This window comes from Martinezella sp. CNPSo 3890 (assembly GCF_057784455.1).
On sequence record NZ_JBXSOR010000002.1, the window covers coordinates 400,648 to 630,729 of the forward strand.

A 230,082-nucleotide genomic window follows, 5' to 3' on the forward strand; every position below is an offset into this window, starting at 1 on the left:
GAACAGACGAGCGTGAGGATGAGAAAGATCAGGCCGACAAGGGAGAGCGGCACCAGATACTCGAACGTCCGATCCCCGATAAGATTGGCGAGGTTGAGCATATCAACCACCGTGACGACGGACAGGACCGGTGTCTCCTTCAACATGGACACGAGATAGTTGCCCATGGCCGGAATGATGCGGGGAATGGCCTGTGGGATTATGATATCCCAATAGGTGCGGCCGCGGCTGAGATTGAGCGCCGTCGCAGCTTCCCATTGTCCGAGCGACACGGCATCAAGGCCGCCGCGATAGACCTCCGACGTATAGGCCGAATACTGCAGACCGAGCGCCAACGCACCGGTCAGGAAGGCCGGCAGGACGATGCCGTAGATCGGCAGGACGTAATAGAGGAAGAAGAGTTGGACGAGCAGCGGCGTATCGCGCAGGAACTCGATGACGAAAGCCGTAGGCCAGGAGATCACCGCGAAGCGGCTGCGCCGCAGCAAGGCGAAGACAAGGCCGAGAACAAGCGCGATCGCAAAGCCGGCGGCCGCCGCCTCCAGCGTGACGATCAGTCCGATGCCAAGGATCGGCAGGATCGACAATGCGAAAGACAGCGTCGTCGACGTATCCCAGGTGAAGCCATACATCATGCCGGCGCCCTCCCCGGGAAGGCGACGCCACGACGAAGAATCGTCTCCAGCCAGCGCATGAAGGCAACCAGAATGAGCGCCATGATGAAATATCCGATGAGCGTCAGCGAGTAGATCGTCACGCTGTCGAGCGTGATGTTGCGCAATTGCTGCGCCTCAAAGGTGAGATCGCTGATCGAGATCAGCGACACCAATGCGGTGTCCTTCAGATTCTGGACGGCGAGATTACCGAAGGCCGGCATCATTTCGACCACGGCCTGCGGCAGGACGATATGGAAGAGTGTCTGGCCGTGCCCGAAATTCAAGGCGCGCGCCGCCTCATGCTGTGTGTCGGGAACGGCCTGCAACGCCCCGCGCACCACCTCCGCGCCATAGGCGCCGATGTTGAGCGCCAGGCCGGCGATGCCCGTGGTGATGGGATCGAAGGAAATCCCGATCAGCGGCAGCGCGTAATAGAGCCAGAAAAGCTGCACCAGAAGCGACGTACCGCGAAAGATTTCGATATAGACGATCGCGATTGCGGAGAGCAGCCGCCCTCCGGCAAAGCGCGCAAGGCCGGCCGCAAAGGCGAGAATCGCGCCCAGGAACATCGAGGCGACGGCGATGAGCGCCGTCACCTCCGCGCCCTTCAGCAATGCCGGCAGATAGTGGGTCCAGCTCATGTCCGGGTCACCTCCGTTCCAGTATGGGAGGGGCCGAACGACCCGGCAATCGTCCGCGGATGGCCGCCGGGTCGCTCTCGATTATCGATAGGCTCATTTGCCCGCGCACAGATCTTCGGTGCTCTTCGTGCGCGCGGCCTCGACGCTTTCGGCGCTGAGACCGTAGGACATCAGGATTTTCTTGTAGTCGTCAGTCTTCTTGAAAGCCTCGAGAGCGGTATTGAAGGCCTTGTAGAGATCCTTGTCCTCGGGCCGGAAATCAAAGCCGCCATAGCTTCTGACGGATTTCCCGTTGATGACCGGATCCGTGAACGGCTCTGCGTGCTCGACATTCGTGCTGCCCTGAACGAGCTTGGCGACGGTCAGCTCGGTTGCCGCATAGGCGTCGGCGCGGCCGGTCTGGATCGTGGACAGCGCATCCGCATTCGCCTGGATCATGACGATCTGGGACTCCGGAATGCCGAGACCATGGAAGAAATCGAGCTGATCGGCACCCGATACGATCGCGACCTTGAGCGACGGATCCTTCTTGATATCCTCATAGGAATGCAGCTTCTTCGGATTGCCCTTCGGCACCAATAACCCCTCGCCGTAGCTCGAATTCGGCGTGGTGAATTGCACCTGCTTGCAGCGCTCCGGCAGGATGTTCTGCTCGGCGGCAACGAAGTCGAAGCGCTTGGCCTTCAGGCCGGGGATCAGCGACCCGAATGGCGTTACGGTCCAGTCGACTTCCTTGACACCCATCGACTTCAGCACGGCGGCGGCAACATCGGGACCAATGCCCTTGGCGGCACCGCTCTCGTCCATATAGCTATAGGGAACCTCATTGGCGCTGGCGCCGCGGATGTAGCCATCCTTCTTGATCTGCTCGAGGCTGGCGGCATGGGCTGAAACAGCGAGGCCGAGGGTCAGACCCATGGCGGTAAGGCTGCGGTAAAAATTCGATCTCATGGTTCACTCCTCTGTGGTTGAAATTCGTCATCGGCTGTCCGGTTTTCCGGATCTTTGCCAACAACGGGGTGGTGACCCGCGCCGCGCAGTCGCGGCGCGGCAATTCAGGGGCCTCCCGTCAATGTTGCGACGACGGCCAGACAATCCCCGGTCTTGATGAGACCGGGAAAATGACGTGCGGCGAGAACGCCATCCAGTGCCGCCCGATAGTCCGAGGGCTCCGATCCGGTGCGTCCAATCGGATGGATACGGGCGATGATTTCTCCTCGCGAAACCTTCTCACCCAGGTCCTTGAGCGGTTCGAATAGGCCGTCGCCATCGGAAAAGATGAAGCAGTCCGACGACGGCATGTCGAGCCATTGCGTCGCTTCGATCTCCGGAGCGCCTGCAAGGATTCCGGCGTGCTTCAGCACATTCAATACGCCGCGCTTGGCAATGGAAGCCGTGCGCGCCGATATAGTTCCACCGCCCGAAAGCTCCGTGGTCACAAAGACCTTGCCCATTTCCTCGGCCGTTGTGTCGTACATGCCGACAGCATCGATCTCGATCATGCGCATGGAATAGGGCGCGGAGAACGCGGCAACGCTGGCGAAGCAGGCCTTTTCCTGCCCTTTGTCCGGCAACTCATGCGCTGCGGCGTACGGCAGGAAATCAAGCGTACGGCCGCCCGAATGAAAGTCGAGCACGATATCGGCCAACGGCAGCAGGTAGCGCGTGAAGTAGTCCGCGATCTTCTCGGTCACGCTGCCGTCGGGCCGACCGGGGAAGCTTCGATTGAGATTGCCCTTGTCGATCGGCGAGGTACGGGTGCCCGCTCGGAACGCAGGGTAGTTCATCGCCGGAACGATGATGATCCTACCCTTGATCTCCTCCGGCTTCAGCGTCCGGGCGAGATCGAAGAGGGCAACGGGCCCTTCATATTCATCGCCATGATTGGCGCCAGTTAAAAGCGCCGTCGGCCCCTCGCCGTTCCTGATGACGCAGATGGGGATCATGATCGAACCCCAGGCGGAATCGTCGCGCGACCAGGGAAGGCGCAGATGCCCGTGCTGGATGCCGTCGCGATCGAAATCGACGGTCGGCGTGATCGGCGATGGACGTTTGGATATGCTCATGCTGTTCATCTCAGGCGATCACTTCACGACAAGTCGTCGGGGGACGTTGGACAGGCACTCGACGCCGCTTTCCGTGATGACGATGCTTTCGGTGATTTCCATGCCCATGTCTTCCAGCCAGAGACCGGTCATGAAATGGAACGTCATGCCCGGTAGCAATTCGGTGCGATCGCCGGGGCGCAGGCTCATGGTCCGCTCGCCCCAATCCGGCGGATAGGAAAGGCCGATCGGATAGCCGGTGCGGTTGTCCTTGACGATCCCGTATTTCTTCAGGACCGCGAAGAAAGCGTTGGCGATATCCTCGCAGACGTTGCCTGGCTTGGCGGCGGCAAGGCCGGCCTCCATGCCCTCGAGCGTCGCCTTCTCCGCGTCGAGAAACGCCTGCGTCGGCTTGCCCAGGAAGACGGTGCGCGACAGCGGGCAATGATAGCGGCGATAGCAGCCGGCGATCTCGAAGAAGGTGCCCTCGCCGCTCTTCATCGGCTTGTCGTCCCAGGTCAGATGCGGGGCGGAGGCATCGGCGCCCGACGGCAGCAAGGGAACGATGGCAGCGTAATCGCCGCCGAAGCCGTCAACGCCGCGAATGCCGGCATCATAGATTTCAGCGACGAGATCGGATTTGCGAATGCCCGGCTCGACTTTCTCGACGATCCGCTGGTGCATGGCTTCGACGATGCGGCCGGCCTTGCGCATATAATCAAGCTCGGTCTTGCTCTTGACGGCACGCTGCCAGTTCACAAGCCCTTGGGCGTCCTTGAAACGGGCGTTCGGCAGATGCTTGACGAGCGAGGCATAGGCTGCCGCTGTGAACCAGTAATTGTCCATCTCGACCGCGATCGAGGCGTTGGCCCAGCCGCGTTCCTCGATGATCTTCGAGAGCAGATCCATCGGATGTCGCTCATTGGACTGCACGTAGTGATCGGGATAGCCGATGATGTTGTCGTGGGCCAGATAGGCGGTGCGCTTGGCGCCATTGGCATCCTGGCCGCGCCCGTACCAGATCGGCTCGCCGGAGCCTGGCACCAGCACGCATTGATGCACGTAGAAGGACCAGCCGTCATAGCCGGTGAGCCAGTGCATGTTGGAGGGATCCGTGACTATGACGAGATCGACACCGGCTTTTTCCATCGCGCGGCGCGTCTTTTCGAGCCGCTCGGCATATTCGGCGCGGGTGAAATTGAGGGTTGGTTCGCTCACGCTTAGTCTCCTGATGCTTTCGTCGTTTCGATCGCTTGGCCCGCGCCGGCCGAGACGGCGCGGCGATGGGCAAGCGTGGCAATGGCGGTATCCTGGACACCGGTCCCGGTCAGATCGCAAAGGGTGATCGCCTCGGGCGACCGGCGGCCCGCCGCCTTGCCGGCGATAATTGTGCCGAGTTCGGGGAAATCGGCGCTCTCGCTCACAAGTCCTGCTGCGATCGCATGATGAAGCTCGCCCAGCCGCCGCGTCTGTTTCAGGCTATCGGCGACGTAAGGCGTGGCTTTCAAAATCAGGGTCGGATCGATCTCGTTCTTGTGTTCGGCGTCGGAACCCATGGCGGTGACGTGCTGACCCGGCCGCAGCCAGGCGGCATCGAGGATCGGCTTATCCGACGGCGTGGTGGTGACGATAATATCGGCATCACGGCAGGCTTGCTTGGCATCCGCTTCCGCCACGACGGGAAAGCCGAGTTCGGCCGTCAGGTCGGTCGCGAGTTTGTCGGCCTTTGCTAGATCGCGCGCCCAAATCCGTGCAGCCTCGATTGGTCGGACGAGCGCAAGTGCACGCAATTGCAGACGGGCTTGCATGCCGGCGCCAAAAATCGCTGCGATCCGGCTATCTGGGCGCGACAGGTGTCGCGCGGCAACGGCCCCTGCGGCGGCCGTGCGCACATCCGTCAGATAGCCATTATCGAGCAGGAGCGCCTCGACCAGGCCGGTGCGTGCCGACAGGAGCATCATCAGCCCGTTGGTGCTTGGCAGTCCAAGTGATGGATTGTCGAAGAAGCCGGGGCTGACCTTGATCGCGAAACTCGCGAGATCGGGAACATAGGCCGTCTTCACGTCGACCTCGCCGCGATGGGCGGGGATGTCGAGCCGCATGATCGGTGGCATTTCCACGGCCTTCGTCGCCAGCGCCGCGAATGCCTGCTCGACGCAATCGACAGCATCGCTATCGAGCTGAACGACCTTGCGAAGGTCTGTTTCCGTCAGGATCAGCACGCGTGTCATGGCGCCACTCCCTCGTCGGGCCCGCTCACGATAGCCCGATGGGTCGCCGGATCGATATTGCCTCCGGAAACGACGACAACCGTTGGACCATCGGATTTGATCTTGCCGGCAAGCAGGGCCGCTATCCCGACCGCGCCCGCCCCTTCGACCGTCAATCCCTCGATCAAGGCCGCATGGCGAATGCCGGCGGCGATCTCCTCCTCGCTGAGCAGGATGACATCATCGAGAAGCGTCCGGCACATTCGGAACGTCAGCCGGTTATCGAGCCCAATGCCGCCGCCCAGTGAATCCGCCAGGGTCTCTACCTCCTGCACATCCGTTGGACGACCCGCCGCAAGGCTTGCCGCCATCGCCGCGCCGCGCTTCATCGAAACGCCGACCACCTTGGCGGCCGGCAGACGGCTCTTGATCGCGGCCGCAACGCCCGAGGCCAGCCCTCCGCCCGAGAGTGGTACAAGGACAAGCGCGGTCTCAGGCATGTCATCGGCGACCTCGAGTCCGAGCGTGCCTTGGCCTGCAATGACATCGGCATCATCAAACGGGGGAACGAAATACATGCCCTCTTCACGGACGAGGCGCTCGACCTCCGACATCGCATCATCCTGCGAGTGTCCGACGATACGGATGTCCGCGCCAAGATTTCGGATAGCTTCGACCTTGTTGGTCGGAACAAGCGCGGACAGGCAGATGGTCGCACGGGCGCCCATCGCCTTGGCGGCGTGGGCAACCGCCCTGCCGTGATTGCCGGTCGATGCCGTCACCAGCCCGCGCGAACGTTCCTTCTCATCCAAACATAGAAGCGCGTTCGTGGCGCCGCGAAGTTTGAAACTGCCCGTATGCTGATGGTTTTCCAGCTTGAGATGAACTGGAATACCCGTCCGCTGAGACAGAGCTTGCGAGAGCCGCAACGGCGTGCGCAGCACCTTTGGGGCAATGCGCCGCCGCGCCGCTTCTATATCCTCCAGCGTCACCATCATTGTCATGGCGCGCACCGATGCCTTGCCAATGATGCAACCGGCGTCACCACGAATTTCATCTCTTTCTCGGGCTGAATGTTCATGACATCAGCGTGAAAGAGACAATGGATCATGTCAATCTGTATATTGTTTCATTACAATTATAAGTGCTTCTTCCAAGACCGACAGCCAATTGAGGTCATGTCGGCATGACACGCGCTTGGCGGCTCGCCAAGCGCGTGGGAGTTCGGATTCGTGCTGGTGCTGGCAGCAGTTGCCGCGCGCTACGTTCAAAAAGACTTCAGGATTTCAGTGCGTGCCTGACCCTCAGGATCGCGAGGGCGACCGCTCCGATCACCACGGGAATGGAGATCAGCATGTAGATCGGATTGATATGAAGACCGGCATGATCCGCCGTCTCGATCGCGACCTTGATCAGGCTCAGAAGGTAGTAGCTGATGGCGATGATCGAGAGACCCTCGACCGCCCGCTGAATTTTGACCTGGGTTTCGGCGCGCTCGGCCATGGCCTGAATCTGAACGGCGTTCTGGACCTCGATCTCCACCTGGATGCGGGTCTGGAGCAGGTCGATCAGATGCATGGTCGCATGCGACAATTGCTCCAGGCGCAATGCGGTCGCCTCACAGCTCCTGACCGCCGGTTTGAAGCGGCGCGCCACGAAAACCCCGAAACGCTGAAAACCTGGAACATGGGTCTCGCGCAGCTCGGCGATGCGTTCCTCAACGATCTTGGCGTAGGCAGCCGTTGCGCCGAAGCGATTGCGCGTCTGTGCCGCCGCGGAGATCACCTCCGCGGAAAGCTGAGAAATCTCATCGAGCAGTCGCTTATGGTCTTCAGCGGAGGTCGATACGTGGCGATTGGTCAATTCGACAAGCTTCCGATCGTAGCCGCCAAGAACCGGGCCAAGCCGCCGCGCCTCCGGAAAGCCCAAAAGCGCCATGACGCGGTAGGTCTCGATTTCATAGACCCGGCGCACCATGCGGCCGAGCCGATAGGCGTTGAGGTCGTGATTGAAAAGGATCGTGCGGCTGGTACCATTGTCTCCGACGCGAAAATCCGAGCAAACGAGCGCGGCTCCGCCGCCAATGGTGGACGCTGCCGTATCGCCGAATTGAAGCGACGAAAGGAGAGGGCCAAGTTCGCTGGGCGCCGATCCGCAAATGAGAATTTCCAATCGGCAAATGAACGCCCAGTCGATCAAGCCAGCGAGCCGCGCCGCCTCATCGATCGACAGGGAACCCGCGGGCCAGGTCGAGGGATCGGCCTCAAGAGGTGTCACCCGGGTGACGGTCACGAACTCGGTATGAAACTCGACCTGTGTTCGAGGGCCCTCGATCGCGTCCTCGGCAACGACGACACGGTGGCTGAGATCGGAGATCGAGGGTGATGTGCCCGACAGGGCGATATGCTCGACCAGCGCCGGGCCCGAAAAATAGATCGATGGCCGCGCATGAAGTTCCGAATTGAAATCGACTGCCACCGCTTTCGCCCCCTAAGCACATCCCTACTCTCATCGTATGCCGGCCATTGCTGCGATCGGCAATGCTTCGCTGCCTGCGACAGAGTGTCCCGAGGTTTTGAAGCCAACCCTGCTCGCCGGAATTCTGACATAGGGTAGGCTCGACGCAACCAGCATCGATCGTATGACTTGCGAAGCAAGGCTTTCGGTAGAAAATGGCGGCGACCGCGCGACGGGGCCGCGGAACCACACAGGCGACGGTTCGTCCTGGAACTGTTGAAGGGGAGACTTGCATGACAAATGCCGCAAGCCTGGGATTGCCAGGCCTCCTGGGTCAAGACCATACGGGCATTACCGTTCCTGATCTTGACGAGGCACTCGACTTCTTCGTCCGAATCCTTGGTTGCAGGCATGCCTATACCTTCGGCCCGATCGGTGACGAAGACGGCGATTTCATGCGCCAGGCGCTGGGCACTCATCCACGCGCCCGCATCAGGCGCGCGGCGCTTATCCGCGTCGGCTACGGCTCCAGCCTGGAGCTCTTCGAATATGAGGCACCGGACCAGCGCCGCCTTGAACAAAGGAACAGCGACATTGGCGCCTTCCATGTCGGGCTTTATGTCGAAGACATTCAGGCGGCCAAGGCCTACCTCGATACACAAGGCATCCCGACCCGCCTCGGACCGCTCCCCATCAGCGAGGGACCGAATGCCGGACAGAGCATCCTCTATTTCCAATCACCCTGGGGCTTGCAATTGGAGCTCATCAGCTATCCGGAGGGCATGGCCTACGAAAAGACGGCCGAAACCATCCTTTGGTCGCCGAAATCTCCGGAAAAATGACTATTGGCAGCTGAGACCAGCTCAGATGTGCAGGGCATGGCCAAGCGCCTTCAACGCGGCTTCCTGCAGGCTTTCGCTGCGGGTCGGGTGGGCGTGGATCGTCCCGGCGATGTCTTCCAGCCGCGCGCCCATCTCGAGTGCCAGCGAGAACGCGCTTGACAGCTCGGAGACGCCGGCACCAACCGCCTGCAGGCCAAGCACCAGATTGGTGTCCGCGCGCGCTACAGCCCGCACAAAACCGTCTTCCGACTGGGTGGTCATCGCACGACCGTTGGCGGCGAAAGGAAAGAGACCGACGCGGATTTCATAGCCCTGGGCGCGCGCTTCATCAGGTGAAAGCCCCGCCGTGACGATCTCGGGATCGGTGAAGCAGACGGCGGGAATGGCACGTTTATCCCAGACACGCTTGCGGCCGGCGACGATCTCCGCAACCATCTCCCCCTGCGCCATGGCGCGATGGGCAAGCATCGGCTCGCCCGTGACATCGCCGATGGCATAGACACCGCGCATGGAAGTGCGGCAGCGCTCGTCGATGCGAATGAAACGGCCAGCGCGATCGAGATCGAGTTCCTCGAGACCCCAACCTTCCGTGCGTGGCTTGCGCCCGACTGTGACGAGAACCTTGCCAGCGGCGATCCGCTCCTCTTCGCCCGCAGCGGTCTCGATCAGCAGCGCCTCTCCCGAATAGGCTTTCGCCTTCGCTCCAGTCAGAACCCGCACGCCGAGCTCAGCCAAGCGCTTGGCAACCGGCTTGACGAGCTCGGCGTCATATTGCGGCAGGATTTGCGCCATCGCCTCGACCACCGTGACCTGCGCGCCCAGCTTGGCGAAGGCAGTGCCGAGTTCCAGGCCGATATAGCCGCCGCCGACAACAGCGAGACTATTGGGCACACTTGTCAGCGACAGCGCCTCGGTGGACGAGAGGACCGCTCCGCCAAAGGGCAGCAGCGGCAACTCGACCGGTTCGGAGCCAGTCGCGATGACAACTGCTTCGGCACGGATGACCTGAGTTCCGGTCTCGGTCTCGACCTCGACGGTCTTGCCGTCGCGGAACGTCGCCTGGCCATGCACGATCTTGACCTTGGACTTGCGCAAAAGACCGAGTACGCCGTTGTTCAGCCGGCCGACGATGCCATCTTTCCAGCGTATGGTCTGCGCGAGATCGAGCTTTGGCGCCTCGACAGTGATGCCGAGCGCGTTGGGTGTGGTCATGTGGCTGACCTTTTCGAACTCCTCGGCCGCGTGGATCAGGGCCTTGGAGGGGATGCAGCCGATATTCAGGCAGGTGCCGCCAGCCTTTGTGGATTCGACGATCACCGTATCGACGCCAAGCTGACCGGCGCGGATGGCGCAGATATAGCCGCCGGGTCCGGCACCGATGACGAGGAGCTTGCAGACGATTTCTTTCATGTCATCAACCTTCGATGAAGATCAGCGCGGGGGTTTCGAGCAGCGCCTTGATCCGCTGGACGAAGACCGCCGCGTCCCAGCCGTCGACGATGCGATGGTCGAAGCTCGACGACAGGTTCATGATCTTGCGCGGGATGAACTGGGTCCCGTCCCAGACGGGCTGGGTCATGATCTTGTTGACACCGACGATCGCGACTTCGGGATGGTTGATGATCGGCGTCGTCACGATGCCGCCGAGCGCGCCGAGCGAGGAGATGGTGATCGTGGAACCGGACAGCTCCTCGCGTGCGGCGGTGCCATTGCGGGCGGCGTCGGCAAGGCGTGTCAGCTCGGCGGCGCAATCCCAGATCGACCTGGCTTCGGCGTGGCGGACGACCGGTACGGTCAGGCCGGAGGGTGTCTGCGTGGCGATGCCGATATGGACGGCGCCGTAGCGGGTGACGACACCGGCATCGTCGTCGAAGGTGGCGTTGATACCGGGCTGCTCGCCCAGCGTCTTCACCATCGCCCGCATCAGGAAGGGCAGAATGGTCAGCTTCGGCTGATCGGGCTTGCGGCCGGCATTCATCGTCGCTCGCAAGTCTTCAAGGTCGGTGACATCGATCTCTTCGACATAGGTGATGTGGGGAATGCGCGAGGCGGCGAGGCGCATCTTCTCGGCGATACGCCGGCGCAGGCCGGTGACCTTGATCTCCTCGACATCGGTCTTGCGGGCGGGGCCGGTTGAAGCAGCGGTTGCATGCTGCACGCCATGCGCGATGAACTGATCGAGATTGTCATGGGTAATGCGTCCCGCAGGCCCAGTGCCGGGCACCTGGCGCAAATCGACACCAGCCTCCTGGGCACGCAACCGCACGGCGGGGGAAGCAAGCGGACGCTCCGCCGGTTCGCGAGGAACCGGGCGCTCGACCGGCGCCGTCGACTGAATAGCCTTCGCTTCGACCATCGGTCTTGCCGGAGATGGTGCGACCGGCTTGGGCCCTGTCACCTCGTCCTTGGCCGGTTCGGTCTTCACAGGTTGGGGAGCCGCGGCGAGGGAGGCCTCTTCGCTCGCATTCCCATCCTCGCCGGCGACCTGGATGCGCAAGAGCGGCGCCTTGACCGCGACCGTATCGCCGACATCGGCGCCGAGCCAGAGCACGACCCCTTCGACCGGCGAGGGGATTTCCACCGTCGCCTTGTCGGTCATGACCGCCGCGAGCACCATATCCTCACGCACCGGGTCGCCCGGCTTGACATGCCACTCGACCAGCTCGGCCTCGGCCACGCCCTCACCCACATCGGGCATCTTGATGACGAATTCACCCATCCTCAGCCCTCCATCACTTCTTTCAACGCCCGGCCGACACGGGCGGGACCGGGGAAATAGTCCCATTCCTGTGCGTGCGGATACGGCGTGTCCCAGCCGGTCACGCGCACGATCGGCGCCTCAAGACTATAGAAGCAGTACTCCTGAACCAGTGATGCGACTTCCGCGCCGAAGCCGGAGGTAAGCGTCGCCTCGTGCACGACGACGCAGCGGCCGGTCTTCTTCACCGACTGGACGATCGTATCGAGGTCGAGCGGCAGAAGACTGCGCAGATCGATCACCTCGGCATCGATCCCTGTCTCCTCGGCGGCGGCAAGCGCCACATGCACCATCGTACCGTAGGCGACCACGGTGACGGCACTCCCCGGCCGGCGGATTTCCGCCTTGCCGATCGGGATCGTGTAATGCCCTTCCGGAACCTCGCCGAGATCATGTTTCGACCAGGGCGTCACCGGCCTTTCGTGATGACCATCGAAGGGGCCGTTATAGAGCCGCTTCGGTTCGAGGAACATCACCGGGTCCGGATCCTCTATCGCCGCGATCAGCAGGCCCTTGGCGTCGTAGGGATTGGACGGCACGATCACCTTCAATCCGCAGACATGGGTAAACAGCGCTTCCGGGCTCTGGCTATGCGTCTGCCCACCGAAGATGCCGCCGCCGGTCGGCATGCGCACGACGATCGGGCAGGTAAAGTCGCCATTGGAGCGGTAGCGGATGCGCGCCGCTTCCTGGGTGATCTGGTCATAGGCCGGATACATATAATCAGCGAACTGGATTTCGACGCAGGGCTTCAAGCCGTAGGCCGCCATGCCGATCGCCGTACCGAGAATACCGGATTCGTTGATTGGCGCATCGAAGCAGCGGGTCTTGCCGTATTTGGCCTGGAGTCCTTGCGTAGCGCGGAAAACCCCGCCGAAGTAGCCGACATCCTCGCCGAAGACGACGACATCGTCGTCACGCCCCATCGAGACGTCCATGGCGCTGCGCACGGCCTCGATCATTGTCATTCTTGCCATGTCAGTACCCCGCCTTCTGCCGCTGGCGGCGGATATGGGCGGGCATTTCCGCATAGACGCCCTCGAAGATGTCGCGCACCGATGGCTTGCCGCCCGCATGCAGCGTGCCGTGGCTTTCGGCCTGCTTCTGTGCCTCGATAACTTCATCGAGAACCTCGGCCTCCGCCTGGGCATGGCGCTCTTCCGACCAGACACCACGCACGATCAGATGCTTCTTTAGCCGCAGCACTGGGTCGCCGAGCGGCCAGGCCTCGGATTCGGTTTTCGGCCGATAGGCGCTCGGGTCATCGGAGGTGGAATGGGCGCCGACGCGGTAGGTGACATATTCGATCAGTGTTGGGCCGAGGTTGCGCCTTGCGCGCTCGGCCGCCCATTTGGCGACGGCATAGACCGCCAGATAGTCATTGCCGTCGACCCGAAGCGCTGGGATGCCGAAGCCAAGGCCGCGAGCGGCGAAGGTTCCGGAACCGCCGCGGGCAATGCCCTGGAAGGTGGAGATGGCCCATTGGTTGTTGACGATATTGAGGATGACCGGCGCCTTGTAGGTGGAGGCGAAGACCAGCGCCGAATGGAAATCGGATTCGGCCGTCGAACCGTCGCCGATCCATGCGGCGGCGATCTTGGTGTCGTTCTTGATGGCCGACGCCATCGCCCAGCCGACCGCCTGCACATATTGGGTGGCAAGATTGCCGGAGATGGTAAAGAAGCCATGCTCCTTCGATGAATACATGATCGGCAGTTGCCGACCACGCAAGGGATCGGCCTCGTTCGAGTAGATCTGGTTCATCATCTCGACCATCGGATAGTTGTCGGCGATCAAGAGGCCCGCTTGCCGGTAGGTCGGAAAGTTCATGTCCCCTTTGTTCAGCGCCTTGCGGAAGGCGGAACTCACCGCCTCTTCGCCAAGATGCTGCATATAGAAGGAGGTCTTTCCCTGTCGCTGCGCCATCAGCATGCGCGCGTCGAAGGCCCTGAGCTTCATCATGTTGCGCAAGCCCGTCAGCAACTCCTCATCGGAGAGCAATCCGGCCCAGGGGCCGACCGCCTCGCCGTCGCGGTTGAGAACGCGGATGATGGAATAGGCGAGATCGCGGATCTCCTCGGGCGCAACGTCGACCGCCGGTCTTGGCACGGAGCCGGCCTTGGCGATCTTGACATTGGAGAAATCCGGCTGGCCGCCTGGCCGCACCGCCGGCTCGGGGACGTGCAGGCTCAGATTTGGAACCTCGTTCATGCGCTGTGATACCTCCCTTGTCGGCCGCCCCTCCCGCGCTCCCCACGGCGGGCACGACCGCAAACATTCCACGAAAACATACTATAAGTTGCGCGCGATAACGATGCGCTGAACGTCGCTCGTTCCCTCGTAAATCTGGCAGATGCGGACGTCCCGGTAGATGCGTTCGACTGGATAGTCCGCCATATATCCGTAGCCGCCATGGATCTGGATCGCGTCGGAGCAGACCTTTTCGGCCATTTCCGACGCGAACAGCTTCGCCATCGACGCTTCGGTAAGGCAGGGCCGCCCCTCCTCCTTCAACTGTGCCGCGTGCAACACCATCTGGCGGGCGACCTCGATCTGCGTCGCCATATCGGCAAGCCGGAAGGCGACAGCCTGATGATCGATGATCGGCGAGCCGAACGTCTTGCGTTCGCGGGCATAGTCGCGCGCCGCCTCGAAAGCCGCTCGCGCCATGCCGATGGATTGCGATGCGATGCCAATGCGCCCGCCTTCGAGATTCGACAGGGCGATCCTGTAACCGTCGCCTTCCTCGCCGAGCCGATTTTCCACCGGGACGCGCATGCCGGTAAAGGCGATCTGGCAGGTGTCGGACGAGTGGAGACCGAGTTTGTGTTCGACGCGCACGACTTCGTAGCCGGGCGTGTCGGTCGGCACGATAAAGGCGGAAATGCCCCTCTTGCCCGCCTCGGAGTCTGTGACGGCAAAGACGATGATGACATTGCCATTCTTACCCGAAGTAATGAACTGCTTGGCGCCGTCGATAACATAATCATCACCGTCTCGGCGGGCACGAGTCTTCAGGTTCGAGGCATCGGAGCCAGCCTGCGGCTCCGTCAGGGCAAAGCCGCCGATCCATTCGCCGCTTGCCAGTTTCGGCAGGAAGCGCTGCTTCTGCTCCTCCGTGCCGTATTTCAGGATCGGTACGCAACCGACGGAGCTGTGCACGCTCATGATGGTCGAGCACGGCCCGTCTCCGGCGGCAATTTCCTCAAGTGCCACGGTATAGGCGATCACGCCCGTTTCCGAACCGCCATAGGCCTCGGGCACGAGCATGCCGAGGAAGCCGAGTTCGCCCATCTCCTTCAATTCCTCGCGGGGGAAGAGGCTCTTCGCGTCGCGCTCGGCGGCTCCCGGAGCCAGGCGCTCCCTGGCGAAATCACGCGCCATGTCGCGAATCTGGATGTGGTCTTCGCTCAGGATCATGGTCCGGTCTCCTCCTCGAACCCTTCAGTTCAGTTCGACGGCCATGGCGGTTGCTTCGCCGCCGCCGATGCAAAGCGTCGCCATGCCACGCCTCATGCCGTGGCGCTTGAGCGCTGCAAGCAGCGTGACGAGCACGCGGGCCCCGGACGCGCCGATCGGATGGCCGAGCGCGCAGGCGCCGCCGTGAACGTTGACCTTGTCGTGCGGCAGGTCGAGATCGCGCATAGCCGCCATGGCGACGACAGCAAAAGCCTCGTTGATCTCGAACAGATCGACATCCCGAAGGCTCCAGCCGGTGCGTTCGGAAAGCTTGCGCAGCGCGCCGATTGGCGCGGTCGCGAAGAGATTGGGCGCCTGCGAATGCGTGGCGTGGCCGACGATAGTGGCAAGCGGTACGATACCTTCGCGCTCGGCCGTTGAGCGGCGCATCAGCACCAGCGCGGCGGCACCATCGGAGATGGACGAGGCATTCGCGGCGGTCACCGTGCCGTTTTCACGGAAAGCCGGCTTGAGCGTCGGGATTTTTTCCGGTTTCGCCTTGCCGGGCTGTTCGTCACGGCCGACAACCAGTTCGGATCGCCCTGTCTTGACGGTGACTGGCACGATCTCACTATCGAATGCACCCTCCTCGGTCGCCTTGCGGGCGCGGGTCAGGGATGTGACGGCGTAGTCGTCCTGCGCCGCGCGCGTAAACTGATAGGCTTCGGCGCAATCCTCGGCGAAAGTGCCCATGAGGCGTCCCTTGTCATAGGCGTCTTCGAGCCCATCGAGGAACATATGGTCGATGACGCGGGCGTGCCCGAGCCGGTAGCCGCCGCGTGCCCTATCGAGAAGATAGGGGGCATTTGTCATGCTCTCCATGCCGCCGGCAATGGCGATCGACGCGCTGCCGGCGCCGATCAGATCGTGTGCCAGCATGACGGCCTTCATTCCCGAACCGCACATCTTGTTGACGGTTGTCGCTCCCGTCGCAAACGGCAGGCCAGCGCCGATCGCGGCCTGTCTTGCCGGTGCCTGACCCTGCCCGGCCGAAAGAACGCAACCGAAGACCACCTCCTCAATCGCGTCCGGGCCAACGCCGCCGCGCTCGAGGGCCGCGCGGATGGCGGCGGCCCCGAGTTCCGGCGCCGTGCAATCCCTAAGATCTCCCTGGAAGCTACCCATTGGAGTACGGGCCGCGCCAACGATGACGATCGGATCTTCTCGCGTCATATCAAACCTCCAGTTACGAGCCTGCCTCAGTGCGGCGCCATGCGCAACGCTCCATCGAGGCGGATGACTTCGCCATTCAGCATGACGTTCTCACAGATGTGGCGTACCAATGCGGCGAATTCCACCGGCTTTCCGAAGCGCTGCGGAAAGGGCACGCTCTTGCTCAGCGAATCCTGCACCTCCTGCGGCATGCCGGCCATCATCGGCGTCTCGAAAATGCCTGGCGCGATGGCAACGACGCGAATGCCGCTGCGCGCCAATTCGCGAGCGATCGGCAGCGTCATGGCGGCAACGCCGCCCTTGGAAGCCGCATAGGCCGCCTGACCGATCTGTCCGTCGAAGGCGGCAATCGAAGCCGTGCTGACGATGACCCCGCGCTCGCCGTCCGTATCCGGCTGCTCCTTGGCGATGGCCGCCGCCGCGAGCCGGATCATGTTGAAAGTGCCGATAAGATTGATGCCGATCGCGCGGCTGAAACTGTCGAGCCGGTGCGGACCGTTGCGGCCGATCACCTTCTCGCCGGGCGCGACGCCGGCGCAATTGACGAGCCCATGCAGATGGCCAAAGCGTTCTATCGCCATGTCGATCGCGGCCTGGCCGTCTTCTTCCTGCGTGACATCCGTCTTGATAAAGGTCGCGCGGGCACCAAGCTCACCGACAATACCGGCGCCAGCATCGGCATTGACGTCGGCTATGACGACATTAGCCCCCTCATCCGTCAGCATGCGCGCGACCGCCGCTCCAAGGCCCGAACCGCCACCGGTAACGACGAAAGTCTTTCCCTGGATCAACATGGTCGCTCTCCTCCAGCGCAGCCGATTTCAACCGAGGGCCTCCACGCTTCGTGCAGTCGCCCGCAGTATCGCATCCCCGGAAGAGCGCGGTTACCTCGCGCCTCGCCTAAGCTTATCGTCGCGCGATATTGCATTCGATGACAAAAGCGTCTCAAATCGTCGGCCAGTTTTACCATATTTTACAGGTCATGACGATGACGGAAACCGCGCGGCGGATGATATCACCTTTCTTCGTGAAAGAGGCGATCGACTGCCTTCGGCGGCATGGAAAATCCCCCGAACGATTGCTCGCGACACTCGGCCTATCCACGCAGATCGACGTGCCGGTTTCGGCCGAAAGCTATGGCGCGCTGTGGCTGGCGATCGCGGCCGAGATGGATGACGAATTCTTCGGCATGGGCGGCAGGCCCATGCGTCGCGGCAGCTTCACGCTGCTTTGCCATTGCGTGCTGCACGCAAGGACCCTCGACCAGGCGCTACGGCGCGCTCTCAGGTTCTTAAACATCGTGCTGGAGGATCCGGAAGGGCATCTCGAAGTGGCGGATGGGTTGGCGCATATCGTGCTGACCGACCGTGCGAGCGAACGCTCAGCCTTTGCCTATCGGACCTACTGGATTCTCCTGCACGGCATTGCATGCTGGCTCATCGGGCGCCGCATTCCGCTTAGAATGGTCGACTTTCGCTGTGCGGAGCCAGATCATGGCGCCGAGTACCGACAATTCTTCGGGGCGCCCGTCCGTTTCTTACAGCCGGTTAGCAGGCTCGCCTTCGATGCCGCTCTCCTCAGACTGCCGGTGATACGCAACGAGCAAGCCCTGAGGCAATTTCTTCGCAATGCGCCGGCCAATATCCTCGTGCGTTACCGCTATGACGCCGGCCTTGCAGCGAGCGTGCGCAAGCGGCTGCGCCAATCATCGCCTGCCTCATGGAAGGCATTTGACGATTTGGCCGCGCAAATGCGCATGTCTCCTTCGACCCTGCGGCATCGCCTCCATGCCGAGGGCCAGAACTATGCCGCCATCAGGGATGAAATCCGCCGCGATCTTGCAATCGAGATGCTGCAAACGACCAAGTTCGGCGTCGGGGAGATCGCGACACGCCTCGGCTTTTCCGAACCCAGCGCCTTTCATCGGGCATTCCGGAAGTGGACCGCAAGAAGCCCCGCGGCATTTCGAAAGGAAATGACCGCGCGGAACCGGTGACCGCGCCAGCCGCCGGTCTTCCAACGGCCTGCGCCATGGTGCTTCGTCATGGCCAGCGACGGTATTCGCGATCTCGACAAGCCTTATCTAGCTTGAGTTTCGAAACTGGCCTTACCGCGTCAGCGCATTGGCAAGCCAGTGTGCGGCGTGTTCCGCGGCGAGCGTAAGGCGCGGCCTTGCTGGAAGGAGAACGTGATACCGGTCGGGGGTGGAGATCTCGGGCTCCTCCAAGGCGACGAGCGTGCCATCCTCCAGGAAAGTCTGGACAAGAAGACGCCAGCCGAGCGCGATCCCCTGCCCCGCACGCGCGGCCGCGATCGCCTCCGTATAGTGGTTGAAGCGAAGATGCGGCTTTATTCGCAACGCCCGGCCCGTTTCCTGAACCCATTGCGTCCAGGAGAGCCATGAGCGATCGTGAGCGTCTGTCTCTATGAACTCATCGGCATCGGACATCTGCGCCGTCGGACGACGCCGATAATAGTCGGGCGAGCATACGGGAACGACGACGTCCTCCTGGGCGGCGACTATCTTAGCGTCGGCAAACGGCGGCCTGCCGTATCGAATGGCTACGTCTATGCCGCCAGCGTCCAGGTCGATTCTTGCGTCCTGCGAGATGACCCTGATCTGCACGCCCGCATTCTCCCGCCGAAACTCCGTCAGCCGCGGGAGCAGCCAGAAGGAGGAGAAGGCGACGGTCGCGCCGATCGTCACGACGTTCTGCTGGGAGGATCTGACCACATCGACGGCGTCCGCGATGCTGGCGAAGCTTTGCGCGAGCGTTGTTCCCAGGGTGAGGCACGCAGCAGTCGGTTCGATGGCGCGATGCTTGCGTACGAACATCGGCAGAGCGAGTTCCTCTTCCAATGTCGCGATCTGGCGGCTGACGGCTGCCTGAGTGACGCCAAGCTCGATCGCCGCCGCCGTAAAGCTCCGGTGCCGTAGAACGGCCTCGAGCGTCATCAACGCGGTCAGGGAGGGAATTCGCCGCCGAAAGTTCATATGCATCCCTCACATTACATAATGTTATGCGTTCGTGAAAATTAATGCCGTTGAAGCATAACGGATGCAAGGGCAAACTGCGGATCATAGAACCATAAGAGGCTATCATGCTAAACAGGCTTCCATCCTCCATCTCCGCCCTGCTTGAAGCACGCGCCGATGGTTATTCCCTGCCTGCCGGCCTCTATACCCGCGAGGATGTCTTCGAGGCCGATATCGACGTCTTCTTTCACAAGCACTGGATCTGCGTCGGCCTCGACTGCGACGTACCGGAACCAGGCGATGCCACCGTTGTCGATATTGGCAAGACCAGCCTGATCCTGCTTCGCGACGACGACGGCGAAATTCGCGTGCTTCACAACGTCTGTCGCCATCGCGGGTCGCGCCTGCTCGATGCCGGCAAGACGATCGTCTCGAAGCTTGTCTGTCCCTATCACACATGGACCTACGAACTGACCGGGGAGCTGAGCTATGCGCCACACATGGGCAAGGATCTGGACAAGCGGTGCCATAGCCTGAAGCCGGTGAACTTCAAGTCGATCGGCGGCCTGATCTATGTGTGCCTCTCCGACAATCCGCCGGAAGACATCGCAACCCTCGAGCAGGTGATGATCGAGCGCCTTGCGCCCTACGACATCCGGAATGCCAAGGTCGCTTATCAGACCGATGTCATCGAGGACGGCAACTGGAAGCTCACGATGGAAAACAATCGCGAGTGCTACCACTGTTCCGCCAATCATCCCGAGCTCTGCGTCTCCTTCGTCGATCTCGACTTCGGCTTCGATCCGGAAACGTTGAACCCAGAGGACCGCGAGCAGGCCGCCGAGCACTTCCGGCTCTACGACGAGCGGACAAAAGCCTGGGAGGCGGATGGTTTCCCGTCGGCGGCAGTCGAACAGCTCGTCGACTGCGCCACGAACTTCCGCACACAGCGTCTGATCATCGCCGGGGCCGGCGAATCCCAGACACATGATGCGACCGCGGCGTCATCGAAGCTGCTTGGTCGGATGACCCGCAAGGATCTCGGCGACACGCATCTTTGGGGCCATAATAGCTGGAATCACTTCATGGGCGATCACGCTGTCGTCGCGATCGTCATCCCGCTCTCCGCCGGCAAGACGCTCGTCAGAACCAAATGGCTGGTCCACAAGGATGCCGTCGAAGGTAAGGACTATGACCTCGACAAGCTTACGGACGTCTGGGTCGCCACGACGGACCAGGATGCAGGCCTCGTCGCCCGCTCGCATGCCGGCGTACTCGACCCTGCATACCAGCCCGGCCCCTATTCTCGATTCTCGGAAACCAATCTGGACAAGTTCGCGACCTGGTATATCGATCGGATGCGCGCCCATGGGTATTGAATTCGCTCAGATGCAGCGCGGCCAGGTCGCTATGTGGGATCCGGAGCACGACGAGACGCTTGTATGCATCGACGTGCACCAGGAGACGCATGACGTGAAGAGTTTCACGTTCGCGTCTCCGGAAGGCAAGCGCTTCAGCTTCGATGCCGGGCAGTACTTTTTGTTCGATTTCCCGATGGGTCCGGATAGTGAAGCGCGCTGCTACAGCATCTCGTCGTCGCCCCATCGCGACAACGCGTTCACCGTCACGGTCAAGCGCGTGCCCGGCGGCAAGGTCTCAAACTGGCTGCATGACACCATGACTGCCGGCATGATGGTCAAGGGCCAGGGGCCGCTCGGTCACTTTATCCGTCCGAAAGGCGAAAAGACGAAACTCCTGCTGCTCTCGGGCGGATCCGGCATCACGCCGGTCATGTCGATCACACGCGATCTGGCGGATCGATACGAACCCTCGGACATCGTTTTTCTTCACGCGGCGCGCACGCCCTCCGACCTCATCTTCCGCCATGACCTTTCCGGCCTCGCGACAAGGATGAAAGGCCTGCGTCTCCAGTTCCTGCCGGAAACGGTGGCTGGCGAGCCGGCGTGGCCGGGATTGACGGGGCGGCTCTCGCTCGAGTACCTCAAGCTTGCGGTTCCCGACATCGCCGAGCGTGTCGTCATGTGCTGCGGCCCGGCCCCCTTCATGGCGGCGGCGCGTTCCATCACCGCGGCATTGGGCGTTCCCGCGTCAAACTACATCGAAGAGAGTTTCGATGCGGCTGTCATCGACGAGCCAAGACCAGAGGTCGAGCAACAACCGGCCCAGAAGATATATCGGGTGGAGTTTTCGAAGCAGAAGCGAATGCTGCAAGTCTCCTCCGATCAAACGGTGCTTGCGGCCGCGAAGAAGGGTAGCATCAGGCTTCCTTCGTCCTGTTCGAATGGCATGTGCGGAACGTGCAAATCCAAGCTCGTCTCTGGCTCGGTCGAAATGAATCACAACGGCGGTATCCGTCAGCGGGAAATCGATGCCGGGATGTTCCTGCCCTGCTGCTCGAAGCCGCTTAGCGATCTCGTCGTTGATCGCTGACGAAGGATTGATGCGAGAGGCGATGCCATCTGCTCTCGTGCTTTAGCTGGCCAGCATTGCGTTGAGCGTCTGGGCCGTGTGGGACGCCAGGGTCAATCCGATGGACCCATGCCCATGCCCATGCCCGACGGCAAGAATGACGTCCCTGCCGCCCCTGGAAGGCCCGATGACCGGCACGGAATGGGCATTGAAGGCCGAAACCCAGGTCAGGAACGACTTGGCGTCCCGGGCGCGGGAAAGAATCTCCCTCTGCAAGAATAGACCTTCTTCCGATCAGGACAACGAGCTTACATCCGAAGGTTGAGGCAATTGTTTGTTGATTAACCGTTTGCATTTCAAATAATGTAACACCATCCATGTCATGAATAGCGGCGTTACTCTATGAGCGGCGCTATGGAAATACTAAAAGCCAAACAGAAATTTCAGCATTTCATGTCCATTCGGCCCGATAATCCGGACTTGTTGAAAGCTCAGTACCGTGCTTTCACACGGCAGATGCCGATGATGTATTTAATTCTGATTTCGAGTACATGGGCGCTTTCCATTACCCATATGCAATCGGCACCGACTTGGCTCACCATTGGCATCCCTGCTTTCTTCACGCTCGGCTGCATGCTCAGGATCAAATTCTGGTGGAGGACACGCAATGTCGATCCTCAGCCCGCAGTGGCTTATGCAGCGCTCGTCCGCACCAATCGCCTGGCTATCGGGATCGCTACTGCATTCACTGTTTGGTCATTTTTGTTGGTGCCCTATGGCGATGCATATGCCCAGTCTCATGTCGCCTTCTATATGGCGATTACAGTCATTTCCTGCATTTTCTGCCTGATGTATGTTCGCTCGGCGGCATTCATAGTTACCGTGATCGTCAATGGAGCATTCGTTTTATTTTTCGCGGCCTCAAGGCAACCGACTTTTATTGCGATAGCTATCAATGTGGCACTTGTGTGCGCGGGCATGATGTCGATTCTCCTGACAAACTACCGCAATTTCGAGCGCATGATTATCTCGCAGCAACGCACGGAAGCGCTTAGCAATGAGAACCTCTTGCTTGCCAATGTCGACAGCCTGACGGAATTACCCAATCGTCGCGCGTTCTTTACGCATCTGGAAGCTGAGTTCGAAAGGGCCAAGACCGAAAACACGCGGCTGGCTCTTGGCGTCATCGATCTCGATGGCTTCAAGCCGGTCAACGACCTTTACGGACACTCGGTCGGGGACAGGCTGCTGATCGACGTCAGCAGGCGCCTTACCACCAGCTTGAAAGCCAGCCGGGCATTTCGATTGGGTGGCGACGAATTTGCAATCGTCGCCCCGGTCGCGCCTGAAGATGCTCAGCTTGTGAAAAACGCGAATGCGATTTCCGAATGGCTCGGAGCGCCTTATCACCTGCCGGAAGGAACGGTGCACGTATCCGCGTCGATGGGAATAGCGGTCTTCCCGAACCTCGCTTCTACTCTGGAGCAGCTTTTCGACAGGGCTGATTATGCCCTTTACCATGCCAAGAGAAGCCGTCGCGGAGGCGCGGTTTTATTTGACGCCGAGCACGAAAAGCAGATCAATATAGAAGCGCGCATCGAGCACCTGCTCAGGCAAGGCAATTTGGAAGACGAGCTCTCGGTCATGTTTCAACCGATCGTGAGCTTGGCGAATGATCAGACGGTTGGCTTCGAGGCCCTGGCCCGCTGGCACAGCCCGGTTCTTGGACATGTCTCGCCCGCGCAATTCTTCCCAATCGCCGAACGGGCCGGTATCGTCAGTTCACTGACACGGCCGCTGCTCAAAAGGGCACTTGCCTTCGCATGCGAGTGGGAAGAGCCTTTGCGCCTGTCGTTCAACCTGTCGGCCTACGACCTCAATTCCAACGAAGGGGTGCTGTCGTTGATCGGAATCATCGAAAGCAGCGGCTTTGACGCGAAGTGTCTCGACCTTGAAATTACCGAAACGGCCTTTACGCACGATTTCGAGCAAATCAAATCGTCGGTGGAAATGCTGCGGCATCTCGGTTGCGGCATTTCACTCGACGACTTCGGCACCGGTTATTCCAGCTTGACGCGGCTGCATGCCCTTCCTTTGACCAAGATCAAGATCGACCGCAGCTTCGTCACGGATTTGCACAAAAGGCCCGCCAGCTATAAAATCGTGAAATCACTTCTCAATCTCAGCCGGGACATGGAGCTGGAATGCGTGGTTGAAGGCGTCGAGACACCCGAAGAACTTGTGGCTCTTCAGGGGTTGGGGGGCACGCTGGTGCAAGGCTACCTCTATTCGCGGCCACTGAACGAAAAAGACGCTGCCGAATGGTGCTGCGCCGCCGCACGGCAAACAGGCTCGTCAACCAGCTGAACCACAAACATCTTCGTTATGTGCCGCAGATGGCATGCTCCTGAACGGAAGCGAGCGGGCGACCCTCACGCTTGAGAGATCATCAGCTCGACCGCAGGGCGGCGGTCAAGGGAAGTCGGCTGGCGACGGTGGCCGGCAAGGCGCCGCCCAGAATGCCGATCGCAAGTCCGAGCAGACCTGCCGTCGTCATGACATCGCCGGTTACGGAGAGCTGGAACGCCATTCGCGTTCCGTTCGTCCCAACCGTGCTTGCCTGCCAGCCATTGAAGGCCAGCCAGGATGCGAGCAGTCCAAACGCCACGCCAAGGGCGGCAAGCACGATTGCCTCCACCCATGTGCCGAGAAACGCGGATATCCGGCTGAAGCCGAGTGCCCGAACCGTTGCGATCTCGACGGTACGGTCCGACACGGAGTTCATCATTGTGTTGAGCGCACCGGCGGTCGCACCGATGGCCATCAACAGAGCGAGCGGCCAGCCGAACAGCCGGATGAGACTGGCCGTGCGGGCTGATTGCGCCGCATAGAGGTCGGCTTCAACAACGGCGCGCAGCGGCGTTGTCTTTATTGTGTCGAGCTTGGCCTGCAGCCGGGACACAGAGGCGGGATCGGACAGGCGCAAGCGCAGGCTCTGGACCTGCCCCTGCCGGTCGAAGGCGGATCGAACCGCGTCGAGATCGGCCCAGATCTCGGACTCGAAGGCGCTGCCGCGCGCCGAGAACAGGCCTACCACCGTCCAGTCGACCGTGCCGAGCCGCAAGGTGCTGCCGATCGATATTCCGACCTGTCGCGCGAGGCGATCCCCGACGACGATCTCGCGCGAACCGGGTGTGAACAGGCGGCCGGACGACAAGGCGATATGGTCGCGGATGGAGGGACCGGACTGATCCATGCCGCGAAGAGCCAAGGTCAGGCCCTCTTCCGACCCGTTCGATTTGGCGTCGACGGCAACGACGATTTCGCGCGAGAAAATCGGCATGCCGCTTGCGTCTCGCGCCACACCGATGTCATCGGTCATTGCACTCAGGGTTCGAATGACGGATGCCGGAACATCGGAGCCAGCCTCCTGGTTCGTACCGCCACCCAGAACGACGGCGAGGGAGTTTGAGCCGGCACTTTGCAGGGCCGTCTCGAAACCCGTTGTCATGGCCAGGAAGCCCGCGAGAACGCAGACGACGAGCGCCACGGAAAAAACCATGGAGGCGGAAATGGAGATGCGTCGTGGCAGGCTGAACAGATTTGCCCTGATCATGACGAATGCTTGTTTGGCATTGGAGGACATGAATCTACCTCGTTCTGAATGCGGAGATTATCGGGATCCTAAGCGCGTTCAGAGCCGGAAGCGCACCGGTCAAAAGCGCTAACAGGGTGACCATCGCAAGAGCTCTTGCAAAAATCGCATCGGAAAAAACGAGGCCGATCTCAGGTCCCGTGATGACCGTTGCAAGCAGTGCAAGTATCAGGCCGATGGTGCCGCCGACCACGAAGATGAACAATGTTTCGCCGAGGATCAGCGCCATGATCCATGAGCCGGAAAAGCCCAGGGTTTTCAAAACGCCGATCTCGAAGGTGCGCTCGCGAACGGCAAAGACCATGGTGTTGCCGACGATCATCAGCAGCGTGACGAATGCCGCGCCGACCACCATGTTCACGATCAGGCCGATATCGGCATATTGGCGCAGGAAAGCCTCGAGGAACTGCTTTTCCGATCTGGTCTGTGTCGGCGCCGCCGAATTGGCGAACAGCTGATCTATCTTCGAGGCAAGTTCCCTTGTCTGAACATCAGGCTGAGGCCTAATGATGAAGGCGTCGACCGTGTCCTTGTTGCGGGCTCTGAGCGCATTGACATAATCGTATTGGGCGACGACGAAATAGGTGTCGGTCGAGGCGTTCTCGCCGTTGAAGACACCGGCGATTTCAAAGGACCAGTCACGACTGCCATCCTGCTTTGCCGTATCGAAGCTGGTGACGGTGATCTTCTGGCCGACGGTCCAGCCTTGCGCCTCGGCGAGCGCCCTGCCGACGAGGACGGTGCTGCGGTCCCTGGCGAGCACGCCGATCAGAGACGGCGTCAGCCCGAGCTCCTTACCGTTCGAACTGTAAAGCCGCGCGGGATCGGCGGCACTCACGGCGATGATGTTCTTCTCGACCATCGCAAAGCCGCGCAGACGCGACATATAGCCGACGGCGGCTACACCTGGTTCGGTGCCGATCCCGTTCAGGTAGGAAATCGGCAGCGGCTGGGCGCGGCCGGCCGCACTCATGACGCCAAGAATATCCTCGCTCGCCGCTGACGAGCCCTGGCTACCGTCGATGAAGCTCGTCGTCAAACCATAGATGAGAAAGGCCGTGGCGACGCTGACCATCAGCAATATTGTGCGCAGCGGCTTCCGCCACATACTTTTTCGCACGAGATCGAGGAACGTCATGCGTCCGCCCTCCGCTCTTCGACGAACTGGCCCTTGTCGAGATGAAGCGTTCGGCTGGCATAGCTTGCGGCCTGCGGGTCGTGGGTCACCATGATGATGGTCTTGCCGAGCTCGCGGTTCAGAAAACGCAGCATTTCCAGCACCTCGTCCGCCGATCGGCGGTCGAGGTCGCCCGTGGGCTCGTCGCAGAGCAGCAATGCCGGGTCCGCGACGATCGCCCGCGCGATACCGACGCGCTGCTGCTGACCGCCCGACATCAGCTTCGGATACTGCTTCTGGCGACCCGAAAGTCCGACCAGATCCAGAACCTTGTCGACGCGCACCCGCCGCTCCCTCGACGAGAGCGGCTTCAAGAGAAGTGGCAGTTCGATGTTCTCGGCCGCGTTCAGCATCGGCAGGAGATTATAGAACTGGAAGACGATCCCCATGTTGTGGGCGCGCCAGGAGGAGCGGGCCGCCTCGCCCATCTGATCAAGATTACTGAACCCGATGCGCAGGCGGCCCTGATCCGGCTTGTCTATGCCCGACAGCATGTTGAGCAGCGTCGATTTCCCGGATCCGGAAGGCCCCATGATCGCGACGAACTCGCCGCGGGCGATTTGCAGGTCGAGATTGGAAAAGATCGGGACGGTCTCGGTCCCTATTCTGTATCCCTTCTTGACATTGTCGAGCACGATATAGGGCTCGTTGCTTGTGGAGGCGGTCATCGAGGAATATCTCCTGGCTGTTGTGCTGGAATGGTCGAAATACGAATACGGGCGGCCATGTTGGGCATGGTGCCGTCAGGTGAATCGAGGAGCGCCAGGCGCAGCCTGATCGTGCCCTTTTCCGCCGAAGCGACTGGCCAAAGCTGCAGGATCTCGGTCGCGAAGGGCTTGTCCGGAAAGCCGTCGAGGACGGCTTCGCCGCGAAGACCAGGACGAAGCTCGCCGATATTGGTTTCGGCGACATCAGCGTCGATCACCAGGCTGTTGGTATCGGTGATCGTCAGCAGGCTTTCATTTTCCTTGATACTGTCCACTCGGGCCAGCACCCGACCGCCGACGTGGGCGTCGAGCCGTGTCACCGTGCCCGAGATCGGAGCTTTGACGGTCAACGCATCAACATGTTCCTGCGCGATCTTCACGTCGAGTTGGGCTCTTGCATAGCTTTGGCGTGCCTGATCGACCGCATTCAATGCCGTATCTCTGGCTGTTTGTGCTTCCTCGACGGTCTGGATCGAGACAGCGCTCTTCGCAGAGAGCACCGTATTGCGTTGCAGCGAGCTGTCGGCCTGCTTGAGGGCCAGGATCTTTCCGTCGAGGACAAGCTTGGCGGCATCGCTGTCGGCCTTGGCCTGCGCGAGTGAGAAGCCGGCGCTGACGTCATCGATCCCGACGATAACCTGCCCGGCTTCAACGCGATCGCCGATACTGACGCCAACCGATGCGATCTCTCCCTCATATTTGGAAAAGACCGTCACGATACGCGGGGCGACGACGAAGCCGGACCCGGTTATCTCCGGCGCGGATGCCGATCTCAGCGAATTGGCGGAAGGGATGGGCGAACCGCTACCGGAGGCCGCCTGAATGGATGGAACACCTGATTTGTCACCAGTTTGCGCCGTGCCCCAGGCCTCGAGGTCCGGCTGCGGCTGAAGGGCGGTTTCGAGGCGAGGCGCGATATCTGGCCAGAAGAAGGCGACCGCGATCGCGCTGACGCCAAGGGCGAGCATGGTACTCGTGAGGACAAACCGCCGGCTCTTCTTGACCGGCGACCCGACTGATTGGAACGAAGGCTCAAGCGACAATGACCTGAGCGTTTCAGCGAGTTTGCGATTTTGTTCGGTGGTCGTGTTCATGCCGAGAACATGAACGGGACGCCCGAGAACTCGACCTCAAACGCGTTCTGGCCCGTACTCGATCGCGATCTGGTACTTCTTGCGCCTGCTGCCTCCAAACAGTCTTCTTGCGCAACTCCAGTATCGGATACACCCGAAGAGAAAATCATGCTTGCGGCGTTCGTTGATCCCTCCCGATCCAAGCTGCCCGGTGGGTCGCTTGCGCCGTGCATCACAGGCGGCTTTTTTCCATGGTCGATCTTGTAACAATCGCATGAATATGCTCACGCTCGGAGGTGGTCGATCGGTATCGATCGGCGCAAGTGAGACCATAACAGCCATGCCAAATATCAATCTTAAATTGCTGCAAACCTTTCTTCTTGCAGCGGAATCCGGAAGTTTCCGCAAGGCCGCGGAAGAAAGCAATCGGTCACCTTCGGCGGTGAGCATGCAGATCAAGGATCTTGAGGAGCAGATCGGCATCAGCCTGTTCACACGCACGCCGCAGCGGGTCAATCTCACCAACGAGGGCCAGGCGCTGTTCGAGGAAGTTGGGCGTGCCATGGCCGACGTTCAGGCCAGTCTCGACAGGCTGGCGGAATTGGCAGCCCGCCGCAAAGGGAAAGTCCAGATCGCCTGCGCCCCGACGCTTGCCACCAGTCGACTCGGCGACATCCTGTCGACCTTCAAGCTGCGCTATCCGCGCAGCATCGTCGAGGTGCAGGAAACGCCGCCGCAGGCAGCACTCGTCATGCTGCAGCAGCAGGAGGTGGAGTTCTATATCGGCCCGGAGGTGCCCAACCTCAAGGACTTCCACTTCGAATCGATCATCGACGATCCGCTCGTCGCCTGCATTCCCGAAGAGCTATACAGCGGTGAAAAAACGATCCGGCTGAAGACAATCGCCCAATTCCCGCTGATCATGCTCAATCGCAAGACCGCCGTTCGCGGACTCGTCGATCGCCTGACGCGTGAGGAAGGCGTCGAGCTTGATGTTCAATACGAAGTCGAGAGCGCACAAACCGCGCTAGCGCTCGCCGCGTCGGGGCTCGGCGTTTCGATCGTGCCTGGTATCGCGTTGGGGCAGAATGTCGACAGCCGCCTCCGCGTCGTACCGCTCGACAATCCCAACGCCCGGCGGGCTGTCGGCATTATCACGACCCGTGGCTATGTGCAGCAGCGCTATGCCGAGCAACTCATCGCCCTCATCCGCACCAATCTGCGCGGTGAAGGCTGAGCACTAGTCCGTCTGTATCCAAACAGCCTTGGTTTCGAGATACTCGTGAAGGTGCTCGATACCACCCTCGCGCCCGTAGCCTGACATCTTCATGCCCCCGAATGGTACGGCCGGGTCGAGCGCATGATACATGTTGACCCAGACCGAACCCGCCTTGATGCGACGCACCAGCTTGTGCGCCAGTCCGAGATTTTGGGTGAAGATGCCCGCCGCCAGCCCATAGGACGATGCATTGGCGCGCTCGACCGCCTCCTCGATCGTATCGAAGGGCATGGCTGAAATGACCGGCCCGAAGATCTCCTCGCGGGCGATCCTCATCTCGTCCTTCACGCCGCCGAATACGGTCGGCGCGATGAAGTTTCCCTTGTCGTAGAGAGCTCCGGAAAGACGCGTGCCTCCCGCGACCAAAGCAGCACCTTCACTCTGCCCAGATGCGATGAAACCCTCGACGACCCTTGCCTGGCGAGCCGAAATCAACGGCCCGATGTCGGTATCGGCTTCGATCCCGTGGCCGATCCGAAGCGACCGGGCAAAATCGGCGACCTTGGCGACGAATTCCTCGTGGATCTCACGCGCGACGAACAAGCGCGAACCGGCAATGCAAATCTGCCCGGAATGTGCAAAGACCGCCATGGCGGCGACAGGCACGGCTCGGTCTATATCAGCATCGCGGCAGACAATCACCGGCGACTTGCCGCCGAGCTCCAGCGAAACACGTTTCAAGTTGCCGAGCGCGGCGCGGGCGATCGATTGTCCGGTGGCGGTGGACCCGGTGAAGACGATCTTGTTGACATCGGGATGCTCGGCCAGCCGGGCGCCGGCGACCGATCCGTTGCCGGTGACGATATTGACCACGCCGTCCGGCACGCCGGCCTCTTGCATGAGTTTGGCGATCAGCAGCGGCGTGAGCGGCGCATCCTCCGAGGGTTTCAGAACCACCGTGCAGCCTGTCGCCAGCGCCGGGGCGATCTTCCAGATCGATGCTGCGGTGGGCGCGTTCCATGGAATGATCGCACCGACGACCCCGATCGGCTCCCGGCGGGTGAAGGTCACGATCTCGCCGGGTATGGAATTGTCGATCACCTCACCGTGAAGGGCTGTCGCCATGCCGGCGTAAAACCGCAGCATGCCGATGACCCGACGCTTGTTGGCAAGCGTGCGCGTGATCGGCATGCCCATGTTCAGTGTATCGGAAACCGAAAGGCGCTCCCAATTCTCCTCAAACAGGTCGGCGATTTTCAGGAGCAGCGTCTGGCGCTCATAGGGTGAGAACTTCGACCACGGCCCTTCCAGAGCCTGACGCGCCGCGGCGACGGCGCGGTCGACATCGGCGGGAGCAGCCAACGGAACCGTTGCAAGGACTGCGCCGGTCGCCGGATTATAGGTCTCGCTGACTTCGCCGGATTGGGCCGCAACCCATTGGCCGCCGATGAACATTGGCCGGAAGCCACCATCGTAAAGCTCAGCCGCCATTTGCTTGGCGTCGAAAGTCAATGTCATGGCGCGGCCTCCCAGCTTCATTCTGTTGTCGATATTCACTATCAGACGGCCACAATACAAATAAAGAAAGCTAAAAAGGCGTTCAGATAATCGGACTGTGAAATCGCTTCGAGTTATCCGATGCTGTAGGAAATGGAGGAGCTTGACATGCGTCTTACGGGAAAAGTGGCGATCGTTACCGGTGGCGGATCGGGTTTCGGCGAAGGAATCGTCCGGAAATTCGTCGAGGAAGGCGCGCGGGTCGTGCTCGTCGATCGCGACCTCGCCGCAGCGGAGCGGGTGGCAACGCAGCACGAAGGATCGGTCGCGCCGCTTGCCGGCGATGTCGCCACGCTCGACAGCCTCGCTGCCGCGCGAGATCTCGCGCTGGCGCGGTTCGGCGGCCTGCACATCCTCGTCAACAATGCCGGTATCGGACAGCCTCCAATGCCGATGGAGGATATGGACGAAGGCCTGTTCGAGCGCATCTTCAATGTCAACATCCGCTCGATCTACAATGGTGCGCGGGCGGTGCTGCCGCATTTCAAGGCCGAGCGGCACGGCGCCATTTTGAACATCGCCTCGACCGGCGGCGTCTCCCCTCGCCCCAATCTCACCTGGTACAATGCCTCGAAGGGATGGGGCATAGCCGCCACCCGAGCGATGGCCGTGGAGCTTGCTCCCTTCGGAATTCGCGTCAACGCCATCAATCCCGTCGCCGGCGATACACCATTGCTCTCGACCTTCATCGGCTCCGACAGCGACGAAAGCCGAGCACGGATCGTCGCCACCATTCCGATGGGGCGGCTTTCGACACCCGCGGACATGGGCAACGCCGCTGCTTTCCTCTGCTCGGACGAAGCGAGCATGATCACCGGCGTCGATCTCAATGTCGATGGCGGCAAGTGCATCTGAAGAGGCAGCGATGAAGGATATGTAAGAGATTGCCGTCGTTCATGGCGACGGCATCGGTCCGGAGGTCTGCGCGGTCGCGGTCGAGGTGGTCATGGCTTTCCGGGAATATCCAGCCGGTGCGGAACATTTCCTCAAGACGGGCGAGAGCTTTCCCGAACCGACCTTTGATGACATTCTTCGGCGCTCGCGTGGTGCGATGATGAACCGTGCTCGTATTCGATGCTTATTCCGCCTGGCCAAGTCGCGTCAGGTATCGCCGCAGATGTCTTGCCCGCCGAAAACGATAGCAAGCACTCGAAGAACTTGCCGTTCTTCGTCGAGATCGAAATAGAAGATGGCCCGGGTCTTTGTAACCTGCCGCAACCCTGGGCCACGTCGGGCAGAAGCGTTCCCTGGTATGCGCCTAGGCAAGTGCTTCCATGTCGCCTTCGATCGCGTGAAGGCGCGCTGCACCACGATCGAAGGCGTCAGTCAACAGATCGCCAAGCGCAATATAGGATTCGATCAGATGGTCGAAGATCAGGCCGAGGTCCCGGTCGCAGTCGGCGGAACGCACGACTTTAAAGACCATGAGATGCCTTCTTGGAGGAGATCAGCTCCTGGGTCCGCCGGCGACCTTCCTCCAAGGTCAGAAAGTCACCTACCTGCCGCTCGGAAATCAGAGCCTTCAAAGCCGCGAGCTCGGCTGCCCTCAGCACGGCTTCTTGGCGAACGAGTTCAAGCCCATGCTGCACGACGGCGCTCAGGCTTGAGAAGCGCCCCTCTTCGACCAGCTTTCTCGCAAAGACGTCCTGCTGGTCGGAAATTGAGACCGATACCTTCACCGACATCCCACTTCGCTCCCTGTTGCCGAGCTCTATACATTATTCAGTAGTATATAGTGCAACCGTCAATTCACTCATTGATGCAGACGCCGATCTGGCAACCGCTAGAAAGCAAGGATAGGTCCATCACCATGGTGACTTGCTAGAACAAAGCTCCTCTCTGCAGAGCGAATTGAGTTTGCTCTTGCGCTGTCCCTTGGATGGTCTAAGTCATGTGGTCGTGGCGGCGAGCGACGTCGGCCTAATCGAATTTGACGATCGAAGGTAATTCAATGACCGGACAACTTTCTCTTCCCCGTGACCGGATTTCAGTCCTTCTCCTGGAAGGGATCAGCCAGAGTGCGGTGGACTATTTTGCCTCATCCGGTTACGTCAATCTCACCCATTTGCCGAAGGCCCTCGATGACAAGGATCTCAAGAGCCACATCGCAGAAGCACACATCATCGGCATCCGGTCGCGCACGCAGCTGACAGAAGAGATTTTCGGCTCCGCCAAGAAGCTCATGGCGGTCGGCTGTTTTTCCGTGGGAACGAATCAGGTCGATCTGGATGCGGCTCGTCGGCGCGGGATACCGGTGTTCAACGCTCCCTATTCGAATACGCGCTCGGTTGCCGAACTCGTCATCGGTGAAATCATCATGCTGACCAGGCGGATTTTTCCGCGTTCGGCTTCGGCTCATGCAGGTGGATGGGACAAATCCGCCGAAGGCAGTCGCGAGATGCGCGGAAAAACGCTCGGTATCGTCGGCTACGGCAATATCGGCTCGCAGCTGAGCGTCCTTGCCGAAAGCATGGGTATGAACGTTCGCTATTTCGATCCGTCGGACAAGCTTCGCCACGGCAATTCGGAATCCATGGCTTCGCTTGGCGAGTTGCTCGAAATCGCGGATTTCGTGACGATGCATGTTCCCGAAACCAGCTCGACCCAGAACATGATCACCGAGGCCGAGCTGCGCAGGATGAAGAAGGGTGCCTTCTTCATCAACAACTCCCGCGGCACCGTGGTCGATCTTGATGCGCTTGCGAAGGTCTTGAAAGAGGGACACCTCGCCGGCGCGGCCGTCGACGTGTTCCCCAAGGAGCCGGCATCGAACAAGGAACGCTTCGAAACGCCGCTGCAAGGTTTGGACAATGTGATTCTCACTCCGCATATCGGCGGATCGACCGAAGAAGCCCAGGAACGTATAGGAAGGGAAGTTTCCAGGAAACTTGTTGAATATTCCGATGTCGGCTCGACGCTCGGCGCGGTCAACTTCCCCCAGGTTCAGTTGCCTCCGCGTCCAAACGGCACGCGTTTCATCCATGTCCACGAAAATCGCCCGGGTATCCTAAACAGCCTGAATACGATCTTCTCGTCGCGCGGACTGAATATCGTCGGCGAGTTCCTGCAAACACACGGCGAAACGGGTTACGTGGTTATCGAGGTCGAAGGCGTTGGCCAAACGGCGAATGAGATACTTGACACGCTTCGCCAGATCCCGGGAACGATACGAGCGCGATTGGTCTACTGACCGATCTGCTGTTGACGACGGTGGCGCCTTTCGGTGACGATAAGGGCGCACACCCCTTCACTATCATCGGTCCACAGCGTTGAACGCGACCTCACATCGTCCAGCAGACCTACCACTTTCAGCAAGGCTTGGCGGGCCGAGATCGGCCCTCGAGTTTTTCCTCAATATTCAGCGGGTCTCTCGATCAGGCGATACGGCGAGCGGCAGCGATCTGGGTGGCGCCGATACTGGCAAGAGCGACGCTGAACAGGGTCGGGTTTGTGGCGGTCTTCGTGGGAATGACCCCATTGCCGGCAACATAGAGGTTGTCGAAGCCCCAGACCTTGGAATTTCTGTCGCAAACGCTGGTGCCATCGTCGCGCTCGCCCATACGGATTGTGCCCTGATAATGCAGCGACGAGCCGACCGGCTGCACGAAGGTGGCAAAACCGGGCGCTGGGCGACCGATAATGGCGGAAATTCGCTGGGCATGGCCCTTGGCCTCTTCGAGGCGCGCCTTGTCGCCCTCCGACTGACGCCAATGGATGGAAATAGCCGGCAGCCCGAGCCAGTCACGGCGATCGTCATCGAAGGTGACACGGTTGTCGGCGCTGATATCGGAGGGCACGAAAACGCCCATGCCAATCGGCTGGCCGCTCATGTCGCTGGCATGCGGCATCGAGTGCAGGCTCGCCGGCGCGATGGTGACCGAATAGGGGAAATCCTTGGTAGCCGGAATCCAGCTCATCGCGGTCATGGGCACATCGGTCTGCATCTCCGTGATCTGCGAGACGATATAATGGTCGTTGATGTAGCGGCCGAGCGCTTCAGGGCGGATGCCGGAGGCGTAGAGCAGCTGAGGAGAATGCAGCGAGTCGCATGCAACGACGACCGTGCCGGCCTTGACAATGAAGGTTTCCTCCGAGCCGGCGCGGGCAAGTTCGACCCCCGTGACATGACCATTTTCATGGATCACGCGGCGGCAGGCGGTTTCAGAGAGAATATGAAAGCTCTCCTCGGGCTCGTCGACAAGGTCGCCGAGAACGACGTCAGTGCCGTGATAGCGCAGACCATCAGGACCCGGCGTTGCCGCGAGTGGCATCGGCTGGACGAAGCGATCGGGTGAGCGACCGGGATTGAAGACCTCGCCCAGGCGCTCGCGCATGGCGATTGCCGCGGCATCGCCCGCACGTGGGTCCTTGTTGGTACCCAGCAATCGCGCCGACACGGCCAGGGCCTCATGCATCTCATCGGTGGGGATGAAGGGCACCAGTTCGATCTCGGATGGCACCGGCGTGCCGGTCGACCATTTGGTGCCCATGCCGCCGACATTGGCCGCCGAGAAGCCGGCGAAGAGGTTCTCATCCTGGGCATCGGCGTCATTGGCGATAAAAAGGCCCGAGCGGCGCAGCAACGAATGATCGAAGCCGCCAGCGCGGCGGGCCTCCCACTCTTCCTTGTTGATTGGCATGCGCGGGCTGCGGTCGCCGCCCTGGGCGCGCACCTCGCAGGCCGCGCGCTCGTCGAGATCGAGAATATTGTCGAGATGTGCGCCCTTTTGCGGCAAAATCTGCGGGCCGGCTTCCACCATCAGGATACGCGCTTCCGGCCAGTCGTTCCTGATGACCCGTGCATAGGCCGAGCCAGTCGGGCCACTTCCGATGATGACGACGTCGGCGGACTGACGAGACATTCCTGCTATTCCCCACTCTTAAATCAATTTGATTGCAAACAAAGATGTATCGTAGCCGAAGTCAACCGGGATTGTTAAGTTGCCGAACAAAGTTTTTGTGAAAAGCTCGAGGAGAGGCACGATGAAGGTAGGTCTGAGTTCATACAGTTTCCGTCCGTTGATGCAGAGCGGCGCCATGCAGATCGAGGATGTCTTTGCCTGGGTCGGCAAACATGGCGGCGATCATGTCGAACTGGCAACGCTTTCTGTGGCGCCCGAAGGGCAGGACCTGCGATATGAACTCGCCGATGACGGGGAGATGCTGGAGCGGCTAAAGGGCGCGTCCCAGAAAAACGGCGTCCCGCTTTCCGGCCTCTGCATGTCCGGCAATTTCATTGATGACGGCGAACGCGCGTTCCAGCTTGGCCGGCTGAAGCGTTATGTCGAGCTTTGCGACAAGCTCGGTGTCCGCTTCCTGCGCCACGATGTCGTGCCCTGGTCGCTCCGCGCAACGGAGCCCGGCCAGTTCGAAGCGGCATTTCCGGCGATCGCCGACGCCACCCATGAGCTTGCCGCGCATGCCGGGCGCTATGGCGTGACCACCAGCGTCGAGGATCACGGGTTCTTCATGAATTCCAGCGAGCGGATCAAGCGGCTTCTTCATGCCGTCAATCTGCCGAGCTTCAGGCTCACCGTCGATATCGGCAATTTCCTCTGCGTCGACGAGAATCCGCTCACGGGGACGCGTGCCTGCCTCTCTCATGCAAGTTTCATCCACCTCAAGGATTTCTATGTGCGCCAGTCAGCGCCTGGCGCGGACTGGCTGCGGACGGTCGGCGGCCAGGCAATCCGCGGCTCGGTCTTCGGCTATGGCGACCTGCCTGTCAGGTCCATCATCGAGGACATCGTCGCTTCGGGCTATGACGGCTTCGTCTCGCTGGAATATGAAGGCAACGAGCCGACGCAATTTGGCTGCGAAACCGGCCTGAAGAATGCGAAGGCAATGTTTGCGGCCGCCGCCGGCCGCTAACCATCGCCCGCTGCAATCCAGCCGTCAGAGCGCGGCGATCCGATCGACGCGCTTCTTCAAATCGGCGAGGCGCTGTCGGTCGCCTCCCGGCACCTCGAGAGAGGCCCAGCCGGAATAGCCAATATCAGACAGGGCCTTGTTGACCGCGGCCCAATCGCAGTCGCCCTCGCCCAGCTCGACATCGAAGCCCTTCCATGGGCCTTCGCTGTTCATCTTTTCCAGGCTATATTCCTTGATGTCGATTTTCAGGATGCGCTCGCCGAGCGCCTCGATCCAATGGGTCGGCCGGCCGTAGCGAAGTACATTGCCGACATCGAAATACCAGCCGAGCTTCGGATGGCGGAAGCGATCGATGAAATCCGCCGCCTCAAGGGGGCTTAGCAGAAAGTCGTTCCACACGTTTTCGAGCGCGATCGATACGCCGCTCTCTTCCGCGGCGGGCAGGATCCTGGCGATTTCCTCGCGAGCTCTCGCGTAAGCGGTCTTGTAACTGGTGCCCGCATTGACAATGCCGGGAACGAGCAGCACCGTCGTCGCGCCATAGAGCTTCGCATCATGCAGAGCCTTGATCATCGAATCGACACAAGCCTGGCGTGCCGATGGATCGGGATCCGTCAGCGGACGCTTCCAGTGCACCGCATTGACGAAGCCGGGGATAGCGAGCCCGGTCTTGTCGCGGGCATCCAGAACTTCGTCGAGCGGCAGGTCATTGGGCGCATCGAGCTCGACCCCGTCATAGCCAAGATCCCGCAGGAGCTGGAATTTCTCCAGGATGGAGAGCGAAGGCTCCTCGACCATGCCCCATTTCAGGCTGATCTTCGCTAACGGGCGAACGGAAACGGGCGAAAAGGAATTAGCAGCGGATTCGGTCATTGATGGGTCTTCGCGTAGCATGGTCGGATAGCGGCGGCACTATGTCAGCCAATTCAGGGCCGATCAATCAGTCATTGGCAACCAGGACGCGATGCCCGCCATGCTGCCGTCCGCAAGGCTTTCGGCTTCCCTCGGACCAAAGTCCAATCCATGACAGGACCTAGGCCCGAAGACGCAATCTTTGGTCCTAATGCCATGGATTGCCCGGGCCTTTGCGCCAGTTGTTTCCGGCGATGGAAGCGGTCGGATACCTGGCCGCTGTCGTAATGCATGCGGAGAAGGTCGATGAATATCAACGGCGTCCTTGAAAGCGGCATCCTAGCCCCGGCATCCGACATAGTTTCCGACGGCGGCGATATCACGCCACCAGTGGCGATATAACCGCCATGCAGCAAACAAAGCGAATCCTAGTTACCGGCGGCGCAGGTTTTCTCGGCTCCTTCCTATGCGAACGGCTTTTGCGGGAAAAACACGAGGTTATCTGCGTAGATAATTTTTTTACAGGACGGAAAAGCAACGTCTCGCATCTGCTCGATAGCAGATCTTTCGAAATCGTCCGCCACGACATTACCTTCCCCCTTTATGTGGAGGTCGACGAGATCTATAATCTCGCTTGTCCCGCGAGCCCGGTTCACTATCAGTTCGATCCGGTGCAGACCACCAAGACCAGCGTCCACGGCGCGATCAACATGCTTGGCCTCGCCAAGCGGGTCGGCGCCAAGATCCTCCAGGCCTCGACATCCGAAGTCTATGGCGATCCCGAGATCCATCCCCAACGGGAAGAGTATTGGGGCCGGGTGAACCCGATAGGCCCGCGCTCCTGCTACGACGAGGGCAAGCGCTGCGCGGAGACCCTGTTCTTCGATTACTGGCGTCAACACCGGCTACGGATCAAGGTGGCGCGCATCTTCAACACCTATGGCCCAAGGATGCGTCCCGATGACGGCCGTGTCGTCTCCAACTTCATTGTGCAGGCGCTGCAGAACAAGCCGATAACGGTCTATGGCAGCGGCCAGCAGACGCGCTCGTTCTGCTATGTCGACGATCTTATCGATGGCCTGGTTCGCCTGATGGGAACAAAGGACGAGATCACAGGCCCGATCAATCTCGGCAACCCGGCGGAGTTTACGATGCTGGAACTTGCCAATCTCGCGATAGAACTGACCGGCAGCCGCTCGGCGATAAAATACCTGCCACTGCCGGCCGATGATCCCAGGCAACGGCAGCCGGATATCGGGGTCGCGTCGCGCGAACTCGGCTGGAAACCGAAGGTTCAGTTGAAAGCCGGGCTTGGCAAAACGATCGCCTATTTCGAGGAACTGCTTTCGTCTGGCCGTTCGCGCGCGATCGCCGCCGAATGAGGACGGTCCTTGTCACCGGCGGAGCCGGCTATATCGGATCGCATTGCTGCAAGGCCTTCGCAAAGGCTGGATGGTCGGTTGTCACCTACGACAATCTCTCCCGCGGCTGGCGTGACGCCGTGAAATGGGGGCCGCTGGTCGAGGGCGACATTGCCAACCGCGAGACGGTCGCGGCGACCTTGCGCCAATACCGTCCGGATGTGGTCGCCCATTTCGCGGCCTATGCCTATGTCGGCGAATCCGTCGAGTTTCCTGAACTCTACTATCGGAACAACACATTCGGGACGTTGGTTCTCATCGAGGAAATGCTCAAAGCGGGCGCCAACCGGCTGATCTTTTCAAGCACCTGCGCATCCTATGGCATTCCGAGCCGCACCCCGATTGACGAGACCCATCCGCAGTGGCCGATCAATCCCTATGGATGGTCGAAGTTCATGATCGAGCGGATGGTGGAGGATTTCTCGCGCGCCCACGGCCTCAACGCGGTAATGCTGCGATATTTCAATGCGGCCGGCTGCGATCCCGATAGCGAGATCGGTGAACGGCACGAGCCCGAGACGCATGTCGTGCCGCTCGCCATAGAAGCGGCGATCAGACCGGGCCGAACCTTCACCATCAACGGCACCGATTTCGACACGCGCGACGGAACGGCCATCCGCGACTACATCCACGTCAGCGATCTCGCGCAGGCTCATGTCCTTGGTGGAGAGAAGCTGTTGCGGGACGAGGGTGTACACATCTACAACCTCGGCACCGGCAACGGAACGACCGTTAGGGAATTGGTCGATGCCGTCAGCCGCATTTGTGGACGCAGCCTTCCGGTCGCCTATGGTCCCCGCAGGGCCGGCGACCCACCGGCTCTTGTGGCTGCGGCCGATAAGGCCGAGCGAGAGCTTGGATGGGTGCCCAGGCATTCCAGCATCGACAGGATTATCGAGACGGCGCTCGCCTGGTATCGCGACCGGATGTGATCCTTACCTGCATGCCGTTGTCAGAAACTCATCGAGAGCGGCGCCAACCGCTTCGATCGAAAACTTTTCCATCACCCGCCGTCGGGCGGCGGCACCCAATCGCGCGCGAAGAGCTTCATCATCTTTCAATCTCGCCAAGGCCGACGCGATTTCGTCCGGCTGTTCCTGCGCGACCATCAGGCCGCCCGAGGCCTCGCCGTCGACGAGAATGTCCGGCAGGCCTTGTGCATCCGAAGCGATGACGGGAAGGCCGCAGGCCATGGCTTCCAATGGCGCGACCGGCATGCCCTCGATACGGGAAGCCGTTACATAGACGTCCGCGGCCGATAGCCAGCGGCGGATCAAGGTTCGGTCCGTCATGTAGCCGGACAACCATTGCACGTTCGCCAGTTCGCTTGCGCGAACGAGTTTGGCGAAAGCGTCATTGTCCTGACCCGAGCCAATGATCACCAATCGACACGCAGAAACACCGGCGAAGCGTTCCCAGGCCTTGAGAAGCACATCGAGCCCCTTGCGGCGGATATCGATGCGCCCGTGATTGACGACGATGAAGCAATCCCGCGGCAGGCCAAGATTTGCTCGCGCCTCGCTGCGATCCAGCGCTTGCCATTCCTGGGTAGCCAGCGGATTGGGGATATTCGCTATATTGGGAGCAATGCGTGGATAGGCCCTGGCAAGACGCTCACGCTCCGCGGAAGACGCAACGATCAGGCCGCGGCACGCGCGCAGCGAAAGCCGTCTTGCAGCGGCCTCGACCCAGGACAGCGTGCGATCCCCTCCCTGAAAGGTGGCATAGAGTGGGAGGTCCAAGCCTCGTGCCAGCCATGCCAGCGCATCGAAGCGCGTATATTCATACTCTTGGGCAAGCAGCAGATCGCATTTGGAGCGGCAAAGAATCTCGCGGAAGGCTGAAAGCGGTGTTGCAGACCAGCGTCGCAGGCTATAAGCGGCAGGAGAATGGCCCTGGCGTGGCCGCTTTGCCGGTGCGACCCAGATCGGCGTGCCCGTGCCGGGGTGCTCATAGCATTCAATCCTGTTCACTCGCTCCGATGCACAGACGATGATCGGCTTGTGGCCGGCCGAACCCAGTGCCGCCGCATAGCCGAACAGCCAGCCTCCCGTCATCCGCTCGACGAAATCCTGAAGTTCAAGCCCGATCGGATCGAGAAATTCTTCGATCACGTCTCCCCATGGGAAAAGCGCGATCACCTTTGACGTCTGGCCACCTCTCATTTGCGCCAGGCAAAGGCCGTCTCGGTGCCACGCGTGGATGGCCGGTGCATCAGGTAACCGAGGAAGGTCACGGGCGCGGCCAGCGCATAGAGGACCTTGCGACGACGGCGTCCGATGCGGGAAAACGAAACGTCGTGGAAAAACGCGGTGGCGGCGTTGATGAAGGTGGCGCGCCGTTCCGGGCGTCTGTCGAAAAGGGCCGCGAGTTCCGGGTCCCGGTATCCCCGCCTGACATGGCCCCATTCGCGCATCAGTTCGCTTTCATGCGGACAATGGCGTTTCATGACGCTGAAATAGGGATAATGCCAATTGATCTCGGGGGTGGAGATCAGGACATATCCGCCCGGCCGTACCACCCGCAGCGCCTCCTGCGCTGCGCGGCGGTCGTCCTCGATGTGCTCCAGCACGTCGAACATGGTGACGATATCGAAACTGTCGTCATCCATTGGCAGCGAGCAGGCGTCGCCGCAAATGAAGGTCGATTTCGCCCAGGACGGCTGATGGTCGGCCAGTTCAGGGTCGATATCGAGCGTGACGATTTCGGCTTGCGGATAAAGGATGCTGGCAAGACCGCTGCGACCGCCGCCGATTTCCAGCACCCGTCCGGTGCCTCCGGTTTCCGCCGGCGCCACCCGATGGATGGCGCGCATCTTTTCGCGATAGAACAGGCCATCCGTCAAGCCGTTCGGATAAGGGTTTCCGGACAGAAACTGGCCAAGCGCTGCTTTCTTGATCATCGCGATATTCCCTTTTCAGCCTTAGTAGCGGTCCCCATCGGGGTTCGCCGCATTCTCCAGCCGAAGCGCAGGAGAAACTGCAGGCCGGTGAGCCAGCCCTCTACTTCGGCCGCCAAAATTCCGAGCCTGCCCGGAGGCCCTTCGAAAAGCGCCTTGACGAAGGTCTTGGCAAAATAGACCGGCAGCTGCTTGCCGATGCGCGCGATGTTTCCGCGATCGCCGAAATTGTCGTATTGCGTCACCAGGGCTGCGACATGGCCCTTCATATAGGCTTTGATCTGCCGCTTAAGGCCGGGCCAATCGCTGCGATGGTGGTGGAAGACAACGGCCCGGGGTTCGTAGAGGCATACGCCGCCGGCCGCCAACAGTCGGTACCAAAGCTCCGAATCCTCAGAGCATCCCGCCGCTCCCGCGCCAAGGCGTTCGTCAAAGAGGCCAACCCGCTCGAATACGCAGCGTCGAAAGGCCATGTTGGCGCCGGCGCCGATCTTCCAGACATGGGCTCCGCTCGGCCGCGTCTCCTCAAAGAAACGCCTGTCGAAGGTGAGCGGCACAAAGGTGGAGCCAAAGCCGCCCATGGTGAACTGAAAGGAGCATTGCGCCGCCGTATCGAGACGCGCCGGCAGCACAAGACCGGTGAACGCGTCGACGACATTCCGTTGCGCAAAGGCACGCGCGATCTCCGCGGTCCAGCCCGGATGGGCTTCGACGTCGTCATCGGTGAAAGCGACGATATCAAACTGGCTCGCTTGAATCCCAGTGTTCCGGGCTCGACTTAGACCGGCATGGGGCTCGTGGACATAGCGAAAATCGGGGAATTGCCTGCAGATGTCCCTGGCGTTCCCGTCTTCGGAATTGTCGACGATGACGACCTCGCCCGGAGCGCTGCGTTGCGCTGCGAGGCTGGCCAGACATTTGCTCAGGGCCGGACCACGATCACGGGTGCAGACGATCACGGAGACATCCCGCGCCGAAGCCGAGGATGGAATTGCGATCGCATCGAGCGTCTCTACCAGATTTTCCGATTCAAGCGCGGTCTCCAGCGAGAGCGCGGGCTTGGGCTGTCCTTCATAGGTGGCACGCAACGGCGCGCCCAGCCCGACGCTGCGCGCTTGGAGTTGTGCGGCCGCATGTTCGGCAGCAAGCTGGCGCAATTGAGAGGCACCGTGAGGTAGCTCGTCCTCCAGGGACGCCCGTGCCCCGAGCGGCAGGTCCTTCCACCAGAAGATCGACAATGCGGGCGCGCGAGCGCCGCCGATATCCGCAGCAGCAAGATCGACATGCCTCACCTCAAAACGCTCCGTCGTCATGAATTGCGCTCCCGGATCGACCTGATACGGGCGCGCGAGCGATCGTATTCACCGGCAAGGCCGTAGATTCCGCCCCACAGCTCCGCGATACCGAAACGCAGCTCATGCCCACGCAGCCGCCGCGCAGCACGGGCAAGCGCCTTCAACTGGTCGAAGAACCACCAGCGGACCATGGCGCGATGGCGCGCTCGCATCGCGCTATCGGTGCGATAGCTCTTGACGAGAAAGGCCATCATGCCAAGACCCCAGGTCCAGTATTGCCGCCTGAGCTGCGGAATGGTTTCGCGGTGCTCGTGATAAACCGCATATTCCGGCTCATAGATCATCGGGCGTCCGGAGCGCAGGACGCGGTAAAAGATATCGAGATCCCCGCCTCCGGGCAGCGGCGCGCCCGTATCGAGCGCCTCGTCGAAACCGCCGAGCTCGATCAGCAACGCGCGGTCGAAGGCCATGTTGCAGCCGGCGCCGAGAATGCCGGCGCCAACGGGATGGAGCGGATTGTCAAAGCGCGCCTTGTGAAACTCCCGCCGCGCAAAGCCGCGGCCGAACCCTCCGCGTCGCTCGAAAAAGACCTGCGCCTCGGTGTCGAGACGAAACGGCAGCACGAGGCCGGTGAAACCGCCGACGCCAGGGTTGTCGCGGCACGCTTTGGCAAGGCCTGCAAGCCAATTGCGGTCCACCACGACATCATCGTCCAGATAGGCGATAATGTCGCCCCAAGCCGCATGAAGGGCGGCGTTTCGGGCGAAATCCAATCCAGCCTTCGGTTCGAAAACGTAGCGGATATCGCGGAAACTCTCGGCGGCTTCGCGCGTGGCCGCATCCACCGAGGCATTGTCGACCACGATGATTTCGACGAACTGGAAAGGAGATTCATCCCGAACCTGATCGAGCGACCGCAGCAATCGGGAGAGGCGCTGCGCACGATCCTTGGTGCAGATCGCGATGCTGAGACTGGGCAGCGTCGTCTCGCTCGCCGGCAAGCGCGCCCTCAGCTCCTCCTCCAACTTCGCGACGAGGATGCGTTCCGCAAATCGCTCATCGGCAAGGGATTTCAGGCTCTCGGCCGGCAGCATGGAGCCGGCGGGTCGCTCGATCATTTCAAATGCGATCAGCCGGCCCTGCCATCGCGCGATCAAGCCGACACCGGTCTGCTCAGCCGAGAGTTCGATCGGCGCCAGGGGCTTCGACAACTCGATATCAATAAGCTTGTAACTCATCACCCAACTCCCGCCCGCCGCGGCGACCGTGCTGAAATTCGTGGAGCCTGGAAAAATGTCCCTGCCGCTTGAAGAGCTCATCCGGCGAACCAGCCTCGACCACACGGCCCTTCGTCATGACGATGATCTGATCGGCGGCCAGAACGGTCGAGAGCCGGTGAGCGATCACGACAACGGTGCGGTTGTGTGAGTACTCGTCGAGCGCCAGCTGAAACGCCTGTTCGGTTTCGGCGTCGAGCGCGTTCGTCGCCTCGTCCAGGAGCAGAATATCGGGATTTCGAAGGATCGTTCGCGCAAGGGCCACGCGCTGCCTTTGCCCGCCCGACAGGCGCATTCCCTGATCGCCGATCCGTGTGCCGTAGCCATCCGGAAGCAGGCGGATGAAATCGTCCGCCTTGGCGATTTCGGCAGCCTTGCGGATCTCGGCCGGCCCGGCCTCCAGATCGCCATAGGCGATGTTGGCTGCAATCGTGTCGTTGAAGAGATGGACCTCCTGCGACATCAGCGAAAGGCGCTTGCGCCAGCTGCGGAGATCGAATTCGGAAAGAGGCATGCCGTCTGCCACGATCGCACCGGATGTCGGATCCATGAAGCGAAAGAGCAGCGCCATCACCGTGGACTTACCAGCCCCCGATTCGCCGACGATCGCCGTGGTTTTGCCGGCGGGAATGCTGAAGGAGACATCCTCCAGCGCAAGCGGCTGACCAGGCGCATAGCGGAAGGAGACATTGCGGAATTCGACGGCTTTCCTGAAGGCGGGCGCCTGCACGTGCCCCTGCGAGAGAAAAGGCTTCTCCGTCGTGCGGAGGAAGTCGTCGACATCGTCGATGCTGCCGGCGAGCCCATCGAGCGCGATCTTTGATTGCAGCAACTCGCGCGTTGGGCCTTGCAGACGATATAGCAGCGAGAGAAACGCGGCCAGTGCGGCAATGCCCAATCCTACCGATTGAGCGACAAGAACGAGCGCACCGATCAGGATCGTAATCGAGATTTCCGAGACAGGTCCCGGTGTCGCCCACAGCATATCGAGCTTCAGAAGGCGTCGCCGCACATTGTCGGAAGTCTTCCGGAAGCGGTTGCGTTCGTAGTCCTCCTGGGCGAAGGCGCGGATCAATTGCAGCGCGTTGATGCTCTCCCACATCCTCAGGCCGAACTGCTTGTTTTCCTCGACAACGGCCTTGCCGGTCTCGTCCGCGCGCCGAGTGGCCAGGCGAATGGCCATGGCGCCCATGAGCAGGAATATCATCGAGAAGAAGGTCAGACGAACGGAAATCAGCAGCATCAACAGCATGAAGACGGCGAAGGTGCAGAAGCAGATCATCAAACGGTAAGCGAGGCTTAAGGCCTGACTGACTTTCCAGGTGTTGTTGGCGATCGTCGTGATGATATCGGAGCGTTTGTTTTCCACCCGATAGTCGATGCACGAGCTTATCGTCTGATCGAAGACCCTTGCTCTTAGCCGATGCGCAACGAGACCGTCGATATACCGGGTCACCCAGATATTGACGAGATGGACGGCGTTCTTCAGAAGGATACTGACGCACAACACGCCCACCAGGAATGCCGTCAAATGGCTCTGTGGAACGGGCGCGAGCAGCCGGTCGAAAATTCGCTGCCATTCTCCCTGCTGCGCCGCTACGGCACCGAGACTCTGAATGAGGGGAATGAAGAGAAAGAGGCCTGCCCCCTCGAGAACCGCGGCGGCCAGGCCGAGCCCGATGATGGTCGGTCCTGCCCAGGCAGGCGCCTCCGCCAGGCGGAAGAGCCGTTGCAGGCGCGTGAGAAACGAACCACCCGGCCTCACGGGATCGTCTCCATATAGAGCGGCCGCAACTCCGCGTTTCTTTGCAATCCCCTCAGCCGAGCCTTGAGCCAATCGGGAACCAGCCTGGCACGACAATATACGTCCAATATGTTTGGCAGGCTCGAAATCGCCTGACGTGGCTCCAATGCCAGAAATCGCCGAAACAGATCACAACCATCGAAAAAGCGACCGCTGACAAAAGCTCTGACGACCAGCCAATGGATCATATCGACCAGATGGGCATCGAGATCGCTGCCATACTGAGGATATTTTTCACGATACTCGGCGAGGACGATTTCGCATGAAGAGAGCATCCGCCTGACGTCGCTCGACATGTTCGTGTTCGTCATGCGGTAGCCGATCAAGTGCTGCTGTATGACGCGGAATTCGTAATTCTCCGCAATTCTGAGGCAGATCAGAAGATCCTCGCAACCCTGCGCGTTGCGTGCCCTTAAGGATGGGTCGAACTGCCCGGCGTCTTCGAAGGCGGAACGACGCATGAGCATCGAACTGCCGTTGCCGACGAAATTGTTTCTGCACATGCGCTGAAGCACGTGTCCTTCATGGCTTGGCCGGTTATGCAGCGAAAACACGCGGCTATGTTCGTCGATGAGCGCATACCAGCAATAGGCCAATCCCACTGACGGCCCGCCCACGTCAAGCGCTTGCCACTGAAGTGCGATCTTTGACGGAGCCCATAAATCGTCGGCATCGATAAATGCGAGAAATTCGGCATCGGTCGCGGCCGCACCGTTGTTACGCGCGACGGCGACACCACTATTGGCCTGCCGAAGGATCCGAATTCGCCGATCCTGCCTCGCATATTCAGCCACGATCGATAATGATCGATCCGAAGAACCATCATCGACAATGATGATATCGAGCTCCTGATGCGTCTGGCGACAGATGCTGGCCAGGGTCGCACCGATCGTTCGTTCGGCGTTGAACATCGGTACGACGACCGCAACGGTGGTCCTTCGCTTAGCTTCCACAGCCATTGCCACCCTTGGCGACGAAGCAGATGATACAGCTACCGACGGAAGCATTGGTGAATGCCGGGGCTGGGGTGCCGCTTTCACGGGCGCCGTTCATATTCATCGATCTCTCCGCATGCACTACGACAGCGGCCGTATATCCCGCCGCTTCCCTCGCGGGAAACAACTGGCGCAAAGGTCGGGGCAATCCATGGCATTAGGACCAAAGATTGCGTCCTCGGCCCTAGGTCCGATCACAAACCAGACTTTAGTCCGATGTAGATGGCTTTGTTGCCAAAATCAGCGGGGCGATTTCCGGCAGCGATGGTTTTCAGCGGGATTTTTTACGGGCACTTCCAGGTGAACTCACCGCGGGGGCGGTGACTTTGCGGGTCCATCCATCGCCGCCGCCTACCATATTTCGATTCGGCGCGGATCCATTCAATGCGACACGCCCGCGGACGCCAACCGGAGGCGCCAGCAATTTCAACACATCGGCGCGCACGTGGCTTGCATATGTAACGGGATCGCGACGACGGTGCGTAGATCGATCGGACAACGACTGGGCTTGATGCGTGATCCTATCCGACCACCTCCACCATCTGCAAGACATCTCGCCTTCGCCCAAAGATCATTCGTTCAGACGGCTAGCCAATCGCTTCATCAAATCCATTCGTTCATGAAAAATCGCCACGATCAGTGCAGGCGCACGCGAAGCAGACAAAAGACATAGTGGTGTTCACATCGCGCCATTCGCAATGCCGGATAAAGCGCACTCATATCCTTAAAAGGACCCTTACCCTCGGCAAGATTCGCAAAACCTCGCTCCAAAGCCGAGATGTACCAGCGCACCTGAGCGGCACCCCATTGCGCATGCGTGTAGCGGATTACAGAGCGCAGATCCGATTCTGCATCCGCGGTAAGAGTGTAAGCCGTCAAGCACGATCCTCGGCAATTTCCTCATCGAGGATGTCACCTACGGTTTTAGTCGACAGTTTTCCGGCGAGCCCATCATTGATGCGCGTATTCATCAACATCTTTAACTCCTCCCAGGCTCGATCTCCATCTATATCCCCGGGAAAGAGACGCTCAAGTGCATATTGTTTGATTGTCTTACCCTGCAAAGCAGCCATCACCTTTAGGCTTTGATGTTGCTGGTCTGTCATGTCGATCGTTAAACGGCTCATCTAGCGTGCTCCTGAACTGGAAAGACCCACATTAGCACATGTGGGTACGTGACCACTGCCGCGAGGCTCATTGAAAAGCACGGCGGCCGCTCCCAAGCGCTACAACCGTTCCTAGAATAGGAGAATTGCTTATTCGCAACGGCGAGCAAATGATGGTACTTCGCTTGAAAAATAGCCTTGCAGCGGTTGCCTGCGCTCACCTGCGCTATACCTTGTCGATAAATATGGATGTCTGTCGTCATGGAGGAGAGCATCGTCATGCCAGCTAAGCAATGGCTGATCGGTTTTGCGGATCAATCGAAGCGGCAATGCCACGAGCAACTCCAGCGGACAATCGATGCGGCCGTGCAGGATCTCCTGCAAGATGGATCGGAACCTCAGTGCATAGCGGAAGCTCTGCTCGAAATCGCCGACAACTATTTCGATACTGTCATCGGTGACATGGAGATGACGCCTTCGGCACCATTGCATTGATCTGGTGCATTGATCTGGCATCGACCGCTTGGAGGGCGCTACAGGTTGTTGGCTCGCGGATTTTGTCCCACCATCTGCTCTGCGTCGACGGGCACCTCGACCAGGATGGATGAGCGACCGGGGCCGTAGCTCTCGCGCATGATCTCGGCCAGGTTGCTAAGATCCGGCGCCAGCTTGCGGCTTTCCCAGCCGCAAGCGCGCGCCATCGATCCAAAGTCGATGCGGTGCAGATCGCTATGGTAGCGATCGGACGAATAGTCGGGAATGACCACGGGCAAGCCCTGCACCATGATGCCAAGCGCGCCGTTGTCCAGCACGAACAGGACGAGCCCCAATGTTCGGGCTTCGGCTAGGCAACCGGCAATCAGCCGGAAGCAGCCATCACCCGTAAAAGCGAAGACCGTCGCGTCCGGTTTCGCGAGCTTTGCGCCGATTGCCGCGCCGAATGCTCCGCCCATTGCCGAACCGCGATAGAGCGAATGGAAGCGGACGTCCGGATGCGGGCGCTGCGTGACATACTGACGATCCTTGTAGGCAAGGCACACATCGTCGAATGCGACGCTTCCCGGCCGCCAATGACGATCGAGCTCCTGATAAAATCGGGCGATATCGATTGTGCCGGGACGTGGCGGCATGATCTCGCGATCATTAAGATCGGCCACGAAGGCCGGTGCCGGAGGGCGCGGCAGCTGAAGGCCCTCGAGCCGACCGATCGCTTCGCTCAGAACCTGATCGATCGGTCCTCGAACATCGAAATATTCGCCTCGCACGCGATGCCGAAATTCGCCTCCAACGCTGCCATAAGGGGCGGCCAGATTGGTGAAATTCCATGTCGTATGGGCAGGTATGTCCGAAAAATTAAGCGTATATTCGTCAGGGCAAAATCCGAGAGTGATGACAATATCGTCAGGGCCAAGGCTTCTCCAGAGCTGCATTGCGCGATCATTACCGCCAAATCCCAGATAGCCGAAACCGAAGACATTGTTGCGCGCCACCGCATTCGCCCCGTTTATGCTCCAGACGATCGGCGCCTGTAATGCCTTGCATAAACGTGTGGTGAGAACAGGCATATACGGATACATGGCCGCCTCTTCTCCAGCGAGCACGATCACCCGGCGCCCAGCCGATTGCCGCGGGAATTCGGCCAGAAAATGGGCGAGCGCGCCATGGTCGATCCTGTTCGGTTTATGGGGGTAGTCACCAGGCCAAGGCGTATGGACCGGCTCAGGCACCATTTTCCGAGCGCCTCCGGCGGCATCAGAAGTGCGATAGGCGAGCCCTGATCGAGGTGTCTGCGGGCCTGCTCGAGTTGCTCTCCGATACGTTCCGGATCATTCAGGACGAATGTGCCTGATGGCAGCTCGGCCTTCAGCTGAGCCACGACGTCCGCGCCTTCCGGGCTCGTATCTTGCAGCGGCGCTCGGTATCGCGTATCCGCGGGGCTGAGAGGAATGAGGTAGATTGCCGGAATATTGTGCAATTTCGCATCACTCAGGCCGCAGGTCAGCAGCCGCGTTGCGGCTCCCGTTGTCGCAATAGCCGCACCGATTTTCCCGCTCGCCAGATAGTATCCCAACGGAATAAAGCCGGCGACATACTCTCCGATATTGAAGAAGACCGGGAACTCGGCACCGTCGTCGGCGGAGACCATCGGCTCGATGTGTTTGAGCAAATGGATGACCCCTCCTCCCGTGACCCCGGCATAGTGACGCACATTCCAGGTCGCAAGCGTATCGATCAGGAATTCATATCCTGTTTTTGGCACTGCTCTCGGCTTGGCTATCCGAATGTCGCCCGCCGTTTCGACTGCAAGATCCATCGTCATTTTCTCGCTTCTCCGCTGTGACCATCGTTCCCTAATGCTGCAAACTATTGACGCGCGGTTCCCCCAGGCCGGCCGAGGTCCGCGGCAAGCGCGGTGCCGGCACATGTCCGATCCCGTTTAGACGTTCTGGAAGCAGAACTAGGCGATGTGGCTTTCCCGGGAGAGGGCTTCCATACCGACAACCGTCGCCAGAAGGTCCTCATCGCAAAGCGATGCCTTTTGATCGGCGATATCCTTGAAACGCGAGAAAGCGCGATCGAGATCGGCATCGGAACCGAACTCGACGCCCAGCGAGCGCATGCACATGCGAAAACCGTTGCGGCCCGAATTCTTACCCAGCACCAGCCGATACTCGTCTGCACCGACCTCCGCCGCCGTCATGATCTGATAGGTCAACGGGTTCTTCAACATGCCATCCTGGTGAATGCCGGACTGATGCGAGAAGGCATTCCTGCCGACGATCGCTTTGTTAGGCTGCACAACGAAACCCGTGATCTCCGAGACGAGCCGGGATGCGGCCGTCAAACGACGGGTTTCAACGGAGGTTTGGCATCGGAAAAAATCCTCGCGTGTATGCAGCGCCATGACGATCTCCTCAAGCGACGCATTGCCCGCTCGCTCACCGATACCGTTGATCGTGCATTCGATCTGGCGCGCGCCCTGCCGGGTCGCTTCGAGCGAGTTGGAAACAGCCATGCCCAGATCATTGTGACAATGCGCGGAGAACACGGCCTTGTCAGCGTTGGGCACGACATCGCGCAGATAGGTGAATAGCTTGCCGTATTCGTAAGGCGTGGCGTAGCCGACCGTATCAGGCAGGCTGACCGTGGTCGCGCCGGCTTTGATCACCTGTTCCACGAAACGGGCAAGAAATTCGGGCTCCGATCGGCTCGCGTCCTCGCAGGAAAACTCGATATCCTCGGAATAACGTCGCGCGTGGGCCACCGCGCGAACGGCATGTTCGAGCACGTTTTCCGGTGTCATTTGCAACTTGTATTTCATGTGAATGGGTGAGGTCGCCAGCACGATATGGATACGGGACGATGCCGCACCGGAAACAGCCTCCGCCGTCAGATCGATATCGCGCTCGACCGCGCGGCTCAGGCTGCAAATCGTGCTGTCCTTCACGACACTCGCGACGGCCTTGATCGCGTCGAACTCGCCTGGGCTGGAGACGGCAAAGCCGGCCTCGATCACGTCGACTTTCAGCCCTTCGAGCATAAGCGCGATCTCGACCTTCTCCCCGGCGTCGAGGTTGATGCCGGGGCTTTGCTCGCCGTCACGCAGAGTGGTGTCAAAGATTATGATCTTTTCAGTGTTCATGCGACTCTCCCGATCAATTGAAGCATCGGCTTTGCCGAATTCCTAAGGCTGGCTGTATGGCACTACACACAAGTCATGGATGACCGATGCCTCGGGCGCGTTTCATGCCTGCGGCGAAAATCCATCATCGGATGCAAGTCTCGTCGGATCTGATCCTGATCGCCCCTGGCGTTGCCGGCATGCTGGAAACCAGGCAAAGCGCTTCATGCTTTGGTCGGTATCCAAGCCTGCGCCGTCGGCGAAATTTCGTAATTCTTGGTGTACGCGTCCCATCCAGATGCCTGGCTTTCGATCTGCAGTGATATCCATGTCTCCGGGCGGCGTCGGCGTCGGAGCGGGATGCAGTCCAGCATGCGTGTGATCGGAAGGGAGCTCCGTCCCCGCACGGGTGCGGCGGGCATTTGGCCGTTGCAGGACAGTCCAGGCCATCTCTATTTTCGGAGCAAAAATTTCAAAACCTGAGAATTGAATGTCCATAGCGCACCGAATGGTTACCATGGCGAGGATGGCTGCATTCGAGGCGGCGGTATTTTAGAAAACTATGGACTATTCTTAGGAAATTACGGCTTTTTGCTTAGTGATCGACACGTGTCGCCACTTTGCCACACTTGTTTCTGCCAGCAGGCATTTCAATGATATGCCGACGGTTGGCACCCCCCCGCAGCTCTTCGGCAGCATCTCACACATCGACGACGACCTGCACTCGCGCACCTATTGGCGGATCTTGTTCATGGCTCCCACCCCGCTCGCGCGCGCAAGGTACTTTCGCCAGTTTCCATGCTAGGCTGCCCATTGATTTGGACCGAGCACCAAACTCGGTCGACGATCTTCTCAAACTTTGCCGTTCGGAGGAGCTTACGAAGTGACGCAGACACGGGAGTTGGTCGACTGGATCATAGCCATGGGCCTGACCAGCGACAGCATCGAAGAGATCCTGACCGGAGTTTCAGAACGGCTGACCAGGCTCGGCTATCCACTCGTTAGGGCGTCCATAGCCATGCCGTCCATCGATCCACTTCAAAAGGGCTCTTCTATTTCCTGGTCGCGGTCGTCGAGCATCTCTCTCGAAATACAAGAGCACGGCGAAGCGGGTGACGCGATGTTTCGCCGCTCGCCTATTTCATATCTTCTTTCACGAGAGCTGGATGTTGGGCGCTGGAGACTGCCGCCCGGCGGTGACGCAGCCGGGTTCCCGCTGCTAAACGAACTCTCCGATCTTGGGGCAACCGATTACCTGGTAAAACTTGCCCGGTTTCCCGGGGGAACCGCGCTGGGCGGCATCGGCTTCTCATTGGCTGTCGATAACCCGGAGGGGTTCTCCGACGACCAGATTGCCGCCCTGGATGAATTTCTACCGGCCCTCGCCCTCGCATGCTGCCGCATCGCGGCGATGCGTGTGGCGACAGACATGCTCGCCGTTTATACCGGAGCCCGCACGAGCGGCCGCATTCTCCGCGGCCAGACACGACGCGGCAATGGTGATGCCATCCATGCCGCCATCCTGCTTGCGGACCTGAAGAATTTCACGGCGCTAAACGAAGGTTTTCCGCCCGAGCGTATCGTCGGTTGGCTGAACGAGCGTTTCGACGCGATCGGAGGGCCAGTCGAGCAATTCGGCGGTGAGATCCTCAAATTCATGGGCGATAGCCTGCTTGCAATCTTCCCGACCGATATTGAAGATCCGGCCAACGCGTGTGAAAGGGCTCTGTCCGCGGCGAAGAAGGCAATCGAGGCGAATGCGGCGGTCAACCGGGCACGCATGGTTTCCGAGGAACCACAGCTCCTCGTCGATATCGTTCTGCATATCGGAGAGGTATTCTACGGAAACGTCGGAGCTGCCCGCAGACTTGATTTCACGGCAATCGGCAGAGCTGTCAACGAGGCGGCCCGGATGGAAAAGTTGTGCGATACGGTCCAACGCAGCGTGTTGGCCTCCGAACTATTCGCTTCGCAGGTCCAAGACGGATTTGAACGGCTCGGGATTTTCACGTTGAAGGGTGTAAGCCAGCCCGCCGCGGTTTACGGTCTGCCGGGTGAGCCAAACTGCTAACTATCACCTCGATGCGCCCTTTCTACCGCGTCCGCACGTTTCCCCAACCAACGCTTCGAGCGCGATCTCAAGCTACTGCGAATTAGTTCCGCCGGGCGAGCCTTCTTCACATATCACTTTTCCACCGTCCTGGCTCCGCATACCGGTTTGGCCCACTTGCTGCTTGGTATCCGGCGAAAAGCCAGCGAGCAACTGCGCAAGTCGTTCTTTCGACATCGGCGGGGCGGATAAGCGCATGACAAGCCTCCTTTTTGGTGTCGCGATCGTGCCAATGCATGCTCATGAGAGCAACGGTGACGCGGGATCATCCCCAAATAATTTCAGCTGTAAGTATTTTCAGTCGATCTGAACAGCGCGCGAATTCAGGAGCAAACCGGTTCTGGTTGCAAAATGAGCGGCTTCCGTATGCCGATCCGTTCAATGCTCAAGCCGGAGTTGCCCCGTGAAACGGCGATTGCGCTCGGGCTCGAGCCGATGGTCAACCGGCTCCTTGCTCCGCGTCATTCACCGCCAACCTGGCGAGAGCGAGCGCCGCCTCTCGCGTTTTGGCGGCGGCGATAAATCGGCCGTTGTGGCAGAAACTTGCGCCCTCAATACCGGTCGCCATTTCCAGGTCGCGGCCGCTCAATCCAGCCCAGCCCACCGGAAGATCGGCTCGCAGTTCGAATCCTTCCTCCGCGCGGCGAATTCCCGTCAGGCACCAGTCGGCCTCGCGCGGATGGACCACGAACAGGAGATGATCGGCACCCGCCTTCACGATCGCCGAACGAAACGGCATGCCCATCGGCAGTTCGAGAACACGGCTCTCGCCGGCGGACGCAATCGCCTGCAGCACCAGAGTTTCGGCACGCAGTTTCGCATGGAGCCCGGCAATCTTCGCTTCGACGAAATTGCGGGCGATCGCAACGGCGGCGTGGAATGCCCGATCGGTCGCCCCCGGGTCCACGTCGTCGAAGACGGGCTTCAATGTTTCGAGCAACGACTGCAGGGTCAACCCAGCCAGCAGGCCGGCGCTATCCGGGCTGAGCGCACCATTGTCGACCAAGTCGATCGGCAGGACGAAGCCGGCATCGAAAGCCGCATGCACGGTTTCGACAAAGCCGCTTGGGACCAAGAGGGCTGTCAGGTAGTCGCGACCGAAATGTTTCCAGATCAACCCGAACGAACTGAAGGGCTGACCATCGTCGCGCCGCGGTGCGCCGCGCTGGTGATGATCGAAAATCCCGGCAGTCGCATCATAAGCGCCGCCGACATCATAGACGATGCGATCGACACCGGGCGTGATCCATTCCGGCGCTCTGCTGCGAACCAGGCGCGCATCAGGGAAAAGCCGCGTGAGAATGACGCTGGACAACACTTCGTCGGCATGGAAGCCGCCGGAATGGGTGACGAGGAAATTGGGAGCCATACGGCCAGGACCTTACTATTCGCGAATTGGACGGACAGGCAGATAACCGGATTTGCGCGTCATCTCAACCGGCAAAGCGATTAAGGGATCCAATAATTGCATGGTCGCATTTCGACGCGGGAATGGCGCGATGATCGGCGAAAGAAGATTTCCATTGCTTCATGGCGCCCGAGCGCGCGACCGATCTTTTCAATCGAGAGCAAGGTGGTTTTACTTCGTCGCTCCAGCCGTTAGGCCTGTGATAAGTTTCCGTTGGAAGAACATATAGGCAAGAATGAGTGGTCCGATGACGATGACAGCGCCCGCCGTCAACACAGGCGTATTGACCGTATAACGTCCTTGGAAAAATAGCATGCCAATTGGCAGGGTTCGGTAGTTATCGTCATTGACGAGAACAAGCGGAATAAGAAACTCGTTCCATGTCCAAATAAACAGGAACAATGCCAGCGTGGACATCGACGGCAGCATCAAAGGTACGATAACTTTTGAAAGAATATATCTTCTGGATGCTCCATCGAGAACCGCTGCTTCTATGATTTCCGATGGCAGTTGTTGCATCGCGCTAGCCATGAACATGGTGGCGAAAGGCAGAGACATAGCAATTTGGGGAAGGATCAGCGCAGCATAGGTGTTTATGAGGCCGACATAGCGCATTTCATAGTAGAGTGGAATAATGAAGGCTTCGGTCGGCACCATCATTCCAACAGTTAAAAGGACGAAAATGGTGCGCCTGAACGGAAAGGTCAGGAACGCGAATCCGAATCCCGTCAACGTGCCAAGTATGATGCTAACCACGACAACGGGGAAAACAATCATGACGGAATTCAGGAAATAGACATTAAACCGGCCATCAATCCAAGCATTTGCATAGTTCTCGAAATGCGGATAGGCCGGCAATACGAATGCGCCTTGTATCAGATCGGCACGGCTCTTCAGAGACGTAAGTATCAGAAGGGCAAAGGGAACAATCGCCAAGACCGCGAACAGCCAAAGAATGATACGTGATGGTAGCACCGCGCCTATCGTATGAAAATCTCTGCTCACGTTGCACTCCCTTCATTCACAGGGCGCACCAGCCGGTGAACGGCATAGTTGATAGTAAAGACGAGAATCGCACCGATGATGGCAACGGCCGAAGCATATCCATACCGATTCAGTTGAAAGCCAAGCTCATACATATAAATGTTGGGAACAAGTGTGGCGTTGGCCGGGCCGCCTCGAGTCATCGTAAAGATCAGATCAAAACTCTTGATCGAGGAAATGATCGTGAGAAGGAGCGCGATGCGTATTTCCGGCAGCAGGAGCGGCAGTGTGATGAAGAAGAAAATCCTACTTCCGGTGGCACCATCGACCCTCGCCGCTTCAAACAGTGCAGGATCGATCCGCTGGATGCCGGCGAGAAACAACACCATGCAGAAACCGAAGAAATACCAACTCGCAACAATGCCGACCGCTGGTAGGACAAACGTGAAATCGCCAAGCCAGGGTAGGGCGATGGAACCCAGGCCAGCCAGCTTTAACGCCTGGTTTATCGGACCAAAAGCAGGATTGTAAAGCCAGTGCCAAATGATGCCAAGCACGGCGGTGGGCATGATATAGGGCAGGAATAGCAGTGTCCGCAGCGCGAACTGCTCCCGCTGCCTGAACGTCCAGACCATCGCGGCTAGTGCCAGGCCAATGACAATCGGGATGACACAGTAAAACACCATGAAGAGAGCATTGTTTTTCAATGCAACATAGAAAGTTTCATCTGAAAACAATTTTACATAATTGCCAAGGCCGATCCAATTGGGCGGGCTGATCCCATTCCATTCAGTGAAACTGATACCGATTGCCGCGACAATAGGACCAAGAATGAGAGCAAAATAGAGCAGCAAGCCAGGCAGAACGTAGACGAGATTTCTACTGGCCTTCGCGTCAAGTGGTGAGCGTTTCATGCACCATCTCGTGGATATGCCAGAGGTCGAATGCTGCCGCTCTGGCCGTGATCAGGATAGACGTACCGAAGTTTCCCGCCGCTGCCTTTCTTCGATCGAGTAGCGCGGCGGGATTGGCTTGTTCGCCGGCAATCACTTGCTCTTCATGTAGGCGGCGTAGTCCGCGTCGAGCTTGGCGATCAGCTCTTCAGGCGTTTCCTTGTTCGCAAGCAATAGGGGCGTGTTTTCATCAAACGTCTTGAGCATGGTTGGGCTCGCCCAATCGGGATAATGCCCGAGTGCATTGTCATCGTTCAATGATTTCCAGATCGCGATGCCCTCCTTCAGGAGCGGGGACGCGTTAACCCCGGCGTCTGCTGGAACAGGGGTGGCGGGCAGATAGCCGGCGCGGGCCCAGGTCACGGATGCGTCCTTGGAGACCATGTAGTTGATGTACTCGCCGGCGAGGTCCTTCATTTTGTCGCTCTTGGCCAGGCTGGTGATCGCCCAGGCAAGGTCGACGCCGCCAACCGAAAGCGGATGCTTGATACCGGCGGGCGCCGGGATGGGCATGAAATGGATATCGGGATTGTTCTGCATATCGCCGAAGTACCAGGTGCCCGAAATCAGGAAGGCCCCTTGGCCGGCGACAAAAAGCTGAACGGCATCATCGCCCGAGATACCCTGGTAACCATCGGAGAAATAGCCGTTTGTTGCCCATTTCTGCACAAGTTTCACCGATTCCAGATTGCCGGGCGTATTCCATGTGCCGCCGCGGCCATAGATCAGGTCATCGAGCGCCTTTCGATCCGAAGCATCGATATGCGCCTGGCTGATCCCGGCCAACATATGGAGCGCCAGATGGCCCTTGGCTGTACCGATTGTCAGCGGCGCGCTGCCTGCCGCCTTGACCTTATCGAGAGCGGCAAGGAAATCGTCGAAGTTCTTGATCGGAAGTTCGACGCCAGCGGCTTTCAGAACCTTTTCATTGTAATAGAGGCCGACGATTTCGGCGAGCGACGAGATGCCATAGGTCTCACCGACACCGAACTCGCCCTTGCTCGACCAGCGGTCACGCGCCAGGAGACTATCGGACTGGTTTTTATCCCATCCATATTTCTTGAGGTAGTTATCGACAGGAACGAGAAGGTTTTCCTTCACCATCGCGCCCATCGCGCCGGCTCCCTGGTTGACCTTAGTCACCACCGGACCATCGCCAGACGAAACGGCGAGCTTAAGCGTGAGATTGAGGTCCTGGAAATCGCGTACGGTGTGATCAAGCTTAACGTCGGGATGCGCCTTCTGGAAATTGGCGTTGAGTTCGGTCATCACGGCGGCTCTCGACTCAGAATCGTGGTCGTCCCAAACCGTGAGCGTCTCGGCAAAGACGGTTGTCGACATGCCGATGCCAATGAAGACGGATGCCGCCAAAATTCCTGTCTTCTTCAGAATGGATGCTGCATTGGTGGAGATGAAATCGCTAAACATTGATTGGTTCCCTCTAGCTGCGTTTTGGCAGTTTCTATCGATTCCAACCGGCTGATCTTGCTAAGACGCGCCGAATGTCTTGCATTGTCGGGCCTTTACTGGACCGACGAATTTCCTTATTCTTTTCCAAAATCTGCGGGTATGGCCCTCAGATGCAGTCCCTCAAACTTCCCAGTTTTACCGCCGCCTGACGTCAGTTCTCACCGAGCAGCGGCCAGCAAATCGATGATGCCATGCCTCCCAAGATCGATGATTATTTCATCCGCCCGGCCACTGAGGACGACGTTGACGCCCTCTTTCACATTTGCCTGGTCACGGCCGACGCCGGGGCCGACGCGAGTGCGCTTTACAGCAATCCGCGCCTTCCCGGCTACGTATGGGCCGTGCCTTATCTCAAATTCGCTCCGGATTTTGCGTTCGTTCTCGCCAGGCACGGTCGGGTGGTCGGCTATGTTGTCGGTACGCCGGATACCGCGGGCTTTGACACAGTGCTCCGCAGAGATTGGTGGCCGGTTGTTCGCCGCGAGACCGCTGGCCTGATACCCAAGACGGAAAAAGACGCTGATGTTCTGGAGCGAATAGCCAGTCCTCACAGCGGCACGCCGGGCCTTGAAGAGACCTACCCCGCGCATCTTCACATCAATATTCTGCCTGAAGCCCAATCGGGCGGATGGGGACGGCTGATGATCAAGACCATGCTCGAAGCCCTCACGGCGTATGGCGCACCTGGCGTCCATCTTGGTGTCAGCCCCGCGAACGAGCGCGCCAAGGGATTTTACCGGCATCTCGGTTTCGAAGAACTCAGCCAAAACGGTCACCTCGCCTTCGTCATGAGATTGGACAAGCCGGTAGCCTAAGGAAAATCCGGCCCATCCGCTCATTACCTATTCTCCGCGTTCGCAGCCTCTAGGCCATATTTAAGAACAACAGCCGCCGGCATCGCACTCCATCCCTGCAGAAGGGAACCGCGTCCGTAGGGCGGCGAGAAATATTCGACCGCACCGGCCCATCCATTTGCGAGGCAGGTTTCCCACCAGCGTATAAGCGCATAACGCGCTCCACCGAGACCGTGGCGTATTCTTTCTTCCGCATAGACGCCGTCCCAATAGGGCCAATCCGATCCATTGTGATAGCGAAAGGGGAACGCGGTCTTCGATCTTACGTCACTCGCCCGTTTAAATGGCGGAAACGCGCAAAGGACGCCCCAATCGCCATAGGGCTGTTTCGTATTGTTTCGAGCCTCCAGAGCTCCTTCCATCGCCTTCAGGAGACCAATGGCGCGCGTTCGCGAAATCGCCCCATAACGGGAGAGTGTCAGACTGTCGAGCACGAGATGATCCTCGACAAATCCATCAGGAGTGACGAAATCGGCGTAACCGTTCCTGCTCGGGACAAAAAGCTTGTCCTCGATTTCGGCGCGAGCGGACTGCGCTATTTCGCTTGCCTTCCGCGCCAATGCGGAATCATGCCCGGCTCCCAGTTTAGCCACCGCATCCAGTGCACCGACGAAAAGGCCGAGATTGTAGGATACGAGACCTTCCCGGTAGACATTGTCCGCCCAGTCCCTGTCGTTTCGCGGCTTGAGCGGCAATACGCTACCAGGGCCTGCGAGGGCCAGATACCGTTCAACGATGGCGGTCACAAGCGGCCAGTGCCGCAATGCTTCCGCCGTATCCCCTGTGGCATCCACATAATCGACGAGAAAGAGGATGAAGAAAAGCGGGCTGTCAAAATGATCGCTCCACCAATCACCTGGACGATTGTGATGCTCCGGAGCAGCCTTGCCACGATATTTTTCGGGATTTTGTTTGGCATCAAGAACGAAGTTCTGCCAGGCACGAGATTGCGCCGGTCCGGTCAATATCACGCCGCTTGGCGCCTCTCCATCAGGCTGAATTCCCTTGGCCAAAAGTCGAATTTCATCGCGTACCGCCTCCGGCGCAAGCTTCAGCAGCATTTGCATCGTCCAGTAGCCATCGCGATAATAGGTGCGCGCGGGCGCGCTATAGGCCTGACCCGCGGCTAGGCCGGCGAACACACCGTTCTCGTCCAGTCGAATGCTGGAAAGCGCGGCATGCGTGCCTTGAATCACCATGCTGCGCATCACGGGATCGGCATCGGGCGCGACGTCGCACCGGGCGACATAATTCGCCGCTTCTGCCAAGATAGCGTCGCTGGCAAGGCTCAATGCGGCTTCAGCCTCCTCTTCCGAGGCCCCGGCCGCGACGCGGATATCTCCGTCGCCAACCTCGACGATCATCACACCCCAGCCACTCACGACGATACGGCGACTATCGCGTTTGATGATCTTGGTTCGCTGACTGTCCTCATCGATCTCATGCCACCAGGCACCCCGACGAGCCGGATGGATTCCTTCCAGGCGGGCATTGCGGATCAGAAGGATGGGCTTTGACTGGGCGACGAAGATGCCACCTGCTTCGGCGGTGACCCTGTTTGGACCGTAAACGTAAGGTCCGGCAAGTTTGGAAAAACGTATTCGTCCAAGACGGCCGCTTCCCCAAAGAGCGAGATCAAGATACCCGTCGGGATGCGCGTCCGCCTGCAGTCGAGGCGCCATGATCGGCAGAATGACCGGGTGCTTGGTTGTGATTTCGCCTTGGGATGTGGGGGTCATCATGGCAAATCCAGCACCTTTCAACGCGCGGTGTCAGAGATGGGATCAAGCGTGAGATCCAGATTGCAATATCCAGTACACTCGCCGGAATGGAGCGTCACGAAGTCCTCGGCGAATGCGGGATTACACATCCTTTGACCTCGCTTTCATTACCCCTCCGCAACTTGCTCAGTCATTGGGCAAGTCTACAAATTGGGCGCTTAATTTGTCAATGACATGGACAAATTAAATGGTTTTGTTTAGCCAACTCACGGAGATTCACTTGAATTTTGCGATATTCCAGCCGAAGCTAGCGCAGCCACGCGCGAGGTTGGATGAATTAGGAAAAGGTCCCGAACTAATTAGAGGCAGAACCCGAGCCAGCACTGATGCCAAATGCGACCCAGACACCGATAGCGCGAAAAATTTCAACAAATTCCGTCATTCGGACCATACTTGCAAAAGGCCCTATTTCCCGCGCGGATATCGCCAAGCAAACGGGCTTGTCCAAGCAAACGATTTCCGACGTCGTTCGCAATCTCGAAAATAATGGTTGGTTGAAGCCGACTGGATACACCGATGGGCGCCTGGGGCGAACCGCAATAACCTACGAGCTCGATGCAAGTGCCGGTTTCGCTGCATCGATCGATCTAGGCGGAACCAAAATCGCGGCTGTCATCTGCGATCTGGTTGGAAATATCGTTGCTGAAACCAAGGTGCCGACAAGCTCGCGCGGCGGGGTTCATCTCGTTGATCAATTCCACGCCATTGTACAGGACCTCGCCGGGAGCGCCGACATCGATCTTTCCAAATTGCGCGTCATAGTGCTGGCGACCCCAGGCGTGCTTGATCCGACCACCGGACATATCAATGTCGCCCCGAACATCCCCGGAGTCGAAACGATTGACTTGCGCCGGCTCCTGAGCGACCGGATGGCAATCCCGGTCATCATTGAGAACGACGTCAATCTTGCCGCGCAAGGAGAGCGATGGCGAGGGCACGGCGCCACATCGGATAATTTTGCCTTCGTGGCCGTAGGCACCGGTATCGGCATGGGCATTATTGCAAATGGTAGCCTCATGCGTGGCGCACGCGGTGCCGCGGGGGAGATCGCCTATCTGCCTCTCGGCGGAGAGCCGTTTGATCCGGGCGGCTTTACTCTTGGTACTCTTGAAAGCGCCGTGGGTAGTGCGGCGATGGTGCGGCGCTATTGCGGATATGGTGGGCAGAGCGACGCAACGGTCGCGGATCTTTTTTCGGCTCTGGTGGCTGGCGAGCCGGCCGCTGTTGCGGTGATTGAGGAAACTTCGCGATCGATTGCGCTTGCCATTGCCGCGATCGGTGCGACCCTCGATCCGGAGCTGGTGATCATGGGCGGCGGTATCGGCGCGCGCCCCGAACTTGTTGAAGCCATTCGCAAGTATTTGCCACGTTGTACGCCTTACCCACCTCGCATCGAGATTAGTCAGCTTGGCAATCGGGCGGCTCTGGTCGGCGGCATCGGCATCGCAGTCGAGCACATGCACCAGGAGCTGTTCGGTGTTGATTTGCAAGATTCATGAGATGGGCATCGTATCGCGCAAGCGAATTGCTTGAAGACAAATTCAACAGGCAGAATTCAAAGATAGCAGGCTGCCGGACAACTGGCCTCAAGGAGTATATGAACAATCGGGAATGCGCGGCAGATGCCCGACTTGCGTGAATGGAATGCGACCATTCCACAAGCAATTCGTCTGGAGCGATGACCTTGCCGACGGCGAAGTAACCGCGATGCCCTCCGTCCGTCGGCGCATGAGCGAGAGTGCGATCCAGTAAACCGATTGCGCCCGCGATCTGCTCCTCGACGTCGCGCAGCAAATCGCGGGCTTCTCAGTGCAATTCCCTTCTCTTCCTGGGCCTGGCGCCCATCAGAGTATCCGCTCCAGAGCTGTTCAAGTCTCAAGAGTTGGCGCTCGCATCAGGCTGCCTGAGCCGCTGTTAACCGCTGCGCAACTCGTGCCACCCGCTCTCCGTAGATGCGGGCGGTTTCGAGATCGCCGCTCGACATTTCACTTGGGGCTGCGTCGGCATCGGACTGCGCCATGGGCGCGATGTACGACCCCATCCTGTTCGCATCGTCTCGTTTCGACGCCTTCACATTTGCCGGTTTCATTCCCAGGCTGACCCAAAGACCGCCGTGCTGTCCCGCCAGAAGCACGAAGTATTCGAGGGTGTTGAGCTTGTCGCCGTTCAAACTGGCGCTGTTGGTGAAACCTCCGAAAACCTTGTCCTGCCATTTGTTGGCAAACCAGGCCTTCGAGGACGTATCAGCAAACTTCTTAAACTGCCAGCTCGGGCCGCCCATGTAGGTTGGCGACCCGAAAATGATGGCGTCCGCCGCATCCAACGCGGCCCATCCCTCATCTGAAAGATTGCCATCGGCGTCAATGGCGTAAAGCACGCCTCCTGCTCCTTCCGCGACGGCCTGAGCCATCCGTTGGGTGTGACCGTAACCGGAGTGATAGACGACGACTGTATTGGCTTTGCGATGTGACATGATGGTCTGGCCTCCTTGGGGCCGTTGCTTTACACCGTCCGACAGCGATTTCGCTCCGTACGGCGCTTTCCTTCGGAAGAATTGATGGCGGGAGTTCGGGTGACGTCCAGCGTCTAGCGACAGATGGTTTTATCCAGCCAGCTACGCGGAGGTTCTCGGGATGATGAGCCCATCTGCTGCGAGATGCTCAAACATGACCGCTGACGCCGGCCAGTGCCAGCAACAACAGGAACACAACAGGCGGTGGGAGTTCTCTATAGTTCCGGATACGGACAATGGCCGCAATTGCAGCGAGCATGATGCAAGCGCCCAATGCCACTCCGATGTATCGGATACCGGCTGTTACCAACAACACCGCCGTCAAGAGCTCAAGCGCGGCCGTAACCCAGCACCACCAGGATGGAAATCCAAGCTGTACAAAGCCCGCGCGGATTTTTTGGTGGCCACTCATGTTGACGATGGCGCCAGTGAGAAACGCCCCTGCGGAGAGCCAGACCAGAACGGTATCGAGCACGGTCGCGCCTGTGAAAATTTGGACTGGAAGATTCATCGATATTCTCTTCTCTGCCGATCCGTATCGGCGAAAAATTTTATAGCGACATCATATATTCTAGCGTCGCTAGTTTGTCAATCGACATTCTTTTTGATAGCTTCGCCGGCAGAGAAATCGCGAATGACGACAGGAGCCAACGTGGGCATTAGCGAACGCAAGATGCGGGAAAAGGGCGAACGACGCCGCAGGATCGTTGCTGCCGCAAGGACGATCGCGGAACGCGACGGCTGGGCTTCGGTCACGATTCGGCGTCTTGCCGACGAGATAGAATACAGCCAGCCCGTTCTCTATTCGCATTTCCAAAATCGCGACGAAATCGTCGGCGCGGTCGCGCTTGAGGGCTTTAGTGAGTTGGCGGCAATACTGCGTGCCGCGATCCGGCCATCGTCCACGCCCGGAGAATTGGTGGAAAGTGTCGCGACCGCCTATCTCGATTTCGCCTTCGCCCGGCCTGCAATGTACGAGGCGATGTTTATCCTTCCGACCGGTCTCCGCTTCGCCAAATCCGACACGCCAGCACAGCTCCGTGAGGGTTTTGGAGCCATGGCGACCGTGATCACGCCATTCTTCAAGGATGGGGATACCGCTACCGAGACTTTCTGGGCGGCGCTCCACGGATTGGCGGAACTCGAGCGCCACGGCAGAATAAGACCCGCTTTTCGGTCTCACCGTATCACCCTCATCACGCAGATGATATCGGGTCGGATCTAAGAGATTCTGCCTTTAGGATTGTCGCAGGGCTTCAATGACAGCGCTGAAGGCAGGCGAATTCCGTTTCCGACTGAAATAATTGTCCGGCCGCAAAGATCGCGTGAGGGGGGAGGTCCGAGGATCAGGCTTGCCGAGGCTCACCTAGCTGACGCCGTTGAACACCACCATCTTGTCGTCGGCCATCTCCTCCATCGTCCAGGGAATACCCCCGACACCATATCCCGACTGCCTGCGCCCGGCAAAAGGCATCCAATCGGTTCGAAACGCCGTGTGGTCGTTGACGAGCACCGCGGATGCGTCGAGATGCCTTGCCGCCTTGAGCGCGACGGCTATATCGGTAGAAAAGACGCTCGCCTGGAATGCGTAGGGCAGCGAGTTGGCTGTACGGATCGCCTCGTCGATGTCGCTATAGCCATAGACACAGGTCAGCGGTCCGAACACCTCGAGCCGCGACACCTTGGCGTCCGCCGGCGGATCGAGCAGGACGGAGGGCAGAAGCGTGGTCTCGGACAACCGCCCTCCCCCGAATTGCCTTGCTCCCGCATCGGTCGCTTCCTTGATCCAACTTGCGACACGTTCCGTCTCGCGCGGCAGGATCAGCGGCCCGACCTCCGTCTCCTTCAACGTGGGATCGCCGACACGCAGGCTTGCGACCTTGGCGGCAAGCGCGTCGGTGAAGTTGGCTAGGATATCATCGTGCACGAAGAGGCGCTGCACCGACACGCAGACCTGCCCCGCGTGATAATATCCGCCTTTGACGATCGTCCCGACGATCGCGTCGATGCTGGCGCTGCGATCGACGATGACGGGGGCTGCTCCACCATGTTCCAGCGCACATCTCGTGCCTGGCGGCAGCTTGCTTTTCAGACGCCAGCCGACCTTCGCCGAACCGATGAAGCTTAGGAAGGCGACGCGCTGATCCACAGCAAGGCTCTCGGCAAGCGCATTGTCCTCGGTGATGAAGGTCTGGCACCAGCGCTCGTCCAGTCCCGCCTCCCAGAACAGCTTGACGATCTCGATGCAGGAAATCGGTGTGGTGCCGCCGGCTTGACGATGACGGGGCAGCCAACGGCCACAGCCGGCGCAATCTGGTGGATGATGAGATTGAGGGGGTGGTTGAACGCCGATATCGCCGCCACGACGCCGATCGGCTCCTTGGTGGTGAAAGCCCATCGGTTGGTGCTGGCAGCTGTCAGGCCCATCGGGATTTCCTTGCCGCCAAAATTGCGCAGCTCGTCCGCCGCGTTGACGAGACCATCGATCCCGCGCGTGACCTCGACGATCGCATCCGTCAGCGGCTTGCCACCTTCGCGGGCGATCATGATGGCAAAGCGTTCACGGTTCTCCGAGAGAAGCTCGGACACCCTTCTGAGGATAGCCATCCTGCGATGCGTGGGCAGCCAGGCACTACGATCGGCATAGGCTTTCGCGGCGACATCGAGCTTATGCTCGAGAATAGCGGCATCATCGGCCGGTATTTCGGCAATGAGCGCGCGATCGAATGCCTGATAGACCTTCAGCTTAGGCGTCATCTTGATCCTCCAGAATGGCGGGAAGCCGTTCGCGCAATTCCTTCACCAGCACACGTTCGTTTTCCGAATAATCGACCGGGACGTTGACGAGATGAACACCACCGCCGGAAAAAGCATCTTCAAGCGCCTGCTTGAACTGGCTGATGTCGTCGACCCTCGTTCCCTTGGCGCCATAAGATTGCGCATATCTAACGAAATCCGGGTTGCCGAACGTCATTCCGAAGTCCGGAAACTCGTCCACCGCCTGCTTCCAGCGGATCATGCCATAGGCGTCATCCTCGATGACGAGGATGACAAGGTTCAGTTTCAGCCGGACGGCTGTTTCAATCTCCTGCGAGTTCATCATGAAGCCGCCATCCCCGCAGACTGCCATGACACGCCGCTCGGGATAGAGCATCGAGGCGACCATGGCCGAAGGGAGCCCGGCACCCATTGTCGCAAGGGCGTTGTCGAGCAGCAGCGTGTTCGCCATGCGCGTCCGGTAGTTCCGGGCGAACCAGATCTTGTACATGCCGTTGTCGAGCGCGAGGATGCCGTCATGCGGCATGACTTCCCGGATGTCATGGACCAGCCGCTGCGGCGTGAACCGATCTTCCGTCGCCCGATCCGCGATGCGCTCGAGGATACGTTCCCTAAGATGAAGAAGGGCCTGCGCGTTCGGCAGTTTACCCGCAAGGCGATCCGCCAGCGCCTTCAACGATGGGCCAATGTCGCCTATGACCTCCGACTGAGGAAAGTAGACCTGCTCGACGGTCGCCGGCTGATATCCGACATGGACGACATTCGGACCACCCTTGCCCATGATGAAGGGCGGCTTCTCGATCGTGTCATGGCCGATGGTGATAATGAGATCGGCCTGCTCGATCGCCTCGTGGACATAGTCCCGCTCCGACAGTGCGGCCGTACCCATGTAGAGCTCGGTTCCGCCCGGGACCGTTCCCTTGCCCATCTGGGTCGTGAAGAACGGGATGCCGGTGCGGATGACGAACTGCGCGATATCAGAGGTCGACCGGGGACGCGAAGCGGCCGCCCCGAGCATGAGCAGCGGGCGTTTTGCCGCGGTGATGAGGGTGGCCGCGCGATCAAGAGCCGCGTCACTTGCGATCGGCAGCTCCAGTTGATGCGGAGCGACGAGAGCGACCGGCGCGCATTCCTCGGCGGCGATGTCCTCCGGAAGCTCGAGATGGACCGGTCCCGGCCGCTCCTCCTGTGCGATCCGGAATGCCTCCCTGACCATCGTCGGGATCATCTGCGGCGAGACGATCTGCCGGGCAAGCTTGGTGAGCGGCTTCATCGACGCCACCACGTCTACCACCTGGAACCGGGCCTGCCGGGACGAAAGTATCCCTTTCTGGCCGGTGATCATCACCATTGGCATGGCGCCGAGCAACGCGTATGCCGCGCCCGTCGAAAGGTTCAAGGCGCCTGGCCCCAGCGTCGTCAGGCAGACGCCCGGCTTGCCGGTCAGGCGACCATAGGTCGCGGCCATGAACCCGGCGGCCTGCTCATGCCGGGTCAGCACCAGCTGAATAGACGATTTGCGGATCGACTCGACAACATCGAGATTTTCTTCGCCTGGAATACCGAAGATACGGTCGACACCCTCGTTTTCGAGTGCGGCCACCAGGAGATCGGAGCCTTTGGTCATGGATGGAGCTCGTGCTTGTTGGCAGATCGATTGATTGATGCTTCCAAAACTGGAAGACGGACAGCAAGAATAGATCCTTTTGCAGGCTAGTCCATCATGGTTTGTATCAGATTCCAGTGATCGCCGATGACCGGAGCTGCGCGCGAATGCTCGACGAAAGCAGCCAGAACCGAGTCACGGAAGGAATGGCTATCGCTGATACAAGACTTCAAAGACGATCTGATGCGAAAAAACACGTTTGATCACAGGACCTGACGGACGCCATTAGCAGATGTGCTTGATCTGACAGCAGTTGCCCGCTAGGTTGCCGCCGCGATCAACTGCAAAGACATGGGGATTTCATGCCAACTGGCACGGTTAAGTTTTTCAACACCGACAAGGGCTTTGGCTTCATTACGCCGGAAAGCGGAGGACCTGACGTTTTCGTTCACGTCTCCGCCCTGCAATACGGCAATGTGCTCAGGGAGGGGCAATCCGTCTCTTACGATCTGGGTCAGGACCGGAAGACGGGCAAGTCGAAGGCGGAAAACGTCAGACCGCTCTAATCATTATGGACACGTCACTACCCGAGATCTCGGGTAGTGCACTCGGGCGCCATGGAAATCATGTGAGCGCCCTGCTTCGCACGGGGCATGGGCGGTAGCCCTTTGCCCGTTTCTGCCGGATCAGCGCGAGGAACAGTCTGACGGCATCCCTTTCATCTTCGAAATGATGCGCCATCGTCTGTCCGCTGAAGCCTATGCGGCCCCATCGTCGCGTAAGACACGTATCGCCGAACAGGGTCGTCGATATCTCCAGTGCATAATAGCGGGCCATGTTCTTCGCGGCATTGGTGCGCTCGATATAGAGATGATAGGGCTGAGTAAGCATGCCGGAAGAATCGTCGATCGCGCGGCTGCGGTCCAACGAGTGTTTTGAATCGGTCGGCCAGCTTCGATTCATTTCCGTGATGTATTCGGCGATCCGCCGAACAATCGTCAGCCCAATCGCCGGGCGCCGGCTCCGGTCTCGCGATGCCTCAAGGCTCATGTGCTATGTTGACGACGGATCACCAGGGAACCGTTCGGCCGAGATAGTCCAGATATTCCAGGCCCCGCTTTCCTTGCTGGCCGAGAAGTACATTCACCAGGTTTGGAATGCTTTCCTCGATCGTCAGCCGCCCGTCGGGGCCGCCCAGATCGGTCTTGACCCACCCGGGAGCCATAAGCACCAATGCACGCGCATCATCCGCATGCCGGGCGGCATAGCTGCGCATCAACGTGTTCAAGGCCGCCTTGCTGCCGCGATAGACCTCCCGCATGCCCGTGGTATTGTTGCTGACGCTCCCCTGGCCCGAGGACATGACGCCGATCAGCCCCGTCGGCGAAACGAGGTCCTGCAATCCTTCCACGGTCCGCATCGGGCTTAGCGCATTCGTCACCATGACGCGCACGAACTCCTCCGTCGTCACCTCCGCGATCGTCTCGGTCGGGACATTCGTCGTTCCCGCGTTGACGAACAGCATGTCGAAGACGCGACCGCCGAGGCGCTCTCGCAGCGAGGCGAGCTGTTCCGGCTCGTTGATGTCGAGCGTTTCGATAGTGACGCGGCCATCGGAACGGTCCGCCAGATCGTGCAGTTTCGTCCTCGCCGTCGATGCCCGCACCGTGCCGACGACGGACCAGCCCTTCTTGAAGAATTCTTCGGCCATGGCATGGCCGAGACCGCGTGATGCACCGATGATCAGGATGCTGCCAGCGGACGATGATGATGACGGCATGGGCACGCCTCCTTTGTTTGCTGCGAGCCCAATATGAAAGCCCGATCCGGATTTCTCCAGACGCACAGGATGCAAAGAATAGTTGCGTCGGACGCTAGGCATGGCGATCGATCTGGTCTACCCAAATGCCATGGAAGACATAGATCTCAATCTTCTCATCGCCCTTGACGTCCTGCTTGCCGAGGGGAGTGTGACGGAAGCGGCAAAGCGTCTTGGCTTGAGCCCTTCCGCCATGAGCCGCACGCTGTCGCGGCTGCGTGCCGTGACGGGGGATCCGTTGCTTGTCAGGGCAGGCAGATCCCTCGTGCCGACACGCTTTGCCGAGACCCTTCGGGATCGCGTTCATGCCGTCACACTGGATGCGCGCGCCATTCTTCGGCCTGCGGCCGGCGAACTCGACGTTACCACATTGGAGACCACATTTTCGATCCGCGTGAGCGAAGCCTTTCTTGAGCTTTTGTCTGCGCCCCTTGTCGCGGCCATCACGGAGGCGGCACCGCGCGTTCGCATCCGCTTCGTGCTCAAGCGCGACAAGGAGCCACATATGTTGCGGGAAGGATTGATCGATCTGGAAATCGGCGTCTTAGGCGTGCCTGCGCCCGAGCTGCGCACGCGGCTTCTGCTTCGCGATCGGCTGGTTGGAGTGGCGCGGGAAGGTCATCCTCTGCTGACGGGCGGGCCAGTAACGGCAAAGCGCTATGCGGCCTGCCGTCACCTCGCCGCGTCCAGAAAGGGAGAATTTGCCGAAACGGTCGATGAGGCCTTGGAAAGGAAAGGTCTGAAACGGGAAATCCGCGTCGTGGTGCCTGGTTTTCCGGATGCGATGAGAATTGCAGCTTCGACGGATTTCATCGCGGCTGTCCCCCTCTCCTGCCTCGGCAAGAGCAAGCTGAACGAGCCGGTGGGCGAGTTTGGTATTCGAAGCTTTGAATTGCCGTTTGAAACGCCGGAAATACTCGTAGCCGCCATATGGCATCCGCGCGTCGACGCCGACCCCGCTCATAAATGGCTGCGCAATCTCATCACGCGCGTCTGCCGCGCGGCCTACCCATAAACTGATCAGCAGGCAGTCGAACTGCGAAATGAGATGCACTGGCACGCATCGTTCCCGGCTCTGAAAACCATCTCGAAAATGGAGTGTCGGATTCTCGCTCAGCCGATCGTCTTTAAGCCAGACAAAGCCACGGAGAGCAGCAATGACGATAACGATCACCGCCTTTGAAAAATCGCCGGATCGCGGCAGAGGCCTGGCGCGCGACATGCGCGTTCGCTGGGCGCTCGAAGAAGTCGGCCAGCCTTATGAGGTGCGCCTCCTCTCCTTCAAGGCGATGAAGGAGCCTGCGCATCTCGCTCTTCATCCCTTCGGGCAGATCCCGACCTATGAAGAGGACGGCCTTGCCTTGTTCGAATCGGGGTCGATCGTGTTCCATATCGCGGAGCGTCATGCCGGGCTGCTGCCGGACGACGCCAAGGCGCGGGCACGGGCGATCACATGGATGTTTGCTGCGCTCTCCACGGTGGAGCCGCCGATCATCGATCGCGCAATCGCAAGAATCCAGGAGCGCGATCAGATTTGGTACCAGCAGCGCCTGTCCATGATCGATGAGCGCATCCACCAGCGGCTGAACGAACTTTCCGATCGCCTCGGCAGCGCCGACTGGCTCGAGGATGCATTCAGTGCCGGCGATCTTTTGATGATATCGGTCCTGCTCAGGCTGAAGGACTCGGGGCTGTTGCAGGAATATCCGAACCTCTGCGCCTATGTCGCCCGCGGCGAGGCCCGGCCGGCATACAAGCGGGCCTTCGAGGCTCAACTGGCGGTCTTCACCGCCGCATCGGCCGACTAAGCGAACTCAGACCGATCAACCGTTGTCGACCCGCAAGCCCTCAAGGAAAGTCCGGAATGCGCCCACCGCCCGTTTTGAGGTCGTCTCGGGATCGTCCGAATTGGCGATCCACTGCGCGGCACAGCTGCTTGCAGCATTGATGAGGCGAGCACCGGCTTCCGCGTCGATATCAACGATGATACCCTCCTCGCGAAGGCAACGAAGGCTTTCTCTGATCGTGGCGATACAACCGTTGGCGCTCGGCCATCCGGAAGGCTCGCCGAGTACGGCCGGGCCGTCACGAAACATGATGCGCTGGATTTCCGGCTCCAGCGCCATTTCGACATAACCGACATTCTCGTCGACGAATGCCTGCCAGCGCGACGGCGCTTTCGACGAGATCTGACAGAGCCTTGCGGTCATTTCCGCGTCGATCTGATTGACGACGGCCTGCAGCAGCCCCTTCTTGTCACCGAAATGATGATAGAGTGCGCCCCGCGTCAGTCCGGCGGCGGCTGTAAAGTCATCCATCGATGCCTCGGCATAGCCGACGCTGCCGAATGCCTTACGGCCGGCGGCGAGCAGCTTGGCTCGCGTCTCCGCAATCATTTCGCTGCGAGGTTTGCGCATTGCGTCTCCGTCGGTCACCAGCATTAATTTGCATACGCTGCGTATATTAGTTGACATACGCGGCGTATGCAATTACTTCATTCACATACGCCGCGTATGTCTGCGGCCATTTCGGTTCAATACAGGGAATGTTCCGATGTCCAATCCGTACAGAGAGATTTTCCGCGCACCGGGCGCCAAGAGCTTTTCGGCCGCAGCCTTCTTTGCTCGCCTTCCCCTTGCCATGGCTCCCATCGGCATCGTCGCCATGCTGTCGCAGACGCGGGGTGAATATTGGCTGGCCGGCGCCGTTTCTGCGACCTTCGCCCTGACCAATGCGTTTGTCTCGCCGCAAATATCGCGCCTCGTCGACCGGCTCGGTCAGCGTGCGGTCGTTACGCCCGCCACCATACTCTCGGTCATTGCCTTCATCCTTCTCGTCATCGCCGCAAACCAGGTCTGGCCGGCCTGGACGCTGTTTGCCTCGGCCTTCTTCGCGGCAGTCATGCCGAGCATACCGGCTATGGTACGCGCCCGCTGGACGGAGATCTTCCGGGACCGGCCCGAATTGAATACGGCTTTCGCCTTCGAATCCGCTGCCGACGAGCTTGTCTACATCATGGGCGCATCCCTTTCCGTCGGGCTCGCGGTCTCGCTGTTCCCGGAAGCCGGGATGGTCGCCAGCACCATCTTCCTCGCGCTTGGATCGGCAGCCTTCCTGGCGCAGCGATCGACGGAGCCGAAGGTGCGCGCGGCTGGTTCCGTAGGCTCGCAACGCTCGGCGATCCGGCTGCGGCCGGTCCAGATCATCACGCTCGCCCTGATCTTTGTCGGCGCCACCTTCGCCACGGCGGAAGTGAGTGCCGTTGCCATCACCAAGCAACTCGGAGAGCCGGGTGCCGCCAGCATCGTCATCGGCGTCTATGCGCTCGGCTCCTTCATCGTCGGTCTCATCATCGGAGCGCTGAACCTCAAGATGCCATTGCAGCGCCAGTTGCTGGTGGCCGTCAGCGTTCTCGCCCTTACCTCCCTGCCACTTCTGGCTGCCAGCACCTCGGTCGCTCTGCTTGCCTTTGCTGTTTTCCTCAGCGGCGTTGCCATTTCCCCCACCTTCATCACCGCCTTCGGACTGATCGAACGCCGCGTGCCCGAAGCCATGCTGACCGAAGGTGTGACCTGGGTGATGACCGGCATCGGTATCGGCATGGCACTCGGTGCCTTCGTCTCCGGCTGGGTGGTGGACAGCTTCGGGCCTGCAAACGGCTTCTGGGTTTCGGTCGCGGCGAGCATCACAACCGTCGCGGTGGTAGCGCTCGGACAAGCAAGCCTTTCCGGCACGCGTGCTTCCAGCCCGGCGGCCGTTACGCAACTGCCGGAATGGGCGGACCACTAAGCTCAAACAAGAGCCGCGCGGCGGCGAATTGGTCAGTGACGAATTTGCCTTCGTGACAACATTGCCTTTGCGCGCCGAAAGGTCCGTTGCCTGGCACCAACCCAGTCGAGAAAAGTCAGCACTCCCCCCAAAACCAGCAGGGCCGATGCCAGGAACCCCATGTTCAGAAGGACCGCTTCAAGGCCGATATCGCGGACATCCAGGAACGGGTATGGATAGAAGTGGGAGACATATCCATGCGCAAGCGTATAAGCGGAGTATGCTGCGGGAAAAGCCAACCACCAGAGCACATCGCGCCAGGAAAGCCTGCCGCGCTCACTCAGAAAAATCCAATCTGCGGCGTACAGCAGCGGAACGCAATAATGGAGTATCTGGTCTCCGAACAATTGCCACCCGCGAGGGTGCCAAACGTCCCTTAGCATCAAAGCGTAAACGATGCCGGCGATCCCCACGTAAAGAAGAAGGGCGCTTCGTACCGACGGCTTGTTCGCCCATTTGCCGATCGACGAGAGCGGCGCAGTTTGCGCGCAAAGTAGTGTCACAGCGAGCAGAAGATTGGATTGCATGGTGAAATAGCTGAAGAAATTCACCGTCATCGTCAGCCGTGAAACATGCACGCCCGGTGTGATGGCGATATATGAGACCGCGATACCCGATAAAGCGAGCATGGCAAGCAGATAGCGATAGACGCGGATCAAGCCCGCCATGAAGTCCTCCCCGCTGAATTGACGCCGGAGTGGGGCCAGGAAGAATTCAGCATCGCATCGTTCGACTTCATCGAAACCCTATATCTCATTGATGACAGACCAGCCTCGAAATCCCCCACCAACCCCACCGAATTCCGCGGCTAGATCGACTGTATTGGAGACATTTGCCGCCTCGCAGAAGAATATTCGATTGCGGCAAATCAAAAGCAAGCGTCGAACGGCCAACCATCGGCCTGCCGCCCTTCCCTCCGAACGCGCGATATTTTTCGGGCCGGCTTTCTCCATGGACCGGACGCGGCGGTCTCAGCCGAGCCCGGGGATCGGAATACCGAAGGTCTGGAGAAGCAGGACCACGTTCAGGCATAGGATGACGATCGTTCCGACGATCGCAGCGAAATCGGTCATCCGGCCGTTTGCGAAATCCCCCATGATGGCGCGATTACGCGTGAACATGACGAGCGCGATCATCGGAACCGGCAGCGCGAAGGACAAGACGACCTGGCTATAGAGCAGAGCATCGGTCGTGTTGACGCCGAAGAGGACGACCGCGAAGGCCGGCAGCATCGTCACGAGACGGCGCACCCAGATCGGAATATGGAAGCCGACGAAGCCCTGCATGATCATCTGACCGGCCATGGTGCCGACAGCCGACGACGAAATGCCTGAAGCCATCAGCGACACCAGGAAGACGGCGGCCGCCGCGCCACCCAGAAGTGGCGTCAGCATGTGATAGGCGGTCTCGATCTCGGCGACTTCGGGATGGCCGGCATGGAAGGCGGCCGACGCCATGACCACCATGGCGATATTGACGGCACCGGCCACCGCCAGCGCGATGATGCATTCCCAATTCGAAAAACGGACCAGCTTGCGCCGCTCGAAATCATTGCGGGCCGGCGCGCGATGCTGCGTGAGGCCGGAATGCAGATAGACGGCATGCGGCATGACCGTTGCGCCGATAATGCCGACAGAGATGGTCAACGCAGTCATGTCAGGCATGGATGGGGTCACGAGCCCCAAGCCGACCTGCCCCCAGGCCACCGGCGCGATGAACATTTCGATGACGTAGCAAAGGCCGATGACAGCCACCAACGCGCCGATGATGAGTTCCATCGGCCGGAAGCCGCGGCCCTCGAACAACAGGACGCCATAGGTGACGATGGCGGTCACCGCCATCCCGGCCAAAAGCGGCATCTGGAAGAGCAGCGACAGCCCGATGGCGCCCCCGAGGAACTCGGCAAGATCGGTCGCCATGGCGGCAACCTCGCTGACAATCCACATCGCGATGCGAACCGGCGTCGAAAACCGATCGTGACATATCTCGGCGAGATTGCGGCCGGTGACGATGCCGAGCTTGGCCGACAGCGCCTGGAACAGCATGGCGATCAGATTCGCCATCAGCACCACCCATAGTAGCGAATAACCATAGCTGGAGCCTGCCTGGATATTCGTCGCGAAGTTGCCGGGATCCATGTAGGCGATGGAGGCGATCATGGCGGGGCCGGCAAAGAGCAGCATCGCGCGGACGCCTCGCCGCCGTCCAGCCAGCACCTCTCGGATCTGCTCATCCGTCCGTTCCGACAATGTCGGTTGCCTCACTATTTCAGTCATCGCATTTCTCCAGCCTTGGGGAGTCGGCACAGATTTGTAATTGCAACTCATTCTTAATTGCAAGATATGGGAAATCGAGCGAGCGTCAACCATTTTTGCAAATCAGTATCAATTGCAAAGAGAACGGGATCGCCTGCTAGATGCATTTAGCTCTTAATATGAAGCTGGAGATTATATGTTCGACGACGTCGGACGATTTGCCCTGGCGGAAATGGCGGGCGCATTTGCCGCCGCCCTGGCGGCGGTCCCCAGCATTGTTGAAGAAAATTCAAAGCGGTTACGACCTTCACGATCATCGCCGACATGGCAAGGAACGTTGCGAGTGATGACGCGACCGTTGAATCCATCGCCAAGCCGGGCGCGCAGATCCACGAATACCAGCCGACGCCGGGAGATATTCAGCGGGCACCAGGGGCAAAGCTCATTTTCTCGAACGACCTGTGGCCGCCGGATTATCCGATGTTTTTGCGGCCGCGCGCTCTTTTCAAGGGTCTGACATAGATCTCGAGCTTGTGCCCGACGATCTCGAAACCATGCTTGCGCGCAATCTCTTCCTGAAGGCGCTCGATTTCATCGGACCGGAATTCGGTGATCGTGCCGGTCTCCATATTGATCAGATGGTCGTGATGCTCCTGATCTGCACTTTCGAAACGCGCAGGGCCATTTCCGAAGGAATGACGCTCGAGAATGCCATTTTCCTCAAGGATGCTCAGCGTCCGATAAACGGTGGCGATCGCGATGCCGGGATCGATCGCCGTGACGCGGCGATGAATTTCCAGCGCGTCCGGATGATCCGACGCCTCGGACAGAACCTTGGCTATTGCCTGCCTCGGTGCCGTCAGGCGCAGTCCCTTCTCCTTGCAGAGCCGGGCAACATCTTTCTTTTCATTCATGGATCAGAACCCAAATACATCGGCGCATCGCAATTATCGTGATTCCACGCCAAGCCCCAGCGCAACCTCTTCTGCTTTACAGTCATCGACACCGCATCGCAACGATCCGGCGGAGACGCCTCGGTAAGCGCATCAGCGCACAGACGGCAGCCCACCACGGAATCACCGGCTGATCCTCACCTTGCCCCTTGAAGGCGATTTACTCGCGACTACGGAAAAGATCGTCAGATGCGCATTCGTGGCACATCGTTGGGATCGAGGCGCAGCTCGATCAGCACCGGGCGGCTACGATTCCTGATGGCGTCCAGAGCCCCTTCAAGCTCATGAGCCGAGCTGACCGCAACCCCGTGTCCGCCGAGCGCAGTCGCGACCTCGGCAAAGGAAGGCCAGTTGAACTGGGTTAGCCCCGGATCCATCCTGCGATCACGAAACTGGATATGTTCGGCCCCATAGGCGGAATCATTGCAGACGATGACGATCAAGTCCTGCCCGAGGCGCACGGCGGTATTGAACTCGTTGACGCCGCTCATCATGAAACCGCCATCTCCGGTGAAAAGCACTACTGGTCGATCCGGCGCGGCGACGCTTGCGCCAATCGCTTCCTGCAATCCAAGACCGATCGAGCCAAAATTTGCCGTCACGACAAAACTCCGCGGGTCGCTGACGGAAATCCGGCACCAGACCTCGGTCATGAAACGCCCACCGTCGGTCACAAGCACTCGGTTCTTCGGCAAGGCCTTTTCCAGCTCTTCGAGCGCCCAGATGTAGTTCACATATCCCGCGCTCGTCTTGCCGCGCTGATCGCGTGGATGGGTGGTCAGCGATGGAACATCCAGTTCTTGCGTGAAGCCGCTCGGCGGAATTTCAGCCGCATCCAGCCAATGGACGAAATTGTCTGCCGTCAGGCCTGAATCGGCCACCAAGGCCGCATCCGGATGAATGTTCTTGCCGATCGCGCGCGCATCCATGTCAATCTGGACGACGCGCTTACCCTTCAGGAGCTTGCCCCTGTCAGTGGTGAAATCATGCAATCCCGCTCCGAAGCAGATCAGGCAATCCGTCCTGGCGATCAGGTCATAGGCGGCAGGGGTGCTGAGCGTGCCGAAAATGTCCATATTATAGGGATGGCCACCGAAGAGCCCCTTTGCTTTCAAGGTCGTCGCAAGCGGTGCCTCCAGCCGGTCCGCCAGGCGGATAAGCTGATCGCGCGCAGCGCAAGCCCCGCCGCCCGCGAGGATGAGCGGACGCTTTGCAGAGGCAATTATGCCAATGGCCCTGTCCAACCCATCTCCTTCAGGCACATATCCGGGAGCATCGAAGACTTCAAACACGGCCCGCATATGGGCCTGCTCGCACCACATGAAATCGGCCGGCATGTTCAAGACGATCGGGCGCCGCTCGACTCTCGCTCGATAGAAAGCGCGGGCAACGTCCCACGTTGCCGTTTCTGGCGAGCGCATCTGCTCGAAGCCGGCGCCGGTGGCCTTGACCACCTCGCGCTGGTCGATGCTCTGCAGATGGTGCGGGTTGACGACCGGCGTGTCACCCGCCAGCAGCACCATGGGGATGGAACCGCGGGCACCTTCGGTGAGCGCGGTGACGCAATTGGTCAAAGCCGGACCGTGAGTCACGCTGGCCACACCAACCTTTCCGGAGACATGGGCATAGGCGAGCGCCATAAGGACCGAGCTTCCCTCATGGGCCGCCGGCACGAAGCGGCCGCCGCATCCGCGTACATAGTGGTCGATCATGAAGAGGTTGGCATCCCCCATGAGGCCGAACATCGTGCCGGCATCGTGATCGCAAACCGCACGTGCAATCGACTGGTACACATAGATCGCATTCTCGGCCATCTTGAGTATTTTCCCTCCCGCAGCGCCTCAAATCACTGATGCTCAGAATATCAGCAAGAGCGTGCAAAAGGCGCGCAAGTTCCAGATAGAAACCCCATCTTTTCGCAAGGTAATTTCACAAATCGGAAAGGAATGCACGATACGTGCACGAACTCATCCAGGGTTCAGCGTGCCATCAAAATCCGCCATCCCCCCGGAAGATGGAGGCGGTTCCAGGACGCGAGGTATTAAGGGGACCAAATGATTTTGTCCCAATTCTGCGGCCGCTGACGAGGCAGGCCAACTCTCCTATCGGGAAAGATGGAGGTTCTCGCCCGCAAGTTTCTGCTTGGTGTCATCAAGCTTATTATAACCTGCCTGTATGATATCGATATCGGCTGCATGACCGACGCCGGCCAATTTATAAAGCACATCGCCAACAGCTATATCCACGCGTGGCTTGTTCTGCGAATAGACTTTCTCGATGATCGGCTGGATTGCATCCAAGGCGCCGCCGGCAGCGAAATAGAGCTCCAGAGCTCGATATAAAAACGCATCCCGGCGATCGTTCAAATCCAGCAGCGACTCGTGGCCGACGCTCGAAGCCAACAACCTGACCGCCTTGTTTTGATACTCGCTCATTATACCCCACCCAAATCTTCTGAATGATACTCGAGCCCGAAAATGGACTATATGTTTCTGCCCATGTATTCTTTCGCGAGACTGCACCGGCCTCCATGACCGCATCGTCACTTGTGTCGACGCGAGGGGATATAAAGTCGCTGCTCCGTGTCGGCTGCATGGAGCCTTCCCCCCTTCCAATTCCACCAGCGAAAGATCGCGGTCCGCCAACCAGACCAGCGCGGGCATGGCCTTCTGGTAAGGTGTTTCGCATTTTTTTATAAAGTCATCGGACGGCGCACACCGTAACGTGCAACGCTCGTTTGGAGGAAACGAGAAACGCAAAGGTATGGAGGAGATTACCTTGGCAATAGCAGCAGAGGAAAATACCGCACGCCCGGCCCCCGAAGATGAAAAGCTCAGCCTTGGCGCCAATCTGGCCTATGGCCTTCAACATGTCCTGACCATGTATGGTGGCATCGTTGCCGTTCCGTTGATCATCGGCCAGGCATCGGGCCTGACACCTCCCGACGTCGGCCTGCTCGTGACCGCATCGCTGTTTGCCGGCGGTCTCGCGACCATCCTGCAGACGATCGGAATACCGTTCTTCGGCAGCCGTCTCCCCCTGGTGCAGGGCGTATCCTTTTCCGGCGTCGCGACGATGATTGCCATTACCGGACATGGGGGCATCCCGGCCGTTCTCGGCGCAGTCATTGCGGCGTCCTTCATCGGGCTCCTCATCACACCCGTCTTTTCACGCATCACCCGCTTCTTTCCGCCGATCGTCACCGGCATCGTCATCACCACTATCGGGTTGACGCTGATGCCGGTCGCGGCGGGCTGGGCGACGGGCGGCAACCGGAGCGCGCCGGATTTCGGCAGCCAGGCTAATATTCTCCTTGCGGCGGTAACGCTCGTGATCGTGCTGCTGCTCAGCAAGTTGGGTAGTGCCGCCATATCAAGACTATCGATCCTGCTCGCCATCATGATCGGGACGGGGATCGCCTATGCGGCCGGCATAGCGGACTTCTCGCGGGTGACGAGCGGTCCCTTCGTCGCGCTGCCGCAGATCTTCCATTTCGGCTATCCCGTGTTCGATACCGCGGCGATCATCTCGATGTGCATCGTCATCATGGTGACGCTGGTCGAAACCTCAGCGGATATCCTCGCCGTCGGCGAGATCGTCGGCACCAAGGTCGATGCGCGCCGGCTCGGCAACGGCCTGCGTGCCGACATGCTTTCCAGCATCCTCGCCCCGGTTGTCGGCTCCTTCACCCAGAGCGCCTTTGCCCAGAATGTCGGCCTCGTGGCCGTGACCGGCATCAAGAGCCGATTTGTCGTGGCGACCGGCGGCCTCTTTCTCGTCGCTCTCGGCTTGCTGCCGATCGTCGGCCGCATCGTCGCCGCCGTTCCGAGTTCCGTCCTCGGAGGAGCAGGCCTCGTCCTGTTCGGGACGGTCGCGGCAAGCGGTATCCGCACGCTCGCCAAGGTGGACTATGAGAACAACATGAACCTCATCATCGTGGCGACCTCGATCGGCTTCGGCATGATCCCGATCGCCTCACCGGGCTTCTACGAACACTTTCCCGCATGGGTCATCACCATCTTCCACTCCGGCATCAGCTCGGCGGCATTGATGGCGATCGCGCTGAACCTCCTGTTCAATCAGCTGACGACCGGAAACTCGGATCAGCAATCGGTCTTCGTCGCGGGAACGGAACGCCTGATCCGCTATCAGGACATCGCCGGCCTGCATGACGGCGATTATTTCCTAAACGGCAAGCTTTACGACGCCAATGGCGCGGAAGTTCCATTGGTCCCCGCGGAAGCCCATTAGAACACAGAGGGACCTGCTTCGGCGGCTGCGAATCATTCCGCACGGCTGAGTCCGCCTACCAAACCCCGTGGACCGGCGGCCCCACAATTGCGCCGGTCTCGTAATCCAGCCATTTGGCCGGGGGACACCTGCTACTGAAGCATTGCCCGAGTCCGCGAGTGGCCTGCGCTAAGTTCGGCTCAAGGCGCGCTGCCGAGCAGCACTTCCCCTCTCCACCCGTAGATTGGCAGGTTGTAAACCACGACCTCCGATCCCTCCGCAATTCATCTAACTGACTTGAATAAGATTGAGTCAGGATTCGCGCTACATGCCCTCCTCGGTGTTTATTGTATAGTTTGTATTCTTTACTTATTATTTTTGCGATATTTTCGATTAATAACATACATTTGGTACGTTTACTACGTATAGATTTCTAATATACTTCATATACATACTAAGGTCGCGTGATTTTATGGTGTATTTTTGCATCTTTGACGAATTTATGACGATAATTACTTCATGGCTCCGAATTATTCTATTCCGATGCATCAAAAGCCCCGCTAGCGTGCCAGCACGAAAGTCTTTCGGGCTTTCGGTAAGAGGGAACACCGAATTGATGAACGTGGCGGAAGACGTCCGGCTGCGTTCCGATCCGGCAAATCGATTGGAGAAAAAATGAATATCAAGAGCCTTCTTCTCGGCTCCGCTGCTGCCCTGGCAGCAGTATCCGGTGCTCACGCGGCTGACGCGATCGTCGCAGCCGAGCCGGAGCCGCTGGAATACGTCCGCATTTGCGACGCATACGGCGCAGGTTACTTCTTCATCCCGGGCACCGAAACCTGCCTCAAGATCGGCGGTAAGGTTCGTACCGAAGGCAAGTGGTACGACGCCTACAACCCAGACACTCACTTTGGCACTCTCTGGCACACTCGTGCCGAGCTGCAACTGCAGACGGCAACCGACACCGAATACGGCCCGCTGAAAACCAACACCGAGCTGCGTTGGGACTGGAACGACGGCGGCGCTACGGCTACCAACCTGCTACACGCCAGCATCAGCCTCGGTGGCTTCACCATCGGTAAGGAAGACTCGCAGTTCAACGTCTTCACCGGCTACGCTGGAGACGTCATCAACGACGACGTGATCGCCGACGGCCCGTACGAACTCAACCAGATCACCTACAACTACGACGCCGGCAACGGCTTCACGGCTGTGATCTCGCTCGAAGACAGCAACTCAGGCCCGGGTGCCACGGGTGCAAACGGCGAAGACAGCCACAACCATTACGCTCCTGACGTGGTCGCCGGTGCTGGCTACAAGGCCGGCGCATGGAGCTTCAAGCTCGTTGGTGGTTACGACTCGATCGTCGAAGAAGGCGCCATCAAGGCTCGCGTAGACGCTGACTTCGGCGTATTCTCGGCCTTCTTGATGGGCGCCTGGAACACCGATGGCGACAAGTTGAACAAGTATGCGCCTGGCGATTCGATCGGCCAGAGCTGGGGCGACTGGGCTGTTTGGGGTGGCGTTGGCGTACCGGTCAACGAGAAGCTGAAGTGGAACCTCCAGCTCGCCTACACCGACAACAAGACCTTCTCGGCAACGACGAACGTCAAGTGGAAGCCTGTCAAGAACCTGCTCATCGAGCCGGAAGTCACCTACACCAACTGGGACTCCATCAATCAGGACCAGTGGGCTGGCATTCTCCGCTTCGAGCGTACGTTCTAATCTGATCTGAACTAGACCTCCGATCAGAGACGGAAGAAGACCTGGTTTCCCTCCAGGTCTTCTTCTATTTTACTGCAGCTGTATTCGGGCGGTCATTCCAGGCCGCATGGCCGGCAAGCCCAATCGAGCGATCGGATGGGGCGTCGATCATCAATGGGCTGATCCGACGATGAATCCGCCGGGCCTACGGCGGCGCAACCGAACGGCTCGCATGGCGCCTCTAACATTTGAAGGTTGATTTCGGCGCCCCTGGCTTCGTTTTTGTCGATCTGCCGACGACAGGCACACTCGCTTCACGCAAATGTTTCGAGAATCTTTCTCGAAGGAAAGCATCTGTCTGGTTGCCAAAAAACCATAATTGTTCCACCTAGATTATAGATTGAACATTTAACGATTGAGAATCGGGCCAAGACTTGATGCGTACGAAATATGGTTTCCTCTGCCTGTTCCTGGCATTTGCTTCATCGGCATATGCTCTGGAAGCCGGTTCACCGCCAGTTTTGACACCGCTGCCGCAGCAGGCGCAGGCCGCGCATTTGACGGCGCAATTTCTGCAGCGCTTCCACTATAAGCCGGTCCCGCTGGACGACGTCCTCTCCGCCAGGATCATGAATCGCTTCATCAAGTCCCTTGATCCGGACCGTGTCATCTTTCTGCAGAGCGATATCGACAAGTTCATGGCGGGCAGCACCAAGATCGATGACGCCATCAATCAGGAAGACTTGAATATCCCGTTTTCCATTTTCAATGTGTACGAGCAGCGCGTCGTCGACCGCATGACCTATGCGCGCAGCCTGCTCAACCAGAAGCTGGACTTTACCACCAAGGAAGACTACGCGCTCCTGCGCGACAAGGAGCCTTGGCCACAAACCGAGGCGGAAAGCAACGATCTCTGGCGCAAACGCGTCAAGAACGACTGGCTGCGCCTCAAGCTTGCCGGCAAGGATGATGCCGCCATTCGCGATACGCTCGACAAGCGCTACGAAAACTCCCTCGAGCGCGCCTTTAAATACAAGAGCGACGATGTCTTTCAGACATTCATGGACGCCTATACGACGTCGGTCGACCCGCATACCGACTATTTCGGCGCGACCGCCTCGGCCGAGTTCGATATTTCCATGAAGCTCTCTCTGGTCGGTATCGGCGCGGTGCTGCAGGAAAGGGATGATTACACCACGATCCGCGAACTGGTCGCAGGCGGCCCGGCGCAACTCTCCGGCAAGCTCGCGGTCGGCGATCGCATCATCGGTGTCGGTCAAGGCGAAAACGGCCCTATAAAGGAAGTCGTCGGCACGCGACTCGATGAAATCGTGCAGATGATACGCGGCGCCAAGGGGTCAGTCGTGCGCCTTGATATTTTGCCCGCCGATGCTGGGCCAGATGGCAAGCATCACGTCATCAGTCTCGTCCGTGACAAAATCAGCCTCGACAAGCAGGCTGCCAAGCAGACGATCCTATCGGTAAAGGATGGCAATACGACGCGCAGGATCGGCGTAATTACTCTGCCGGCTTTCTATGAAGATTTCGAAGCCCGGCGCAAGGGCGACAAGGATTACCGCAGCGCCAGCCGCGACGTCGCCAAGCTTCTCGGCGAGTTGAAGCAGGAAAAGGTCGACGGCGTCCTGATCGACCTGCGCAACAATGGCGGCGGCTCGCTGGCCGAAGCGATCGACCTGACAGGCCTGTTTGTCGGCAAGGGTCCGGTCGTCCAGCAGCGCGATGCAGGCGGCGAGGTGGAGGTCGAGAGCGATGATCTTGCCGCTCCGGCCTGGACCGGCCCGGTCGGCGTGCTGATCAATCGCGGCTCAGCATCGGCCTCCGAGATTTTCGCGGCGGCGATCCAGGATTACGGTCGCGGCGTGATCATCGGCGAACCGAGCTTCGGCAAGGGCACGGTGCAAACCGTGGTCAATCTCGATCAGGTGGCCCACAATCAGAAACCGAAATTCGGCGAGCTGAAACTGACGGTCGCTCAATTCTTCCGCGTCAACGGCGGTACGACGCAGTTGCGTGGTGTGACGCCGGATATCAGCCTGCCGGGACTTGCCGACCTCAAAACCTTCGGCGAATCCAGCTACGACAACGCGCTGCCTTGGACACAAGTAAAGCCGGCGAATTACAAGCCCTGGGGTGACATCCAGGCGCTGCTGCCGCAGCTGCAAGGTCGCCATGACGCGCGCGTGAAGGATGATCCGGAATACCAGCGCTTCGTGGAAGACGTCACCACGCTGAAGGAGCAGCGCGACAAGAAGGTCATCTCTCTCAACGAAGCCGAACGCCGCAACGAGTTGACCGCCCAAGCAAACCGCATCAAGGCGCGCGGACAGTCCAATGACGGCATCGATACCGGCGAAGATGATGGCCTGCAGGCCAACGAGCGCAGCCTGAGCGCCGATATCGCCATCGAAAAGGCCCGCAAGAACGCAAAGGATATCCTGCAGAACGAGGCTGCCTCCATCGTTGCCGACGAGGCGGACCTGCAGGCCGGCATGTCGAGGGCCGCGGCAAAATAGTCGCGAAGTTACACCGCGCCGCTCACGGCCGAGGAATCGACGTCGCCGCCGTGACGTCGACCACCACCTCGCCGGCTGTGGGTGCATAAGACTAACAGCTAAAGCAAAATGCCAAAAAGTGTGGATGACTTTTGGGCACATCCGCTCTATCTATTTGATTTTAAAGTGAATTCTTATTTTGGGTTGGGCAGACCTGAATTCATCTGTCTCTGGGGCCTCAGCTACGTTTCAGCTACCCGTTGTAAGCTATGTGCGTGCGATACTTGCGCCCCCAACAAAGTTTCGCACGAGGCGCCGATAAGGCTCTCTGCTCTGCCTCATGCCCATGAGGCAGAGCTTTCCCGCCTTGACCACGCTCAACGAGTTCCGGCTACGCCATTGAAGGCCTTGGAAACTCTCGCGGCTATCCTCATCCAATTCACTTTGTCCCACGTCACCTCATGTCTCTCGGAACAGCGGCAACTGCCTCTTCGCAGAGTGCACGAAATTGGCTAAGAGGCCGTATGTTTGAGCTTGTTTCGATCGCCACCGCCAATCAGGAAATCAAGCGAAGCCGGTTCGTTGCGACGGCCGGTCCGATTGCCGATAGCGAGGCAGCAAAGGCGTTTGTCGCACAGCACTCGGTCACGGATGCCAATCACAATTGCTGGGCCTGGCGTATCGGACAAACCTATCGCTTCAGCGATGATGGCGAACCGGGCGGAACCGCCGGCAAGCCGATCCTCCAGGCCATCGACGGCTTCGAATTGGATATGGTGGTCGTCGTCGTGACACGCTGGTTCGGCGGCACTCTTTTGGGTGCTGGCGGGCTGATCCGCGCTTATGGCGGCACCGCCGCGCTATGTCTGCAAGGCGCGGAGAAGAGAGAAATACTCCCAACCGTCGCGGCAACGATCGATGTGCAGTTTTCACATCTCGCTCTGGTGAAAGCGAAACTTTTGACAGAGGCAGGCGTGCGGCTTGTGGAGGAACGCTTCACCGAATCCGGAGCCGTGCTCGGCGTAACCATAGCCGCCTCGATGGTCGAACGGGTCGTTGACAATATTCAGGATCTGACAAGCGGTCGGGCAACCGTAAGGTTGGATTGATCGGGATATGCCGAAGGATGACGCTCTCGACGCGTCGTGATGGAGCCGCGATAGCAGCTCAATCGCCGGAGAAAACCACGCCCTGAGGCTGCCCCGGTACGGAAGCCGCTACGCGCAGCACGCCATGAAACCCGACCCAAAGCGCAATCGACCCGAGTGCAAAACTGCCGAGGATCATGAACATCGTGCCATAGCCGATCTCCTGCGCCAGCCAGCCGCCGATTGCCGGGCTCAGGGATGCGCCGACCCCTTGCATCGTCATGACGACGCCCTGGCCGACATTGATGCGGCCGGTTCCGTTCAGGATGCGGGCGACGAGCGTCGGCACGGCAACGCTTTGCAGGCCGGCGCCGATGCCATCGAGAACCTGAACGGGATAGACACCCCAGGATGTAATCAGATGCGCCGCCACGAAGCCGCGGATCGGCAAGGAGACAAACGAAATCAGCAGCACGAGCCATTGCCCTCTCCTTTCCGCCATATGCATCGCGATCAACGAGGTGATGATCATCGTGCCCTGAGCCACCACCACGGTCAGGGCAACAAAGCCAGCGGGATCGGCGTGACCGGCAGAGACGACAGCCAGCCCGAACAACGGCAACATCGCGCCGTTGCCGAGATGGAACAGCGCAAGCGCACCCGCCAGGATCAGCAGCGGCTTCGACTCGGCGAGTACTTTAAAACCGCTCGGTTTTCGGTGTCTGGGAGGCTCCATCTCCCCTGCCGGACCAAGGGCGGCAAAGGTCGCACCCCGCGCTTCGTCATCGTCGATCGCATCGGCCGGGATCATCAGCACGGAAATGATGGTCAGCACGCCGAAGATGGCCGACAACCAGAACACGGCAGTCAGCCCGAACATCCAGCCGAGCCATCCCGACAGCCCGGCGCCGACGAGGTTGCCGGCATGATTGAATGCCTGATTGTAACCATTCTGCCGATTGAAGCCGGCCTGCCGGACAATGCCGAGCGTGATGCCATTGAGGGCAGGCCCGATCGCGGCACCGGCAACAGCGGTCGCAACCTGCGACAGGGCCACGACCCAGAAGAGCTGCGAGACCAATATGATCATGGAGGCGAGGACCGTGCAGATGCCGAGCACGATCACGCATGTGCGCTTATGCGTCGTCTCATCGATGAAGGCTCCGGCAGGCGCCATCATCACCATCCCCGCAACCCCGCCGATCGTCATGACGGAGCCGATCGACCCACTTTGCCAGCCATGGGCGACGAGGAAAACCCCAAGGAAGGGTCCGATGCCCGCCTGAACATCGGCCATGAAGAAATTCAGAAATCCAAGTGGGACGAGAGCTCGGGCTTGCTGCTGGTCGTTGGGGGATGAACGCGACAAATGACAACCACATGGCTTCTAAAATCGTCAAATGAAAAGCGTTTGATGGCAAAAGGTTCCCTTTTAGATGAATAAGGCCCCAGGGCTCCCTGTCTAGCTGCTCCGGCGAAATCGATCCTGCGGTGTTTATCCAACGTTGAAGCAGCCGAGCCGTCGCGATTTCGATAGCACGTTGCTGTTCGAAGAGAGTCTCGCCGGTCTCGTCGGCAAAAAAGAGAAGGATTCGGAGGGAAAGCCGAATCCTTCTCGTCTTGATCGGAGGTCAACCGATCGGGGTGGGCAGCCGCATCGGATTGGAACGATAGGCTGCTGCTACCGACACAGTGTGTCGGATTGTGGCGGACTCGGAGTTTGAAAACGCCCCCGCGCCCAAGCTTGGCTCCTATATACATACATTCGGTATGTTTGACAACAAGTTCGATGCGAATTAAGGCAGAATCTGGAAAAAATTCTTGTTCGCACGTGCCGCGGCATTCATATTCCCGCAGCCACAGGCGGTTATCTGACCAGGCGGATTCGCCCAGCGTCATACGGGAGCGCTGAACGCGAAGAACGACGAGGATACTTTGACGACCTGGCTACCGAAGGAATAATATCTGGCAAATCAGATCTGCCCTCGAGATGCCGCCCCTGAAATCTTACTGAAAACGATTGTGTCGCCGCGACATCTATGACATGGCGCCTGCGACGATAGTGGCAATCGCTGGGAGAACCGGATGAACTTTCTGGGAAAAGACAGGTTTGCGGGTGCGCATCAGCAGGCTGCGTCCATCGACAGCAGCTCACCCTCCGAATATTGGTGGGTACCGGGAAGCCTGGCAATATATTTCATCGTCCAGGCAGCCATCCGCATCGCCATCTCCAGCTCGCTGCGGATCGACGAAGCACAGCAGTTTCTCGTCGGCCAATGGCTCGCCTGGGGTTATGACGCCCAGCCACCGCTCTACAACTGGATTCAGTACGGCATCTTCGAAATCTTCGGCACGAGCGTCGCATCGCTCGTCATCGTGAAGAATCTCCTGCTTTTCCTCGTCTATCTCGCCTATTACAAGCTTTTGCGATTACTTGTGACCGACAAAAGCCTGGCGGCGGTCGGGACGCTATCGCTCCTGACGATGCCGCAGATGTTCTGGCAGGCGCAGAGAGACCTGACGCATACCGTCGGCACCCTGCTTGCGGTGCTCATGTTGATCTATTTCGTCGTCGTAACCATTCGTCGCCCGACGCTCATCTCCTACGCCCTGATCGGCCTATGGGCCGGGCTTGGCATGCTGACGAAGTATAATTTCGCTCTGGTGATTGGCAGCGTTGTCATAGCAACCTTCTTGCATCCGGTCGGGCGAAAAAGGCTGATCGACTGGCGCCTTCTGCTAACGCTGGCAATCGCCGTTCTCGTGTTCCTGCCGCACGCCATATGGATGGTCTCCAATATGGACCGGGTCCTGACAACGACGGTCCACACCATGTCGGAACAAGGCGCCGGCGGAAAGCTTTCCGATATCGGTTTCGGACTTCTAGAACTTGTCAAAACCAGTGTCGCAATCGTTGCCCCTACGTGCGTGATCTTTCTGCTGTTCTTCCGTCAATCATTCCTGCATTCGCTGCGTGCCAGAAGCGAATGGAGTGATTTTGTCGGAAGGATACTTTCAAGCACCGTCGCGATCCTGCTGATCTTGATACTGGTGATCACGCTTACGGAGTTTCGTGACCGCTGGCTGCTCCCCTTCCTGTTTCTACTACCGGCCTATTTCTGTCTGAAGCTCGACGCAGCGGGACTGCAAAGCCAGGCCGATATAAAGAAATTCCTTTACCTGCCCATCGTCATGATGATTGCGCTGCCTCTGATCATAGCCGGAGGTGTCCTTTTCGCGCGGTTTTTCCATTCTTATGAGCATTTGAACGCGCCCTACGCCACCTTCGTGGACAAAGTCGTTACCGTAGAAGGAAAACAACCCTCGGCAGTCGTGACGACGACCTGGCTGAAGGCCGGCAATCTGCGTGTGAACATGCCGCACACGTCGATCATATCGACGGAATATCCTGCGTCGGATTTAAGCCGGCAGGCCATAGGAAATGGACCGGTTCTGCTGGTTTGGAACGAGCGGGACGGACATCAATCAACCATGCCGAATGCACTGCAGCAATGGCTCACATCGAAATTCGGAGCGGCGACACAGTTGCCACCGCAGCAGGACATTGCCCTTCCGTATTACTACGGAAAGGAGCCGGATCGTTATCACTTTGGTTATGCGTGGTATTATCCCAAACCGAACTGACTCGGGATTGCGCGGCCATTCGATCTCACCGGTGGATGAGGCAATCGAGAAGCGGGAGGGATTAACTGTCGGCTACCGCTCCAGCGCGCCCTTTCCGGCGAGAATATGATTGCGAAACTTAGCAATTCGCGCGGTCCGCGTTTCGGACCTCTTCACGGAGCCGAGGTTGATCACATAGCTTTTCTTTCGCCCCGGCGTCAGATCATGGAAAGCCTCCGCCAATTCGGGATCGGAATCCAGCGCCTCGATCAGCTCGTCAGGCAATTCGATGTCGCTTTGCTCTTTCGGCGGCTTGATGCCGGCCTCTGCATAACCCATTGCCTCCTTCAGATAAGATCGGATGACGGGCTCCATCGTCGCCACGGCGTCATCGCTCACAAAGCGGATCATATCGGGATGCCGGGTATTCTGCCCTTGCTTTTCGAGCACCCCCTCAGGGTCCTTCATCAGTGCCGCGTTGAAGAAAGTGAGGCGAAAATCGCCACGAAAGGCACCGATGATCACGATGTTGCGTCCCTCATGCATGTAGCACGGATGAGCCCACTTCACCGTCTCGACGAGCCCCGCCTCCAGGCAGATTCGGCGCAGTTCGTTCAGACCGTCAATCCACAGCCTCGTCGAGCAGTCCGGCGTCGCAAAGCGTTCGCAGCGCCCACATCCCTTGGTAAAGAAGTCCTCGATATCGGTAATCATGTCCTCATCCACTTCATATTCCGGCCTTCTGAATCATCCACACCGTCAGCTCGCGCACGGCGTGGTGAAAGCAAGCGGCCGGACCATGCTCGCATGATTGTATTCCGGGCTTGCGAGCAATGGGTCTCACTTCACTTCTGCCAGCACCTGTTCAAGTCTTTCGAGGAACTGCCGCCATCCCGCCTTGGCACCGCTATAGGCCTGCTTCTGGTCCGGTCGGAAGCCGACCTGCTCCATGCGCAGATGCGTTCCCTTGTCCGTCTGCGTGAGCGTGAAGGTCACAACGCTCTTCAGATCGAAAGCCGGGTCATCATGTGCGAAATTCCATCGATAGGACAGCCTGGCGTTCGGCTCGACGACGAGCACTTCGCAATCCAGGACGCCACCCCAATCGCCACGAAAGCTAAACCGATGTCCGAGGACGGGAACGAAGTCGTTCTTCATCAACCACTCTGCGATCAGATGCGGCTGTGTGAGTGCGCGCCAGACCTTTGCCGGCGGATGCGCAATTTCGCGCTCAACCACGACAGCGCGTACCTCGCCCAATGCCGCTTTCATTGATCCATCCGATCGAGCAAGTCTTCGAGATCATCGAACTTGTCTTCCCAGAAACCGGCCATTTCGCTCGTCCAGTCACGCAACGACGCAAGAGCGTTTCGTTGTGCGCTATAATGCGTCTGGCGTCCTTCATGCCGGTCGCATACCAGCCCCGCCTGTTTCAGAACGGCGAGATGCTTTGAAACGCCCGGCTGGGAGACGCCGGCATAAGCCGTAAGTGCGACGACGGTCTGATCGCCGTCACGGCACAATCGCTCGAATATCGCCCGCCGCGTCGGATCGGCGAGCGCTCGGAAAATGGGATCATGGGCGTTTGCCATACCGATTCATAACTCTTTGGCTATTGATTAGATCAATAGCTGACAAGCTATGAATAAGTCAAGCGGCGATCGACGGCGCTATTCTCAGGCGCTCGTGCTCAGCATGCGGAGGAAATCCACATCGTCGCCGATAAGGGCATCGACCAGCCGGTCCCTGACGCAGCCGCGGATCATGGGAAGCAGGTCGCGGCCACCCTGCCAGAACAGGGCAAGCTTTTCCGGCAGCGGCAGGCTCAGACGCACTGCAATGCCGGCCTGCTGCAGCGCCTCTGCGTCAGTGCGGTGAAAGCGGTTCAATTCCAACGAGACGCCATCAATGCCGCCGGCGCGCATCGAGGCGACGATGTCTACCGGACGATGGTGGAGGATCGCTTCCGTCTGAAGGCGCGGTTCGAGCTCTTTCACCCGCCGTAGATCGATATGATCAAAGGAGGATATGGCAACATGGTCAAACGCGTCGAGCTCTTGCAGTGTCGCGATCATGATATCGATGAGACGATCGGCACGCTCCGGCTCCTTCATTTCGATCGCTAGGCGGGTATCCGTTTGCTTTGCCCACAGCAGCGTATCGGCAAGCGTCGGCACGCGGGTTCCGGCGAAGCGCGCGTCGAATTTCGCGCCGGCATCAAGCGAAAGAATGTGCTGGAGATCGTGATCGGCAACGAAGCCGGAGCCATTGGTCGTGCGATCAAGCGTTCTGTCGTGAATCACGACGATCTGGTCGTCGCGCGTCAGCATAAGGTCGATTTCGCACTCGTTGGCGCCTGCGTTCACACCCGCCTGGAAGGCGAGAATAGTGTTTTCCGGGAAGCGCCGGCTGAAGCCGCGATGAGCGGCGATGCGGAGCGAACCACGACGAGCGGCGTGAAGGGGCAAAGGCAATGCAAGTCTCCTTGGAGTCAGTTCTTTAGGGGGCAAGCTAGTGAAGTGTCGGATCGAGAACATCGCGCAGATAGTCACCAATCAGGCTGATCGACAGCGACAGGATGAAGATCACGATGCCCGGCAGGATGGCGATCCACCACTCGGTCATTACATAGTCGCGGCCAGCGCCGACCATGCTGCCGAGGCTGACAAGCGGCGGCTGGATGCCGAGGCCGAGAAAGCTCAACGCCGATTCCTGCAACAGGATTTCCGGCAGGACGATCGTGAGGTTGACGAGGACGACAGAGAGCGTGTTGGGCAAAACATGCAGGAAGGCGATGCGCCCCGTTCCCGCACCATTTCGTCTCAGCGCCGCGACATAGCCTCGCTCCAGCTCCAGCCCTGCCATGGTGCGCACCAACCGCGCGTAACGCTCCCAGCCGTAGAGGCCAAGCAACGCCATGAAAAGCCAGAGATTGTCGCCGAAGAAGGCGAGAACGGCGAGGGCAATGATGAGGAACGGCATCGAGGCCTGAAAATCGACGGCGACGCGGATCAGCATATCGGCAAATCCGCGACCGAAAGCGGCAAGCAGCCCAAGCACCGTGCCCAGCGCCAGGCTGATCGCCGACGCGCCGAGCGCGATCAACAGGCTGGTGCGCAATCCATAGAAAATGCGGCTTAGAATATCGCGGCCAAGCTCGTCCGTGCCGAGAATATGCTTGAATGAGCCGCCGAACAGGATCGGCGGCGCCTTGCGGGCATGAAGATCGATCTGTGCAAAACCATGGGGCGCAAGGACATTGGCGAAGATCGCAACCGTGATGAAGGTTACGAGAACAATGGCGCAAATGGCCGTCATCAAATCGAACCGAAGCCTGGGTTGAAAAGATCGCTCCGATCTGGTTTTGCGAGGAACGTCGGCGCCGGTCGCTGCATTCGCCATGGTTTTACCTTTCGAGGCGGCCGATCAGGCCGATGCGCGATGCCGCAGACGCGGATCAGCGAGAATGTAGAGACAATCGATCATGAGATTGGCCGTCACCATCGTCGCCGTGATGAGCAGCACGATGGTCTGCACGATGTTCAGATCGCGCTGCGCGACGGAGGAGACGAGAAAGCGGCCGACACCCGGCCAGGCGTAAACACTCTCGACCACGGCCGCCCCGCCGATCATGCCACCAACAAGGAAGCCAAGCATGGTCAGAAGCGGCAATGCCGCATTCGGCATGATATGCCGCCACAGAAGGGCGCTTTCGCCGATGCGTTTGGCGCGCGCCGCCAATATGAATCGCTGGCCCAGCACCTCCAGCACGCTAGAGCGGACGAAGCGGGCGATGATGCCGGCATTGTAAAGGCCAATGACCAGAACGGGCATGACGAGATGCGCCATCGTCGATCCCCCGCCGCTCGGCAAGATCCGCAGGGAGACGGCGAAAAGCTGGATGAGCAGGATGGCGATCAGGAAATTCGGAAGCGAATGCATCAGCACCGCAAGCGCCATGACAAGGCGGTCGATCAGTCCGCCGCGGTTGCGCGCGGCCAGAATGCCGAAGGGTACGCCGGCGCCGAACGCCAATATCAGGGCAGCGCCCATCAATTCCAGCGTCGCCGGGACTTTCGATAGAACCAGCGTCAGGGCATCCTGCCCGTTCAATAGCGACGTGCCGAAATCGCCGCGCAGGAGATGGCCGAGATAGGCGAAGTATTGAATATAGAGCGGCTGATCGAGACCCCATTGCTGCCGCATCAGCGCCACGACTTCCGGCGGTGTCTCGATCGGCAAAAGGGAATGCAAGGGGTCACCGCTGACGCGCAGGATGACGAAGGTGAAGGTCATCGCCAGGAACAGGGTCACGAATGCTCGCAGAAACGCCCGCAAGATGGATTGAAGCATTGCCTATTCCTTCAGAGCGTTTCAAGCATGGCCGCTGCCTGCCGTACCCTGCCGCGCCGCCCGCGAGGAACAGCCGACAGGAGCTTGACGGTATAGGGGTGGGCCGGGTTCGCGAAGACATCCTCCATGGGACCGGTTTCCACGATCTGTCCCGCCTCCATGATCGCGACGCGATGCGAGACATGACGGACCACGCGCACGTCGTGGCTGATGAAAAGTAGCGACAGGCCGCGTGCCCGCTGCAATTCGAGCAGGAGATTGAGCACCTGCGCCTGTACCGAAACATCGAGCGCCGAGACCGGCTCATCGCAGAGCAGAATTTGCGGTTCGACCACGAGAGCACGGGCGATGGCGACGCGCTGACGCTGGCCGCCGGAGAGCTGATGCGGAAATTTCTGCAAGGCGGAGACCGGCAGGCTGACAGCTTTAAACGCCTCCGCCGCGCGATCGAGCCGGCTTGCCGGATAGCCTATGCCATGGATTGTCAGCGTCTCCACCATCTGATGACCGACGCTCCGGCGCGGATCGAGCGCACCCATCGTATCCTGCGAAATGACCTGCAGATGTTTCGCCAGACCGCGCCGGTTCGGCTTCATCAGGTTTTTGAAGGGTTGACCGAATAGCATGATTTCGCCTGATGTCGGCTCGCGGTCGCCGCAGAGCAAGGAGGCAAGCGTGGACTTGCCGCAACCGGACTCGCCGACAAGACCCAATGTTTCGCCGGGTCTCAATTCCAGGCTCACATCCTTGATCGCGTGAAATCCCTTCGCGCGTCCCGGCCAAAGGGAGAAACCCGGAGCATAGGAAAATTGCAGATCGCGGGCGGCAAGTGCAATTCTCGTCTCTGAATTGGCGGCGATTTGCTTCTCAGGCATCATGGGCACTCCATGGATTGAAGCAGGCAAGCGCCGCCGCACCGGCAATCAACGGCGGAACCATCGTCGTGCAATTCGGCTCCGCGCGTGGACAACGGGGCGCAAAGGCGCAGGCCTGCGGCAGCTCATCATGCGATTTCAGTTCGCCGGGGATATCCGCGAGCCTCTCCAGTGGCCTGCCCCGTCCGGGCATGGCCTCCAGCAACAGGCGCGTATAGGGATGGCGCGGATTGTCGTAGAGATCGTCCGTGCGATTGATCTCGACCAGGGAGCCCGCATACATGACCGCGATACGGTCGCAGACCTCCGAGACGAGATCGAGATCATGGCTGATGAAGATCATGGGGATGCCACGCTCGCGCACCGCCTTGACAAGGAGAGCGACGACCTGCGCCTGCACCGTCACATCAAGAGCCGTGGTCGGCTCGTCGGCAATGATCAATCGCGGCTGCATGGCGAGCGCCGTGGCGATCATCACGCGCTGGCACATGCCGCCGGAAAATTGCGCCGGATAGGCGTTGTAACGCGTCTCTGGCTGCGGAATGGCGACTTCCGCCAGAAGCCGGAGCGCCTCGTCCCTGGCTTCCCTTGTCGACATACCGGCGCTGAAAGCCGCCTCGGCGATCTGGGAGCCGATCGTGCGGACCGGATCGAGGCAGGAAACAGGCTCCTGAAAGATCAGCCCGATCGGCGGCAGCTTCACTCTTGACCGCGGACCGAGCTCGGCCGCGTCGTACATGGCATCCTGGAAGGAAATATAGCCCGTGGCACTGGCGCTCGGCCCGAGAAGACCAGCAAGCGCGAGGCAGGTGAGGCTCTTTCCCGATCCGCTCTCGCCGACGATGCCGAGGATCTCACCCTCGGCAAGGTCGAAAGACACGTTGTTGACCGGATGACACCGCCCCACGCCCGTTCCGAACGAGATGCTCAGATTGTCGACCGAAAGAACTGGAACGCCCATCGCGAGGAAGCTCAGCTCTTCTGCTCTTCGAAGGAAAGACTGCCCGCGCCAAGATCCATCTGGAAGGCCGGCAGAGGCTGCCATTTGATGCCCTTGCGGATGCCGAAGAAGACAGCATTCTGATGCAGGACGGTCTCGCCCGGATCTTCCCATTCGATCAGATGCAGCATGTCGCGAAAGATCTTGGCGCGGTCGGCCGGATCGACGGCCTGCTCCATCTTGGCGCCGAGCGCATCGAAATCGGCATTCTGCCAGATTTTGAACGAGCTCAGATTGCCGGCCGAGCTGAACTGCGTAAAGAAGGAGATATAGGGGTCGGGAACCTGGCCGGTGCTCGACCAGTTACCGGTCGCGCGGGTTGGCGAGTTCTCGAACAGCTTGCCCGATTCCACGAACTTCATCTTGGCGTTGACGCCGACAGCCTGCCACATGGCGACAACGGCCTGCGTCACCGGGTTTTCCGCCGTGTAGTAATTGTTCTGCGAGCGGATCTCGATCTCCTCGCCATTATAGCCAGCATCCTTCAGGAGCTGCATCGCGCGATCGGAATCGTACTGATAGGCCGGATAATCCTTGAGATAGACAGGACCGTAGAGCTCGAATTGCAGCCCGTTCGGCACTTTCGTGCGGCCGTTCCAGATCGTGTCGACGATCGCCTGGCGATCGATGGCGAGGATGAGTGCCTGGCGAACGCGCGGGTCCTTCAGCGCGGGATTGTTCTTGTCGAAGAACAGAATGCGATTGTTCGGAACCGGACCGCCGACGATCTCGTGATCGGTACTCGCGGTAACAACCGAGAGCTGGTCCGGCGGCAGGTCCGTCGCAATGTCGTAGTCGCCGGCCAGCAGGCCGGCAATGCGCGAGGAAACCTCCGGCACGATGCGCAAGGTCACGCGCTTGGCGGCCGGTTTGCCGCGATAGGCCTGATCGTGAGCGGCGAGAACGACGCTCTCATTGGCCGTATAGCTTTCGACCTTATAGGGGCCGGCACCGACCGGCTTCTGCCGCCAGGTCGTCCAGTTGCCGCCGTTTTTCTGCCAGGCATCCTTGCTGATGACGACGGCCGCATAGGATGCAAGGCGCTGCAGGAAGATCGGGTCCTGGAACTTGGTGACGAAGCGGACCGTCAGAGGATCGACCACTTCGACATGGTCGAGGCTGGTGAAATTGGTGCGATAGGTCGGATAGCCCGGCGCGTCCTTGTTCAGGAGCCGCTCGGGGCCGAAGGAGAAGACAACGTCCTCGGCGGTCATCTCGCGGCCATCATGGAAGATCACGCCGGGGCGCAGCTTCATTTCGAGCACGGTCGGAGAGATCCAAGTCCAGGAGGTCGCGAGATTGGGCTTGACCGAAAAATCGCCGCGCATGTCGAGCGCGAGCACCGTCTCATGGATGGAATAGTTGTTGCGGAAGGCGACGTTGCTGGCGGCGTCGACGGGCTCCTGCGAAACCGGATTCATCTGAACGGCGATATGAAGCTCCGGCCTTTTATCGGCGTTTTCATCAGCGGAAGCGGACAGCGCCGGAATGAAGGCGGAGAGGCCGGCGCCGGCGCCCATAAGAAGGGTCGTACGACGGGTGACCGGGCTGTTGAGGCCGGTGAGCAGAAAATCGGACATCGGCACACTCTCCTATCAAATCTTTGCACAAACGTTTGCGCAAATAAAATATGGCCACTTGCGTTCAGAACATCGTTTCTTCTACGCAAGGGAGAATGGCCGCAAGCTAGGCGAGCTCGATGACGCACGTATGACAAGTTCGGGAGTAACGAACCGGATCGGACGCTTTTCAACGCGCAGATCCGCCGGAAGATTTGAAAGCTCAATCAGAAGATCAAGCGATGCTTCGCACAGTGCATCCGTCGGCTGTGCGACCGTCGTCAAAGGCGGAGCCCAATAGGCGGTATCGGGTACGTTGTCATAGCCGACCACGGAAATATCGGTGGGGATCCGAAAGCCGAGATCGCGCAGGAAAGCGACGACTTCGATCGCAAGCCCGTCGCTACCACAGACCAGCGCCGTCGGGCATTGCGGCGATGCCAAGATATCCGCAAGGAGCTTGCGCTCGCGCTCGCCCTTCTCAAAGGAAATGACGTCGCCAACAACCAAGCCGGCGCTGCCGGCAACCGCGTCCTGAAAAATCGACATCCGATCGCGAAGCGCGCTGCGACTGACGCGGTAGACGAAAGAGATGCGGCGGTGTCCGAGCTCCACCAGGTGATCGAACAGCAATCTTATGCCCTGCCGGTCGTCGGTGAGAACCGCGGGAAGCGGCCCCGTCAGTCCCGCGCCAAGCGTCACATGTGCCTTGCCCATGAGATCAAGGTGATCGCAGAGCGCTTGTTGGCCCGGAAGATCGCTGACCATGATGACACCATCGAAGAAATCCTGCTGAAACAGGCGCAGCTGGCCGGCGATCTCGCCGGCGTCCGCCTTAGCCTGCGCGACCAGCAGTTCCACGCCACGGCGCTGCGCCACGATTTGTAGGCGACTTGTCAGATGCGGCTGATAATGGCCGGAGAGGCTATTGACGATCGCCCCAAAGACACCGGTCCTGTGCGTCCGAAGCGATGTTGCCAGACGGTTGACGACATAGCCGACGCTGCTTGCCGTTGCCTTGACCCGCTCCTGCGTCTCCAGGCTGATGCGGCTGTCAGCCTGGCCGTTCAGAACGCGGGATACGGTCGTCGCGGACACGCCAGCCAATCGGGCGACGTCCAGAATGCCGATTCTTTTGGGTGCTTTCATACAGTCTGCCGAAATTTTTCACGCCGTGCCGCACCGGCGCCAGGAGGTTCGGGAACTCTTGCCCCACTTGCCTCGAGACGCAAGATCGCATTTCGACTTGGAGGGAAATTTTCATAGGCGACCATGGATCACGAATTCCGCAACTGCTCTAAAGACTTCTAAATCAAAATGGCATTGCGCCCATCTTTAGGGCCCACAGAGCAATTCATGAGATCGTCACGACCGTGACGCAAAGTGGGATAAAGCCACCTAACTGGCCCAGCAGTCGGTTAGACACGGTTTTCAGTTTCAGCGCAAATTCCTGCCTGGAGTCTAATCCCAAATGCCGCAAAAGCTGTTGGCAGGCGATCAGCAAGCATTTTCCAGCCCGTAATGAAGGTCCTTTCTCATGACACGTCAACGTCGAAAACCCAGGAATGCCCAGCGCACCTACGGGGTCCTAGTCGGCAAGGTCGCCGATGGCACGATGAAGCCGTCCGGCTCTTCGCCGCATTACGAGATCTGGGTCAAAGCGAATGACGAGGATTTCCGCATTGCCGTCAATGTCCAGTCCGTTGATGGCAGCGAAGTGTTGGTTCACTACGACCCGGACTTCAAGGACAATAGCGGCCACGACATTGCCGGCATCGCCGAAGGGCCCGTGGGTTTCAAGCCCTTGCAGACCGGACCCGATGGAGAAGGTCTCGACTATATCCGAGATACGCTCTTCCCGATCGACGACATGACAGCCATTCCGGCCGATGGCGCGCAGCTGTCGCTCTCCAACATGCTCGATGCACAGATCGAACGCGCCAAGGCCGACACGGGCGCCGTCATCGTCGCCTTCGGTGAGTATTTTCAGGACCAGGGCAGCGACGAAACCTTTCATTTCAGCCCGGAACGCGGCGTCCACGATATCCACTTCATGCAAGGCAACTCCGGCAGTTTCGCCGACGACAATCGTGTCCACGGCGATGGCGGGCTATTCATACGTTTTACCGTCGGCGAGACCATCGCCGTGTTCGTGCGCTTTAGCGTTCAGGCGCTCAAGACGGACGACCAGACGGGGGCGCCCCTTAGCTGACGCACCTTGCTATCCAAGGTCTCGCGGCGAGGAGCGTCAGCACGGATTTCATGCCTGGCAGCAATCGTAGCAACTGAAGCAATCATCGAGGGAGAGGTCCAATGAACATCAGTCTGATCGTGCATCCCGGTGTGGATAGCGCTCTTATTGCCTGGCGCAGCGACTTCATCGACCAGTGCCGTGGCTTTGCCTTGCGACGTAAGATCAAGCGGGCAGCGGGAAGCCCGCAAAGCCCGAATACGATCTCCGATGTCGACCCCGATGGGTATCATGAGGAAATCGTCGCGAGCTGGGTCGGCTTCGCCGACGGACCGGCCGTCGAGGAAGGCACGCGCAAGCCGACGACGGAATGGCCGATCCAGAAATATCTCTGGTCCGATTTCGCCGTCAATCCGGGCGATGTCGTCGCCTACAAGGTCTCTGCCATGATCGGCCCCGAGACGGCATTGCGGGAATCGCCCGATCATGTATCGAACTGGAGCGATGCCGTGCAGATCGGAGCGGAAACCAGCGGTCATGTCAGCTGCTATTTCAACCGGGGCATCGTCGCCAGCCAATGGCTTGCCCGCTTATTGCCGGAAGAGGCTCCCACCACCAAGCTCAAGAAGGCCATCGCCAACCCGGAGGATCCGATCCGCCAGTTCCTCGCGGGGCCGATCCGCGACAAGCTGGTATCGCTCCTCAATGATGTCAGGTCGAATGGCGGCCATATCTATGCCGCCCTGTTCGAGCTGGACGATCCTGAGCTCATTCCGCTGCTGCAGGGCTTCAAGAAACGCGCCCATATCGTGCTGGGCAACGGCAGCGTCAAGAAAAAGGGAGAGGACGAAAATGAGGATGCCCGATCCGAACTGTCTTCCTGTGATGTCAGGGATCGCATGAGCGCACCGCGGGCGTTGGCGCACAACAAATTCCTGGTCATCTGCAACGCCGACAAATCGCCCCAGGCCGTATGGACCGGCAGCACGAACTGGACAATGACCGGCCTTTGCACCCAGGCCAATAATGCGCTCCTGATCGACAACCCGGCCGTGGCGCAATTCTATTTCGATCAGTGGAAGACGCTGGCCGCCGACGGCAACGATTCCCCGCCCGCCCTCTATCAAAGCAATGCCGAGCCCCGAACAACGCCGAAAGCGAAAAATACCACGGTCTGGTTCACGCCAATGCGCGAAGGGCTCGACCTTGAACAGGCAGGCGAGCTGATCCGTGGCGCCCAGCAGGGCATCCTGTTCGCAATGTTCAATCCCGGACCTCGCGGTACGCTTCTCAACGACATCATCGAGCTTGCGTCTCCGTCGAGCCCTTCGTTCAAACCCGATCTCTACATCCAGGGCGTGGTCAACCAGAATCCGGGTACGGCAAAGAACCCTGTCGTGCTGTTCAACAGAGGCGAGAGGATCGACGCCAATGCCGACGTCGTCCTGCCCGCCGCGATCCCCGGCCGTTTCGCCTATTGGCAGAAGGAAGTTCTGAAGCTGCCGACGGCTCACGCCATGGTCCATAGCAAGGTCGTCATCGTCGATCCATATGGTCCTAATCCCGTCGTCATGACCGGCTCCCACAATATGGGCCCTAAGGCGAGCGGCGTGAACGACGAGAACCTGGTGATCATCACCGGCAACGGCGATCTTGCCAGCCAATATGCCGGCAAGATCATGGAAATCTATGCCCAGTATCGCTGGCGGCAATCCGTACAGAAGCAGGGCGGCACGCCGAAGTGGACCGGCCTGGCTGATGATGACAGCTGGCAGATCAAATCGCCGGATCAACCCTATGACAAGCGTCGCATACGCGAGCTCGACTTCTGGTTCGGCAAAAATGACGACAACTGAGATCTGACGCGCATCAACCCTGGATCGCAGCAAACCTGCCGCGATCCTGCTTGCGGGCGTGACTCGACTTTTTCGAGCATGTGTAATGCCGACGCAATCTTCGGCTTCTAGTGGCTTGGCAACGATCTGGATTTCCGAATGTTGCTTCGCTGCTCTCCTCCCATGCTTCTCCTTATCGGCGCTTTGGCGCTTACGGCGTGGCCTTTTATCGTCGTCAAAACCCATAGGGACGGATCGAGCGAGATGGTTGGTCAATATCACTGGCCACTCGCTGGCGTGCATCGTCCCATACCCGAACGACAGTTCATTGCAGGATATGAGATTGCCGGCAACGCCGTGCCGCTCCACTTCGGTCGCAAGTTCCGCCAGGCTTCCTCGCTACATGGCGATGGCAGCTCGCCCGCAACGCGTGGCTATTTCGAAAGAGCGAGGATCCTTCTATACATTCTGCGTTCGCGCCATTGGCGAAAAGCCTAACGAACCTTCGCAAGCCGACCGGCGAACATGAATGATCCCCCGTTTGCCCTCCCAAGTCGCCGGGCTCTCAGCCGTCCATTCGGGTAGGTTAAATAAACCTCTGGTAGATGCTATAACTTACTCTACCGGCTTGGACGCCACCCCCGAGCCGGGCATTGCAGCGTCCGACGAGACTGCATGCCCTCGCAGTGTCGTCGGACACCCTCCCGTGAAGGAGCGGTTAATTCGACCGGCTCACGCTGCCTGCCCCGCCTTGCGGCCAGAGAAAATGCATCCTCCCAGGAAAGTGCCTTCCAGCGCATTGTAGCCGTGATATCCACCGCCGCCAAAGCCCGCCGCTTCACCGCAAGCATACAATCCCGGTATGGGCGCGCCGCTCTGTCCGAGCGCCTGGCTATTCAGATCGGTCTCCAGTCCGCCCAGGGATTTTCGCGTGAGAATGTTAAGGCGCACTGCAATCAGTGGGCCGGCCTTCGCATCCAATATGCGATGAGGTGGGGCCGTGCGCATGAATCGATCGCCGAGATAGCCGCGTGCCTGTCTCAAAGCGACGATCTGGGCATCCTTGGCAAAAGGATTGTCCAACTCGCGATCACGGGCTTCTATCTGGGAACGCAGATGGGCAAGGTCAAGCGGTTGGTCGCCGATACGGTTCATGCCGGCGACCAGTTCTTCCAGTGTTTCAGCAACGATGAAATCCCGACCCTTCGCCTTGAAGGCTTCCACCGGCGGCGGAGCCGACCGCCCCAAGCGGCTGCGCAGTAGGAGCCCGATGTCGCGTCCCGTAAGATCCGGATTCTGTTCGGAGCCCGAAAGGGCAAACTCCTTCTTGACGATCTTCTGCGTGGTGACGAACCAGCTGTAACTGTGACCGAGCTTGCAGATGTGCCGCAGCGTCGCAAGACTGTCGAAGCCCGGCAGGCACGGCGCCGGCATGCGATTGCCATTGGCGTCAAACCAGAGCGAGGATGGGCCTGGCAGGATGCGGATACCGTGGTTCGGCCAGATCGGATCCCAGTTGGCAATGCCTTCGGTATAGTGCCACATCCGGTCGCCATTGATCGGCCGCGCGCCGACTGCCTCGGCATGACCGATCATCAAGCCATCCACGTGATGGGGCACGCCGCTCAGCATCCACTCCGGGGGTGCGCCAAGACGTTCGACGGGCCACGCGCGGCGAACCAGTTCCGGATTGCCGCCGATGCCGCCGCTTGCCACGATCACGGTACCCTCGATGCGGAAATCCCCCACGACGTCACGGTTCGATTGCCGGCCACGGGGGGTACCATCCTCCGCCAGAAGCTCGCCTTCCACGCCGGTTATACCATCGCGATCGCCGATCAGTCGCGTCACTCGCCGACGGAACAACAGCTCGATTTTGCCTTCCCTCTCCGCCGCCAAAACCCGCTTTAGGAATGGCTCGAGAACGCCGGGACCCGTGCCCCAGGTGAGATGGAAGCGCGGCACGGAATTGCCATGTCCGTCGGCAAGGCCTCCGCCACGTTCCGCCCAGCCGACGACGGGAAACCAGCGCATGCCGAGCCCATGCAGCCAGCTGCGCATTTCGCCGGCGGCAAAATTGAGATAAGCATCCGCCCAGGCACGCGGCCAGAAATCCTCGGCCCGGTCGAAACCCGCCGCCCCCAGCCAATCCTGACGGGCGAGATCGAGACTGTCGCGAATACGCAATCGCCTCTGTTCCGGCGTATCGATCATGAACAGCCCGCCGAGCGACCAGAAGGCTTGCCCTCCGAGGCTTGCACGCGGCTCCTGATCGACAAGGATCACCCGCTTTCGGCGCTCCATCAGCTGGCAAGCGGCAACAAGGCCCGAGAGGCCGGCTCCGACGATCACCACATCTGCACGACTGCTCATTCGTTCCCCCTCCGCGAATTGCATGTTAATGGGAGAGCTTAGTGAACCTTACGTAAAAGTAAAATGGATACCGGAGTTGAAGGGCATTGGGAATCGATCCACCAAGCCTGCATGTTGTCTCCATGAAACCTGCACGATGTTCATGTTGTCTTCCGACGCTGGCGGCGACCAATCGCCATTTTGTTGATGCGGCAGCCGCTGTTGACACGAAGGACCCTCGATAGGAATGCGGCCTTCCGTGGGAACAGTGATGCGACGAACGATATCGGCAACCCCTCAAGGGAAACATCATGTACAAACAGAAGACGCCCACGCTTATCGATTGGCTTTCGATGTTGGTACGTCTGACGCCGATCATCATGGTTTACTTGTGGCCGACATTTCTTCGGTTCATTCTAGGCACTGTTCTTTGTGTCGCCCTCGCCGCGCTCATGTATCATTTGCTTGATGTGGAACTGTATTTTTCGGTGCAGGGCCCTTCTCCACAAGTGCCTCCGCTTCCTGGCGAGCGCTAATCCTTATCTTCGGAACGGAGAACTTCCTCATTGCCGAGCCAGGATGGCGCCGCTTCCACAACGAAGCCTCGTCCCGCAATTGACTGCCGGAGGGAAATCACGACAGAGTAGGTGCTACACGGCCTTCTCCATCGCATCGGCTTGCCTGACATCGGAAAAGGCGCCATCCGATTGCTTAATCAAGAGAGGAGCAGCAGCCATGGGCAAGCTTCCCGATATGACGAAACACCGCGGCTTTCCTTCCGGCATGCCGGGTACGGGGGTGCAATTCACCATTCGCCGCGCAAATCCCAAGGGCGTGACGCCGATCAAGAAACTGCCGCGGCGTGCGCGGCCGGGATCACAGGAACATCTGATCGACGCCGCATTCCTGCACGCGCTCTGGCATCATTTCGGAGCCGAGCCCTTCGAGCGCGGCAATCTCGATGCCGCTCGGCTGAACCTCCTGTTCGGACGGGAGGTACTGCCCGCCGATAAGGATTTCGATCCGCTCTCCTATGAGGCCATGCTCGTCATCAACGAGAAAGTGGCGCGCGAAAGCTTCCCCGAAGCATTCGAAGATGTGATGGAAATCTGACGACACGCGGAATGCGCAGCTCTCTTGAACAGGCGGTCAACGGAAGCGCTATGCGACAGACCGATATCGATAAGAGGAGCTGCGGCCCTATGCCCGGTTGCCTCCGGGCTGGAGTGCGCTAGCTTCCGGTAGTCGACACCCTTCATTCGAGGCTGATATGTCTGACGATGTCTTGCTGACATTCAATGCCGGCTCCTCGACCTTGAAAATCGGGGTCTTCGGGCTGGCGACCGAAGGGGCAAGGAATGTCGGCCGCGGCAAGATCGATTTCGATCAGAGCCCGCTGATGCTCCGCTACTCCATCGGCACGGATAGCTACGAGAAGACGATCAGGGGTGATAATGGTACGCAGTTCGTCTCCGTGATCTCCGACACGCTGGATCATATGCTTGCTCATCTTCCCGGCAGGCTCCGGGCGGTCGCACATCGCGTCGTTCACGGCGGCATGGCGTTTCAGGAAGCTACCCTCTTGGATGAGGCCGCAATCGAGCGGATCGAGAAGCTTATTCCTCTTGCGCCTCTGCACCAGCCGCAGGCTCTGCGTGCCATTCGGTCAATGCAAACGCTGCGGCCGGACGTCCAGCAGACCGCCTCCTTCGACACGGCCTTCCATTCGTCGCAAGCCGACGTCGTGCGGCGGCTGGCGATACCGCGCGCCATGCATGACGACGGCGTGCGCCGCTACGGCTTTCACGGGCTCTCCTACAAATACATCGCCGCAAAGCTTCGCGAGATCGATCCGGAGGTAGCGAAGGGCAAGGTTGTCACCTGTCATCTCGGCAGCGGCGCCAGCCTGTGCGCGATGGAAAACGGCACCAGTCGCGACACGAGCATGGGTTTTTCCGCGCTTGATGGCATCCCCATGGCAACCCGCCCCGGCTGGCTGGATCCAGGCGCCCTGCTTTATCTCATGAGGACGGGAAAACAGCAGCCCGAACAGATCGAGGATTTCCTCTACCATCGATGCGGCCTGCTCGGCGTCTCCGGCATCAGCGGCGACACACGGGTTCTGCTCGATGACAAGAGCCCGGAAGCGGCCGAGGCCATAGATTTGTTCTGCTTGCGCATCTCAGGCGAGATCGGGCGGCTATGCGCAACGACGGGCGGTCTCGACGCCATCGTCTTCACCGCCGGCATCGGTGAAAACCAGCCTGAGATCAGGACGCGTGTCGCACGAAGGTTGCAGTGGCTGGGTATTGAGATCGATGAAGATGCAAACGACAGCAATTTGACCTCGATCAACGCGGCATCCAGCCGCGTGAAGCTATTCGTGATGCCGACCGACGAGGAACGTGTGATCGCCGAGGAGGCGCATGCCCTCATCGCCTGACAAAAACGAGGAGACGCAGATGAATGCCGTGACCACACCGCTTTCGCCCGAGGAACTCTCCCTGATCGACCGTTACTGGAAAGCGGCAAACTATCTGTCGGTCGGCCAGATCTATCTGATGGACAATCCGCTGCTGCGCGAACCGCTGAAACCGGAGCATATCAAACCGAGACTGCTCGGCCACTGGGGCACCACGCCCGGATTGAATTTCATCTATGCCCACCTCAACCGCATCATCAAGGCGCGCGATCTCGACGTCATCTATATATGCGGCCCCGGCCATGGCGGTCCCGGCATGGTCGCCAACACCTATCTCGAGGGTACCTATAGCGAGATCTATCCGAATATCTCCGAGACGACGGAAGGCATACAACGGCTGTTCAAGCAGTTTTCCTTCCCAGGCGGCATTCCGAGCCACGCCGCACCGGAAACGCCCGGCTCCATCCACGAGGGTGGCGAACTGGGTTATGCGCTGGTACATGCCTACGGCGCCGCCTTCGACAATCCCGATCTGATTATTGCCTGCGTCGTCGGCGATGGCGAGGCCGAGACCGGACCTCTGGCTGCGAGCTGGCATTCCAACAAGTTCCTCAATCCGGCGCGCGATGGTGCGGTACTGCCCATCCTCCACCTCAACGGCTACAAGATCGCCAACCCGACGATCCTCGGCCGCGCAGATGACGACGATCTGCGCAAGCTACTCTCAGGCTATGGCTACGAACCCTTCTTCGTCGAGGGACATGAACCACCCGCCATGCATCAGGCGATGGCCGGCACGTTTGACCAGGTGTTCGACCGCATCCGCGACATACAAAGAAACGCACGTGAACAAACGTCGTCCGAAAGCATGCCGCGCTGGCCCATGATCGTGCTGCGGAGTCCGAAAGGCTGGACCGGCCCTAAGCAGGTCGATGGCAAAAAGGTCGAAGGTTTCTGGCGCGCGCATCAGGTGCCGGTCGCCAATTGCCGCGGCGACGAGGCGCATCGCAAGATCCTGGAAGACTGGATGCGCAGCTACGATCCGGACGATCTTTTCGATCACAGCGGGCGGCTGAAGGAGGAGCTGCAAGCGCTGGCGCCGCGCGGCGAAAGGCGCATGGGCGCCAATCCCCACGCCAATGGCGGCCTGTTGCGCCAGGAACTTCTGGTTCCCTCCATCGAAGACTACGCCGTGGAGATCGGCGAGCGCGGCAGCAAGCAGGTACAATCCACCGAAATCCTGGCGCACTACTTGCGCGACACGCTGAAGCTCAATGATGCCAAGCGGAATTTTCGCATCTTCGGTCCCGACGAGACGGAATCGAACCGGCTCGGCAGCGTCTTCGAAGCCACGAATCGGGTCTGGATGGAGGAGATCGAGGATTACGACGTCCATCTGTCCCGCGACGGGCGGGTGATGGAGGTGCTCAGCGAGCATCTATGTCAGGGCTGGTTGGAGGGCTACCTGCTCACGGGTCGGCATGGGCTTTTTTCGTGCTATGAAGCCTTCATCCATATCGTCGATTCCATGTTCAACCAGCATGCCAAATGGCTGAAGGTTTCGCGCGAACTGCCCTGGCGCAAACCGATCTCGTCGCTGAACTATCTGTTGACGTCGCATGTCTGGCGACAGGATCACAATGGCTTTTCCCACCAGGATCCGGGCTTCGTCGATCTGGTCGCCAACAAGAAGGCCGACATCGTGCGCATCTATCTGCCGCCGGACGCCAATACGCTGCTATGGGTCGGTGATCATTGCCTCAGGACCTATGACCGGATCAACGTCATCGTCGCCGGCAAGCAGCCGGAATCGCAATGGCTCAGCATCGACGAAGCGGCCGCCCATTGTAAGACCGGCGTCGGCATCTGGGATTGGGCGAGCTACGAAGACAACACCATCGCCCCTGACGTCGTGATGGCCTGCGCAGGGGATGTCCCGACCATGGAGACGCTTGCTGCCGTCATGCTGCTGCACGAGGCGATCCCCGATCTCAAGATCCGCACGGTCAACGTGATCGATCTCCTGGCTCTGCAGGACCCACAACAGCATCCGCATGGTCTCGATCATCAGGCATTCGATCAGATCTTTACCACGGACAAGCCAGTAATCTTCGCCTATCACGGCTATCCCTACCTGATCCACCGCCTGACCTATCGGCGGACCAACCATGACAACATCCATGTTCGCGGCTTCATCGAAGAGGGTACAACGACCACACCATTCGACATGACCGTGTTGAATGAACTCGATCGCTACCATCTCGCCTTGGAGGCGATCAATCGTATCCCCGGCCTATCGGAGAAGGTGCCGGAGGTCGTGGATGGCCTGAAGGCAAAACTCACCAAGCATCACGATTACGTCCGCCGGCACGGCGAGGATATGCCGGAAGTCTCAAATTGGCGGTGGAGGCGATAGAGCAGCGGGAAATACCGCGGTGCAGCGTTCCTGGACCTCAGGACTTGGATGCGTGCTGCGGCTTTCCCTTTTGCTTGGTCGAGGCCATGTCGTGAAGCTCCTTCTCGCTCATGGAGTCGACCATGCTTTTCGACGCACCCTTCAGTTCGCTCTTCTTTCGTTCGCCACGTTTGGCGGCAAGCGCCGCACCGGCGGCCATTTGCTGTGATTTCGACTTTGCTGGCATGATGACATCTCCTTTGGATGAGGTTGAAATTTACTGGCCTATCCGGCAAAGCGCACCAGCAGGATAACGAGGACTACGGCGGCAAGTCCGCCGATGAACACCAGACGCTGCCACCGTCGCTTCAGGATGATCTCGCCTTGGCGTGCATCTTCCGCGGAAAACGTGCGCGGTTCCTGTTTGTGCGCACCGTCTGGGTCTCTTCTGCTCATTGCAACCATCCCTCGGCGGCAGGAACCGCCGATCATGTCTGCCTGCAAAGCGTGGCTTACGACTGGTAGCTGCCAGTAAGGCTTGCCTCTGCAAGCATGTGTTTCTTCACTTTCTGCCACATGGCTTCCGCGCCAGCGGCTTCGGGAAGCGTCATCCGCGGTACATCGAGCGCGGCAAGCCGGAAAACGTACCGATGGGGCGGATCGCCTGCCGGAGGACGCGGACCGTCGTAACGGGCATTGCCGAAATCATTCTTATAGAAACGCAGCGCCTGCTCCTGCATAGCATCCACGTTTTCAACCAAGCCGCTCCACTCCGCCGGGATATTGGCGATGCCGCAATGGCGGAATGTTCCCGCCGGCGCATCCGGGTCCTCGATGATCAACGCGAAGCTTTGGGTCCCTTTGGGAGCGCCGCCCCAGGCAAGCGGCGGGAATATATTTTTTCCATCCAGCGCGTATTTGCTCGGTATCGGCGCATTCTCAGCAAAGGCCTTGCTGATCAACGTCAAAGCCATTCGATCCTCCTCTTGCTGTCATGGATTCATGAGCCTGTGAACTTCTGAACCTAAAGTGGAACACATCAGAATCATTATTGTTCCCAATAGGGAACATTCGCACTCACCCGCAGTTGTGGGAGCGTCCATGAAGGAGGAAAAAATGACGGACGAACGGTTCGAGTGGATCAGCAAGAGGGCCTACGCCATTTGGGAAGCAGCTGGCCGTCCATGGGGCTGCAGCCAGCATCACTGGGAGCAGGCGGCCAAGGAACGCGAGATCATGGAGAGAACGCGAGCCTCCGTGGACGGAGAAGAAGTGCTCGCAAGGTTTCGGCGAAGGGCTGCAACAAACCCACCCAAGAATGACGCTCAGGAATCCGAGGAAGGCACCCTCTCCGAGGATCGCCGCGTCGGATAATTTTCCGGCAGTTCCCGCCGGCAAGCCGTTCCCATGTCCGATCCCCTAAAGAGGAACGGATATCCGCGATACACATTGATCCCTATGAATTTCCAGAGCCCGCCCGCTAATTCTGCGTTCCGTCGCGATTTGGTTGGGCTGGCGTGCTCTTTGTGCCTTGCTGGTTGTTCTCAGTGCGATCGGTTGGAGCGGGTGGTATGGATTGCCCTGCTGGCGGCGTATTGTCTATCGTGCCGGTCTGCGGCTGACCGCTTGAGGAACTTATTGTAGGCGCCGGGTTCTGCGGTTTGTTTGGTTCGATATAACGACCCCAAACTTCAACGCCCGCCCATACGATTGCCGCCAGAACCAATGCCGTGATCAAGATGGTAGACAGATGCGTGCCACGCACCCCCTGGCGGGCCTCGGTCGCGGACAATGGTTTCTTCTGATCCTGGGGCTTCTTCGGTTCCTCGAATGCCATGGCAAGCCTCCATCTCTACAAATTCCATATGAACCTAACAGAGACGCCGAAAGATAGTTCCATCAAAGGAGCACCTGCATCCGATCGGCATTAAACCGGAACAATGCGCGAAGCCCGGCGTTAGCCCAATGAGGTCGTAGATCGTGCCAAGCGGACGCGATGGTGCTGAAGAATATGGAGATTTTTCCGCTTTCTCTCCATAGCCAACGAAACGGCAGTCGAGCTTCCTACCCATCCGATCTGCGACCTTTCCAACATTCGAGGAGACGGAAAGGGAAGGGCCTTTGATGCTCTACCGTGTGCTCCCGGTCGTGTCCGACGACAATCCATACCGTCATCGAGGTGAACAATGACAAGGATTATCATCAGCGCGGTGCCGCCGAAGGCATCGTCGGCGTCAACACCATTATCTCCGCCCCGGTTTGATCGATTGCGCCTTTCGAACACCCGGATTGCGGTGGCCAAATACGCAGGCTTCCTGCTGATAACGGCGGTCGCGGCCGTCATGTCATCGAATTTCGTGTTCGCACAGCAATCGAACGACGATCGATGCAAGGCAGAGGATACCAACCGGCAGACTGACAACAGGCATGCGGAAAGCGGGCAGACGTCCACGCCGGACGGCAATCCCAGCCAGAAGCTGTCCGACTGCGGCGGCGTGCTGAAGCCACCGCCCGTTGGTGACAGCAAAATGGAAAAGCCCGCCCCGCAGGTCGGCAACATGCCTGTCATCAAGCCTGGCGACCAACCGAAAGAACAGCAAAACGGCCAACAGCCAGACAAATAGAGCCGATCTTTCCTACGGCTTTGGCTCCGGCTGCTCTATGGGACCGTGCGTAACGGCGCCAGAATCTCGATGATTGCTCGACGTAAACGGCTTAATGACGAGAATCCCCAGAATGGACGCGATCATCAAGCCGAAAATGAGGAGCAGCAGCATTCGCATGTCGAAGTCCTGTCCTACGAGGATTTGCGCACGGTAAGATTGCTGTCATGCCCGATTATGCCGCTGGCTTGCCGGGAGATCGCCTCGGCGCGCTGCTTGGCTTCGTGATTTTCAACAGACCCTTCGACGATGACTCGCCCGCGACTGACAGTGACGAAGATGCTCGCCTCGTTTAGCAATCGGTCGCCCTTCAGCCTGCCTTCGATCTCGGTACGAATTTCCTCATCGGTCCTTTCCGGGGTCGGCGTGGAGGTTCTGGCTGATGGGTCTTCGGAGATTCTGTCGCCCCCGGCCTCCCCTGATCCGGAGGTCGTCCTGACATTGGAAATCCTGACGGAAATTTCATCAGCCGTTTGCTCGCGCTGCCGATCGGATTCGGCTGAATCCTCGCAGCGTGCGTCATCCGTACCATATTCAGGCCGAATTTCCTTTGACGGATGTCGCCTCGTCTCCTCGGCTGCGACATCCCCCGAGCCACCGGCGGCCTGATCAAGCGCCTGAAGGGTGCGTATATCGCCGCGATCCGGAGAATTCTTTGCCCTTGTCTGTTGCTTGGCTTCGGTCATGGTTTTCTCCCTCCGTAATTAGGGACAAACTTTCACCGCTCCGGAATGTTCCGATGTGGGGGTCGTATCAAGTTCCACTCGTCAGCATTTCCAAAGACACGACCTTATAACGCTCTTGAAGGGATGCCAGCAGCCGCGCACCGCCGCCATCCAGTCCTGCCTGCCGCCACCGCACCTCGTAGGAAATATGCGCAGTGGCCTCGGTCGAGCCCGCCGCCTTGCCGACAAAAAAGAAGACATATCCGAGCGGTTCAAGCGCTGCCTGCATATCGGAGATCCCAACGCCGGCATCGCAAGGCAGCTCTATCACGATACGCGCCTTCTGCCTGCGAGGGATCAACCTATCGAACTGTTTAAACGGCGAGAGCACCACGAAGGCGATGAGGGCGCCGGCCGAACCGACAACGAGTTGACCGCCGCCGATGCATAGGCCAACGGCCGTCATGATCCACAGGGTCGCAGCTGTCGTTACGCCCGTGACGAGATCTCCGCGCTTAAGGATGGCGCCGCCGCCGATGAAGCCGACGCCGGTCAGGACGCCGAGTGGAAAGCGCAGCACATCCATCGAGGCAAACGATTGTGACGTCTTGCCCAATGTGGACAGTAGGAGGTTAGCCTGGATCATCGACAGGCACGCGGCAAGCCCGACAAGGATCGTCGTGCGAAACCCCGCCGCATGCCCGCCCATCTCTCGATTGATGCCGATCAACCCTCCGGCAATGACAACCAGCACCAGACGGACAACAGTATCCAGCCAGTCCATCTCCACCCGCATGATATCGCTAAAGTCAGGCACGATGTCCTCCCAGAATAGGTCACCACCGGGATTTTTCAGTTGGGGAACATCGCAGACGGCGTTTCGTTCCATCGCCGACGGAAGCGCTCACGAAAAGCGCAATAAAGGCAGCATGATGATTTCGAGCTCTCTTGTCAGTTCGAGGGAAAGCGCTTAGCCAGAGGATCGCTCGCGCCACCATACCGCGAACCGCTTCCTGCAATGGCAAGCGACCGTATCGATTCGACATACCCTGCGAGGCCATATGATTTCCGGAAACCGTGAGAAGGGACCCATTGCAGGGATCGCACTCGCCTGCGCGGGATATGCCTGCTTTTCCCTTCAGGACGCGATAGTGAAGTGGCTGGTCGCCAGTTACGAAGTACCGGAGATCCTCTTCATGCGCAGTCTGGTCATCGTGCTGGTCGCAGGCGTGCTCGTCCGTTATCGGCGCCATCCCTCAATTTTCAAAAGCCCCTATCGCGGCACGGTCGTCCTGCGCGCCGGGCTGATGCTGCTTGCCTGGCTGCTCTTCTACAATGCGGCCCGCTATCTGGGTCTGGCAGAACTGACGACACTATACTTTTCGGCGCCGATGATCGTCGTGATTCTATCGATCTTCGTTCTCAAGGAGAAGGTCCATGCGGGCCGCTGGATCGCCTGCATAGGAGGCTTCATCGGGGTGGCGATCGCGGCAAATCCAAGCCATTCGCCCAACCTCCTGCCCGCCGCCATGTGCATCGTCGCGGGTTTTTGCTGGGCTTGGAGCACGATCCTGATCCGACTCGTCAGCCGAAGCGAGACCACGCTTACCCAGATGTATGCCACGAGCCTGATATTCGGCATTGCCTGCGCCCTGTCCTTTCCATGGACATGGAAGACCCCTGACGCGAGCGGCTGGGCACTGATGCTGACCCTCGGCATTATCTCGACGATTGGGCAGTTTCTGCTCTATGAAGGCTTTCGATACGCACCCGCTTCGACGCTGGCGCCCATCGAATATAGCGGCCTCGTTTGGGCTTTCGTGTACGGCTATGTGATCTGGGCCGAGGTTCCGGCGACGAACGTCTTTGCCGGCGCCCTCCTCATCATCGCCTCAAGCTTCCTGCTTATCCTGTGGGAGCGCCGCATGGCACGCCCACCGGAAGAACGTGAAATACTGAGACGCCACCGATAGATGGTCCGCCTGCACTCGAAACCACGAGCCAGATGCGCGAAAGCGGATGGCGGCTTTACGACGAGGATACCGAAGATCAGGACGTTAAGTGGCTGAAGCCGCTCCGCCGGATCGCGCCACAGTCCGGGTCTTTGAGCTGGGACATACCGTTGTCCCGAAAAGCCATCAGATTGCTTTGCCGCCAGTCAGCCGGGCTGCGCGCTGCATGCGGTTCACCTCCAAAGCTCGCTGAAAATCCAGATCGGTTTGCGCGTGATGACGGAGATCATCAAGAAACTGAGAGACGCCATCAAGCGTATCGACGACGACATATCGCAAACCGCCACCAGCATCGATCAGGTCATGGCTGACGCTCACGCCGAAACCACCGGTGACCTTGCGAAACCACGCTGAGCGCCAGCGCTTGAAACCGTCGGGATCCGACTGAAACTCCGCAAGCAGGATCTTTTGCTGGTCAAGCCGCGCGAGGAACGCCTCAACCACGCCCTGCGTGCCGGCCTTCGGCTTCTCAGCCTTCCTTGCAATCCATTTTTCAAGAAACTGAAACGCCGGCCGCGGAGCCGTCGCTTCATCATGATCGATAACCGTCTCGGAATCCGATGTCGGAAGCGCCGCGCGATCCGCGAGCTGAGACGCGCTTGGCTGCGTTTCCTGCTCCATTGCCAGGGTCTGCTTGAGATCGGCTGCAAGCTCTCCCCAGATCGATCTTTCCGATTCGACTGGCTTTGCTTTTGTTCGACGGGAGGATTTGATTTCGATAACGAAGGGCTTTGTCTGTTTAACCATGATATTTCAGTGTGTGCTCGACGATGGAGCGCAGTTGATGGACAATCAGCATTGATGAGAGGCTTGCATTCTCTGAGAGCAACGACCGTCGCGCGGCGATCGCTTGCGATCATTATGGGCTAGGGCCGTACACCAAACCGATCGATGAAGCAATCTCGTCGCTCCGTCAAAAATAAACTTCAGCGCCTCGGGACCTGATCTACAACAAAAGCAAGACAGGCATGTAGCAAAGGTGAAGAAGATCCACCACCTGAAGCAGCATGCACTTTCCGCCTGCAAGCTGAAACTCGCGTCTGCGCATTGCAGATCCCACATCGTGTCGCTATGTTCTAAGAAGGCACACGAACAGCAAAGGAGGTTGCCTATGTCATCGCGGGACGCCTGATCCAGCAATACCAAGACTTCTGCCTTTCCAAAGGCATCAAATTCACACGCATAGATTCCGTACGGCCGCACGATAATACCACGCTCTTCTGCAGCGCTGGGATGCAGCAGTACAAACCACTCTTCTCCGATCCATCCTACATTGGAACCGTTGCGAACTCTCAGGCCTGCCTGAGAATGGACGATCTCGACGAAATCGGGGACGGCACCCATTTCCTCCACTTCACGATGCTAGGGCTTTTCTCGTTTCGAGAACTGACCGTCGGCGACGCCATCGACTTCTGGATCGAGTTTCTCGGGACGCTCGGCCTGGTCCCGGACCATGTCACGATCCATCCAGACCGACTGGAGGATTGGACGCCGCTTTATCGGGATCGCATTCCTATCGTTCCGGATGAAGAATGCACCTGGAGCGACGGCAACGTCAGCGGCTACTGCACCGAGTTCTACAAGGATGGCATCGAGATCGGGAATATCGTCAATCCGCTCGGAACTTGCATTGACGTCGGCTTCGGTGCCGAACGTCTGGACATGATCTTGAACGGGACGCCTCCGGATGACGCTCTGGTCACATTGCAAGATACCGTCATGCGGATCGTGGAGAGCGGCTACAAGCCGGGAAACAAGGAGCAGGGATATGTCTTGCGAAAGCTCCTTCGCCGCATCCATGTGATGGGCGGAGCACTGGACCATCCCTATTTCGAACAGGAAGTCGTGCGTCAGGAACGATTGCGGTCCAAATATTTGCGCCTTCGCGAAAAATAGCCCGACATGCCACCGGAATGGTGGTTCGACACGCACGGCATCGATGTCGCCGACCTGCAGGTGATGAATGGAACGTAGCGTCGACTGATGATGAAGCGGCGAAGGAGATCGTGCGAGTGGCCACCTTCGCCGCCCTTCCGGAAACACGTGAGGACGTGGAGCGAGCCAATTCATGACAAGTCGGCAAGATTCTGAATCTTCGGAGATCACAAAGCGGCCGCTGGCAGCGATATCGGAAGTTTTCTATTTGTAGCCGTAAAACGATGACCTGCGAGCGGACGGAAGCGTCCCGATCATGATCCGCTGTCTGCCTGCATAGCCTGGAAGGCGGCACCGAAACCGGTCAGGGAGATCGGAAGCTCCGCCATGTTTCCCTGCATCATCCGGATCGAGACTTTTCCCGACTTTTCCTTCATCAAGGCGGCAAGCATCGCGGGTGGGCACAATCCCTCCACCAGGCATCCTTGCGTGGTGCAGCGCGATACCTTCGCCATCGTCGAATATTTGCTGCCGAAGCCAATCTTCACACCACCCTGAATAGCAAAACCAAGCGGAAGAGCCATCTGCATGCCAATCTTCTTGTCCGCGGAACGCGCCATGCTGATGACCATGAACACCTGCCTTTGATCCGGTGATGTCAACCGGTAGACGATCTGGCAGCGCGGCTTCATCGTTTTGTCGGCCGAACATTGCAATATCCACGCATCGAACTTCTGTTCGCTAATCTGCGGACCGGCTGGCGCTGGTGTAGCCGGAGCCGGCGCCGCGGCGCTGGATGGATCGCTCTTGCCGGCATCCGGCGTCACATTTTGAGACCCCGATTGCGGCGTCGCTGAGCTATCATCGGCCCAGAGCGTGGAGGAAACGCCCGCTCCGCAAAGCGAGAAAATCACACAACACAGGAATGTCTTCAAATATAAATTCATTCCATCCTCCCGATTTTGTTTGCAATTTTATAGTACAATTGCAATAATGTCGAATATTGATCAATTTCAAATTGCGTTTAAAGAAGATAAAAATTCGAAGAGTTTCAATTCATTTATTCAATGCAGGGACATAGGCGTTTAATATCCTAATAAAACGCAGGGAACGATTCAGATGACATCAAGACTCGTTGTCGGCTACTCCCTGATCGTCATGCTCGCGCTGACCGATGGCGCCATATGCGACGAAAGCTATCTGCAACAGGCTCCCTCCGCGGAAGCAAACCCTGCCTTCGTCGAACAGCTGTCGGAGACATCCGTCATCCCCGTGCCTCGATCTCCGATTAACCGCCGGGTGATGCCGCACAAGCCGAGGCAAACATCACGAACGCAGGCGAACGTCCGATTGGCAGGCAGCATTTTTCCGAATGTGGGCAATGGCGTGACCGAGCGAGCTGCAGCCGCACCGGCCGATGGCCATTTGCCAACGGTTGGGTCAGGCGCGGTATCACGCTGACTGTATCTTGGCGGCAGGCAATGATCAAAGCACCAGGCGACCGCCCCAGGCGCGCGGCGAGAACAAGACCGCCAATGAGAGCGGCAGCAAGCATGAAACCGAGAGGCCTTCGGCCAGCTGAAACTTCGAGAGCGGCATGTTCGGAGCCGATAATTCGATATCGGCTCAAGATTGCGATTCAGGAGCAGTATCGACATGATGCATCCCAGTAAAATCATTGCTGTTACGGCTATCTTGCTTCTTGCCGGAACGCTTGGCTCAGCCGATGTCCTAGCAAGCGGTCAACCCATTATCCGGCGTTCCGGATTTTCAGAGACCCAAATTCCCCAGGTGAAAGGACGTATTCCGCCGAGGAAGAACGGCAACCTGGAGAAAGGACCTGCCGGCAAGGCTCCGGTCAAACCAAATCCGAATGCCAGCACCCAGAACGGAGCTGCGACCTGCGGACCTGACAACGCACAATCCGAAATCTGCCGGAAAAAATGATTTGGCGCCGGCAACGATCATGAGCTCTTCGGCCTGTCCTTGACCAGGACGGGCTGGGAAGCGGCCTCCACGGCCGGTTGTGTCGCGCTGGCGGCGGGAACGGCGACCGCCGGGCCGATCGGTCGGCCGTTGGCATCGAGCTTGTATGTCATGGCTCTTTGATGCTCGTCCAGATATCGCATGAACGCCGCGCCGGCGGCGGCATCCCTGAATTGCCACAGCCCGTTCCTTACGCCCTCGAAAATCAACGAATAGACTGCGAGCTGAATGCCTTCCTGGACGCCCAAGGTCGTGGGCGCATTGCGTGTAATACCGCCCTCGATCTGGAGCAGCTGGTCGACGCCGACAAAACGGAACGCCGATCCCTGCAACTGCACGGAATAGATCGTCTTGGTCGTGCTGACAGAGGCTAGCACTCGCCCCGTGCTAACGCTGACGGCCCGCAAGGATACGGTCACGATGTCCTTGCGGTACTGCGTGTTTCCGCCAATCCCGAGATAATTGGCACCGATACCGCCCGTCGTTTCATTGGAATCATAGCCTATGATACCGCCATCCAGCAGCACTCCGGCAAACCGAAGCGGCGGGATGCCGCCAGCCTTCGCGCCGTAAACCGCCGATCTCGTGTTCTGGATGATCTGGCGCTCCTGCAGCAGCGATTGCAGATCCGTGCGCTCGACGACATTGAACCAGTTACCGTTACCAGCCTTCGTCAGCACGTCAGTCAACAACTGCGCGCCGCCTTGCGTCAGAGCGCGGGAATATTCGGCAAAGTTTTCATTGGGTTTGTTCTGTCCCGTCAGATCGGGAAAGGAATAGACCGCCACATCGAGCTTTTGTATGGGTGGCGGCAGACTCTCCAATGCCACACCTGACTTCGTGGCGGGCATAAGCGTCGCTGGAGTGCTCATCGGGTCGAGGCTGCTGCCCGCGGCGGCGCAGCCACCAAGACCCAATCCGCATAGAATGGCTGCGACAGGAAAACCAACATGTGACATGGACGCTCGAATAAATCGCTCCCAACAACACCGAACGAGGACACAATCAATTTGGTTCAAGGATTGGCCGGCACCTGGCCGCTCTGGATCACGATGACCGGAGATGTTCCGGTTGAACCCGTACCTTGATTAACGTTCCCAAGATTGCTCAAGGCCTTATCGAGACCGGACAGATCCGGCGTCTGTTGCTGCCCCGACTTGACGCCAGCACCCTGCGTCTGCGCCGTCGAAAGCAGGAATGAACCATTTAACGGATTTCCCCCAAATGTCGGATTGGTCGGCTGATAGACCAATTGCCCCGCCATGGCCGGCGCCGTCATCAAAGCTACCAAACCAACTGTCATCATTGCCGCATCTATTCTCATTGCTATTCCCCTCCCTTATTTTCAAAGGCTGCTGCACCCACTCAACGCTTGATGAGCAAGCCACCACCCGGTAAACGTGCGATCAGCACATTGACAGGTGCCGAACCCGCAGGTTGAAGAACACTTACGTTCAGGCCCGCGCCATTCAGCAATACGACATTCGACTTCAGATTATTGCCGCCCTGCAGGACGTTGATATTGCCGTAGTTCCCTATGATACCGGCAGTCGAGCTGTTACCCGTTCCTGACTGAAGGTGATACACGCTGTTGCGCGTTCCTATTTCCAGCGTCCTTGCCAAGTTATTGCCTCGCGGCACTAGGATCGCTTCCGGCGTAGCGGCCATACCTGCTGCAAGGTGGGATGACGAAGAATGATATTGCTGCTGCTGTTGAGGCGGCAGATTTCCGAGTTGCACCGTCGTCGTGACATTTACCGGGATCTGGGCGACATAGGCCGTCTCGGCTCGACATTCCGTTGCAATCTGGCAGACCGAGGCAGCCAAGACGAGAGCGGCGCCGAGCACGGATTTCGTATCGTTCAGGCGTTTCATTCTGGCAATCGGCATTGTGATATACCTCGATCGGTTTCGATCAATAGCCTTGCACTCAGTTCTACCCCGTTTCCTGCATCGACCATTGTCGTGGCAAGAAGGTTCTCTGCTCCTGGCTTTAATGCGAAGCTACCTTGCTGAATGCTCTGGCTTGAACCTGCTGCGCTATGTTTGAAAAGAACCAGCCTGTATGTTCCGGATACTGTTACTACAGACTTTGCAATCGCCCGCACCATAAGAAACTCATCCTTCCTGTCTGCCTTGATCAAGCACTCAAACTCAGCCTGAGACGAGGCAGGAGCGGCGTACGCGAACAACAAGGCCGCGGACAAGAAGGATTTCAGAAGCAAGATGGATGTTGATCGCCCGACATTGTTTCCGGCATACATGGCTGGTTCAGCCGCATTAAAGGAGGAGGCGGACATTTGCTTTCGCCTCCTCCATCGGCAAACTCAGTGCTGGACCGTAACGGCCGTGTTGCGATAGCCGAACTGCGCCGTAACCGACGTGTTCGTCAGGCCGCTCGAGCTGGTCTGAGAGGTAACGGCATAGTTTCCCGAACCGATCTGGATAGTTCCCTGAAGGTTCGAACCGCTGACGGGGAACACTGTCTGCAGCCCGGATTGCGAAGCGATCGCGGTATTGCGATAGCCGGCCTGCACGATCATCGAATTGTTGGAGCCGAGCGGATTGGCGATCTGGGATGTCAGAGCGGTGTTGCCCACACCGAACTGCGCCGTGGTCGCCTTGTTCGTGCCGAAGAACGACGACTGGCCGGTCATGGCGAAATTATGCGCGCCCGCCTGCAACGTGTCTTGCGAGTTGTTGCCGCCCGCCTGATCGGCGAATGATATATTGCCCCAACCGAACTGGGTCGTCGACGACGAATTGCCGTTGAAGCCGATGACACCGAACTGAGAGGTGACGGCAAAGTTGCCGGCGCCGACCTGCAGCGTTGTCTGGTCGTTGCCGCCGCCGTCCTGGCCGATGATGGCGCCATTACCCCAGCCGAACTGCATGGTACTGGAGTCGTTTCCGCCATGCTTGCCGTCGGTCTGGGTCGTCGAGGCGAAGTTCAGACCACCGACCTGCAGCGTGTCTTGGGAGTTATCTCCCTTGGACTGGTCCGCGAAGGCGGAGTTGCCGAAGCCGAACTGAGCGATCGTCGAGTTGTTATCCGCGCCGTCCCGCTGCAGGGTCGAGGCGAAGTTCATGACGCCAGCCTGGAACGTGCTCTGATCGTTCGTCTTGCCTTTCTGATCGGCGAAGGCGACATTGCCGTCACCGAATTGTAGGATGGCTGATGTATTGGATTTGGCCTTGTCCTGATTGGTGACGGCGAAGTTGCCGACGCCATTCTGGAATGTCAGAGCATCATTATTGCCAGTGTTCTGACTGACGAAAGCACCGTTGAATGCACCCACCTGGCCGATAAACGATTCATTTTCGGCTGGCGGCGACGGGGGCCCGGCAAATGTCAAAGACGTGCTTGCCAGCAAGACGGCGAGAGCTCCAATCGTCCTCATGTGATCCTCCCTGTTCTCCATGACGGGGCAAGCGACCATTCGCCGCCCTCGAGCTTTTTAATAGGCCGCGGAAGGAGAGCCGAACAAGAGAACCGTTCGGACTAAGACAGCAACGCAGATCTATGTGAAATAGAAAGCGCCTACCTCGAAATGAGTAACGGATTAGATGTGTATCGCTATGACGTATGAGCTATACTCTTCTTTGATTAGGCATTCTAACCCATATGAAAGCTAGATAAATACAATCCAGGTGTGCAGCAATTCATGCTACCCATAGATAGCTTCGATGAAAGGCTTGCCACATGATAATGGATTAGTTGACAGCTATGGCTACGTTTGACAGTCTCGTGGCATCCGAAGCAATCGTTAAAGTTGAGATTCAGCTTGGTCGAAAGCAGTCACCCAAGCGACTGCTTTTCGCGACACCAAGCTTCGTGAACTGGTTGAGCGAGCGCGTAAGCAAAGACGAACCATCGTCGCTCGGTGCGGTCCTCAGACCTGTCGAGCAGCTGGATTTTCTTTTCTATACATTCGTTTCAGGGAAACCGCTCATTCATTGCCGACAATTCCGGGCAATCCGGGTCGAACGAAATGCGGTTTGGGAATTGAAGACTGTCGATTTCCGCATATTCGGCTGGTTCGCCATGCGAGACTGTTTTGTCGCTGTCTTTGGAGACTGGGCCGACCATGTGAAGGATCACGATCTTTACCGCGGCTATCGGCTGGAGGTGCGCCGATTGCGCCGCACGCTTGGTGTGGGTGATGCGTTGTGCGTAGAGGGAGTAAATCCGGAAGATGTCATTTCAGTTTGAGATAGGGGCGCGGGCGCGGGCGGCCAGCCGTTTCATCGCAGATGTTCGCAGCGACCTGGCCGCCGCCGTCCTCGAAAGACGATCGCAGAAAGGGTTTACTCAGCAGCGACTTGCGGAGTTGGTCGGCGTCAGCCGAAGGGATCTGAACCGTTATTTCTGCGGGCAAACAGAGCTTCCGCTTCGTTCGATCGCGGACCTCGCCTGGGCGCTCGACAAAGAGATCCACATTGAGGTGTGCGATCCCAAGGGGTCTACGTCAGACGTTAGTGGCCTCTCCGAACCGGAGACCCGGGCAGCTATCTATCCGGTTCGGTCCGGCGGGGCCGTTTCCTGGAGCTCATCAAGGGCCATCCGCACGATAATTGCTCGCAGCAACAACGATCGGGACGATTGAAACACATGCGCTATGGATATTGCATATTTTGCGACGACGTTCGCACGGAAATCGGCGAAAAGCTCAGCTTCATCGGCGTCTATAGCGGCGTCCTGATGCTGCCGGAATTTCCCTTTTCACTGCCGAAGTTCTGCGTGCATGTGAATCTGATCACCTTGGCGACGGAACCCTACCGATCGATCGTTTTGCGCTGCACCGCGCCCGGCGACCGTCAGCCGCTTCTTGAAGAGCGATTGGACGCCGCTCAGCTGAGCGAGCAGAAGGATGTCGTGGAGAACGCGGAGGCGAGTGATATCCCGATCAATGTCGTCGTGGGCGCCAGCCTTGTCTTTTCACCGCTGAGATTGCGTCAGCCGGGCCTTCTGACCGTCAGTGCGATCATCGACGACAAGCCCGCGGAAATCGCGTCCCTGCGTGTGGTGCAACACTGAGCTGACCCGCGTGAGCTTCGGCCACCAAACAGCATCGACATTTGTCGGATTGGTTTTTTGAGATGCCGTCGTCGATGCGTGTGGAAGCTGCACTCATCGTGCAAAAGCAGCAAACTCAAACTTTGGCGGAAATGCCTGTTGGTCGGCCCCTTAGAACAGGCCCGGCAGCTCAAATACGCGGGAATCCCGAACTTGCTATATCAACTTTTGGCGGCGATCAGCCGCCGGCGCTTTTCCATCGAGCGACGGCAGCTTCAAGAGCCGAGGCTTTGCGAACCTGCCCTGCAGGTCACTTGTTGCGCCGGCGCCGGGGGCCTATGGCTTCTAGCTGGAGCGACACGGCGCTTCCCGGCATTATTTTGTATGATAGGTGGTCGCGGCCGACTTATTATCGAACGAGTTCCCGAATCTTGTAGGCAACTTCCGTTCGGTTCGTCGCGTTCAGTTTCTTCATGATATTGCGAATGTGCACTTTGACCGTGCTCTCGCAAAGGTCCATCTCATAGGCGATGATCTTGTTTGCCTTGCCTCGTCTCAAAGCCTCCGCGACGACGACTTCGCGTGGCGTAAACAAGCTGTCGAGGCAGCAGTTGCGGCTGGCCACGGGTGCGATCGCCTCCTTGGCAGCCAGCAGGCTGCTTGCCGGCACGAAGACACCACCTGCCCGCGCGAGAGCCACTGCTTCGGCGGCGACCTTGATTCCGACGCTGGTCGGGATGTAGCCGCGGGCGCCGCACTCCAGCGCATGCAGCAACTGTGCAAGCTCATCGCCATCAGCGCCCACGATCACCGGGCTCGTCTGGAATCTTTCCACCAGAGCGCAGATCTTGGCACTGACATCCGCGTCAGAAACCTTACGGCCGCCGATCATGAAGAGAACCGCGGACGGTAATACTTGCATATTGCGCATCTGCCATTCGTCGAGCGAACCCACGGTAACGATATGCATGGCGCTATCGCATTCGGTCAGACTTTTCGACAGGCACTCGCGATCGAGAGCGCGAGAATCTATGAGAAGAATATAGTCTTCCCATTCATCGATCCCGGGCGTGCCGGATGCGATGAATGGCCTCAACGTGTCGGACGTCCGAACTGAAATGATGCGTGCACCCGTGTCTGACGTGAATTTTTCACTTGTGAGCGATTGTCCAATCATGGCCGTTACCCCCAACTTTTAAAATGGCCTTTGTATTTCTTGCAACCTTTAGAGTATTTACTCGATTTAAAGAGAATAACATCCGTTTAAGCCGAGGATCTTCTTTAGTTCCCATATTTCTCCCCTCTTTTTAGGTTTATGTTACCGTAGTAATTGCTTATTTTGTTTTTCCGCGCATTAACATATGTTAATAATGAATTTAAATATTGCATAAAATAATTCTTTCTTGCTCCATTAGTAATGGAGACAAAGTATTGCTCAAACCATAGTTGTATCGAAACAGGACTCGTCGAAGTCGACGAGATCGGCTAGACGCGGCCGATCGAGAAAGGCGACAATGCCGTTGCGGAAGGACAGCAGGCCGGCTTCACGCATGTCCCTGAGGACGCGGTTGATGTGCACCGTCGACAAGCCAACCGCGTCGCCAATATCCGCCTGGGTCAAAGGACAATCGAAGTATTCTGCGTTTGCATAGTCCCGCGAAGTACCGATGCGTGCCCCGAGCTCCAGCAGCAAGTAGCCGGTTTTCTCCAGAGCGTCGCGGCGTCCTATATTGGCGAGCCTCTCAGACATGCGCGCCTGATGTCGCACCAGTTCAGCAATGACGATACGATAGAAAAACGTTGGCGCTTCGATCTTCGGCAGAGAGGTAAAGTCAGGGAAGACCATCACCGTGACATTGGTGATCGCCCGCACGGTCTCGCGCGAAAGCGCCGTCAGGGATGTCGAAATCATATCGCCGCGCAACACGAATTCCGTCATGAAGCGCGTGCCGTTCGGAAGCATCTTGCTGCGCGAGGCCCACCCATCGAGCACAAAGAGAAGGCGTGGCGTATCGTGGTCGTAGTCGCAGATCACACTACCTGCAACAAAGGTCCGCGCTACACCACCGAGGCTGCGAATATGCTCAATTGAAAGCTGCGCTGCCATGCCGTCATCCCCTCGGACGAAAAGCATATTTCGAACGCTCCATGGGCCTTTCGAAAATATATTTTTCGTGAGTTCCAAGTATTCAATACCATAGAAAATCCACGATGTCTTTATTGCAAATCGATATCCGTTGTTCCTCGAATTTTTACCGCCATAGCGGGACAAAATTCGATGTCTTTATGTATACCTTTTAGTATTTCCGTCCGCGTCACAAATTCTATACTAACGACCTCTTGTATCGTTTTGCGTGCACCTATATCCGCGACATAACGCATTGGTCGCGCTCGACCAGATGTCGCCGCATGTTGGAGATTCCGGCGCGGGCTTCCGAAATCGTGTCGCGATGGCGGCGCGCCTCTATGCCTTCCTGCTGCGCCGCCTTGAGGAGCAGGGCGACATGCTTCGGCGGTGGGGATACTCCCTTTATGAAGTAGGTTTCGCGCCCGGCCGAGTTGAAGAAACCTTCGACCTTCTTGTCCCAAGCCAAGCCGACATGCGGAATTCCGAGCGCATAGGCGGCAATGCATGCGTGCAATCTGTGAGCCAGAACCACATCCAGCGACTGGATGATCTGGATGAGATCGATCGGAAGCCGCGGGCGTTTGCAAACATCCAGAGTGCCGGACGTGGCGATACGCTGCCTGGCGACCGAAGCGCCGATACGCTCCGCAAAAGCTTGATCCTCTTTGGCTCCATTGCAGAACAAGACCACCTGCTGGCCGTCATCCAGGAGAAGCTCGATCAGATCACGATAGGCTTCAACATCGGCGAAGGGGATACCATCGGTCTGAACGGCACCATGCCGACGCAGGACGATGGGATCCGTCACGCATAGACCTATGGTCAAAGGGCCTTTGGACGGAGCGCGCACGCCTTCCTGCCCCGGCGAGGCCTGTATCAGCAGTCCGGGATCACGCACGATCTTCGCATCGGGTCCATCGGGAAAGTGCTCGCGCCAGTTATCCTGCGCGAAGCCGTCGCGTACCGAAAGATGAACAAGGCGCGCCTGCTTCAATCGCGCGAAGAGATGATATGCTGGCTCCGACCAATGGCCGCCCACCCCAACCGCATAGATCGCCAACGGCCGATCGTACCGTACGACACAATCGAGCACAGCACCGATTTTCAGCGGGAAATTGAGATCATCGTCCTGAAACAGGTTCCCGCCGCCGATCACCACGGCATCGGCATCCGCAACCTTCTCGTCCCATTGTCCGCGAAGCGCGCGCAGCCTGCGCTCCAGTACGGCGCGAACGAGCCGCCGACGGGCGCCCGCGGGCAGTCGATGGAGTAATCCCAGCACGAGCCGTCTGCGGCCGCCATGGCCTGTCGCGAACGCCTGTCGCCCGGCAAGGTCGATCGTCTCCACTTCGATCTCATCCCTGCCGCTCGCCAAGGCGGATTCGACGCATTCCGCAAGCAGCCCGTCCCCGAGGTTTTCGCTGTATTTGACGTTGAAGACGACAATCTTCATTGCATCTCCCCGATGGTGCGCAGCCGCGGGGTGTATTCGCCCCGGATCTGCCGTGCTTCGGCACTCAGCGCGGAAATGCTGCCAGCGAGGATATAGAACATCAGTCCGAGGTCATACACAGTACCGGACGTGGCCGCTGAAATGAGAACCGTGATGATCCCGGCCTTAGCAGCGCGCAGAACCGCGGTGGTTTCCCGCGATGATGAATGCGATCCGCGCATGTCGGCCAAGAGCAGCCGAGCGACGAACATCGCAAAGAGTAACGTTCCGAAGACGCCGATATTGGACAGCAGCACCAGACCGAAGCTCGATGCCCGGGCACTCCCAAGGCCGGCGCCAAAACCACTCGTGTCCAGAAAGGCCCGGTAAGCCATGGCGTTCCACATGAAGCGCTCCCGCCCCGACTGGCTATCGGCCTTCGAAAAGAGCATCTCGTCCAGAAAATCTTGCAGATTATGCGCGAGATCCGGCATGACGATGAGAACGAAGAAGATGACGAGCGGCATGCTCGCCAGAATGGACACGATCAGAACGGGCCGGCCGGCGCCAGGCTCGCGACGGGAGGCCAGAAACGACTGGAGGCTGAGGATCGGCAGGATGGCGGCGAGCCCGACAAGTGCGGTCGCCGACGTCGACAGGATCAGCGCGACCAGCAGCAGACCTGAAAAAGTGCCGGTGACCTTCGAGCGGATGCCCCCAAGCCAGAGGCTGGTGACGATGGCAAAGAGCACGAGCGTGAAATCGGCGAAGGCCGAGGCTTCGGGAAAAGTGCCTGAAATGCGCTTCAGGCCGCCCTTTTCGGCATTGGTCAGGAGCGCGTAATTGGCTGTCCGCACGAAACTCAGCAGAAAGTCTGTATGTGTGAAATGGGTCACTATGTCGGCGAGCGCGAAGCCGAGATTGACACCGATAACGACCAGCACGCCGTTGATAAAGGCCGAAGGGGTGCCCTGGCGACGAAAGAAGGCAAAGGTCGTTATGAAGCAGATGAGGCCACCCACCGCGTAGACCGATTGAGTGATATTGTTCGAAGAGAAACGCAGCGGCACCAATGCAATCAGGTTACGTGCCCCAATCGATCGTTCGACCGTCATCGTCTGCGTCATGCCTTGGAACATGCGCGGGAAGAAAATCGCAGAGAAGATTCCGAAGGCCGTCAGAAGCAGCAGAAAGAAACCAGGGCGCCAGGGAGCCAGGGCGCCGAGGAACGGCCCCTCCCCGTAGGCCGCAAACAACCGTGCGGCGAAGAATACCAGAAACAGGCTCGGAACGAGTACCGATGCACCGCCAAGACCGGGTATGCTGAAGGCCGCCGCCGCACCGAATACCGTCGACAAAACCATGATGATGAATGACCATCGCACAGGCGCGGTCAGCGCAACAACTCCTACAATCAGTGTTACGAGCCCCATGGCATTCATGTCTGGCAATCCGGTTGTTCTGCCTCAATGTCGCCGCAAACTACCACGGCGTCATGCAGCTGTATTTCCGCCGCGCCTAAGCCTTTTGGTGGACGTTATGGCCGAAATACGTTCTATACCGCGGAAATTGCACCGTTCATGCTTGCATTCATGGATCAGTTCTCGCGGATATCTAATGTTCGATGCAGGAGCAACCGCCGCGTATTTCTTCGCGCGTCTATTGCGGCTGCGTTAGTTTCGATCATGGATGTAGGAATTGTTCGCGCCGGTGATACGGGCGATACGCTTGATGTCAGCAGCATGACACTTACCTTCGAGGATGCTTTCAACGATCTCAGCATCTCCGCGTGGGGTCCTGGTACCCGCTGGATTTCCCACACACCATGGAATGGCGACTTTGGCGGCGCTCGCTTCTCGGATCCGAGTGGCGACTTCCCCTTCGCAATCCAGGACGGTATGTTGCGCATTACCGCTGCACGCGACAGCAAAGGTCTATGGCGCTCCGGCTTGATTGCCTCTGTCGATGAGCATGGAAATGGCTTTTCTCAGCAATATGGCTACTTCGAGATGCGGGCGCGATTGCCGGATGGCCCCGGTGTCTGGCCGGCCTTCTGGCTTATCGGCAAGGATCGGTCAAAGGCTACCGCCGAGATAGATGTCATCGAATATTACGGCGATAAGCCCGGCGCCTACTCTTCAACGGTGCATGTTTGGCATCGGGATGGGCGGCACGATTCGGCCTTTTCCCGCATCAAGGTGTTCGCCACCGCAAATCCCGCTGATTTGCACACCTATGGCGTGAAGATCGATTCCGATTTCATACGCATGTATTTCGACGGTAATCTCGTCTGGAAAACCAAAATTCCGCCAGAACATCGCCAGCCGCTGTATATGCTCATCGACCTCGGTATCGTCGAAGGCATATCCAAAATGGCTGCGGCCGACCCATCCTTCATGTTTGTCGATTACGTCAGAGCCTATCAGTTCAAATAGCCTCTGCATCGTCCCCCTCTCCGGCAATTCTTCCTGAACCAGGGCGACCACGTGACCTTCCGATGGGCAGGATTGATGCCACGCATAATGCTTTCGGCCGGGTTGCGGCTGCCATGGCGGACCTCTCCGACAAAATGGCTACGCGCCCTTAGGACTTACGACTTTCGGTGGTGCGGACAATCATCCCAATGACCAGCTGGTGCTTTTGCTCCAGCGTGAAATTCTGCGATCGACGACGAAGCATTTCGCAACATGCCGTCATCCATCGCAGGACAACCCGGAGAGCGATAATGATTGACCGCGAGGCACAGGCAGACGCAATTGGCGCAGCAAGCATGCATTACGATCGCAATCTTTGCCTTCATCACATGCTGCGCGAACAGGCCAGGGCCGCACCGGAAGCAACAGCTCTTGTTTCCGGCGATATCCGTATTACCTATCGTGACCTTGATCGCATATCCGATGCGCTGGCGTTGCATTTGATAAAGGTAGGTGTCCACAAGGCCGACATCGTCGGCCTTTTCCTGCCGCGCAGCATCAATGCGATCATTTGTACCCTGGCCATACTGAAAGCCGGCGGCGCCTATCTCCCGCTCGACCCAGCCTTTCCGGTGGAGCATCTCGACTTCGTCATCGCGGAATGCACTCCCAAGGTCATTTTCGTCGACTCCGCCCATGGCGAGAAGCTGGCCGGCGTGCCGAGCATGAACGGCAAGGTCATCGAAGCGGATGCCATGATCGCGGAAATGGCACATCGGCCCGGCGCGACCATGCCGTCCATTGAGATAACGGGCGGCGATCTCGCCTATATCATGTACACATCCGGCTCAACCGGTCGGCCCAAGGGAACGATGATCAGCCATCGCAGTATTTCGCGGGTCGTTCTCGATCAGAACTATATCGAATTCCACCGCGATGACGTCGTCCTGCACACGGCCACCATCTCCTTTGACGCATCGACATTCGAAATCTGGGGTGCGCTCCTCAACGGCAGCACCTTGGCGGTCATGCCCGATACCGATTTCTCGATTTCACGGCTGTCCGATTTCATGCGGGAGACGGGTGTCACTATCGCCTTCCTGACGACGGGGCTATTCAATCTCTTCGCCGATCACGCCCGCGCGACCCTGCCGAAACTTCGTCATATCCTCTTCGGAGGCGATGTCGGTTCGGCCGTCCACGCTCGCCGTTTCCTGGAGCACTATCCCGGCTGCAGGCTCACCAATGCCTATGGGCCGACCGAGACGACCGTCTTTGCCACCGCTTTTCAGGTTCTGCCAGGCTTTTCGGGCACTGAGCTACCGATCGGTAAGGCAATCGCTCATACCGGAATCGCGATATTAGACGAGGAATTGCGTGTTGTTCCTCCAGGCATTGAAGGCCAATTGGCGATATCGGGGGACGGCCTCGCCATCGGCTATTTCAAGCGACCGGAGCTGACGGAACAGAAATTCGTCACCATCGAAACCAAGGATGGCGTGACGCGCTTCTATCTGACGGGCGACGTGGCCTGCCTGAAGCCGGATGGCACCGTCACCTTCAAGGGCCGCCGCGACCGGCAGATCAAGATCAACGGCAAACGCATTGAACTCGATGAGATCGAGGCAGCACTTCGCCGTGATCCGCGCCTTGCCGACGGGATCGTGCTTTGCCACATGCAGGGCGAGAACCTCAAGCGCATCGTTGCCTATCTGTGCCCGAAGGAAAGCCATGTGGGCGTGGGCGCCGATCTGGCGCAGGGCGTCATGGCGACACTGCGCGCGGCTCTTCCCGCCTATATGATCCCGAATGCCACGGTCATCGTTGACGCCTTGCCGCTGACGCCGGCCGGTAAAGTCGATCGTTCGAAATTGCTGCCGCCTCCGGTTGAAACCCAGACAAAGCCCGCCGATGTCAGGAGCCGGACGGAGGAACTGCTGACGACGCTATGGCAAGACGCATTGGCGCTCGAAAGCGTCGATCTCGATCGGAACTTCTTCGATCTCGGTGGCACGTCCCTTCAGCTGATGGAAATTCATGCCGGTCTCGAAGAGATGCTCGGTCACGCGATCGATGTGGTTGCGTTGCTGCGTCATCCGACCATTCGCGAACTCGCACTTCACCTGGATGGCCGCGCATCCGGCCCAACCCGTCTTGCCGCCGCGGCGCAGCGTGCCGCGCTGCAGAAAAAGGCGATCTCTCATATCCGCAGGAGCTCCTTATGAAAGGGAATCACCAGGACAATGGCAATCAGCGTGATTTCGAAGACAATGAGGATCTGAGCGAGCAAATTTCCGGGCATATCGCCATTATCGGCATGTCCGGCCGCTTTCCCGGAGCCCCCTCGGTGCAGGCGCTCTGGCAGCTTGTACTCGAAGGAAAGAACGCCTTTTCGCTTTTTTCGCCGGATGAGATTGAAGACGCTTTTACCGATGAAGAACGGGCACAGCCGAATTATGTCGCCGCAAGGCCCCATCTCGACGGTGCCGATATGTTCGACGCCGAGTTCTTCGGCATGTTTCCGCGCGAAGCCGCCGTTACAGATCCGCAGCACCGGATCTTCCTCGAAATATGCTGGGAAGCCCTCGAGGACGGCGGCTACGATCCACAGCGCTATGACGGCCTGATCGGGGTTTTCGCCGGCTCTTCGATGCCGACCTACCTGATCAACAATGTTCTGCGCGATCGCGCCAAGGCGGAGGAATTCACGTCGAACTATCAGATCGGCTGCTTCCACGAGCTTGTTGGCGCGCTCAACGACACGCTGGCGACCCGTATCGCCTATAAATTCAACCTGCGCGGTCCGGCTTTCACCGTGCAATCCGCCTGTTCAACCTCGCTCCTCGCGGTTTCCCAGGCATGCCAGAACCTGCTGACCTATAACTGCGACATGGCTCTGGCCGGCGGCATCTCCGTCACCATTCCGCAAAAGCGAGGCTACATCTACCAGGAAGGCGGCATGGCCTCACCCGACGGAACCTGCCGGCCGTTCGATGCCAACGCCGCCGGAACGGTTTTTGCCAGCGGGGCGGGCGTCGTCCTCCTGAAGCGGTATGAGGACGCGCTCAAGGACGGCGATCACATCCATGCGGTCATTCGCGGCTATGGCATCAACAATGACGGCAGCGACAAGGTCGGCTTCACGGCACCGAGTGTGGAAGGCCAGGCCGAAGCGATTGCCACGGCTCTCGCAAATGCGGCCGTCGATCCCTCGACCATCGGCTATATCGAATGCCATGGCACGGCGACGCCGCTTGGCGACCCCATCGAATTCAACGGATTGACGCGCGCCTTCGCGCAGGATGCGTCGCAGCCAGCCCGCTGCGCGCTCGGATCGGTCAAGGGCACCATCGGTCATACCGACGCGGCGGCCGGCGTGACAGGCCTCATCAAGACGGCCTTGGCCCTGCGCAGCGGGAAAATCCCGCCGATGCCCAATTATCAGCGGCCCAATCCCCGCATCGATCTTGAGAAAAGTCCTTTCTACATTCCAGTAACGGCAACCGAGTGGCCCCGGGGACAGGCGCCACGAAGGGCGGGTGTCAGCGCTTTCGGCGTAGGCGGAACAAACGTTCACGTCGTTTTGGAGGAGCCGCCCTACCCGCCGGCTCAGTCGAAAGAGGTAGAGGGCCACTACATTCTCCCCCTTTCGGCTCGCAGCAAGCCGGCGCTTGCCGAGATGCGCACCAATCTGAGTGATCATCTCGCCGAAAACCCGAAACTTTCAATGGCGCAACTGGCCCACACGCTTCAAGCCGGACGACGCGAGTTCGGCCACCGGCTGGCCGTTGCCGCCGAAAATGTCGAGGAAGCGATCCTCAAGCTGACGACGGAGAGCTATCAGCCGCTCACCGCCGCCGATCAGCCGTCCGTCGCCTTCATGTTCCCAGGCCAGGGCGCGCAATATGTCGGCATGGGTGCCGGGCTTTACCGCTCGGAGCCGGAGTTTGCGCGCTGGATCGACCGCGGTTCCGAGCTTTTGAAGATAACGCTCGGGCTCGATCTGCGCGACTACATCTGCCACACCGGCCCGGCGACGCAGGCCATCACCGATGAGCAGCGCGAAACCCGCATCGCGCAGCCCTGCCTCTATCTCGTCGAATATGCGCTTGCCCGATTGTGGCTCAGCCGCGGCGTCAAGCCGTATGCCATGATCGGTCACAGCGTTGGCGAGTTTGTTGCCGCTACGCTCGCCAACGTCATTTCGTTCGAGGATGGCCTCCGTCTTGTGGCCAATCGCGGCCGGTTGATGCAGCATCAGCCGCAAGGCGCGATGGTATCCGTTCGTGCCGATGCCGCAACGACGGCCTCCTACCTGCGCGGCGCGGTGGAGATCGCCGCGATCAACGCCCCGAAACTTTGCGTCATCTCCGGTCCGTTTGCCGATATCGAAATGGTTTGCGCGGCACTTTCGGAAGCTGAGATCGCCTTCAGCCGGCTGCACACATCGCACGCCTTCCATTCCGCCATGATGAACGATGCGGCTCTGGCGCTACGCCAGGAGACCGAGAAGGTCACCTACGGTACGGCCACCATACCCTTCATCTCCGGGGTGACGGGCGATTGGCAGACGGCTGAATTGGCGACCTCGCCGGATTACTGGGCCATGCATTGCCGCGACGCCGTTCGCTTCGCCGATGGGCTTGCGACGCTCTGCCGCGACCGCAAGCCGGTTCTTCTCGAAGTGGGGCCAGGACGCACACTGTCGGTCTTTGCCGCCCAGACGCTCGCACGCGACAGTCTTGCCGCAGTCGTACAAAGCCTGCCCGAACATGACCGGGCCTCGGCCGCCGCGGCAACGCTTGCAGAGGCTCATGGAAAGCTGTGGATGGCCGGCTGCCGCCTCAACTGGCCGGCTCTTCCATCGGTGTCACGGCAGCGGCTGTCCCTGCCAACCTATCCCTTCCAGCGGCAGCGCCACTGGATCGATGCTCCGTCATCCGCCCGTCGCGCATCGACCCAGCGCCCGAATGCCGAAGCAGACACTCGGCCAGCCGCCGAGCCCTTTGTCTCTGACGTCAACCTTACCGGGGAGAATCGAGCAATGAATGTTGCAGCACCCATTCCCACCTCCAACCGTCTGCCGCAATTGGAAGCGGCTCTTCTGACCTTGCTCAGCGACATGTCGGGCGAAACGCTCGGGCCGGACGAGCGAGCAGCAACCTTCCTGGAGCTCGGCTTCGATTCCCTCTTCGTCGGCCAGTTCGCGCAGCGCATCGAGAAAGACTTCAAGGTCAAGATCTCCTTCCGGGAACTGCTGAGCGATATTCCCTCCGTTGCCGATCTGGCTGTTTATCTCGATCGTCAAATGCCACCGGATGCAGTGAAGACGGCTGAACCATTGGCCGCGGCCCCCATCGCTGCTGCGGCGGCGCCTCCCATGCCGGTTTCGACGCCGATGCCGATCATTGCGCCTGCTCCACAGGTCGCATCGATCCCGGCTGGAGCATCGGATCTCGCCACGGTGCTGCAATCGCAGATCCAGATGGCGCAAAGCCTGTTTTCCCAGCAATTGCTGATGCTGCAGGCCATGCAGGGCGGAGCTCCGGCTGCCGCAGTACCAAGTGTGCTGCCCGCAGCACCCATCGTGCCGGCGCCGCAAGCTGCAGCGAGCCAGCCCTCCTCCCCGTCGGCTCTGGTGGCTCCCGCAGCACCTGCCGAAAGCGATTTCGGCACCGAGCGCATCAAGCTTTATCGTCCGAACGCCAAAAGCGTGACATCGGAGATTTCCGCCGCCAAGCAGGGTTTCATCACTGATCTCACCAGGGCCTATGAAACCAAGAATGCCAAGTCCAAGGCCTTCACGCAGGAGCATCGCGGATATCTGGCCGACCCCAGGTCCGCATCGGGCTTCCGCGCCGATTGGAAGGAGATGGTGTTCCCAATCGTCTGCGACCACTCCAAGGGAGCCTATATCTGGGATATCGACGGCAACCAGTATGTCGACCTGGTCAATGGCTTCGGACAGACGGCCTTCGGCCACGCACCGGATTTCGTAATCGACGCCGTCAAGGCTCAAGCCGATCGCGGATTTGCGATCGGTCCGCAGACGCCTCTTGCCGGCGATGTCGCAAGGATGATCGCCGATGTAACCGGCCACGAGCGGGTAACCTTCTGCAATACCGGCTCGGAAGCGGTCATGGCCGCGATGCGGATTGCGCGCGCCGTCACCGGCCGCGATCGGGTCGTCGTCTTTGCCAACGATTATCACGGCCAGTTCGACGAGGTTCTGGTCAAGGGCCGCAATCGCGCCGACAAGCCGATTGCCCTGCCGGTCGCCTCCGGCATTCCGTTGGCCTCCGTGTCGAACATGACGGTCCTGCGTTATGGCGCGCCGGAGAGCCTCGATTTCATCCGCGCCAATGCAACCGATATAGCGGCTGTCATCATCGAACCGATTCAGAGCCGCCATCCGGAACTGCAGCCGCGCGAATTCGTCCGGGAATTGCGTGATGTCGCCACTCAATTCGAATTCGCCCTCGTCTTCGACGAGGTCGTCACCGGCTTCCGCGTCGATCCCGGCGGGATGCAGGCGATCTGGGGCATCAAGGGCGACATGGCGACCTATGGCAAGGTCGTGGGCGGCGGTATGCCGATCGGCGTGCTGGTCGGCAGCCCGCGTTTCATGGACGCCCTCGACGGCGGCCATTGGACCTACGGTGATAATTCCGTTCCCATGACGGCACCGACATTCTTTGCCGGAACCTTCGTCCGTCATCCGCTGGTGCTTGCCGCCGCCGAGGCCGTGTTGCATCATATCAAGGGAGAAGGCTCCGCCCTCTACGACCGTGTCGCAGAGCGAACGGAGGCACTCGTAGCCGAGATCAAGGCCGATCTCGCCAGGCGCGGCATCGCGGATGTCGTTCATGGCTACAAAAGCTGGTTTGCCACCGACTTCTCCAGTCAGGATCCGCTCGGCGCGCTGTTTTATGCGCAGATGCGACTGAATGGCGTCCATATACAGGACGGTTACCCCTGCTTCCTGACGACAGCCCACAGCGAGGACGACTTCCGCTCCATCGCGAAAGCCTTCCGCGACAGCCTCGACGCCATGCAGGCCGTCGGTATATTCACCGCGATCAGGGAGCCAACCCTATCGCCAATGCCGGTACAGGCATCCGAGGCAAGGCCGCAATCCGCGCCGCTGACGGAAGCGCAGACGGAAATATGGCTTGCGGCCCAGGCGGGCGACGAAGCCTCCTGCTCGTTCAACGAGTCCTTCTCGCTGGCGTTGGAGGGGACCCTGGACGAGACAGCCTTCCGGCGGGCGTTCGATACGGTCATTGCCCGTCACGACGCCTTCCATATTCGCTTCGATCGCGGCGGCGAGTATTTCCGCTTCATTCCGGATTTCAAGCTCGACCTGCCGCTCCTTGAAGACATCGATGACCAAGGCCTTGCCATTCTCATCGACGATGATGCCCGTACGCCCTTTGACCTGATCAACGGCCCTCTTGTCCGCGCCAGCATCATCAGGTTGGCCCCCGAAAAGCATGTGCTGGTCTTTACGGCTCATCACATTATCTGCGACGGCTGGTCTATAAACACTTTCATCGAAGAGCTGGCGACGGCCTATAAAGCCTATAGCGCCGGAAATGTTCCGGAATTCCAACCGGCACTTTCCTTCGCCGCCTATTCGATCGACCTTTCGCCCAGGCCGGAGAAATCGCAGGCGACCGAGCAATTCTGGCTCGATCAGTTCAAGACGGTTCCCGATCTTCCCGATCTGCCGCTGGATCGCCCGCGGCCGGAATATCGCAGCTTTGCCGGCGGCAGCTGCACCGGCTATATCGATGCCGACGTCTACAAGGCGCTGAAGAAGAAGGGGGCGAAGTCGGGCGCCACGCTATTTTCGACGCTGCTGGCGACCCTCCAGGTAATGGTATCACGGCTATCGGGCCAGGACGATATCGTCATCGCCATTCCGTCGGCCGGTCAAAGCCTGCTTGACGGCCAGATCCTCGTCGGCCATTGCGTCAATCTGCTGCCGTTGCGTCAGGCTGTATCGCTCACAGAGCCGTTTGCGGCGCATCTGAAGGCAACGCAGCAGCTCGTCTTTCAGGCTTTTGAACATCAGGATTACACCTACGGCACGCTGGTGCGCAAACTCGATACCAAGCGTGATCCACGCCGCCTGCCGCTCACCGAGATCCAGTTCAACCTCGAGCGCATGGCCGGCGGATCGTCCTTTGGTGATCTAACGCCGAGCATCGAGCCGAATGCAAAGGCCTTCTCCAACTTCGACCTGTTCTTCAACATGATCGAGGCGAGCGACCACATCCGCATCGATGTCGACTATAACGCCGATGTCTTCGACCGCGCGACCGTGGAACGATGGATCGGCCATTTCTCGACGCTGGCGGCAGCCTTGGCCAAGGACATGGATCACAAGATCGGCGAGCTGCCTCTGCTTTCCGCGGCCGAGAAGTCCTGGCTGATCGACGATCTCAACCGGACGGCAATGCCTTACGATCATGATCAATTCGTCTTCTCGCTCTTCTCCGCGCGTGCGGCCGAACATCCGGATGCCGTTGCGGCTCAACATGACGGCCAGTCGATCACTTACGGCGAGCTGGAAACTCGATCGAACCAGCTGGCTCTCTACCTCCAGATGGCGCTTCCCGAACCCGGCCAGCGGATTGCTATATTGGTCGAGCGTTCGCTGAACATGATCGTCGCCCTCCTCGCCGTCATGAAAGCGGGGCATACCTACGTGCCGATGGATCCGGCGCATCCGGAACCACGCTTGCGGCAGACGCTGGAAATCGCCCGCATCCGCGGCCTGATCTGCGACAGCGACGACATGGCTCGGCTGGCGTCGACGGATATCCCTGTTATCCGGCTCGATCAGGATGCCAAGGCGATCAACTCGATGACGGGCCTCCCCCTGAAGACCCTGCCCGTCGATACCACAGCATCGGCCTACATCATCTTCACATCCGGTTCCACCGGCACGCCGAAGGGCGTGGAGGTCTCGCATCGGTCCCTGACGAACTTCCTGCTCTCCATGGCGAAGGAACCTGGCTTCGGTGCGGATGACACGCTTGTCGCAGTCACGACCATCTCGTTCGACATAGCCGGTCTGGAACTTTACCTGCCGCTGATATCGGGCGGAAAGGTCGTCATCGCCAGCCGGAGCCAGGTCCAGGACGGCTTCGAACTGGTCAAGCTCATCGACGAACACGATGCCACGGTGCTGCAGGCAACGCCTACGCTTTGGCAGATGCTGGTGGAAGCGGGCCTGAAGGACCGGCCGGCGCTGAAAATGCTTTGCGGCGGCGAACCCCTACCCAAGGAACTGGCGCGATCCCTACTTCAAATCGGTGGCGAGCTCTGGAACATGTACGGCCCGACGGAAACGACGATCTGGTCGTCGCTGCAGCGCATCACGGATGCGGATCAGCCAATCACGATCGGTCATCCGATCGCCAATACCCAGCTCTTCATCCTCGACCAGAGCGAGAATATCGCGCCGGTCGGTGTCATTGGCGAGCTGCACATCGGAGGCGACGGGCTTGCCGAAGGCTACTTCGATCGTCTCGATCTCACCGAGAAGGCTTTCGTTCCGCATTGCTTTGCCATCGGCAGGCCGATGCGGCTTTATAAGACCGGTGATGTCGGACGACGGCTTGCCGATGGGTCGCTGCAGCTACTCGGGCGGCGTGACCAGCAGATCAAGCTGCGCGGCTTCCGCATCGAGCTTGGCGACATCGAAGCCGTCATCTCCAAGGTGGAAGGCGTGCGCCAATGTGCGACCGTCGTCGCCGAAAACGCCAGGGGCGATCGTTCCTTGGTCTGCTACATCGTGCCGACCGCGGAGGGCGGCGAAGCACTTGCGGCCGATATCGCGGCGCATGCCAAAGCCAATCTGCCGGCGCATATGGTGCCGAGCTTCTGGGTGATGGAGAGCGAGCTGCCGCAGACCGGCAACGGGAAGCTCGACCGCAAGACCTTGCAGCAGCGCGGCGTGCCGCAGCGTGTTGTCGCGCCAACCAAGGTCCAGCCGAAAACCGAGATGGAACAACGGCTGCTGGCGATCTGGCAGGATGTGCTCAACCTCGGCGACATCGGCATTGACGACAATCTCTACGCGCTGGGTGCCGATTCACTTGCCATATTCCGTATCGCCGCCCGCATGCGCGACAACGGGCTGTCGCTCGAGGCAAAACATCTATTGCGTCATCCGACGATCGCCGCGCTGGCAGCCTTTGCCGACGCCCAGGGAGGGGATCCATCCGATGCCGTGCATCTCCACATTCCATCACTGCGAGATTTTCGTAACGGCGCGCGCCGCGGCCTGGGGGCATCTCTATGAGTACAGTCGATAACAGCCCAAGCGGTTCGCTTGCCGAACCGCAGATCATCGGTGAATTTCCTTGTACGCAGACACAGCTTCGCTGCTGGATTCTCGATCAGCTCAATCCCGGCAACCCCGCGCTCAATGTCGCGGTTCGATGGGAGATCCGGGGGGTATTCAGGGTCTCGACCCTTGAAGCAGCCTTTCGAAAGATCATTCAGCGTCACGAGATCCTTCGAACGCGCTTCATCGAGAGGAATGGCAGGCCCTTCCAGCAGGCCGTCAGCGACGTCAACTTCAAGATGTCGGTGATCGATCTGCGCGGCATGCCGCCCGAGCAGCGCCAGGCGCGGATCCTGTCGATCGGCGAGGAGACGGCGCAGGCGCCATTCGATCTCAGCGCGCCGGGCCTGTTCCGCGTCACACTGCTGATGGCGGAAAACGAGCGCGGCTTCCTGCTGATCACGGCCCATCAGAGCTGCTTCGACGGCTGGTCGATCCGTGTCCTCGGGCGAGAGGTCGGCGAAATAGCCGCCGCAATCGATGCGGGGCGTGCACCGGTCCTGCCCGAGCTGCCCTTGCAATATGGCGACTATGCCCTCTGGCAGCAGGAATATCTGCAGAGCTACGGCTTCGAGACGGAAAAAACCTTCTGGCGCGAAACTCTGCTCGGCGCCCCTTATTTCGAGGTCATTTCCGACCGGCCTCGCGGTCAGGTTAAAACCAATCGCGGTGATATTCTCTCCATTGTCCAGCCACTCGCCTTCACCGATCGCATGGATGCGGCCGCGCGCGCTCATTGCGTCTCGCAATATAGTTTCGGCGCTGCCGTCCTCAGTGCGGCCCTTCATCGGTTGACCGAGGCTCCGACCGTGCTCTTCGGCTCGCAGATCGCCGGCCGTGAACATAGCGATCTGGAGGATATGATCGGCGTCTTCATCAACAATCTGGTGCTGCGTTTCGATTTCGGCTCCGATGTCAGCTTCGCCGAACATATTCGTTCCGTCAGCGCGACGATCGAAGGGGCGCTGAACCATCAGCGCATGCCGTTCAACAAACTCGTGGAACTGGTCAATCCGGTGCGCGATCCTGCGCGCAACCCGCTGATCTCGGTCAACTTCAATCTGCAGAAAGCCTTTCTTGAGGATCGTCGCTACGGCGGCTTCGAGCTGATCAGCTCGCCCTCGCAATCCCCCGGCGTCATCTACGACCTAAGCTTCATCATGATCGGACGGCCGACAGGCTGGCGTATGTCGATCGAATACAATGCCGACCTTTTCGAAGCCAGCACCATCGAAAGCCTCCTGCAACTATGGAGGAACGCTTATGAAATTGCTCTCGATCGCCCTGAGGCGCCGCTTTCTTCGCTCATTGCGCCGGACCGGCACGTGGCAGCTGCCGCCGAGACTGCGCCGATGGATGGCGCCGTCACAGGCAAATCGCCGCCGAATACGCGAATGGAAGCGCTTGCTGAAATCTGGAAGGAAGTCCTACAGGTTCCGCAAATACGCCCGGATGATGATTTTTTCGCGCTCGGTGGCCATTCGCTTCTCGCGCTCCGGCTTCTATCGGAAACACGCGCAAGATTTGATGCAAGCCCGACATTGCAGCTTCTATTCAAACAGCCGACGTTTGCGGGCTTTGCAGCTGCGGTCTTCAACAGCGAGGAGATCGAGAAACCGCGGGAAAAAGCAGTAAACCCGTGGGAGTTGATTACCTGCAAACATGGGGTGGGGACCGGGGCGGTCTATACCCTCAACCATCCATTCCTGTACTACCGTCTTGCCAATGAATTGCCGGACGAGATTTCGGTATACAACGTCAACATGTTCCACGCGGATCTGACGGGCGGCCTGGACGGTCTCAGCATCGAGGATATCGCCAGCCATGCGATCGATGCCATGCGGATCGACAAGGCCGCGGACCGCATTGCCATCGTTGGGCTCTGCGTCAATGGCGTCCTCGCGATGGAAATCAGCCGGCAATTGCGCGAGAGAGGCATAGATGTCGGCATCACGGCCATTATCGATGCCTGGGCTCCAGGCTATTTCGCCTCCCTGCCGAAGCGGGAGCAAGCGCGATGGCATCGGGAGCGGCGGCGCAAACGTCTTGCCTATTTCACCCGGAAACTGCTGTCCCGCCGTATCCGGCTGATCGACTATCTCAAGGAGTTCGAAGTCTCACTGGCGCTACTGAGGATCCTCGGCGTCAAGGCCGGTCAATACTCTCCGGAAGAAGAGGCGAACGAGGCTGTTACCAAATTGCTGGTGACGGCGGCTCGCCGCTATAAGCCGCCGCGGACAAGGGACGAAAGCGTCGTCCTGCTTCGAAGCAGTGCGACCCATCCTCGGGCGCGCAAAATGCGGTTTGGATGGGGTGAGGCGGTCGGAGAGGACTGCATGGTGGTCGATATCGACGGCTGGCATGAGGATTCGCTGACCAGCAACGGCATCCGCGACCTGGCGTCGACGCTCTCGGGAAAACTCACCGATGGCTAGAGCAATTCCACGAAAAGCGCATAGCGGCTTTCAGTCCGGAATTACGTGAAAACAAAAGGATAGAGCGCTTTCGCGACTCGAGAAAGCGCAAAGGCTTCAGGTAGCCGCCAATGCCTCGGACCATATCCGGCAAATGGTCGAGCCATAGAGGAAACAGTTATGAACGAGACCAAGCCATTGAGGGTCGGCATTCTCGTCGCGCGCGGACATGCGCTCGAAAATTGGGAGCTGATGATCCTGGATCGAATTCTGGCCGCCCCGGGCCTGGAGCTTGCAGCCGTGCTGACCCATCCTCATCCGTTCGGCGTCGGCAAGGCATCGAAGCTGTTGTCCTGGAGTGCGCGACTGGAGGCTCAGGCTCTAGCGCGTCAACCCGCCTATTTGCCAAAGCATTTCAATAGCCGCCGTCGTTTTGTCGACTGCTACGAATCCGATGGCGACAAGACGGGCGCTGTCGACAACATCACGGCGGCGTCGCTGCGCCGTCTGAAGCTCGACCTCGTCATCCGCATGGTTCCAATGAGCATGGCCGACGAAGCGATCGCGGCTCTCCCATTCGGGGAATGGGCCTTCAACCTCTCCGACCAGCGATCGGCGGATGTGGATTGGTACGGCTATGCCGAGATCCTTGCTCGCGCGTCGACTGCCGATCTGGTCCTTTATGCCAAGCGCGGTGGCAAGGCCGGCAGGTTCGAGATTGCGCGGGCGTCATTCAACATCAAGCCCAGTGCAGCGCGATTGAGTGCCTTCGTAAGGGAGCGAAGCGTTACCCTTCTGCTGCGGGAGCTGACGCGGCTCGCCGACACCAGGCGGTTCAACCCATCCGCTTTTGCTGGCTCGATCATCGAGCAGGCGCCATCGCCCGGCGATCTCTTTCGCTACGGCTGCATCGTTGCGGGATCGATCTCGGTCAAGGCCATCAAATCGATCAGGGCGAGACTCCGCGCCGAGTCGGCCATATGGACACTTTATACGGGACACGGTCACATCGATGATTTCGATCCGAGCAAGGCCGTGGAAATTCCACCTTCCGATAACAGGATCAAGGCCGATCCGTTCCTGTTTCAGGAGGATGGCAAATGCTACCTGTTCTATGAGGCCTATTCCCACGGCGACCGCAAGGCGCATATCGCGGTCGGCCGTTTCGACGGCGATGCGCTCACGCAGGTTGGGGTGGCGCTGGAGCGCCCCTACCATCTCTCCTATCCATTCATATTTCGCGATGGCGACCAGATCTTCATGATACCGGAAACGCATCAGGCACGGCGGCTCGAGGTCTGGCGCTGCCGTGAGTTTCCGGTGAAATGGGAGCTGCACGCCACTGCCTTCGAGGGCCAATCGCCGGCCGATAGCGTCTTGATCCGCCATGGCGGCAAATGGTGGCTATTCACCAACCTGTCGGATTTCCATGCCTATGAAGACCATTGCAGCGAGCTCTATCTGTTCGAAGTCGACGGCCCGGCGCTCACAGGCATAAGACCCCACAAACGAAATCCGGTCGTGATCGGGAGTACCGAGGCTCGAGGCGCAGGGCGCATCTTCGAACGTGGCGGCAGGCTGTTGCGGCCCTCGCAGCACAATGCATACGGCATTTATGGCTATGCTCTCAACATCATGGAGATCGAGAGACTCACGCTCGACGACTATCGTGAACGCCGCATTCGCACCATTACCCCGGCTTTCAAGGCCGGACTTCATGGTTGCCATCATTTCGATGCCGTCGACGGTCGCTACATTCTCGATGCGCGGCTGACCATCTGACTGATATTTCCATTGCGATAGCGCAGGCCTACCTGGTGCCCGCCGGTCGAGGCAACAACGGCGCCAGCGAAGTTGGCCGGTGTCGCAAGCTCCAGAATGGCCCAGTTTTGCGGTGCATCCTCGTCCCCCTCCAGCCGTTCCAATCGCGATTGCTTCGATCTGTCGAACGTGACATCGAAACTGTCGAGCGGCAGCGACAAGCCGGCACCATGGGCTTTGATGAACGCTTCCTTGCGCGTCCAGCAGCGATAGAAACCATCCAGGTAGCTGTCAGCCGGCAGAGATCGAAGCGTCTGATACTCCTTGCGAGAGAAGAACCATTTCGCAATATCTTCCTTCAGGAACCGAATTTCCTCGATATCGATGCCGAGTTCATAACGATCGGAAACAGCAAGAACAGCCCGGTCGGCGCTGTGGCTGAGATTGAAATGGATGGGACAAGCGCCGCCGATCGCGACGTAAGGCTTGCCGTTGTCGCCGTAGTCGAAGCCTATCGACCGCGGCGGAATGCCGAGATAGCGCCCGAGGATAACCCGCATTCCGGTCCTGGCGGCGACGAAACGATGCCTGTCCCGCTCATGGACGAAGCGAATGGTCCGAACGCATTCGTCGAGCGACAGCAATGTGATATACATGCCGAGATCAGGCAACGGCATGTCCAGCTTCCAGTGCCAGACATCGATTATGTCAGGCCCGATATTCTCCATGTCAGATCGTTGCGTAGAAGAGATTGGCGTTCTTCGATTTTGCCTGCCGTGACATCCGCCTCGCCATATAGGCGACCAACGCGACGGGATAGTTTTCTCCAAGGCTGATGCGGCAGCTGCGCTTCAGGATGTCAAGTGTCTGCGCGCAAAGTTCCGGTGTGTATTCGATCTTGCGATCGGTCCAGTGGAAGGGGTTCATCGCCGGATGGCCTGTGCGTTGCTGCAGAACAGGTTGCCAGTTGGTATAGACATGGCGGCTGGAATCGAACAGCCGATAGACACCGCGCTTGTTTTCCTCGGCAAATCGCTTGGCCTCGTCCGACGTCTCGAAGATGACGTGGAGGCCCGCCGCATTGCCGATATCGTTGTGGGGCCCCACCATGATCTGTCCGCTCTTGGCGAAGATTTCACTCATCACATCGTAGCGCTCACGCAAGCGGGCAATCATCGGATCAAGCTTTTTCAACTGCACGTTCAGCATGGCGCCTTGAATCTGGCTCGCCTTGAAATTCACCCCCAGCATGGGCGGTTCGTTGGCATTGTCGAGATGGCCGCGAAACATGGAGCCGATGTCGTGATACATCCGGGCGCGCGCAAACAGCCGCGCGTCGTTCGTGACAACGGCCCCGCCCTCCCCGCAATTGATGTTCTTGAACTGATTGAAGCTGAAGGCTCCGAAATCACCGATTGTCCCAACCCGCTTGGTCTTGTAATGCAATCCGACAGCCTGGCATGCATCCTCGATGACGACGAGGTTATTCTCCCGGGCAATGCGCATGATGCTGTCCATGTCGCATACCATGTTCGACATGTGGACCGGAATGATTGCCCTCGTCTGTGGCGTAATCTTACGCAGTATGTCCCGCGGATCCATCGTGAGCGTGTGGTCGATATCGACCAGGACCGGCACCGCGCCGGCGGCCAGTGGGGCGGCAGCGGTCGCGATCCAGGTATAGGCGGGCACGAGCACTTCATCCCCGGGACCGACGCCGGCGGCAACCAGCGCCGAGATCAATGCGCCGGTTCCGCTGCTGGTGGCCAAGGTATGGCGGACACCGAACTTGGTGGAAAAATCGGCTTCGAAGCGCCCGAGCGGGCCGCCGGTCTCGTCGCTGTAGCGTGCCAATTTGCCCGAGGCAAATACCGGCGCGAGCGCCAACCACTCCCGTAACCCCACCTTGGCCATGATCTTCGCTCCCAGGAAACTCGGCATTTGCTGGAGAGCCTAGCCTGTGATTGATGCATTTTCAGCATGGACTTCCGACTGAAAGAAGCGCCGGAACCGATCAGATCACCTATCCGAAATCGGTAGATATCGCGCCCGCCTATGCCAATCGAACAGTTATCCGCATGCTCGCGATGCTGGTAAAAACTAGGAAAACGAGCGGGAAAACGATCATGATAACCAGTGACTTGAGGTCTATGCCGGAAGGCATTGAAATACATGTCGATATTGCGATCGTCGGTGGCGGACCGGCCGGAATTGCGATCGCCCGCGAGTTGGTCGATACCCGCTTTCGGGTCATTGTCATCGAGAGCGGCGGCCAGGATTACGAGGCGGAAATACAGGCGCTGAATTCCGTCGAGAACATTGGCGAGCCATTCATGTCGGCGAATGCCGTGCCCGAAGGACGGGGCTATACCGGCGGATTGGCATGGCTGAACGATGTTCCCGCATTCGAGTTGCGAAATCGCATGCTTGGCGGCAGCAGCCATACATGGATCGGCAAATGCGCCGCCTTCGATGACATCGATTTCCTGAACCGACCGTGGCTTCCGCTCTCCGGCTGGCCGATCGATCGCGGGCAGCTGCTGCCTGCTCTCGATCGTGCCGGCAAACTGCTCAACCTCGGGCCGAACCTCTACGATGAAAGCCTTTTTGCGCTGCTTCGTTCACGCCCGGACGATCTTGGCCTGGACAAGCGGCTTCTGAAACCTTTCTTCTGGCAATTCAGCCACATGCGCCATCCGCGTGCCGAGCCGACGCGCTTTGCCCGACTTGCTGGCGATATCACGGCCGCGAACATAAGCTTCCTGACGCATGCCACGGTGACCGAGATCAATGTCGACAGCCAGGGCCGTCGGGTGACCTCGCTCAATCTCCGGAGCGCCACCGGCCGCAGCGCGACTGTCCGTGCAAACACGATCGTTCTTTGCGGTGGGGGCGTCGAGAATGCACGCCTGCTGCTCGCATCCAATTCCCTTCTGCCGGCGGGCATAGGCAATGAGCATGATGTTGTCGGCCGCTATCTCTGCGACCACCCCCGAACATCGCTCTGCCGCTTCACGGGACGCGACATCGACGTGATCGCACGTCATTTCAATTTCTATGGCCTCAGCCACGAGGGGCGCACGCATTTCTATCTCAGGGGCCTGTCCCTAAGCCCTGAAATTCAGGCACAGGAAGGCCTTACCAACTGCGCCGCCTATCCGGTGCAGCTCCATGCTCGGGATGATCCCTGGGCGGCGCTGAAGCGCTTGACGAAGGGGGTGGGCAAGACCGTCATGGGAGATCTTGCAACAGTCGCGAGATCGGCTGATATGATCAGCTCGGGGCTCTACGAACGCCTCGTGCGCAAGCGCGGCCTGCCGCATCGCTCGACGGAATTGCGCTTCGACGTCATGGTCGAGCAACAGCTCGATCCCGAAAGCCGTATCATGCTCGCCCAACAGCGCGATCGCTTCGACCAGCCATTGCCGCGGGTCAACTGGAAAATCGGCCAACGCGAAATAGCCAGTGTCAAACGACTTGCAGGATTGATCTCGAAAGAATTCGTTCGCGTTGGCTTACCGAAACCAGTGCTGCCGGATTGGATCGCGGCGAGGGAGAACACCCAGCCCGTCTTCATGGATATGGCCCATCCTTCCTGCACCACCCGCATGGGAACCGATCCGCGAACGAGCGTCGTCGATACCAATGCCATGGTTCACGGCATCGATGGCTTGTTTGTTGCCGGCAGCTCGGTCTTCCCGACGCCGGGCCACGCCAATCCGACGCTGATGCTACTCGCCTTGGCTATCCGCCTTGCCGATCACCTCAAGCAACGGCACGCCTCCAAGCAATCGCACAGACCGGATCATCGGAACGAAGCGGACCTATCGCTCCATCGCGGCTAAAACCTTCCGCTCGAATCGCGAAAATGCTCCGGCCTTTTTGCGCGATTCCCGACGGAAAACCGCTATGCACTTTTCCCGGAATTATCCTAGCCCAGCCGAAAATAGAAACCGGCGCTCTCGCTACGGCCGAGTTCCGGGTGCGTGTCTATGGCGTGGGACAGGGAGGGAATGGACCAGCGGTCGACCTGCTTGTAGCCGAGCTTTGCGATATCGTCGATGAAGTCCGCCTCGTTGCGCATGTGATAGGGGACATAGGACCTGCCGATGCGTTCCAGCGTGACGACCGTGCCGCCCTTGCGGAGCGCAACCTTGTTGAGGATCAGGTGCTGCGGCCGGGAGGGCATTTGCGATAGCAGTCCGGACAGCGGCATATCGAGATATTGCATCAGCCCCGATCCAAGCAACAAAGGCATCTCGCCGGCATCTCCAATCCGATCGACAAAGGACAGGCTCGTCAGGCCTTCCTTCTCGGCAAGGCTCTGCCCGGCGCGGACGATGGCCGGCAGATCGTAGACGACCCAGCGAAAAGCGTCGTCGAGCGGCAGCAGGGGACGGAAGGCGCGATATTTCGTGCCCATGTGCCCACCAGCATCGACGAGGCCATCGATCTCGTGCAGCAAATTGCGGACCCAGAACAGCACCGGATAATCCCAGGGGGCCACCTCACACATTTTGACGAAGGCGACGGTTGCGATCTCGTCATGATCGTAGCCAGCCATGGTCTGCCTGCGGGCGGCGGCCATGGCGGCGTCATAGGTGTCATAGGCGCCGGTAAACCGCCGTGGAAAGGGCAAGAGATAATTCAGCCTTCCTCTGGCAAGGCGCAGTGGCGAAAGCCCTTGAGCGGCCGCCTGTGCGGCGCTCTTCAAGGCCGAGCGCGCATGCGCCGACCATGACGCATTGGATTGCAACGAAGCCGTCATCCTGCATCCCCCTATCTAAATCCATCCTGTCGTTGCCGGTCACCGCCTGCCCGAGAGAATCGAAACCGCACCTCCGCTCATCTTCTCCAGAGCAAGTAACGTGCAGACATAGATTGCACCGCCCGAGACCACCTGCAGCAGTACAGTCAATACGCGCTGCATGCTGAGCGATCCGGCGAAATAGCCGAGCCCGTAAACCGCCGACGCCATCAACACCACGGCAACGGCAAGATAACCGCTCTTGCGCAGCACACGTCCCCACCGAAGGCCGCCATAGTTCTTTTGCAGGTGCATCGATGTTAAAAAGGAGATCAACGACGCCAGACACTGTCCCCAGGCGGCAGCGGCCACGCCGAAAGGCGCCAGAAGCAGGATCAGGGAGACGGAGACCACCGCATTCAACAGCAGGGTGGGAGGCATGCGCCTGATATTGCCCGACAGGGATAGCAGGGCTTCCGTGACGTAGCCCGGCATCAACAGGATCTGTTTTATCGACAGGATCGCGACCAGAATCGCCGCTGGCGCCCATTTTTCGCCGAGGACGATGTCGATCAAATCGGACGATATGAGCGAAAGGCCGAGATAGATCGGCGTCGAAATTGCCATGAGAACCGTCATGAAGATCGTTGCGGAAGGACCGGCGTCGCGAACCTGCCTTCCGTCCGCTCCGATCACGATCGCGGCGCGGCGAAACAAGGTCCAGGCCAGCATTCGCGCTGGTTCGCCGATGAGTTCGGAAAATGCCGCGACGATACGTTCCGCGACACGATAATAACCTGCCTCCGCGAGGCCCAGAAAGCTGCCGATCGCGAGCGTTCCGGAATAGGATCGCAGAAAGAGGATCAGCCGGTTCGACAGAATATGGCTGGAAAATTCGAGAATCTCGCGCGCGAAAGGCCAGGTGAGATGCAGCTTGGGACGCCAGCCAAGCACGGCCACCGAGCCGGCAAGACAAACGAGCTGCGAAACGAGCCGGCCGGCCGCGAGCGAAAACACGTTCCAGCCGAGCCACAGCCCAAGCATCGTAGCGCTAAGCCCGGCAACTTCGCTTGCCATCCGGATGGTGGCCTGCTTGCGCAGCAGGCCACGTGCGACCAACAACCCATCGTAAACCGCGTAAAGGGACGATGGCAAAAACCAGCAGCTGAAAAGAACGAGGAGTAGCGCTTCATGCGGCCTGCCGAAAAGGAGCCAGGCAATGGCGGAAGCAAACAGCCCGACGATCGTCACGAGCACCCCGGCGACGATCGAAAGCGTGCCGATCTGGTCGAGCTCGCGATCCGTACACTCGGCCTTCATGACGAACTCGCCCCATCCGCCTTCTGAGATCACGACGAGCATGACGACAATAGCGGAACTGAACGCGTAGAGACCGAATTCGGCCGATTCTAGCACACGGGCGGCGACGAGGAATATGAGAAGCTGGACGACCTGAGATACGACTTTCGAAACGAGCGTCGAGGCTCCATCGCCGACGATCGCGGGCATGCGGGCGCGTAGCCAGTAACGTATGCTCGTCCAGACGGCACGCTTGGGGCGAAGCGGAAAGCTATCCATCAGCGCACCGTCGCGGCAAGTAAATACGAGCATAGGCGGCCTTCGCATCGCCCGGTTGAGAAATCCCATTGAAGTGTAACATGATAATCCACAGTTGTTTCCAGCCTTGCACCAGATAAAGTCTATAGTGTTCCCATTCAGGACATGATTCCGTGCAATGAAGCGCTGCCTGCAAGCGGGGTGCGCCGGAATTATTCGATTTTCCATCAGAGAAATTATTACCCTGAACGTCAGGGTCCGATGGAAGTTCTCGGCAATAGAAGAGGGGCTTGCCGGCAATCGTCATGAAACACCACGCAGAGCCGCTTATGAAAGACGAAAACCATGATCGCATCGCCCCGGAACCGCCGGGTGGATTGCGCCAGAAACTTTTGCTTCGTTGGATTCTGGTGATTTTCTGCCTTGTCGTCTGGATTGCCGTAGCCGCTTTTTTCATTTGGTGAGACGTTCTTTTTCGTTGCGTGCAAGCAGCACGACGCCAACCGTTTTTACGAGAATTGCAAAATCGGTGCGCAAGGAACGGCTATGGAAGTAATCCAGATCAAACTGGATACGCTCCTCGTAAGTGGTATCGGCATGGCGGTTGACCTGCCAGAGGCCCGTGATCCCCGGCCGCAGCCCCAGATAACAATAGAGATTGGCTCCATAGCGATCGAGCTCCGCGGCAACGACAGGTCGAGGTCCGACCAGGCTCATCTCACCGCGCTGAACGTTCACCAGTTGTGGTAGCTCGTCGGCGCTGCTCATGCGCAGGTATTTCCCGAGCCAGTGCACGCGAGGGTCGTTCGTCAGCTTCTGTGTCGATAGCCACTCCTGCTTTCGCGTTTCGTCACGTGCCAGTAGTTCCGCCAGCTGCCGATCGGCATCCTTGCGCATCGTGCGGAATTTCAGGCAGTCGAACGGGCGTCCATCGCGGCCGACGCGCGTATGGCGATAGATGACGGGCCGGCCGTCGACCACAAGCAATGCAATCGCGATGACAAGCAGCGCCGGCGCCAGAAACAACAGCCCGAGCCCAGAAAGAACAAGGTCGACAATACGCTTGGCGCGTCCCCTTCGTTCCGCCCGCTTCGCCTCGCGGCGAGATCGCTCGCGATGGGCAATGCTGTCAAAAGTCGATAACATCTTCCGGACCCCTCACCACCATCATGCTTCCTTCAAAGGCTGCCAGCTGCCCCAATCCTTGACAATTGACCCTGCGGACATTGGGTTAGTCCCATTGGCGTAGGACGCCGGGCACAGAGCTACCCACAAGCCTCAGCCCGCTTCGTCGATCAGTCGATGGGCGGCTGAAAAGTCGTCGTCCAAGGTCGACCGCAAGTTCGTTCTGGCAGCGTTTGCGCGGTCGAGAACACGATCGTACAGGGTAAGCAATGCGTCGCGCCATGAGACAGGTGTGTGCGCCAGCTCGCCTGATCGGCGGAGGCAATTCACGCTCATCCGTCGAAGAAGTATGTCATCGCTGGCAAGCCGGCGCATTCCGCTTGCCAGCGTTTCCACCTTGCCGCCCTGAAAGGTCAGTCCGCATCCGAGCATCGCGAGTTCGTCGCCGAGAAGCGCGGTATCCGGCAAGATCACCGGTATGCCGCTCGTCACGGCCTCGAGCGCCGCCAATCCGAAAGGTTCCGGCACCCGGGAGGAAATGACGAGGGCGCGCGCGTCGCAAAGGATGTTCCGCATCTCACTCTTGGATTTCCAGCCGTGAATGACGACTTCGGGAAAGTCCCGCTCCAGCCGACCGCGGCCGGCGCCGTCGCCTATGATCTGCAGCTTTCCACCGGCAAGCCGCGCCGCGATCGCGGCATCTTCAAATCCCTTTTCCGGCTCCAGCCGACCAACAAAGAAGAAATCGCGCTTCTTCCATGGCTCCGTAGGATGATCGAGGAAGGGTTCGACCGGATTGCGAATTGCCTCGATATTGCCCATGTTGATCTGGCCGCGGGCGAAGTATTCGCGCATACGTTGATGTACGACGATGATATTGGCGGCAAATTGCTGGATGGGGTAATAATGCTCCCTCACCATATGGCGGGCCGATCTCCAGATCTTCTCGTGATAGCCGCGCTTGTCGCAGTTTGTCGCCAGACAGCCGAGCGACATCGGCGTCAGAGGGCAGACCTGGCTTCTCCGGTAATTGGCAAATCCTCCGTTCGGGCACGAGAGGAAATAGTCATGAGCGTGCAGGACGACTCGGTCCCGAACCGGCCATAGGGCGCGGAAAATCGACGGCGATAGGATCTTCGACCAGCCGTGGACATGATAAATAGTGCCCTTGGTATCGACGCGCGACATGAGAGCGCTCAAGCCTTCATAGGCCCGATGGCTATAAAGACCGCTGGCAAGTGCGCTGAGACGCGGCTGCTGCGTTAGCGGCTGTGCGGCCAGATTGATGGTGTCGGCCGCTGGCTGTTCGGAGCCGGCGCCATCGCCGGCGAAGTAGGTCACGGCTACCCCGGCTTCCTGCAGCAAAGTGGCCGAGAGCATCGCCAGATTCGATGCTCCGCCTATCCTGGCGGAGCGGTCGTTGATGATGACGACACGATCGAGGTCGGATGAGCGTGCCACCGGATTATTCCAGCGCTTCGATGTTTTGGGGCGCCAACCTGCCCTTGAGGAGATCGCGAAGCGCGATGACATTGCCCTTAAGGCGGCCCTTGCGGTCGACCCACGGCTCCGGTCGCCAGACCTTGACGAGGTTAGCCGCGAGATTGCGGCCGATCTGCATTGTTGCCTGCGGCACGCTCATCGTGCGCTTGCGCATGAGATAGAGCGGGTTGGCTATTTGCGAATAGCCGAGACGAACACCGCCCGGTCTGCCACCTTTCGTGCCGAGATGAACGCCTTCGAGTTGCTTGACGCTCACGACCTGGCCGTAATGGGCCACGAGTCTGCTGAAATCGACATCCTCGAGCCAGCCATAGAAGGGTAGGTTCTCGTCAAAACGCAGGGCCGCGGCTTTGACGACGGCCATGCGGATCGCCATGTTGCAGCCATAGGCATTGTAAACAGATCGGATTTGCATCGAGGGCTCGGAGCGGCGGCGGCGCTCCGTGCCGACCAATCGTAAGCCGTCACGAACGGAAATGCCCGGTCCGGTAATGCCGTCGGCCAAGACCGTGCCGGTGCACATGGCGACATCCGGCTGCAGCTGAAACAGTCGTTCCGTTTCTGCGATATAGGCAGGCGTCATCAGAAAATCATCATCGAGGAAAAGGACGATATCCGCGTCCTGAACGCTGTCGAGAATGCGATTGCGCTGACGGCAGAGCCCGCGCTCGCTGATAAGCACCCGCACCGGAATGTCGAGATTTCTAAGGCAGCTCGGATCGATGTCTTCCGGGGAGGAAAGGCAGACGACGATCTCGTCCGGCTTCCGTGTTTGGCTGGCAACATGGGGGAGGATGGACGACAGGATATCGCGGCGGCCGGAGCTTGCAACACCGAGCGTGATCTTCAAGGGCCGGCCCGTTACGCTGCCCGTAAGTCGTCGCGCCGACGCGCGCACCTGGCGACGATCCTGACGGCGGCGCCAAAGCCGCTTGTCCTGGCGGTGGCGCCTCTCATGGCTGCGGTTGGCGATGATGCCGAGGATATTGATCGTTGTCGTGCCAAAGCTTGCCAGCGCGTCCGACAGCCTCTCCACCGTCATCTTGTTCGTCTGACCGACGACGACGACAATGCCCTCGAGATAGGTGCAGATGACGCGGGTATCGGCAGAATCCTCGAAGGCAGACATATCGACGATGACGACCTTGTATCGCCGGCGCAACAAGTCGATCTCAGCCTTCAGCGCGGGCAGATGCCCATAGCGCTGAAAAGCGGTCACGGATTTTTCGGTCTCGTCGACGGTGACGACCGGGACGCCACCATGGGCCTGCATGACTTCCGCCTCGGGCTCATGCTCGGCCTTCGCGACAAGCAGGCCGCCTTCATGGGCGACGGCATAGCGGCGCGGCGCATCGTTGATGCTCAAGGCCTCCATGCCGAAATCCGTGCCGGCTTCGGTAACCACGCAGCTCAGTCTCGCATTGAGAAAGTCGGCGTCGACGAGCACAACGGATGCACCTTCGTGCTGATAGAGCTGCGCGAGATTGGTCGCGATCGTGGTCTTGCCTTCGCCGGTGCCGACCGAGGTGATGCCGATCACCATGGGTGCGTTCGGCGGAAATGCGGAATCGATCGAGTGCTTGACACCACGCAAGGCTTCCGAAAATTGCGAATAGGGCGTATCGAGCACGGATCTCAACGGCAGCATCGTTCGTCGCCAGCCCGCGTTGGCGGCCGCCATTCTTCCCGGCAGGAAGGACGGGCTCATGTAGACGGGCACGTGGCCGAGAGAGCTGATCCCCAATTCCCGCCGCAGCTTTTCACTGGAGCTGACGCGGCGATCCAGGCCGTCCCGCAAGAGCGCCGCCATGACACCGGCCGCAAGGCCGAGCATGGCCGTGAAGGGCAGGACGAAGGAAGACTTCGGCCAGCTCTTTGCCAGCGGCACGGCGGCCGCGGTCACGACACGAACATTGCCAAGCGGAAACGATTCCTTTTGCAGCGCGCCAATCAGCTGCTGCAGGATGCTTTCATACATCCGTCGGTAGGTGGTGGCGCGGCTTTCCATCTCCGACAGCTCCACCCTTGCCAGATTCTTGTCCGTTCCGGCGTCCTTAAGCGACGCCAATTCATCGCTGAGCAGCTTCTCGCGGGTTTGGGCGACTTCCAGATTTACCTTGTAGACTGCCTGGATACGCTCGAACTCCTTGCGCATATCTCCCCTTATTCGATCGATTTCCTGCTGCGCGGCAATGATGGCGGGATTATCGGCATCATATCTGCCGGTAAGGTTGTTCAATTTGATTGTCGCAGCTCCGAGATCCTCCTGCAGCTTCTGTATGCGCGGATTGTTCATCGTCTCATCGACATCGCCTTCGACTTTACCACCCGACATCAGCTGGTTGAGTGTCGCGAGCTTGGCTGATTCTGCCGCCGTCTGTGCCTTGGCCGCGACTGCTTGACTACTGATCTCCGATAGTTGCTGCTGATCGAGGGAGGACGATGTACTGATCTCCATGATGCCGTTTTTAGCGCGAAACTCCTCGACATTCATCGCCGCCTCGCGAGCTTGCCGTCCGACTTCGATCAAACGTGTCTCCAGCCATTTGGCACCACTTTGCGCTGCCGATGCCCGCTCCGACAGGCCGGTGCTGATATAGGCCTCTGCAATCGCGTTCGCCGCCAGAGCCGCCTTTTGCGGATCGACCGAACTATATCCGATCTCAAGAATGTAGGACTGGCCAACGCGGGTAACCTCGACCCTGGAGAGGAAGGAGGCCATGGTGCGGCGCATGAGATCATCCTCCGTGGTTTCCACTTTCGCGCTGCCATCATCGCCGTGCTTGAAGTAGCTGAAGAGTGCGCGCAGCTTGTCATGCAGCGTCGCCTGCCAGGACATGCCGCCGACTATTTCCGGATCTTCCGTGAGATTGAGTTTCTGCACGACCGCGCGCGCGATCGCCTCGGATTTGACGATCTCGACCTGGCTCGCGATTTCCGCCGCCTCGATGATGACCGTTCCGGTGAAGGCGTCCTGCGAGACGATGCGTCCCTGGTCTGGATCCATGACGAGCCGCGTGGTCGCCAAATAGACCGGCTGGGTGGTCGCCATGTAGAAGCCGCCGACGCCGAGGCCCGCCCCCGTAAACAGTGCGAAGATCATCCAGTGGCGCTGCAGGAAACGCCAGACGTCACGAAAGGAGATATATTCGCTGCCCCCTGTACCCTTGGCGCTCGAAGGAATGCTGCGCAAGCCCTTACCGATCTCGTGAATTGCCATGATTGTCGCCCCACATTGCTCGCTTATCACTATTGAGATTGGCCGGTATCGGCAGACGAAAGCGCCGTGCCGTCCAGGCTTCCGGAAATATTGTAGCGCACATCCAGAACGTCCCCCGGCTGCAGCGTGGTCGCTTCCGATGCCTTGATCGCATTGGCCTCGTCGCCGTTGCGGGTGATCCAGTATTCCATCGGCTGGAGATCGAGCGCCTTCATGCTCTGACTCCTCGAAAGCGAAGCGCCCGAAAGCTGCAGAAGTTGCAGCGTCGTGTTTCGCTTTAGTTTGGTATCCTCGATTTCGGTCTCGGTAGTCTGCAGCAGTTGGCCGGCATCGGTCTTGCGCTGGCCCTTGAGATTGAGCGCGTCACGTTCGGTCTCGCTCAGCTTCTGCTTTGCCTGCATCGAAGCAACGACAAGATCCAGCTTGCCTGCCTGCATCTCGGCGACGATCCGCTCCAGCGAGGTTTTCCGAGAGGTGGTCAGGATCTTCGTGTCGACCAGCTTGGAAATGTCGCTCAACTCGTCCTGCGCGATCTTCACCTGCTCGTCCTGCGACGACATCTTCTCATCAAGGATGTTGATTTCGTTGCGCAGCAGCACTTCCAGATCCGCGGCGGCGGCGAGTTGCTGACGCAGAGCATCTGCCCTGGCATTGAACAGGTCTACTTCGCTCGTCATGATCTGCCAGATGGCCGATCCCTCGGGAGCGGCCTTGATCTCCGGCGGGAATGTGATCGCCGGCTGATCGTTGAGTTCGGCCATCAGGCGGGCCCGCCGGGCGCCGAGCTGTTTCAGCTGCAGCTCCATCCGGCTGATCTCGCCGGCATAGCTGACCTGCTGCGCCTCCGAGTAGTCACCGGTCTGGCTGGATCGGCGCTCACGCCCACCCGCCATGGCTACCGCCTGCTTCACCGTCAGGCCAGGCCTGAACTCCAGCTCGCTCGGCTTTTCGACAGCGCCGGACACATAGATCATCGGATATTTGACGACCTCGACCGAAGCGGTCGGTGCAAGCGCCAGACCGGTGATCTGCTTCAGCTTGTCGCCGATATCGGCGCTGATGTCCTCGACGGTCTTGTCGCCGACCCGCATTTCTCCGATCATCGGAATTGAGATCGAACCCGATTGCGATACGACATATTCGCCGTTCAGCGCCGTCCATTCCTTGTATTCGCCGGTTGCGGCGATCCATTCGACGATGGCGACCTTGATCCGCGCCTGAGGTCCGACACGATAGGCGTCGGCCGCCGCAGCACTCGCCATGCAATGCATCCCCACGCCAGAAAGAAGCAACGCCATCAACCAGGGCGCCATCAATCGAGATGGCCTGGAGATGGAATGGTAAGCCGAAGCGCACACTCTGGACATGAGTCTAAATCTCGCTTTCTTGATCGCTTGCGCCATCACACGGAAAAGGCGCCAGGGAGCGAGATCAGCAGCTGAACGCATAACGTGTAAATCCCCTACCGAAGCAACAGGGCTTATCATTTCTGGCAGGGAGGTAGGCGACGCTGCCGTCTCTTGGTCGGATGGGCATATCCTTGTGTGCAGGCACATACCGGCAGCTAAATCTTTTGGTCACTCCCTTCGGCCATTTGTATGCCGCGCTGAACCGATGTAGGCCCTGTCGCAAAAGTTGCCGGCTGCCCAATGTTGTCTCGACCCATGGAGGGAAGAGCAATGCGGGTAGCGATCGTGCATTATTGGCTGGTATCGATGCGCGGCGGAGAAAAAGTGGTCGAGGCGCTCTGCGACATGTATCCGGACGCCGATATCTTCACTCTCGTCTATGATGAAAGCCGTGTCTCCGAGAAGATCCGCAGGCACAAGATTTTCACCTCCTTCCTTCAGCGGATTCCGGGTGCCGCCAAGACCTACCAATCGCTCTTGCCGCTGATGCCCTTCGCGTTGGAGAGCTTCGACCTCACCGGCTACGATCTGATCATTTCCAGCGAATCCGGCCCGGCCAAGGGTATCATCCCGTCGCCGCGGGCGACGCATATCTGCTATTGCCATTCCCCCATGCGGTATCTTTGGGATCACTATCACTTCTATCGATCCCATGCAGGCCTCGCATCCCGGCTCATATTGCCGATGCTGGCGCCGATGCTGCGCTCCTGGGACGTCAATACGAGCATGCGCGTCGACCGCTTCGTCGCCAACTCGCATCATGTCTGCGACCGCATCGGCAAGTATTATCGGCGGCCCGCGACCGTGGTCTATCCACCCGTCAATGTCGATGACTTCACGCCGGCGCCATCGACAGAGGATTTTTATCTCTGCGCCGGCCAGTTGGTTCCCTACAAGCGGATTGATCTGGCGGTGAAGGCTTTTACCCGGATGAATCGCCAACTGGTCATCATCGGCGAAGGCAGCGAAGCGGAGGGGCTCAAACGTATCGCCGGTCCCTCGATCACTTTTCTCGGCCGGACCCCATTTCCAATATTGAGAGAAAAGCTCGCGCGCTGCCGGGCGCTGGTCTTTCCCGGCGAGGAGGACTTTGGCATGGTTCCGGTGGAAGCGATGGCCAGCGGACGACCCGTTATCGCTTACGGAAGTGGGGGAGCGCTGGAAACGGTCGCGCCGGGAGTGACTGGCATTCTCTTCGACCAGCAGTCCGTCGATGCGCTGATCAAGGCCGTTATCGATTTCGAGGCCATGCAGCACCGCTTTCACCCGGAAACACTGCAAGCGCATGCGGAACAGTTCAGTCCGCGCAAATTCACCGCGAGCATGCAAGCGATCATCAATGAGGAGTTGCTTATTCGCAGGGCCGCAAGGCTTCGCAGCCACCCTGCCGTTCAAGGGGGCCGCGAAGCGCAATTGCCGGTCCTTGCGATGGAGCCGCAAAGCAGGACACTTCAGTAGAAGGCGGCGGGACTGCGACCGCTGGCGTCGATCGGAAAAGAGGACGCTCCATGAATCAACCATGGAGCCATCGAAATCACCCGATGGAAGCACTGCAATCTAAACGCATCGTGCGATCTGGGAGTGCAATCTTCTAGCAGTCAAAATGAAACAGATAATATCGCCGCGGTCGATTTAATCTGCACCTGTTTTAGCAGTCATTGCTAAATATGAAGATCTCGTAATATATTCGCTTAAAGCGGCTGTCACGTTCTGGTAAGTTACGACTTGCGCCCGCACGATCGATGAGACTGCGATTGTTGATGCGCACGCTCCGATGCGAACGGACCAGTTGAAACTGAACAATGGCCGGATTTTGTTTGACCGGCTTGGGGAGGACGAGGCCATATGCCTGAGAACCGAGTGGATCGGTCGCAGCAAATTCCATATGAGTCCGAATCCGACAACGGTTTAGAGGCGGTTATTTCGCTTTGGAACCTCGATCTCAAACTGCTCGACTCCTCTAAGGGATTCAAAGAGCATATCGGCCTTCCCACCCGGAACAAGGTGACATTGTGGGAGGCCTATCCGGCACTTGCAAAACCGGCGCTTGCCGAGCTCATTCGTCAGGTAATCGATACAGGTGAAGCTCGCACGATCCCGCTCGACGATCCGAGGCGAGGAAAACGCAACGTTGTCGTCTCCTACATTCGAGTAGGCCTCCTGATTATCGAAACCAACGGGGCAAGCTCGAATGGGAACCTGCCATCCGACGACGGTGAAAAAGCGCGGCTGATCCATCAGGCAACACACGACGCGTTGACCGGATTGCCCAATCGCCGCCAATTCAGTACCGCGCTGGCGCAGCTCCTTCCGGCGAGCGGCAAGATCGGGCCGGCGCTGATGCAGCTCGATCTCGATGACTTCAAGCCCGTCAACGACACGCTCGGCCACGGTGCCGGCGACATCGTGCTGAAACTCGCCGCCGCACGAATCAAGGAAGCGCTCGGCGAGGGCGGAACGGTCTACCGTCTCGCCGGCGACGAATTCGCCATCATCCAGGTCGGACCGCAGCGTGCCTTCGAGGCGGAGCGACTGGCAGACGCGCTGGTGAGCGAATTCAAGAAGCCGTTCACGGTCAACGGCATCTCTCTTTTCGTCGGCGTAAGCGTCGGCATTGCAATTGCGCCGCGCGACGGCAACGAGGGGGAACAGCTGATGAAGGCTGCCGATGTCGCCCTTTATGCCGCCAAGAAAGAGGGACGACGGCGGGCGCGGACTTTCGATCCGGCCATGCTGATCGTGGTCGAACAAAGGGAGCTGCTGCGACGAAGCCTGCGCGTGGCGCTGCAACGCGACGAGTTCTTCATCGAATATCAGCCGCTGGTGGAGTCTTCGTCCCATATAGTCGGCTTCGAGGCGCTGCTGCGCTGGCGGCATCCGACCCTCGGGATCATTCCGCCGGCCGCTTTCATTCCCATGGCCGAAGCCGACGGCCTCATGCGCGAAATCGGTCAGTGGATGCTGGAAGAAGCCTGCCGCGAGGCCTTGGCATGGCCGGCGCATTATACGCTCGCAGTCAACCTTTCTCCGGCGGAATTCCTGACGCCGGGCCTGACCGATCGCATCTCCCAAACGCTCGATATCGTCGGATTTCCAGCCGAGCGCCTGGAGCTGGAAATCACCGAAGGCGTGCTTCTGGAACGCACGACCAACAATCTCGACACGCTGAACACGCTGAACGTGCTCGGCATCCAGATTTCCCTTGATGACTTCGGCACGGAATATTCCTCGCTCAGCTATCTCAAGAATTTTCCCTTCGATACGATCAAGATCGATCGCTACTTCATCAGGGATATTTTGCAGGACGGCAAAAGCCAAGCCATTGTGCGCTCCGTGATCGGGCTCGCCCACGGTCTGGACATGCGGGTGACCGCGGAAGGCGTCGAAACGCAGCAACAGGCCGCCTGGCTCCGGGAAGAAGGCTGCGACCGCCTGCAGGGCTATAGCATCAGCCCTCCGCTCAGCGCCGACAAGCTCGATGATTTCATAAGGCGGGGTGCGCGCACTCAACCGGTCACCACATTCGACGAATATCACGCCAGCCCGTGAGTTTCGCATTTCGTTCGGGAATTTCTTGAGGGGGTAACATGGAGGAGGTGCAAATGGGCGCGGCCTTCGAGCCATTGCTTGAGCTGGAGATGGAGATGGCGACCCTGGTGGCGGACTGGTCGCATTGCGACCAATGCGCCGCTTATGTGGCACGCATGGTCAGCCATGATCGCCACGATCCCATCCGTCATGCCAACCTGCTTTCGTCAGCCCTGAATGAACTCTTCGAGATGTCGTTTCATACCAGGGAAAGCGGCGGCACCCTTACCTGCCGCTTCTACCGGAATGGCTTGATCGAGCGAATCGAACTGACTTTTCCCTGCTCGGCCGAACAACGCGCTTCATATCAGGCAATCGTCGAGCGCATCGGAAACGGCCATGCGCTTGCAAACTATCTCGATGTCATCACCGATGACGCCGCGCGTGCCGAGCACGCGATCCTTCTTGGCCTTGCCGTCAATTACGATGCGGATATCGAGCTGTCCGATCAGGATACAGGCGTGATGACTTTCGTGGTGGATCTCGCACTCGAAAGGCTACTCAATTGAACAACCCCTCCTCTAGCCGTTTCACAGCGCAATTCGATGCCAACAATCAGGAATTTTCCCTGTCGGGAGTCCTTAGACCGCATTCGGTTGCCGAGCTCGCCGATGATCTCGCCCTGCTGCGAAACGGTATCGAGACGGTGAACGGTGTCTGCTACATCAATCTGAAGCGCGTCATCCACATGAACAATACGGCGTTCCGCGCCCTGACGCATGCACTCCTCGATGCCACCCGGTCGAGGCCGGATCTCAAACTGACGGTCGTCGCCTCGAGCGTCGTCGCATGGGCATCGCGGCTGTTTCGCCATTTGAGCGATCTGTCGCCCAACATCGCCGTCGAGATCTACGATTCAGCCTTCTATCCCGGGCAGACGTTCGTGGAGAACCAGAGCTTCATCCCGATCCTCCGAACCCAGACGAAAATGACCTGGCGGCACGAACGCGAGATATTGCCGCGACACGGCCTTCGTGAGGGTTTGCATATTGCCGACATCTGTTGCGGCATCGGCGATTTCGCCATGCTGCTGCGAAAGGATTTCAAGCCGGCGCGGATCGTTGCCCTCGATCACTCGGTGACGAGCCTGGAATATGCCCGCAAGGTCGCGGACGACTTCGACGTCCAGGATATCGAATATACCTATGGCGATGCATCCCAGATGCTGTTCGAGAGCGACCAGTTCGATTTCGTGACCTGCAGGCATTCGCTGCAGATCTTCGACCGTCCGGATATTCTGCTGCGCGAGCTCTATCGCATATGCAAGCCAGGCGGCAGGGTCTACATCACCAACGAGAAGAACTCCCATTGTCTTGGCGAGCCCAGAGCCGACAGCATCCAATGGACCTATAACGAGGTCGCGAAGCTGTTTGCCCATTTCGACATGGATGTCGAAATGGGTCCCAAGGGCCGCCGCATGCTGCTGGATGCCGGCTTCAAGGATGTGCGGATGGAAAGCTTCATGGTCACCAATCTCGACGGCGATCCCCAGGATTTCGCCGACATCATCACGGCGTGGCGGAATGTCTACGCAGATGAGATGGCGGTCCGAAGAGGGGATTCGGCCGCATTCATCGAGCGATTCAAACAAGGTTTCGCCGACCATATTTTTGCCGCGCTCCACCCAAGAGGCTATGCCGGCTGGCCGATCTGGGCTTCCTCGGGACAGAAACCGCTATGACAGACGCGTCAACCGCCAAGCAACGGCTCGGACTGCGCTCCTTTCGCGCCAAATTTCTACTCGTGGTCGGGGGTGCCGTTCTTTTCGACCTGCTCGTCAGCGGCGGCCTTGCGCTTTGGAACGTCCAGCGTCTTTCGCGCAACGCCACGACGGAAGTGGGACAAGGCCTGGAGAAGGCGAGCCAGGATTACATTCGCTCCTATGCGGATTCGACCGCCGCGGAGGTCGGCCTGCTGATCGACCAGGTCCATTCCGACGTGAAGGCGCTGGCGGGCGTGCTGCAGGGACAGATCGACAACCCCGCGCGAAGCGTGGATGTGGGGGCCGCCATGAGCAGGGCGTCCCCGGGTGCCGTAACGGTGTCCTACGACCCGGTTGGCCAGTGGTCACAGAACTTGCCCGGCACGCCCTCCGTCATCAGTGTCTGGGGGTACCTGCTCGATAAGGATCACCATCCCCTGCCCCAGGTACAGGCAGACATAGAGTGGAGCGCGGTGCTCGATCTGGTCGCCCCTTCATTGCTGCATAACGGCGCGTCGAAGCTGCAGATGTATTATATCGGCCCCAGGGAGCGTCCGATTTTCCGGACCGCTCCCTATACGACGCAGGCACAGACCTTCGACCGGCTCTATCCCGGCCATAACAGCGCCGATTTTTGGACATTCTTCTTTCCGGGCCTCTACGAATCCTGGCAGCAATGGGCTTCCAACCCGTCATCACGGCCGGTTGCCGATTACATCACCCAGACCGCTCCCTATACCGACGCCATCACCGGCAAGCTGATCGTCAGCTTTTTTCATCCGCTCTGGACGCCGGATCGGCATCAGGTGGCCGGTGCCGCTGGCGCTGATATCACGCTCACGCAACTTGCCGAAATCGTCGAGCATGTGAAAGTCGCCCAGACCGGCTTCGGCTTCCTTGCCATGTCGAATGGAAATGTCGTCGCGATCAATCCCGTGGGCGAGAAGGTCATCGGCTTGCGTGCCGCCAATGATGCCGCCGCCAAGGGCGTCACCGGCGTCGATCGATCCTTGCGCAACAGCACGCAAACGGCAATCACCACGCTGCCACTCGAGGCCGACGGCGTGATCCAGCATATTACCCTTAGCCAGCAGGGAGAGGATGTTCCCTACCTCGTGGTCGTCAAGCAATTGCACCCGACCAATCTTTGGGTGGATGGACCGGTGCAACGCGAGGTCATGTCGCTCGGGATAGTCGTGCCCGAGCGCGAGATCTACGCCTCGCTCATTGCCGCCAAGGATGAGATATCGCGGGCGACCAACCGCATCCTGCTTTATCAGATCATGGCGGTCCTTGTGTCGCTGATGATCGTCACAGCGGCGGTCTTCGCTGCTTCGAAACGCGTCACCAGCGGCATCAGCGCGCTGGCGAGCGCCGCCAAACGCATACAGGCGAAGGATTATTCGGTCCGGGTCGATATCTCGACCAGGGACGAGGTGGCTGAGGCCGGCATCGCATTCAACCGGATGGCGGAGGATATCAGCTTCCACACCGAAAACCTCGAAAAGCTCGTCTCGGACCGGACCAAGGAGATCGAGGCCGCCAAGGAAGAGATTTCCACCCTCAACAGCCAATTGAAGAACGAAAATCTGCGGCTGGGTGCCGAGCTCAATGTCGCCAAGCAAATCCAGCTCATGGTCCTGCCGCGGGCCAAGGAACTGACGGCGATCAAGCATCTGGAGATCGCCGCCTACATGCACCCAGCCGACGAAGTCGGCGGCGATTACTATGATGTTCTGCAGAACGGAAACAACCTCAAGATCGGCATCGGCGACGTGACCGGCCACGGGCTGGAGAGCGGCGTGCTGATGCTAATGGTGCAATCGATCGCCCGCGCCCTGCAGGAAGCAGGCGAGATGGATCCGGCAAAATTCCTGACCGATCTCAACCGCGCCATCTTCAAGAACATCGAACGGACACGGACGGACAAGCATCTCACCTTGTCGTTCCTCGACTATGACGGCGAGAGATTGACCATATCCGGCCAGCACGAGGACATGATCATCATTCGCCAGGACGGCAAGGTGGAGCGGATAGATACAGGCGATCTCGGTCTTCCTGTTGGCCTCGAGCCCGACATAGCTCCCTTTATCGATACGCGGCAAGTATCCTTCGAGAAGGGCGACATGGTAGTCCTGCATACAGACGGTGTCACCGAAGCGGAGAATTCGAAGGGCGAACTGTTCGGCTTCGACAGGCTTTTGGAGGATGCCCGCCGGCTACATGGCGGGACTGCGGAAGAAGTCGTCGAGGGCATACTCGACGATTTGATGGCTTACATCGGGACCCATAAGATCCATGACGATATTACCCTTGTGGTGATGCGGCACAGGTGAGGAGATGACAACAGCAATTTTCGGCAAGGAACATCTGGTTTCGTTCGACGGCACCAATGCCCTTCGCATTCGCCTGTTCGACGGACCTCTTCACTTGGCGTGGCGCCATTCGGCCATGACATCCGACTTTATCGCGGAAACGATGGCGCTCGATTTCCGTGCTTCCGAGCGCCAATACAAGACGGTACGGCACGATATCGGTTATTTGACCAACGAGCTCATCGAAAACTCCATCAAGTTCCGCGCCACGGGCGAGATCCTGATCGAGGCGTTGAGGGATGACCATCATTTCAGGATGCGGATCGGAAACTTTATCGACCGCGACGCGACTGAACGCTTCCAGGAATTATTGCTGAGGGTTACGGCCGGCGATCCCGGCGATCTCCTGATAGAACAGATCGAGGCAAGCGTTCTTGCCGGCGACGATGCATCCGGGTTAGGACTGTTGACATTGATGAGCGACTACCAGGTTCAGCTGGCCTGGCATTTCGACGAGGATGGTCCGCACAAGCGGATCAAGCTGCAAACCTATGCCGCAATGGCGATTTCATCGGCGTGAACCAGCGAGAGGCCTTTTATGGAAATCAAAGAAGAAGCATTCCGCGTCTGGTCCGAAGGCAGCACCCTGTATTTTGACGGAACCATGCGTCTGGCGGGTCCCGACGCCTATGCACCGGTCTATGATCTGGCCAGGACGATCCTTCATGGGGGCGGAGGCAAGGCGACTTTCGATCTTACCGGTCTGCAATTCTTGAATTCCTCGGGCATCAACCTGCTTGCCAAACTGACGATAGAGGCGCGCAAGCATCCGGATGTTCATCTTACCGTCTGCGGCTCGTCGCAAATTCCCTGGCAGATGAAATCATTGCCAAACCTGAAAAAGCTGCATCCGCGCCTGGATCTGCGCCTGACCTAGCCATCAAGCGCCCGCGCCCCTATCCTTGCCGCTCCCTCGGGGTGTCAGAACGCTCATGGTTCGGGCATTCGGCCTTATGGAATTATCCGCTTACAAGATCTCAGATGAGCCATGGTGTTGCTGTCGCGCAGGGCGCGGACACGAAAACTTGCTGGAGAAGAGGCGCATCGTGGCACAACATATTGCGCGAATTTATTTGAAGCCGAATTTCGGTCGACTCTCCCTTACGCCTATCGGCTTCGCCATCTGGGACGGAGATAAATAACAATACTCATTGATATCTCTAAAATATCTTATAATACCAACGTATATCTGAATTCTATAGTAAAAACTACAATTTAAATCACACGCCCAATGTAAATTATTTTAAATTAATACATCAGCGCTGATAGCGACAAAAATGGACAGAATGTAAAACTTCTGCATTCCTTGATAACGACAGCATAGTTAAACGTTAGTAAACTATAGCCATAAATTGCAGAAATAATTCCCAGTTGTAAACAGCCTACAACAGGGCGGAAGTCTTACTTCGCCTTGATACTCGGCTGCGTGTCTAAAGTACCGGGAGGGTTTGATGGGCATAGCGTTCAAATCTGCAGGCATCACTCCAAAAAATACCAAGAGACGTACGATTCTTGTTGCGGGAGGCGCGGGGTTCCTCGGCTCGCACCTTTGCGACCGGCTTCTGCAGGATGGCCATGAAGTCATCTGCGTGGATGATTTTTCAACCGGGCGGATGGACAATTTGTGGCATCTTCTTCGCTATGACACGTTCAGCTTTATCCGCCATGACGTCATAGCGTCACTCGATCTGCCTGTCAGCGAGATCTACAATCTGGCCTGCCCGGCATCTCCGCCGCATTATCAGGCCGATCCGATCCATACGATGAAGACATGCGTTTTCGGCTCGCTCAACCTGCTGGAGCTAGCCGCTCATCACCAGGCGCGCATCTTCCAGGCCTCCACATCGGAGATCTATGGAGATCCCCAGGTACATCCGCAGCCTGAGAACTATTGGGGCAACGTCAATTCCTTCGGCCCCCGCTCGTGCTACGACGAAGGCAAGCGTTCCGCCGAAACGCTTTTCCGTGACTTTCACGCTAAGCACGGCGTCGACATCAGGATTGCCCGTATCTTCAACACCTATGGGCCGCGCATGCGCCCCGACGACGGCCGCGTCGTATCCAATTTCATCGTCCAGGCACTCAGGGGCCAGGACATCACGGTCTATGGCGATGGCTCCCAGACGCGCTCGTTCTGCTATGTCGCCGACCTGATCGATGGTTTCGTCCGCCTTATGGCCGACCAAACGGTCATCCATACGCCTGTTAATCTCGGTAATCCGGGGGAATTTACCGTGCGTGATCTTGCCGAACAGGTGATCGCGATCACCGGCTCCAGCTCAAAGATCGTCCATAAGCCCTTGCCGGTCGACGATCCGCGTCAGCGCCGGCCCGACATCAGCGTCGCGAAACGCGAACTGGGATGGGAACCGTCGGTCGCGCTAGCGGATGGGCTGAAGTCCACCATCGCCTACTTCGAACGGCAGCTGGTTCGTCCAAGCAGCGAGCTTTTCGAGGTTGCGTGATGGCCAGACAAAAAATACTCGTCGTGGGTGGCGCCGGCTTCATCGGCAGCCACACCGCGAAACTCCTTCATCGCCAGGGCTTCGAGCCCGTCGTCTATGACAATCTCTCGACGGGCCACCTGACCTCCGTGCGCTGGGGGCCCTTCGTCCAAGGCGATATTCTCGACACGCCCCGCCTTGTTGAGGCGATCGATGGCCACAGGCCTGCGGCGGTCATACATTTCGCCGCCTCGGCCTATGTCGGCGAGTCGGTTGAAAATCCCGCGAAATACTACGCCAACAATGTCACCGGCACGCTGTCGGTTCTAGAGGCGTGCCGCCGCGCGCAAGCCAATAGGCTGATCTTTTCATCGAGCTGCGCGATATACGGAATTCCCGCCCATCTGCCGATCCGCGAATGCGAGACGCCTCGACCCATCAATCCCTATGGCAGAACGAAGCTGATTGCCGAACACATGCTCGCCGACTATTCAGCCGCATACGGACTTTCCTATGTGGCACTACGCTACTTTAACGCCTCGGGCGCCGATCCCGAACGGGAACTGGGCGAATGGCATGATCCCGAAACGCATCTCATTCCACGCGCGTTGCTGGCGGCGGCCGGCGCGATCGAAACCTTGGAAGTCTATGGAGACGATTACGACACGCCGGATGGTACCTGTGTGCGCGACTATATCCACGTGCTGGATCTCGCCAGGGCGCATGTCCTGGCAGTCGAGTATCTATTGGCTGGTGGTGACAATCTTGCCGTCAATCTGGGAACAGGGCACGGCACGTCGATCAAGGAGATCGTCGGGGAGATCGAACGCGTTTGCGGACGCAAGGTTCCCATCGCCATGCACGGGCAGCGACCGGGCGATCCGCCTGTCCTTTATGCCGCTTCCGAACTTGCCGCCGAGAAACTCGGCTTCCACGCTCTGCATTCGAATATCGAAATAATCATCCGGACCGCGGCTCCCTTCTTCGGACTGGAGATGCGAGGATGACATCGATCCGGACACGAGCTGAAGCAATGAAGGAAAGGGCGTTGATGACGCCGGTCCTGCGGGGTCGCCAGCGCGCGGAATATGTCGCTTGCGCCACGCTATGGCTCGCGGCGCTTGTCTATTTCTGGAGCTGGTGGTTTACACCCGCACACCATGTCGACCCGATGGGATCGGTCTTGCTGACCCTGGTGCTTGCCTGGGTGACGATCATTCCAGCCTATTTCATCATCGTCTTCTTTCGCGCCGAAAAGCCGACGGGGCAATTGCGGCTTCCCGCCGGCAGCCGCATCGCCATGGTCGTCACCAAGGCACCATCGGAGCCCTTCGCGGTGGTGGCCCGGACGTTGGATGCCATGCTGGCACAGAATGTGCCGCACGACACCTGGCTCGCGGATGAAGATCCGTCACCCTCGACGCTGGATTGGTGCCGCAAACATGGCGTCCAGGTATCCACCCGCAGGGGCCGCGAAGATTATCACCGCCAGACCTGGCCGCGGCGCACCCGCTGCAAGGAAGGCAATCTCGCCTTCTTCTACGATCACTACGGCTATGAAGGCTATGATTTCGTCGTGCAGCTCGATGCCGATCATGTGCCCGAGCAAGGCTATCTTTTTCAGATGCTTCGCCCCTTCGCCGATCCGGCGGTCGGCTATGTCTCCGCGCCGAGCATCTGCGATCGGAATGCCGGTGAAAGCTGGTCGGCACGCGGCCGTCTCTATGCGGAAGCCAGCATGCACGGATCGCTTCAGGTGGGGTTCAATCACGGGCTGTCGCCGCTTTGCATCGGCTCGCACTACGCCGTTCGCACCAAGGCCCTGAAGAGCATTGGCGGTCTAGGCCCAGAGCTGGCGGAAGACCACTCCACCACGCTGATGATGAATGCGCACGGCTGGCGTGGCATTCATGCGCTCGATGCCATTGCGCATGGCGATGGCCCGCGCACCTTTGCCGATCTCATCACCCAGGAGTTTCAGTGGTCGCGCAGCCTGATGATGATCCTGCTGCAATATTCGCCAAGCTTGATCAAGCGGCTGCCGCTGCGTCTCAAGATCCAGTTCCTGTTTTCGCAGCTCTGGTATTCTCTTTTCTCGCTCTTCATGGCGCTGATGTTCGTCATGCCCATCATCGCGCTTGTTAGAGGCAGGACCTTCGTCGATGTCTCCTATCCCGATTTTCTGCTGCACTTCGTGCCGCAATCCGTTCTGCTGATCCTGTTCGCTTATCGCTGGCGCAGTACGCATACGTTCAGGCCGGCCAATGCCAGGATCCTGAGCTGGGAGATGACATTGTTCCTGTTTGCCCGCTGGCCGTGGGCACTCGTGGGCGCTCTGGCTGCCATTCACGATCGGGCGACCGGATCGTTCGTGGATTTCCGCGTCACGCCGAAAGGCACATCGGAGGTCGATCCGCTGCCGTTCCGGGTCCTTGCACCCTATGGCTTTCTCTCTCTCGCCTCCATCTTGCCGGTGCTATCCGTCAGCGCGGAGGAGAGCAGCGGCTTTTATATCTTCGCAACGATGAATGCCGCCATCTACACTTTGCTGCTGCTGGTCATCATCGTCCAGCATGCGCGTGAAAACACGCTCGGCGCGAACAAGCGCTTTTATCGGCCAGCGCTCGCCAGCGCTCTGCTTGCTCTGACGGCGCTGCCATTTGTCGGCATCATGGAGCACGGCCGCGCCGGAGTACAATCACTGATTTGGGACACCGACGGCTACGTGCTGTTCGACAATCGCTTTTCGGTGGCGGGCGCCGGCATTGGCGGGCGTGGACTGCACAGAATGGTGCTCAATCCGCACTGGCACGTGAGTGACACGGACAATTGAGGTTCATGACGGGAAGGACGCTATTGGCGGGAACGCACATGAAGATAGCTGTTATTGGAACCGGATATGTGGGCTTGGTCAGCGGCACATGCTTCGCCGAATGGGGCAATCGTGTCGTCTGTGTGGACAAGAATGCCGATAAGATCGCCGCCCTTCGTCACGGCAGGATTCCGATCTACGAACCGGATCTCGACGAGCTGGTGGAACGAAACTATGCCGCGGGACGGCTGGACTTCACTTGCGACATCGCAAAGGCGGTCGAAGGAGCAGCCATCGTCTTCATAGCGATCGCTGCGCCCCCGCATCCAGGACAGGCGGATGTCGACCTTTCCTTCATTTACCAGGCAGCGCGCGAGCTCGCGGCGCTTATCTCGGCTGATAGTATCGTGGTGATAAGATCGACGGTGCCGGTCGGAACCGGCGACGCCGTGCACAGGATCATCAGCTCGGTCCGGACGCCTGGCACCTTCGCCGTCGCCTCCAATCCGGAATTTCTGCGCGAAGGCATTGCGGTGCAGGATTTTCTCGCTCCGGACCGCATCGTCCTGGGCGTGGAGGAGGAATGGGCCTGCAAACGGCTTGTCGAGCTCTATGATGTCCCGATCGAGCGCCAGAATACGCCCGTCATCATCACGATGCGTCGGACGGCTGAGCTGATCAAGCATGCCGCCAATGCCTTTCTCGCCACGAAGATCACCTTCATCAACGAACTTGCCGATCTTTGCGAGGAGATGGGCAGCGATGTCGGAGAGCTGGCGCTCGGTATGGGGCTCGACAAGCGCATCGGGGCAAGCCTCCTTGCCGCCGGCCCTGGCTATGGCGGCTCATGCTTCCCCAAAAGCGCGCTTGCGTTGTTGCAGACGGCGCAGGACCATGGCGTGGCGTTGCGTATCGTCGAGGAAACCCTTGCCGTCAACGAGATGCGCAAGCGGCGCATGGCACGGAAGGTCAGCAAGGCACTTGGCGGCGATATTGACGGCCTGACCATCGCCATTCTCGGCCTGACCTTCAGACCCGATACCGACGACATGCGCGACGCGCCCTCCGTGCCGCTCATCGAAACCCTGCAGCGCCTGGGTGCCCGCATCCGGGCATATGACCCCGTCGGCATCGAGAATGCAGCAAAAGTCCTCAGCAGCGTCGATTTCCACGAGGATCTTTATGAATGCGCGAGAAACGCGGATGCCGTCGTCGTCATGACGGAATGGGACGCCATCCGAAAGATTGACCTGGCCCAGCTCAAGAAGAAACTGCGCCAGCCTGTTCTCATAGATCTGCGAAATGCGCTGGATGCGGAAGCCGCCCGCCGGATTGGCTTTCACGTCTGCTCCATAGGTAAGTCGTCAAGCACACATAGCAGCCTGCGCGATATCGCCAAACGACGAAACCGGCAGCGAGCCGTAAAGGCGGCAACCCCAAAGCTCGTTCCAATCCACGATACGGGAGAAGCAATATGAAGCCATTAAGGACACAGACCTCCCTGGTCCCCGCCGCATCGCTGGCATGTGCGATCGTGCTTGGACTTGCAGCGGGGAGCAATACGGCCTTAGCCGCAACGACCACCAAGGTGCCGGATGGAGCAAGACCCATGACGGCGGTTGAACTTTACATGCTCTATCACGACAAGAGCTGGCGCTGGCCCGATGGTGCTGGCCGAATGCAGGATACCGACCGTCGGTTTTCTGCCTGGGTCGACGGGACTAACGGACAATCCTGGGCTGAAGGCCGCTGGGCTGTGACGGACACCGGCCGTCTGTGTCTGGAGGCAACCTGGCACGCCACGAACGGCCAGTTTCCCGCCAAGACCTGCTTCATCCATCGCATTCTCGATGGAACGATCTATCAGAAACGCGAGACTGGCGGAGCATGGTTCGTGTTTCGCCATCCCGTCACCAAGAAAACCGACGAGGCGACAAACTTGATCGCCGATGATCTGGTCTCACAACGACTGGAGGCCTTGAAGACCTCTTTGACCGTCCACAAGACCGAATAGAGGAAGGAGGCAAAGCTATGAAAACTCTATCAAAGCTGACGACGGCCTTGCTTGCGGCCGGCGCCCTGTGCGGGGGCGTATACGCTGCCAGCAACGGCCTGGACGCGAAGGCCGAGACTCGGCCTCTCTTCAACGACAAGAGGCCGATCATCACACCCCAATCGCTGCCGGGGGGGTGCCTATGATCCCAACGGGGACTTTTCCAGTGACCCCAATCCGAAGATCGAGCATCTTTTCCTGCCTTGGGAAGACGTCGATCTGTCGACGCTGAGTACGGCAGACGATTATGCCCGCAAGCGTGGGCGTTCGCTGCTGATCACCATCGAGCCCTGGTCATGGGCCCGCGACTGGCGCGTCACGCCTACCGATCTACTCAATGGAATTCTGGCGGGCCACTATGATTCCAACATGACGGCGATCTGCTCGGCGGCCGCGAAGCTCAATGCACCCGTCACCATTCGCTGGGCGCAGGAAATGGATGAGAAGAACGGGCAGTTCACCTGGGCCTACTGGAATGCGGAGGAGTATGTGAAGGCCTACAGGCACGCCGTCACCGTCTGCCGCAAGAGCCTTCCCTCGGCGAAGTATATGTGGTCGCCGATGGGCAAGGATGGGCTTGAAGCCTATTATCCCGGCGATTCATTCGTCGACGTCGTCGGGCTGTCGGTCTTCGGTTACCAGCCGTTCGATCAGCGCAAGCTCGGGCGAGATTCGACCTTCGTGGAAGCGACCAAACCCGGCTACGACCGTGTGAAACGCTTCAAGAAGCCGATCGTGATCGCGGAACTGGGCTACCAGGGCAACGAGGCCTATGTTCACGCGTGGGCCGAGGAAGCCAACAAGCCGCATTCCGAATTCCCTGACCTGAAAGCGGTGGTCTACTTCAACGACCGTGAAGTCTATCCCTGGCCGGATGGTCTGGGCAGGCCGGATTGGCGCGTCGCCACGCCGCCTCTCTTGAATTGACCGCGATGATGAAAGATTGAGGAGAAACCCATGTCTTGGTTCCGTTTCATCATCCTGAACGCCATGTTCGCGATGCTGCTGGCCGGCACCGCGAACGCGGCGACACAGCATCAAATCGATCGAATGACAGCGCGTGCGGCCCATCAAGCCATGCCAATGAGCGCCAAGGAACTGAAAAAGCTCTACTCGGGACGTTCCTGGATATGGAAGGACGGGGCCGGCTTCTTCTCGCGTCATCACCGTCGATTTACAGCCTGGTCGCATACGGGCGCTCAAAAATCCTACGCAAGGGGCATCTGGTATGCGACCGATCGCGGTAGGCTCTGCATGAGCGCTGTCTGGTACAGCAAGAAAAGTGCCGCACCCAACGTGTCCTGCTTCCTGCATCGCAAGAAGGCCGGGATCATCTATCAGAAACGAGCATCAGGCGGAAAATGGTATGTGTTCCGTCATAATCCGATCAAACATGATGACGAAGTTCTGAAACTGCGGCCGGGCGACTATGTTCGCAGACATCTGCCCGGTTGAAGTCGAATACTCACATAGGGGCTTTCTTTTGGATAGCGGGCGGCATGCGTCTCACCTGTTCCGTCGAACCGCCATCCGGGAAATGCCCCTATTCTTTGCCGCGCGCAGTGCGTGGCATCAGCCGGCTCAACTCAAAATGCGCTGCGATTGTAGCAATGCGACGTTCTTCCAAATCCACTTGGTGTGCAGATATAAGGAGAACCTTTGAAGTAATTCTCGGCAGAAACCGAAGTCGTCCTGGTAAGTGAACTTCCGCTATAGAAGACGACATTGTCCTTTTGATACTTCTTCATGTACAACTGCACAGTCTTATTCTTTACGTGCACATTCTCGGCAGCATTTGCAGTTTCATGCATGACCACCGAAGAGGCAATCGCAAGTATTATCGATAAAGAGACGCCGACCTTTCGATTACCTGCGGATAGATTGCAAGAGTTCTTCCAAAAACTCATAAGTTTACTCTCCTTGACAAGTTTCCTTCGTGTATTTCAGCGGAAAATATTTAAGCAACTTCTATAAATATCTTGAAAATATTAATGAAATCTGCTTAATTTCCCCTTACAGCCTTCGGGGCGGGGACCTGCGACAATGCTGCCTGCGATGATAATAACTTGGCGCGACATTCGGCGGATGCACAGAGCCTCGGCTCAGACATCCACAGACTTCTTTGGTTTGCCGGCCAAGGCGCACCGCGAGGCAGAATTCTTTGCTCAAGACATGAAACGATCACTTTCCTTATGTCCGTCCGCCAACCGGCGGGCGCCCGGATGGACTGAAATTCAGGCTGTTTTGCGACAATTGGGAAAGATCGTAACCGGACAAGGCCTGTACTTTCCGCGCGCGACCCATTTTGGGCGCCCATCACCTATAGGTGCCCATCCCCTCCATCCGCCCGCGGTAAGGATACCGCGGCGACTGCCAGCCGATTTGGCACGTTTTGTCGAAAGGCCGCCACGATGATGTGGAACAAGACCGAGACTACAGCCGGACAACCAGCTTTTGTCGAAAGGCGCCGGTGGCCCCGCATTTCCGAAGCTCCAATTTGCGGCAAGACCACGGATGTGCCAGAGCTCGTGTCACTGCCATTCTCCACGTCCCATGAGGCTCCCAGTCAGCAATTCCCGGCTTGGCAGAAGCATATGGCGCCGTTGATAGACGCGTATCTTCCCGAAAGCGGCCAGGCCGGAGAAGGTTTCGCCGCATCTCAAACCATCTGGAATCTTGAAGGGGCGCTTCTCATCCAGCAGCAAACGCCAGCCTTCAGCTATGAACGCTCTCCGGAGAAACTACGCTTCAGCGCCATAGATCATTGGCAAATCACATTCCTGCGCACGGGCAAGACATGGACCAGCGTCAATGGGCATGTGGTCGAAAACGAGCCCGGGATGATGGAAATCCGGGCACTTGGCTGCCCGTTTTATGGCCGCACCATAAGCGCACAATCCGTTACCCTCATTCTACCTTGCGATTTGTTCGCCGATCATGGCGGACTGCCTGGAGCAAGCAACAACATCGTCCTGGGGGGCGCGCGCGTCAAGCTGCTGGCCGACTACATCGCTTTTCTCGAAGCGAACCTCAACCGTTTGACAAGGGATGATCTACACAGTGTACGCAACCAGCTGCAAGAGATGATATTTCATAGCGTCACGCCGCTGGTGGATGGCCATGCGATCGGCGATCGCAGCTCCGAGATCGGACTGATGACGAAAGCGCGTCGCTTTATTCAGAGCAATCTCGGATCAGCGGAGCTCACGCCGGAAGCGTTGAGCCGTGAATTGGCAATCTCCCGAACCAGACTGTACGAATTGTTCCAGGCATCGGGTGGCGTGTTAAACTACGTGCGCAGAAGGCGCCTCCTGGCCGCACGCGCAGCACTAGCCGACCTGAACAATGGTCAGAAAATTGCAGATATCGCAAGTAATCTAGGCTTCGAATCGGCAGCCAACTTCAGCAGGGCCTTCACACATGAATTCGGCTACAGCCCAAGCGAAGTCCGCAGACATAGCGGGGAATGCAAGGTAGAGCACCTACCACACATGACGAAGACATCCAGCTTCAGCGACTGGCTTAATACACTGGGTATTTGACGGGTACAAACAATGCAGTGGTAAGACAATTCCGACGCAGTTCGGGCGCTGTTGAACACATGTCTCACTGACAATAGCGGATAAAGACATGCATGTAGTTCATCAATATTTAGGTGTAGTGTCATCCACAACCACGGCATCACCTTTTAATCCGGTTGTGGTGAGGACGTTGTTTCCCCCTGAGTAATCTCACAAGCCAGCAGGAGTGGTTTGCCGAGCGCCGGGGCATCCTGCTTGCCCAACAAAACGGCGACCGCCGCTGCCGCTATTTCCTGAATCGGCTGCTTCACTGTGGTCAGGCGTGGTATTGTCATGCTCGCGAGCGGAATACCATCAAAGCCGACGATGGAAAGGGCAGCCGGGATTGGGATCCCCAAATCATGGGCTGCACGCATGCAACCGATCGCCTGTTGGTCGGAACTTGCGAAGATGGCGGTTGGGCGCTCGTGGCGGGCGCGCGCGAGAAGATAGTTTCCAGCGGACCGCCCGCTTTCATAGTCGAAAGCCGCTTCCGCGATCAGCGGCGCCGCGTTCTGCTCGCCATCGCCGGCCAACTTCATCGCATCGAGATAGCCCCGGAGGCGATCATTGGCTGGGACGGAGTCTTTGGGACCCGAAATGAAGCCGATGCGGCGATGGCCAAGCTTCACAAGATGCTCGACGCCGAGGCGCACGCCGCTGCGATGATCGGCGGCAATGCCGGAATATCCCGGCAGGAGGCGGTCGACGATGACGATTGGCAGGCCCTTCGGCGGCTTGAGCGCATGGAAATCATTGCTCGGAACAAGGATGATGCCGTCCACCTTCCGACTTGTCAGCTGGCCGATGCGATCCGCTTCCTTGGCCGCGTGATCGAAAGAGGTCATGACGATGATGTTATAGCCATGCTTCGCCGCCGCTTGCTCCGCGGACTGGACGAGTTCCGAGAAGAAGGGATTGGTGAGATCGGGAATGATGATGCCGATGAGACGGCTGACCTTGCCGCGCATGCTTCTGGCAGAAGGATCGGGCGTATATCCGAGCTCTTCGATGATGCTTCTGACCCGTGCCCTCAATTCATCCGTCACGGAAGGATGGTCATTCAAAACCCTTGAGACGGTCCCGGTGGAAACCCCCGCCAGCTTGGCAACGTCTCGAATTCCAACCTTCGGCATAACGGAACCAATATCCCTTCATTTCACCTTCCGGACCATGGAGGCGCCTGAGCAGCCTCTCAGCTAATGGTCTCTGCCGCCTTAGTCAAAGGGCTTCATGTCAAGCCGATCCCCCACCGCAAAAGCAACGCCGGCTCGATGGAAACGGTTCATCATACCCATCTTCCGAGACCGGTAAAGCTCCAAATTCACCTGTTTTTCACCGCAAAATCGGTGCCTTGACAATTCCTGGCGGCATGATACCCAATATACGTGGAAACGGTTCATTGTCGCAGACAACTCAGGTGGAGCTGAGCTCAGGACCGTTCGGGAGGAAAGAAATGACCAATTCTAAAAAACGCGAATCCGTCTTGATCAACACCAAGCGGCGTACGGCGCTGAAACTGGGGCTTGCCGGCACCCTGGCGCTCGCGCTGTCCTGCGGCGTGTCGCCCGCCTTTGCCGCCAGCAAGCCGAAAGTCGGGCTGATCATGAAGTCTCTATCCAATGAGTTCTTCAAACAGATGAAGGCCGGCGCCGACAAATATGCGGCCGAAAACAAGGATAAGTTCGACTTCAAGGCCGTCGGCATGAAGGACGAACGGGACTTCGCGGCCCAGGTCGATGCCGTCGAGAACTTCGTGACGCAGAAATACGACATCATCGTCGTCGCGCCGGCCGATTCCAAGGCCATGGCCACGCCGCTCGCAAAGGCGGTGAAAGCTGGCGTGAAGGTCATCAACATCGACGTGCCGCTCGATGCCGATGCCAAGAAGGCGGCCGGTATCGATCTCGCCTTCTTCGGGCCGGATAACACGGCCGGCGCCAAGCTTGCAGGCGATGCGCTCGCCAAGGATCTTGGTCCCGGCGCGAAGGTGGTGATCCTCGAAGGCAATCCCGAGGCCGACAATGCCAAGGAGCGCAAGGCAGGCTTCATGGACTCCATCAAGAACGGCAAGCTCGAGCTTCTCGACAGCAAGACCGCGCATTGGGAGACGGAAGAAGCCAACACCGTGATGACGAATTTCCTCACCAAGTACAAGGATATTCAGGGCGTCATGGCCGCCAACGACTCCATGGCGCTTGGCGTGGTCAAGGCTCTCGACGCGTCAGGCCAGGCGGGCAAGATCAAGGTCGTCGGCTTCGACAATATTCCGTCCGTCAAACCGTTGCTCAAGGATGGCAAGATGCTGGCCACCGTCGAGCAGTACGGCGCGGAAATGGCGGCCATGGGCATCAAGTATGGCCTTCGCGAATATGCCGGCGAAAAATTCACCGGCTGGGTCAAGACGGATGTGACACTCGTCACCGCCAAGGATCTCAAATAGTCGATAAACCAGCCTTGCGGGTAAGGATGTGCTGGCATTTGCCGGCGCATCCGCTTTCCGATCGATCTTCTGGTCGGCCTTTTACCGCGAGGCGTTAGGCCCAGCGGAAGGCGGCGCGAGGAAGATCGCCATCTCCGATTCAAAAACGGAAACGCTGATGAGGTGGACGTGCCAGAGACTGTAGATGACGCCATCCTGAAGTTGGAAGGAATAGGCAAGCGCTTCCCGGGCGTCGTGGCCCTGAAGGATGTCTCGATAGAGATCGGTCGCGGCAAGGGCCACATTCTTCTTGGCGAAAACGGCGCCGGCAAATCGACCCTGATCAATCTGCTTGGCGGCGTCTTCAAGCCGGATGATGGCCGCATCTTGTTTGACGGCAAAGCCTATCATCCGTCGTCTCCGCTGGAAGCGTTCCAGGCGGGCATCCGGGTCATTCACCAGGAGCTGCACCCACTTTCCAATCTTACCGTTGCCGAAAACCTGCTCTTTGAGCATCTACCGCGCCGATACGGCCTGGTAAATTATAAGCAAATGAATGCCAGGGCGACGGAACTGCTGGCGGAAGTCGGCCTCAACGTGGCGCCGACGACGCTTGCCAGCAGCTTGAGCGTCGCCCAGCTTCAGCTTCTCGAAATCGCCAAGGCGCTGTCCAATGAAAGCAAGCTTCTCGTCCTCGATGAGCCGACGGCGACCCTAACCTCGAAAGAAGTCGACCGCCTCTTTGAGATTCTGAAGCGACTGAAGGCGCGGGGTGTCACCACGCTTTACATATCGCACCGCCTCGAAGAGATCTTCGAGGTGGGCGATGACGTGACCATCCTGCGCGATGGGCAGCATGTGATGACGCGGCCGCTCGAAGGGCTTGGAATTCCAAAAATCGTCGAACTCATGGTCGGGCGCGAACTCGCGCAGCATGACGCCTTTCGCGGCGACAGCGCCATCTCCGGCGAGGCGCTCGGCGTCGCCGGCCTCAAAGTGACGAACCATAGCCCGGAGCTGTCATTTTCCGTCGCCAAGGGAGAGATCGTCGGCATTGCCGGGCTTGTCGGCAGCGGCCGCACCGAGGCGGTCCGGGCCATATTCGGCACCGATATCAAGGCGGCCGGCGAAATCCGCATAGACGGCGAGCCGGTCGAGATTGCCTCGCCCAGGGACGCCGTAACCGCAGGACTATGTCTCGCGACCGAAGACCGCAAGATTCAAGGTCTCATGCTCGATATGAGCTGCGCGCAAAACAGCACCATCACCAATCTCGGTAAGATCTCCCGCAACGGATTGATTTTGCGCAAGGCGGAGGATGATTCCGCCCAGCGCCTCGTGCGTGAATTGCGGATAAAGACACCATCCATCCATCAGGCCGTCAGGACATTTTCGGGTGGCAACCAGCAGAAAGTCGTCATCGCCAAATGGCTGTTTCGCGGCCCCAAGGTGTTGATCTTCGACGAGCCGACCCGAGGCATCGATGTCGGCGCCAAGGCGGAGATCTACGAGCTCCTGTGGAAATTTGCCGCCGAGGGGAAAGGCGTCCTCGTCGTATCTTCGGACCTGCCGGAACTGATGAGCATTTGCCATCGCATCATCGTCTTCTCGGACGGCAAGATAGCCGGGGAAATACCCCGAGAGCAATTTGACGAGAGCAGGATCCTCTCGCTCGCTTACAAGGAGTACAGTCGTGTCCGGCAACATTGAAAAGACGACCGAGGCGAAAGAGGCCAGCGTCTGGGACAAGCTCATCCGGATCTCGATGAAAGAGGCCGGCGTCGCTATCGCCCTAGTCCTGATCTTGATCTTCTTCTCACTGACGGCGCCTTATTTCGCGACGCCGGAGAACTTCCTGAAGATCTTCGTGCAGATCGCTATCAACACGGTGCTCGCCGCCGGCATGACCTTCGTCATCCTCACGGGCGGCATCGATCTTTCCGTCGGATCGCTGCTGGCACTTTGCACGGTCATCGGCGCGACGATCATGATCGATCCGCGGTTTTCTCCGTGGCAGGCGATCGCTCTTGCATCGCTCGCCTCGATGGGGGCCGGCGCGATCCTGGGCGCCATCAATGGATGGATATGCGAGAAGTGGAAACTTCCATCCTTCATCGTCACGCTCGGCATGCTCAACGTCGCGAGCGGCCTTGCGCGTGTCGTCAGCGACAACTCCACCATCACCGGCCTGCCGCAGCCCTTCGTCGATTTCGGCAATCTGATTTTCTGGGGTGTTCTTCCCTCGATCTTCCTGATCGCGATCGTCGTCGTCCTCATCGGCTGGTTCGTGCTGCGCTACACCGTATTCGGACGTTTCGTCTTCGCGATCGGCACCAATGAGGAGGCGGTCCGCCTCTCGGGCCATGAACCGAAAAAATACAAGATAGCGGTCTTCACCATCTCCGGACTGACCGCCGGCATTGCCGCCATGGTCTATCTGCTACGCCTCAATGTCGGCAGTCCGGTCGCCGGCATTGGCTATGAATTGAACGCCATCGCGGCCGTGATTATCGGAGGCACCAGCCTATCCGGCGGCAAGGGCTCGATCATCGGGACACTGGTTGGCGCCTGTATTCTGCAGGTGCTGTCGACGGGGTTGCAGCTCTTGGGCGCCGACGACAACATCAAGCCGATCGTCATCGGCGCCGTCATCGTGCTCGCAGTCATTCTCGACAGCTATCGCGGCCGGCTTATGCGGATCCTGGAGAGCCGCTGAGAAGGCGGCTCTTTGGAGTAGGAAGGCGCCGAACTAATCCCTCGTTAGGTCCGCTGCAACTTCCATGTCCGGATTTCGAACGGCATGATATCGGCAGGGCCTGCGCGCTCCATTGGCTCTTCGAGGATGTTTAGCGGCCCCGAAGCCTGCCATCCCGACGGCAGTGTCAGAGAGAGACGGCCGCGCCGACCGGCCGGTTCGTAAAGCCGCAGGATAAGGCCCTCCCCTTCCTCGGCCGGTTTCAGGCCTGAGAAGGCGACCGGCGTACCTTCGATGTCAATTGGCGACAAGGTGCCTGCCGCAAGACCGCTTGCCTCCATGCTGACCAACGGCTGGTTGAGATCGATCGCCTCCGATAGAACTCCGCCTTCATACCAGGCGCCCTCATGCGGCATCAGCGCATAGGTGAAGCGCTGCTGGCCTTCGTCGGCGAGTGGGTCGGGATAGATCGGCGAGCGCACGAGGCTCATGCCGATGACATTGCCGCGGGCGCTATGACCGTATTTGGCATTATTGAGCAAGGCAACGCCGAAACCGGGCTCGCTCAGATCGACGAAGCGGTGTGCCGCCGCCTCGAACATCGCCTGCTCCCACGAGGTGTTGGTATGCGTCTGCCGCTCCACGACCCCGAAGGCGCATTCGAAAGTCGCTGTGCGCGACCGCACGGCGACCGGATTCAGGGTTCTGAGCAGCGTTCGCCGATCATGCCAATCGATGGTCGTCTCGATATCCAGTCTCCGGGCATTGGCCGTCAGAACATACAACTGGGTCACGGTCGAGTTGCGATATCGATAGACAACTTGGATCGCTGCACGATGCGGCCCCTCCTCGACCAAGGCAATGCTCTCCGGCTGTTCGAGCCGGATGCCTTTCTCGGCATAATCTGCGTCCACGTCCCAGGCGTCCCAGTTACGTGGCTTGTCGGCGGGATAGACCCAGAGCTGGTTGGCGGCCCCTTCGATCGCCTCCCGCCCCGTTGCCTTGTGAACAAGACTCGAGACGGCTCCGTCCTGACCGATGACGATAGACAAATGCTCGTTTTCGAGGTGATTGCTATCGGCTTTCAGAACCCCGGCCGGCCTTATCGCCTCGCGATCGAAGACCGCGACGGAAAGAGGCGCGATGGGATCAGCGGAGGCCAGAACCGTTCCATCAGACAGCAATGCGGTGAGCGGGCGCGCCGACAAAGACGGGTTAACGACGACAAGCGCATCGGCGACCCCGCCAAGAGGAAGATGGGCCGACAGCGTCTCCAGGGCACTTGCCTGCTCCGCCTTGGCCTTGCCGATTACGTCGTCAAGTTCCCGCTCGGCATCCACGTAGACCTCGCGAATACTCGATCCGGGAAGGATATCGTGAAACTCGTTTTTCAGAACGACGCGCCAATCGGCCTCAAGACTTTGAGGTTTGGCGGCGCCCAGCATATGGGCGAGCGAGGCCAGCGTCTCCGCCGTGATCAGGGCGCGTTCGGCCTGGCGATGCTTGCGCTTGACGCCGCTTTGCGTCGTCAGCGTTGCGCGATGGAGTTCGAGGTAGATTTCGCCATCCCAGACCGGAAGTTCCTTGTCCTTAGCGGTGAGGTGCGCCTTTTCGTAAAAACTCTTTACCGTCCCCCAGCGCGCCTTCGGGATCGCCGGGAAGTCGCGCAGCTGTACCTCACGCTCGACCATCTCCGGCGTGACGCCTCCACCGCCATCGCCGTAGCCGACGGCCAGCAACGAGGTGTCGTGCTGCATCTTGCCGCGGAAATTCTTCCAGGTCGGCACGAAGCAATCCGGTTGCACGAAGCCGTTGTAGCCTTGCATGGGATTGTCGAATGTATGGGTCAACACCTTGCTGCCATCGAGCCCCTTCCACCAGAAGAGATCGGACGGAATGTGATTGGTTTCGCTCCAGTTCACCTTGATCGTGAAGAAGCTATCGATGCCCCCAAGCCGCAGGATTTGCGGCAAGGCACCTGAAAAGCCGAAACAATCCGGCAGCCAGCAGACGCTATGACGCAGGCCGAAATGCTTTTCGAAATAGCGCTGACCATAGAGAACCTGGCGCACGAGGCTCTCGCCGGTCGGCATGTTGGTATCCGGCTCGACCCACATGCCGCCGACGGTTTCCCATTTTCCCTCGGTAACTTTCTTCTTAATGCGCTCGAGCAGTTCCGGATCGTCCTCTTCCATCTGCGCATAATATTGGGCGGTCGATTGATTGAAGCGGAAATCGTCGGAGCGTTCCATCAGCGAAAGCGCTGTATTGAAGGTGCGGCGCATCTTGCGACGCGTCTCGCCATAGGGCCAAAGCCAGGCCAGATCGATATGGGCATGACCCGTCAGCAGCAGCTCGCCATTTTGCGGGAAACGCGCCTGAAGCTCTTTCAGCTGGGCCAGCAGGCGATCATAAGCAGCGGCGGCGGAAGCGCTCTGCGCGTCGCTGAGACCGGCCGGATCGCCCTGAAGTTCCGGCAGCTCCCAGATCTTCTGCTGCATTGCCGCCCCTCCGGTGCGCGAGATATAGGCTGATGTCTCCGATGGCCAGTCGAGACTGCGCAGCGCCCGTTCGGCGGCATCGATCAGATGCGGCACCGCTTCATGGCCATCGAGAATATCGGCAGCCTCGCCGATCTGCTGCAGCAGAAGATGCAACCGGTGGACGGCCTCATCCAGCCAGATCAATCGCGCCTTGTTCAGCTTCGGCGCCCTATTGGGCTCGCCGAAGGGAAAACGCGCGACGCTCTCGGTTGTGATCTGGAAGTCGCGACCCTTGATCGGAAACTCCTGGTGATAGGGGTCCAGACCGAAGGTCTCCGCTTCGCCATCAGGGTAACGCAGCGTCAGCAGGCTCTCGCCGCCAAGATCGAGCTGCAGGCGGGTTTGTTCAAGCGGCCAGTCCCGCGGCCCCGTTGCCTTGGCGGCAAAGCGAACCGTCCCTTCACGATGCGGCCAGTCCTGATGATGCGCAATCGGCTCCCCATCGAAGGTCCAGCCGTCGATCGCGAGACTTTTCCTGTCGCGCCAATGCGCAAGCTCCGTAGTGCGGACTTTCAGGCGATCAAGGCGTTGGGCAATAGTGAGGGACATTGGCGGATCCTATCGGGAAATCGGCAACTGACGACGGGGGAGAAAATAAATCAGCGCGAGTTGATCGCCGGCCCCGCGCCCCTCTCCCTCCCAGCGGATCGCATAGCCCAGGTTTAGATTAAGTAACTTTGTTTTGGCGTCAAGGCGTACGGAAATAAGTTGCAAGAGTTTTGTGTGCCTCGACCCGGACACGTTCGAACTGCACCGAGCCGCTACCAGCGCTTGACCTTAACACGCGGAATAGAGAAGTGCCCTAAATCTGTCGCCACGCCCCGATCAGCATGCGCATGAAATGCTCTGCAGCGGGGGACAAGGTGCCTCCGCGGCGGCGCACAATGCCGATGGTGCGCGAGATCTCGGGGTTTCTGATGGGACGCGTGATCAGGAAGGGATGTTCTCCCTGGGGGGTCGCCATTTTCGGCAGCACGGAAATCCCAAGCCCCGCCTCCACTAGGCCGAGCGATGTGGAAAGATGGGTCACTTCGTAAAACCAGTTGAGCTTGATGTTGGATCTGGCCAGAGCGGCATCGAGCAAAGTCCTGTTGGCGCTCGAGCGATGAACCGTAATGAGGGGATAAGGCTCGAGATCCTGCCATCGGACCTCTTTCTTTTCCGCTAGCGGATGGTCCCGCTTGGCCGCCAGGACAAACGGGTCTTCCGCTAGCCTCTCGAAGACCAGATCGCTGTCCGAGCTTCCCATGATATTGATTCCGAATTCGACTTCGCCGCGCGCCACAGCCTGAAGTGCTTCGGTCGCAGTCAGATCGAGGATCCGAAGCCGGATATTCGGATATTCATGGTTGAACTGGCGGATGACGGAAGGCAGGAAATAAAATGCTGCCGTCGGCAGGCATGCAATCGTTACCAGGCCTCCGCGCTTGGCTCCCAGTTCCCGCATCGAAAACAGCGAACCGTCGAATTCTTCGAGCATACGCTGCACCAGAGGCACGAGTTCGGTTCCAAGAGCGGTGGCCGCGACATGGCGCGTCGTCCTTTCCAGCAGCGGCGCGCCGATCGCCTGCTCCAGCTTTTGAATGCGGCGGCTGAGCGCCGGTTGCGACATGTTCAGCTGATCGGCCGCGCGATGAAAGCCCTGCAGCTCGACCACGGCGAGGAAGGCTCTAAGGTCAAGGATCTCACAATTGATGTTCATTTCGTATCAATGTCCTCGATTTTAGCATTTCACATATCAATCATTAATTCCATAATAGCAATAACAAGGCGAATTAATACGATAATCACATCATATGGCGAGAAAAACGCATGAATGATTTACTCTCCATACCGTGTGTCCTGATGCGGGGTGGCACCTCGAAAGGCCCGTTCTTTCTGGCGTCGGACCTGCCACAGGACCCGGCCGAGCGGGATCAGGTGCTTTTGTCCGTGATGGGCTCGGGGCATCCGCTTCAGATCGATGGTATCGGAGGAGGAAATCCGGTCACCAGCAAAGTTGCCATCTGCGGACCGGGAACGGTGCCCGGTGCTGATGTGGACTATCTGTTCGCGCAGGTTCGTGTCGACAGGCAGATCGTCGATACCTCACCCAATTGCGGGAACATGTTGGCGGCTGTTGGGCCGTTCGCGATAGAGGCGGGGCTTGTGCCGGTCGCGGGAGACACCACCCTCGTCAAGATCTTCAACGTCAACACCGGCAAGATGATCGAAGCCGAGGTTCCGACGCCGAATGGTGCAGTCGCCTATCTCGGCGACGCGAGAATTGACGGCGTACCCGGTCAGGCCGCTCCGATCGCGCTCACGTTCAAGGATGCGGCGGGTGCGCGAACGGGTGAGCTTTTTCCAAGCGGCAAATCGACAGAGACGATCGCCGGCATCGATGTGACCTGTATCGATTGCGCGATGCCGATGCTCCTGATCGAGGCAGCCTCGCTTGGCGTGACCGGATACGAGAGCGCTGCCGAACTGAACAGCAATCATTCGTTGATCGAACGGCTGGAAGACCTTCGCATCCTCGCCGGCGAGAAAATGGGAATGGGTGACGTTCGCGGTCAAGTCACTCCGAAACCGGTCCTCATCTCTCCCGCCCGACAAGGCGGCGCATTGAACGTTCGCTACTTCATGCCGAACGAATGCCATCCGTCACTGGCGACGACAGGCGCTGTCGGGATCGCAACGGCCTGTGTAAGCGAAAACACCGTCGCATCCCGCCTTATCGGCGTTCAAACACCGCCTATCGTGCTTTCCATCGAACATCCCAGCGGCCATCTGGACGTGAAGTTGCAGTTGCGGGATGGGAAGCTCGTCGCCGGGATTCTTCGCACGGCGCGCAGGCTGTTCGAGGGCCATGTCTTTGCAAAGCCTGCCAAAACGCTGGTTTGTGCAGCATAATCAATCAACCTATGGTGCCGGGAGGGTGCCAAAATGGAGGAGATCAAATGAAAAAGCTTATTCTCGCACTCGCGGCAGCGGTAGCGCTGTCCGGAACGGCTTTGGCGGAACCTGTTCGCATAAGCGTCGGTTCCTACAACCTCAACAACCTGCCTTTCCCGGTCGCGCAGGGCTTGGGCCTTTATGAGAAAGAGGGGCTGGAGGTCACAGTCGAAAACTTCGCGTCGGGTGGTTCGAAAACCCTGCAGGCGCTGGTTGCCGGCTCGACGGACGTTGCTGTCGGCTTTTACGACCATACGATTCAGATGCAGTCGCAGAACAAGCACGTTATTGCCTTCGTGGAGCTCGGGCGCAATTCCGGGCTCGTTCTGGCAGGCGGCAAGGACGCGAAATTCGATCCGAAAAATCCGGAAACGATCAAGGGCGCCAAGATCGGAATCACCGCTCCGGGCTCATCCTCGGATTTCTTTATTCGCTACTATCTTCAGCGGCATAAGCTCTCGGCGAACGACGTTTCGATCATCGGCGTCGGATCGGGCGCCGCGGCAGTGGCGGCTCTTCAGCAGGGCAAGATCGATCTGCTCGTCAATTATGATCCCGCGGCGACGTTCGTTGTCGAGAAAGGCGTCGGAAAGATCCTGATCGATGCCCGCAACGACGATGGCGCCAAGGAAATCTATGGCGGCATCTATCCGACATCGGTCCTTTACGCCACGCAGGACTACATCTCCAAAAATCCGGAGACCATTCAGAAGGTCACCAATGCAACGGTAAAGGCGCTTCAATGGATGAAGACGCACAGCGCCGCGGAGATCGTCGAAAAGCTTCCGCCGGAATTCATTTCGGGCGACAAGGAAACCTATATCAAGGCGGTTGAAAACGCGCGGCAGATCTTTTCCACGGACGGGCTGCTCGACGAAAAAGATATCAAGACGCCTCTCGATGTCCTGACATCGTTCAACGACAAGGTCAAGGCTGCCAAGATCGACCTTTCCAAGACTTATACCAACGAATTTGTAGCTAAGGTGCCGGCGACGGCATCGAACTAAGGGAGGTTAAGATGTCCGTGACAGCCTTAAAGCCGGCAACACAGACACCTCATGCAGCGGCGTCGTCCAAGGCAATGGTGGCAATCGAAAATGTCACCATGTCCTTTGGCTCCTTCGTCGCGGTCCAGGATGTAAATCTGACGGTGGCCGATGGTGAATTCGTCGCCATCGTGGGGCCGACAGGCTGTGGCAAGAGCACGATCCTGAATGCGATCGCCGGACTTCTGAAGCCGGCAAAGGGCTCGGTCTCGATTGATGGCGGCGTGGTCTCGGGCGTCCAGAATAACATCGGCTATCTATTTCAGCAGGACGCGCTATTCCCTTGGAAAACCGCGATCGAGAACGTGGAACTGGGGCCCTTGTTCCAAGGTGTCGGCGCTGGCGAGCGCCGGGAGCAGGCCCTTAAATGGCTGGCCAAGGTCGGTCTTAAAGGCTTCGAGGACCGCTATCCGCATCAGCTTTCCGGCGGCCAGCGTAAGCGTGTGCAAATGGCGCAGGCGCTGATAACGGGGCCGAAAGTCATCCTCATGGACGAGCCATTCTCCGCCTTGGACATTCATACCCGGCATCTCATGCAAAACGAACTGCTTCGCCTGTGGCAGGAAGAGCGGCGGGCTGTGGTTCTGATTACGCATGATCTCGAGGAAGCGATTGCCCTGGGGGATCGTGTCGTGGTTCTGGCGTCAGGTCCCCGGTCGCGCGTCATCGACAGTTTCCCTGTCGATCTGGAGCGTCCTCGCGATGTCGCGGAGATCAAGCTCGATCCCCGCTTTACTGACCTCTATCGTAATATTTGGGCTTCCCTGCGCGGTGAAGTGGAGAAAAGCTATGAACGCCATGACTGAGAGACTTACCCAACTGGCATTGCTGCTGGTGATCGTCGGCGGTTGGGAGATCGGCGTGAATCTCGGCGTGGTCGATGTCTTCTTCTTTCCCTCGCCCGTCGATATCATAAAGCAGGTGTTCGCATGGGTTGCCGATCCCAGCTTCTTCAAGCATGTGACCATTACCTTGACCGAAACAGTGCTCGGCTACGTTATCGGCACGGCTCTCGGCGTGGCCGCAGGCGTATGGCTCGGCCTGTCGCGCTCGGCTGCCCGGATCCTCGATCCATTCATCAAAGGCCTGAACGCCATTCCGCGCGTGGTCCTTGCTCCGATCTTTGTCCTTTGGCTCGGTCTGGGGCTCTGGTCCAAGGTGGCGCTCGCCGTCACGCTCGTGTTCTTCGTGACCTTTTTCAACGCGATGCAGGGCGTGCGTGAAGTCAATCCCGTCGTGCTGTCGAATGCCCGCATCCTCGGCGCGAAGAAGTCCGAGCTGCTGCGTCACGTCTATTTCCCGGCCGCGGCGAGCTGGATTCTGTCTTCGCTTCGAACATCCGTGGGGTTCGCGGTCGTCGGCGCCATCATCGGTGAATATCTGGGTGCGTCGGCCGGCCTGGGATACCTCATCGCGCAGGCGGAAGGTAACTTCGATGCCGTCGGCGTCTTCGCGGGCATCTTCATCCTGGCGGTGTTCGTCCTATTGATCGATCTCGTCCTGGATTTCGTCGAAGCTCGCCTGATCAAGTGGCGTCCGCGCGCGGCGGAACGGACCACCTAATTGCGCCACGGTCGGAGAGAGAAGGAAACCGGCGAGCATCTATCCGCACATGTTCGCGGTTCGCCGCAACGAAGCCGGATACGGAAATCGGCAAGAGGGTCTCTGAGACGATTGTCAGCGTCGGAAAAGACCGAGGCTTGGCGAACATCGGATTTTATTGCTCGCTCTCTCCAACTGAAGGCTGATTGCGCATTACACGCGGAACGGCTTTGTTTCCGTCGGACTCCATTCATGAGCGGCAAAATGATGAAGCTCGTGGGCGCCATTCAGGACAACGGTCCGAGCAGTTTCTGGCAGGGTTCGCGAGCCACTGAGATGGCGTATGGCTCCGAATTCATCCCGCCTTTAAAGCGCGTCGGTGAGCTTCTATCGCCAGCCCGTCGTTTAGGGCAAGCGCTGATACGGAGAACCAACCGCGAGGATTCTATTGCAGGCGTGGGAAAAGGGTCCTTACTCGTAAAAGACCGCAAATGTGGGCCGGAGTCCGATGCCACAGGCTACAAAGGCCGATTGGATACATGATCGAGCCGGCGCCCGGCCAGCGAGCTATAAGTCGCGCAATCGATGGCTCATAGAAGAAAATCGAAATACAACGACCTCTTGCTGCGGCTGAATTAAGCTCAGGCTCTAAGCCGTGGGCGGGTCGGACTGGAGGGAGGATAGCGCATCAACTCCCTTCGCTCTTGGGATGCTGATACGCAACGTCCGGCTGGAACCGACACTCCACGGCGCTCGCTAGGATATCTGTTCGAACGTATCGGCGTTGGTTTGCACGGAATGAGCCCAACCGAGCTCTCGCGCCCGACCGGATTGCTCGGGCTTCCTGCTGGTCACAACATGCCAGATCGTCTGGAGCTTTTTCTCTCGCAACATTCCGGTGAACGAGCAGATGGAGGTCGAACCTTCGCCCGCCATTCCAAAAGCGAAATTTATGCAATCATCGAACCAAACGCCAGCCACCGGCAACTCGGAGCCAAAAAAGACACTGTCTTGCAGCGCGGTCTTGAATGTCCCTCTGATTAAACCATCCTGCTCGTCGGTGATCTTGACCGTCGAGCCATATTGATTGCGCCAAATTCCAGTCCAGCTCATGATGGATGTCTCCTTGACGTTTTTGTGGGCGGCAAGTCGATCAGGCGTTGCGGGCCTGTTCCGGACGTCTGGTCAACCGAATTCCTCGACAATCCTCACACAGACGCCGGCGGACTTACGGAGCGTTATTCACGAATAGGACGCCCGTAGGCTGCTTTTTTCCCTTTGCCTTTAGAGACCGGAGATGTTTCTGCTTCGCGTTCCGTATCTTGGTGCTGCTCTTCGGCCCGTTGCCAATGATCGAGATCGCGTCCGTCGGGCCGCCCTTCTTCCTCCCAGATCCTATAAGCTCGCTCGCGGCGCTTGGCTTCATCATCATCCATTGACTTGCTCCTTGATGTTGAATGCGGATTTCTAAAAGCTTGGACAGCGTCGGCGATCTAATCGACCAGGAAATCGAAAGTTCCCTCTGGATAATTTATTGCGGAGAAGCGCGTGCAGGTTGAGCGCGCGGTGGTGGCTCGCCGAAGATGGCGCAAGCTCAGGAGCATGGCTGAAAGTTCCGCTTTGGCAGTCGGCGATGCATTTTTCAGCTGCCTTTGCTCCGATGAAGGAACTCTGGATGCCCACGCGAGTTGGGGTCTCTCTTTCAAGGAGGACAGAGACATGCAAGTGAACGCAGCAATGACGCGCGACGTGCGCGTCGCAAATCCTAATCATTCCATTCGCGACGCCGCGGTCATGATGGCCGATCTGGATGCCGGCGTTCTTCCTGTCGGCGAGAACGACAAGCTCGTGGGCATGATCACGGATCGCGACATTACAGTCCGCGCTGTCGCACGCGGCAAGGGACCCGACACCAGGATCAGTGACGTGATGTCGGCAGAAGTTAAATACTGCTTCGAAGACGATGATGTCGACGACGTGATGACAAACCTGGGGAACATCCAGGTGCGGCGGCTGCCGGTGCTCAACCGAGACAAGCGGCTGGTCGGCATACTCTCGCTCGGAGATCTCGCTGTTTCCATGGCTGATGGGTCCGCCGGTCCCGCGCTCGCCGAAATCTCCAGACCCGGTGGAGCGCATTCGCAGACCTGAACCAGCAATTATCGAAGGAACGACGCCATGTCCGCATCGAAAACAACCACGGACCATGAAACAATCCGTAAATGGGTGGAAGCAAGAGACGGCCGTCCATCACGTGTGAAAAGCGCCGGCGGCAATGGCGGCCTTTTGCGGATCGATTTTGGTGAGCCCGAGCAAAACTTCGAAGAAATCGGCTGGGACGAATTCTTCCGGATCTTCGACGATAACAAGTTGGCGTTCCTCCATCAGGAAGAGACGGAGGACGGTCGCGAAAGTCGCTTCAATAAATTCATCAATCGGTCGTGATGTCGGCGGCGGTCTTACGCCGGCGACAGCCATAATTCCTGGAAAGGCGGTTTAACATGCCCAAGATGATGGCCATTAGAATGCATGAGTTCGGCGATGCCGATGTCTTGCGGCTTGACCAGATCGAACGGCCCTCCCCCGGTGAAAACGAGATTTTGGTCAGGGTCGCGGCGGCAAGTGTCAATCCTGTCGATTGGAAGATCCGCAAGGGTGGCTATCCCGCGGTCAAGCAAGATGACCTGCCGATCGTTCCCGGACGCGATCTTGCGGGCACTGTCGAGGCTCTTGGTCGCAAAGCAACCGGCTTTGCCAGCGGCGATCGCGTAATCGCGTTCCTCGACACGAAGCGGGGCGGCTACGAGGAATATGTCGCCGTTCCGGCTGCGTTGCTCACGAAAATGCCATCCTCGATCAGTTTCGAGGAAGCCGCGGCCATTCCGCTCGCCGCCATGACCGCATGGCAGGGATTGTTTGATCATGGCCGCCTTCGAAGCGAGCAGCGGGTTCTGATCCATGGAGGGGGTGGAGGCGTGGGCCATTTCGCGATCCAGTTCGCGAAGGCCAAGGGAGCTTGGGTCGCAACGACTGTTTCGGGGCTGGACATCGATCTTGCCCGGCGCCTTGGCGCGGATCAGGTCATCGACTACAAGTCCGAACGTTTCGAGGATATGCTCGATCCCGTCGATATGGTCTTCGACCTTGTCGGGGGTGAAACACAAAAGCGCTCGTTCGAAGTTATCAAGAACGGAGGCGTTCTGGTGTCGACACTAGGCGAGCCGGAACGACCGGACACCGTATCCGGTAATATTCGGGTTGCCGGCTATATGGCCACGCCGAATGCGGGCCAGCTTCATGAAATCGTCGATCTGATAGAACAAGGGCAGGTCAAAGTCCTGCTTCACAAGGTTTTTCCGCTTGATATGGCCGCAGACGCTCAACGAACCCTGGAAAGCGAGCACGTCCAAGGAAAAATCGTTCTGAGCGTGGACTGATCGGCGAAGATAGATGGATTGCCGACACCGGACTTATTTCAACCGATCGGAAGGGTGATGGTAGACCAAGCTGTCCGGTGTGGTTGCACAGCAGTCGTGCAATTCTGGAATTCCATTCCGTCAATGCAAGGACGATCGAGAACGCCTAGCTCGATCCGACTGCAATAACGCCGCCTGACGGCCAAATAATCGCCTTGGCACCCAGGCAAATCTCGCCGACGCGCCTGAGCCGGCCATCCAGATCATCCCGATGACCTGCGCGTCATCGGGATGACAGGTTTGAAAGAGCATTTCGCTGCGGTTGCCCGGCACGATCAAAGGCATGCAGCGGGGGCGACCGTTTAGCCTCGCTCTGGATTTACTTCGGGGTCACGTCGAAGCCGAACCATTTCTGAGACAGCTTCGCGATCGTACCGTCGGCTTTTGCCGCCGCGATCGCATCGTTGAACATCGCCTTCAGCTGGGTGTCGTCCTTGCGCAGACCGACGGAACTGCCCCGGCCGAGGAGGCCGCCTTGGAAGCGCGGTCCGGTCACGGTCATATCTTCATTGCCGGGTTTTGCCGCGGCCGTCGACAGATAGGCCATCGACGCCATGATGAGATCGACGCGGCCGGCCTTCAGGTCGAGGTCATGCTGCTCGGTGGTCTTGTATTCGCGAATATCGGCGACGCCCTTCAGATATTTGTCGAGGAAGGTTGCCGCGATCGATGCCGTCTGCACGCCGATCGTCTTGCCCTTGAGCATCGGTTCGAGTTCCTTCAGCGCCTTGACCGCGCCGGCTTCATCCGTCGCGAGGGAAAACACCTGGCCCTTCATGGGAAGATCGGCAAGCGGGGAATCCTTCAGGGTTGCGAACGTCTGGCCGGTGGTGCCGTAGGAATCGCTAAAGGCAATGACCTCCTCCCGCTTGGCGGTCGCCGACATGCCGGAAATGATCGCGTCGAATTTACCCGCATTGAGTGCCGGGATCATGCCGTCGAAGGGCTGGATGACGGTCGTGCATTCGACTTTCATGTGATCGCAGAGATATTTGATCAGTTCGATCTCATATCCGTCCAGGCTGCCGTCCGCCTTGGTGAAATTCCATGGACGAAAAGCGCCTTCGGTCGCGATGGTGACATGCGTCCACTTTTTGTCCTCGGCGCGCACGACGCTCGCCGTCGCGAACGTGGCGACCATTATGAGCGCGGTTAGAAGTCCGGTCAGGTATTTCATGATCGAGTTCCCCATTGTGATTGAACTTGAAATTATTGGCTGATGAACTGGCGGAAGCGCTCGGAACGTGAACCGGCAAAGACATCCTGCGGCTTGCCGTCTTCCTCGACGACGCCCTTGTGCAGGAAGATGACGCGGCTCGAGACATCGCGCGCAAAGCCCATCTCATGCGTAACGACGAGCATGGTGCGTCCCTCCTCGGCGAGCGCGCGCATGACCCTCAGGACCTCGCCCACGAGCTCGGGGTCGAGCGCCGATGTCGGTTCATCGAACAGCATGACCTTCGGATGCATGGCGAGGGCGCGCGCGATGGCCGCGCGCTGTTGCTGGCCCCCCGAAAGATGAGCCGGGTAGAAATTGCGCTTGTCGGCGATGCCGACCTTGGCGAGCAGCGCTTCCGCTTCCTCGATGCATTCGGCGCGCGAACGGCCCTGGACGTGGACGGGCGCCTCGATCACGTTCTCGAGCACCGTCTTGTGGGACCAGAGATTGAAGCTCTGGAACACCATGCCGAGTTGGGAACGGATGCGATCGACCTGCCTTCCATCGGCTGGACGATGGGCGCCGCGGGCTGTGCGCTGCATGCGGATCGTTTCGCCCGCCACGGTCACCTCACCGGAATCGGGCGTCTCCAGCAAATTGATGCATCGCAGGAATGTCGATTTTCCGGAGCCTGAAGAACCGAGAATCGAGACGACGTCGCCTTCCAGCGCATCGAGCGAGATACCCTTGAGCACCTCGATCGGTCCAAAGCTCTTGTGCATGTCGCGCACGCTGAGTGCGATTGGCGTGGCAGTCATCGCGGATCTCCTACGGGGGCCGCCCCGGCGGCGGTATCGTGCGTCACCGGCACGGGCGGGCGCAGATGCGGGCTCAGCCGATACTCGGCAAACTGGATGAGGCGTGTCAGCACGAAGTTGATCACCAGGTAGATGGCACCTGAAACGACGAAGACCTCGATAGCGCGGTAGGTCTCCGAAATGATCTTCGCCGCGACGCCCGTGACTTCCATCAGCGTGATGATCGAGGCAAGCGATGTCGCCTTCACCATCGAGATCATCTCGTTGCCGTAGCCCGGCAGCGCCTGGCGGATGGCAAGCGGCAGGATGATGCGCCGGAACATCATGAGGCGATGCATGCCGCAGGCGCGCGCAGCCTCCACCTGCCCATGCGGCACCGAGAGCAGACCGCCGCGGATGATTTCGCTGGCGTAGGCCGCGGTATTTAGTGTCAGCGCCAGGACGGCGCACCAATAGGGATCGCGCAGAAATGGCCAGAAAATGCTGTGACGGATGACGGGGAACTGGCCAAGACCGTAGTAGATCAGGAAGATCTGGACGAGCAACGGCGTGCCGCGAAAGACGAAAACGTAGAGCCGGGCAAACCAGTCGAGGACGGTGACGCCCGATAGGCGAGCAAGCGCCAGAAGCAATGCGAGGATGGCGCCGAGGCAGATCGACGTCACCGCGAGTTCGATCGTCAACGGGATCGCCGCGACAAGGCTCACGAAAGTCTCTTCAAGGAATTGCCAATCCATCAGCGTTTCCTCACACCGCGCGACAGATGGCGCTCTGCTTGCTGGATGATCAGGCTGGATAGGGTCGAGATCATCAGATAGATCACCCCTGCGATCAGGTAGAAATCGAACGGCAGTCCCGTGGAGCCCGCGCCGACCTGCGCCTGACGCAGCAATTCGGCGACGCCAGTGATCGAGACCAGCGCCGACTCCTTGAGAACAACCTGCCAGACGTTACCGAGCCCCGGCAGCGCATGACGCAAGGTCAGCGGCGCGATAATCCGGCGCAGGCGCAGCCAGCGCGGCATTCCGCAGGCGATGGCGGCCTCGATCTCACCGGGATGCACGGCCTTGAACCCGCCGCGCAGCACCTCCGTGAACTGCGCACCGGACGTGACGCCGACGGCCAGGGAACCGGCGAGGAAACCCGGAAAACCGAGGAAGCCCTCCGCTCCGAACATCTTACCGATGGCCGTGACGACCGCGCTGCCGCCGAAGTAAAAGAGATAGATGACCAGCAGATCGGGGATGCCGCGAAGAACCGTCGTATAGGCATCCGCCGTGGCGCGTGCAATCCGGTTGCCGGCGATCTTGCCCCACGCGCCGAGCGTTCCGATGCAGGCGCCGACTGCATAGCCGGAAATCGCGACAAGAATGGTCATCCAGGCGCCGGCCAGGAGAGCATGACCCCAGCCATCCGGACCGAAGCCAGCAAGCTCGAATAGGGTTGGCTGGTTCATCCGCTTGACCTGAAAGAATGGATGTGCGCAGGGGAAGTCATGGTCTTAGCCTCGGCCGGGAACGGTGGATGCGGGACGCGCTCAATTGGCCTCGAAGGTCGGCGTCAGGTCGATCTTGCTCCATTTTTCCGAGAGCTGCTTGATCGTGCCATCCTTGGCCGCTTGCTTGATGGCATCGTCGAATTTCGCCTTCAGATCGGTCTCGCCCTTGCGCATGCCGAGAGCGACCTCCGTTGCCAACATCGCACCCTTCACCAGGGGGCCGGACATCATCAGATCGTCGTTGCCGGGTTTGGCGAGTACGGAGGTTTCATAGACGCCGCTGTCGAAGCCGGCATCGATGCGGCCTGCCTTGAGATCAAGATCGCGCTCTCCGGAGCTCTTATAGGCACGCACCGTCACATCGGATCCGAAATAGGAATTGATCAGCTGCTCCTGGCTGGTCGACTGGACGACACCGACCGTCTTGCCCTTCAAGGCCTTGCCGATCTCCGCCATCACCGGATCCGCTTTCGCCTTGTCGTTGAGATTGAGCCGCTCACCCGTCATCGGGAGAGGTGAAACCGATCCATCCTTCACGAGCAGGAAGCTTGCGACACCGCTCGCATAGGGTACGGTGAAATCGACCACCTGTTTGCGCTTATCGTTGATGCCGAGCGTCATCACCAGATCGAATTTGCCGGCATTCAGGCTTGGGATCATCGCGTTCCATTCGCCGGTGATCAACTCGCAATCGACCTTGGCGCGCTTGCAGAGATCGTTGATGAGATCGACGTCGAAGCCGGCAAGCTTGCCGCTTGAATCCATCAGGTTCCACGGCGGGAACGCGCCTTCGATGCCGACCTTCACCTGCGTCCAGTCTTTGGCGCCGGCGGTCAGCGGAGCAAGGGAGGCAATCATGCCGAATACGGCGGCAAGCATTTTTCTGTTTTTCATCTTCGTTCCCCTTTTCGGCCGCCTAAGCGGCCTTTTGTCAGATCCGGTATTCTCGGCGTCAGTTCTCCAGAGCCGCTCGCAGGGCGGCATTGGCCTCCCGCAGCGCGTAAGCGATGCGATTTCTCGTCTGACGCGCGTGAACGACGTAGAAAGCGGTATCCTGCGCGCCCTCATCCAGTCTCGCCAGCGAGCGCAGCCCTTCCAGAGAGGGCCAGGCGACGTGCGGCAGCGCGGAATCAGGATGGAAGCGTTCGCCGCTCGTATAGTTCAGCGGCACCAGATGCCGCCCGGCATGCATCAGCGAGGCATCGATCCGCGCCGCTCGTTCCGGCTCGGGATCCCTCACCTGCAGAAGCGAATTTGCGTTGACGCGCAAGTCTTCTATGGCCCGGGACAAGCCGGAGATATCGAGACGGCCGGCAAGCGCTGCCTGCAATTGCCCAATCTGCTCGTCGAGGGAGGCGGCATATTGAGTGTAATCCAGCGGCAAGACGGGCAAAGTCAGCAGCCGCCAGAGAACTTCGAGAACAATCGCCGTGTCCCGGCAAAGATTGTCCGGATCGATATGTTCGGCGGTGTCGTGCGGCGTATGCCACCACCATCCAAGCGCCGTCAGCATCTTGACGGGTCCCGGCGGCTGATGGCTGAGGCTGCCGAACATCGAGGGAATACCGATGCCCCAGAAGGACTGATCCGCGGCGCGGCCATGACGCCTGCCGGCGTGTTTCTGTCCGGTCACACGCTCGATCACATCCGCAGCCAAGGGCCTGAGTTCGTCGATCACACCGGAATTGGTGAGGACGGTAGCACCCTCGCCGCCGGTGGAATCGACATTGACATGGACGGCGCAGCGGCGATCGAGTTCGTCGAAATACTCGTCGGCGTACCAAGCTGAGCCGGAGTAGCGGCCATGGGAATGACCGGACCAGAAGCATATGCGCAAGCCCCTGCGCCATTCCGAGGCACGAAGCGCGAGCAGGCGCGCCGCCTCGAGCATCGTCGCATTGGCGCCGCCATTGTCCATGACCCCGAAATGCCAGGTGTCATGATGGCCGGAAAACAGGACGAAAGGTCCATCGTCGCCTTTCGGTTGAAGCTCGGCAACAAGCAACGGCGTCTTGCGCCAACCCGTGTCCACCTCCGCGCAAAGCGTTGCAGTCACCGCCTCTCCGCGCGCAAGCCTTTCACGCAGGCGGCCGCCATCATCCTTAGCGATCGAGCAGATGACGGTCGTCGGCAGCCTGTCGCGCGTGTGTTGCGACGGGCTGCCCCAGACCGGGGAGACGCACATCTCATAGAGATGCTCGTTCGGACTGATGTGAAGTTCGCCGAGCGCGCCGAAAGCACTCGCAAGCGCGGCCACTTCTTCGGTCGCGATACCATCGACCAGGACGATCTTGCCGGCGATATCCTTGCCGGCGAAATCGGCTTCGGTTCCCTCGCCGACATGGATGAGATTGCCGGTTACTCCCGCGGCTGGTGTCGAGATCGACATGGAATGCGTGATGCAACGAAGGTTCTCGCCATCGATCTCAACCGTGGCGGCACGTGGCAAGCTGATGAAGGCATCGTGCGACAGAAGCCGCGTGCGATAGCCAAAGCCGTCCATCTCAGCCTGGAGATAGCGGAAGCTTTCCAGCTCTTCGGCCGTGCCCGAAAGCTTTACTCGGCGCGCGAATTCGCCGATATGCGCCATCAAGCGCGCGCGATCGGGCTTCAGACCGGCCTCAGCCATTGGCCTTCTCCGGCAGCGGCGGCTCGACATCGTCCGGGATCGGGTTGACGAAGGGCGTACCTTCGAGGCGTGCTTTGTGATCTTCCTTGGCGGCCGCGATGAGCGCGGGATTGCGGATGAGTTCGACGGCCGTGCTCGCCATCACCTTGGCGGCATGTTCGGTGCCCTTGTGAGCGACAGGCAGCTTGCCCTGCGCGACGAGCTGCCAGGAGTGGCCGGGCGTGCCGATCGCATAGGTGGCGCCGCGCATCTGCACGGTCGGGACGACCCAGCTGACCGTTCCGACATCGGTCGAGCCGACCAGGGTGCCATCGCCGGCGTTCAACGGAAAGATTTCCTCACAGAGCGCCTGGCCCTTCTTCGGCTTCAATGCAAATCGGCCGTAGGAAGCGGCAATATCCTCCGCGCTGAAGGTCTGCTGAAACTTCAGCGCGGTCTCGCGATCCGCGTCGTCAAACACGGGCGGCCCGAGCCGATTCAGCTGCGCGAACATGCATTCCTCGAGCGGTGTATTGCCAACAAGATTGGCGTCGCCGCTGATGATCTCGCTGCGAACCGTCGTCTCTGTCATCAAGGCGGCACCCTCGGCCACCTTCTTGACCCGGGCGACCAGCGAAAGGAGTTCCGGCAGGGTCCGCGCCCGCACGAGATAACGCACGGTGGCGCGCGCCTGCACGACATTGGGGGCCGCGCCGCCGGTATCGGTGACGGCATAGTGGATGCGCGCCGTCGACGGCATGTGTTCGCGCATGTAGTTGACACCGACATTCATCAGCTCGACCGCATCCAGCGCGCTGCGGCCAAGATGAGGCGTGGCAGAAGCGTGCGAGGCACGGCCGGAAAAATGGAAATTGATCTCGTTGCAGGCGAGCGAAATGGGATTGTTGACGCCGGCGAAGGCCGCCGGATGCCAGGAGATCGCGATATCGACATCATCGAAAACGCCAGCACGAACCATGAAGCCCTTGGAGGATCCACCCTCCTCGGCCGGGCAACCGTAATAGCGCACCCTGCCCTTCAGGCCGTTTTCTGCGAGGAAATCCTTGACCGCGGCCGCCGCGAGCATCGAGCCGGCGCCCAGCATGTTATGGCCGCAGCCATGGCCATTGCCGCCATCGACCAGAGGCCGCTCTTCCGCGACACCGGCTTCCTGGCTCAATCCGGGCAGCGCATCGAACTCGCCGAGGATCGCGATGACCGGACCATCCTCGCCCGCTTCGCCCATGACAGCCGTCGGCAGGCCGGCGATGCCGCGCTCGACACGAAACCCCTGACGCCCAAGCATCGCGGCATGTTCTTCGGCGGATCTGTATTCCAGGTAGTTCGTTTCAGGAATGTCCCAGATCCGATCGCTGAGCGCGAAGAATTCCGCGCTTTTCCTTTCGACAATGTCCCAGACCGCATCGGAATTTTGCATGGACTTGCCATCCGCCTCATATAATGGATACTAAATTGGTACCAATTTATGTGCCAATAAGAGCGGATGCGCAAGAGATGAGCATGAATATTTTTTCGGCAGCCATAGCGCGCGCCGTGTTGAAAAATGTGGACCTATGATAGTCATCGCCAACTTGGGAAGGTCTGGGAGAGCTGCATGAACTCGCTGGAAGCTGAAGCGGCGGCGCCGTCGCACGGAGGAGAGGCGCCCGACGTGACCGAGCTCATTCTCCAGGACATCCTCGCAGGCAGGCTCCCACCGGGAACATGGCTGAAGCAGATCGATCTCGAGCGTCGGTACAGCTGTACGAGGCCGCAGGTGCGGCGGGCGCTCGACCGCCTCGTGCAGAAGCGACTTGTCGAGCACATTCCCAATCGCGGCTATCACGTGCACGAGCAGGACGGGCGCCGCGCCCAGGAAGTAAGCGATATCCGCGTGATCCTCGAAGTGGCGATCAGCGATCGCATCGTCGCCAATGCCGGCGATGCGGATATTGCCAATTTGCGCGCGCTGGCTTCGCGCTTCGATGATCTGGTGCTCAATGGCACCATGCTCGAGCTTTACGAAGCCAATCTCGCTTTTCACCGCTACCTGCTGGTACTTGCAGGAAATCAGGAGCTTGTCGAACTCATCACCGAAATCCGGCAACGCACCTCATCGGCACCGGTCTCGCAATGGCGAACCCGAGCCCGCATCGAGCAGTCCGGCCGCGAGCACCAGCAGATGATCGACGCAATAGAGAAGCGCGACGTCGATATGCTCAAGGAACTGACCCGCAGGCATATTTTGCAGACATGATTAATATCGACCACAGCCTGGGGCATGCCCTGCGAGGCTATCGGCCGGGGCCGCGACCCCATTTCACATCGCGGGCCTATCCGCGCCTGGATCTGTCCCAGATCATTCGGACCGTCTTGCCGTGAACGCAATGATGGCGGCCGCCAGAAACAGAACACCGCTATAGGCGAATGGGCTCCACCACCCGACGCCGTCGAACAGCAGCCCGCCTGTGAAGGCACCGGCGGTGATCGCCGCCTGGATCAGCGCCACCAGCAGCCCGCCGCCGGCCTCGAGTTTGTCTGGGATGGCCCGGGTCATCCATGTGTTCCAGGCAACAGGAATGGGCGTGGCGAAGAACCCGAACAGGCAGAGGAGCGCGGCGACCGCAATACCCGAAGGTGCGAGCGGGATCAGCAGCAGAGCGATCGCGGCGAGCGCCGCGGGGAATCCGGCGAGGACGGCATCCAGATGCGCTCGCAGCAGGAAGCCGATCAAGGACGTGCCTAGCAGGCCGAACACGCCGATGCCGAGGAGCACGACCGACAGCTCGTTCACATCAAGCCTCGTCACATCTCCAAGGAGCGGTCGAAGATAGGTCGATAGCGCGAATTGGCCCATGAAGAAGAAGGACATGGCGGCCATGCTGATTGCCAAGACGCGGTTTCGCAGCAACCCGAGCGGACCGCCCCCGTCATTCTTCGAACCGCCGGGTATTCGCGGCAAGGCGAAGATTTGCCAGACGAAGGCGATGATGCCGACCGGAACGACGATGAAGAAGGCACCGCGCCAGCCTATCAATCCGCCGAGGAAGCTTCCCAACGGCTGAGCGATGACCGTGGCCAAAGCAGTACCGCCCTGCAGCATGGCGAGGGCCTTTGGAATGTCCTGTTCGGCAGCGATGCGCGCGACGATAGAGGTGGACAGCGACCAGAAACCGCCGATCGCGATGCCGATCAGCGCGCGGCCGAGCATGAAGACGAGATAGTTGGGCGCGAATGTGATCGCCAGACCCGAGAGCACCATCACGATCGTATAGGACAGGACCACCGTTCGCCGATCCAGCCGCCACAGCACCGTGTTGCTGAACAGGCTGGTGACGACCGCGAAAAATCCGGAAACGGAAATCGCCTGCCCCGCCTGCCCCGCGGTAATGCCAAGCTCCTCTGCGATCGGGGTTAGCAGGCTGACGGGAAGAAACTCGGAAGCGACGAGGGTAAAGGTCATCAGCGTCATGCAGATGATCGCGGCCCATGGGCTGGCCGCACGCTCGACGGCGCGGTCATAGGTGGTTTCCATAACAATTGTCCAAAGTTGCCTGAACGCGCTGTTCAGCGGAAAGTCTTGATGGTGGCAGGGGCGCTCGTCGCGGCGATGAATTGCCTTTTCTTCATGGCCTGCTCCTCACATCCCGAGCAGTGCCCTGATGGCCCGGCACTCATCCATGGCCTTGTAACCATGCGCGACATCGGCAAGCGGAACCGCCAGATCGAAGACCTTTCCGGGATTGATGAAGGATTGTCGCGAGCATGGCCCGGTCTCCCGTCGGGGCGCGTTGCGCCTGTCCGTTTCGCATTCGGGAGAATACATAGCATCGCTCGATAAATCGGATTAGATGGGGTAATTTGCATGAACCTATCGAAAATTGATATTAATTCGGCCCGCGATTATGGGATAGGACAAGCTCATGCCACGGGAAAATTTCAACGAACTGCTGGTGTTCCTGGCCGTCGCCGAGGAACGGAGCTTCACGAAAGCGGCCGCAAAGCTGGGCACATCCCAATCGACGCTCAGTCATGCGGTGAAGAAACTTGAAGAACGTCTTGGCATGCGCCTGCTGGCGCGCACGACGAGAAGCGTTGGACTGACGGAGGCGGGCGAACGGCTCCAACAGTCCCTGTCGCCTCGCATCGCCGAGATCGAAGCGGACATCGAAGCCTTGACCGTCTATCGGGAACGCCCGGCAGGAACCGTCAGGATCACGCTTTCCAACCACGCCATGGAAAGTGTCGTGTGGCCGAAATTGTCGTCCATCCTTGCCGATTACCCTGATATCAAGCTTGAACTCAGCGTCGATGGCAGCTTCCGCAACATCGTCGAGGACGGGTTCGATGCCGGCGTCAGGCTTGGCGAAAGCCTCGAGAAGGACATGATCGCGGTACGCATCGGCCCCGACTGGAGGCTGGTGGCGGTCGGCTCGCCAGAGTACTTTAGAACCCGATCAGCACCGCTGACCCCACAGGAACTGATGCGTCACAACTGCATTCGTCGACGCCTCGGCCGCATCGGCGGTCTCTATGCCTGGGAGTTCGAGAAGGACGGAGAGGAGATCCGGGTCAGGGTCGAGGGCCAGCTCACGTTTAATACCGATCGCGAGATGATATCGGCCGCTCTCGACGGACACGGAATTGCCTACGTTCCGGAAAGCTATGTCGAGCACCATCTGGAGGCGGGGCGACTTCAACTTGTCCTCGACGACTGGTGTCCGAAATTCGCGGGCTACTACCTCTATTATCCCAGCCGCCGACAGAATCTTCGCGCATTCTCCGTCGTCATCGATGCCCTTCGCGAAAGAGGCTGAAGTCAAACACCAACGATCCGACCAAGGCGCTGTTATCGGTGCCGGAGGGCGGTCAGGCCAATCGAGAAGCCGCAGCGGACTTGGGAGGCGGCTCGGATGCTGCTCAGCCCGCTAAAATCAATCAGCCGCAGCGGCAGCAATTCCTGTGATTGATCCGAGCTTTAGGGCGGGATCAGATTGGGATAGGTTGTAGCCTGCCGGATGCATCCTGAGATCCGGACAGCTTGCGCGACGGTGGAATCGTTCGGCTGTTCATTCCGCTGCCTCGTCGATTTCCATGTAGCGCGCCAATGCCAAGGCCGCATTCAGCATATGTTCGCGCATGACTAGGGCCGCTTCCGTCGCATCGCCCCGGATCATGGCGCGCAGGATCGCCTCGTGCTCAAGGAATGAAGCCGTCAATCGCTTCGGTTGCCGCAGCTGAGTCCTGCGGAATGGCAGCAGTCTTGCCCGCAGCCTCATCAATTCATCAAACAGAAACTCGTTATGCGCACCGCGATATAGCGTTTCGTGGAAGGACAAATTGAGCTTGTCATACTGTTCAAAGTCGTCTGCCTTCGCCGCGAGTTCGGAACGCTCATGAATTTCGGTCAGAACCGCGCGCTCCACGCCCGTTATCCGATGGGTCGCCAGACGGACGCACATGCATTCCATCTCGGCGGTTACTTCGAACATCTCCATCAGCCGCGGCAAGGTCAGCGGCAGGACGGTTGCGCCTCGCCGCGGACGAATCTCGACGAGCCCGATCGCCTCCAACTGACGTAAAGCATCCCTTACCGGCGTGCGGGAAGCGCCGAAGCGGCTGCTGAGCGTTGCCTCGTCCAGGCTTGTGCCGGGCCTTATAGCGCCGGAGGAAATCTCATCCATCAGCACCAGTTTAATGCGCTGACCGATCGATCCAGCTTCGTCAAATTCCGTCATGTCAAACCTTGTTTCCGATTTGGCGGGCAACCATTCAGTTTTACATCATCCAATTCGACAGATAGCAATCGATATGAAGCATGGTGCCGCATTCGGCCCGTTTTGCCTGCTGGCGAGGAGGCCATCGACGACGGCTGGATCGGCAAGCATCGGGGTATAGCCGGGCGCCCAAATCGTACCGGCGATCCCGTGCAGGATGCGGCATCTAAAAGCCTTTTTCTGCACCGGTTCGACCGGCTTTCCCCATTTTGTTTCAGCCCCCTGCAATCGCCCTGACGGCGAGATAAAGGATCGAAGGCGCTACAAGGCAGCCCAGCCCCGTGTGAAACGTCGCCGTCAGTGCGCCATAGGGGACGAGACGGCGATCGGTCGCCGCCAGGCCGCCGGACACGCCGCTGACGGTTCCCATCAGGCCGCCGAACACCATAGCGCTGCGGGGATTGTCGAGACCGATCGCCTTGGCCACGATCGGTGTTCCGACCATGACAAGGACCGCCTTGAAAACACCGGTCGCAATCGACAGCGCGATCACGGCCGAGCTTGCGCCCAGAGCGGCACCCGTCACAGGTCCCACGATGTAGGTAACGGCACCGGCGCCGATCGTCGTTATGGATACCGCATCCGTATAGCCGAAAGCGACGGCGAGCAACGAGCCGACAATGAACGGAAGAACCGTGCCGAGGCCAAGGGCAAGCGCACCGACAGCGCCAGCCTTGCGTGCTTGGCCGACATCGACCTCGAAGGCCGTGGCGACGATGGCGAAATCGCGCAGCATGGCTCCGCCCATGAGGCCGATGCCACTCAGGATTGGAATATCCACCACCCCTTTCTCGCCTCCGGTCCACAAACCAGCCGCGAAGGCGGCGGCGAGCCCCAGAACGATCGCGATGGCCGAGCCGTGGACACGGCCGAACAGGACATGTTTCGAAATGGCGTTCGACAGCCACATGACCAATCCGACGATGGCGAATGCGGTAAGCAGGCTGTTGGCGGTCAAGCCGTGTTTCAAGATCTCCATGGCGGCCTCCCTCAGACCGGATTGCTGGAGGTGGCAAGCTCACCCCTGGCCCTCGCTTCGATTTCGTCCATCGTTTCGCCTCTCTCGCCGATGCGACTCATCAGGGCGACGGTCGCGAAACAAACGAAAACCGTCACGATACCGGCGATCAGCACCAGCGGACCGCTGCGCGCGGCCACCAACACGTTTTGCTGCGCCGCCATGGCGACGACGATCGGGATGTAGAGAGCGCCCCAGAACTCGACACCGAGTTTGAGCGGCAGCGTCAACAAGCCCCGCCTACTCAGCCAAAGCCGCGTGGCGATAAGCAGGATCATGGCAATGCCGACACCGCCGACATTCGCCTTCACGCCCAGCGCTACCCCCAAGAGATCACCGAGGATGCTTCCCAAGAGGGTGCAAAGGGCAAGCATCGCGACACCAGAGATCATCATGAGCGATCCTCCCCGCATGCGCTTCGATAGAAATACGAGTTCACCATTTTTCCCCTCCAATGCATACGGATAGACCGCGCGACGATTTTAAAATACACTTTGTTGCAGTTTTCGCAATTGTGTGTACATTATATTTCCAGAAACACGCTCTTGCGCATACATAGGGCTATCAAATGCTTGATTGGAATACGAAAGGTCGCGACAGGCTAGCGCGTCTCGAGGCCGGCCAGCGTTTCTCTGCCGGCAAGCTCGTCGACCCGCAGCAGCTCGTCGCTTTCCTGGAAGCGATCCTGAAGCCTGGAGATCGCGTCTGCCTCGAAGGTGACAACCAGAAGCAGGCGGACCTTTTGGCCAAGGCGCTGTCTAAGGTCGATGTCGCCAAGATACACGACCTGCATATGGTACAGTCGGGTGTGGTCCTGCCGGAGCATCTCGACATTTTCGAAAGCGGCATCGCCCGAAGGCTCGATTTTTCCTATTCCGGCCCGCAGTCGGCTCGCATCGCGCGCATGATGTTCGGCGGCCAGATCGAACTGGGTGCGGTCCATACCTATCTGGAACTCTTCGCCCGCTATTTTATTGATCTGACGCCAAAGGTGGCGCTCATCGCCGCCGTCAGCGCGGACAGAGAGGGAAATCTCTATACCGGGCCAAATACGGAAGACACGCCAACGGTGGTGGAGGCGACGAGCTTCGGCAAGGGGCTGGTCGTCGCGCAGGTGGGCGAGATCGTCGACCGCGTGCCGCGCGTCGACATTCCCGCCGACCAGGTTCATTTCGTCGTAGATGCCAAGCGACCCTTCTATGTGGAGCCGCTGTTCACGCGCGATCCGGCGGCGATTACCGAAACGCAAATCCTGACCGCCATGCTGGCGATCAAGGGGCTCTATATGCCCTATGGCGTGCGCCGCCTGAACCATGGCATCGGCTTCAATACGGCGGCCATCGAGCTGCTGCTGCCGACTTACGGTGAGCGGCTGGGATTGAAGGGCAAGGTCTGCACGCATTGGGCACTGAACCCTCATCCCACCTTGATCCCCGCCATCGAAGCCGGATGGGTGGAGCAGATCCATTCCTTCGGCTCCGAAGTGGGTATGGAAGACTATATGCGGACTCGCCCCGACATTTTTTTCACCGGGCCTGACGGCTCGCTACGTTCCAACCGCGCCTTTTGCCAGACCGCCGGACTCTATGCCTGCGACATGTTCATCGGCTCGACCTTGCAGATCGACCTTGCCGGCAACAGTTCGACCGTGACCGGCAGCAGGGTCGCGGGTTTCGGCGGCGCCCCCAATATGGGATCGGACGCACGGGGCCGGCGCCATCCGAGCGAGGCCTGGCTGCGCGCCGGCCGGGAAGCCGATCCCTCCGCTGCCACCCCTGCCCTGCGCCGGGGCCGCAAACTGGTCGTCCAGATCGGCGAAACCTTCGGCGATGGCATGGTGCCGATGTTCGTCGAGCGTCTGGCCGCCCTGGATCTGGCCGACAAGCTACAGCTCGATCTGGCTCCCGTGATGGTTTACGGTGACGACGTGACCCATATCGTGACCGAAGAGGGGATCGCCAATCTGCTGTTGTGTCGCGACAGGGACGAGCGGGAACAGGCGGTCCGCGGCGTGGCCGGTTACACCGAAGTCGGTCGCGCCCGAGACCGCAAGATGGTGGAGCACTTACGTCAGCGCAAAGTCATCCAGCGTCCCGAAGACCTTGGAATTGATCCCCTGGATGCCGATCGCAGTCTGCTGGCCGCGCATTCCATCAAGGATCTGATGCTCGCCTCTGGCGGCCTCTACAGGCCGCCTTCCCGGTTCCGCAATTGGTAGGCCATCCCTATGGAAAATCTGCTTTACGAATTGAAATCGACGCAGACTGGCGGGACCCGCGCCCTCGCCCTGGTGGGCGTCGTCGCGTCGGGCAACCTCGAAGTATTGCTTGAACGGCGAGAGGCGCCGGACCTTTGCGTCATCGAGATCGCGACGCCGGCCCATGGTTTCGCCGAGCTGTGGGCAGCGGTTACCGAAGATTTTGCGGCACGCTCCGCCGCCGGCGGCCTGCGCATCACGATCAATGACGGCGGCGCCCGGCCGGATATGGTGGCGCTGCGCCTCGCCCAGGGTGTGCGGCTGATGGAGAAGCCAGAATGACCGATCCTCGCACGCCGCGCCGAAGCTGGTATGAAGACTCCGCCCGTGGCCGGCTGCTGCATCTGCTCGATGCCGGCAGCTTCACCGAATTCCTAGGCCCGGAACGGCGGGAGACGAGCCCTCACCTCTCACTCTTCGATTTGCCCGGGCAGTTCGACGATGGCATCATCGTCGGAGCCGGCCGCATTGACGGTCGCCCGGTACTGGTAGCCGCCCAGGAAGGGCGCTTCATGGGCGGTGCCATCGGCGAGGTGCACGGCGCCAAGCTGACAGGCCTGCTGCATGCCTCGGCTAAGATGCGGCGGGATATCGTCATTCTCTTCGACACGGGCGGCGTGCGCCTCCAAGAAGCCAACGCCGGTGAATTGGCGATCTCCGAGATCATGCGCGCCGTGCTGGAGGCACGGTCCGAGGGCGCGCGCGTCATCGGTCTTCTTGGCGGCCGGGCGGGCTGCTATGGCGGCGGCAGCCTGATTGCCGGCTGCTGCTCGGCACTCGTCATCTCCGAGCAGGGTCGTCTATCCGTGTCCGGGCCGGAGGTCATCGAGACGAACAAGGGCGTGGAAGAATTCGACTCGCGCGATCGGGCGCTCGTTTGGCGAACCATGGGCGGCAAGCATCGCTACCTGATCGGCGGGGCCGATGTCTTCGTCGAGGACGATATCGCCGCCTTCCGCGCCGGCGCGATTGCCGCGCTGCAACGGCCAGCCACTTTAGACCCGACGGTACTGCAAGCGGAACAGACGCGGCTCGAACATCGATTGCGCCATTTCGGCAATGCCCATGATGCTACCGAGATATGGGCGCGGCTGCAGATCGACGACCCCGAGCAAATACCGGAGCGGGACATCGGGACTTTCCTCACCACGGCCAATATCCATCGGGAGAGCGCCGATGCAGCTCGCTGACATCCTGTCCTCACTCTTTCCCGCCGGCCATGAGATGACGCTGGCGGATGGGCTTGTTACCGGCTGGGGCCGGTTGGACCGACAAAACCGGATCGACCTGATCGGCATTGCCGACAAGACCTATCCGGGCGTCGATGAAGCGATAGCGCTGGCCGGGCATATCCTGTCAGTCGCCCGGCGGCCGGACAGTTCACCCCTGTTATTCCTGGTCGACTCCGGCAGTCAACGCATGAGCCGGCGTGACGAACTGCTGGGTCTCAGCGAGGCGCTGGCGCATTTGGCAAAGGCGCTGTGGCAGGCTGAGCATGCGGGACACCGCACGATCGGCCTTCTCTATGGTGGCAGCGCTGCCGGCGCCTTCATTGCCACGGCACTGGCTTGCGGATCGCTGGCAGCCCTGCCCACCGCCTGGCCCGAAGTCATGGACCTGCCATCCATGGCCCGGGTGACCAAGCTGCCGCTTGCCACGCTGAAAGAAAAGGCCGACACAACCCCCGTCTTCGCGCCCGGCCTCGATAATCTTCTCGCAACCGGCGCCATAGCGGAAGTATGGGATCCGGCGTCCTCTTTGAACGCCCAGCTCGCCGCGCTTCTCGCCAAGCCCATTTCGCTCGATCCGCGCGCGCAATGGGGCGCGGATCGCGGCGGTCGGCCGAAGGCCGCCATGATCGCGGCCGAAGTAGAACGGCTGGCTTTGCTCCATGGTTGATGTCGCCGCCCTCCGCCGTCACAATCTTGTTTATGTGCGCTCCGAAGCATGGCTGGGCTTGCTGCAGGGACAAGTCCAGGACGAAATGGAGCCCGATCTGCTGGCATGGGCGGAACTGAGACGACCAGCAATCTTCCGTCGTCGGACCTGCGGCGACGCGGCGGATATCGTACCCTTGGGGCTGCCCCTTCCTCCAGGCATGGGGCGCAAACGGCTCGCTCTCGCATGCCCGCCAGCTGCCGTGATGCGGACGGCACCTCCTCCTCTATTGAGGGACGCGCTGCCCGCGGCGCCGGCGCAATGGTGTCAGGCCATTGGCGCGCTTCTGGAGTCAGCCCCCTCTTGTCGCTGTTTCGGAAGTCTGGCTTGGCAATACCTGACCGGCCTTTCCTATCTGGCCGATACTTCCGATCTCGATCTTCTGGTCGAGTGTCGCTCGGACGCAGATGCAAGGCGAGTGACGGCTTTACTGACCGATGTTGCCGAACACGCGCCCATGCGGATCGACGCGGAATTGATCACGCCCTACGGCACGGCCGTTCAGTGGCGGGAATGGCTGTCGGAAAACCCGGAACTCCTGGTTAAATCCCATACTGGATCGGCCCTTATTGCGCGGGAGGCGCTCTTCGCATGACGTTTCCATTGCTGGCCGAACCATGTCCCGTCGCCGTCAAGCATCGCGATCCCGAGCTGATTGGACGGCATGCCGCCCAAGCGCTCGTCCTGGAGGTGGAAACCTGGCCCAAGCCCGGATTGGTCAGCCACATCGACAACGGCGCTCACGCCGACATGGACGCGGATCTTCTGCGCCTGAGCGCTCGGACGCTGGAGCCGTTCTTCGTCGCGCTTGCGGAGGCGGGCGCGATGAACGCCGGCATGGATCGCCTGCGGCAAATCGGCATTGAGGCGGAAAAGGCAATGCGGGATGCGACCGGCGGAGTAAACACCCATCGCGGCGCCATCTTCGGCCTTGGCCTTCTGGCGGCGGCGGCCGGCCTGGCGGCGAACCGCGCCTGGCAGGCGCCGCTCGGCACCCTTGTCGCACAGCGTTGGGGACGTGACATCCTTAACCATGCGCCGGAGCACGACACTCACGGCAGCGTGGTGGCGCGACGCTACCAGGTCGGCGGCGCGCGGGCCGAGGCTGCCGCCGGCATGCCATCCGTCTACGATGTCGCCCGCCCCGCGCTTGCCGAAGGGCGGCGCCTGGCCATGGGTAACGAGGAAGCCGCGAGGGTTCATGCCTGCATGGCCCTGATCGCGGTAGTCGACGACAGCAATCTGCTTTATCGTGCCGGCCCGGAAGGGTTGAATTTCGCGCGTGACAAGACCAGCGCCTTCCTGGCGGACGGCGGGGTCGGACGCGCGAGTTGGCGATGGGATGCCAAGGCCGTTCACGAGGCGTTCGTGGCGCGCAACCTCAGCCCGGGCGGTTGCGCCGATCTCCTTGCGATGGCATTGTTTACCGAGGTGTTGGAATCGTGACCCTCGCGCTGCTGTGTTCGGGCCAAGGCCACCAGAGCCGGGAAATGTTCCGGCTGCTGGCAGCGGAACCCGACGCGCAGCTCATCTTCGAGGCCGCGGCTGCGGTGCTTGGGGCGCATCCAACGGACTTTTGCCGGACCGCACCCGAAGCCGCGTTGCATGCGAACCGCGAAGGTCAGATCCTGTGCGTGATACGTGCGCTTGCGATTGCTCGCGTCCTTTTTCCGGCCGGAGCGCCAAGCGAAACAATGGTGGCTGGCTACAGCGTCGGTGAAATGGCGGCGTGGGGGGTGGCTGGGATCTGGTCACCCATGGACACTTTGAGGCTGGTCGATCAGCGGGCGCGGGAAATGGACGCCGCCGGCGGCCCGGACGACGGACTTGGCTATGTGCGTGGTTTGCCAATGGCGGCGGTGCAGGAGCTTGCCGATCGTTTCGGCTGCGCAATCGCCATCGTGAACCCCGATCTCCTGTTCATCCTCGGCGGCGCCAGACAATCGATCGATGCGTTATGCGCCGCCGCGTTGGAAGAAGGCGCGGCACGCGCCGCGCCGATGCCAGTGCATGTCGCCTCCCATACACCGCGGCTCGCCGGTGCGGTGGCACCGTTTGATAAAGCCCTTGCCTCGGTAGCCATGAGCCGTCCGGCGCTGCGCCTCATGACCGCCACCACTGCCACGCTTGTCGTCGATCCGCAACGCGCCCGCGGAGGGCTCGCGCGGCAATTGGCCGAAAGGATCGATTGGGCAGGCGTGATCGAAGCCATGGCCGAACGTGGCGTCACGACGATCCTCGAACTGGGGCCGGGTCGAGCCCTGGCGGAGATGGCAGCTCTTGCGCTACCCGGAAGAAGAGTGCGTGCGGTCGACGAGTTTCATAGCCTCACAGGGATCAAAGCCTGGCTGGCTGCGGACTGAAACCAAGGTCTTCCCGCTACCGACTTGTATTACCTGTCCTCGGATGCCGCGATGCAACCGATCCTGAGGCCGGTGGCGGCGAGCAATGGCGAATGAGCTTACTCCAGCCGCCGGCCGGTCGCCGCGTCGAAAAGATGCAGCCTTCCAAGATCAGGTATCAACGAAAGACGGCCGCCAGCCTGCGTGGCCACCCGCTCGCGCAGCGCTATGACGAGATCGTCGGACCCGATACGGCAAACAATCAGGGTCTCCGCTCCGGTCGGCTCCACCACCACGACTTCCGCATCGATGCCGCCCTCGCCCATGGCAATGTTTTCGGGCCGCATGCCGTAGACAACCTCCGCGCCACGCTTGACGTCGAGCCCTGCGGGCAATGGAAGGCGCGCTCCGCCATCGGCGAGGAATTCCAGCGGGCCAGCGCTGCTGATCTTGCCGCGAATGAGATTCATCCCCGGGGAGCCGATGAAGCCAGCAACGAACAGGTTGGCGGGTCGGTCGTACAGTTCCAGAGGCGAGCCGATCTGCTCGACATAGCCGTCGCGCATGACGACGATCCGGTCCGCCATCGTCATGGCTTCGATCTGGTCATGGGTGACGTAGATCGTGGTCGTGCGTAAACGTTGGTGCAGTTGCTTGATTTCCGAGCGCATCTGCACGCGCAGCTTGGCGTCCAGGTTGGACAGCGGTTCGTCGAAGAGAAATACCTGTGGCTGACGCACGATCGCGCGGCCCATGGCAACGCGTTGGCGCTGACCGCCGGACAGATTGCGCGGATAGCGCTCGAGCAGGTTTTCCAAGCCGAGGATCTGCGCCGCATCGCGCACGCGCTGCCGGATCTCTTCCTTCGGCGCCTTGGCCAGCCGAAGCGAAAAGCCCATGTTCGCCGCGACGGTCATATGCGGATAAAGCGCGTAGGATTGGAACACCATGGCGATGTCGCGGCTCTTGGCTTCGACATCGTTGACCACCCGACCGCCGATCGCGACCTCACCGCCGCTGATCTCCTCCAGTCCGGCGATCATGCGAAGAAGTGTCGATTTTCCGCAGCCCGAAGGGCCGACGAGAATGACGAATTCGCCATCCTCGATATCGATATCCACTCCATGCAGAACTTCGAAGTGACCGTAGCTCTTGCGGACACTCGTCACGCTGACCGATGCCATTATGATCTCCAGTTAGAAAAGCGTGTGTCTGATCGCCAACGCCTTTGCCGACCACCATGGCCGGAAAGCGCGCTGGGGCGACCTATGCGATCGTGGCCGTGGAATAGGGTTCCAGGGCCGCATCGATAGCCGCGATGCAGAGATCGCGCGCCCGAGGCGGAACCCTCCTTGCGACCACCGCCGGATAGACCCGGCCGAGATACTGGCTGATGAGTGTTTCCGGAATATCGCCTTCGAAGCGCGCGAACAGGGTCTCGACTGCCGCGGCCGCCTTCTCGTTCGGCCAATAGTAGCGGATGCGATCGCTATAGCTGAAATGGCGCTGCAGGCGCTGTTCCTCGGTCGAGCCGCCATAATGGGAATTCCAGTGACCTGGATTTTCGAGCATGAGGGCCTCCATTGTCGGATAGATCGCATCAGGCGGAGCCCTTCCGGCGAGAACCGATGCGATGGCATCGAGGCCATAGAGCGCCTCCCGCAACGCAAAGGTCAGGCCCGGGCCGACCTTGAGGATCGCAAAACCGCCCTGCACGAGGGCGGCGAGCGCGTCCCGGGGCTGATAGTCCGTGGAATGCGCCTCAAAGAGCAAGCCGGGCATTTGGTCGAGAGCGCCAATCAAGCCATCCGCGCGATCGGGTCTGTAAAGGACGACATTGGCATTGCCGAACTCGACGCCGGGCTGGACGACGATGGCGATCACCCGCTCCAGGGCGCTTTCGACACCGGCCTTGGCGAAGGCGGCACGATGCACCGCCAGCGTGTTTATCGCCGCCTCTGCTCGCGTCACCTCAAGCTCGTCGAGGGCGTGGGTGGTGCCGCCCGGCGGCGGGACCTCGGTTCCGATAATATAGACCGGTGGTCGGAGGCCGGAGCGACGAGCGGCCTCTTCCGCCACGCGGGCGAGCCGCGCGGCACGCTCCGCCGTCAGTTCGTCGGCCAAGGCGACGGGCTCGCCCGCGCAGCCCATCGAGGTATCGAGATGGATCTTTTCGAAGCCCGCCTCGATATAGGTGGCAATCATCGCTTCGGCCTTCGCCATTGCTTCCTCCGCGGGAAGCTTCCTCCACGGGTTCGGCCCAAGATGGTCGCCGCCCAGGATGAGGCGATCGATGGGAAGGCCGACCGCGACGGCGATTTCCTCGACGAAACGGCGGAAATCGCGGGGTGTCATCCCGGTATAGCCGCCGTCCTGATTGACCTGATTGCAGGTCGCTTCGATCAGCGCGACCGCCCCTTCCGAAGCCGCACGCTTGAGCGCCGCCTCGATAACGAGCGGATGCGCGGAGCAAACGGAGGTGATGCCGTGCGGCAGTGTCTTGACGCGATCGCCGAGAAGCTTCTTCAGCGCGATGCCGCGATTGTGCTCGAAGGAGGCGTTCATCCGAGCATCACAACCTTGGTCAGATGACGGGGCGATACCGTATCGACACCCTTCGACTGTGCTGCCCTTTCTCCAAGGATCTGCAGAGCCGGCAGCACGTAGAGGCTCACGAGTGCCGGATCGCAATCGACAGTCAGTTCCAGATCGCCTGGACCGCCAAAGCCGATGACAGTCGCTCCCTTTTGCCGCAACTCCTCGATCAGCAGGGCTTCCGCGACCTTCTGATCGGCGCTGTAAAGCATGACAACAGCGGTATTTTCATCGACGAGGCTGATCGGTCCATGGCGGTATTCGAGCGGATGGAAGCCCTGGGTGACGATCTGGCTCATTTCCATCAGCTTCAGCGCCCCCTCCAAGGCAATGCCGTAGAGCGATCCGCTGCCGAGGAAGACGAAATGCGAGCGACCTTTGATGATCTTCGGAAGAGCCGCATCAAGCTGATCAGCCAGGCGGCGTGCCGATTGGGCGATCGATGGCGGGATCTCCATGCCGACCATCTGCATGCCCAGAAGCAGCATCAGGCTCGCCGAAACCGTCATGACGATGCCCTCATCGCCGTGGGTCGCCGCTTCGATCAGCCGGTCGCAGTTCTTGGCAAGCGAGCTTTCGGGCTCGACCGTTATGGCGGTGACGAAAACGCCGGCCTTGCGGCTTGCCTTGGCGGCGGCAACGGTTTCCGTCGTTTCGCCGCTGCGCGAAAGGGCCACCAGATGGGCCTTCCGCCAGCGTGGCCAGACGGCGGCTGGCCGGTTCAGCCATTCCGCACCCGGTACGGCAATCGCCGGATAGCCGGCAAGATTGGCGTGAGCCGCAAGCGATAAAGCAAGATTGTAGGATGTGCCGCAGCCCAGAAAAACCGTCAGTTCGGCATCATGCGGGGCGGAGACCGGTCCGATCGCCTTTTCCCAATAAGGGAATTGTTCGAAGATCACCTTTTCCGTCGTATTCATATCAGCTCCGATTTACTTGACCGATCCTGCCAGCAGACCGCTGACGAGGTATCGATTGAGAAAGATGACGACCAGGGCGGGAATGATGATGGCGATCGATCCGCTTGCCGTGATCAGCCCATAGTCGATGAAGTTCTTGGTGACGAATTCCGGGATCAGCACCGTCAGGGGCTTCGTCGCCTGCGGCGAGAAGATGAGCGGGACGAGATACTGCCCCCATGCGCCAAGAAAGGTTAGGATGGCTGCCGCCGTCAGGCCCGGACCGGCAAGCGGCAGGACGATGTTGAAGAAGATGTAGAGCCTGCCCGCGCCATCGAGCTGTGCCGCCTCCTCAAGCGCGATCGGCAATGCCTCGAAGACGCTGCGCAAGAGCCAGAGCGACAGGGGCAGGTAAGCCGAGACATAGATCAGCGCCACGCCCACATAGGTATCGACCAGATGCAGGCCGATCATGATCCGATAAAGCGGAATGAGCACCGCATAACCGGGGATTGCGAGCGTCGCGACGACGGCGGCAAACAGAAAACCCCGGCCGGGAAACCGGATCCGCGTGAAGGCATAGGCGCCGAGGGCCGATATCGCCACGCAAAGAAGCGTCGCGGCCACCGAGGTGACGATGCTGTTGATCAGTGCCGCGCGAAACTGCGACCAGACCTGAACTCCGCCGATCCTGGCAATATCGATGCCGAAGAGGCGCGAGAAATGGTCCAGCGTGAAATGCTGCGGAAAGAAATGGATCGGTCTAGCCGAAAAGTCCTCGGTCGGAGTGATGGAGCTTGCAAGCGTCCAGTAGATCGGCCCGAGCGACCAGATCAGGAGAACCGCGACACCGGCCCAGATCAGCAAACGATAGGAAAGGCTCTGTTTCATCAATCAAACCTGGTGTTGCGATAGACCCGCAGGACATAGACGAGCGAAACCAGCAGCGAGACCAACGTGATCACGAGAGACAAGGCCATGCCGTAAGAGAAACGCAGGTTCTGGAAGGTCTCGAGATAGATCTGGACGAGAACCGGTCGCGTCTCGAGGCTGGAACCCGCCAAGACCCAGGCCTCATCGAAGAGGTTGAATGCATTGACGGTCGCGTTGGTCATGGCAACGGCAATGGCGCTGCGCACCAGCGGAAGCGTGACCAAGGCGAACATCTGCGTGCGCGTGGCACCATCGATGCGCGCGGCCTCATAGAGATGAGCGGGAATGCTCTGCATGGCGGCCAGCACGATGACGACGGTGAGGGGCATCATGCGCCAGACGTGAACCACCGTGACGGCGATGATGGCGCTGGTGCGATCGTTGAACCAGACGTGGTTTTCAAATGGCAACCCCACGGCCGATAGAATGCCATTCAGCAATCCCGCGCCGGGCTGATAGATCCAGAGCCAGATCACCGCGTTGACGACACCGGGCAACGCCCAGGGCAGGACGACAGCCGCGAGCAGCCATTGCCGTCCAACCTTGACCTGATTGATGAGAGCGGCAGCCAGCACGCCGAACACCGTTTCAGCGATGACCGCAAGCACGACATAGAGAAATGTGTTGATCCATGTCGTACCAAGCGCCGCGTCGGAGAACATGCGGGTGTAGTTCTCCAGCCCGACGAAAGGTGTTCCCGCCTGCATCGGATTGACCCTGTGCAGGCTGTCCCACACCGTTCTTCCGATCGGGTAGAAAACAAGGGCCGCCATCGTGATCAGGATCGGCGAGACAAGCAGGATACCCAGCATGGTGTCGGCCTTGACGCCGGCACCACGCTTGCTCCTGCCATCGGCGGAGACTGCGATTGTCATTGCGCCGATGCCTGCTTTGCCGCTTCGGCGATGTTCTGCATGGCCTGATCGACGGTGACCTGGCCCTTCGCCGCGCTATTGATGGCCGTATTTACCGCGCTGGAGAATTCCGGATACCAAGGAGGCGTACCCTGCGGGAACAGCGGCTCGACGGTCTTCGATTGCGCGACCAGCGTATCGCCACTCAGCAGCTGGCCGGCGGCGTTGAGCTCGGACAATGCCGAGGTGCGGGTCGGCAATGCGCCATTGGCCGCGTTCTTCTTCTGGAAGTCCTTGCTGGTGAACCATTTGACGAAGGCGATGGCGGCGTCCCTATTTTGTGAAACGCGGGGAATCGCGAGTGCTTCGGGAAGGCCGAAGCTGCGGGTCTCGCCGCTTGCGGTCGGCACCAGGATCGCCTCGATCTGACCGGCCACTTTCGACTGCTTGGGATCGTTCATCTGACCGATCCTGCCCGGCTCGCCCGAGATCATGATGCTCGTGACGCCCTGGGCAAACATGCTCTCATTGATCTGGCTGTCCTTGAGGCCGGTCGACGCCGGATCGACGAGCCCCTCCTTCAGCAGCATCAGCTCGAAGGCGAGTGCCTTGTAGCCGGCCGAATCCTTGGAGACGAAAAGCGGCTTGAAATCCTTGTCGAACAGTTCGCCGCCGAAGGCTTTCGTCAGCAGATACCAGCTGGTCGACGCGCCTTCGGTCGCCGAAAGCGGCAGGCCGATCGGATAGGTCGCGATCTTCTTTTCCTTGATCTGCTTGGCGGCGGCGACAAGCTCGTCGAGTGTCCTCGGCATTGTCGTGATGCCCGCGTCGGCGAAATGCTTCTTGTTGATCAGCATGACGCGGAAGTCGTTGGTATAGGGCACGCCGAGCAGATTGCCGTTGACCGTGAAGATCTTGGAGACACCGATATCCTTGACCGTATCGGCGTCGATCACGTCGTTGAGCGGCAGATACCAGTCCGCGGCGCTGAACTGGCCGGTCCATGACCAATCGAATTCGGTGACATCGGCCGGCGCTGTTCCCGCGATCAGCGAGGTGACGAGCTTGGGGCGGATATCGTCCCACGAGAGTGTCTGCATATTGACGTGAATGCCGGTCTCGGCTTCGAAGTCGCCGGGAATGTTGGGCGCCTGCGGCGAAGGCATCAGCACTGTGATCGATTGACCGGCAAGCGGTTTCGCATCCTGAGCGAGAGCCGGAACGGCGGCAACGAGCGCCGCCAGAGCGACGAATGGCAAAGTAAATTTACGCATGTTCCCTTCTTTCCTTGTTATTGAGGTCTGCTTCACCTGAATGCACCGCCGCGGTCTTTACCGTTGCGGCGATTTGCGTGATCCAGCCGTCATCCACCGGCCAGTCGAGGAGTCGGGCGGCCACCAGGAGGGCGCCGCCGATGGGAGGAAGCTTCGGGCTCACGGCCGGGCGACCGATGCGCCGCTCGAGCGCGGTTAGCAGGGCGCGGCTTGCAAATGTTCCGCCGGCATGGGTCCAGTCTGCCGACGGATCGCAATGCGGCGCTATGGCGTCGACATGCTTTACCAGTTCGGATGCGGCCTGTTCGATCAGTCGTTTGGCTGCTGCGTCACCAGCGCGCGCAACGCGATCGACGAGAACTGAGAGGGCAGCGATCTCGGCGCGAGGGTTTTCGAGTTCGCTCACCCATCCTCCCAGCGCATTGACCGGGTCGATGCTGTCGAGGCTCAGGAATTCGAACATGGCCTTCGCCAGCGTGGTCGGACCTGCCCGCCCGTCGAGACTCTGACTGACGAGGCTGAGAGCTGCCCGCCCGATCCAATAGCTGCTGCCCTCGTCGCCGATGACATCGCCCCATCCGCCGACGCGCGCAGATGCGCCAGCACTGTTACGTGCCCAGGCCATGGAACCCGTTCCGGACAGGATCAGAATACCAGGCTTTCCGGCGAAGGCGCCGATATGAGCCGCGTCGACATCGTTGAGAATATGCCGCTTGGCCTTGGGGAAGCTGGTCTCGATCGCCTCGCGCTGCCGTTCCGACAGGTGGGCGACCTCACCATAGGCCGGCAGCGCGGCGGCGACGGCGGCCGGCTGCTCCCGCTCCAGGAAGGGGCGCAGGGCAAGATCCAGTTCGCGCCGCCAATTCGGATTGTCCATCGGATTGACGCCGCCGCTCCGCGTCATCTGGAGTACGTTGCCGGCTCTATCAGCGAGCGCGACCAGCACCTTGCTGCCGCCGCCATCGATGCCGAGGATCAGCTCGTCGCTCATTCCGGCGCTCCGAGGTCCGCGATTGTCATCTCGACGCCGAGGTTGACGAGTTCGCCGCGCCAATGGGCGGAAAGACCCGCATCGGTTATCACCTTGGCGGCACTCAGGGGAGCGACCTTATAGGTCGCCATCGTGCCGAATTTGGAGGAATCGGCGAGCACGAAACGGTGCGCCGAGCGGCTGAGCATGCATTTATTGAGGCTCGCTTCGGCGCTGTCGACACTATAGATCGCGCCATCCGGGCTGATGGCGCTCGCGCCGAGAAAGAGCTGATCGAACCAGATGCTCTCAAGCATCGCTTCGGCCTGCGGCCCGACGAGCGAAGCATTTTCGCTGCGAAGCTGGCCACCGAGCAAGACGACGTCCAGATTGGGAATATTAAGGAATTCCTGCGCCACCGTCAGGCCATTGGTGAAGATGCGAAGTGGGATCGGGTTGAGGCGGATAAGACGCGCGAGCTGCAAGACGGTGGTTCCGGCGTCGAGAAAGATCGCCGTGCGCGGGCTCAGCAAATCGTAGGCAGCTGTTGCAATTGCACGTTTGGCCGACAAATGCCGCTTGGCGCGCTCCTGAAAGGCAAGCTCCACCGAGGAGCCCTCGGCGATGCGAGCGCCGCCATGCACCCGGTCGATGGCGCCTTCCCGTTCGAGGACCTGCAGGTCCCTGCGCACCGTTGCCAGGGACGCGCCGATGGCGTCCGCGAGCGCCTGGATGGTCGAAAATCCGTTCGCATAGAGATGACTGCGAATAGCATCGAGACGATCGACTTTCACCCCACCAGCCTGGCTCAACGAAGGTTCCTCTTTCGCAATTGCTTCTATTTCGCTCAAACTTCCACCCAATAAGATCAATGTCAATCAGAATTTTGATCTTTTTTGATTTAATCCTGTGATCACCTCAGACCAAAAAATGCAAACGCGCGGCCTCCTCTATTGAGGAGACCGCGCTTGGGAATTACCTTCGCTGAAGACGTGATGGGCTAGTGGTAGGCGGGCAAAAGACTGCCGTGCTGCTCGATCATATCGTCGACAAGCGTCCATATTTGATCGGGTGACAGTTCCGCCGAGGTGTGCGGATCAAGTAGGGCCGCCTGATAGATGCGATCTCGCTTCTTCGTCACTGCCGCTTCGACCGTCAGCTCCTGCACGGAAACGCTTAAGCGCATGACGGCGGCGAGCTGCGAAGGTATCCGCCCGATGCGCATCGGCTGAATGCCGTTGTGATCGACATGGCATGGAACTTCGACAATACACTCGTCAGGCAGATTTTGGATCAGTCCATTGTTCGGAACATTTCCGTAGATCAGCGCGGGCTGCCCGGTGACTGCCGCGTGAATGATGCCGGCCGCGTATTCGTTGCTCCGGCAGACATCGATCGGCTTGCCGCCTTCAAGGTCGCGACGCAACTCGTGCCAGTCGGCGATCTGGACCTCGCAACGGCGGATATATTCATCCAGGGGAATATTGAGCCGCTCTATCAGATCGCTACGGCCTTCCTTGATATACCAGGATGTATATTCCGAGAAATGCTCGCTCGATTCCGTGACGAAGTAGCCAAGTCTTTTTAGAACGTCGAAACGTACCCGATCGTCAGCTGGAATGCGTCCTTCTTCGGCGAGAGCGCGCAGACGCGGATAGAGGTCCTCGCGGCTGCCGTCGGCGTGCAGCTTTTCATATTTGAGAAAGAAGGCGACATGGTTGATGCCGGCCGAGAGATAGTTGATATCGGCGACATTCTCGCCGAGGCAATCGGCAAGATGGGCGGCCGTGTGCTGCACGCTGTGGCAAAGCCCGACGGTGCGGATGTGGGGCGCGATCTCCTTGATCGCCCAGCAATTGATCGCCATCGGGTTGACGTACTGCATCAGCAGGGCGTCGGGGCACATGTCTTCCATGTCACGGCAGATTTCTTCGAGAACAGGAATGGTGCGAAGCCCGCGGAAAATACCACCGATCCCGAGCGTATCGGCTATGGTCTGCCGGAGACCATGTCGTTTCGGGATCTCGAAGTCAGTCACCGTGGCCGGCTTATAGCCGCCGACCTGCATCATCAGGATGACGAAATCCGAACCTTTCAGCGCTTGTCGGCGATCAAGCGACGCCTCGACGCGCACCTTGTCGAGATGAAGCGCCTCGCAGAGCCGGCGGGCAACGATTTCGGATGTTTTCAGGCGCTCCGGATCGATGTCGAAGAGGCTGATGACGTAATCGCCACCCGTCTGACTGGAAAGGACGTCGCCCAGAATATTCTGGGCAAAGACGGTGCTGCCGGCACCGATCAGGCAGATCTTTGGCATGAAGGGATCTCCGCTTGGAATAGCTTTGAGCCTCAATGCCTCTTTCAATTCGGAATTTCCTCCTGCTATCAATGAAATTATTCCCGGATTCGCGCCACCAGATAGGTCCCATGCCGAAACCCAGCCATTCCGTCGAGCGCGAAGCTCTCATCACATCCGCCGGCGGCTTTCTGATCGAGCGGCACATCGCCGATGCCATGAGCGCTGCGCATTGGCACGACCATGTCGAGCTGAACTTCCTCATGGAAGGGCAGATGACCTATATCTTCAATGGGAGGCAGGAGCAGGTCGAAGCGGGGCGACTGGTGCTGTTCTGGGCCGCCATTCCGCACAGGACGATTGCTGTCACCCCTGGTGCGCCACTCATCTGCATCTATCTTCCGCTCGTCGATTTCCTGAGTTTGCCGATCGAGCGTAGCGTGCGGCAGTCGATCATGCAGGGACGGTTTTCGGCCGACAGCCGCCCCTACCCCGCCGACGCGATGCTCCTGGCGCAATGGGTGGCCGATTGGGAGCATGGCGACATGGCTCGGCGTCGGCTGATCCTCGACGAGGTCAAGCTCAGAATACGGCGTTTCGTTCTCGATGCTCCCGACGACAACCATGACTACGCCCGACGGCGCTCGGTACCGGCCGTCAGCATCGCCGTGCAGCGCACCGAAACATTGACGGACCTTATTCATACCCGTTATTGCGAACCGGTAAGCCTGCCAATGCTGGCAGGGCTCGCCGGCATCCATCCCAGCACGGCCAACAAGCTATTCCGCAGCGTATTGGGCATCTCGGTCAACGAATATCTGACGCGCTATCGCCTGGCCCGGGCGATGCAGCAGCTCGCAGAAACCAACAGCCCGATCCTTCAGGTCGCCTATGACTGCGGCTTCGGGTCCAGCAGCCGGTTCTACGACATCTTCAAACGGCGGACAGGAACGACGCCGAGACTGTTCCGTTCGTCGCTCGGACGGGATGGAGGCACCGATGATAGCGATGCAATGCCGTTCCTAACCATGTGACGGCGCCGGACCAAAGCTCTCGCGCCGAATGAGCTTGCTTTCGATGACATGACGCAGGGCCGTTGCCTTATCCGGCGCATCGATCCGCTCCATCAGCAAGCTCACGGCCATCTGGCCCATTTCCTCCACCGGCTGTTCGATGGTCGACAATGGCGGCAGCGAATATTCGCAGACCGGAGCGCCGTCGAAGGACACGATGGAAAGATCTGTCGGAATTTTCCAACCCATGCGTTGAACGCAACTCATGAAGGAAATCGCCATGTCGTCGCTCGTGGCAATGACGGCCGTCGGCTTCAAGATGAGATCGGCAAATTCCGCCGCCGCGGCGACGCCGATCTGGAAACCATGCTGATAGTCGAGGCTGCCGCCGGACCTGACGATCGCGGTCTCCGGCAACCCCGCGGCGGCAAGCGCTTCAACGGCGCCCAGATAGCGTTCTCTATCGTGATAATTGCCCTCAGGGCCGGCAAGATAAAGGAAACGGCGGTGGCCAAGAGCAAGCAATTCGGCCGTGGCCTCTCGAACGGCCTGCCGATCATTGGTCACGACGCTCGGCAGGGCCGCGGGGCTCATATCGAACAAAAGCGAGACGATCGGCAGGGCCGAATCCTTCAGTGACCGACCACCGTGCACCGGCAGATCCGAGGAGAGGATGATGGCGCCACGCACCGTGCCGCCGAAAGCCAGATCGAGGATATGGCGCTCGGAAGCCTCGTCGCGATCGAGGTTGGCAATCATCAGGTGATAGCCGTTCTGGCTCAACGATCGATTTATCCCCTGCAGGACCAGGGGAATGACCTGCGAGACACCGTAATAAAGCGAGCCCGGCAGAATGATCATGACGACGTTGGACTTGCCGACACGGAGCCCCCTCGCCATGGCATTGGGCGTATAGCCGAGCTGCTTGGCGGCGGCATCGATCTTGGCGCGGGTCTTCTCGTTGACGCGACCGGGATTGGCAAGCGCCCGGCTCACCGTCGAGATCGCGACGCCTGCCAGCCGAGCGACGTCAGCCATCAGAGGGCCGGAATGCTCTTCTGCCGGCAGATCCTTGTTATTCTTCACTTTTTGGCGTCCTTCCCAATGCCTGTAGCGCGGGATGCTACGTCAATCCCAACCGTTTAGCAAACGTTTGCCAAAAATCGCTTGCATATAAAAACGACTTGTCTACTATCTAGGCACGGCAAACGTTTGCCACTTACAGTGCGTTGAAATCATTATGGATTATTGGCCGTGGATCGTGGTTCCGCGAGCGATTTTCTGTGCCTTAAGAACGGATAATCTCATGACCTCTACGGAACGGCTGCGTTTTGGTGTCGATCTCGTCACCTTTTTCCACCCCGGATTTTGGGGCGTAGGGGATTATGACGGCATCATCGCGCTATCGCGCAATGAGCCACGCGCCTTCTGGGACAAGATACTGGATGCCGTGCAAGCCTCCGGCGTCACCGGCGTGGAACTGACCTTCTCGCCCTTCAACTGGCAGGATGCGACGAAGACCTATGGTTCGGTCGAGAACTTCGCCGCAGAGCTTTCCAGGCGTGGCCTGACGCTTGCGAGCGGCTTCTTCGCGGAACTCGAAGCCGCCGGCGATTTCACCGAGGCCTCCGCCCAGGCCGCCATCATCGGTAAGGCAGAAAAATATGCCGAATTCCTCAAGGCATGCGGCAGCGATATCATGGTCATCGGCGCGCCGCTTCGCCAGACGCTCGGCGCTCAGCCGGTACGGTTCTTCGATTTCGAGCAGGCGCGCAAGATTGCCGATTTCCTCAATCGCCTCGGCGCCGCTCTCTACGCCAAGGGTGTGCGGCTCGCTCTCCACACCGAGGCGCATTCGATTTTCGCGGCAGCGCGCGACGTCGATCTGCTGATGCTGCTGACCGATCCCGCCTACGTGCATATGTGCCCGGATACGGCGCATATCATCGTTGCCGGCTCCGATCCGCTGCAGCTTGTCGATCGTCACCATGAGCGCGTCATCATCGCCCATTGGAAGGATGCGCTTGGCCCGATGCCGGCCGATACGGTCATCGACGAGCATATCCATGATCGCCATCGCCCCTATTTCTGCGGCTTCGGTCTCGGCCGGGTCGACTGGCCGGGCTGGGCCAGGCTGCTGCGCGACCGCGGCTATGAAGGCTGGGCGATACTCGAGCTGGATGCCGCGCCCGATCCGGTCGGCGATATCGCCAACGGCCTGACGCTGGTCAGACAGGCGCTCTCGCCGATTTATCGCTGATACCAACGATCCGAAAACGAATAGCCCCGCCAAGAGGGCTTTCCTGAAGAGGTGGAACGATGAAAGACATAGTGAAAATGCTACTGATGGGAGCCGCGCTCGTTACGGCTTCCATTCCTGCCCATGCGGAAGACAAGCCGCAGGCCGAGGTGATGACCTCCTGGACATCAGGCAGCGAAGCCGCCGCCCTCAGCGTCGTCAAGCAGGAGTTCGAAAAGCGCGGCGGCACCTGGAAAGACTCTTCCATCGCCGGTTTCGGCGCGGCCGATGCCGCTTTCCAGAACCGTCTGGTCGCCGGCGATCCGCCGACCGCAAAACAGGCCGTGCTCGGCCTTGCCAATGCCGATTTCGTCAATCAGGGGCTTATGAACCCGATCGACGATGTGGCGAAAGCCGGCAAATGGGCCGACGTCCTGCCGAAATCGATCTACGATCTCATCACCTATAACGGCAAGGTCTACCTCTCCCCGACCGGCGCCCATGGCGAGAGCTGGGTGTTCTATTCCAAGGATGCCTTCGCCAAGGCTGGCCTCACCGGCGAGCCGAAGAGCTGGGATGAATTCTTCTCGGCACTCGATAAGCTCAAGGCAGCCGGCATTCAGCCCGTCGCCTGGGGCGGCCAATCCTGGCAGGAATCCAAGGTCTTCAACATGATCCTGCTGACCCAGGTCGGCATCGACGGCTTCCTCAAGATCTATGCAAACAAGGACAAGGGCGATACATCCGTCGAGGGCGTGAAGAAGACGCTCGATATTCTCGGCAAGCTTCGCGCCTATGTCGACGAGGGGGCTGCGGGCCGCAACTGGAACGACGCGACCGCCATGGTCATCACCGGCAAGGCGGGCGTGCAATTCATGGGCGATTGGGCCAAGGGTGAATTCGTTGCAGCCGGCAAGGAACTGGGCAAGGATTATGGCTGCATGCTCGTGCCGCAATCGCCGGGCATGGTCTACGTCGCCGATTCCTTCTCCTTCCCAAAGATCGCCGATGCGGCCGCGCAAAAGGGCCAGACCCTGCTTGCGGAGGTCGCCATGGATCCGACCGTGCAGGTCGAATTCTCGCTGAAGAAGGGCTCGGTGCCGATGCGCACCGACGTCGACAAGTCCAAGCTCGATACCTGCGCGCAAAAAGGCCTTGAGCTGATGAGAGCCGGCAAGATCGTGCCGGATCAGGCGCTGATCCTTTCGCCGCAGCAGGCCGGCGCACTCAACGACTTCGTTGACGAGTTCTGGACCAATCCGTCCGAGGACAGCGCCTCAGGCGCGGAGAAGTTCTTCGCGATCTTCGAATAGCCTTCCAGCGAGCCGATCCTCGAATTCCGGTCGATCGGCTCCGCCCATCCTTTTGAGAAAGTTTGCCTATGCAAACCAAGCGCAGACGACCCCTTGCTGCGACCTTTGCCCTGCTGCCGACATGGATTGCCGCGATCGTCGTCTATATCGGCACCATGGTCTGGTCGGTGCGCCTGTCCTTTACGGATTCGACCATTTTCCCCTCGTCCAACTATGTCGGCTTTGCCCAATATGCCAAGCTGTTCCGGACATCGCGATGGCTCGCATCCCTGGAAAACGTGCTGATCTTCGGCGTTCTCTACGTCGCCGGCTGCCTTGTTCTCGGCTTCGTGCTCGCCGCGGCCCTCGATCGCAAGGTTCGTTTCGAAAGCCTCTTTCGCACCATCTTCCTCTACCCCTATGCCATGTCCTTCGTGGTTACCGGCCTCATCTGGCAGTGGATGCTGAACCCGACCTTCGGCATTCAGGCGACCGTCAGGGCGCTCGGCTGGCAGAGCTTCGTCTTCGACTGGATCGTCAATCGCGACATGGCGATCTATACGGTGGTCTTCGCCGGTGTCTGGCAGGGAGCCGGTCTCGTCATGGTCATCGCACTGTCAGGCATGCGCGGGATTGGCGAGGAGCAATGGAAAGCCGCCCAGATCGATGGCATTCCGGTCTGGCGCATCTATGCCTCGATCATCCTGCCGCAGCTTGGGCCGGCGCTTGCCGCATCGGGCATGCTGCTCTCCATGGGCGTGATCAAGACCTATGACCTCATCGTCGCGCAGACTGGTGGGGGCCCTGGCTATTCGACCGAGGTGCCGGCAAAATTCATCATGGATAATCTCTTCGAACGCCAAAACCTCGGCCTTGCGAGCGCCGGCGCCACCGTGCTCGTGCTTTCGGTCGTCATGGCCGTCGCTCCGTTTCGCTACGCGCTCCATATGCGCGCCAGAAGAAGGGGAGCACATTGATGGCGGCTCTTCATCCCCGTGGTCCCAAGCCATCACGGCTCACGGCAGGCCAGATCGGGCTCTATGCCTTCCTCATCCTGTCCGCGCTCTTCTTCCTGCTGCCGCTTTATACGATGCTCGTCACCTCGCTAAAGACGATGGAAGAGATCCGCCAGGGTCGCATCTTCGCCTTCCCCGATACCATCGATTTCACCGCCTGGAAGACAGCGTGGTCGGGAGCCTGCATGGGCACCCAATGTCTGGGTGTGCGCATCGGCTTCTGGAATTCGGTCAGGATCACGGTGCCGGCAGTCGCGATTTCCGTCTTCATTGGCGCGATCAACGGTTATGCCCTGTCCTTCTGGCGGCCGAGGGGCTCGAACCTGCTATTCGGCCTTCTGATGGCCGGCGGCCTCATCCCCTACCAGATCTTCCTCTATCCGCTGGTGCGGCTGCTCGCCAACCTCAGCCTTTATAACTCAGTGGCAGGCGTGGTCCTCGTCCACGTGATCTTCGGCCTGCCGCTGGTGACGCTGCTGTTTCGCAACTATTTCGTCGCCATTCCCGAGGAGCTCTGCAAAGCGGCTCGCGTCGACGGCGCCGGCTTCTGGCGGATCTTCATCGAGATCATGCTGCCCATGTCGGTGCCGATGATCGTCGTCGCCTCGATCTTCCAGTTCACCGGAATCTGGAACGACTTCCTGATCGGCCTGGTCTTCGCCGGACGCGACAACCTGCCGATGACGGTGCAGCTCAACAACATCGTCAACACCACCATGGGCGAGCGCGCCTACAATGTGAACATGGCTGCCACCATTCTGACCGCCGTCGTCCCGCTCGCCATCTATTTCTTCTCCGGCCGCTGGTTCCTGCGTGGTGTCGCCGCCGGCGCCGTCAAGGGGTAATGCCATGCAGCCTGCCGTCTCGGTCAAGGATCTCAAGATCGCCTATGGTGATCACACCGTCATCGACAAGCTGTCGATCGACATCGCTCCGCGCGAATTTCTCGTGCTGCTCGGCCCTTCCGGCTGCGGAAAGTCGACCCTGCTCAACTCGATCGCCGGCCTGCAAGACATCCGCGACGGCGAGATCTGGATCTCGGACAAGAATGTCACCTGGGCCGAGCCGAAGGATCGCGGCATCGGCATGGTCTTCCAATCCTATGCGCTCTATCCCCGCATGTCGGTGCGCAAGAATCTCTCCTTCGGCCTGCGCGTGGCGGGTCTTCCCAAGGCCGAGATCGAGGCGCGCATCGCCCGCACGACGTCGCTTCTCCACCTCGACAAACTGCTCGACCGCCGACCCTCGGAATTATCGGGCGGCCAGCGCCAGCGCGTCGCGATCGGCCGCGCCCTTGTGCGTGAGGTCAATGTTTTCCTGTTCGACGAACCGCTATCCAATCTCGATGCCAAGCTGCGCAACGAGCTGCGCGTCGAGATCAAGAAGCTGCATCAGAGCCTCGGCAACACGATGATCTATGTCACGCATGATCAGGTCGAGGCGCTGACGCTTGCCGATCGCATCGCCATCATGAAGGACGGCGTGATCCAGCAGCTCGCCAGCTCTTCCGAGATCTACCATCGCCCGGCCAATCTCTTCGTCGCCGGCTTCATAGGGGCGCCGGCGATGAACTTCATCGAGGGCGAGATCATTTCGAAGGCGGACGCGCCGGTCTTCGAAAGCAACGGACTTGCGATCCCCCTCGCCGGCTACCCTTTCCTCAGCGCCGTCAAGGCAGGTCCCGCCACGCTTGGCATCCGGCCGGAGCATATCGCGCCGAATGGCGCGGACGTGGGTTGGCCTACCCTTCCGGGCACTGTCTCGGTCGTCGAGCCGATGGGCGCCGATACCGTGCTGTGGTTCGACTGGGCGGGCCGAAGCCTCTCCTACCGCGTCATGGGAGATGCCGCGCTCCAGCCGGGTGCGGCGATCACGCCCGGCCTCGATATCGCCAAGGCCTCCCTCTTCGGCGCTGACGGCGCCCGCCTCTAAGACCACTTCCACAGCATACGGAAATTATCCATGTCTCAGACTGTCTATGACGCGCTGGTGATCGGCTCCGGCGCCGCTGGCTCCTTCGCCGCCAAGGAATTGACTGCCCAAGGGCTGTCGGTGCTGCTGCTCGAGGCCGGCCCGGCGGTGACCCAGAAGGATTTCGATCCGAACCGCAAGAAGGCGCCGGCCAGCAGCATCAATATCTGGGAGCGCGCCCGCGCCACGCTGAAGGGCCAGC

The 230,082-nt window shown here is 59.4% G+C and carries 201 protein-coding genes and 6 pseudogenes (2 of these 207 cut by a window edge); 89 read left to right on the top strand and 118 right to left on the bottom strand.

Annotated elements, in window-relative coordinates; genetic code table 11:
- The 8 genes from ehuD to AC13RC_RS08100 all read right to left on the bottom strand — a co-directional run.
- On the bottom strand, positions 1–635 hold the 5' portion of the coding sequence (gene ehuD / locus AC13RC_RS08065; RefSeq protein ID WP_113353234.1) for an ectoine/hydroxyectoine ABC transporter permease subunit EhuD. The gene continues 58 nt to the left of window position 1, outside the view; only the first 635 of its 693 coding nucleotides appear in the window; the start codon lies at positions 633–635; its stop codon lies off the left edge, out of view.
- Positions 632–1,297: an ectoine/hydroxyectoine ABC transporter permease subunit EhuC gene (ehuC, locus tag AC13RC_RS08070; protein WP_113388744.1), complete on the bottom strand. Its 666-nt coding sequence runs from the start codon at positions 1,295–1,297 to the stop codon at positions 632–634. The genes ehuD and ehuC overlap by 4 nt, the downstream gene beginning before the upstream one ends.
- Positions 1,298–1,390: 93 nt before the next feature.
- Positions 1,391–2,248 (bottom strand): ectoine/hydroxyectoine ABC transporter substrate-binding protein EhuB, encoded by an 858-nt coding sequence (ehuB, locus tag AC13RC_RS08075; protein ID WP_488556871.1) that lies wholly within the window; start codon positions 2,246–2,248, stop codon positions 1,391–1,393.
- 104 nt (positions 2,249–2,352) lie between these two features.
- Positions 2,353–3,372 (bottom strand): N(2)-acetyl-L-2,4-diaminobutanoate deacetylase DoeB, encoded by a 1,020-nt coding sequence (gene doeB / locus AC13RC_RS08080; RefSeq protein WP_488556872.1) that lies wholly within the window; start codon positions 3,370–3,372, stop codon positions 2,353–2,355.
- A 9-nt stretch (positions 3,373–3,381) separates the two neighbouring features.
- Positions 3,382–4,560 carry an ectoine hydrolase DoeA gene (doeA, locus tag AC13RC_RS08085; protein WP_488556873.1) on the bottom strand — a complete coding sequence of 393 codons (1,179 nt, stop codon included), beginning with the start codon at positions 4,558–4,560 and terminating at the stop codon, positions 3,382–3,384.
- A 2-nt stretch (positions 4,561–4,562) separates the two neighbouring features.
- On the bottom strand, positions 4,563–5,573 hold the full coding sequence (eutC, locus tag AC13RC_RS08090) for an ectoine utilization protein EutC (RefSeq protein ID WP_488556874.1): 1,011 nt from the start codon (positions 5,571–5,573) through the stop codon (positions 4,563–4,565).
- Positions 5,570–6,556 (bottom strand): hydroxyectoine utilization dehydratase EutB, encoded by a 987-nt coding sequence (gene eutB / locus AC13RC_RS08095; protein WP_488556875.1) that lies wholly within the window; start codon positions 6,554–6,556, stop codon positions 5,570–5,572. The genes eutC and eutB overlap by 4 nt, the downstream gene beginning before the upstream one ends.
- Positions 6,557–6,830: 274 nt before the next feature.
- Positions 6,831–8,030 carry a DUF3422 domain-containing protein gene (locus tag AC13RC_RS08100; protein ID WP_113353240.1) on the bottom strand — a complete coding sequence of 400 codons (1,200 nt, stop codon included), beginning with the start codon at positions 8,028–8,030 and terminating at the stop codon, positions 6,831–6,833.
- A 272-nt stretch (positions 8,031–8,302) separates the two neighbouring features.
- Here AC13RC_RS08100 and AC13RC_RS08105 point away from each other — a divergent pair, with 272 nt between their 5' ends.
- Positions 8,303–8,851: a VOC family protein gene (locus AC13RC_RS08105; protein ID WP_113331120.1), complete on the top strand. Its 549-nt coding sequence runs from the start codon at positions 8,303–8,305 to the stop codon at positions 8,849–8,851.
- A gap of 21 nt (positions 8,852–8,872) precedes the next feature.
- On the opposite strand, the gene lpdA is transcribed toward AC13RC_RS08105, so the two are convergent.
- The 7 genes from lpdA to AC13RC_RS08140 all read right to left on the bottom strand — a co-directional run bounded on the left by lpdA (position 8,873) and on the right by AC13RC_RS08140 (position 17,035).
- Positions 8,873–10,261 (bottom strand): dihydrolipoyl dehydrogenase, encoded by a 1,389-nt coding sequence (gene lpdA, locus AC13RC_RS08110; RefSeq protein ID WP_113353242.1) that lies wholly within the window; start codon positions 10,259–10,261, stop codon positions 8,873–8,875.
- 4 nt (positions 10,262–10,265) lie between these two features.
- Positions 10,266–11,570 carry a dihydrolipoamide acetyltransferase family protein gene (locus tag AC13RC_RS08115; protein WP_113353243.1) on the bottom strand — a complete coding sequence of 435 codons (1,305 nt, stop codon included), beginning with the start codon at positions 11,568–11,570 and terminating at the stop codon, positions 10,266–10,268.
- Between the two features lie 2 nt (positions 11,571–11,572).
- Positions 11,573–12,586, bottom strand: a complete 1,014-nt coding sequence (locus AC13RC_RS08120) for an alpha-ketoacid dehydrogenase subunit beta (protein ID WP_113353244.1) — start codon at positions 12,584–12,586, stop codon at positions 11,573–11,575.
- Between the two features lies 1 nt (position 12,587).
- The gene (locus AC13RC_RS08125; protein WP_113353245.1) at positions 12,588–13,820 is read right to left on the bottom strand and encodes a 3-methyl-2-oxobutanoate dehydrogenase (2-methylpropanoyl-transferring) subunit alpha; all 1,233 of its coding nucleotides are present in this window, start codon (positions 13,818–13,820) and stop codon (positions 12,588–12,590) included.
- 81 nt (positions 13,821–13,901) lie between these two features.
- Entirely contained in the window at positions 13,902–15,029 is a 1,128-nt protein-coding gene (locus tag AC13RC_RS08130; RefSeq protein ID WP_113353246.1) for an acyl-CoA dehydrogenase family protein, read from the bottom strand.
- A gap of 24 nt (positions 15,030–15,053) precedes the next feature.
- Complete coding sequence (locus AC13RC_RS08135; protein WP_113353247.1) at positions 15,054–16,241, bottom strand: acetyl-CoA C-acyltransferase; 1,188 nt, start codon at positions 16,239–16,241, stop codon at positions 15,054–15,056.
- A 26-nt stretch (positions 16,242–16,267) separates the two neighbouring features.
- Positions 16,268–17,035, bottom strand: a complete 768-nt coding sequence (locus AC13RC_RS08140) for a 3-hydroxyacyl-CoA dehydrogenase (protein ID WP_113353248.1) — start codon at positions 17,033–17,035, stop codon at positions 16,268–16,270.
- A 137-nt stretch (positions 17,036–17,172) separates the two neighbouring features.
- Here AC13RC_RS08140 and AC13RC_RS08145 point away from each other — a divergent pair, with 137 nt between their 5' ends.
- A complete protein-coding gene (locus tag AC13RC_RS08145) occupies positions 17,173–18,237 on the top strand; it encodes an AraC family transcriptional regulator (RefSeq protein ID WP_371864843.1) in 1,065 nt (354 codons plus the stop codon).
- 111 nt (positions 18,238–18,348) lie between these two features.
- Here the strand turns inward: AC13RC_RS08145 and AC13RC_RS08150 are convergent, their stop codons facing one another.
- A complete protein-coding gene (locus AC13RC_RS08150) occupies positions 18,349–19,236 on the bottom strand; it encodes a LysR substrate-binding domain-containing protein (RefSeq protein ID WP_113331128.1) in 888 nt (295 codons plus the stop codon).
- Positions 19,237–19,343: 107 nt separating this feature from the next.
- Here AC13RC_RS08150 and AC13RC_RS08155 point away from each other — a divergent pair, with 107 nt between their 5' ends.
- Both AC13RC_RS08155 and AC13RC_RS08160 read left to right on the top strand, forming a co-directional pair.
- Entirely contained in the window at positions 19,344–20,597 is a 1,254-nt protein-coding gene (locus tag AC13RC_RS08155; protein ID WP_113353249.1) for an aromatic ring-hydroxylating oxygenase subunit alpha, read from the top strand.
- Positions 20,587–21,669, top strand: coding sequence for an FAD-binding oxidoreductase (locus AC13RC_RS08160; protein ID WP_113353250.1), 1,083 nt, complete (start codon positions 20,587–20,589; stop codon positions 21,667–21,669). The genes AC13RC_RS08155 and AC13RC_RS08160 overlap by 11 nt, the downstream gene beginning before the upstream one ends.
- A 42-nt stretch (positions 21,670–21,711) precedes the next feature.
- On the opposite strand, the pseudogene AC13RC_RS08165 reads toward AC13RC_RS08160, so the two are convergent.
- Positions 21,712–21,914 (bottom strand): annotated as a pseudogene (locus tag AC13RC_RS08165) (FAD-dependent oxidoreductase); the annotation flags it as partial.
- 148 nt (positions 21,915–22,062) lie between these two features.
- Here AC13RC_RS08165 and AC13RC_RS08170 point away from each other — a divergent pair.
- The gene (locus AC13RC_RS08170) at positions 22,063–24,015 is read left to right on the top strand and encodes a putative bifunctional diguanylate cyclase/phosphodiesterase (RefSeq protein WP_488556876.1); all 1,953 of its coding nucleotides are present in this window, start codon (positions 22,063–22,065) and stop codon (positions 24,013–24,015) included.
- A gap of 82 nt (positions 24,016–24,097) precedes the next feature.
- Here AC13RC_RS08170 and AC13RC_RS08175 read toward each other — a convergent pair whose 3' ends face one another.
- From AC13RC_RS08175 to AC13RC_RS08190, 4 genes are read right to left on the bottom strand one after another with little or no spacing between them, the layout of a single operon-like run.
- A complete protein-coding gene (locus AC13RC_RS08175) occupies positions 24,098–25,294 on the bottom strand; it encodes an ABC transporter permease (RefSeq protein WP_488556877.1) in 1,197 nt (398 codons plus the stop codon).
- A gap of 4 nt (positions 25,295–25,298) precedes the next feature.
- The gene (locus AC13RC_RS08180; RefSeq protein ID WP_113395081.1) at positions 25,299–26,441 is read right to left on the bottom strand and encodes an ABC transporter permease; all 1,143 of its coding nucleotides are present in this window, start codon (positions 26,439–26,441) and stop codon (positions 25,299–25,301) included.
- Complete coding sequence (locus AC13RC_RS08185; RefSeq protein WP_488556878.1) at positions 26,438–27,148, bottom strand: ABC transporter ATP-binding protein; 711 nt, start codon at positions 27,146–27,148, stop codon at positions 26,438–26,440. Before AC13RC_RS08185 ends, AC13RC_RS08180 begins: the two co-directional genes overlap by 4 nt.
- Positions 27,145–28,281, bottom strand: coding sequence for an efflux RND transporter periplasmic adaptor subunit (locus AC13RC_RS08190; RefSeq protein WP_488556879.1), 1,137 nt, complete (start codon positions 28,279–28,281; stop codon positions 27,145–27,147). The genes AC13RC_RS08185 and AC13RC_RS08190 overlap by 4 nt, the downstream gene beginning before the upstream one ends.
- A gap of 319 nt (positions 28,282–28,600) precedes the next feature.
- On the opposite strand from AC13RC_RS08190, the gene AC13RC_RS08195 reads away from it, so the two are divergent.
- Positions 28,601–29,497, top strand: coding sequence for a LysR family transcriptional regulator (locus AC13RC_RS08195; protein WP_488556880.1), 897 nt, complete (start codon positions 28,601–28,603; stop codon positions 29,495–29,497).
- A gap of 3 nt (positions 29,498–29,500) precedes the next feature.
- On the opposite strand, the gene AC13RC_RS08200 is transcribed toward AC13RC_RS08195, so the two are convergent.
- Complete coding sequence (locus AC13RC_RS08200; RefSeq protein ID WP_488556881.1) at positions 29,501–30,997, bottom strand: aldehyde dehydrogenase family protein; 1,497 nt, start codon at positions 30,995–30,997, stop codon at positions 29,501–29,503.
- Between the two features lie 147 nt (positions 30,998–31,144).
- On the opposite strand from AC13RC_RS08200, the gene AC13RC_RS08205 reads away from it, so the two are divergent.
- A complete protein-coding gene (locus AC13RC_RS08205; RefSeq protein ID WP_113331310.1) occupies positions 31,145–31,891 on the top strand; it encodes a glucose 1-dehydrogenase in 747 nt (248 codons plus the stop codon).
- 403 nt (positions 31,892–32,294) lie between these two features.
- On the opposite strand, the gene AC13RC_RS08210 is transcribed toward AC13RC_RS08205, so the two are convergent.
- A complete protein-coding gene (locus AC13RC_RS08210) occupies positions 32,295–32,462 on the bottom strand; it encodes a hypothetical protein (RefSeq protein ID WP_156090763.1) in 168 nt (55 codons plus the stop codon).
- Positions 32,452–32,721 carry a ribbon-helix-helix domain-containing protein gene (locus AC13RC_RS08215; RefSeq protein ID WP_113353257.1) on the bottom strand — a complete coding sequence of 90 codons (270 nt, stop codon included), beginning with the start codon at positions 32,719–32,721 and terminating at the stop codon, positions 32,452–32,454. Before AC13RC_RS08215 ends, AC13RC_RS08210 begins: the two co-directional genes overlap by 11 nt.
- A 266-nt stretch (positions 32,722–32,987) precedes the next feature.
- On the opposite strand from AC13RC_RS08215, the gene serA reads away from it, so the two are divergent.
- Positions 32,988–34,226 carry a phosphoglycerate dehydrogenase gene (gene serA, locus AC13RC_RS08220; protein ID WP_113331136.1) on the top strand — a complete coding sequence of 413 codons (1,239 nt, stop codon included), beginning with the start codon at positions 32,988–32,990 and terminating at the stop codon, positions 34,224–34,226.
- 184 nt (positions 34,227–34,410) lie between these two features.
- On the opposite strand, the gene AC13RC_RS08225 is transcribed toward serA, so the two are convergent.
- On the bottom strand, positions 34,411–35,898 hold the full coding sequence (locus AC13RC_RS08225; protein ID WP_488556882.1) for a GMC oxidoreductase: 1,488 nt from the start codon (positions 35,896–35,898) through the stop codon (positions 34,411–34,413).
- Between the two features lie 121 nt (positions 35,899–36,019).
- Here AC13RC_RS08225 and AC13RC_RS08230 point away from each other — a divergent pair, with 121 nt between their 5' ends.
- Positions 36,020–36,907 carry a sugar phosphate isomerase/epimerase family protein gene (locus tag AC13RC_RS08230; protein WP_145634404.1) on the top strand — a complete coding sequence of 296 codons (888 nt, stop codon included), beginning with the start codon at positions 36,020–36,022 and terminating at the stop codon, positions 36,905–36,907.
- 24 nt (positions 36,908–36,931) lie between these two features.
- Here the strand turns inward: AC13RC_RS08230 and AC13RC_RS08235 are convergent, their stop codons facing one another.
- Entirely contained in the window at positions 36,932–37,780 is an 849-nt protein-coding gene (locus tag AC13RC_RS08235; protein WP_488556883.1) for a sugar phosphate isomerase/epimerase family protein, read from the bottom strand.
- Positions 37,781–38,166: 386 nt separating this feature from the next.
- On the opposite strand from AC13RC_RS08235, the gene AC13RC_RS08240 reads away from it, so the two are divergent.
- Entirely contained in the window at positions 38,167–39,141 is a 975-nt protein-coding gene (locus AC13RC_RS08240; protein WP_488556884.1) for a UDP-glucuronic acid decarboxylase family protein, read from the top strand.
- Positions 39,138–40,112: a UDP-glucose 4-epimerase GalE gene (gene galE, locus AC13RC_RS08245; protein WP_488556885.1), complete on the top strand. Its 975-nt coding sequence runs from the start codon at positions 39,138–39,140 to the stop codon at positions 40,110–40,112. The genes AC13RC_RS08240 and galE (AC13RC_RS08245) overlap by 4 nt, the downstream gene beginning before the upstream one ends.
- A 3-nt stretch (positions 40,113–40,115) precedes the next feature.
- Here galE (AC13RC_RS08245) and AC13RC_RS08250 read toward each other — a convergent pair whose 3' ends face one another.
- The 8 genes from AC13RC_RS08250 to AC13RC_RS08285 all read right to left on the bottom strand — a co-directional run bounded on the left by AC13RC_RS08250 (position 40,116) and on the right by AC13RC_RS08285 (position 48,577).
- Complete coding sequence (locus AC13RC_RS08250) at positions 40,116–41,294, bottom strand: glycosyltransferase family 4 protein (protein WP_488556886.1); 1,179 nt, start codon at positions 41,292–41,294, stop codon at positions 40,116–40,118.
- Between the two features lie 47 nt (positions 41,295–41,341).
- Positions 41,342–42,082 (bottom strand): class I SAM-dependent methyltransferase, encoded by a 741-nt coding sequence (locus AC13RC_RS08255; RefSeq protein ID WP_113331142.1) that lies wholly within the window; start codon positions 42,080–42,082, stop codon positions 41,342–41,344.
- A complete protein-coding gene (locus AC13RC_RS08260) occupies positions 42,079–43,392 on the bottom strand; it encodes a glycosyltransferase (protein WP_488556887.1) in 1,314 nt (437 codons plus the stop codon). The genes AC13RC_RS08255 and AC13RC_RS08260 overlap by 4 nt, the downstream gene beginning before the upstream one ends.
- The gene (locus AC13RC_RS08265) at positions 43,389–44,612 is read right to left on the bottom strand and encodes a glycosyltransferase family 2 protein (RefSeq protein ID WP_488556888.1); all 1,224 of its coding nucleotides are present in this window, start codon (positions 44,610–44,612) and stop codon (positions 43,389–43,391) included. The genes AC13RC_RS08260 and AC13RC_RS08265 overlap by 4 nt, the downstream gene beginning before the upstream one ends.
- On the bottom strand, positions 44,593–46,416 hold the full coding sequence (locus AC13RC_RS08270; protein ID WP_488556889.1) for an ABC transporter ATP-binding protein: 1,824 nt from the start codon (positions 46,414–46,416) through the stop codon (positions 44,593–44,595). Before AC13RC_RS08270 ends, AC13RC_RS08265 begins: the two co-directional genes overlap by 20 nt.
- A complete protein-coding gene (locus tag AC13RC_RS08275; protein ID WP_488556890.1) occupies positions 46,413–47,414 on the bottom strand; it encodes a glycosyltransferase family 2 protein in 1,002 nt (333 codons plus the stop codon). The genes AC13RC_RS08270 and AC13RC_RS08275 overlap by 4 nt, the downstream gene beginning before the upstream one ends.
- Positions 47,415–48,086: 672 nt before the next feature.
- Positions 48,087–48,329, bottom strand: a complete 243-nt coding sequence (locus tag AC13RC_RS08280) for a type II toxin-antitoxin system RelE/ParE family toxin (protein WP_488556891.1) — start codon at positions 48,327–48,329, stop codon at positions 48,087–48,089.
- Positions 48,326–48,577 (bottom strand): antitoxin, encoded by a 252-nt coding sequence (locus AC13RC_RS08285; RefSeq protein WP_488556892.1) that lies wholly within the window; start codon positions 48,575–48,577, stop codon positions 48,326–48,328. Before AC13RC_RS08285 ends, AC13RC_RS08280 begins: the two co-directional genes overlap by 4 nt.
- A 258-nt stretch (positions 48,578–48,835) precedes the next feature.
- Here AC13RC_RS08285 and AC13RC_RS08290 point away from each other — a divergent pair, with 258 nt between their 5' ends.
- Positions 48,836–49,051: a hypothetical protein gene (locus AC13RC_RS08290; protein WP_488556893.1), complete on the top strand. Its 216-nt coding sequence runs from the start codon at positions 48,836–48,838 to the stop codon at positions 49,049–49,051.
- 38 nt (positions 49,052–49,089) lie between these two features.
- Here AC13RC_RS08290 and AC13RC_RS08295 read toward each other — a convergent pair whose 3' ends face one another.
- From AC13RC_RS08295 to AC13RC_RS08305, 3 genes are all read right to left on the bottom strand, one after another.
- On the bottom strand, positions 49,090–50,133 hold the full coding sequence (locus tag AC13RC_RS08295) for a thiamine pyrophosphate-dependent enzyme (RefSeq protein ID WP_488556894.1): 1,044 nt from the start codon (positions 50,131–50,133) through the stop codon (positions 49,090–49,092).
- A gap of 26 nt (positions 50,134–50,159) precedes the next feature.
- On the bottom strand, positions 50,160–50,876 hold the full coding sequence (locus tag AC13RC_RS08300) for a thiamine pyrophosphate-binding protein (protein ID WP_488556895.1): 717 nt from the start codon (positions 50,874–50,876) through the stop codon (positions 50,160–50,162).
- 138 nt (positions 50,877–51,014) lie between these two features.
- Positions 51,015–52,199, bottom strand: a complete 1,185-nt coding sequence (locus AC13RC_RS08305) for a 2-isopropylmalate synthase (protein WP_145321428.1) — start codon at positions 52,197–52,199, stop codon at positions 51,015–51,017.
- 901 nt (positions 52,200–53,100) lie between these two features.
- On the opposite strand from AC13RC_RS08305, the gene AC13RC_RS08310 reads away from it, so the two are divergent.
- Positions 53,101–54,249, top strand: coding sequence for an adenylate/guanylate cyclase domain-containing protein (locus AC13RC_RS08310; RefSeq protein ID WP_488556896.1), 1,149 nt, complete (start codon positions 53,101–53,103; stop codon positions 54,247–54,249).
- Between the two features lie 478 nt (positions 54,250–54,727).
- On the opposite strand, the gene AC13RC_RS08315 is transcribed toward AC13RC_RS08310, so the two are convergent.
- From AC13RC_RS08315 to AC13RC_RS08330, 4 genes are all read right to left on the bottom strand, one after another.
- On the bottom strand, positions 54,728–55,657 hold the full coding sequence (locus AC13RC_RS08315; RefSeq protein ID WP_488556897.1) for an MYG1 family protein: 930 nt from the start codon (positions 55,655–55,657) through the stop codon (positions 54,728–54,730).
- Positions 55,658–55,867: 210 nt separating this feature from the next.
- Positions 55,868–56,701: a carbohydrate ABC transporter permease gene (locus tag AC13RC_RS08320; protein WP_113331154.1), complete on the bottom strand. Its 834-nt coding sequence runs from the start codon at positions 56,699–56,701 to the stop codon at positions 55,868–55,870.
- Positions 56,698–57,594, bottom strand: a complete 897-nt coding sequence (locus AC13RC_RS08325; protein ID WP_488556898.1) for a carbohydrate ABC transporter permease — start codon at positions 57,592–57,594, stop codon at positions 56,698–56,700. The genes AC13RC_RS08320 and AC13RC_RS08325 overlap by 4 nt, the downstream gene beginning before the upstream one ends.
- Before the next feature lie 132 nt (positions 57,595–57,726).
- The gene (locus tag AC13RC_RS08330) at positions 57,727–59,061 is read right to left on the bottom strand and encodes an extracellular solute-binding protein (RefSeq protein WP_113331156.1); all 1,335 of its coding nucleotides are present in this window, start codon (positions 59,059–59,061) and stop codon (positions 57,727–57,729) included.
- A 233-nt stretch (positions 59,062–59,294) separates the two neighbouring features.
- Between AC13RC_RS08330 and AC13RC_RS08335 the strand changes: the two genes are divergently transcribed.
- On the top strand, positions 59,295–59,918 hold the full coding sequence (locus AC13RC_RS08335; protein ID WP_113353277.1) for a GNAT family N-acetyltransferase: 624 nt from the start codon (positions 59,295–59,297) through the stop codon (positions 59,916–59,918).
- Between the two features lie 23 nt (positions 59,919–59,941).
- Here the strand turns inward: AC13RC_RS08335 and AC13RC_RS08340 are convergent, their stop codons facing one another.
- On the bottom strand, positions 59,942–61,696 hold the full coding sequence (locus tag AC13RC_RS08340; RefSeq protein WP_488557042.1) for a glucosidase family protein: 1,755 nt from the start codon (positions 61,694–61,696) through the stop codon (positions 59,942–59,944).
- Between the two features lie 368 nt (positions 61,697–62,064).
- Between AC13RC_RS08340 and AC13RC_RS08345 the strand changes: the two genes are divergently transcribed.
- On the top strand, positions 62,065–63,237 hold the full coding sequence (locus AC13RC_RS08345; RefSeq protein WP_113388753.1) for an ROK family transcriptional regulator: 1,173 nt from the start codon (positions 62,065–62,067) through the stop codon (positions 63,235–63,237).
- 395 nt (positions 63,238–63,632) lie between these two features.
- On the opposite strand, the gene AC13RC_RS08350 is transcribed toward AC13RC_RS08345, so the two are convergent.
- Entirely contained in the window at positions 63,633–64,211 is a 579-nt protein-coding gene (locus tag AC13RC_RS08350) for a flavodoxin family protein (protein ID WP_269244326.1), read from the bottom strand.
- Positions 64,212–64,398: 187 nt separating this feature from the next.
- Entirely contained in the window at positions 64,399–64,761 is a 363-nt protein-coding gene (locus AC13RC_RS08355) for a DoxX family protein (protein ID WP_488556899.1), read from the bottom strand.
- A 141-nt stretch (positions 64,762–64,902) separates the two neighbouring features.
- Here AC13RC_RS08355 and AC13RC_RS08360 point away from each other — a divergent pair, with 141 nt between their 5' ends.
- The gene (locus AC13RC_RS08360; protein WP_488556900.1) at positions 64,903–65,475 is read left to right on the top strand and encodes a TetR/AcrR family transcriptional regulator; all 573 of its coding nucleotides are present in this window, start codon (positions 64,903–64,905) and stop codon (positions 65,473–65,475) included.
- A gap of 141 nt (positions 65,476–65,616) precedes the next feature.
- On the opposite strand, the pseudogene AC13RC_RS08365 reads toward AC13RC_RS08360, so the two are convergent.
- Together AC13RC_RS08365 and AC13RC_RS08370 are read right to left on the bottom strand one after the other, a co-directional pair.
- Positions 65,617–67,007 (bottom strand): annotated as a pseudogene (locus tag AC13RC_RS08365) (aldehyde dehydrogenase family protein).
- A complete protein-coding gene (locus AC13RC_RS08370) occupies positions 66,997–68,655 on the bottom strand; it encodes an acetolactate synthase large subunit (RefSeq protein WP_488556901.1) in 1,659 nt (552 codons plus the stop codon). The pseudogene AC13RC_RS08365 and the gene AC13RC_RS08370 overlap by 11 nt, the downstream one beginning before the upstream one ends.
- Before the next feature lie 341 nt (positions 68,656–68,996).
- Between AC13RC_RS08370 and AC13RC_RS08375 the strand changes: the two genes are divergently transcribed.
- Positions 68,997–69,200 (top strand): cold-shock protein, encoded by a 204-nt coding sequence (locus tag AC13RC_RS08375; RefSeq protein WP_047631453.1) that lies wholly within the window; start codon positions 68,997–68,999, stop codon positions 69,198–69,200.
- A gap of 58 nt (positions 69,201–69,258) precedes the next feature.
- Here AC13RC_RS08375 and AC13RC_RS08380 read toward each other — a convergent pair whose 3' ends face one another.
- Positions 69,259–69,525 carry a WGR domain-containing protein gene (locus AC13RC_RS08380; RefSeq protein WP_488556902.1) on the bottom strand — a complete coding sequence of 89 codons (267 nt, stop codon included), beginning with the start codon at positions 69,523–69,525 and terminating at the stop codon, positions 69,259–69,261.
- Positions 69,526–69,703: 178 nt separating this feature from the next.
- On the bottom strand, positions 69,704–70,414 hold the full coding sequence (locus AC13RC_RS08385) for an SDR family NAD(P)-dependent oxidoreductase (protein ID WP_113395091.1): 711 nt from the start codon (positions 70,412–70,414) through the stop codon (positions 69,704–69,706).
- A 130-nt stretch (positions 70,415–70,544) separates the two neighbouring features.
- Here AC13RC_RS08385 and AC13RC_RS08390 point away from each other — a divergent pair, with 130 nt between their 5' ends.
- Positions 70,545–71,468, top strand: a complete 924-nt coding sequence (locus AC13RC_RS08390; protein WP_113395200.1) for a LysR family transcriptional regulator — start codon at positions 70,545–70,547, stop codon at positions 71,466–71,468.
- A 142-nt stretch (positions 71,469–71,610) separates the two neighbouring features.
- Positions 71,611–72,261, top strand: coding sequence for a glutathione S-transferase family protein (locus tag AC13RC_RS08395; protein ID WP_113395092.1), 651 nt, complete (start codon positions 71,611–71,613; stop codon positions 72,259–72,261).
- A gap of 15 nt (positions 72,262–72,276) precedes the next feature.
- On the opposite strand, the gene AC13RC_RS08400 is transcribed toward AC13RC_RS08395, so the two are convergent.
- Entirely contained in the window at positions 72,277–72,870 is a 594-nt protein-coding gene (locus tag AC13RC_RS08400; RefSeq protein ID WP_488556903.1) for a TetR/AcrR family transcriptional regulator, read from the bottom strand.
- A 136-nt stretch (positions 72,871–73,006) separates the two neighbouring features.
- Between AC13RC_RS08400 and AC13RC_RS08405 the strand changes: the two genes are divergently transcribed.
- On the top strand, positions 73,007–74,242 hold the full coding sequence (locus AC13RC_RS08405) for an MFS transporter (RefSeq protein WP_488556904.1): 1,236 nt from the start codon (positions 73,007–73,009) through the stop codon (positions 74,240–74,242).
- Between the two features lie 32 nt (positions 74,243–74,274).
- On the opposite strand, the gene AC13RC_RS08410 is transcribed toward AC13RC_RS08405, so the two are convergent.
- Together AC13RC_RS08410 and AC13RC_RS08415 are read right to left on the bottom strand one after the other, a co-directional pair.
- The gene (locus tag AC13RC_RS08410; RefSeq protein ID WP_488556905.1) at positions 74,275–74,949 is read right to left on the bottom strand and encodes a Pr6Pr family membrane protein; all 675 of its coding nucleotides are present in this window, start codon (positions 74,947–74,949) and stop codon (positions 74,275–74,277) included.
- A 303-nt stretch (positions 74,950–75,252) separates the two neighbouring features.
- Entirely contained in the window at positions 75,253–76,557 is a 1,305-nt protein-coding gene (locus AC13RC_RS08415; RefSeq protein ID WP_488556906.1) for an Nramp family divalent metal transporter, read from the bottom strand.
- 211 nt (positions 76,558–76,768) lie between these two features.
- On the opposite strand from AC13RC_RS08415, the pseudogene AC13RC_RS08420 reads away from it, so the two are divergent.
- Positions 76,769–76,998 (top strand): annotated as a pseudogene (locus tag AC13RC_RS08420) (metal ABC transporter solute-binding protein, Zn/Mn family); the annotation flags it as partial.
- An 11-nt stretch (positions 76,999–77,009) separates the two neighbouring features.
- Here AC13RC_RS08420 and AC13RC_RS08425 read toward each other — a convergent pair.
- From AC13RC_RS08425 to AC13RC_RS08435, 3 genes are all read right to left on the bottom strand, one after another.
- Entirely contained in the window at positions 77,010–77,450 is a 441-nt protein-coding gene (locus tag AC13RC_RS08425) for a Fur family transcriptional regulator (protein ID WP_488556907.1), read from the bottom strand.
- A 224-nt stretch (positions 77,451–77,674) separates the two neighbouring features.
- Positions 77,675–79,303, bottom strand: coding sequence for a thiamine pyrophosphate-binding protein (locus AC13RC_RS08430; RefSeq protein WP_488556908.1), 1,629 nt, complete (start codon positions 79,301–79,303; stop codon positions 77,675–77,677).
- A gap of 288 nt (positions 79,304–79,591) precedes the next feature.
- The gene (locus AC13RC_RS08435) at positions 79,592–79,924 is read right to left on the bottom strand and encodes a hypothetical protein (protein WP_229002209.1); all 333 of its coding nucleotides are present in this window, start codon (positions 79,922–79,924) and stop codon (positions 79,592–79,594) included.
- Positions 79,925–80,267: 343 nt separating this feature from the next.
- Here AC13RC_RS08435 and AC13RC_RS08440 point away from each other — a divergent pair, with 343 nt between their 5' ends.
- From AC13RC_RS08440 to AC13RC_RS08455, 4 genes are all read left to right on the top strand, one after another.
- Complete coding sequence (locus tag AC13RC_RS08440; RefSeq protein WP_488556909.1) at positions 80,268–81,740, top strand: nucleobase:cation symporter-2 family protein; 1,473 nt, start codon at positions 80,268–80,270, stop codon at positions 81,738–81,740.
- Positions 81,741–82,394: 654 nt separating this feature from the next.
- Positions 82,395–83,444, top strand: a complete 1,050-nt coding sequence (locus AC13RC_RS08445; protein ID WP_488556910.1) for a porin — start codon at positions 82,395–82,397, stop codon at positions 83,442–83,444.
- Positions 83,445–83,860: 416 nt separating this feature from the next.
- The gene (locus AC13RC_RS08450; RefSeq protein WP_488556911.1) at positions 83,861–85,957 is read left to right on the top strand and encodes a carboxy terminal-processing peptidase; all 2,097 of its coding nucleotides are present in this window, start codon (positions 83,861–83,863) and stop codon (positions 85,955–85,957) included.
- A 503-nt stretch (positions 85,958–86,460) separates the two neighbouring features.
- Entirely contained in the window at positions 86,461–87,045 is a 585-nt protein-coding gene (locus tag AC13RC_RS08455) for an IMPACT family protein (RefSeq protein WP_113353291.1), read from the top strand.
- A 58-nt stretch (positions 87,046–87,103) separates the two neighbouring features.
- Here the strand turns inward: AC13RC_RS08455 and AC13RC_RS08460 are convergent, their stop codons facing one another.
- Positions 87,104–88,393 (bottom strand): MFS transporter, encoded by a 1,290-nt coding sequence (locus AC13RC_RS08460; protein ID WP_488556912.1) that lies wholly within the window; start codon positions 88,391–88,393, stop codon positions 87,104–87,106.
- Positions 88,394–89,109: 716 nt separating this feature from the next.
- Here AC13RC_RS08460 and AC13RC_RS08465 point away from each other — a divergent pair.
- On the top strand, positions 89,110–90,669 hold the full coding sequence (locus AC13RC_RS08465) for a glycosyltransferase family 39 protein (RefSeq protein ID WP_488556913.1): 1,560 nt from the start codon (positions 89,110–89,112) through the stop codon (positions 90,667–90,669).
- A gap of 72 nt (positions 90,670–90,741) precedes the next feature.
- Here the strand turns inward: AC13RC_RS08465 and AC13RC_RS08470 are convergent, their stop codons facing one another.
- The 10 genes from AC13RC_RS08470 to AC13RC_RS08515 form a co-directional block, all read right to left on the bottom strand.
- The gene (locus AC13RC_RS08470; RefSeq protein ID WP_488556914.1) at positions 90,742–91,362 is read right to left on the bottom strand and encodes a YdeI/OmpD-associated family protein; all 621 of its coding nucleotides are present in this window, start codon (positions 91,360–91,362) and stop codon (positions 90,742–90,744) included.
- Between the two features lie 126 nt (positions 91,363–91,488).
- The gene (locus AC13RC_RS08475; RefSeq protein ID WP_488493078.1) at positions 91,489–91,920 is read right to left on the bottom strand and encodes an SRPBCC family protein; all 432 of its coding nucleotides are present in this window, start codon (positions 91,918–91,920) and stop codon (positions 91,489–91,491) included.
- A complete protein-coding gene (locus AC13RC_RS08480) occupies positions 91,917–92,240 on the bottom strand; it encodes an ArsR/SmtB family transcription factor (protein ID WP_488493077.1) in 324 nt (107 codons plus the stop codon). The genes AC13RC_RS08475 and AC13RC_RS08480 overlap by 4 nt, the downstream gene beginning before the upstream one ends.
- 84 nt (positions 92,241–92,324) lie before the next feature.
- Positions 92,325–93,122, bottom strand: coding sequence for a glycerophosphodiester phosphodiesterase (locus AC13RC_RS08485; protein ID WP_488556915.1), 798 nt, complete (start codon positions 93,120–93,122; stop codon positions 92,325–92,327).
- 37 nt (positions 93,123–93,159) lie between these two features.
- Positions 93,160–94,050 carry an ABC transporter permease gene (locus AC13RC_RS08490; RefSeq protein ID WP_113395097.1) on the bottom strand — a complete coding sequence of 297 codons (891 nt, stop codon included), beginning with the start codon at positions 94,048–94,050 and terminating at the stop codon, positions 93,160–93,162.
- A gap of 24 nt (positions 94,051–94,074) precedes the next feature.
- Positions 94,075–95,001, bottom strand: coding sequence for an ABC transporter permease (locus AC13RC_RS08495; RefSeq protein WP_113353298.1), 927 nt, complete (start codon positions 94,999–95,001; stop codon positions 94,075–94,077).
- An 11-nt stretch (positions 95,002–95,012) separates the two neighbouring features.
- On the bottom strand, positions 95,013–95,879 hold the full coding sequence (locus tag AC13RC_RS08500; protein ID WP_488556916.1) for an ABC transporter ATP-binding protein: 867 nt from the start codon (positions 95,877–95,879) through the stop codon (positions 95,013–95,015).
- Positions 95,869–96,837 carry an ABC transporter ATP-binding protein gene (locus AC13RC_RS08505; RefSeq protein ID WP_488556917.1) on the bottom strand — a complete coding sequence of 323 codons (969 nt, stop codon included), beginning with the start codon at positions 96,835–96,837 and terminating at the stop codon, positions 95,869–95,871. The genes AC13RC_RS08500 and AC13RC_RS08505 overlap by 11 nt, the downstream gene beginning before the upstream one ends.
- An 11-nt stretch (positions 96,838–96,848) precedes the next feature.
- Complete coding sequence (locus AC13RC_RS08510; RefSeq protein ID WP_488556918.1) at positions 96,849–98,456, bottom strand: ABC transporter substrate-binding protein; 1,608 nt, start codon at positions 98,454–98,456, stop codon at positions 96,849–96,851.
- A gap of 81 nt (positions 98,457–98,537) precedes the next feature.
- Positions 98,538–99,584, bottom strand: a complete 1,047-nt coding sequence (locus tag AC13RC_RS08515) for a LacI family DNA-binding transcriptional regulator (RefSeq protein WP_488556919.1) — start codon at positions 99,582–99,584, stop codon at positions 98,538–98,540.
- Between the two features lie 388 nt (positions 99,585–99,972).
- Between AC13RC_RS08515 and AC13RC_RS08520 the strand changes: the two genes are divergently transcribed.
- Together AC13RC_RS08520 and AC13RC_RS08525 are read left to right on the top strand one after the other, a co-directional pair.
- Positions 99,973–100,647 (top strand): DUF2278 family protein, encoded by a 675-nt coding sequence (locus AC13RC_RS08520; RefSeq protein ID WP_488556920.1) that lies wholly within the window; start codon positions 99,973–99,975, stop codon positions 100,645–100,647.
- Between the two features lie 101 nt (positions 100,648–100,748).
- Positions 100,749–102,482, top strand: a complete 1,734-nt coding sequence (locus AC13RC_RS08525; protein WP_488556921.1) for a phospholipase D-like domain-containing protein — start codon at positions 100,749–100,751, stop codon at positions 102,480–102,482.
- Positions 102,483–103,193: 711 nt separating this feature from the next.
- Here the strand turns inward: AC13RC_RS08525 and AC13RC_RS08530 are convergent.
- The gene (locus tag AC13RC_RS08530; protein WP_488556922.1) at positions 103,194–104,834 is read right to left on the bottom strand and encodes an FAD-binding dehydrogenase; all 1,641 of its coding nucleotides are present in this window, start codon (positions 104,832–104,834) and stop codon (positions 103,194–103,196) included.
- A gap of 290 nt (positions 104,835–105,124) precedes the next feature.
- Here AC13RC_RS08530 and AC13RC_RS08535 point away from each other — a divergent pair, with 290 nt between their 5' ends.
- The 4 genes from AC13RC_RS08535 to AC13RC_RS08550 all read left to right on the top strand — a co-directional run bounded on the left by AC13RC_RS08535 (position 105,125) and on the right by AC13RC_RS08550 (position 109,651).
- Positions 105,125–105,349 (top strand): hypothetical protein, encoded by a 225-nt coding sequence (locus AC13RC_RS08535; protein ID WP_113353305.1) that lies wholly within the window; start codon positions 105,125–105,127, stop codon positions 105,347–105,349.
- A 199-nt stretch (positions 105,350–105,548) separates the two neighbouring features.
- On the top strand, positions 105,549–105,926 hold the full coding sequence (locus AC13RC_RS08540) for a hypothetical protein (RefSeq protein WP_112723816.1): 378 nt from the start codon (positions 105,549–105,551) through the stop codon (positions 105,924–105,926).
- A gap of 157 nt (positions 105,927–106,083) precedes the next feature.
- Positions 106,084–107,256 carry an acetate/propionate family kinase gene (locus AC13RC_RS08545; protein ID WP_488556923.1) on the top strand — a complete coding sequence of 391 codons (1,173 nt, stop codon included), beginning with the start codon at positions 106,084–106,086 and terminating at the stop codon, positions 107,254–107,256.
- A 19-nt stretch (positions 107,257–107,275) separates the two neighbouring features.
- Positions 107,276–109,651 (top strand): phosphoketolase family protein, encoded by a 2,376-nt coding sequence (locus tag AC13RC_RS08550; RefSeq protein ID WP_488556924.1) that lies wholly within the window; start codon positions 107,276–107,278, stop codon positions 109,649–109,651.
- Positions 109,652–109,688: 37 nt separating this feature from the next.
- Here AC13RC_RS08550 and AC13RC_RS08555 read toward each other — a convergent pair whose 3' ends face one another.
- From AC13RC_RS08555 to AC13RC_RS08565, 3 genes are read right to left on the bottom strand one after another with little or no spacing between them, the layout of a single operon-like run.
- The gene (locus tag AC13RC_RS08555) at positions 109,689–109,877 is read right to left on the bottom strand and encodes a DUF3008 family protein (protein WP_095438378.1); all 189 of its coding nucleotides are present in this window, start codon (positions 109,875–109,877) and stop codon (positions 109,689–109,691) included.
- A 38-nt stretch (positions 109,878–109,915) separates the two neighbouring features.
- The gene (locus AC13RC_RS08560) at positions 109,916–110,086 is read right to left on the bottom strand and encodes a hypothetical protein (RefSeq protein ID WP_173004547.1); all 171 of its coding nucleotides are present in this window, start codon (positions 110,084–110,086) and stop codon (positions 109,916–109,918) included.
- Between the two features lie 56 nt (positions 110,087–110,142).
- A complete protein-coding gene (locus AC13RC_RS08565; RefSeq protein ID WP_488556925.1) occupies positions 110,143–110,604 on the bottom strand; it encodes a YbhB/YbcL family Raf kinase inhibitor-like protein in 462 nt (153 codons plus the stop codon).
- 142 nt (positions 110,605–110,746) lie between these two features.
- Between AC13RC_RS08565 and AC13RC_RS08570 the strand changes: the two genes are divergently transcribed.
- A complete protein-coding gene (locus tag AC13RC_RS08570) occupies positions 110,747–111,004 on the top strand; it encodes a DUF2934 domain-containing protein (protein ID WP_488556926.1) in 258 nt (85 codons plus the stop codon).
- A 106-nt stretch (positions 111,005–111,110) separates the two neighbouring features.
- Here the strand turns inward: AC13RC_RS08570 and AC13RC_RS08575 are convergent, their stop codons facing one another.
- Complete coding sequence (locus AC13RC_RS08575; protein WP_113331191.1) at positions 111,111–111,467, bottom strand: hypothetical protein; 357 nt, start codon at positions 111,465–111,467, stop codon at positions 111,111–111,113.
- A gap of 373 nt (positions 111,468–111,840) precedes the next feature.
- On the opposite strand from AC13RC_RS08575, the gene AC13RC_RS08580 reads away from it, so the two are divergent.
- Entirely contained in the window at positions 111,841–112,254 is a 414-nt protein-coding gene (locus AC13RC_RS08580) for a hypothetical protein (RefSeq protein ID WP_488556927.1), read from the top strand.
- Between the two features lie 173 nt (positions 112,255–112,427).
- Here AC13RC_RS08580 and AC13RC_RS08585 read toward each other — a convergent pair whose 3' ends face one another.
- A complete protein-coding gene (locus tag AC13RC_RS08585) occupies positions 112,428–112,979 on the bottom strand; it encodes a BON domain-containing protein (protein WP_113395109.1) in 552 nt (183 codons plus the stop codon).
- Positions 112,980–113,046: 67 nt separating this feature from the next.
- Positions 113,047–113,775, bottom strand: coding sequence for an MgtC/SapB family protein (locus AC13RC_RS08590; RefSeq protein WP_371864842.1), 729 nt, complete (start codon positions 113,773–113,775; stop codon positions 113,047–113,049).
- 244 nt (positions 113,776–114,019) lie between these two features.
- Between AC13RC_RS08590 and AC13RC_RS08595 the strand changes: the two genes are divergently transcribed.
- The gene (locus tag AC13RC_RS08595) at positions 114,020–114,931 is read left to right on the top strand and encodes a DMT family transporter (RefSeq protein WP_113331196.1); all 912 of its coding nucleotides are present in this window, start codon (positions 114,020–114,022) and stop codon (positions 114,929–114,931) included.
- A 165-nt stretch (positions 114,932–115,096) separates the two neighbouring features.
- Here AC13RC_RS08595 and AC13RC_RS08600 read toward each other — a convergent pair whose 3' ends face one another.
- The gene (locus AC13RC_RS08600; RefSeq protein ID WP_488556928.1) at positions 115,097–115,717 is read right to left on the bottom strand and encodes a hypothetical protein; all 621 of its coding nucleotides are present in this window, start codon (positions 115,715–115,717) and stop codon (positions 115,097–115,099) included.
- 381 nt (positions 115,718–116,098) lie between these two features.
- Here AC13RC_RS08600 and AC13RC_RS08605 point away from each other — a divergent pair.
- Positions 116,099–116,944: pseudogene (locus AC13RC_RS08605) on the top strand (alanine--tRNA ligase-related protein).
- Positions 116,945–117,159: 215 nt separating this feature from the next.
- Here the strand turns inward: AC13RC_RS08605 and AC13RC_RS08610 are convergent.
- Complete coding sequence (locus tag AC13RC_RS08610) at positions 117,160–117,792, bottom strand: invasion associated locus B family protein (protein ID WP_113395112.1); 633 nt, start codon at positions 117,790–117,792, stop codon at positions 117,160–117,162.
- A 172-nt stretch (positions 117,793–117,964) separates the two neighbouring features.
- Between AC13RC_RS08610 and AC13RC_RS08615 the strand changes: the two genes are divergently transcribed.
- Together AC13RC_RS08615 and AC13RC_RS08620 are read left to right on the top strand one after the other, a co-directional pair.
- Positions 117,965–118,306: a hypothetical protein gene (locus AC13RC_RS08615; protein ID WP_488556929.1), complete on the top strand. Its 342-nt coding sequence runs from the start codon at positions 117,965–117,967 to the stop codon at positions 118,304–118,306.
- A 195-nt stretch (positions 118,307–118,501) separates the two neighbouring features.
- The gene (locus AC13RC_RS08620) at positions 118,502–118,792 is read left to right on the top strand and encodes a hypothetical protein (RefSeq protein WP_145634339.1); all 291 of its coding nucleotides are present in this window, start codon (positions 118,502–118,504) and stop codon (positions 118,790–118,792) included.
- A 17-nt stretch (positions 118,793–118,809) separates the two neighbouring features.
- Here AC13RC_RS08620 and AC13RC_RS08625 read toward each other — a convergent pair whose 3' ends face one another.
- The 5 genes from AC13RC_RS08625 to AC13RC_RS08645 form a co-directional block, all read right to left on the bottom strand.
- Positions 118,810–119,703: a CsgG/HfaB family protein gene (locus tag AC13RC_RS08625; RefSeq protein ID WP_488556930.1), complete on the bottom strand. Its 894-nt coding sequence runs from the start codon at positions 119,701–119,703 to the stop codon at positions 118,810–118,812.
- A gap of 143 nt (positions 119,704–119,846) precedes the next feature.
- Complete coding sequence (locus AC13RC_RS08630) at positions 119,847–120,155, bottom strand: curli assembly protein CsgF (RefSeq protein WP_488556931.1); 309 nt, start codon at positions 120,153–120,155, stop codon at positions 119,847–119,849.
- A gap of 41 nt (positions 120,156–120,196) precedes the next feature.
- Positions 120,197–120,706, bottom strand: a complete 510-nt coding sequence (locus AC13RC_RS08635) for a hypothetical protein (protein ID WP_113395114.1) — start codon at positions 120,704–120,706, stop codon at positions 120,197–120,199.
- A complete protein-coding gene (csgH, locus tag AC13RC_RS08640) occupies positions 120,703–121,131 on the bottom strand; it encodes a curli-like amyloid fiber formation chaperone CsgH (protein ID WP_113395115.1) in 429 nt (142 codons plus the stop codon). The genes AC13RC_RS08635 and csgH overlap by 4 nt, the downstream gene beginning before the upstream one ends.
- 27 nt (positions 121,132–121,158) lie before the next feature.
- Entirely contained in the window at positions 121,159–122,232 is a 1,074-nt protein-coding gene (locus AC13RC_RS08645; protein ID WP_488556932.1) for a hypothetical protein, read from the bottom strand.
- Between the two features lie 326 nt (positions 122,233–122,558).
- Between AC13RC_RS08645 and AC13RC_RS08650 the strand changes: the two genes are divergently transcribed.
- From AC13RC_RS08650 to AC13RC_RS08660, 3 genes are read left to right on the top strand one after another with little or no spacing between them, the layout of a single operon-like run.
- Positions 122,559–123,044, top strand: a complete 486-nt coding sequence (locus AC13RC_RS08650) for a hypothetical protein (protein ID WP_113353318.1) — start codon at positions 122,559–122,561, stop codon at positions 123,042–123,044.
- The gene (locus AC13RC_RS08655) at positions 123,028–123,438 is read left to right on the top strand and encodes a helix-turn-helix domain-containing protein (protein ID WP_488556933.1); all 411 of its coding nucleotides are present in this window, start codon (positions 123,028–123,030) and stop codon (positions 123,436–123,438) included. The genes AC13RC_RS08650 and AC13RC_RS08655 overlap by 17 nt, the downstream gene beginning before the upstream one ends.
- A gap of 5 nt (positions 123,439–123,443) precedes the next feature.
- The gene (locus AC13RC_RS08660; protein ID WP_113331208.1) at positions 123,444–123,869 is read left to right on the top strand and encodes a DUF6941 family protein; all 426 of its coding nucleotides are present in this window, start codon (positions 123,444–123,446) and stop codon (positions 123,867–123,869) included.
- A 388-nt stretch (positions 123,870–124,257) separates the two neighbouring features.
- Here the strand turns inward: AC13RC_RS08660 and AC13RC_RS08665 are convergent, their stop codons facing one another.
- The 4 genes from AC13RC_RS08665 to AC13RC_RS08680 form a co-directional block, all read right to left on the bottom strand.
- On the bottom strand, positions 124,258–125,025 hold the full coding sequence (locus AC13RC_RS08665) for a response regulator transcription factor (RefSeq protein ID WP_069615132.1): 768 nt from the start codon (positions 125,023–125,025) through the stop codon (positions 124,258–124,260).
- Positions 125,026–125,283: 258 nt separating this feature from the next.
- Positions 125,284–126,120, bottom strand: a complete 837-nt coding sequence (locus AC13RC_RS08670) for a Crp/Fnr family transcriptional regulator (protein ID WP_488556934.1) — start codon at positions 126,118–126,120, stop codon at positions 125,284–125,286.
- 88 nt (positions 126,121–126,208) lie between these two features.
- On the bottom strand, positions 126,209–127,429 hold the full coding sequence (locus AC13RC_RS08675; protein ID WP_488556935.1) for a polysaccharide pyruvyl transferase family protein: 1,221 nt from the start codon (positions 127,427–127,429) through the stop codon (positions 126,209–126,211).
- The gene (locus tag AC13RC_RS08680; protein ID WP_488556936.1) at positions 127,426–128,850 is read right to left on the bottom strand and encodes a hypothetical protein; all 1,425 of its coding nucleotides are present in this window, start codon (positions 128,848–128,850) and stop codon (positions 127,426–127,428) included. Before AC13RC_RS08680 ends, AC13RC_RS08675 begins: the two co-directional genes overlap by 4 nt.
- Positions 128,851–128,877: 27 nt before the next feature.
- Between AC13RC_RS08680 and AC13RC_RS08685 the strand changes: the two genes are divergently transcribed.
- The 5 genes from AC13RC_RS08685 to AC13RC_RS08705 all read left to right on the top strand — a co-directional run bounded on the left by AC13RC_RS08685 (position 128,878) and on the right by AC13RC_RS08705 (position 144,378).
- Positions 128,878–129,843: a glycoside hydrolase family 16 protein gene (locus AC13RC_RS08685; RefSeq protein WP_233788498.1), complete on the top strand. Its 966-nt coding sequence runs from the start codon at positions 128,878–128,880 to the stop codon at positions 129,841–129,843.
- Positions 129,844–130,133: 290 nt separating this feature from the next.
- Entirely contained in the window at positions 130,134–132,047 is a 1,914-nt protein-coding gene (locus tag AC13RC_RS08690; protein WP_488556937.1) for a non-ribosomal peptide synthetase, read from the top strand.
- Positions 132,044–140,137: an amino acid adenylation domain-containing protein gene (locus AC13RC_RS08695; protein WP_488556938.1), complete on the top strand. Its 8,094-nt coding sequence runs from the start codon at positions 132,044–132,046 to the stop codon at positions 140,135–140,137. Before AC13RC_RS08690 ends, AC13RC_RS08695 begins: the two co-directional genes overlap by 4 nt.
- Positions 140,134–142,617, top strand: a complete 2,484-nt coding sequence (locus tag AC13RC_RS08700; protein WP_145634328.1) for a condensation domain-containing protein — start codon at positions 140,134–140,136, stop codon at positions 142,615–142,617. Before AC13RC_RS08695 ends, AC13RC_RS08700 begins: the two co-directional genes overlap by 4 nt.
- A gap of 159 nt (positions 142,618–142,776) precedes the next feature.
- Positions 142,777–144,378 carry a glucosamine inositolphosphorylceramide transferase family protein gene (locus tag AC13RC_RS08705; RefSeq protein ID WP_145634326.1) on the top strand — a complete coding sequence of 534 codons (1,602 nt, stop codon included), beginning with the start codon at positions 142,777–142,779 and terminating at the stop codon, positions 144,376–144,378.
- On the opposite strand, the gene AC13RC_RS08710 is transcribed toward AC13RC_RS08705, so the two are convergent.
- Complete coding sequence (locus AC13RC_RS08710) at positions 144,348–145,085, bottom strand: 4'-phosphopantetheinyl transferase family protein (protein ID WP_113353324.1); 738 nt, start codon at positions 145,083–145,085, stop codon at positions 144,348–144,350. The genes AC13RC_RS08705 and AC13RC_RS08710 overlap by 31 nt on opposite strands.
- Position 145,086: 1 nt before the next feature.
- Complete coding sequence (locus tag AC13RC_RS08715; protein ID WP_113353577.1) at positions 145,087–146,271, bottom strand: DegT/DnrJ/EryC1/StrS family aminotransferase; 1,185 nt, start codon at positions 146,269–146,271, stop codon at positions 145,087–145,089.
- A gap of 212 nt (positions 146,272–146,483) precedes the next feature.
- Between AC13RC_RS08715 and AC13RC_RS08720 the strand changes: the two genes are divergently transcribed.
- Positions 146,484–148,202: a GMC oxidoreductase gene (locus AC13RC_RS08720; protein WP_488556939.1), complete on the top strand. Its 1,719-nt coding sequence runs from the start codon at positions 146,484–146,486 to the stop codon at positions 148,200–148,202.
- An 86-nt stretch (positions 148,203–148,288) separates the two neighbouring features.
- On the opposite strand, the gene AC13RC_RS08725 is transcribed toward AC13RC_RS08720, so the two are convergent.
- Both AC13RC_RS08725 and AC13RC_RS08730 read right to left on the bottom strand, forming a co-directional pair.
- Positions 148,289–149,125 carry a methyltransferase, TIGR04325 family gene (locus tag AC13RC_RS08725; RefSeq protein WP_113395124.1) on the bottom strand — a complete coding sequence of 279 codons (837 nt, stop codon included), beginning with the start codon at positions 149,123–149,125 and terminating at the stop codon, positions 148,289–148,291.
- A 39-nt stretch (positions 149,126–149,164) separates the two neighbouring features.
- Positions 149,165–150,715, bottom strand: coding sequence for an oligosaccharide flippase family protein (locus AC13RC_RS08730; protein ID WP_488556940.1), 1,551 nt, complete (start codon positions 150,713–150,715; stop codon positions 149,165–149,167).
- A 236-nt stretch (positions 150,716–150,951) separates the two neighbouring features.
- On the opposite strand from AC13RC_RS08730, the gene AC13RC_RS08735 reads away from it, so the two are divergent.
- A complete protein-coding gene (locus AC13RC_RS08735; RefSeq protein ID WP_162748839.1) occupies positions 150,952–151,125 on the top strand; it encodes a hypothetical protein in 174 nt (57 codons plus the stop codon).
- Here the strand turns inward: AC13RC_RS08735 and AC13RC_RS08740 are convergent.
- The 4 genes from AC13RC_RS08740 to AC13RC_RS08755 all read right to left on the bottom strand — a co-directional run bounded on the left by AC13RC_RS08740 (position 151,115) and on the right by AC13RC_RS08755 (position 157,771).
- Positions 151,115–151,807 (bottom strand): sugar transferase, encoded by a 693-nt coding sequence (locus AC13RC_RS08740; protein ID WP_488556941.1) that lies wholly within the window; start codon positions 151,805–151,807, stop codon positions 151,115–151,117. The genes AC13RC_RS08735 and AC13RC_RS08740 overlap by 11 nt on opposite strands.
- Before the next feature lie 132 nt (positions 151,808–151,939).
- Complete coding sequence (locus tag AC13RC_RS08745) at positions 151,940–153,247, bottom strand: glycosyltransferase family 4 protein (protein WP_113353328.1); 1,308 nt, start codon at positions 153,245–153,247, stop codon at positions 151,940–151,942.
- A 4-nt stretch (positions 153,248–153,251) separates the two neighbouring features.
- Entirely contained in the window at positions 153,252–156,509 is a 3,258-nt protein-coding gene (locus AC13RC_RS08750; protein ID WP_488556942.1) for a nucleotide-binding protein, read from the bottom strand.
- A gap of 29 nt (positions 156,510–156,538) precedes the next feature.
- On the bottom strand, positions 156,539–157,771 hold the full coding sequence (locus AC13RC_RS08755) for a polysaccharide biosynthesis/export family protein (RefSeq protein WP_488556943.1): 1,233 nt from the start codon (positions 157,769–157,771) through the stop codon (positions 156,539–156,541).
- Between the two features lie 417 nt (positions 157,772–158,188).
- Here AC13RC_RS08755 and AC13RC_RS08760 point away from each other — a divergent pair, with 417 nt between their 5' ends.
- From AC13RC_RS08760 to AC13RC_RS08830, 15 genes and pseudogenes are all read left to right on the top strand, one after another.
- Complete coding sequence (locus AC13RC_RS08760) at positions 158,189–159,376, top strand: glycosyltransferase (protein WP_488556944.1); 1,188 nt, start codon at positions 158,189–158,191, stop codon at positions 159,374–159,376.
- A 387-nt stretch (positions 159,377–159,763) separates the two neighbouring features.
- Entirely contained in the window at positions 159,764–161,467 is a 1,704-nt protein-coding gene (locus AC13RC_RS08765; protein ID WP_488556945.1) for a putative bifunctional diguanylate cyclase/phosphodiesterase, read from the top strand.
- A gap of 53 nt (positions 161,468–161,520) precedes the next feature.
- Positions 161,521–162,015 carry a ubiquinone biosynthesis methyltransferase UbiE gene (locus AC13RC_RS08770; protein WP_246661137.1) on the top strand — a complete coding sequence of 165 codons (495 nt, stop codon included), beginning with the start codon at positions 161,521–161,523 and terminating at the stop codon, positions 162,013–162,015.
- Positions 162,012–163,187: a class I SAM-dependent methyltransferase gene (locus AC13RC_RS08775; RefSeq protein ID WP_113353330.1), complete on the top strand. Its 1,176-nt coding sequence runs from the start codon at positions 162,012–162,014 to the stop codon at positions 163,185–163,187. The genes AC13RC_RS08770 and AC13RC_RS08775 overlap by 4 nt, the downstream gene beginning before the upstream one ends.
- Positions 163,184–165,544: a SpoIIE family protein phosphatase gene (locus tag AC13RC_RS08780; RefSeq protein ID WP_488556946.1), complete on the top strand. Its 2,361-nt coding sequence runs from the start codon at positions 163,184–163,186 to the stop codon at positions 165,542–165,544. The genes AC13RC_RS08775 and AC13RC_RS08780 overlap by 4 nt, the downstream gene beginning before the upstream one ends.
- A gap of 4 nt (positions 165,545–165,548) precedes the next feature.
- On the top strand, positions 165,549–166,103 hold the full coding sequence (locus tag AC13RC_RS08785) for a slr1658 superfamily regulator (RefSeq protein ID WP_113331227.1): 555 nt from the start codon (positions 165,549–165,551) through the stop codon (positions 166,101–166,103).
- Between the two features lie 18 nt (positions 166,104–166,121).
- On the top strand, positions 166,122–166,460 hold the full coding sequence (locus tag AC13RC_RS08790; protein ID WP_069615114.1) for a slr1659 superfamily regulator: 339 nt from the start codon (positions 166,122–166,124) through the stop codon (positions 166,458–166,460).
- Between the two features lie 574 nt (positions 166,461–167,034).
- Positions 167,035–168,048 carry a UDP-glucuronic acid decarboxylase family protein gene (locus tag AC13RC_RS08795; protein WP_113353332.1) on the top strand — a complete coding sequence of 338 codons (1,014 nt, stop codon included), beginning with the start codon at positions 167,035–167,037 and terminating at the stop codon, positions 168,046–168,048.
- Positions 168,048–169,034 carry a UDP-glucose 4-epimerase GalE gene (gene galE / locus AC13RC_RS08800; protein ID WP_488556947.1) on the top strand — a complete coding sequence of 329 codons (987 nt, stop codon included), beginning with the start codon at positions 168,048–168,050 and terminating at the stop codon, positions 169,032–169,034. Before AC13RC_RS08795 ends, galE (AC13RC_RS08800) begins: the two co-directional genes overlap by 1 nt.
- Positions 169,031–170,860, top strand: coding sequence for a glycosyltransferase family 2 protein (locus AC13RC_RS08805; protein WP_246661136.1), 1,830 nt, complete (start codon positions 169,031–169,033; stop codon positions 170,858–170,860). Before galE (AC13RC_RS08800) ends, AC13RC_RS08805 begins: the two co-directional genes overlap by 4 nt.
- Before the next feature lie 38 nt (positions 170,861–170,898).
- The gene (locus AC13RC_RS08810; RefSeq protein ID WP_488556948.1) at positions 170,899–172,317 is read left to right on the top strand and encodes a UDP-glucose dehydrogenase family protein; all 1,419 of its coding nucleotides are present in this window, start codon (positions 170,899–170,901) and stop codon (positions 172,315–172,317) included.
- A complete protein-coding gene (locus AC13RC_RS08815; protein ID WP_113353335.1) occupies positions 172,314–172,853 on the top strand; it encodes a DUF995 domain-containing protein in 540 nt (179 codons plus the stop codon). The genes AC13RC_RS08810 and AC13RC_RS08815 overlap by 4 nt, the downstream gene beginning before the upstream one ends.
- 17 nt (positions 172,854–172,870) lie before the next feature.
- Positions 172,871–173,819 (top strand): annotated as a pseudogene (locus AC13RC_RS08820) (glycoside hydrolase family 26 protein).
- Positions 173,820–173,849: 30 nt separating this feature from the next.
- Positions 173,850–174,347: a DUF995 domain-containing protein gene (locus tag AC13RC_RS08825; RefSeq protein ID WP_113353337.1), complete on the top strand. Its 498-nt coding sequence runs from the start codon at positions 173,850–173,852 to the stop codon at positions 174,345–174,347.
- A gap of 956 nt (positions 174,348–175,303) precedes the next feature.
- Positions 175,304–176,434 (top strand): helix-turn-helix domain-containing protein, encoded by a 1,131-nt coding sequence (locus AC13RC_RS08830; RefSeq protein ID WP_488556949.1) that lies wholly within the window; start codon positions 175,304–175,306, stop codon positions 176,432–176,434.
- Positions 176,435–176,580: 146 nt separating this feature from the next.
- On the opposite strand, the gene AC13RC_RS08835 is transcribed toward AC13RC_RS08830, so the two are convergent.
- On the bottom strand, positions 176,581–177,588 hold the full coding sequence (locus AC13RC_RS08835; protein WP_145321321.1) for a LacI family DNA-binding transcriptional regulator: 1,008 nt from the start codon (positions 177,586–177,588) through the stop codon (positions 176,581–176,583).
- A gap of 320 nt (positions 177,589–177,908) precedes the next feature.
- Between AC13RC_RS08835 and AC13RC_RS08840 the strand changes: the two genes are divergently transcribed.
- From AC13RC_RS08840 to AC13RC_RS08850, 3 genes are all read left to right on the top strand, one after another.
- Positions 177,909–178,895 (top strand): sugar ABC transporter substrate-binding protein, encoded by a 987-nt coding sequence (locus tag AC13RC_RS08840; protein ID WP_113353341.1) that lies wholly within the window; start codon positions 177,909–177,911, stop codon positions 178,893–178,895.
- A gap of 162 nt (positions 178,896–179,057) precedes the next feature.
- Positions 179,058–180,584 (top strand): sugar ABC transporter ATP-binding protein, encoded by a 1,527-nt coding sequence (locus tag AC13RC_RS08845; RefSeq protein ID WP_488556950.1) that lies wholly within the window; start codon positions 179,058–179,060, stop codon positions 180,582–180,584.
- Positions 180,568–181,590, top strand: a complete 1,023-nt coding sequence (locus AC13RC_RS08850; RefSeq protein WP_112338060.1) for an ABC transporter permease — start codon at positions 180,568–180,570, stop codon at positions 181,588–181,590. The genes AC13RC_RS08845 and AC13RC_RS08850 overlap by 17 nt, the downstream gene beginning before the upstream one ends.
- Positions 181,591–181,634: 44 nt before the next feature.
- On the opposite strand, the gene AC13RC_RS08855 is transcribed toward AC13RC_RS08850, so the two are convergent.
- Positions 181,635–184,661, bottom strand: coding sequence for an alpha-mannosidase (locus AC13RC_RS08855; protein WP_113353342.1), 3,027 nt, complete (start codon positions 184,659–184,661; stop codon positions 181,635–181,637).
- Positions 184,662–184,914: 253 nt separating this feature from the next.
- Positions 184,915–185,814: a LysR family transcriptional regulator gene (locus AC13RC_RS08860; RefSeq protein ID WP_113331799.1), complete on the bottom strand. Its 900-nt coding sequence runs from the start codon at positions 185,812–185,814 to the stop codon at positions 184,915–184,917.
- 110 nt (positions 185,815–185,924) lie between these two features.
- On the opposite strand from AC13RC_RS08860, the gene AC13RC_RS08865 reads away from it, so the two are divergent.
- The 4 genes from AC13RC_RS08865 to AC13RC_RS08880 all read left to right on the top strand — a co-directional run bounded on the left by AC13RC_RS08865 (position 185,925) and on the right by AC13RC_RS08880 (position 189,658).
- Positions 185,925–187,007 (top strand): 4-oxalomesaconate tautomerase, encoded by a 1,083-nt coding sequence (locus AC13RC_RS08865; RefSeq protein ID WP_113353343.1) that lies wholly within the window; start codon positions 185,925–185,927, stop codon positions 187,005–187,007.
- 47 nt (positions 187,008–187,054) lie between these two features.
- Positions 187,055–188,056 (top strand): ABC transporter substrate-binding protein, encoded by a 1,002-nt coding sequence (locus AC13RC_RS08870; RefSeq protein ID WP_488556951.1) that lies wholly within the window; start codon positions 187,055–187,057, stop codon positions 188,054–188,056.
- A gap of 74 nt (positions 188,057–188,130) precedes the next feature.
- Positions 188,131–188,901 (top strand): ABC transporter ATP-binding protein, encoded by a 771-nt coding sequence (locus AC13RC_RS08875; protein ID WP_488557043.1) that lies wholly within the window; start codon positions 188,131–188,133, stop codon positions 188,899–188,901.
- The gene (locus AC13RC_RS08880; protein ID WP_113331803.1) at positions 188,885–189,658 is read left to right on the top strand and encodes an ABC transporter permease; all 774 of its coding nucleotides are present in this window, start codon (positions 188,885–188,887) and stop codon (positions 189,656–189,658) included. Before AC13RC_RS08875 ends, AC13RC_RS08880 begins: the two co-directional genes overlap by 17 nt.
- Positions 189,659–190,393: 735 nt before the next feature.
- Here the strand turns inward: AC13RC_RS08880 and AC13RC_RS08885 are convergent.
- Both AC13RC_RS08885 and AC13RC_RS08890 read right to left on the bottom strand, forming a co-directional pair.
- Complete coding sequence (locus AC13RC_RS08885; protein WP_113420715.1) at positions 190,394–190,750, bottom strand: avidin/streptavidin family protein; 357 nt, start codon at positions 190,748–190,750, stop codon at positions 190,394–190,396.
- A gap of 125 nt (positions 190,751–190,875) precedes the next feature.
- Positions 190,876–191,073: a DUF2934 domain-containing protein gene (locus tag AC13RC_RS08890; RefSeq protein ID WP_488556952.1), complete on the bottom strand. Its 198-nt coding sequence runs from the start codon at positions 191,071–191,073 to the stop codon at positions 190,876–190,878.
- A 283-nt stretch (positions 191,074–191,356) separates the two neighbouring features.
- On the opposite strand from AC13RC_RS08890, the gene AC13RC_RS08895 reads away from it, so the two are divergent.
- Genes AC13RC_RS08895 through AC13RC_RS08905 form a run of 3 tightly spaced genes read left to right on the top strand, consistent with a single transcriptional unit; the run spans position 191,357 to position 193,074 of the window.
- Positions 191,357–191,788, top strand: a complete 432-nt coding sequence (locus tag AC13RC_RS08895; RefSeq protein WP_113353581.1) for a CBS domain-containing protein — start codon at positions 191,357–191,359, stop codon at positions 191,786–191,788.
- A gap of 27 nt (positions 191,789–191,815) precedes the next feature.
- Entirely contained in the window at positions 191,816–192,082 is a 267-nt protein-coding gene (locus AC13RC_RS08900) for a hypothetical protein (RefSeq protein ID WP_113353348.1), read from the top strand.
- A 56-nt stretch (positions 192,083–192,138) separates the two neighbouring features.
- Positions 192,139–193,074, top strand: coding sequence for an NADP-dependent oxidoreductase (locus tag AC13RC_RS08905; protein WP_233788492.1), 936 nt, complete (start codon positions 192,139–192,141; stop codon positions 193,072–193,074).
- A gap of 358 nt (positions 193,075–193,432) precedes the next feature.
- Here the strand turns inward: AC13RC_RS08905 and AC13RC_RS08910 are convergent, their stop codons facing one another.
- From AC13RC_RS08910 to AC13RC_RS08940, 7 genes are all read right to left on the bottom strand, one after another.
- Complete coding sequence (locus tag AC13RC_RS08910; protein ID WP_113353349.1) at positions 193,433–194,290, bottom strand: transporter substrate-binding domain-containing protein; 858 nt, start codon at positions 194,288–194,290, stop codon at positions 193,433–193,435.
- A 32-nt stretch (positions 194,291–194,322) separates the two neighbouring features.
- Positions 194,323–195,090, bottom strand: coding sequence for an ABC transporter ATP-binding protein (locus tag AC13RC_RS08915; protein WP_113353350.1), 768 nt, complete (start codon positions 195,088–195,090; stop codon positions 194,323–194,325).
- Positions 195,087–195,827 (bottom strand): ABC transporter permease, encoded by a 741-nt coding sequence (locus AC13RC_RS08920; RefSeq protein WP_113420714.1) that lies wholly within the window; start codon positions 195,825–195,827, stop codon positions 195,087–195,089. Before AC13RC_RS08920 ends, AC13RC_RS08915 begins: the two co-directional genes overlap by 4 nt.
- Complete coding sequence (locus AC13RC_RS08925; protein ID WP_112721666.1) at positions 195,827–196,546, bottom strand: ABC transporter permease; 720 nt, start codon at positions 196,544–196,546, stop codon at positions 195,827–195,829. Before AC13RC_RS08925 ends, AC13RC_RS08920 begins: the two co-directional genes overlap by 1 nt.
- 81 nt (positions 196,547–196,627) lie before the next feature.
- Entirely contained in the window at positions 196,628–197,482 is an 855-nt protein-coding gene (locus tag AC13RC_RS08930; protein ID WP_488556953.1) for a transporter substrate-binding domain-containing protein, read from the bottom strand.
- 58 nt (positions 197,483–197,540) lie between these two features.
- Positions 197,541–199,217: a M28 family peptidase gene (locus AC13RC_RS08935; protein WP_488556954.1), complete on the bottom strand. Its 1,677-nt coding sequence runs from the start codon at positions 199,215–199,217 to the stop codon at positions 197,541–197,543.
- Positions 199,210–200,634 (bottom strand): M20 family metallopeptidase, encoded by a 1,425-nt coding sequence (locus AC13RC_RS08940; RefSeq protein WP_113331780.1) that lies wholly within the window; start codon positions 200,632–200,634, stop codon positions 199,210–199,212. Before AC13RC_RS08940 ends, AC13RC_RS08935 begins: the two co-directional genes overlap by 8 nt.
- A gap of 177 nt (positions 200,635–200,811) precedes the next feature.
- On the opposite strand from AC13RC_RS08940, the gene AC13RC_RS08945 reads away from it, so the two are divergent.
- Positions 200,812–201,453, top strand: a complete 642-nt coding sequence (locus tag AC13RC_RS08945) for a GntR family transcriptional regulator (RefSeq protein ID WP_113331779.1) — start codon at positions 200,812–200,814, stop codon at positions 201,451–201,453.
- A gap of 102 nt (positions 201,454–201,555) precedes the next feature.
- Here AC13RC_RS08945 and AC13RC_RS08950 read toward each other — a convergent pair whose 3' ends face one another.
- Both AC13RC_RS08950 and AC13RC_RS08955 read right to left on the bottom strand, forming a co-directional pair.
- Positions 201,556–202,731, bottom strand: coding sequence for an MFS transporter (locus AC13RC_RS08950; RefSeq protein WP_113353355.1), 1,176 nt, complete (start codon positions 202,729–202,731; stop codon positions 201,556–201,558).
- 105 nt (positions 202,732–202,836) lie between these two features.
- Positions 202,837–202,944 (bottom strand): annotated as a pseudogene (locus tag AC13RC_RS08955) (IMP dehydrogenase); the annotation flags it as partial.
- 175 nt (positions 202,945–203,119) lie between these two features.
- Between AC13RC_RS08955 and AC13RC_RS08960 the strand changes: the two are divergent.
- Positions 203,120–204,013 carry a LysR family transcriptional regulator gene (locus tag AC13RC_RS08960; RefSeq protein WP_145321310.1) on the top strand — a complete coding sequence of 298 codons (894 nt, stop codon included), beginning with the start codon at positions 203,120–203,122 and terminating at the stop codon, positions 204,011–204,013.
- 252 nt (positions 204,014–204,265) lie between these two features.
- On the opposite strand, the gene AC13RC_RS08965 is transcribed toward AC13RC_RS08960, so the two are convergent.
- The 3 genes from AC13RC_RS08965 to madL form a co-directional block, all read right to left on the bottom strand.
- Positions 204,266–204,934 (bottom strand): GntR family transcriptional regulator, encoded by a 669-nt coding sequence (locus tag AC13RC_RS08965; RefSeq protein WP_069614115.1) that lies wholly within the window; start codon positions 204,932–204,934, stop codon positions 204,266–204,268.
- Positions 204,935–205,187: 253 nt separating this feature from the next.
- A complete protein-coding gene (madM, locus tag AC13RC_RS08970) occupies positions 205,188–205,952 on the bottom strand; it encodes a malonate transporter subunit MadM (RefSeq protein ID WP_113353358.1) in 765 nt (254 codons plus the stop codon).
- An 11-nt stretch (positions 205,953–205,963) separates the two neighbouring features.
- Complete coding sequence (gene madL / locus AC13RC_RS08975) at positions 205,964–206,386, bottom strand: malonate transporter subunit MadL (RefSeq protein WP_113353359.1); 423 nt, start codon at positions 206,384–206,386, stop codon at positions 205,964–205,966.
- Between the two features lie 173 nt (positions 206,387–206,559).
- Here madL and mdcA point away from each other — a divergent pair, with 173 nt between their 5' ends.
- Genes mdcA through AC13RC_RS09010 form a run of 7 tightly spaced genes read left to right on the top strand, consistent with a single transcriptional unit; the run spans position 206,560 to position 212,549 of the window.
- The gene (gene mdcA / locus AC13RC_RS08980) at positions 206,560–208,209 is read left to right on the top strand and encodes a malonate decarboxylase subunit alpha (protein ID WP_488556955.1); all 1,650 of its coding nucleotides are present in this window, start codon (positions 206,560–206,562) and stop codon (positions 208,207–208,209) included.
- Between the two features lie 9 nt (positions 208,210–208,218).
- On the top strand, positions 208,219–208,530 hold the full coding sequence (gene mdcC, locus AC13RC_RS08985) for a malonate decarboxylase acyl carrier protein (protein ID WP_113353361.1): 312 nt from the start codon (positions 208,219–208,221) through the stop codon (positions 208,528–208,530).
- The gene (locus AC13RC_RS08990; RefSeq protein ID WP_488556956.1) at positions 208,527–209,438 is read left to right on the top strand and encodes a biotin-independent malonate decarboxylase subunit beta; all 912 of its coding nucleotides are present in this window, start codon (positions 208,527–208,529) and stop codon (positions 209,436–209,438) included. The genes mdcC and AC13RC_RS08990 overlap by 4 nt, the downstream gene beginning before the upstream one ends.
- Positions 209,425–210,147: a biotin-independent malonate decarboxylase subunit gamma gene (locus tag AC13RC_RS08995; protein WP_113353363.1), complete on the top strand. Its 723-nt coding sequence runs from the start codon at positions 209,425–209,427 to the stop codon at positions 210,145–210,147. The genes AC13RC_RS08990 and AC13RC_RS08995 overlap by 14 nt, the downstream gene beginning before the upstream one ends.
- Positions 210,140–210,781, top strand: a complete 642-nt coding sequence (gene mdcG, locus AC13RC_RS09000; protein WP_113395143.1) for a malonate decarboxylase holo-[acyl-carrier-protein] synthase — start codon at positions 210,140–210,142, stop codon at positions 210,779–210,781. The genes AC13RC_RS08995 and mdcG overlap by 8 nt, the downstream gene beginning before the upstream one ends.
- Complete coding sequence (gene mdcB, locus AC13RC_RS09005) at positions 210,778–211,632, top strand: triphosphoribosyl-dephospho-CoA synthase MdcB (RefSeq protein ID WP_488556957.1); 855 nt, start codon at positions 210,778–210,780, stop codon at positions 211,630–211,632. The genes mdcG and mdcB overlap by 4 nt, the downstream gene beginning before the upstream one ends.
- A complete protein-coding gene (locus AC13RC_RS09010; protein ID WP_113353366.1) occupies positions 211,629–212,549 on the top strand; it encodes an ACP S-malonyltransferase in 921 nt (306 codons plus the stop codon). Before mdcB ends, AC13RC_RS09010 begins: the two co-directional genes overlap by 4 nt.
- A gap of 98 nt (positions 212,550–212,647) precedes the next feature.
- Here AC13RC_RS09010 and AC13RC_RS09015 read toward each other — a convergent pair whose 3' ends face one another.
- The 9 genes from AC13RC_RS09015 to melA all read right to left on the bottom strand — a co-directional run bounded on the left by AC13RC_RS09015 (position 212,648) and on the right by melA (position 222,370).
- Positions 212,648–213,712, bottom strand: a complete 1,065-nt coding sequence (locus AC13RC_RS09015) for an ABC transporter ATP-binding protein (protein ID WP_113420705.1) — start codon at positions 213,710–213,712, stop codon at positions 212,648–212,650.
- Between the two features lie 82 nt (positions 213,713–213,794).
- Positions 213,795–215,093: a D-tagatose-bisphosphate aldolase, class II, non-catalytic subunit gene (locus AC13RC_RS09020; protein ID WP_488556958.1), complete on the bottom strand. Its 1,299-nt coding sequence runs from the start codon at positions 215,091–215,093 to the stop codon at positions 213,795–213,797.
- A complete protein-coding gene (locus AC13RC_RS09025; protein WP_145321291.1) occupies positions 215,090–216,043 on the bottom strand; it encodes an SIS domain-containing protein in 954 nt (317 codons plus the stop codon). Before AC13RC_RS09025 ends, AC13RC_RS09020 begins: the two co-directional genes overlap by 4 nt.
- Before the next feature lie 12 nt (positions 216,044–216,055).
- Positions 216,056–216,913 (bottom strand): carbohydrate ABC transporter permease, encoded by an 858-nt coding sequence (locus tag AC13RC_RS09030; protein WP_113353370.1) that lies wholly within the window; start codon positions 216,911–216,913, stop codon positions 216,056–216,058.
- Positions 216,913–217,830, bottom strand: a complete 918-nt coding sequence (locus tag AC13RC_RS09035) for a carbohydrate ABC transporter permease (RefSeq protein WP_488556959.1) — start codon at positions 217,828–217,830, stop codon at positions 216,913–216,915. The genes AC13RC_RS09030 and AC13RC_RS09035 overlap by 1 nt, the downstream gene beginning before the upstream one ends.
- Positions 217,827–219,083: an ABC transporter substrate-binding protein gene (locus tag AC13RC_RS09040; RefSeq protein WP_152093951.1), complete on the bottom strand. Its 1,257-nt coding sequence runs from the start codon at positions 219,081–219,083 to the stop codon at positions 217,827–217,829. Before AC13RC_RS09040 ends, AC13RC_RS09035 begins: the two co-directional genes overlap by 4 nt.
- Positions 219,076–220,074, bottom strand: coding sequence for an N-acetylglucosamine kinase (locus AC13RC_RS09045; protein ID WP_368518227.1), 999 nt, complete (start codon positions 220,072–220,074; stop codon positions 219,076–219,078). Before AC13RC_RS09045 ends, AC13RC_RS09040 begins: the two co-directional genes overlap by 8 nt.
- Positions 220,071–220,865, bottom strand: coding sequence for a DeoR/GlpR family DNA-binding transcription regulator (locus AC13RC_RS09050; protein WP_113331763.1), 795 nt, complete (start codon positions 220,863–220,865; stop codon positions 220,071–220,073). Before AC13RC_RS09050 ends, AC13RC_RS09045 begins: the two co-directional genes overlap by 4 nt.
- A gap of 188 nt (positions 220,866–221,053) precedes the next feature.
- Positions 221,054–222,370: an alpha-galactosidase gene (gene melA, locus AC13RC_RS09055; protein WP_488556960.1), complete on the bottom strand. Its 1,317-nt coding sequence runs from the start codon at positions 222,368–222,370 to the stop codon at positions 221,054–221,056.
- 110 nt (positions 222,371–222,480) lie between these two features.
- Here melA and AC13RC_RS09060 point away from each other — a divergent pair, with 110 nt between their 5' ends.
- On the top strand, positions 222,481–223,383 hold the full coding sequence (locus AC13RC_RS09060) for a helix-turn-helix domain-containing protein (protein ID WP_488556961.1): 903 nt from the start codon (positions 222,481–222,483) through the stop codon (positions 223,381–223,383).
- Here the strand turns inward: AC13RC_RS09060 and AC13RC_RS09065 are convergent.
- Positions 223,372–224,448 (bottom strand): LacI family DNA-binding transcriptional regulator, encoded by a 1,077-nt coding sequence (locus AC13RC_RS09065; protein ID WP_488556962.1) that lies wholly within the window; start codon positions 224,446–224,448, stop codon positions 223,372–223,374. The genes AC13RC_RS09060 and AC13RC_RS09065 overlap by 12 nt on opposite strands.
- 220 nt (positions 224,449–224,668) lie before the next feature.
- On the opposite strand from AC13RC_RS09065, the gene AC13RC_RS09070 reads away from it, so the two are divergent.
- The 6 genes from AC13RC_RS09070 to AC13RC_RS09095 form a co-directional block, all read left to right on the top strand.
- A complete protein-coding gene (locus AC13RC_RS09070; RefSeq protein WP_113420878.1) occupies positions 224,669–225,622 on the top strand; it encodes a sugar phosphate isomerase/epimerase family protein in 954 nt (317 codons plus the stop codon).
- A 59-nt stretch (positions 225,623–225,681) separates the two neighbouring features.
- Positions 225,682–226,914, top strand: coding sequence for an ABC transporter substrate-binding protein (locus AC13RC_RS09075; RefSeq protein ID WP_113353378.1), 1,233 nt, complete (start codon positions 225,682–225,684; stop codon positions 226,912–226,914).
- Positions 226,915–226,982: 68 nt separating this feature from the next.
- Positions 226,983–227,870, top strand: a complete 888-nt coding sequence (locus tag AC13RC_RS09080) for a carbohydrate ABC transporter permease (RefSeq protein WP_113420697.1) — start codon at positions 226,983–226,985, stop codon at positions 227,868–227,870.
- Positions 227,870–228,754, top strand: coding sequence for a carbohydrate ABC transporter permease (locus AC13RC_RS09085; RefSeq protein WP_113420696.1), 885 nt, complete (start codon positions 227,870–227,872; stop codon positions 228,752–228,754). Before AC13RC_RS09080 ends, AC13RC_RS09085 begins: the two co-directional genes overlap by 1 nt.
- A gap of 4 nt (positions 228,755–228,758) precedes the next feature.
- On the top strand, positions 228,759–229,841 hold the full coding sequence (locus AC13RC_RS09090) for an ABC transporter ATP-binding protein (RefSeq protein ID WP_488556963.1): 1,083 nt from the start codon (positions 228,759–228,761) through the stop codon (positions 229,839–229,841).
- Between the two features lie 30 nt (positions 229,842–229,871).
- A protein-coding gene (locus tag AC13RC_RS09095) for a GMC oxidoreductase (RefSeq protein ID WP_488556964.1) crosses the window boundary here: on the top strand, positions 229,872–230,082 show its start. The gene runs 1,442 nt beyond the window's last position; 211 of the gene's 1,653 nt are visible here — the first part of the coding sequence; it begins with the start codon at positions 229,872–229,874; the stop codon falls past the right edge of the window.

Excerpts from the sequence above, each read along its gene's own strand:
- ehuC (WP_113388744.1), bottom strand. The coding sequence starts at position 1,297 with ATGAGCTGGACCCACTATCTGCCGGCATTGCTGAAGGGCGCGGAGGTG.
- ehuB (WP_488556871.1), bottom strand. The coding sequence starts at position 2,248 with ATGAGATCGAATTTTTACCGCAGCCTTACCGCCATGGGTCTGACCCTC.
- doeB (WP_488556872.1), bottom strand. The coding sequence starts at position 3,372 with ATGAACAGCATGAGCATATCCAAACGTCCATCGCCGATCACGCCGACC.
- eutC (WP_488556874.1), bottom strand. The coding sequence starts at position 5,573 with ATGACACGCGTGCTGATCCTGACGGAAACAGACCTTCGCAAGGTCGTT.
- eutB (WP_488556875.1), bottom strand. The coding sequence starts at position 6,556 with ATGACAATGATGGTGACGCTGGAGGATATAGAAGCGGCGCGGCGGCGC.
- AC13RC_RS08105 (WP_113331120.1), top strand. The coding sequence starts at position 8,303 with ATGACAAATGCCGCAAGCCTGGGATTGCCAGGCCTCCTGGGTCAAGAC.
- lpdA (WP_113353242.1), bottom strand. The coding sequence starts at position 10,261 with ATGAAAGAAATCGTCTGCAAGCTCCTCGTCATCGGTGCCGGACCCGGC.
- AC13RC_RS08115 (WP_113353243.1), bottom strand. The coding sequence starts at position 11,570 with ATGGGTGAATTCGTCATCAAGATGCCCGATGTGGGTGAGGGCGTGGCC.
- AC13RC_RS08120 (WP_113353244.1), bottom strand. The coding sequence starts at position 12,586 with ATGGCAAGAATGACAATGATCGAGGCCGTGCGCAGCGCCATGGACGTC.
- AC13RC_RS08125 (WP_113353245.1), bottom strand. The coding sequence starts at position 13,820 with ATGAACGAGGTTCCAAATCTGAGCCTGCACGTCCCCGAGCCGGCGGTG.
- AC13RC_RS08130 (WP_113353246.1), bottom strand. The coding sequence starts at position 15,029 with ATGATCCTGAGCGAAGACCACATCCAGATTCGCGACATGGCGCGTGAT.
- AC13RC_RS08135 (WP_113353247.1), bottom strand. The coding sequence starts at position 16,241 with ATGACGCGAGAAGATCCGATCGTCATCGTTGGCGCGGCCCGTACTCCA.
- AC13RC_RS08140 (WP_113353248.1), bottom strand. The coding sequence starts at position 17,035 with ATGTTGATCCAGGGAAAGACTTTCGTCGTTACCGGTGGCGGTTCGGGC.
- AC13RC_RS08145 (WP_371864843.1), top strand. The coding sequence starts at position 17,173 with ATGACAAAAGCGTCTCAAATCGTCGGCCAGTTTTACCATATTTTACAG.
- AC13RC_RS08150 (WP_113331128.1), bottom strand. The coding sequence starts at position 19,236 with ATGAACTTTCGGCGGCGAATTCCCTCCCTGACCGCGTTGATGACGCTC.
- AC13RC_RS08155 (WP_113353249.1), top strand. The coding sequence starts at position 19,344 with ATGCTAAACAGGCTTCCATCCTCCATCTCCGCCCTGCTTGAAGCACGC.
- AC13RC_RS08160 (WP_113353250.1), top strand. The coding sequence starts at position 20,587 with ATGGGTATTGAATTCGCTCAGATGCAGCGCGGCCAGGTCGCTATGTGG.
- AC13RC_RS08170 (WP_488556876.1), top strand. The coding sequence starts at position 22,063 with ATGGAAATACTAAAAGCCAAACAGAAATTTCAGCATTTCATGTCCATT.
- AC13RC_RS08175 (WP_488556877.1), bottom strand. The coding sequence starts at position 25,294 with ATGTCCTCCAATGCCAAACAAGCATTCGTCATGATCAGGGCAAATCTG.
- AC13RC_RS08180 (WP_113395081.1), bottom strand. The coding sequence starts at position 26,441 with ATGACGTTCCTCGATCTCGTGCGAAAAAGTATGTGGCGGAAGCCGCTG.
- AC13RC_RS08185 (WP_488556878.1), bottom strand. The coding sequence starts at position 27,148 with ATGACCGCCTCCACAAGCAACGAGCCCTATATCGTGCTCGACAATGTC.
- AC13RC_RS08190 (WP_488556879.1), bottom strand. The coding sequence starts at position 28,281 with ATGAACACGACCACCGAACAAAATCGCAAACTCGCTGAAACGCTCAGG.
- AC13RC_RS08195 (WP_488556880.1), top strand. The coding sequence starts at position 28,601 with ATGCCAAATATCAATCTTAAATTGCTGCAAACCTTTCTTCTTGCAGCG.
- AC13RC_RS08200 (WP_488556881.1), bottom strand. The coding sequence starts at position 30,997 with ATGACATTGACTTTCGACGCCAAGCAAATGGCGGCTGAGCTTTACGAT.
- AC13RC_RS08205 (WP_113331310.1), top strand. The coding sequence starts at position 31,145 with ATGCGTCTTACGGGAAAAGTGGCGATCGTTACCGGTGGCGGATCGGGT.
- AC13RC_RS08210 (WP_156090763.1), bottom strand. The coding sequence starts at position 32,462 with ATGGTCTTTAAAGTCGTGCGTTCCGCCGACTGCGACCGGGACCTCGGC.
- AC13RC_RS08215 (WP_113353257.1), bottom strand. The coding sequence starts at position 32,721 with ATGTCGGTGAAGGTATCGGTCTCAATTTCCGACCAGCAGGACGTCTTT.
- serA (WP_113331136.1), top strand. The coding sequence starts at position 32,988 with ATGACCGGACAACTTTCTCTTCCCCGTGACCGGATTTCAGTCCTTCTC.
- AC13RC_RS08225 (WP_488556882.1), bottom strand. The coding sequence starts at position 35,898 with ATGTCTCGTCAGTCCGCCGACGTCGTCATCATCGGAAGTGGCCCGACT.
- AC13RC_RS08230 (WP_145634404.1), top strand. The coding sequence starts at position 36,020 with ATGAAGGTAGGTCTGAGTTCATACAGTTTCCGTCCGTTGATGCAGAGC.
- AC13RC_RS08235 (WP_488556883.1), bottom strand. The coding sequence starts at position 37,780 with ATGACCGAATCCGCTGCTAATTCCTTTTCGCCCGTTTCCGTTCGCCCG.
- AC13RC_RS08240 (WP_488556884.1), top strand. The coding sequence starts at position 38,167 with ATGCAGCAAACAAAGCGAATCCTAGTTACCGGCGGCGCAGGTTTTCTC.
- galE (WP_488556885.1), top strand. The coding sequence starts at position 39,138 with ATGAGGACGGTCCTTGTCACCGGCGGAGCCGGCTATATCGGATCGCAT.
- AC13RC_RS08255 (WP_113331142.1), bottom strand. The coding sequence starts at position 42,082 with ATGATCAAGAAAGCAGCGCTTGGCCAGTTTCTGTCCGGAAACCCTTAT.
- AC13RC_RS08260 (WP_488556887.1), bottom strand. The coding sequence starts at position 43,392 with ATGACGACGGAGCGTTTTGAGGTGAGGCATGTCGATCTTGCTGCTGCG.
- AC13RC_RS08265 (WP_488556888.1), bottom strand. The coding sequence starts at position 44,612 with ATGAGTTACAAGCTTATTGATATCGAGTTGTCGAAGCCCCTGGCGCCG.
- AC13RC_RS08275 (WP_488556890.1), bottom strand. The coding sequence starts at position 47,414 with ATGGCTGTGGAAGCTAAGCGAAGGACCACCGTTGCGGTCGTCGTACCG.
- AC13RC_RS08285 (WP_488556892.1), bottom strand. The coding sequence starts at position 48,577 with ATGAGCCGTTTAACGATCGACATGACAGACCAGCAACATCAAAGCCTA.
- AC13RC_RS08290 (WP_488556893.1), top strand. The coding sequence starts at position 48,836 with ATGCCAGCTAAGCAATGGCTGATCGGTTTTGCGGATCAATCGAAGCGG.
- AC13RC_RS08295 (WP_488556894.1), bottom strand. The coding sequence starts at position 50,133 with ATGTATCCGTATATGCCTGTTCTCACCACACGTTTATGCAAGGCATTA.
- AC13RC_RS08300 (WP_488556895.1), bottom strand. The coding sequence starts at position 50,876 with ATGACGATGGATCTTGCAGTCGAAACGGCGGGCGACATTCGGATAGCC.
- AC13RC_RS08305 (WP_145321428.1), bottom strand. The coding sequence starts at position 52,199 with ATGAACACTGAAAAGATCATAATCTTTGACACCACTCTGCGTGACGGC.
- AC13RC_RS08310 (WP_488556896.1), top strand. The coding sequence starts at position 53,101 with ATGGGCCTGACCAGCGACAGCATCGAAGAGATCCTGACCGGAGTTTCA.
- AC13RC_RS08315 (WP_488556897.1), bottom strand. The coding sequence starts at position 55,657 with ATGGCTCCCAATTTCCTCGTCACCCATTCCGGCGGCTTCCATGCCGAC.
- AC13RC_RS08325 (WP_488556898.1), bottom strand. The coding sequence starts at position 57,594 with ATGAAACGCTCACCACTTGACGCGAAGGCCAGTAGAAATCTCGTCTAC.
- AC13RC_RS08330 (WP_113331156.1), bottom strand. The coding sequence starts at position 59,061 with ATGTTTAGCGATTTCATCTCCACCAATGCAGCATCCATTCTGAAGAAG.
- AC13RC_RS08335 (WP_113353277.1), top strand. The coding sequence starts at position 59,295 with ATGCCTCCCAAGATCGATGATTATTTCATCCGCCCGGCCACTGAGGAC.
- AC13RC_RS08340 (WP_488557042.1), bottom strand. The coding sequence starts at position 61,696 with ATGACCCCCACATCCCAAGGCGAAATCACAACCAAGCACCCGGTCATT.
- AC13RC_RS08345 (WP_113388753.1), top strand. The coding sequence starts at position 62,065 with ATGCCAAATGCGACCCAGACACCGATAGCGCGAAAAATTTCAACAAAT.
- AC13RC_RS08350 (WP_269244326.1), bottom strand. The coding sequence starts at position 64,211 with ATGTCACATCGCAAAGCCAATACAGTCGTCGTCTATCACTCCGGTTAC.
- AC13RC_RS08355 (WP_488556899.1), bottom strand. The coding sequence starts at position 64,761 with ATGAATCTTCCAGTCCAAATTTTCACAGGCGCGACCGTGCTCGATACC.
- AC13RC_RS08370 (WP_488556901.1), bottom strand. The coding sequence starts at position 68,655 with ATGACCAAAGGCTCCGATCTCCTGGTGGCCGCACTCGAAAACGAGGGT.
- AC13RC_RS08375 (WP_047631453.1), top strand. The coding sequence starts at position 68,997 with ATGCCAACTGGCACGGTTAAGTTTTTCAACACCGACAAGGGCTTTGGC.
- AC13RC_RS08380 (WP_488556902.1), bottom strand. The coding sequence starts at position 69,525 with ATGCTTACTCAGCCCTATCATCTCTATATCGAGCGCACCAATGCCGCG.
- AC13RC_RS08385 (WP_113395091.1), bottom strand. The coding sequence starts at position 70,414 with ATGCCGTCATCATCATCGTCCGCTGGCAGCATCCTGATCATCGGTGCA.
- AC13RC_RS08390 (WP_113395200.1), top strand. The coding sequence starts at position 70,545 with ATGGAAGACATAGATCTCAATCTTCTCATCGCCCTTGACGTCCTGCTT.
- AC13RC_RS08395 (WP_113395092.1), top strand. The coding sequence starts at position 71,611 with ATGACGATAACGATCACCGCCTTTGAAAAATCGCCGGATCGCGGCAGA.
- AC13RC_RS08400 (WP_488556903.1), bottom strand. The coding sequence starts at position 72,870 with ATGCGCAAACCTCGCAGCGAAATGATTGCGGAGACGCGAGCCAAGCTG.
- AC13RC_RS08405 (WP_488556904.1), top strand. The coding sequence starts at position 73,007 with ATGTCCAATCCGTACAGAGAGATTTTCCGCGCACCGGGCGCCAAGAGC.
- AC13RC_RS08410 (WP_488556905.1), bottom strand. The coding sequence starts at position 74,949 with ATGGCGGGCTTGATCCGCGTCTATCGCTATCTGCTTGCCATGCTCGCT.
- AC13RC_RS08415 (WP_488556906.1), bottom strand. The coding sequence starts at position 76,557 with ATGACTGAAATAGTGAGGCAACCGACATTGTCGGAACGGACGGATGAG.
- AC13RC_RS08425 (WP_488556907.1), bottom strand. The coding sequence starts at position 77,450 with ATGAATGAAAAGAAAGATGTTGCCCGGCTCTGCAAGGAGAAGGGACTG.
- AC13RC_RS08430 (WP_488556908.1), bottom strand. The coding sequence starts at position 79,303 with ATGGCCGAGAATGCGATCTATGTGTACCAGTCGATTGCACGTGCGGTT.
- AC13RC_RS08435 (WP_229002209.1), bottom strand. The coding sequence starts at position 79,924 with ATGAGCGAGTATCAAAACAAGGCGGTCAGGTTGTTGGCTTCGAGCGTC.
- AC13RC_RS08445 (WP_488556910.1), top strand. The coding sequence starts at position 82,395 with ATGAATATCAAGAGCCTTCTTCTCGGCTCCGCTGCTGCCCTGGCAGCA.
- AC13RC_RS08450 (WP_488556911.1), top strand. The coding sequence starts at position 83,861 with ATGCGTACGAAATATGGTTTCCTCTGCCTGTTCCTGGCATTTGCTTCA.
- AC13RC_RS08455 (WP_113353291.1), top strand. The coding sequence starts at position 86,461 with ATGTTTGAGCTTGTTTCGATCGCCACCGCCAATCAGGAAATCAAGCGA.
- AC13RC_RS08465 (WP_488556913.1), top strand. The coding sequence starts at position 89,110 with ATGAACTTTCTGGGAAAAGACAGGTTTGCGGGTGCGCATCAGCAGGCT.
- AC13RC_RS08470 (WP_488556914.1), bottom strand. The coding sequence starts at position 91,362 with ATGATTACCGATATCGAGGACTTCTTTACCAAGGGATGTGGGCGCTGC.
- AC13RC_RS08475 (WP_488493078.1), bottom strand. The coding sequence starts at position 91,920 with ATGAAAGCGGCATTGGGCGAGGTACGCGCTGTCGTGGTTGAGCGCGAA.
- AC13RC_RS08480 (WP_488493077.1), bottom strand. The coding sequence starts at position 92,240 with ATGGCAAACGCCCATGATCCCATTTTCCGAGCGCTCGCCGATCCGACG.
- AC13RC_RS08490 (WP_113395097.1), bottom strand. The coding sequence starts at position 94,050 with ATGGCGAATGCAGCGACCGGCGCCGACGTTCCTCGCAAAACCAGATCG.
- AC13RC_RS08495 (WP_113353298.1), bottom strand. The coding sequence starts at position 95,001 with ATGCTTCAATCCATCTTGCGGGCGTTTCTGCGAGCATTCGTGACCCTG.
- AC13RC_RS08500 (WP_488556916.1), bottom strand. The coding sequence starts at position 95,879 with ATGATGCCTGAGAAGCAAATCGCCGCCAATTCAGAGACGAGAATTGCA.
- AC13RC_RS08505 (WP_488556917.1), bottom strand. The coding sequence starts at position 96,837 with ATGGGCGTTCCAGTTCTTTCGGTCGACAATCTGAGCATCTCGTTCGGA.
- AC13RC_RS08510 (WP_488556918.1), bottom strand. The coding sequence starts at position 98,456 with ATGTCCGATTTTCTGCTCACCGGCCTCAACAGCCCGGTCACCCGTCGT.
- AC13RC_RS08515 (WP_488556919.1), bottom strand. The coding sequence starts at position 99,584 with ATGAAAGCACCCAAAAGAATCGGCATTCTGGACGTCGCCCGATTGGCT.
- AC13RC_RS08520 (WP_488556920.1), top strand. The coding sequence starts at position 99,973 with ATGACACGTCAACGTCGAAAACCCAGGAATGCCCAGCGCACCTACGGG.
- AC13RC_RS08525 (WP_488556921.1), top strand. The coding sequence starts at position 100,749 with ATGAACATCAGTCTGATCGTGCATCCCGGTGTGGATAGCGCTCTTATT.
- AC13RC_RS08530 (WP_488556922.1), bottom strand. The coding sequence starts at position 104,834 with ATGAGCAGTCGTGCAGATGTGGTGATCGTCGGAGCCGGCCTCTCGGGC.
- AC13RC_RS08535 (WP_113353305.1), top strand. The coding sequence starts at position 105,125 with ATGTACAAACAGAAGACGCCCACGCTTATCGATTGGCTTTCGATGTTG.
- AC13RC_RS08540 (WP_112723816.1), top strand. The coding sequence starts at position 105,549 with ATGGGCAAGCTTCCCGATATGACGAAACACCGCGGCTTTCCTTCCGGC.
- AC13RC_RS08545 (WP_488556923.1), top strand. The coding sequence starts at position 106,084 with ATGTCTGACGATGTCTTGCTGACATTCAATGCCGGCTCCTCGACCTTG.
- AC13RC_RS08550 (WP_488556924.1), top strand. The coding sequence starts at position 107,276 with ATGAATGCCGTGACCACACCGCTTTCGCCCGAGGAACTCTCCCTGATC.
- AC13RC_RS08555 (WP_095438378.1), bottom strand. The coding sequence starts at position 109,877 with ATGCCAGCAAAGTCGAAATCACAGCAAATGGCCGCCGGTGCGGCGCTT.
- AC13RC_RS08560 (WP_173004547.1), bottom strand. The coding sequence starts at position 110,086 with ATGAGCAGAAGAGACCCAGACGGTGCGCACAAACAGGAACCGCGCACG.
- AC13RC_RS08565 (WP_488556925.1), bottom strand. The coding sequence starts at position 110,604 with ATGGCTTTGACGTTGATCAGCAAGGCCTTTGCTGAGAATGCGCCGATA.
- AC13RC_RS08570 (WP_488556926.1), top strand. The coding sequence starts at position 110,747 with ATGACGGACGAACGGTTCGAGTGGATCAGCAAGAGGGCCTACGCCATT.
- AC13RC_RS08575 (WP_113331191.1), bottom strand. The coding sequence starts at position 111,467 with ATGGCATTCGAGGAACCGAAGAAGCCCCAGGATCAGAAGAAACCATTG.
- AC13RC_RS08585 (WP_113395109.1), bottom strand. The coding sequence starts at position 112,979 with ATGACCGAAGCCAAGCAACAGACAAGGGCAAAGAATTCTCCGGATCGC.
- AC13RC_RS08595 (WP_113331196.1), top strand. The coding sequence starts at position 114,020 with ATGATTTCCGGAAACCGTGAGAAGGGACCCATTGCAGGGATCGCACTC.
- AC13RC_RS08600 (WP_488556928.1), bottom strand. The coding sequence starts at position 115,717 with ATGGTTAAACAGACAAAGCCCTTCGTTATCGAAATCAAATCCTCCCGT.
- AC13RC_RS08610 (WP_113395112.1), bottom strand. The coding sequence starts at position 117,792 with ATGAATTTATATTTGAAGACATTCCTGTGTTGTGTGATTTTCTCGCTT.
- AC13RC_RS08615 (WP_488556929.1), top strand. The coding sequence starts at position 117,965 with ATGACATCAAGACTCGTTGTCGGCTACTCCCTGATCGTCATGCTCGCG.
- AC13RC_RS08620 (WP_145634339.1), top strand. The coding sequence starts at position 118,502 with ATGATGCATCCCAGTAAAATCATTGCTGTTACGGCTATCTTGCTTCTT.
- AC13RC_RS08625 (WP_488556930.1), bottom strand. The coding sequence starts at position 119,703 with ATGAGCACTCCAGCGACGCTTATGCCCGCCACGAAGTCAGGTGTGGCA.
- AC13RC_RS08630 (WP_488556931.1), bottom strand. The coding sequence starts at position 120,155 with ATGAGAATAGATGCGGCAATGATGACAGTTGGTTTGGTAGCTTTGATG.
- AC13RC_RS08635 (WP_113395114.1), bottom strand. The coding sequence starts at position 120,706 with ATGAAACGCCTGAACGATACGAAATCCGTGCTCGGCGCCGCTCTCGTC.
- csgH (WP_113395115.1), bottom strand. The coding sequence starts at position 121,131 with ATGTCCGCCTCCTCCTTTAATGCGGCTGAACCAGCCATGTATGCCGGA.
- AC13RC_RS08645 (WP_488556932.1), bottom strand. The coding sequence starts at position 122,232 with ATGAGGACGATTGGAGCTCTCGCCGTCTTGCTGGCAAGCACGTCTTTG.
- AC13RC_RS08650 (WP_113353318.1), top strand. The coding sequence starts at position 122,559 with ATGGCTACGTTTGACAGTCTCGTGGCATCCGAAGCAATCGTTAAAGTT.
- AC13RC_RS08655 (WP_488556933.1), top strand. The coding sequence starts at position 123,028 with ATGTCATTTCAGTTTGAGATAGGGGCGCGGGCGCGGGCGGCCAGCCGT.
- AC13RC_RS08660 (WP_113331208.1), top strand. The coding sequence starts at position 123,444 with ATGCGCTATGGATATTGCATATTTTGCGACGACGTTCGCACGGAAATC.
- AC13RC_RS08665 (WP_069615132.1), bottom strand. The coding sequence starts at position 125,025 with ATGATTGGACAATCGCTCACAAGTGAAAAATTCACGTCAGACACGGGT.
- AC13RC_RS08675 (WP_488556935.1), bottom strand. The coding sequence starts at position 127,429 with ATGAAGATTGTCGTCTTCAACGTCAAATACAGCGAAAACCTCGGGGAC.
- AC13RC_RS08680 (WP_488556936.1), bottom strand. The coding sequence starts at position 128,850 with ATGAATGCCATGGGGCTCGTAACACTGATTGTAGGAGTTGTTGCGCTG.
- AC13RC_RS08685 (WP_233788498.1), top strand. The coding sequence starts at position 128,878 with ATGTCGCCGCAAACTACCACGGCGTCATGCAGCTGTATTTCCGCCGCG.
- AC13RC_RS08690 (WP_488556937.1), top strand. The coding sequence starts at position 130,134 with ATGATTGACCGCGAGGCACAGGCAGACGCAATTGGCGCAGCAAGCATG.
- AC13RC_RS08695 (WP_488556938.1), top strand. The coding sequence starts at position 132,044 with ATGAAAGGGAATCACCAGGACAATGGCAATCAGCGTGATTTCGAAGAC.
- AC13RC_RS08700 (WP_145634328.1), top strand. The coding sequence starts at position 140,134 with ATGAGTACAGTCGATAACAGCCCAAGCGGTTCGCTTGCCGAACCGCAG.
- AC13RC_RS08705 (WP_145634326.1), top strand. The coding sequence starts at position 142,777 with ATGAACGAGACCAAGCCATTGAGGGTCGGCATTCTCGTCGCGCGCGGA.
- AC13RC_RS08710 (WP_113353324.1), bottom strand. The coding sequence starts at position 145,085 with ATGGAGAATATCGGGCCTGACATAATCGATGTCTGGCACTGGAAGCTG.
- AC13RC_RS08715 (WP_113353577.1), bottom strand. The coding sequence starts at position 146,271 with ATGGCCAAGGTGGGGTTACGGGAGTGGTTGGCGCTCGCGCCGGTATTT.
- AC13RC_RS08720 (WP_488556939.1), top strand. The coding sequence starts at position 146,484 with ATGATAACCAGTGACTTGAGGTCTATGCCGGAAGGCATTGAAATACAT.
- AC13RC_RS08725 (WP_113395124.1), bottom strand. The coding sequence starts at position 149,125 with ATGACGGCTTCGTTGCAATCCAATGCGTCATGGTCGGCGCATGCGCGC.
- AC13RC_RS08730 (WP_488556940.1), bottom strand. The coding sequence starts at position 150,715 with ATGCTCGTATTTACTTGCCGCGACGGTGCGCTGATGGATAGCTTTCCG.
- AC13RC_RS08740 (WP_488556941.1), bottom strand. The coding sequence starts at position 151,807 with ATGTTATCGACTTTTGACAGCATTGCCCATCGCGAGCGATCTCGCCGC.
- AC13RC_RS08750 (WP_488556942.1), bottom strand. The coding sequence starts at position 156,509 with ATGGCAATTCACGAGATCGGTAAGGGCTTGCGCAGCATTCCTTCGAGC.
- AC13RC_RS08755 (WP_488556943.1), bottom strand. The coding sequence starts at position 157,771 with ATGGCGAGTGCTGCGGCGGCCGACGCCTATCGTGTCGGACCTCAGGCG.
- AC13RC_RS08760 (WP_488556944.1), top strand. The coding sequence starts at position 158,189 with ATGCGGGTAGCGATCGTGCATTATTGGCTGGTATCGATGCGCGGCGGA.
- AC13RC_RS08765 (WP_488556945.1), top strand. The coding sequence starts at position 159,764 with ATGCCTGAGAACCGAGTGGATCGGTCGCAGCAAATTCCATATGAGTCC.
- AC13RC_RS08770 (WP_246661137.1), top strand. The coding sequence starts at position 161,521 with ATGGGCGCGGCCTTCGAGCCATTGCTTGAGCTGGAGATGGAGATGGCG.
- AC13RC_RS08780 (WP_488556946.1), top strand. The coding sequence starts at position 163,184 with ATGACAGACGCGTCAACCGCCAAGCAACGGCTCGGACTGCGCTCCTTT.
- AC13RC_RS08785 (WP_113331227.1), top strand. The coding sequence starts at position 165,549 with ATGACAACAGCAATTTTCGGCAAGGAACATCTGGTTTCGTTCGACGGC.
- AC13RC_RS08790 (WP_069615114.1), top strand. The coding sequence starts at position 166,122 with ATGGAAATCAAAGAAGAAGCATTCCGCGTCTGGTCCGAAGGCAGCACC.
- AC13RC_RS08795 (WP_113353332.1), top strand. The coding sequence starts at position 167,035 with ATGGGCATAGCGTTCAAATCTGCAGGCATCACTCCAAAAAATACCAAG.
- galE (WP_488556947.1), top strand. The coding sequence starts at position 168,048 with ATGGCCAGACAAAAAATACTCGTCGTGGGTGGCGCCGGCTTCATCGGC.
- AC13RC_RS08805 (WP_246661136.1), top strand. The coding sequence starts at position 169,031 with ATGACATCGATCCGGACACGAGCTGAAGCAATGAAGGAAAGGGCGTTG.
- AC13RC_RS08810 (WP_488556948.1), top strand. The coding sequence starts at position 170,899 with ATGAAGATAGCTGTTATTGGAACCGGATATGTGGGCTTGGTCAGCGGC.
- AC13RC_RS08815 (WP_113353335.1), top strand. The coding sequence starts at position 172,314 with ATGAAGCCATTAAGGACACAGACCTCCCTGGTCCCCGCCGCATCGCTG.
- AC13RC_RS08825 (WP_113353337.1), top strand. The coding sequence starts at position 173,850 with ATGTCTTGGTTCCGTTTCATCATCCTGAACGCCATGTTCGCGATGCTG.
- AC13RC_RS08830 (WP_488556949.1), top strand. The coding sequence starts at position 175,304 with ATGATGTGGAACAAGACCGAGACTACAGCCGGACAACCAGCTTTTGTC.
- AC13RC_RS08835 (WP_145321321.1), bottom strand. The coding sequence starts at position 177,588 with ATGCCGAAGGTTGGAATTCGAGACGTTGCCAAGCTGGCGGGGGTTTCC.
- AC13RC_RS08840 (WP_113353341.1), top strand. The coding sequence starts at position 177,909 with ATGACCAATTCTAAAAAACGCGAATCCGTCTTGATCAACACCAAGCGG.
- AC13RC_RS08855 (WP_113353342.1), bottom strand. The coding sequence starts at position 184,661 with ATGTCCCTCACTATTGCCCAACGCCTTGATCGCCTGAAAGTCCGCACT.
- AC13RC_RS08860 (WP_113331799.1), bottom strand. The coding sequence starts at position 185,814 with ATGAACATCAATTGTGAGATCCTTGACCTTAGAGCCTTCCTCGCCGTG.
- AC13RC_RS08865 (WP_113353343.1), top strand. The coding sequence starts at position 185,925 with ATGAATGATTTACTCTCCATACCGTGTGTCCTGATGCGGGGTGGCACC.
- AC13RC_RS08870 (WP_488556951.1), top strand. The coding sequence starts at position 187,055 with ATGAAAAAGCTTATTCTCGCACTCGCGGCAGCGGTAGCGCTGTCCGGA.
- AC13RC_RS08875 (WP_488557043.1), top strand. The coding sequence starts at position 188,131 with ATGGTGGCAATCGAAAATGTCACCATGTCCTTTGGCTCCTTCGTCGCG.
- AC13RC_RS08880 (WP_113331803.1), top strand. The coding sequence starts at position 188,885 with ATGAACGCCATGACTGAGAGACTTACCCAACTGGCATTGCTGCTGGTG.
- AC13RC_RS08885 (WP_113420715.1), bottom strand. The coding sequence starts at position 190,750 with ATGAGCTGGACTGGAATTTGGCGCAATCAATATGGCTCGACGGTCAAG.
- AC13RC_RS08890 (WP_488556952.1), bottom strand. The coding sequence starts at position 191,073 with ATGGATGATGATGAAGCCAAGCGCCGCGAGCGAGCTTATAGGATCTGG.
- AC13RC_RS08895 (WP_113353581.1), top strand. The coding sequence starts at position 191,357 with ATGCAAGTGAACGCAGCAATGACGCGCGACGTGCGCGTCGCAAATCCT.
- AC13RC_RS08900 (WP_113353348.1), top strand. The coding sequence starts at position 191,816 with ATGTCCGCATCGAAAACAACCACGGACCATGAAACAATCCGTAAATGG.
- AC13RC_RS08905 (WP_233788492.1), top strand. The coding sequence starts at position 192,139 with ATGCCCAAGATGATGGCCATTAGAATGCATGAGTTCGGCGATGCCGAT.
- AC13RC_RS08910 (WP_113353349.1), bottom strand. The coding sequence starts at position 194,290 with ATGAAATACCTGACCGGACTTCTAACCGCGCTCATAATGGTCGCCACG.
- AC13RC_RS08915 (WP_113353350.1), bottom strand. The coding sequence starts at position 195,090 with ATGACTGCCACGCCAATCGCACTCAGCGTGCGCGACATGCACAAGAGC.
- AC13RC_RS08920 (WP_113420714.1), bottom strand. The coding sequence starts at position 195,827 with ATGGATTGGCAATTCCTTGAAGAGACTTTCGTGAGCCTTGTCGCGGCG.
- AC13RC_RS08925 (WP_112721666.1), bottom strand. The coding sequence starts at position 196,546 with ATGAACCAGCCAACCCTATTCGAGCTTGCTGGCTTCGGTCCGGATGGC.
- AC13RC_RS08930 (WP_488556953.1), bottom strand. The coding sequence starts at position 197,482 with ATGAAAAACAGAAAAATGCTTGCCGCCGTATTCGGCATGATTGCCTCC.
- AC13RC_RS08935 (WP_488556954.1), bottom strand. The coding sequence starts at position 199,217 with ATGGCTGAGGCCGGTCTGAAGCCCGATCGCGCGCGCTTGATGGCGCAT.
- AC13RC_RS08940 (WP_113331780.1), bottom strand. The coding sequence starts at position 200,634 with ATGCAAAATTCCGATGCGGTCTGGGACATTGTCGAAAGGAAAAGCGCG.
- AC13RC_RS08945 (WP_113331779.1), top strand. The coding sequence starts at position 200,812 with ATGAACTCGCTGGAAGCTGAAGCGGCGGCGCCGTCGCACGGAGGAGAG.
- AC13RC_RS08950 (WP_113353355.1), bottom strand. The coding sequence starts at position 202,731 with ATGGAAACCACCTATGACCGCGCCGTCGAGCGTGCGGCCAGCCCATGG.
- AC13RC_RS08960 (WP_145321310.1), top strand. The coding sequence starts at position 203,120 with ATGCCACGGGAAAATTTCAACGAACTGCTGGTGTTCCTGGCCGTCGCC.
- AC13RC_RS08965 (WP_069614115.1), bottom strand. The coding sequence starts at position 204,934 with ATGACGGAATTTGACGAAGCTGGATCGATCGGTCAGCGCATTAAACTG.
- madM (WP_113353358.1), bottom strand. The coding sequence starts at position 205,952 with ATGGAGATCTTGAAACACGGCTTGACCGCCAACAGCCTGCTTACCGCA.
- madL (WP_113353359.1), bottom strand. The coding sequence starts at position 206,386 with ATGATGATCTCTGGTGTCGCGATGCTTGCCCTTTGCACCCTCTTGGGA.
- mdcA (WP_488556955.1), top strand. The coding sequence starts at position 206,560 with ATGCTTGATTGGAATACGAAAGGTCGCGACAGGCTAGCGCGTCTCGAG.
- mdcC (WP_113353361.1), top strand. The coding sequence starts at position 208,219 with ATGGAAAATCTGCTTTACGAATTGAAATCGACGCAGACTGGCGGGACC.
- AC13RC_RS08990 (WP_488556956.1), top strand. The coding sequence starts at position 208,527 with ATGACCGATCCTCGCACGCCGCGCCGAAGCTGGTATGAAGACTCCGCC.
- AC13RC_RS08995 (WP_113353363.1), top strand. The coding sequence starts at position 209,425 with ATGCAGCTCGCTGACATCCTGTCCTCACTCTTTCCCGCCGGCCATGAG.
- mdcG (WP_113395143.1), top strand. The coding sequence starts at position 210,140 with ATGGTTGATGTCGCCGCCCTCCGCCGTCACAATCTTGTTTATGTGCGC.
- mdcB (WP_488556957.1), top strand. The coding sequence starts at position 210,778 with ATGACGTTTCCATTGCTGGCCGAACCATGTCCCGTCGCCGTCAAGCAT.
- AC13RC_RS09015 (WP_113420705.1), bottom strand. The coding sequence starts at position 213,712 with ATGGCATCGGTCAGCGTGACGAGTGTCCGCAAGAGCTACGGTCACTTC.
- AC13RC_RS09020 (WP_488556958.1), bottom strand. The coding sequence starts at position 215,093 with ATGAACGCCTCCTTCGAGCACAATCGCGGCATCGCGCTGAAGAAGCTT.
- AC13RC_RS09025 (WP_145321291.1), bottom strand. The coding sequence starts at position 216,043 with ATGAATACGACGGAAAAGGTGATCTTCGAACAATTCCCTTATTGGGAA.
- AC13RC_RS09030 (WP_113353370.1), bottom strand. The coding sequence starts at position 216,913 with ATGAAACAGAGCCTTTCCTATCGTTTGCTGATCTGGGCCGGTGTCGCG.
- AC13RC_RS09035 (WP_488556959.1), bottom strand. The coding sequence starts at position 217,830 with ATGACAATCGCAGTCTCCGCCGATGGCAGGAGCAAGCGTGGTGCCGGC.
- AC13RC_RS09040 (WP_152093951.1), bottom strand. The coding sequence starts at position 219,083 with ATGCGTAAATTTACTTTGCCATTCGTCGCTCTGGCGGCGCTCGTTGCC.
- AC13RC_RS09045 (WP_368518227.1), bottom strand. The coding sequence starts at position 220,074 with ATGAGCGACGAGCTGATCCTCGGCATCGATGGCGGCGGCAGCAAGGTG.
- melA (WP_488556960.1), bottom strand. The coding sequence starts at position 222,370 with ATGCCAAAGATCTGCCTGATCGGTGCCGGCAGCACCGTCTTTGCCCAG.
- AC13RC_RS09060 (WP_488556961.1), top strand. The coding sequence starts at position 222,481 with ATGCCGAAACCCAGCCATTCCGTCGAGCGCGAAGCTCTCATCACATCC.
- AC13RC_RS09070 (WP_113420878.1), top strand. The coding sequence starts at position 224,669 with ATGACCTCTACGGAACGGCTGCGTTTTGGTGTCGATCTCGTCACCTTT.
- AC13RC_RS09075 (WP_113353378.1), top strand. The coding sequence starts at position 225,682 with ATGAAAGACATAGTGAAAATGCTACTGATGGGAGCCGCGCTCGTTACG.
- AC13RC_RS09080 (WP_113420697.1), top strand. The coding sequence starts at position 226,983 with ATGCAAACCAAGCGCAGACGACCCCTTGCTGCGACCTTTGCCCTGCTG.
- AC13RC_RS09085 (WP_113420696.1), top strand. The coding sequence starts at position 227,870 with ATGGCGGCTCTTCATCCCCGTGGTCCCAAGCCATCACGGCTCACGGCA.
- AC13RC_RS09090 (WP_488556963.1), top strand. The coding sequence starts at position 228,759 with ATGCAGCCTGCCGTCTCGGTCAAGGATCTCAAGATCGCCTATGGTGAT.